Source organism: Aquitalea aquatica, from assembly GCF_013911085.1.
GTDB classification, from domain to species: domain Bacteria; phylum Pseudomonadota; class Gammaproteobacteria; order Burkholderiales; family Chromobacteriaceae; genus Aquitalea; species Aquitalea aquatica.
On record NZ_JACERN010000039.1, the window covers coordinates 57,672 to 284,900 of the forward strand.

At 60.7% G+C, this 227,229-nt stretch carries 215 protein-coding genes and 6 tRNA genes (1 of these 221 cut by a window edge); 130 read left to right on the plus strand and 91 right to left on the minus strand.

What is annotated here, in order from left to right:
* The first annotated feature begins 555 nt into the window (after positions 1–555).
* The 5 genes from H2Z84_RS15105 to H2Z84_RS15125 all read left to right on the plus strand — a co-directional run bounded on the left by H2Z84_RS15105 (position 556) and on the right by H2Z84_RS15125 (position 4,697).
* Complete coding sequence (locus H2Z84_RS15105; protein WP_181836721.1) at positions 556–1,677, plus strand: Re/Si-specific NAD(P)(+) transhydrogenase subunit alpha; 1,122 nt, start codon at positions 556–558, stop codon at positions 1,675–1,677.
* Between the two features lie 10 nt (positions 1,678–1,687).
* Positions 1,688–1,984 (plus strand): proton-translocating transhydrogenase family protein, encoded by a 297-nt coding sequence (locus tag H2Z84_RS15110; RefSeq protein ID WP_045848133.1) that lies wholly within the window; start codon positions 1,688–1,690, stop codon positions 1,982–1,984.
* A gap of 9 nt (positions 1,985–1,993) precedes the next feature.
* Entirely contained in the window at positions 1,994–3,367 is a 1,374-nt protein-coding gene (locus H2Z84_RS15115) for an NAD(P)(+) transhydrogenase (Re/Si-specific) subunit beta (protein WP_181836722.1), read from the plus strand.
* Between the two features lie 182 nt (positions 3,368–3,549).
* A complete protein-coding gene (locus tag H2Z84_RS15120) occupies positions 3,550–4,230 on the plus strand; it encodes an META and DUF4377 domain-containing protein (protein ID WP_181836723.1) in 681 nt (226 codons plus the stop codon).
* Positions 4,231–4,259: 29 nt separating this feature from the next.
* Complete coding sequence (locus H2Z84_RS15125) at positions 4,260–4,697, plus strand: META domain-containing protein (protein WP_181836724.1); 438 nt, start codon at positions 4,260–4,262, stop codon at positions 4,695–4,697.
* 66 nt (positions 4,698–4,763) lie between these two features.
* Here the strand turns inward: H2Z84_RS15125 and H2Z84_RS15130 are convergent, their stop codons facing one another.
* The 4 genes from H2Z84_RS15130 to hemC are packed head-to-tail and all read right to left on the minus strand — an operon-like array spanning position 4,764 to position 8,661.
* A complete protein-coding gene (locus H2Z84_RS15130) occupies positions 4,764–5,972 on the minus strand; it encodes a heme biosynthesis protein HemY (protein WP_181836725.1) in 1,209 nt (402 codons plus the stop codon).
* A 3-nt stretch (positions 5,973–5,975) separates the two neighbouring features.
* Entirely contained in the window at positions 5,976–6,998 is a 1,023-nt protein-coding gene (locus tag H2Z84_RS15135) for a uroporphyrinogen-III C-methyltransferase (RefSeq protein WP_181836726.1), read from the minus strand.
* Positions 6,995–7,735, minus strand: coding sequence for a uroporphyrinogen-III synthase (locus tag H2Z84_RS15140; protein WP_181836727.1), 741 nt, complete (start codon positions 7,733–7,735; stop codon positions 6,995–6,997). Before H2Z84_RS15140 ends, H2Z84_RS15135 begins: the two co-directional genes overlap by 4 nt.
* A complete protein-coding gene (hemC, locus tag H2Z84_RS15145) occupies positions 7,732–8,661 on the minus strand; it encodes a hydroxymethylbilane synthase (protein WP_181836728.1) in 930 nt (309 codons plus the stop codon). Before hemC ends, H2Z84_RS15140 begins: the two co-directional genes overlap by 4 nt.
* A 349-nt stretch (positions 8,662–9,010) precedes the next feature.
* On the opposite strand from hemC, the gene ppc reads away from it, so the two are divergent.
* Both ppc and H2Z84_RS15155 read left to right on the plus strand, forming a co-directional pair.
* Positions 9,011–11,710 (plus strand): phosphoenolpyruvate carboxylase, encoded by a 2,700-nt coding sequence (gene ppc / locus H2Z84_RS15150; protein WP_181836729.1) that lies wholly within the window; start codon positions 9,011–9,013, stop codon positions 11,708–11,710.
* 187 nt (positions 11,711–11,897) lie between these two features.
* Positions 11,898–13,850 carry an oxidoreductase gene (locus H2Z84_RS15155; RefSeq protein ID WP_181836730.1) on the plus strand — a complete coding sequence of 651 codons (1,953 nt, stop codon included), beginning with the start codon at positions 11,898–11,900 and terminating at the stop codon, positions 13,848–13,850.
* Positions 13,851–13,862: 12 nt separating this feature from the next.
* Here the strand turns inward: H2Z84_RS15155 and H2Z84_RS15160 are convergent, their stop codons facing one another.
* The 4 genes from H2Z84_RS15160 to H2Z84_RS15175 all read right to left on the minus strand — a co-directional run bounded on the left by H2Z84_RS15160 (position 13,863) and on the right by H2Z84_RS15175 (position 17,329).
* Positions 13,863–14,675: an FkbM family methyltransferase gene (locus tag H2Z84_RS15160; RefSeq protein ID WP_181836731.1), complete on the minus strand. Its 813-nt coding sequence runs from the start codon at positions 14,673–14,675 to the stop codon at positions 13,863–13,865.
* A 60-nt stretch (positions 14,676–14,735) separates the two neighbouring features.
* Positions 14,736–15,317 (minus strand): TMEM175 family protein, encoded by a 582-nt coding sequence (locus tag H2Z84_RS15165; RefSeq protein WP_181836732.1) that lies wholly within the window; start codon positions 15,315–15,317, stop codon positions 14,736–14,738.
* A 17-nt stretch (positions 15,318–15,334) separates the two neighbouring features.
* Positions 15,335–16,348 (minus strand): sensor histidine kinase, encoded by a 1,014-nt coding sequence (locus H2Z84_RS15170; RefSeq protein WP_220272866.1) that lies wholly within the window; start codon positions 16,346–16,348, stop codon positions 15,335–15,337.
* Positions 16,349–16,423: 75 nt separating this feature from the next.
* Entirely contained in the window at positions 16,424–17,329 is a 906-nt protein-coding gene (locus H2Z84_RS15175; protein ID WP_181836733.1) for a DMT family transporter, read from the minus strand.
* A gap of 90 nt (positions 17,330–17,419) precedes the next feature.
* Here H2Z84_RS15175 and H2Z84_RS15180 point away from each other — a divergent pair, with 90 nt between their 5' ends.
* The 5 genes from H2Z84_RS15180 (at position 17,420) to H2Z84_RS15200 (ending at position 23,140) form a co-directional block, all read left to right on the plus strand.
* On the plus strand, positions 17,420–18,343 hold the full coding sequence (locus H2Z84_RS15180) for a LysR family transcriptional regulator (RefSeq protein ID WP_181836734.1): 924 nt from the start codon (positions 17,420–17,422) through the stop codon (positions 18,341–18,343).
* A gap of 114 nt (positions 18,344–18,457) precedes the next feature.
* Complete coding sequence (gene argH, locus H2Z84_RS15185; RefSeq protein ID WP_181836735.1) at positions 18,458–19,840, plus strand: argininosuccinate lyase; 1,383 nt, start codon at positions 18,458–18,460, stop codon at positions 19,838–19,840.
* A gap of 92 nt (positions 19,841–19,932) precedes the next feature.
* Entirely contained in the window at positions 19,933–21,519 is a 1,587-nt protein-coding gene (locus H2Z84_RS15190) for an EAL domain-containing protein (RefSeq protein WP_181836736.1), read from the plus strand.
* Positions 21,520–21,537: 18 nt separating this feature from the next.
* Positions 21,538–22,236 carry an aspartate/glutamate racemase family protein gene (locus tag H2Z84_RS15195; RefSeq protein ID WP_181836737.1) on the plus strand — a complete coding sequence of 233 codons (699 nt, stop codon included), beginning with the start codon at positions 21,538–21,540 and terminating at the stop codon, positions 22,234–22,236.
* A 133-nt stretch (positions 22,237–22,369) separates the two neighbouring features.
* Entirely contained in the window at positions 22,370–23,140 is a 771-nt protein-coding gene (locus H2Z84_RS15200) for a DeoR/GlpR family DNA-binding transcription regulator (RefSeq protein WP_059286917.1), read from the plus strand.
* A gap of 86 nt (positions 23,141–23,226) precedes the next feature.
* Here H2Z84_RS15200 and H2Z84_RS15205 read toward each other — a convergent pair whose 3' ends face one another.
* Entirely contained in the window at positions 23,227–24,858 is a 1,632-nt protein-coding gene (locus tag H2Z84_RS15205; protein WP_258869428.1) for a GGDEF domain-containing protein, read from the minus strand.
* Between the two features lie 279 nt (positions 24,859–25,137).
* Between H2Z84_RS15205 and H2Z84_RS15210 the strand changes: the two genes are divergently transcribed.
* Positions 25,138–27,012: a ribonuclease catalytic domain-containing protein gene (locus H2Z84_RS15210; protein WP_181836738.1), complete on the plus strand. Its 1,875-nt coding sequence runs from the start codon at positions 25,138–25,140 to the stop codon at positions 27,010–27,012.
* 79 nt (positions 27,013–27,091) lie between these two features.
* Here the strand turns inward: H2Z84_RS15210 and H2Z84_RS15215 are convergent, their stop codons facing one another.
* The 10 genes from H2Z84_RS15215 to edd all read right to left on the minus strand — a co-directional run bounded on the left by H2Z84_RS15215 (position 27,092) and on the right by edd (position 38,386).
* Positions 27,092–27,910, minus strand: coding sequence for an HDOD domain-containing protein (locus tag H2Z84_RS15215; protein WP_103523691.1), 819 nt, complete (start codon positions 27,908–27,910; stop codon positions 27,092–27,094).
* An 88-nt stretch (positions 27,911–27,998) separates the two neighbouring features.
* Positions 27,999–28,895 (minus strand): aldo/keto reductase, encoded by an 897-nt coding sequence (locus tag H2Z84_RS15220; protein ID WP_181836739.1) that lies wholly within the window; start codon positions 28,893–28,895, stop codon positions 27,999–28,001.
* Positions 28,895–30,004, minus strand: coding sequence for an ABC transporter ATP-binding protein (locus H2Z84_RS15225; protein WP_181836740.1), 1,110 nt, complete (start codon positions 30,002–30,004; stop codon positions 28,895–28,897). Before H2Z84_RS15225 ends, H2Z84_RS15220 begins: the two co-directional genes overlap by 1 nt.
* Before the next feature lie 3 nt (positions 30,005–30,007).
* Positions 30,008–30,865, minus strand: coding sequence for a carbohydrate ABC transporter permease (locus H2Z84_RS15230; protein ID WP_309545482.1), 858 nt, complete (start codon positions 30,863–30,865; stop codon positions 30,008–30,010).
* Entirely contained in the window at positions 30,858–31,760 is a 903-nt protein-coding gene (locus H2Z84_RS15235) for a carbohydrate ABC transporter permease (RefSeq protein ID WP_103523695.1), read from the minus strand. Before H2Z84_RS15235 ends, H2Z84_RS15230 begins: the two co-directional genes overlap by 8 nt.
* 208 nt (positions 31,761–31,968) lie before the next feature.
* Positions 31,969–33,213, minus strand: a complete 1,245-nt coding sequence (locus H2Z84_RS15240) for an ABC transporter substrate-binding protein (RefSeq protein WP_181836741.1) — start codon at positions 33,211–33,213, stop codon at positions 31,969–31,971.
* Between the two features lie 259 nt (positions 33,214–33,472).
* Positions 33,473–34,900: a sensor histidine kinase gene (locus H2Z84_RS15245; protein WP_181836742.1), complete on the minus strand. Its 1,428-nt coding sequence runs from the start codon at positions 34,898–34,900 to the stop codon at positions 33,473–33,475.
* Positions 34,901–34,905: 5 nt separating this feature from the next.
* Complete coding sequence (locus H2Z84_RS15250; RefSeq protein WP_181836743.1) at positions 34,906–35,601, minus strand: response regulator transcription factor; 696 nt, start codon at positions 35,599–35,601, stop codon at positions 34,906–34,908.
* 324 nt (positions 35,602–35,925) lie between these two features.
* Positions 35,926–36,549, minus strand: coding sequence for a bifunctional 4-hydroxy-2-oxoglutarate aldolase/2-dehydro-3-deoxy-phosphogluconate aldolase (locus H2Z84_RS15255; protein WP_137009066.1), 624 nt, complete (start codon positions 36,547–36,549; stop codon positions 35,926–35,928).
* A 1-nt stretch (position 36,550) separates the two neighbouring features.
* Positions 36,551–38,386 carry a phosphogluconate dehydratase gene (edd, locus tag H2Z84_RS15260; protein WP_181836744.1) on the minus strand — a complete coding sequence of 612 codons (1,836 nt, stop codon included), beginning with the start codon at positions 38,384–38,386 and terminating at the stop codon, positions 36,551–36,553.
* 249 nt (positions 38,387–38,635) lie between these two features.
* Between edd and zwf the strand changes: the two genes are divergently transcribed.
* The 5 genes from zwf to pgi all read left to right on the plus strand — a co-directional run bounded on the left by zwf (position 38,636) and on the right by pgi (position 44,392).
* On the plus strand, positions 38,636–40,114 hold the full coding sequence (gene zwf, locus H2Z84_RS15265) for a glucose-6-phosphate dehydrogenase (protein ID WP_103523701.1): 1,479 nt from the start codon (positions 38,636–38,638) through the stop codon (positions 40,112–40,114).
* 133 nt (positions 40,115–40,247) lie between these two features.
* Complete coding sequence (gene pgl / locus H2Z84_RS15270; protein WP_103523706.1) at positions 40,248–40,925, plus strand: 6-phosphogluconolactonase; 678 nt, start codon at positions 40,248–40,250, stop codon at positions 40,923–40,925.
* Complete coding sequence (locus H2Z84_RS15275; RefSeq protein ID WP_103523702.1) at positions 40,906–41,883, plus strand: glucokinase; 978 nt, start codon at positions 40,906–40,908, stop codon at positions 41,881–41,883. Before pgl ends, H2Z84_RS15275 begins: the two co-directional genes overlap by 20 nt.
* Before the next feature lie 3 nt (positions 41,884–41,886).
* Complete coding sequence (hexR, locus tag H2Z84_RS15280) at positions 41,887–42,738, plus strand: transcriptional regulator HexR (RefSeq protein WP_103523703.1); 852 nt, start codon at positions 41,887–41,889, stop codon at positions 42,736–42,738.
* A gap of 4 nt (positions 42,739–42,742) precedes the next feature.
* On the plus strand, positions 42,743–44,392 hold the full coding sequence (gene pgi / locus H2Z84_RS15285) for a glucose-6-phosphate isomerase (RefSeq protein ID WP_181836745.1): 1,650 nt from the start codon (positions 42,743–42,745) through the stop codon (positions 44,390–44,392).
* Between the two features lie 221 nt (positions 44,393–44,613).
* On the opposite strand, the gene H2Z84_RS15290 is transcribed toward pgi, so the two are convergent.
* The 3 genes from H2Z84_RS15290 to H2Z84_RS15300 all read right to left on the minus strand — a co-directional run bounded on the left by H2Z84_RS15290 (position 44,614) and on the right by H2Z84_RS15300 (position 46,525).
* Entirely contained in the window at positions 44,614–45,363 is a 750-nt protein-coding gene (locus H2Z84_RS15290) for an outer membrane protein OmpK (protein WP_181836746.1), read from the minus strand.
* A 176-nt stretch (positions 45,364–45,539) separates the two neighbouring features.
* On the minus strand, positions 45,540–45,875 hold the full coding sequence (locus H2Z84_RS15295) for an MGMT family protein (RefSeq protein ID WP_181836747.1): 336 nt from the start codon (positions 45,873–45,875) through the stop codon (positions 45,540–45,542).
* Positions 45,875–46,525 carry an MBL fold metallo-hydrolase gene (locus H2Z84_RS15300; protein WP_309545494.1) on the minus strand — a complete coding sequence of 217 codons (651 nt, stop codon included), beginning with the start codon at positions 46,523–46,525 and terminating at the stop codon, positions 45,875–45,877. The genes H2Z84_RS15295 and H2Z84_RS15300 overlap by 1 nt, the downstream gene beginning before the upstream one ends.
* A 124-nt stretch (positions 46,526–46,649) precedes the next feature.
* Here H2Z84_RS15300 and H2Z84_RS15305 point away from each other — a divergent pair, with 124 nt between their 5' ends.
* The gene (locus tag H2Z84_RS15305; RefSeq protein WP_181836748.1) at positions 46,650–47,471 is read left to right on the plus strand and encodes a class I SAM-dependent methyltransferase; all 822 of its coding nucleotides are present in this window, start codon (positions 46,650–46,652) and stop codon (positions 47,469–47,471) included.
* Here the strand turns inward: H2Z84_RS15305 and H2Z84_RS15310 are convergent.
* The 5 genes from H2Z84_RS15310 to H2Z84_RS15330 form a co-directional block, all read right to left on the minus strand.
* Positions 47,465–47,803 (minus strand): GIY-YIG nuclease family protein, encoded by a 339-nt coding sequence (locus H2Z84_RS15310; RefSeq protein ID WP_258869429.1) that lies wholly within the window; start codon positions 47,801–47,803, stop codon positions 47,465–47,467. The two genes, H2Z84_RS15305 and H2Z84_RS15310, sit on opposite strands and share 7 nt — an antisense overlap.
* Positions 47,790–49,376, minus strand: coding sequence for a TerC family protein (locus tag H2Z84_RS15315; protein WP_181836749.1), 1,587 nt, complete (start codon positions 49,374–49,376; stop codon positions 47,790–47,792). The genes H2Z84_RS15310 and H2Z84_RS15315 overlap by 14 nt, the downstream gene beginning before the upstream one ends.
* A gap of 120 nt (positions 49,377–49,496) precedes the next feature.
* Positions 49,497–50,639: a c-type cytochrome biogenesis protein CcsB gene (gene ccsB, locus H2Z84_RS15320; protein WP_181836750.1), complete on the minus strand. Its 1,143-nt coding sequence runs from the start codon at positions 50,637–50,639 to the stop codon at positions 49,497–49,499.
* Entirely contained in the window at positions 50,639–52,663 is a 2,025-nt protein-coding gene (locus H2Z84_RS15325; RefSeq protein ID WP_181836751.1) for a cytochrome c biogenesis protein ResB, read from the minus strand. Before H2Z84_RS15325 ends, ccsB begins: the two co-directional genes overlap by 1 nt.
* A 73-nt stretch (positions 52,664–52,736) precedes the next feature.
* The gene (locus H2Z84_RS15330; RefSeq protein WP_181836752.1) at positions 52,737–53,348 is read right to left on the minus strand and encodes a c-type cytochrome; all 612 of its coding nucleotides are present in this window, start codon (positions 53,346–53,348) and stop codon (positions 52,737–52,739) included.
* A 90-nt stretch (positions 53,349–53,438) separates the two neighbouring features.
* Here H2Z84_RS15330 and yihA point away from each other — a divergent pair, with 90 nt between their 5' ends.
* Positions 53,439–54,062: a ribosome biogenesis GTP-binding protein YihA/YsxC gene (gene yihA, locus H2Z84_RS15335; protein ID WP_181836753.1), complete on the plus strand. Its 624-nt coding sequence runs from the start codon at positions 53,439–53,441 to the stop codon at positions 54,060–54,062.
* 236 nt (positions 54,063–54,298) lie between these two features.
* Here the strand turns inward: yihA and H2Z84_RS15340 are convergent, their stop codons facing one another.
* The 3 genes from H2Z84_RS15340 to H2Z84_RS15350 form a co-directional block, all read right to left on the minus strand.
* Complete coding sequence (locus H2Z84_RS15340; protein WP_309545484.1) at positions 54,299–55,096, minus strand: septal ring lytic transglycosylase RlpA family protein; 798 nt, start codon at positions 55,094–55,096, stop codon at positions 54,299–54,301.
* A gap of 276 nt (positions 55,097–55,372) precedes the next feature.
* Positions 55,373–55,837, minus strand: a complete 465-nt coding sequence (locus tag H2Z84_RS15345) for a tRNA (cytidine(34)-2'-O)-methyltransferase (protein WP_103522942.1) — start codon at positions 55,835–55,837, stop codon at positions 55,373–55,375.
* A gap of 40 nt (positions 55,838–55,877) precedes the next feature.
* Positions 55,878–56,588 (minus strand): ComFC family protein, encoded by a 711-nt coding sequence (locus H2Z84_RS15350; protein ID WP_181836755.1) that lies wholly within the window; start codon positions 56,586–56,588, stop codon positions 55,878–55,880.
* 128 nt (positions 56,589–56,716) lie between these two features.
* On the opposite strand from H2Z84_RS15350, the gene bioB reads away from it, so the two are divergent.
* The 8 genes from bioB (at position 56,717) to H2Z84_RS15390 (ending at position 65,912) form a co-directional block, all read left to right on the plus strand.
* Positions 56,717–57,700 (plus strand): biotin synthase BioB, encoded by a 984-nt coding sequence (gene bioB, locus H2Z84_RS15355; RefSeq protein WP_181836756.1) that lies wholly within the window; start codon positions 56,717–56,719, stop codon positions 57,698–57,700.
* Between the two features lie 108 nt (positions 57,701–57,808).
* Positions 57,809–58,963, plus strand: a complete 1,155-nt coding sequence (gene bioF / locus H2Z84_RS15360) for an 8-amino-7-oxononanoate synthase (protein ID WP_181836757.1) — start codon at positions 57,809–57,811, stop codon at positions 58,961–58,963.
* Positions 58,964–59,027: 64 nt separating this feature from the next.
* On the plus strand, positions 59,028–61,871 hold the full coding sequence (locus tag H2Z84_RS15365; RefSeq protein WP_181836758.1) for a putative bifunctional diguanylate cyclase/phosphodiesterase: 2,844 nt from the start codon (positions 59,028–59,030) through the stop codon (positions 61,869–61,871).
* Positions 61,872–61,947: 76 nt separating this feature from the next.
* A complete protein-coding gene (gene bioH, locus H2Z84_RS15370) occupies positions 61,948–62,712 on the plus strand; it encodes a pimeloyl-ACP methyl ester esterase BioH (protein ID WP_181836759.1) in 765 nt (254 codons plus the stop codon).
* A complete protein-coding gene (gene bioC / locus H2Z84_RS15375) occupies positions 62,709–63,623 on the plus strand; it encodes a malonyl-ACP O-methyltransferase BioC (protein WP_181836760.1) in 915 nt (304 codons plus the stop codon). Before bioH ends, bioC begins: the two co-directional genes overlap by 4 nt.
* A gap of 7 nt (positions 63,624–63,630) precedes the next feature.
* Positions 63,631–64,155, plus strand: a complete 525-nt coding sequence (locus tag H2Z84_RS15380; RefSeq protein WP_181836761.1) for a GNAT family N-acetyltransferase — start codon at positions 63,631–63,633, stop codon at positions 64,153–64,155.
* Positions 64,156–64,206: 51 nt separating this feature from the next.
* Entirely contained in the window at positions 64,207–65,097 is an 891-nt protein-coding gene (locus H2Z84_RS15385; protein ID WP_181836762.1) for a patatin-like phospholipase family protein, read from the plus strand.
* Positions 65,098–65,258: 161 nt separating this feature from the next.
* Positions 65,259–65,912: a glutathione S-transferase family protein gene (locus tag H2Z84_RS15390; protein ID WP_181836763.1), complete on the plus strand. Its 654-nt coding sequence runs from the start codon at positions 65,259–65,261 to the stop codon at positions 65,910–65,912.
* 6 nt (positions 65,913–65,918) lie between these two features.
* Here H2Z84_RS15390 and dinB read toward each other — a convergent pair whose 3' ends face one another.
* The 3 genes from dinB to H2Z84_RS15405 form a co-directional block, all read right to left on the minus strand.
* Positions 65,919–66,983, minus strand: a complete 1,065-nt coding sequence (gene dinB / locus H2Z84_RS15395) for a DNA polymerase IV (protein WP_181836764.1) — start codon at positions 66,981–66,983, stop codon at positions 65,919–65,921.
* A 12-nt stretch (positions 66,984–66,995) separates the two neighbouring features.
* A complete protein-coding gene (locus H2Z84_RS15400) occupies positions 66,996–67,304 on the minus strand; it encodes an Rdx family protein (protein ID WP_181836765.1) in 309 nt (102 codons plus the stop codon).
* A gap of 396 nt (positions 67,305–67,700) precedes the next feature.
* A complete protein-coding gene (locus H2Z84_RS15405; protein ID WP_181836766.1) occupies positions 67,701–68,165 on the minus strand; it encodes a copper chaperone PCu(A)C in 465 nt (154 codons plus the stop codon).
* A gap of 179 nt (positions 68,166–68,344) precedes the next feature.
* Between H2Z84_RS15405 and H2Z84_RS15410 the strand changes: the two genes are divergently transcribed.
* The 5 genes from H2Z84_RS15410 to H2Z84_RS15430 all read left to right on the plus strand — a co-directional run bounded on the left by H2Z84_RS15410 (position 68,345) and on the right by H2Z84_RS15430 (position 71,410).
* The gene (locus tag H2Z84_RS15410; RefSeq protein ID WP_124645262.1) at positions 68,345–68,989 is read left to right on the plus strand and encodes a MarC family NAAT transporter; all 645 of its coding nucleotides are present in this window, start codon (positions 68,345–68,347) and stop codon (positions 68,987–68,989) included.
* Positions 68,990–69,068: 79 nt separating this feature from the next.
* The gene (locus H2Z84_RS15415) at positions 69,069–69,896 is read left to right on the plus strand and encodes an AraC family transcriptional regulator (protein ID WP_181836767.1); all 828 of its coding nucleotides are present in this window, start codon (positions 69,069–69,071) and stop codon (positions 69,894–69,896) included.
* Positions 69,897–69,981: 85 nt separating this feature from the next.
* Positions 69,982–70,377, plus strand: coding sequence for a GFA family protein (locus H2Z84_RS15420; RefSeq protein ID WP_181836768.1), 396 nt, complete (start codon positions 69,982–69,984; stop codon positions 70,375–70,377).
* Complete coding sequence (locus tag H2Z84_RS15425) at positions 70,374–71,090, plus strand: AzlC family ABC transporter permease (RefSeq protein ID WP_181836769.1); 717 nt, start codon at positions 70,374–70,376, stop codon at positions 71,088–71,090. Before H2Z84_RS15420 ends, H2Z84_RS15425 begins: the two co-directional genes overlap by 4 nt.
* Positions 71,087–71,410, plus strand: coding sequence for an AzlD domain-containing protein (locus H2Z84_RS15430; RefSeq protein WP_181836770.1), 324 nt, complete (start codon positions 71,087–71,089; stop codon positions 71,408–71,410). The genes H2Z84_RS15425 and H2Z84_RS15430 overlap by 4 nt, the downstream gene beginning before the upstream one ends.
* Here the strand turns inward: H2Z84_RS15430 and H2Z84_RS15435 are convergent.
* The 6 genes from H2Z84_RS15435 to H2Z84_RS15460 all read right to left on the minus strand — a co-directional run bounded on the left by H2Z84_RS15435 (position 71,361) and on the right by H2Z84_RS15460 (position 77,932).
* Positions 71,361–72,248 carry a sterol desaturase family protein gene (locus H2Z84_RS15435; RefSeq protein ID WP_181836771.1) on the minus strand — a complete coding sequence of 296 codons (888 nt, stop codon included), beginning with the start codon at positions 72,246–72,248 and terminating at the stop codon, positions 71,361–71,363. The genes H2Z84_RS15430 and H2Z84_RS15435 overlap by 50 nt on opposite strands.
* Positions 72,249–72,404: 156 nt before the next feature.
* Positions 72,405–73,505 carry a rod shape-determining protein RodA gene (rodA, locus tag H2Z84_RS15440; protein ID WP_181836772.1) on the minus strand — a complete coding sequence of 367 codons (1,101 nt, stop codon included), beginning with the start codon at positions 73,503–73,505 and terminating at the stop codon, positions 72,405–72,407.
* Positions 73,480–75,420 carry a penicillin-binding protein 2 gene (gene mrdA / locus H2Z84_RS15445; RefSeq protein WP_309545485.1) on the minus strand — a complete coding sequence of 647 codons (1,941 nt, stop codon included), beginning with the start codon at positions 75,418–75,420 and terminating at the stop codon, positions 73,480–73,482. The genes rodA and mrdA overlap by 26 nt, the downstream gene beginning before the upstream one ends.
* A gap of 3 nt (positions 75,421–75,423) precedes the next feature.
* Entirely contained in the window at positions 75,424–75,927 is a 504-nt protein-coding gene (gene mreD, locus H2Z84_RS15450) for a rod shape-determining protein MreD (RefSeq protein WP_181836773.1), read from the minus strand.
* Positions 75,928–75,929: 2 nt separating this feature from the next.
* Positions 75,930–76,835 (minus strand): rod shape-determining protein MreC, encoded by a 906-nt coding sequence (mreC, locus tag H2Z84_RS15455; RefSeq protein WP_181836774.1) that lies wholly within the window; start codon positions 76,833–76,835, stop codon positions 75,930–75,932.
* Between the two features lie 53 nt (positions 76,836–76,888).
* A complete protein-coding gene (locus H2Z84_RS15460; RefSeq protein WP_103522960.1) occupies positions 76,889–77,932 on the minus strand; it encodes a rod shape-determining protein in 1,044 nt (347 codons plus the stop codon).
* A 307-nt stretch (positions 77,933–78,239) separates the two neighbouring features.
* Between H2Z84_RS15460 and gatC the strand changes: the two genes are divergently transcribed.
* The 21 genes from gatC to moaC all read left to right on the plus strand — a co-directional run bounded on the left by gatC (position 78,240) and on the right by moaC (position 100,413).
* Entirely contained in the window at positions 78,240–78,527 is a 288-nt protein-coding gene (gene gatC / locus H2Z84_RS15465) for an Asp-tRNA(Asn)/Glu-tRNA(Gln) amidotransferase subunit GatC (protein ID WP_059284572.1), read from the plus strand.
* A 127-nt stretch (positions 78,528–78,654) separates the two neighbouring features.
* On the plus strand, positions 78,655–80,106 hold the full coding sequence (gene gatA / locus H2Z84_RS15470) for an Asp-tRNA(Asn)/Glu-tRNA(Gln) amidotransferase subunit GatA (RefSeq protein ID WP_181836775.1): 1,452 nt from the start codon (positions 78,655–78,657) through the stop codon (positions 80,104–80,106).
* Between the two features lie 64 nt (positions 80,107–80,170).
* Positions 80,171–81,598 carry an Asp-tRNA(Asn)/Glu-tRNA(Gln) amidotransferase subunit GatB gene (gene gatB / locus H2Z84_RS15475; protein ID WP_181836776.1) on the plus strand — a complete coding sequence of 476 codons (1,428 nt, stop codon included), beginning with the start codon at positions 80,171–80,173 and terminating at the stop codon, positions 81,596–81,598.
* 393 nt (positions 81,599–81,991) lie between these two features.
* Positions 81,992–82,438, plus strand: a complete 447-nt coding sequence (gene mraZ, locus H2Z84_RS15480; RefSeq protein WP_103522963.1) for a division/cell wall cluster transcriptional repressor MraZ — start codon at positions 81,992–81,994, stop codon at positions 82,436–82,438.
* Entirely contained in the window at positions 82,435–83,397 is a 963-nt protein-coding gene (rsmH, locus tag H2Z84_RS15485; protein ID WP_181836777.1) for a 16S rRNA (cytosine(1402)-N(4))-methyltransferase RsmH, read from the plus strand. Before mraZ ends, rsmH begins: the two co-directional genes overlap by 4 nt.
* A complete protein-coding gene (gene ftsL / locus H2Z84_RS15490; RefSeq protein WP_059284568.1) occupies positions 83,394–83,666 on the plus strand; it encodes a cell division protein FtsL in 273 nt (90 codons plus the stop codon). The genes rsmH and ftsL overlap by 4 nt, the downstream gene beginning before the upstream one ends.
* A complete protein-coding gene (locus H2Z84_RS15495) occupies positions 83,666–85,417 on the plus strand; it encodes a peptidoglycan D,D-transpeptidase FtsI family protein (protein WP_181836778.1) in 1,752 nt (583 codons plus the stop codon). The genes ftsL and H2Z84_RS15495 overlap by 1 nt, the downstream gene beginning before the upstream one ends.
* Before the next feature lie 11 nt (positions 85,418–85,428).
* Positions 85,429–86,907: a UDP-N-acetylmuramoyl-L-alanyl-D-glutamate--2,6-diaminopimelate ligase gene (locus H2Z84_RS15500; protein ID WP_181836779.1), complete on the plus strand. Its 1,479-nt coding sequence runs from the start codon at positions 85,429–85,431 to the stop codon at positions 86,905–86,907.
* Positions 86,904–88,280, plus strand: coding sequence for a UDP-N-acetylmuramoyl-tripeptide--D-alanyl-D-alanine ligase (locus tag H2Z84_RS15505; RefSeq protein WP_181836780.1), 1,377 nt, complete (start codon positions 86,904–86,906; stop codon positions 88,278–88,280). The genes H2Z84_RS15500 and H2Z84_RS15505 overlap by 4 nt, the downstream gene beginning before the upstream one ends.
* Before the next feature lies 1 nt (position 88,281).
* Positions 88,282–89,367, plus strand: a complete 1,086-nt coding sequence (gene mraY / locus H2Z84_RS15510) for a phospho-N-acetylmuramoyl-pentapeptide-transferase (RefSeq protein WP_103522968.1) — start codon at positions 88,282–88,284, stop codon at positions 89,365–89,367.
* A gap of 12 nt (positions 89,368–89,379) precedes the next feature.
* Positions 89,380–90,759, plus strand: coding sequence for a UDP-N-acetylmuramoyl-L-alanine--D-glutamate ligase (murD, locus tag H2Z84_RS15515; RefSeq protein ID WP_181836781.1), 1,380 nt, complete (start codon positions 89,380–89,382; stop codon positions 90,757–90,759).
* Positions 90,756–91,913, plus strand: coding sequence for a putative lipid II flippase FtsW (gene ftsW, locus H2Z84_RS15520; protein WP_124645246.1), 1,158 nt, complete (start codon positions 90,756–90,758; stop codon positions 91,911–91,913). Before murD ends, ftsW begins: the two co-directional genes overlap by 4 nt.
* Positions 91,914–91,918: 5 nt before the next feature.
* Positions 91,919–93,007: an undecaprenyldiphospho-muramoylpentapeptide beta-N-acetylglucosaminyltransferase gene (gene murG / locus H2Z84_RS15525; protein WP_181836782.1), complete on the plus strand. Its 1,089-nt coding sequence runs from the start codon at positions 91,919–91,921 to the stop codon at positions 93,005–93,007.
* Between the two features lie 39 nt (positions 93,008–93,046).
* A complete protein-coding gene (gene murC, locus H2Z84_RS15530) occupies positions 93,047–94,441 on the plus strand; it encodes a UDP-N-acetylmuramate--L-alanine ligase (RefSeq protein WP_103522971.1) in 1,395 nt (464 codons plus the stop codon).
* Between the two features lie 53 nt (positions 94,442–94,494).
* The gene (locus H2Z84_RS15535) at positions 94,495–95,406 is read left to right on the plus strand and encodes a D-alanine--D-alanine ligase (RefSeq protein ID WP_103522972.1); all 912 of its coding nucleotides are present in this window, start codon (positions 94,495–94,497) and stop codon (positions 95,404–95,406) included.
* A complete protein-coding gene (locus tag H2Z84_RS15540) occupies positions 95,396–96,121 on the plus strand; it encodes a cell division protein FtsQ/DivIB (RefSeq protein WP_059285654.1) in 726 nt (241 codons plus the stop codon). Before H2Z84_RS15535 ends, H2Z84_RS15540 begins: the two co-directional genes overlap by 11 nt.
* Positions 96,122–96,167: 46 nt before the next feature.
* A complete protein-coding gene (gene ftsA, locus H2Z84_RS15545; RefSeq protein WP_220272880.1) occupies positions 96,168–97,379 on the plus strand; it encodes a cell division protein FtsA in 1,212 nt (403 codons plus the stop codon).
* A 95-nt stretch (positions 97,380–97,474) separates the two neighbouring features.
* Positions 97,475–98,659 (plus strand): cell division protein FtsZ, encoded by a 1,185-nt coding sequence (ftsZ, locus tag H2Z84_RS15550; RefSeq protein WP_181836783.1) that lies wholly within the window; start codon positions 97,475–97,477, stop codon positions 98,657–98,659.
* Between the two features lie 117 nt (positions 98,660–98,776).
* Complete coding sequence (gene lpxC / locus H2Z84_RS15555) at positions 98,777–99,688, plus strand: UDP-3-O-acyl-N-acetylglucosamine deacetylase (protein ID WP_181836972.1); 912 nt, start codon at positions 98,777–98,779, stop codon at positions 99,686–99,688.
* 2 nt (positions 99,689–99,690) lie between these two features.
* A complete protein-coding gene (locus H2Z84_RS15560) occupies positions 99,691–99,873 on the plus strand; it encodes a hypothetical protein (protein ID WP_181836784.1) in 183 nt (60 codons plus the stop codon).
* Positions 99,874–99,933: 60 nt separating this feature from the next.
* Positions 99,934–100,413 carry a cyclic pyranopterin monophosphate synthase MoaC gene (moaC, locus tag H2Z84_RS15565; protein ID WP_181836785.1) on the plus strand — a complete coding sequence of 160 codons (480 nt, stop codon included), beginning with the start codon at positions 99,934–99,936 and terminating at the stop codon, positions 100,411–100,413.
* A gap of 14 nt (positions 100,414–100,427) precedes the next feature.
* Here the strand turns inward: moaC and H2Z84_RS15570 are convergent, their stop codons facing one another.
* The 3 genes from H2Z84_RS15570 to H2Z84_RS15580 form a co-directional block, all read right to left on the minus strand.
* A complete protein-coding gene (locus tag H2Z84_RS15570; protein WP_309545486.1) occupies positions 100,428–101,342 on the minus strand; it encodes a DMT family transporter in 915 nt (304 codons plus the stop codon).
* A gap of 138 nt (positions 101,343–101,480) precedes the next feature.
* A complete protein-coding gene (locus H2Z84_RS15575; protein ID WP_181836786.1) occupies positions 101,481–102,002 on the minus strand; it encodes a CNP1-like family protein in 522 nt (173 codons plus the stop codon).
* Positions 102,003–102,016: 14 nt separating this feature from the next.
* Positions 102,017–102,796: an NRDE family protein gene (locus H2Z84_RS15580; protein ID WP_181836787.1), complete on the minus strand. Its 780-nt coding sequence runs from the start codon at positions 102,794–102,796 to the stop codon at positions 102,017–102,019.
* Positions 102,797–102,911: 115 nt separating this feature from the next.
* Between H2Z84_RS15580 and H2Z84_RS15585 the strand changes: the two genes are divergently transcribed.
* The 8 genes from H2Z84_RS15585 to H2Z84_RS15620 all read left to right on the plus strand — a co-directional run bounded on the left by H2Z84_RS15585 (position 102,912) and on the right by H2Z84_RS15620 (position 111,383).
* Entirely contained in the window at positions 102,912–103,142 is a 231-nt protein-coding gene (locus H2Z84_RS15585; protein WP_181836788.1) for a sulfurtransferase TusA family protein, read from the plus strand.
* 76 nt (positions 103,143–103,218) lie between these two features.
* A complete protein-coding gene (gene pyrC, locus H2Z84_RS15590; protein WP_181836789.1) occupies positions 103,219–104,253 on the plus strand; it encodes a dihydroorotase in 1,035 nt (344 codons plus the stop codon).
* 599 nt (positions 104,254–104,852) lie between these two features.
* Complete coding sequence (locus tag H2Z84_RS15595; RefSeq protein ID WP_181836790.1) at positions 104,853–106,472, plus strand: peptide ABC transporter substrate-binding protein; 1,620 nt, start codon at positions 104,853–104,855, stop codon at positions 106,470–106,472.
* A gap of 177 nt (positions 106,473–106,649) precedes the next feature.
* Positions 106,650–107,570, plus strand: a complete 921-nt coding sequence (gene oppB, locus H2Z84_RS15600) for an oligopeptide ABC transporter permease OppB (RefSeq protein WP_181836791.1) — start codon at positions 106,650–106,652, stop codon at positions 107,568–107,570.
* Positions 107,571–107,585: 15 nt separating this feature from the next.
* Positions 107,586–108,500: an ABC transporter permease subunit gene (locus tag H2Z84_RS15605; protein ID WP_181836792.1), complete on the plus strand. Its 915-nt coding sequence runs from the start codon at positions 107,586–107,588 to the stop codon at positions 108,498–108,500.
* Between the two features lie 11 nt (positions 108,501–108,511).
* Positions 108,512–109,513: an oligopeptide/dipeptide ABC transporter ATP-binding protein gene (locus H2Z84_RS15610; protein WP_181836793.1), complete on the plus strand. Its 1,002-nt coding sequence runs from the start codon at positions 108,512–108,514 to the stop codon at positions 109,511–109,513.
* A complete protein-coding gene (gene oppF / locus H2Z84_RS15615; RefSeq protein ID WP_181836794.1) occupies positions 109,506–110,498 on the plus strand; it encodes a murein tripeptide/oligopeptide ABC transporter ATP binding protein OppF in 993 nt (330 codons plus the stop codon). Before H2Z84_RS15610 ends, oppF begins: the two co-directional genes overlap by 8 nt.
* Before the next feature lie 144 nt (positions 110,499–110,642).
* Positions 110,643–111,383 carry a M48 family metallopeptidase gene (locus H2Z84_RS15620; protein ID WP_181836795.1) on the plus strand — a complete coding sequence of 247 codons (741 nt, stop codon included), beginning with the start codon at positions 110,643–110,645 and terminating at the stop codon, positions 111,381–111,383.
* Positions 111,384–111,445: 62 nt separating this feature from the next.
* Here H2Z84_RS15620 and tcdA read toward each other — a convergent pair whose 3' ends face one another.
* Positions 111,446–112,231, minus strand: a complete 786-nt coding sequence (gene tcdA, locus H2Z84_RS15625) for a tRNA cyclic N6-threonylcarbamoyladenosine(37) synthase TcdA (RefSeq protein ID WP_181836796.1) — start codon at positions 112,229–112,231, stop codon at positions 111,446–111,448.
* A gap of 239 nt (positions 112,232–112,470) precedes the next feature.
* Between tcdA and H2Z84_RS15630 the strand changes: the two genes are divergently transcribed.
* The 3 genes from H2Z84_RS15630 to H2Z84_RS15640 all read left to right on the plus strand — a co-directional run bounded on the left by H2Z84_RS15630 (position 112,471) and on the right by H2Z84_RS15640 (position 114,676).
* Positions 112,471–112,695 carry a hypothetical protein gene (locus tag H2Z84_RS15630; protein ID WP_103522987.1) on the plus strand — a complete coding sequence of 75 codons (225 nt, stop codon included), beginning with the start codon at positions 112,471–112,473 and terminating at the stop codon, positions 112,693–112,695.
* Between the two features lie 131 nt (positions 112,696–112,826).
* Positions 112,827–113,855: a low-specificity L-threonine aldolase gene (gene ltaE / locus H2Z84_RS15635; protein ID WP_181836797.1), complete on the plus strand. Its 1,029-nt coding sequence runs from the start codon at positions 112,827–112,829 to the stop codon at positions 113,853–113,855.
* 50 nt (positions 113,856–113,905) lie between these two features.
* Positions 113,906–114,676 carry an alpha/beta hydrolase gene (locus H2Z84_RS15640; RefSeq protein WP_181836798.1) on the plus strand — a complete coding sequence of 257 codons (771 nt, stop codon included), beginning with the start codon at positions 113,906–113,908 and terminating at the stop codon, positions 114,674–114,676.
* 75 nt (positions 114,677–114,751) lie between these two features.
* Here the strand turns inward: H2Z84_RS15640 and H2Z84_RS15645 are convergent, their stop codons facing one another.
* The gene (locus H2Z84_RS15645) at positions 114,752–115,063 is read right to left on the minus strand and encodes a hypothetical protein (protein WP_181836799.1); all 312 of its coding nucleotides are present in this window, start codon (positions 115,061–115,063) and stop codon (positions 114,752–114,754) included.
* Positions 115,064–115,431: 368 nt separating this feature from the next.
* Here H2Z84_RS15645 and H2Z84_RS15650 point away from each other — a divergent pair, with 368 nt between their 5' ends.
* The 4 genes from H2Z84_RS15650 (at position 115,432) to H2Z84_RS15665 (ending at position 119,305) form a co-directional block, all read left to right on the plus strand.
* Positions 115,432–117,465: a prolyl oligopeptidase family serine peptidase gene (locus H2Z84_RS15650; protein WP_181836800.1), complete on the plus strand. Its 2,034-nt coding sequence runs from the start codon at positions 115,432–115,434 to the stop codon at positions 117,463–117,465.
* Between the two features lie 60 nt (positions 117,466–117,525).
* On the plus strand, positions 117,526–118,236 hold the full coding sequence (locus H2Z84_RS15655; RefSeq protein ID WP_181836801.1) for a glutathione S-transferase C-terminal domain-containing protein: 711 nt from the start codon (positions 117,526–117,528) through the stop codon (positions 118,234–118,236).
* A 59-nt stretch (positions 118,237–118,295) separates the two neighbouring features.
* Positions 118,296–118,826, plus strand: a complete 531-nt coding sequence (locus tag H2Z84_RS15660; protein ID WP_181836802.1) for an arsinothricin resistance N-acetyltransferase ArsN1 family B — start codon at positions 118,296–118,298, stop codon at positions 118,824–118,826.
* Between the two features lie 116 nt (positions 118,827–118,942).
* Positions 118,943–119,305 (plus strand): cupin domain-containing protein, encoded by a 363-nt coding sequence (locus tag H2Z84_RS15665; protein ID WP_181836803.1) that lies wholly within the window; start codon positions 118,943–118,945, stop codon positions 119,303–119,305.
* A gap of 137 nt (positions 119,306–119,442) precedes the next feature.
* On the opposite strand, the gene H2Z84_RS15670 is transcribed toward H2Z84_RS15665, so the two are convergent.
* Positions 119,443–120,072 (minus strand): YceH family protein, encoded by a 630-nt coding sequence (locus H2Z84_RS15670; RefSeq protein WP_181836804.1) that lies wholly within the window; start codon positions 120,070–120,072, stop codon positions 119,443–119,445.
* A 76-nt stretch (positions 120,073–120,148) separates the two neighbouring features.
* The gene (locus H2Z84_RS15675) at positions 120,149–121,681 is read right to left on the minus strand and encodes a glycine betaine uptake BCCT transporter (RefSeq protein WP_309545487.1); all 1,533 of its coding nucleotides are present in this window, start codon (positions 121,679–121,681) and stop codon (positions 120,149–120,151) included.
* 429 nt (positions 121,682–122,110) lie between these two features.
* On the opposite strand from H2Z84_RS15675, the gene H2Z84_RS15680 reads away from it, so the two are divergent.
* Positions 122,111–122,863 carry a TlyA family RNA methyltransferase gene (locus tag H2Z84_RS15680; RefSeq protein ID WP_181836806.1) on the plus strand — a complete coding sequence of 251 codons (753 nt, stop codon included), beginning with the start codon at positions 122,111–122,113 and terminating at the stop codon, positions 122,861–122,863.
* 102 nt (positions 122,864–122,965) lie between these two features.
* On the opposite strand, the gene H2Z84_RS15685 is transcribed toward H2Z84_RS15680, so the two are convergent.
* A complete protein-coding gene (locus H2Z84_RS15685) occupies positions 122,966–123,484 on the minus strand; it encodes a universal stress protein (RefSeq protein ID WP_309545488.1) in 519 nt (172 codons plus the stop codon).
* 209 nt (positions 123,485–123,693) lie between these two features.
* Between H2Z84_RS15685 and H2Z84_RS15690 the strand changes: the two genes are divergently transcribed.
* Positions 123,694–124,008: a hypothetical protein gene (locus tag H2Z84_RS15690; protein WP_181836808.1), complete on the plus strand. Its 315-nt coding sequence runs from the start codon at positions 123,694–123,696 to the stop codon at positions 124,006–124,008.
* Positions 124,009–124,010: 2 nt separating this feature from the next.
* Here H2Z84_RS15690 and ggt read toward each other — a convergent pair whose 3' ends face one another.
* From ggt to H2Z84_RS15745, 11 genes are all read right to left on the minus strand, one after another.
* Positions 124,011–125,729, minus strand: a complete 1,719-nt coding sequence (gene ggt / locus H2Z84_RS15695; protein WP_181836809.1) for a gamma-glutamyltransferase — start codon at positions 125,727–125,729, stop codon at positions 124,011–124,013.
* 182 nt (positions 125,730–125,911) lie between these two features.
* A complete protein-coding gene (locus tag H2Z84_RS15700; protein ID WP_181836810.1) occupies positions 125,912–127,264 on the minus strand; it encodes a glutamine synthetase family protein in 1,353 nt (450 codons plus the stop codon).
* Positions 127,265–127,477: 213 nt separating this feature from the next.
* The gene (locus H2Z84_RS15705) at positions 127,478–129,088 is read right to left on the minus strand and encodes a methyl-accepting chemotaxis protein (protein WP_181836811.1); all 1,611 of its coding nucleotides are present in this window, start codon (positions 129,086–129,088) and stop codon (positions 127,478–127,480) included.
* 158 nt (positions 129,089–129,246) lie between these two features.
* The gene (locus tag H2Z84_RS15710) at positions 129,247–130,629 is read right to left on the minus strand and encodes a DUF2252 domain-containing protein (RefSeq protein ID WP_181836812.1); all 1,383 of its coding nucleotides are present in this window, start codon (positions 130,627–130,629) and stop codon (positions 129,247–129,249) included.
* Between the two features lie 101 nt (positions 130,630–130,730).
* Positions 130,731–131,489 (minus strand): alpha/beta fold hydrolase, encoded by a 759-nt coding sequence (locus H2Z84_RS15715; protein WP_181836813.1) that lies wholly within the window; start codon positions 131,487–131,489, stop codon positions 130,731–130,733.
* 213 nt (positions 131,490–131,702) lie between these two features.
* Positions 131,703–132,077, minus strand: a complete 375-nt coding sequence (locus H2Z84_RS15720; protein ID WP_181836814.1) for a hypothetical protein — start codon at positions 132,075–132,077, stop codon at positions 131,703–131,705.
* A 79-nt stretch (positions 132,078–132,156) separates the two neighbouring features.
* Positions 132,157–132,609, minus strand: coding sequence for a DUF2214 family protein (locus tag H2Z84_RS15725; protein WP_181836815.1), 453 nt, complete (start codon positions 132,607–132,609; stop codon positions 132,157–132,159).
* A 166-nt stretch (positions 132,610–132,775) separates the two neighbouring features.
* Positions 132,776–134,035, minus strand: coding sequence for a glutamate-5-semialdehyde dehydrogenase (locus tag H2Z84_RS15730; protein ID WP_181836816.1), 1,260 nt, complete (start codon positions 134,033–134,035; stop codon positions 132,776–132,778).
* A 108-nt stretch (positions 134,036–134,143) separates the two neighbouring features.
* Positions 134,144–134,530 (minus strand): DUF1987 domain-containing protein, encoded by a 387-nt coding sequence (locus tag H2Z84_RS15735; protein WP_181836817.1) that lies wholly within the window; start codon positions 134,528–134,530, stop codon positions 134,144–134,146.
* Positions 134,531–134,541: 11 nt separating this feature from the next.
* A complete protein-coding gene (locus H2Z84_RS15740) occupies positions 134,542–135,102 on the minus strand; it encodes a SiaB family protein kinase (protein WP_181836818.1) in 561 nt (186 codons plus the stop codon).
* 31 nt (positions 135,103–135,133) lie between these two features.
* Positions 135,134–136,375 (minus strand): PP2C family protein-serine/threonine phosphatase, encoded by a 1,242-nt coding sequence (locus H2Z84_RS15745; protein ID WP_181836819.1) that lies wholly within the window; start codon positions 136,373–136,375, stop codon positions 135,134–135,136.
* A gap of 306 nt (positions 136,376–136,681) precedes the next feature.
* Between H2Z84_RS15745 and H2Z84_RS15750 the strand changes: the two genes are divergently transcribed.
* Complete coding sequence (locus tag H2Z84_RS15750) at positions 136,682–138,580, plus strand: propionate--CoA ligase (protein WP_181836820.1); 1,899 nt, start codon at positions 136,682–136,684, stop codon at positions 138,578–138,580.
* A 103-nt stretch (positions 138,581–138,683) separates the two neighbouring features.
* Here the strand turns inward: H2Z84_RS15750 and H2Z84_RS15755 are convergent, their stop codons facing one another.
* Together H2Z84_RS15755 and H2Z84_RS15760 are read right to left on the minus strand one after the other, a co-directional pair.
* The gene (locus H2Z84_RS15755) at positions 138,684–140,309 is read right to left on the minus strand and encodes a methyl-accepting chemotaxis protein (protein WP_181836821.1); all 1,626 of its coding nucleotides are present in this window, start codon (positions 140,307–140,309) and stop codon (positions 138,684–138,686) included.
* Positions 140,310–140,749: 440 nt separating this feature from the next.
* Positions 140,750–142,075 carry a DUF3422 family protein gene (locus tag H2Z84_RS15760; RefSeq protein ID WP_181836822.1) on the minus strand — a complete coding sequence of 442 codons (1,326 nt, stop codon included), beginning with the start codon at positions 142,073–142,075 and terminating at the stop codon, positions 140,750–140,752.
* Between the two features lie 454 nt (positions 142,076–142,529).
* Here H2Z84_RS15760 and H2Z84_RS15765 point away from each other — a divergent pair, with 454 nt between their 5' ends.
* Genes H2Z84_RS15765 through H2Z84_RS15780 form a run of 4 tightly spaced genes read left to right on the plus strand, consistent with a single transcriptional unit; the run spans position 142,530 to position 146,389 of the window.
* Positions 142,530–143,522, plus strand: a complete 993-nt coding sequence (locus H2Z84_RS15765; RefSeq protein ID WP_181836823.1) for a sulfate ABC transporter substrate-binding protein — start codon at positions 142,530–142,532, stop codon at positions 143,520–143,522.
* A 20-nt stretch (positions 143,523–143,542) separates the two neighbouring features.
* Positions 143,543–144,376, plus strand: coding sequence for a sulfate ABC transporter permease subunit CysT (gene cysT, locus H2Z84_RS15770; RefSeq protein WP_181836974.1), 834 nt, complete (start codon positions 143,543–143,545; stop codon positions 144,374–144,376).
* A gap of 12 nt (positions 144,377–144,388) precedes the next feature.
* The gene (cysW, locus tag H2Z84_RS15775) at positions 144,389–145,261 is read left to right on the plus strand and encodes a sulfate ABC transporter permease subunit CysW (RefSeq protein ID WP_181836824.1); all 873 of its coding nucleotides are present in this window, start codon (positions 144,389–144,391) and stop codon (positions 145,259–145,261) included.
* Between the two features lie 45 nt (positions 145,262–145,306).
* Positions 145,307–146,389 (plus strand): sulfate/molybdate ABC transporter ATP-binding protein, encoded by a 1,083-nt coding sequence (locus tag H2Z84_RS15780; protein ID WP_103523015.1) that lies wholly within the window; start codon positions 145,307–145,309, stop codon positions 146,387–146,389.
* 98 nt (positions 146,390–146,487) lie between these two features.
* Here H2Z84_RS15780 and H2Z84_RS15785 read toward each other — a convergent pair whose 3' ends face one another.
* The 7 genes from H2Z84_RS15785 to H2Z84_RS15815 all read right to left on the minus strand — a co-directional run bounded on the left by H2Z84_RS15785 (position 146,488) and on the right by H2Z84_RS15815 (position 156,248).
* Positions 146,488–148,098, minus strand: coding sequence for an inorganic phosphate transporter (locus H2Z84_RS15785; protein WP_181836825.1), 1,611 nt, complete (start codon positions 148,096–148,098; stop codon positions 146,488–146,490).
* A 158-nt stretch (positions 148,099–148,256) separates the two neighbouring features.
* Positions 148,257–148,718: a DUF721 domain-containing protein gene (locus tag H2Z84_RS15790; protein ID WP_258869430.1), complete on the minus strand. Its 462-nt coding sequence runs from the start codon at positions 148,716–148,718 to the stop codon at positions 148,257–148,259.
* A 186-nt stretch (positions 148,719–148,904) separates the two neighbouring features.
* A complete protein-coding gene (locus H2Z84_RS15795; protein ID WP_181836827.1) occupies positions 148,905–149,996 on the minus strand; it encodes a fimbrial protein in 1,092 nt (363 codons plus the stop codon).
* Positions 149,997–150,320: 324 nt separating this feature from the next.
* Complete coding sequence (locus H2Z84_RS15800; RefSeq protein WP_181836828.1) at positions 150,321–151,394, minus strand: fimbrial protein; 1,074 nt, start codon at positions 151,392–151,394, stop codon at positions 150,321–150,323.
* Between the two features lie 382 nt (positions 151,395–151,776).
* The gene (locus H2Z84_RS15805) at positions 151,777–152,826 is read right to left on the minus strand and encodes a fimbrial protein (RefSeq protein ID WP_181836829.1); all 1,050 of its coding nucleotides are present in this window, start codon (positions 152,824–152,826) and stop codon (positions 151,777–151,779) included.
* A 352-nt stretch (positions 152,827–153,178) separates the two neighbouring features.
* Complete coding sequence (locus H2Z84_RS15810) at positions 153,179–154,495, minus strand: ABC transporter ATP-binding protein (protein WP_181836830.1); 1,317 nt, start codon at positions 154,493–154,495, stop codon at positions 153,179–153,181.
* Positions 154,496–154,508: 13 nt separating this feature from the next.
* Positions 154,509–156,248 carry an ABC transporter permease gene (locus tag H2Z84_RS15815; RefSeq protein ID WP_181836831.1) on the minus strand — a complete coding sequence of 580 codons (1,740 nt, stop codon included), beginning with the start codon at positions 156,246–156,248 and terminating at the stop codon, positions 154,509–154,511.
* Positions 156,249–156,721: 473 nt separating this feature from the next.
* On the opposite strand from H2Z84_RS15815, the gene secA reads away from it, so the two are divergent.
* The 7 genes from secA (at position 156,722) to H2Z84_RS15850 (ending at position 165,175) form a co-directional block, all read left to right on the plus strand.
* Entirely contained in the window at positions 156,722–159,439 is a 2,718-nt protein-coding gene (gene secA / locus H2Z84_RS15820) for a preprotein translocase subunit SecA (protein WP_181836832.1), read from the plus strand.
* A gap of 337 nt (positions 159,440–159,776) precedes the next feature.
* Positions 159,777–160,373: a Maf family protein gene (locus H2Z84_RS15825; protein WP_181836833.1), complete on the plus strand. Its 597-nt coding sequence runs from the start codon at positions 159,777–159,779 to the stop codon at positions 160,371–160,373.
* Positions 160,374–160,384: 11 nt separating this feature from the next.
* Positions 160,385–161,881 carry a ribonuclease G gene (gene rng, locus H2Z84_RS15830; protein WP_181836834.1) on the plus strand — a complete coding sequence of 499 codons (1,497 nt, stop codon included), beginning with the start codon at positions 160,385–160,387 and terminating at the stop codon, positions 161,879–161,881.
* A 45-nt stretch (positions 161,882–161,926) separates the two neighbouring features.
* A complete protein-coding gene (gene cysE, locus H2Z84_RS15835) occupies positions 161,927–162,709 on the plus strand; it encodes a serine O-acetyltransferase (protein ID WP_181836835.1) in 783 nt (260 codons plus the stop codon).
* The gene (locus tag H2Z84_RS15840) at positions 162,709–163,491 is read left to right on the plus strand and encodes a DUF3658 domain-containing protein (protein WP_258869451.1); all 783 of its coding nucleotides are present in this window, start codon (positions 162,709–162,711) and stop codon (positions 163,489–163,491) included. The genes cysE and H2Z84_RS15840 overlap by 1 nt, the downstream gene beginning before the upstream one ends.
* Positions 163,492–163,595: 104 nt before the next feature.
* Positions 163,596–164,438, plus strand: a complete 843-nt coding sequence (locus H2Z84_RS15845; protein ID WP_181836837.1) for an isopenicillin N synthase family dioxygenase — start codon at positions 163,596–163,598, stop codon at positions 164,436–164,438.
* A 116-nt stretch (positions 164,439–164,554) separates the two neighbouring features.
* Positions 164,555–165,175 carry a cell division protein FtsI gene (locus H2Z84_RS15850; RefSeq protein WP_181836838.1) on the plus strand — a complete coding sequence of 207 codons (621 nt, stop codon included), beginning with the start codon at positions 164,555–164,557 and terminating at the stop codon, positions 165,173–165,175.
* Here H2Z84_RS15850 and H2Z84_RS15855 read toward each other — a convergent pair.
* Positions 165,162–165,842: a flagellar basal body L-ring protein FlgH gene (locus tag H2Z84_RS15855; protein WP_258869431.1), complete on the minus strand. Its 681-nt coding sequence runs from the start codon at positions 165,840–165,842 to the stop codon at positions 165,162–165,164. The genes H2Z84_RS15850 and H2Z84_RS15855 overlap by 14 nt on opposite strands.
* A gap of 201 nt (positions 165,843–166,043) precedes the next feature.
* On the opposite strand from H2Z84_RS15855, the gene H2Z84_RS15860 reads away from it, so the two are divergent.
* Positions 166,044–166,271: a hypothetical protein gene (locus tag H2Z84_RS15860; protein ID WP_181836840.1), complete on the plus strand. Its 228-nt coding sequence runs from the start codon at positions 166,044–166,046 to the stop codon at positions 166,269–166,271.
* A 9-nt stretch (positions 166,272–166,280) separates the two neighbouring features.
* On the opposite strand, the gene H2Z84_RS15865 is transcribed toward H2Z84_RS15860, so the two are convergent.
* Positions 166,281–167,057 (minus strand): substrate-binding periplasmic protein, encoded by a 777-nt coding sequence (locus H2Z84_RS15865; protein WP_181836841.1) that lies wholly within the window; start codon positions 167,055–167,057, stop codon positions 166,281–166,283.
* Between the two features lie 183 nt (positions 167,058–167,240).
* On the opposite strand from H2Z84_RS15865, the gene H2Z84_RS15870 reads away from it, so the two are divergent.
* The 17 genes from H2Z84_RS15870 to H2Z84_RS15950 all read left to right on the plus strand — a co-directional run bounded on the left by H2Z84_RS15870 (position 167,241) and on the right by H2Z84_RS15950 (position 184,342).
* Positions 167,241–169,394, plus strand: a complete 2,154-nt coding sequence (locus H2Z84_RS15870; RefSeq protein WP_181836842.1) for a UvrD-helicase domain-containing protein — start codon at positions 167,241–167,243, stop codon at positions 169,392–169,394.
* 34 nt (positions 169,395–169,428) lie between these two features.
* Positions 169,429–171,141, plus strand: coding sequence for a tetratricopeptide repeat-containing response regulator (locus H2Z84_RS15875; RefSeq protein WP_181836843.1), 1,713 nt, complete (start codon positions 169,429–169,431; stop codon positions 171,139–171,141).
* Positions 171,129–171,863, plus strand: a complete 735-nt coding sequence (locus H2Z84_RS15880; RefSeq protein ID WP_181836844.1) for a LytR/AlgR family response regulator transcription factor — start codon at positions 171,129–171,131, stop codon at positions 171,861–171,863. Before H2Z84_RS15875 ends, H2Z84_RS15880 begins: the two co-directional genes overlap by 13 nt.
* A gap of 157 nt (positions 171,864–172,020) precedes the next feature.
* Positions 172,021–173,523, plus strand: coding sequence for a sensor domain-containing diguanylate cyclase (locus tag H2Z84_RS15885; RefSeq protein WP_181836845.1), 1,503 nt, complete (start codon positions 172,021–172,023; stop codon positions 173,521–173,523).
* A gap of 106 nt (positions 173,524–173,629) precedes the next feature.
* On the plus strand, positions 173,630–173,809 hold the full coding sequence (locus H2Z84_RS15890; protein WP_124645182.1) for a DUF3460 family protein: 180 nt from the start codon (positions 173,630–173,632) through the stop codon (positions 173,807–173,809).
* Between the two features lie 123 nt (positions 173,810–173,932).
* Positions 173,933–174,598, plus strand: coding sequence for a class I SAM-dependent methyltransferase (locus H2Z84_RS15895; RefSeq protein ID WP_181836846.1), 666 nt, complete (start codon positions 173,933–173,935; stop codon positions 174,596–174,598).
* A 139-nt stretch (positions 174,599–174,737) separates the two neighbouring features.
* Positions 174,738–175,151, plus strand: coding sequence for a biopolymer transporter ExbD (locus H2Z84_RS15900; protein WP_181836847.1), 414 nt, complete (start codon positions 174,738–174,740; stop codon positions 175,149–175,151).
* A 3-nt stretch (positions 175,152–175,154) separates the two neighbouring features.
* On the plus strand, positions 175,155–176,111 hold the full coding sequence (locus H2Z84_RS15905) for a TonB C-terminal domain-containing protein (protein ID WP_181836848.1): 957 nt from the start codon (positions 175,155–175,157) through the stop codon (positions 176,109–176,111).
* Between the two features lie 104 nt (positions 176,112–176,215).
* Positions 176,216–177,481 (plus strand): Tol-Pal system beta propeller repeat protein TolB, encoded by a 1,266-nt coding sequence (gene tolB / locus H2Z84_RS15910; RefSeq protein WP_258869432.1) that lies wholly within the window; start codon positions 176,216–176,218, stop codon positions 177,479–177,481.
* 31 nt (positions 177,482–177,512) lie between these two features.
* Positions 177,513–178,046: a peptidoglycan-associated lipoprotein Pal gene (gene pal / locus H2Z84_RS15915; RefSeq protein WP_103523039.1), complete on the plus strand. Its 534-nt coding sequence runs from the start codon at positions 177,513–177,515 to the stop codon at positions 178,044–178,046.
* A 134-nt stretch (positions 178,047–178,180) separates the two neighbouring features.
* Positions 178,181–178,933 (plus strand): tol-pal system protein YbgF, encoded by a 753-nt coding sequence (gene ybgF / locus H2Z84_RS15920; protein WP_103523040.1) that lies wholly within the window; start codon positions 178,181–178,183, stop codon positions 178,931–178,933.
* A gap of 51 nt (positions 178,934–178,984) precedes the next feature.
* Positions 178,985–179,806, plus strand: coding sequence for a CPBP family intramembrane glutamic endopeptidase (locus H2Z84_RS15925; RefSeq protein ID WP_181836850.1), 822 nt, complete (start codon positions 178,985–178,987; stop codon positions 179,804–179,806).
* A 121-nt stretch (positions 179,807–179,927) separates the two neighbouring features.
* Positions 179,928–180,416, plus strand: a complete 489-nt coding sequence (gene purE, locus H2Z84_RS15930) for a 5-(carboxyamino)imidazole ribonucleotide mutase (protein WP_103523042.1) — start codon at positions 179,928–179,930, stop codon at positions 180,414–180,416.
* A complete protein-coding gene (locus H2Z84_RS15935; protein ID WP_181836851.1) occupies positions 180,417–181,547 on the plus strand; it encodes a 5-(carboxyamino)imidazole ribonucleotide synthase in 1,131 nt (376 codons plus the stop codon).
* 108 nt (positions 181,548–181,655) lie between these two features.
* Entirely contained in the window at positions 181,656–182,537 is an 882-nt protein-coding gene (locus H2Z84_RS15940) for a phosphoribosylaminoimidazolesuccinocarboxamide synthase (protein ID WP_103523044.1), read from the plus strand.
* 130 nt (positions 182,538–182,667) lie between these two features.
* A complete protein-coding gene (locus tag H2Z84_RS15945; RefSeq protein ID WP_181836852.1) occupies positions 182,668–183,258 on the plus strand; it encodes a GNAT family N-acetyltransferase in 591 nt (196 codons plus the stop codon).
* A 157-nt stretch (positions 183,259–183,415) separates the two neighbouring features.
* Positions 183,416–184,342, plus strand: a complete 927-nt coding sequence (locus tag H2Z84_RS15950) for an alpha/beta hydrolase (RefSeq protein WP_181836853.1) — start codon at positions 183,416–183,418, stop codon at positions 184,340–184,342.
* Positions 184,343–184,352: 10 nt separating this feature from the next.
* On the opposite strand, the gene H2Z84_RS15955 is transcribed toward H2Z84_RS15950, so the two are convergent.
* Positions 184,353–184,721 (minus strand): DUF1294 domain-containing protein, encoded by a 369-nt coding sequence (locus H2Z84_RS15955; protein ID WP_181836854.1) that lies wholly within the window; start codon positions 184,719–184,721, stop codon positions 184,353–184,355.
* A gap of 231 nt (positions 184,722–184,952) precedes the next feature.
* Between H2Z84_RS15955 and H2Z84_RS15960 the strand changes: the two genes are divergently transcribed.
* Positions 184,953–186,974: an NADPH-dependent 2,4-dienoyl-CoA reductase gene (locus tag H2Z84_RS15960; protein WP_181836855.1), complete on the plus strand. Its 2,022-nt coding sequence runs from the start codon at positions 184,953–184,955 to the stop codon at positions 186,972–186,974.
* Between the two features lie 79 nt (positions 186,975–187,053).
* Here the strand turns inward: H2Z84_RS15960 and H2Z84_RS15965 are convergent, their stop codons facing one another.
* Positions 187,054–187,542: a TlpA family protein disulfide reductase gene (locus H2Z84_RS15965; RefSeq protein ID WP_181836856.1), complete on the minus strand. Its 489-nt coding sequence runs from the start codon at positions 187,540–187,542 to the stop codon at positions 187,054–187,056.
* A gap of 307 nt (positions 187,543–187,849) precedes the next feature.
* Here H2Z84_RS15965 and gshA point away from each other — a divergent pair, with 307 nt between their 5' ends.
* From gshA to H2Z84_RS15985, 4 genes are all read left to right on the plus strand, one after another.
* Positions 187,850–189,133, plus strand: a complete 1,284-nt coding sequence (gene gshA / locus H2Z84_RS15970) for a glutamate--cysteine ligase (protein WP_181836857.1) — start codon at positions 187,850–187,852, stop codon at positions 189,131–189,133.
* Between the two features lie 4 nt (positions 189,134–189,137).
* On the plus strand, positions 189,138–190,070 hold the full coding sequence (locus H2Z84_RS15975) for an XAC2610-related protein (RefSeq protein ID WP_181836858.1): 933 nt from the start codon (positions 189,138–189,140) through the stop codon (positions 190,068–190,070).
* A 57-nt stretch (positions 190,071–190,127) separates the two neighbouring features.
* Positions 190,128–191,084, plus strand: a complete 957-nt coding sequence (gene gshB, locus H2Z84_RS15980; RefSeq protein ID WP_181836859.1) for a glutathione synthase — start codon at positions 190,128–190,130, stop codon at positions 191,082–191,084.
* Positions 191,085–191,233: 149 nt separating this feature from the next.
* The gene (locus H2Z84_RS15985; protein WP_082693396.1) at positions 191,234–191,620 is read left to right on the plus strand and encodes a diacylglycerol kinase; all 387 of its coding nucleotides are present in this window, start codon (positions 191,234–191,236) and stop codon (positions 191,618–191,620) included.
* On the opposite strand, the gene H2Z84_RS15990 is transcribed toward H2Z84_RS15985, so the two are convergent.
* Positions 191,577–192,365 carry a hypothetical protein gene (locus H2Z84_RS15990; protein WP_181836860.1) on the minus strand — a complete coding sequence of 263 codons (789 nt, stop codon included), beginning with the start codon at positions 192,363–192,365 and terminating at the stop codon, positions 191,577–191,579. The two genes, H2Z84_RS15985 and H2Z84_RS15990, sit on opposite strands and share 44 nt — an antisense overlap.
* 121 nt (positions 192,366–192,486) lie before the next feature.
* On the opposite strand from H2Z84_RS15990, the gene H2Z84_RS15995 reads away from it, so the two are divergent.
* Positions 192,487–192,858 carry a DUF1622 domain-containing protein gene (locus H2Z84_RS15995; protein WP_220272868.1) on the plus strand — a complete coding sequence of 124 codons (372 nt, stop codon included), beginning with the start codon at positions 192,487–192,489 and terminating at the stop codon, positions 192,856–192,858.
* A 36-nt stretch (positions 192,859–192,894) separates the two neighbouring features.
* On the opposite strand, the gene H2Z84_RS16000 is transcribed toward H2Z84_RS15995, so the two are convergent.
* The 5 genes from H2Z84_RS16000 to H2Z84_RS16020 all read right to left on the minus strand — a co-directional run bounded on the left by H2Z84_RS16000 (position 192,895) and on the right by H2Z84_RS16020 (position 198,845).
* Entirely contained in the window at positions 192,895–193,278 is a 384-nt protein-coding gene (locus H2Z84_RS16000) for a hypothetical protein (protein WP_181836862.1), read from the minus strand.
* Between the two features lie 482 nt (positions 193,279–193,760).
* Positions 193,761–196,058 carry a type I DNA topoisomerase gene (gene topA, locus H2Z84_RS16005; RefSeq protein ID WP_181836863.1) on the minus strand — a complete coding sequence of 766 codons (2,298 nt, stop codon included), beginning with the start codon at positions 196,056–196,058 and terminating at the stop codon, positions 193,761–193,763.
* 170 nt (positions 196,059–196,228) lie between these two features.
* Positions 196,229–196,687 carry a Smg family protein gene (locus tag H2Z84_RS16010; protein WP_059287381.1) on the minus strand — a complete coding sequence of 153 codons (459 nt, stop codon included), beginning with the start codon at positions 196,685–196,687 and terminating at the stop codon, positions 196,229–196,231.
* Positions 196,688–196,728: 41 nt separating this feature from the next.
* Positions 196,729–197,811, minus strand: a complete 1,083-nt coding sequence (gene dprA, locus H2Z84_RS16015; protein WP_181836864.1) for a DNA-processing protein DprA — start codon at positions 197,809–197,811, stop codon at positions 196,729–196,731.
* The gene (locus H2Z84_RS16020) at positions 197,808–198,845 is read right to left on the minus strand and encodes a LysM peptidoglycan-binding domain-containing protein (protein ID WP_181836865.1); all 1,038 of its coding nucleotides are present in this window, start codon (positions 198,843–198,845) and stop codon (positions 197,808–197,810) included. The genes dprA and H2Z84_RS16020 overlap by 4 nt, the downstream gene beginning before the upstream one ends.
* Positions 198,846–198,970: 125 nt before the next feature.
* Here H2Z84_RS16020 and def point away from each other — a divergent pair, with 125 nt between their 5' ends.
* The 8 genes from def to H2Z84_RS16060 all read left to right on the plus strand — a co-directional run bounded on the left by def (position 198,971) and on the right by H2Z84_RS16060 (position 207,597).
* On the plus strand, positions 198,971–199,474 hold the full coding sequence (gene def / locus H2Z84_RS16025) for a peptide deformylase (RefSeq protein ID WP_124645158.1): 504 nt from the start codon (positions 198,971–198,973) through the stop codon (positions 199,472–199,474).
* An 88-nt stretch (positions 199,475–199,562) separates the two neighbouring features.
* Positions 199,563–200,483, plus strand: coding sequence for a methionyl-tRNA formyltransferase (gene fmt, locus H2Z84_RS16030; RefSeq protein WP_181836866.1), 921 nt, complete (start codon positions 199,563–199,565; stop codon positions 200,481–200,483).
* A 33-nt stretch (positions 200,484–200,516) separates the two neighbouring features.
* Positions 200,517–201,368 (plus strand): zinc metalloprotease HtpX, encoded by an 852-nt coding sequence (htpX, locus tag H2Z84_RS16035; protein WP_181836867.1) that lies wholly within the window; start codon positions 200,517–200,519, stop codon positions 201,366–201,368.
* 163 nt (positions 201,369–201,531) lie between these two features.
* Positions 201,532–202,785, plus strand: coding sequence for a 16S rRNA (cytosine(967)-C(5))-methyltransferase RsmB (rsmB, locus tag H2Z84_RS16040; protein WP_181836868.1), 1,254 nt, complete (start codon positions 201,532–201,534; stop codon positions 202,783–202,785).
* Complete coding sequence (locus H2Z84_RS16045) at positions 202,772–203,344, plus strand: DUF4390 domain-containing protein (protein WP_258869434.1); 573 nt, start codon at positions 202,772–202,774, stop codon at positions 203,342–203,344. The genes rsmB and H2Z84_RS16045 overlap by 14 nt, the downstream gene beginning before the upstream one ends.
* Positions 203,344–205,449, plus strand: a complete 2,106-nt coding sequence (locus H2Z84_RS16050) for a sensor histidine kinase (protein ID WP_181836870.1) — start codon at positions 203,344–203,346, stop codon at positions 205,447–205,449. The genes H2Z84_RS16045 and H2Z84_RS16050 overlap by 1 nt, the downstream gene beginning before the upstream one ends.
* A complete protein-coding gene (locus H2Z84_RS16055) occupies positions 205,449–206,717 on the plus strand; it encodes a sigma-54-dependent transcriptional regulator (protein WP_059285445.1) in 1,269 nt (422 codons plus the stop codon). The genes H2Z84_RS16050 and H2Z84_RS16055 overlap by 1 nt, the downstream gene beginning before the upstream one ends.
* 124 nt (positions 206,718–206,841) lie before the next feature.
* Positions 206,842–207,597, plus strand: a complete 756-nt coding sequence (locus H2Z84_RS16060) for a HesA/MoeB/ThiF family protein (RefSeq protein ID WP_181836871.1) — start codon at positions 206,842–206,844, stop codon at positions 207,595–207,597.
* Between the two features lie 60 nt (positions 207,598–207,657).
* Here the strand turns inward: H2Z84_RS16060 and H2Z84_RS16065 are convergent, their stop codons facing one another.
* From H2Z84_RS16065 to H2Z84_RS16085, 5 genes are all read right to left on the minus strand, one after another.
* On the minus strand, positions 207,658–208,149 hold the full coding sequence (locus H2Z84_RS16065) for a TlpA disulfide reductase family protein (protein WP_103523065.1): 492 nt from the start codon (positions 208,147–208,149) through the stop codon (positions 207,658–207,660).
* 56 nt (positions 208,150–208,205) lie between these two features.
* Entirely contained in the window at positions 208,206–208,613 is a 408-nt protein-coding gene (locus H2Z84_RS16070) for an acyl-CoA thioesterase (RefSeq protein WP_181836872.1), read from the minus strand.
* Positions 208,614–208,642: 29 nt separating this feature from the next.
* Positions 208,643–209,017 (minus strand): hypothetical protein, encoded by a 375-nt coding sequence (locus H2Z84_RS16075; protein WP_059285441.1) that lies wholly within the window; start codon positions 209,015–209,017, stop codon positions 208,643–208,645.
* A 24-nt stretch (positions 209,018–209,041) separates the two neighbouring features.
* The gene (locus H2Z84_RS16080; RefSeq protein WP_181836873.1) at positions 209,042–209,887 is read right to left on the minus strand and encodes an energy transducer TonB; all 846 of its coding nucleotides are present in this window, start codon (positions 209,885–209,887) and stop codon (positions 209,042–209,044) included.
* Between the two features lie 97 nt (positions 209,888–209,984).
* Positions 209,985–210,449 carry a Dps family protein gene (locus H2Z84_RS16085; protein WP_103523069.1) on the minus strand — a complete coding sequence of 155 codons (465 nt, stop codon included), beginning with the start codon at positions 210,447–210,449 and terminating at the stop codon, positions 209,985–209,987.
* Between the two features lie 106 nt (positions 210,450–210,555).
* On the opposite strand from H2Z84_RS16085, the gene H2Z84_RS16090 reads away from it, so the two are divergent.
* On the plus strand, positions 210,556–210,852 hold the full coding sequence (locus H2Z84_RS16090; RefSeq protein WP_181836874.1) for a DUF167 domain-containing protein: 297 nt from the start codon (positions 210,556–210,558) through the stop codon (positions 210,850–210,852).
* Here H2Z84_RS16090 and H2Z84_RS16095 read toward each other — a convergent pair.
* The gene (locus tag H2Z84_RS16095) at positions 210,846–211,274 is read right to left on the minus strand and encodes an FxsA family protein (RefSeq protein WP_181836875.1); all 429 of its coding nucleotides are present in this window, start codon (positions 211,272–211,274) and stop codon (positions 210,846–210,848) included. The genes H2Z84_RS16090 and H2Z84_RS16095 overlap by 7 nt on opposite strands.
* A 17-nt stretch (positions 211,275–211,291) precedes the next feature.
* Between H2Z84_RS16095 and cutA the strand changes: the two genes are divergently transcribed.
* The 8 genes from cutA (at position 211,292) to H2Z84_RS16135 (ending at position 212,769) form a co-directional block, all read left to right on the plus strand.
* Positions 211,292–211,618, plus strand: coding sequence for a divalent-cation tolerance protein CutA (gene cutA / locus H2Z84_RS16100; protein WP_181836876.1), 327 nt, complete (start codon positions 211,292–211,294; stop codon positions 211,616–211,618).
* Positions 211,619–211,769: 151 nt separating this feature from the next.
* Positions 211,770–211,845: transfer RNA gene (locus H2Z84_RS16105), tRNA-Lys, on the plus strand.
* Between the two features lie 7 nt (positions 211,846–211,852).
* Positions 211,853–211,928, plus strand: a tRNA-Lys gene (locus H2Z84_RS16110).
* A 31-nt stretch (positions 211,929–211,959) separates the two neighbouring features.
* Positions 211,960–212,035, plus strand: a tRNA-Lys gene (locus tag H2Z84_RS16115).
* A 10-nt stretch (positions 212,036–212,045) separates the two neighbouring features.
* Positions 212,046–212,121: transfer RNA gene (locus tag H2Z84_RS16120), tRNA-Lys, on the plus strand.
* Positions 212,122–212,150: 29 nt separating this feature from the next.
* Positions 212,151–212,226: transfer RNA gene (locus H2Z84_RS16125), tRNA-Lys, on the plus strand.
* Between the two features lie 9 nt (positions 212,227–212,235).
* Positions 212,236–212,311, plus strand: a tRNA-Lys gene (locus H2Z84_RS16130).
* 131 nt (positions 212,312–212,442) lie between these two features.
* Positions 212,443–212,769, plus strand: a complete 327-nt coding sequence (locus tag H2Z84_RS16135) for a hypothetical protein (protein ID WP_181836877.1) — start codon at positions 212,443–212,445, stop codon at positions 212,767–212,769.
* A 15-nt stretch (positions 212,770–212,784) separates the two neighbouring features.
* On the opposite strand, the gene H2Z84_RS16140 is transcribed toward H2Z84_RS16135, so the two are convergent.
* Positions 212,785–213,390: a DUF4124 domain-containing protein gene (locus tag H2Z84_RS16140; protein ID WP_181836878.1), complete on the minus strand. Its 606-nt coding sequence runs from the start codon at positions 213,388–213,390 to the stop codon at positions 212,785–212,787.
* Positions 213,387–214,034, minus strand: coding sequence for an orotate phosphoribosyltransferase (pyrE, locus tag H2Z84_RS16145; protein ID WP_181836879.1), 648 nt, complete (start codon positions 214,032–214,034; stop codon positions 213,387–213,389). Before pyrE ends, H2Z84_RS16140 begins: the two co-directional genes overlap by 4 nt.
* A gap of 76 nt (positions 214,035–214,110) precedes the next feature.
* Between pyrE and H2Z84_RS16150 the strand changes: the two genes are divergently transcribed.
* The 3 genes from H2Z84_RS16150 (at position 214,111) to H2Z84_RS16160 (ending at position 216,291) form a co-directional block, all read left to right on the plus strand.
* Positions 214,111–214,893 (plus strand): exodeoxyribonuclease III, encoded by a 783-nt coding sequence (locus H2Z84_RS16150; protein ID WP_181836880.1) that lies wholly within the window; start codon positions 214,111–214,113, stop codon positions 214,891–214,893.
* Positions 214,894–215,054: 161 nt separating this feature from the next.
* Positions 215,055–215,528 carry a hypothetical protein gene (locus H2Z84_RS16155; protein ID WP_181836881.1) on the plus strand — a complete coding sequence of 158 codons (474 nt, stop codon included), beginning with the start codon at positions 215,055–215,057 and terminating at the stop codon, positions 215,526–215,528.
* Between the two features lie 166 nt (positions 215,529–215,694).
* Positions 215,695–216,291, plus strand: coding sequence for an RBBP9/YdeN family alpha/beta hydrolase (locus H2Z84_RS16160; protein ID WP_181836882.1), 597 nt, complete (start codon positions 215,695–215,697; stop codon positions 216,289–216,291).
* 82 nt (positions 216,292–216,373) lie between these two features.
* Here H2Z84_RS16160 and H2Z84_RS16165 read toward each other — a convergent pair whose 3' ends face one another.
* Positions 216,374–217,210 carry a sulfurtransferase gene (locus H2Z84_RS16165; protein ID WP_181836883.1) on the minus strand — a complete coding sequence of 279 codons (837 nt, stop codon included), beginning with the start codon at positions 217,208–217,210 and terminating at the stop codon, positions 216,374–216,376.
* A 184-nt stretch (positions 217,211–217,394) separates the two neighbouring features.
* Positions 217,395–217,817: an HIT family protein gene (locus tag H2Z84_RS16170; protein WP_181836884.1), complete on the minus strand. Its 423-nt coding sequence runs from the start codon at positions 217,815–217,817 to the stop codon at positions 217,395–217,397.
* 169 nt (positions 217,818–217,986) lie between these two features.
* On the opposite strand from H2Z84_RS16170, the gene paeA reads away from it, so the two are divergent.
* The gene (gene paeA, locus H2Z84_RS16175) at positions 217,987–219,294 is read left to right on the plus strand and encodes a polyamine export protein PaeA (protein ID WP_309545489.1); all 1,308 of its coding nucleotides are present in this window, start codon (positions 217,987–217,989) and stop codon (positions 219,292–219,294) included.
* 136 nt (positions 219,295–219,430) lie between these two features.
* The gene (locus H2Z84_RS16180; RefSeq protein ID WP_181836885.1) at positions 219,431–219,730 is read left to right on the plus strand and encodes an acid-shock protein; all 300 of its coding nucleotides are present in this window, start codon (positions 219,431–219,433) and stop codon (positions 219,728–219,730) included.
* A 99-nt stretch (positions 219,731–219,829) separates the two neighbouring features.
* Here the strand turns inward: H2Z84_RS16180 and H2Z84_RS16185 are convergent, their stop codons facing one another.
* Positions 219,830–220,366, minus strand: coding sequence for a cysteine hydrolase family protein (locus H2Z84_RS16185; protein WP_181836886.1), 537 nt, complete (start codon positions 220,364–220,366; stop codon positions 219,830–219,832).
* Between the two features lie 154 nt (positions 220,367–220,520).
* Here H2Z84_RS16185 and H2Z84_RS16190 point away from each other — a divergent pair, with 154 nt between their 5' ends.
* On the plus strand, positions 220,521–221,273 hold the full coding sequence (locus H2Z84_RS16190) for a glutathione S-transferase family protein (RefSeq protein ID WP_181836887.1): 753 nt from the start codon (positions 220,521–220,523) through the stop codon (positions 221,271–221,273).
* A gap of 55 nt (positions 221,274–221,328) precedes the next feature.
* Here the strand turns inward: H2Z84_RS16190 and H2Z84_RS16195 are convergent, their stop codons facing one another.
* The 3 genes from H2Z84_RS16195 to H2Z84_RS16205 all read right to left on the minus strand — a co-directional run.
* Positions 221,329–225,171 carry a DUF3683 domain-containing protein gene (locus H2Z84_RS16195; RefSeq protein ID WP_103524456.1) on the minus strand — a complete coding sequence of 1,281 codons (3,843 nt, stop codon included), beginning with the start codon at positions 225,169–225,171 and terminating at the stop codon, positions 221,329–221,331.
* Between the two features lie 218 nt (positions 225,172–225,389).
* On the minus strand, positions 225,390–226,379 hold the full coding sequence (gene pdxA, locus H2Z84_RS16200; RefSeq protein ID WP_181836888.1) for a 4-hydroxythreonine-4-phosphate dehydrogenase PdxA: 990 nt from the start codon (positions 226,377–226,379) through the stop codon (positions 225,390–225,392).
* Between the two features lie 2 nt (positions 226,380–226,381).
* Positions 226,382–227,229, minus strand: the 3' portion of a protein-coding gene (locus H2Z84_RS16205) for a peptidylprolyl isomerase (RefSeq protein ID WP_258869437.1). It continues 442 nt past the right edge of the window; 848 of the gene's 1,290 nt are visible here — the last part of the coding sequence; the start codon falls outside the window, past its right edge — the gene reads right to left on this strand; its stop codon occupies positions 226,382–226,384.

Sequence of the window (227,229 nt, forward strand, 5' to 3'; positions counted from 1 at the left end):
TTTGCCAAGGCGAGGTTGAGCGGTTCGTGCCATCCACTTTGCCAGTGTCGGTAACTGGCTTTGCAAAATGGTGCACTGCGCGATAAAACACCTTCCGCTCAAGGTTTTCTCCCCGGCCAGTCGGCTATTCATTTTGATTTACAGTACCTTAGTGTTAATGGTTAACCCTGCTTTACAAGCGGGCGGGCGAACCGTTAGTGTCAGGCAACGCGGTGCATTTCCATACTTGCTACTGCTCTTGCCGCCCGGTATGCCAGTTGATTTTTCCTGCACCAGAGGTGCCGCATGGGCAGGCGCACAGCGCAGGTCGTGCCGACGCCCTGCCCGTACCCGATTTCTGCGCAGCCTGATCCCTGCCCGGAAAACCCTGCCGTATTGACCAGATCGTCAGACGGTATATGGTTGGTAGTTGTCGCAATTTTGTAAAAGTATTGCGCAAAATCAACATTCATGGTTTTAATATAATTCAAACGCTCGTTCGAAAAGCCTCGCACGGGCGTTCGCTATCTTTTGGGTTTTGTTTTTTGTCATTTCACATTGCAGGAGAATTTGACCATGCAGATCGCTATTCCGGCCGAAAGGCTGGCTGGTGAAAAACGCGTGGCCGCGACACCGGAAACGGTGAAAAAGCTGATCGCCATGGGTCACACCGTGGTGGTGGAGCAGGGAGCCGGGCAGTTTGCCGCCGCTCCCGACGCGGCTTATGCAGAACTGGGTGCCAGCATTGCGGCCAATCGGGCCGAGGCGCTGGCACAGGCCGACATCGTGCTCACCGTGCGTGCGCTGGACGAAGCCGGCATTGCCGAGCTGAAGCCGGGAGCTGTGCTGATCGGCCAGCTGGCCCCCTACCAGAACACGACTTTCCCGCAGCTGGCTGCGCGCAAGGTTTCCGCCTTTGCCATGGAGCTGCTGCCGCGTACCACGCGGGCGCAGAGCATGGATGTGCTGTCCAGCCAGAACAATATCGCCGGCTACAAGGCGGTATTGCTGGCTACCCATTACTATCCGCGCTTCATGCCCATGCTGATGACCGCTGCCGGCACGGTGAAACCGGCCAAGGTGCTGATCATGGGTGTTGGTGTGGCCGGTCTGCAGGCTATTGCCACGGCCAAGCGCCTGGGTGCGGTGGTGGAAGCCACCGACGTGCGCCCGTCCACCAAGGAGCAGGTGGAATCGCTGGGCGGCAAGTTTATCGAAGTACCGATGACGGCTGAGGAAAAGGCCGCCAGCGACGGGGTGTACGCCAAGGAAATGTCGGACGACTACAAGCGTCGTCAGGCTGAGCTGGTCAGCAAGCACGCCCGCGCTGCCGACATCATCATCACTACCGCGCTGATTCCGGGCAAGAAGGCGCCGACGCTGATTAGCGCCGACATCGTGGCCGCGATGAAGCCGGGCTCGGTGATCATCGATATCGCCGCTGAAGCCGGTGGCAACTGTGAACGCACCCAGCCGGGTGAGGTGGTGGTGACGGACAATCACGTCACCGTGGTGGGCCAGTTCAACCTGCCGGGCGAGCTGGCGGCGGATGCCTCCAGCCTGTATGCCAAGAACCTGCTGACCTTCCTGTCGCTGATGCTGAGCAAGGACGGTTTCACCCTCAATCTGGAAGACGACCTGCTGGCGGCCACCCTGGTGACCCACGACGGCCAGGTACGTTTCCCGGCGGCCAACTAAGGAGAACAAGATGGTCGATCCCTTTATCGCCAGCCTTACCGTCTTCGTGCTGGCCGTGTTTGTCGGCTACCACGTGGTGTGGAACGTCACCCCGGCGCTGCATACCCCGCTGATGGCGGTGACCAATGCCATTTCCGGCATCATCATCGTCGGCGCCATGCTGCAGGTGGTGGACATCAACGGTTCCGAAATCACCCTCACCTCGGTGCTGGGTACCATCGGCATCTTCCTGGCCAGTATCAACATCTTCGGCGGCTTCATGGTCACCCAGCGCATGCTGGACATGTTCAAGAAGAAGAAAAAGTAAGGAAGAACCATGGCTAATATTTCTGCAGTACTTTATCTGGTGGCGGCCGTGCTGTTCATCCTGGCGCTCAAGGGCTTGTCCAGCCCGGTGACAGCGCTGCGCGGCAACAAGTTCGGCATCATCGGCATGGTCATCGCCGTGGTCACCACCTTCATGATCATGGACAAGCCGGTGCTGGGGCTGATTGCCGCTGCCATTGTTGCCGGTGCCGTGATCGGTGGCTGGAAAGCCAGAACGGTGGAAATGACCGGCATGCCGGAACTGGTAGCCGCCATGCACTCGCTGGTGGGCCTGTCGGCGGTGCTGATCGCCGTGGCCGCCATCTTCCATAGCGGTGTGGAACACACGGGCGTACAGAAGGTGGAGCTGTTCATCGGTGCCTTTATCGGTGCTATCACCTTCACCGCCTCGGTGATTGCCTACGGCAAGCTGTCCGGCCGCTTTGGTTCCAAGGCCGTCAGCTTTAACGGCCAGCATCTGCTGAACCTAGTGCTGGCACTGGCCATGGTGGGCTTTGGTATTGCCTACTTCGTGACCGACAGCCACGCGGCCTTCCTCGCCATGGTGGCCATTGCGCTGGTATTGGGCGTGACGCTGATCATCCCCATTGGCGGTGCCGACATGCCGGTGGTGGTGTCCATGCTCAACTCCTACTCCGGCTGGGCGGCGGCGGGTATCGGCTTTACGCTGAACAACCCGGTGCTGATCATTGCCGGTGCCTGCGTGGGTTCGTCTGGTGCCATCCTGTCCTACATCATGTGCAAGGCGATGAACCGTTCCATCGTCTCGGTGCTGCTGGGCGGCTTTGGTGCGGAGTCGGGCGGCGCTGGCCCGGCTGGAGATACCGGTCCGAAGAACTACAAATCCGGTTCGGCAGAAGACGCGGCCTTTCTGATGAGCAATGCCGACAGCGTGGTGATCGTGCCGGGTTATGGCCTGGCGGTATCGCGCGCCCAGCATGCCTTGCAGGAGTTTGCCGAGTTGCTGCACGAGAAGGGCGTGACCGTGCGCTACGCCATTCACCCGGTGGCAGGCCGCATGCCGGGCCACATGAACGTGCTGCTGGCCGAAGCCGAAGTGCCCTACGAACAGGTACTGGAGATGGAGGAGATCAACTCCGACTTCAACAATACCGACGTGGTGCTGGTGATTGGTGCCAACGACGTGGTCAACCCGGCGGCGCAGAAGGACAAGGCCAGCCCCATCTACGGCATGCCGATTCTGGAAGCGCACAAGGCGCGCACGGTGATCGTGGTGAAACGCTCGATGAGCGTGGGCTATGCCGGCCTCGACAACGAGCTGTTCTACATGGACAAGACCATGATGGTATTTGGCGATGCCAAAAAAGTGGTGGAAGACCTGGTAAAGGGAGTGGTGCACTAAGCCTGCGCACCACCGCTTTCCAAGCAAACCCTGCCTGGCCGGCAGGGTTTTTTCTTGCCTGCCGCGCAGGCTTGGCGGCGGGCGCGGCCATCCTTAGGATGGGTTGACAGTAGTCACTGTATGGAACTCATAGCGTGTTCCGGCCTCTTAAATATTAGCGTTATTTAATTTTGGAGATGAATATGCACTGGAAAACGAGCGCTGTTATCGCGGCCCTGTTGTCTGCTCCTGTATTTGCCCAGCCCAATCTGCAGGGCAGTGAATGGCAGCTGGTATCGCCCAAAGTGGCCGAACCGCTGCCCACGCTGTCGTTCCAGGCCAAGGGCATCAGCGGTTTTGCCGGTTGTAACCGCTTTACCGGCCACACCAATGCCGAGGGCAAGCTGGTGGTGGCCACCACGCGCATGATGTGCCCACCCGCCATGATGCAGACCGAACAGGCCTATATAGGCTTCCTGTCGCAGCCCTTCCAGATCAAGACCGATGGCAAGGTGCAGCAACTGGTGCTAACTAGTAGCGCGGGCGAATACCGTTTTGTACGCAAGCTGGATAAGACGGCAGGCCACCCCGCAGCCGCCGCAGCTCCGGCGCAGCGGCCGCAGTATCTGTATGTCAGCAGCCAGCGCAAGAACTGCAGTGCGGGAGCCGGGCAGATGCAATGCTTGCAGGTGCGCAGTAGCGAAAACCAGCCCTGGCAGTTGTTCTACGGCGCGATCGAGGGTTTCACCCCGCAGCCCGATACCGCCTACTACCTGAAGCTGCGCTATGAAACCGTGCCGAACCCGCCTGCGGATGCCTCGGCGGTACGGACCATTCTGGAGCGCGTGGTATTCAGCGAAACGATCAGCCGCAGTGTGCAATGAGCACCGACTGCTCAGTCAGGAGTCAGCGCATGAAACATTTCTGGATGCCGGTACTGGCCCTTGGCTGGTTGACTGGCTGTGCCAGCGCGCCGCCGGCCACGCCCGCGAATAAGCCACAGGGCTGGCAGGCACCGCGTGATCTGGCCAGCCTGGAAGGCCGCTGGCAACAGGTGGATGCTGGTAAGGATCAGCCCTACCGGCTGGAGTTTGCCGCGGGCCGTCTGCATGCTTCTGCCGGCTGTAATGGCATGGGCAGTGTGGTGAGCCTGGAGAATGGCCTACTCAAGACCGGGGCGATGATGTCGACCCTGATGGCCTGCCCGCCACCGCTGGATCAGCGTGAGCGCAGCCTGAGCCAGTTGCTGTCGGCACAGCCCCGGCTGACACTGCAGGGCAATCGGCTGCAATTGCAGGCGGGCTCCGACCAGCTGGAATTCCAGCGCGAGACTACTCATGACGGTAGTTGAACGGCAGAGATGACAAAGAAAAAGCCCGCGTTGTTAAACGCGGGCTTTTTACTGGGTGACCGGGCTTCAGTCGCCTTTGGCCAGTGCAAGTTCCAGGCTGCGGTGGTAATGCTGCGCGGCTTGTTCTTCCTTGCCGGTAGCCTCGAACAGACGGGCCAGTTCGGCATTGGCACATAGTGTGGCGCTGATGGAGTTGCTGGCCTCCAGATAGCTTTGCGCCTTGCCCCACAGCTGCTGCTTCATGGCCAACCGGCCCAGCGCCAGCAACAGCATGTGGTCGCGTGGACGGCTCTTGAGCCAGCCTTCTGCATCGCGCATCAGTTCCAGCCGCTTTTCCGGTGACAGGCGTTCGGCCAGCTGACCCAGCTCGCGTGCCAGTTCCGGCGTGGCCTGTTCTTCATCGGCCAGCGCCTCACCCAGCAAGGTGGCGGCATAGTCAAAGTCTTCCAACGCAATCAGCCGGCTGACGATTTCGCTGACCAGCACCGGATTGCGCCGTTCGGCGTCCGGGATGCGGCGCAGCCAGTCGCGCACTTCGCGGCCACCGACAAAGCCGGTCAGCTGCTGGCTGTAGGCGGCCAGACGGTAGCGGCGGGCCTGTGCAGGTTCCAGCGCCTCTGCCTTGAGCAGCTTTTCCGTCAGTGCCAGGACAGCTTCCGGCTGGCGTTGCAGCAGGCGGACTTTCAACTCCAGGCGCAGGGCGTTGGTAAGATTGGGCGACAGGGCGCGGGCGCGTTCGATGGCTGCCAGCGCACCCAGTGCATCCTTGGCTTCCAGCTTCAGCTCTGCATCCAGCATGTGACGGGCCAGCTGCAGGCGCTCAGGCAGGACATCCAGCTGTTGCAGATAGCTGTCACGCTTTTCCAGATCGCCGGTAGCACCCGCGGAGCGGGCTGCCAGCAGCAGGGCGAGCGCACGGTTTTCCGGTGCGTACTCGTCGGTCATGGCCTTGAGCGCTTCACGTTCCGCCTTCTGGAAGCGGCCTTCGAAAAAGGCGATACCGGCTTCACGCAGGGCATGGCGGGCGGCTTTCAGCTTTTTCTGACGCTGGAAACGGCGCACTTCGGCAGGCAGTCCGGCGGTGATGCTGATGATGCGCATCACCACGTAGGCCAGTGCTATCAGTGCCACGATGCCCAGCAGCAGCAGGTTGAACGACACCTCCATGCGATAGGGCGGCAAAAACAGGATGGCGTAGCCGGTATTCAGGGTGGAGGCCAGCCCCACCAGTACGGCCAGGGCAAACAGGCCGGTAATCCAGATGACAAATTTCACCGGTCAGTCTCCCTTGTTGCCCTGGGCATCACGTACCGCTTTCAGGCTGGCATTGAGGTCGGGCAGGGTTACGGACAGTGGCGCACCTTTCAGTTCCAGCAAGGTGGACAGCCACTGGCGGGTGGCCGGCGCGTCATTGTCGAAGTAGCGCAGCACATAGGACTGGGCGGCGCTGACATCGGCATCGAAGGTAGTGCCATCACGCTGGATCAGGGCCAGGCGGGCATCCAGCAGGCGCATTTTCAGGTTTTCCCGCAGGAAGAAGGCTTGTTCAGGCGACAGCAGCAGCGCTTCGGGCTTGTCCATGCGGCGGATGTGCACCAGCTCGCCCAGGCTCTGGCTGATGTCGGCCACCAGGCGTTCCCAGAAGGGGGCGCTGGCCGGCAGCGGCTTGGCAGCACGCTTGTCTTGCAGGCGATGGGCATCCACCACCAGCGGCAGGCTGTCGCCGGACAGCATCAGCCGGTCCAGCTTGACGGTGAGGCCGACGGTGTCCAGATAGGGCAGGGCCTTGAGCTTTTCCAGATCGGTAGCCACGGCTTTTTTCACTGCGATCAGCTGCGGTTGGTCGAATTTCGACAGGCGGGCATCCACCATCTGCAGTGCGGAGATGGCGGCGGGGACGTTACCGGCCAGCTGCAGCTGCTGGCTGGCAATGGCCAGGGTGTGTTCCACCTCGGACAGCAGCCAGTCGCTGCGGGTCTTGGTCAACTCCTGGTACATGCCATTCAGCGTGGCGTACTGGCCAGCGGATTCATTGACGCGGGTTTCCAGGACCGCCAGCTTGGCGTCGGTGGCGCGGGCGGCGGTCAGCGCCTGCTCGGTCATGCCGCGCAATTCCTTGGAGGCGCCATTGCCTTCAGCCAGCCGGCCTGCCAGTTCCTGACGGGCGGCAGTCAGTTCCTGCTGGGTGCTGTACAACTGCCAGCCGGATAGGCCAAGGGCAGCCAGCGCCACCAGCAGGGCCAGGTTCAGCTGTTTCTTGCGGGACGGACGGGGGGTGTCGACAGTCTGGGTTTCGCTCATGGGTGACGGGAGAACCATTCTCTGAGGCCGGCGACGAGCGCATCGTCATCGGCCCGGGTTGTCACGATGCGTGTCGCGCCCAGAGCCTGCAATCGTTCGGCAATGCGCGGGTGCGGCACACAATACAAAAGGCATTGTAACGTCCCGGCTCTTGCCGGACCAGCCAGTCTGAACAATTGCTCGGCCATTTCACTGGAAGTGATCACCATGGCGTCCGGCAGGCCGTCATCCAGCAGGCGCCAGTCCGGCCGGCCATCCACCCGCTGGTAGACTTCGGCCAGCGTCACCGTGGCACCACGGGCGCGCAGGGTATCGGCCAGCAGGGCACGGCCGCCCTGGCCGCGTACGATCAGCCAGTGCTGACCGGCGACATCCGCCAGCTGGGGCAGGGCCAGCAGGGCTTCGCTGTCGCTGCCTGCCGTGGGAAACAGGATGTCCTGCCCGCTGAGCATGGCCAGGCGGCGGGCACTGGCCTGGCCGACACAGGCCAGCCGCGCCGCCGGTGGCTGTGCCTGCAGCGTCGGCCAGGCCACGTCGATGGCGCTGGGGCTGACGAAAAACAGCCAGTCGGCCTGCGCGGCCTGCTGTGGCAGGTGGGCCAGCGCTTCTGGCTGCGGCTGGATCTCCATCACCGGGAAGCTTTGCCCCTGCCAGCCGGCAGCGGCCATTAGTTGCAGCAAACGGCCGCTTTGCGCGGCCGGTCTGGCCACCAGGATGCGGCGGCCAGCCGTTGTCATTGCTGGTCTTTCAGTACGGCGTCGATCAGCGGCTTGGCGCCGTCATCCAGCAGGCGTTTGGCCACGGCGCGGCCCAGCGATTCGGCATACTGGCGCGGCGCACTGGCGGCGGCGGTGAGCATGACCGAGCCATCCGGATGCGCGACAAAGCCGCCCAGGCTGATGACTTCGTCGCTGAGGGTGGCAAAGGCGCCCAGCGGTACCTGACAGCTGCCGCCCAGTTCACGTGCCAGTGCGCGCTCGGCGCTGACACAGGCGTGGGTGTCCGGGTGATTCAGCGGCTGCAGCAGCGCCAGCATGTCGGCGCGGTCGGCGCGGATTTCAATGCCCAGCGCGCCCTGACCGGCAGCCGGCAGGCTTTCCGACGGGGCGAGTTCTGACCGGATGCGGTCGTGTAGCTCCAGGCGCTTGAGGCCGGCGGCGGCCAGAATGATGGCATCGTATTCGCCATCATCCAGCTTGCGCAGGCGGGTTTGCACATTGCCACGCAAGGGCTTGATCACCAGTTGCGGGTAGCGTGCGCGCAGTTGCGATTCGCGACGCAGGCTGGATGTGCCCACCACGGCCCCTGCCGGCAGCTCTGCCAGGCTGGCAAACTTGTTGGAGACAAAGGCATCGCGCGGGTCTTCGCGTTCGCAGATGGCGGCTAGGGCAAAGCCTTCGGGCAGCACCATGGGCACGTCCTTGATGGAGTGCACGGCCAGATCGGCGCGGCCTTCGGCCAGCGCCACTTCCAGCTCTTTCACGAACAGGCCCTTGCCGCCGATCTTGGACAGGGTCTTGTCCAGGATTTGGTCGCCCTGGGTGGTCATGCCGAGGATTTCGACGGTGAGGTGCGGATACAGCGCTTGCAAGCGGGCCTGAATGTGCTCTGCCTGCCACATGGCCAGGCGGCTTTCGCGGCTGGCGATGACGATCTTGTCCATGAATTGCATTCCTGACGATGAATTTTCGTCCGATTCTAGCATGCAGGCATGGCAAGGCTCGGACTCGGATCAAGGAATCAAGTAATTGGCGGCGAGGGGAGGGCAAGGGTCAACCCCCGTTGCTGTTGTGCACAAAATGTGCGAAAAAAATCAGGAAAATTCGGTAATGAACACACTACAGCGGCAATGCTGCCTATGATGTTTGTTCGCCAGTCTGCTGAAGCCAGGTAGCAACCTGTCTTGAGAAGATTGCCATCCCATTCATACACAAGGCCGTCATCTCGGTTCCGGTGGCATGTACACCGCAAGCGGATAGTTCGGCCAGACGATTCGACAAAGGAAACAGGACATGACGGAGCTGGACAAGGATCTTCCCCTACGTGCCGACCTGGCGCGGCTGGACCGCCTGTTGGGCGAGGTATTGCATGCCCAGGAAGGCCCCGAGGTGTATCAGGAGGTGAAAGCCATTGCCGTGCGCACGCCGGAACAGCGCGCGCTGCCGCTGCCGGCCAGCCTGTCGCCCAAGGCCACCACCGCACTGGTGCGCGCCTGTGGCCTGTATGCGCAGCTGTTTAATATCGCGGAAGACCTGCACCACACCCGTCGTCGTCGTGCGCACCAGATTGCCGGTTCGCGGCCGCAGCAGGGCAGCCTGAACCGGGCGCTGGCGCGGCTGAAGGAAGACGGCGTCAGCTTTGCCCAGCTGGCGGCAACGCTGGAGGATGCCTATGTCGGCGCCATCCTCACGGCCCACCCCACCGAGGTACAGCGCCAGAGCGTGCTGGATGGCCACCGCGCCGTGCGCAAATTCCTCAGCCAGCTGGGTTCGCCCGACATCACCCCCGAGGAAGAAAGCGAGCTGGATGGCAAGCTCAAGCGGGTGATCCTGTCCATGTGGCAAACCTCGGAAATCCGCCATTTCAAATTGTCGGTGGAAGATGAAATCAAGAACGGCGTGGCCTACCACCCGATGACTTTCTTCTCCGCCCTGCCACGGCTGTATCAGCGCCTGGGCAAGGAAGTGGAAACGGCCTGGGGCCAGACGCCGACGCTGCCGCCGTTTATCCGTGTCGGTAGCTGGATCGGTGGCGACCGCGACGGTAACCCCAATGTCAACGCCGCGGTCTTGCGCCACGCCTTCACCCTGCAAGCCACCCAGGCTTTCGAACAATATCTGGCTGAGCTGGCAGCCCTGTACCGCGAGCTGTCGCTGTCCGAGCGCCATGTCGCGGTCAGCCCGGCCTTGCAGGCGCTGTCCGACCAGACGCCGGACAACAAGGAAAGCCGCGAGCAGGAGCCTTACCGCCGCGCCCTGGCCACCATCGAAGCCCGCCTGCTGGGCAAGGCGGCCGAACTGGGACTGGCAGTACGTGGTCGCTGGCCGGTGGGTGAGCCCTATGCCGATATCGCGGCGTTTCAGGCCGACCTCGCCACCGTGGCCGATTCGCTTATCGCCCATGGCAGTGACCTGCTGGCTGATGGCCGCCTGGCACGCCTGCGCCGTGCGGTGGAAGTGTTCGGCTTCTTCCTGATGCCGGTGGACCTGCGCCAGTTTGCGGGCATGCACGAGGCGGTGGTGAGCGAGCTGTTCTCCAGTGCCGGGCTGGAGCATTACCCGGCGCTGGACGAGGCCGCGCGCATCCGTGTGCTGCTGCGCGAATTGTCCACCCCGCGCCTGCTGTATTCGCCGTATCTGAGTTACAGCGCCGGTACCGAAAAAGAGCTGGCCATCTTCCGCGAAGCAGCGCTGATCCAGCAGCAATTCGGCAAGGAAGCCATCAGTCAGAGCATCATTTCCAATTGCGCCACCGTCAGCGATATCTTGTCGCTGGCGTTGATCCTGAAGGAAACCGGCCTGATCCGGCTGGAAAACGGCATGCCGGTATCCACCATCAATGTGGTGCCGCTGTTCGAAACCATTGCCGACCTGGTGGCCGCCACCGACATCATGGACACGCTGTTTGCCCTGCCGTGGTACCAGCTGCTGCTGAAGAGCCGCGGCATGATGCAGGAAGTGATGCTGGGCTATTCCGACAGCAACAAGGACGGTGGTTATCTCACCAGCCAGTGGGAGCTGTACAAGGCCGAGCAGCGGCTGGTGCAGAGCTTCGACAAGGCGGGCGTCAAGCTGCGGCTGTTCCACGGCCGTGGCGGCTCGGTGGGGCGTGGCGGTGGCCCGTCCTTCGAGGCCATCATGGCGCAGCCGGCCGGCAGCGTGGCCGGGCGTATCCGCATTACCGAGCAGGGCGAGGTGATTGCCTCCAAGTATTCCGACCCGGATATTGGCACGCGCAACCTGGAAGCACTGGTAGCAGCCACACTGGAAGCCAGCCTCACCAATCACCCCAGCTGCGAAGCGGATGGCGAAGTATTCGACGAGCTATCCGAGGCCGCGTTCAAGGCCTACCGCCAGCTGGTGGAAACCGAAGGCTTCATGCAGTACTTCCTGGAAGCCACGCCGATCAACGCCATTGCCAAGCTCAACATCGGCAGCCGCCCGGCCTCGCGCAAGAGCCTGGCTTCCATCAAGGACCTGCGCGCCATCCCCTGGGTATTCTCCTGGTCGCAGTCGCGGGTGATGCTGCCGGGCTGGTTCGGTTTCGGCTCGGCCGTGGCCGGCTTCATTGCCCGCCATGGCGACGCCGGGCTGGCCCGCCTGCAGGGTCTGTACCGTACTTCGCCGTTCTTCCAGGTGATTCTGTCGAATATGGAACAGGTGCTGGCCAAGGCCGACCTGGGCATCGCCCGTCGTTTTGCCGGACTGGTGAGCGACCGGGCGCTGGCCGAGCAGTTGTTCGGCCAGATCGAGGCAGAATGGCTGAAAACCCACGATGCTTTCTTCGCCATCAGCGGCCAGAGCAGCCTGTTGCAGCAGAACCCCACCCTGCACCGCAGCCTGGAAACCCGTCTGCCCTATCTGGATGCACTGAACCTGCTGCAGGCCGACCTGCTGCAGCGCCTGCGCGAAAATCCGGACGATGCCGAAGCGCTGTACGCCATCCATCTCACCATCAACGGCACCTCGGCCGGCCTGCGCAACAGCGGCTGATCGCCCATGCCGCTGGGAAATGACAACAAACCGTCACCTTCGGGTGGCGGTTTTTCTTTGGGGTAGGCAGCGCATGAGCAGTGCCGGTGCCGGATGGGCATATCGAAGTGGCAGCAGCAATGGCACGCGACACTTTTTAATATCGGCAGACTTGTTTCCCCCCGAACGTCCTGCATCCGGAGCTACCATGTCCACTCGTTTTCCCCATTTGCTGTCACCGCTGCAGATTGGCAGTGTCACCTTGCGCAACCGCATCGTTTCCACCGGCCACGATACCGTGCTGCCGGTGGACTGCCAGGTCAGCCCGGCGCTGATTGCCTATCATCAGGCGCGGGCACGGGGCGGTGTCGGCCTGATCGTGCTGCAGGTGTCCGGTGTGCATGAGAGTGCGCTTTACACCTCGCACGCGCTGATGGCTACCGACGATGGCTGTATTGCGGGCTATCGGGCACTGGCCACGGCGGTGCAGGCCGAGGGGGCAAGGGTATTTGCCCAGCTGTTTCATCCCGGCAGTGAAATCATGGAAACCGCCGATGGCATGCAGGCGGTGGCTTATTCTGCTTCCCGCTGTGCCAGCGAGCGCTTTCATGTGGTGGCACGGGCGCTGACCAAGGCGGAAATTGCTGAAATCGTGGCGGGCTATGCTGCGGCGGCACGGCGTATCCGCACGGCCGGCATAGATGGCGTGGAGATCGTGGCCAGCCATGGTTATCTGCCGGCGCAGTTTCTCAATCCTCGGCTCAACCAGCGCAGCGATGGCTATGGCGGCGATGCCGCGGCCCGGTTGCGCTTTTTGCGCGAGGTGGTGGCGGCGATCCGCGCTGAGGTGGATGCGGACTGCGTGGTGGGCTTGCGCATTTCCGCCGGGGAGTGCGATGCGGAGGGGCTGGAGGAGGGCGAAGCGCTTGCGGCCTGCATCGCCATGCAGGCCGAGCTGGATTATGTCAGCCTGGTGGCCGGTACCTCGGCCAGCCTGGGCGGTGCGGTGCATATTGCCCCACCCATGGCCTACCCGGCAGCCTATCTGGCCGAGCAGGCCAGGCGCTTCCGCCGGCAACTGGTCATTCCGCTGCTGCTGGCCGGCCGGATCAACCAGCCACAGGAAGCAGAGCAATTGCTAGCCGATGGCGTGGTGGATGCTTGTGGCATGACGCGGGCGTTGATCTGCGACCCGGAACTGCCCAATAAGGTGGTACTAGACCAGGCCGATGTCATTCGCGCCTGTATCGGCTGTAATCAGGCCTGTATCGGCCGCTTTCACCGTGGCTTGCCGATTTCCTGCATCCAGAACCCGGTATCCGGGCGCGAACTGCAATTTGGCACGCTGACTCCAGCAGCAAGACCACGGCGGGTGATGGTGGTGGGCGGTGGGCCGGCCGGGATGAAGGCGGCGGTGATCGCCGCGCAGCGTGGCCACCAGGTTACGCTGTATGAGGCGGGCAACCAGCTGGGTGGGCAGGTATTGCTGGCGCAGCAACTGCCGGGGCGGGCCGAGTTTGGTGGCCTGCTCACCAATCTGCAATACGAGCTGCAACAGGCGGGTGTGCAGGTGGTGCTGGGCCAGATGGTAGACCGGGCGCTGGTGCTGCAGCAGGAGGCTGAGGTGCTGATTCTGGCGACCGGCGCGCGTCCTGCGCCGCCCCGGCTGGAAATCAGTGGCGGCATGCAGATACTGGATGGCTGGGCGCTGCTGCGTGGTACTCGTCCGGGTAGCCGGGTAGTGGTGGCGGACTGGCGCGCCGACTGGGTTGGGCCGGGGCTGGCGATCCGGCTGGCGCAGAGCGGTCATCAGGTTACGCTGGCGGTGAATGCCACCCATATGGGTCAGGCACTACAAATGTATGTGCGCGACCAGCTGGCGGCCCAGTTGCATCGGCTGCAGGTGACCATCATCCCCTATGCCCGACTGTATGGGGTGGACGAGGACACGGTTTATCTGCAACACACCGCCAGCGAGGAAGCCATGCTGTGCGAGGGCATCGACACGCTGGTGCTATGCCAGCCACTGCAGCCGGTGGATGGCTTGCGGCAGCAGCTGGACGGCTTGGCTCTGGAGATCCATGCCATTGGCGACTGTCTGGCCCCGCGCACCGCCGAAGAGGCCATTTACGAAGCCACCCGGCTGGCCTGGCGGCTCTAGCCGCGCACAGGGCTAAACCAGCTGCAGGCGGCCGCCTTCGTTCTTCAGGTGCGGGATCAGTGCATCGTCCTGATGTACGGCCAGCACATTGACGCCGGCCGAATACAGCTGGTAGCCCAGCGCTTCTAGCCAGGGGCGGATTACCGTCATGTCGGACTTGATGATTTCCATGAAAATCAGCGGCCGGCAGCGGCGGATGGACTGCTCCGCGCCTTGCAGCACCTGATCCTCCATGCCTTCTACGTCGATCTTGATGAAGTCGATGCGCTGCAAGCCCAGTGAGTCCAGGCTGACCAGATCGATGCGGATGGTGCGGTGCTGGTAGTCCAGTGCCTGGCCGATGAATTCATTGCTGGCGGATTGCTGCAACTCCACGCTGCCGAAGGAGCCAGGGCGCAGGTAGTCCGGTTCGGGGATGTCGATCTGCCCGCAGCTGGCCCCCACCGCCGAGTTGAGCGCATTGACGTTCAGGCAGTTGTTGAGAGCGATATTGCCGCACAGGGCGTAGTAGATTTTTTCCTGCGCCTCAAAGGCAACGACATGGCCCCAGGTGTACATGAAACGGGCCATTTCGATGGTGTGCACACCGATATTGGCACCGCAGTCGATGGCCAGCACGCCTTCGCCCCGGTCGCGCAGGCAGCTGGCCAGCAAGGCCAGCACGAAGTCCACTTCTTCCTGTTCGTAGCCGCTTTGCGTCATCAACTGGTAGCCGACACCATAGGATTCGCCGTCGGAAGGGGCGAAGTCGTTACGGTTGACGATCATGCTGCCGTGATTGGTGGACAGCAACATGAAGGGAGCGGGGCGCGGAATGTTTTTCATGGCCAGGGTCTGTCAGAAGAGATAGCGGCGATTATGCCGTACTGTGCCGGTGATGACAGATCAATGTTGTGCCCGGCTTGCCTGTTCCATGCGCTGGTCAGGCACCAGCCACCACAGCGCCAGCAGGCCGTAGACGGCAGCCCCCAGCCAGCTTTGGTAAAACGATAGCCCGATGCCGGCCAGGTAGAACCAGGGCGACAGCCTGCCTTTCAGGTCGCGGCCCAGGGCCCGGGTCATGACTTCGCGGTTGCCTGGCACGCACAGCAGGGTGCGCTGCATCAGATACCAGGCCAACGCGGACATCAGCAGCACCACGCCGTACAGGGCCACCGGCAGCGCAGCCATATGATTTTCCCCCATCCAGCCGGTGACGAATGGCAGCAGCGACAGCCAGAACAACAGGTGCAGATTGGCCCATAGCACGCGTCCGTCCACCTGACGCACCACGTGGTAGAAATGGTGGTGATTGTTCCAGTAGATGCCGACATAGACAAAGCTCAGCACATAGCTGAGGAAGACCGGCCACAAGGCGGTCAATGCCGCCAGGCTGGTGTCGTGCGGGACTTTCAATTCCAGCACCATGATGGTGATGATGATGGCGATCACACCATCGCTGAAGGCTTCCAGGCGGTTTTTGCCCATGGTGGCTCCCTAGTGGTTCAGTGCAGCAGTGCAGATTGTTGCTGGGGGGACAAGGGGCGATAGGGCAGGCGCACCAGGGTGTGGTACCGGCCGTCGGCGGCGGCCACCTGCAAGGAGGCCTCGGCATCGTAAAACAGCTCCAGCCGTTCGCGCAGATTGTCCAGCGCCATGCGGTTGCCACGATGCGGCTCACCCTGCCCGGTCAGCGGGTTACTGACGCTCAGCAACAGCTGGCCGCTTTTGAGCTGGGCGCGGATGCGGATCTCGCCGCCAGCGCCGCAGCGCTCCACGCCATGGTGCACGGCGTTTTCCACCAGCGGTTGCAACAGCAGCGGCGGCAGGCTGGCATCCAGGGCTGCCTGTATATCCCATACCACGTTCAGGCGCTGGCCCAAGCGTTCGCTTTCGATGGCCAGATACATCTTGGCCAGCTCGATTTCCCGTTCCAGGCTGGAGGTATGGCCGGGGTCGGCCATCTGCGCGCGAAACAGGTCGGCCAGGTTTTCCAGCACCATTTCCGCCTTTTCCGGCCGCGAGCGGATCAGGGCGATGGCGGCATTCAGGCTGTTGAACAGGAAGTGCGGGCGGATGCGCGCCTGTAGTGCCGCCAGCCGGGCCTCGCCCAGTGCCGGCGATAGTGCACGCTGGCGCAGGCTGAAGTAATGCAGCAGCAAGATCGCCAGCAGGCCGGCCAATAGCGGGCGCTCCAGCCGTGGTAATTCCAGCGGATTGAGCAGGCGCTCCTGCACCAGTACGCACAGCATGCACAGGGCCACCACCAGCCAGCTGCCGCGCTGCTGCCGGGCCAGCCAGGGTGACAGCAGGCCGAGCAGGCCCAGGCTCAGTAGCAGTGATGGCTCCACCCAGCTGGCCCGGCTCAGGATGCGCAGGGTTAGCGTATCGCCGTCCGGCAGGAAAACGGCACTGCATAACAGCAGCAGATTGAGTGACAGCAGGATGCGCAGCATCACCCCCAGATTGCGGAAATCAGGGATGGCAAAGGCCGGGTGTTGTCGCAGAGGCTGGCGCATGGGGTCGGGGGCAAGGGACAGGTAGCTCAATGATAGCAAGCCCCCGTCCGGCCCGGCCAATCAGCGCGGCGGCATTCAGGCGGTGACTGCTTGCCATCTGCCCGGCCGCACCGCCCACAGGCTGGCTGCCACCATCAGCAAACCGCCCAGCCAGCTGCTGACGCTCAGCGTCTCGCCCAGCCACAGCACGGCGAACAGGGCACCGAATACCGGCTCGCTGCCGGTGAGCAAGGCCACCCGGGTGGCACTGCTGTGGCGCAGCGCATAGTTCATGGCGAAAAAGGCGAACAGGGTGCAGCACAACACCAGGAACAAGATATCCCCCCAGAACGCTGCCTGTTTTGGCAGGGTGGGCAAACCACCGTTCAGGCTGGCCAGCAGCAGGCAGCCCAGGCAGATCAGCAGCCCTTGCAGGCCGGTCAGTGCCAGCGTGGCCACCGGCCGGTCTGCAGTCAGCTTGCGGGTGAGGCTGGTAACGACTGCACGCAGAACCGCGGCCAGCAGGATCAGCAGATCGCCGCTGTTCAGCTGCAAATGAGTAGCACCGCTCAGCAGCCAGGCACCGCAGAGTGCAGCTGCCGCCGCCAGCAGCGCATCGCGCCCCGGCTGTTGCCCCAGCAACAGCCATTCGGCAAAAGGCGTCAGCACCAGGCATAGGCTGATCAGAAAGGCGGCATTGGCCGCCGTGGTATGGGCGATGCCATAGGTCTCACACAGGAAAATCGCCAGCAGGCCCAGCCCCAGCGGCAGGGCCGCGCCCAGGGTGGCGCGACGGACGGCAGGGTCGGCCAGAGCGCGCTGGGCTGGCAACAGCAGCAGGAAGCTCAGGCCGAAGCGCAGCGCCAGTACACCCAGCACCGGATAAAACTGCAGCGCCTCCTTGGCCAGCCCGTAACTGCTGCCCCATACCATGGCGACCAGCAGCAGCAACAGGTCGGGCAGGCCGGGGTAACGTTGATGCAAGGGGTGGCGGCTGTGCATGGCGGGCTTTCATTGTCGGGTCAGTGCGTTCATTATTATTATTTGCTCATGGCTTGATAATCGCTGTTGTCGGAACAGGAGTTGTGCGTAATGGGAACAAATAGCTTGATAGCCATGCTGCCGGACATGGCGGTATTTGTGCTGGTGGTGGAGCGTGGCAGTTTTTCGGCGGCGGCACGGCAACTGGGCATGACGCCATCGGCGCTCAGCCGCCAGGTAGCACGGCTGGAGGCAGCGCTGGGGGTGCGCTTGCTGGAGCGCACTACCCGCCAGTTGCGGCTGACCGATGCCGGGCAGGCCACGCTGGCACGCTGTCGCAGCATGCTGGATGCCGCCGACGAAGCGGTGCAACTGGCCCAGCAACAACATGCCCGGCCGCAGGGCCGGGTGCGTATCAGCATGCCCAAGGCCTTTGGCCGCTTTGTGGTGGCACCGCTGATGCCGGCCTTCCTCGCCAGTTATCCACAGGTGGATGTGGAGCTGTTCATCAGCGACCGCGATGTCGACCCATTGGCCGAGGGGCTGGACCTGACCGTGCGGGTGACCGACACCCCGCCGCCGGGCATGGCCGGGCGGCCCTTGCTGCCGGTGCGCCAGTTGCTGTGTGCCTCGCCGCAGTATCTGGCTACACATGGCCGGCCGGCTCACCCACGCGATCTGACCCAGCACCTGTGTCTGTACCTGGCCGAGCATGAGGCCGACAAGCGCTGGCAGCTGCGCCGTGGCAACGAACAGCTGACGGTGGCGGTGAGTGGCCGCTATGCCACCAATCACAGCGAACTGCGGCTGCAAGGCGTGCTGGCCCACCTGGGCATTGCACCCTTGCCGCACTTTACCGCGCAGGCCGCGCTGGCGGCGGGGCAGGTGGAAACCGTGCTGGACGATTGGGAGTTCACCACCGCCTATCGCGGCATGGCCTGGCTGCTGTATCCGCCCAATCGCTATCTGGCGCCCAAGGTGCGCGTGCTGATTGACTATCTGGCTGACAAGCTGGGCGCGAAAACGTCGCCATGACACGGTAATGCCACAGCCGGGCAAGACCCGACTCGCCCTGAGGGGAGGCTTTCCCTATAATTGCCGCTGCTGCCTTGGGGTAGCCCAGAACAATCACCGCAGGGAATCATCGAGATGCAAGAAAGCCATGCCTGGTCCGGTCGCTTCAGCGAACCGGTTTCCGAACTCGTCAAGAAATACACCGCCTCGATCGACTTCGACAAACGTCTGGCCGAATTCGACATCGAAGGCTCGCTGGCGCACGCCGCCATGCTGAACAAGGCGGGTGTGCTGTCCGATGACGACGTGGCGGCAATCCGACGCGGCATGGCTGAAATCCTGGACGATATCCGCGCCGGCCGGCTGGAGTGGAGCGTGGATCTGGAAGACGTGCACATGAATGTGGAACGTCGCCTTACCGACAAGATTGGCGATGCCGGCAAACGCCTGCACACCGGCCGTTCGCGTAATGACCAGGTGGCCACCGACATTCGCCTGTGGCTGCGCGCGCAGATCGACGCCATCGTCGGCTTCATCGCCGAGCTGCAAACCAGCTTGCTGGAACTGGCGGAAAAGCATGCTGACACCGTGATGCCGGGCTTCACCCACCTGCAAGTAGCCCAGCCGGTGACCTTTGGCCACCACATGCTGGCCTATGTGGAAATGCTGGCACGCGACGCCGAGCGCATGAGCGACTGCCGCAAGCGCGTCAATCGCCTGCCGCTGGGCGCTGCCGCACTGGCCGGCACTACCTTCCCCATCGACCGCCATTACACAGCCCAGCTGCTGGGTTTTGACGATGTGTGCCACAACTCGCTGGACGCCGTGTCCGACCGTGACTTTGCCATCGAATTCACCGCCGCCGCCAGCCTGGTGATGGTGCACCTGAGCCGCCTGTCGGAAGAGCTGATCCTGTGGATGAGCCCGCGTGTCGGCTTCATCGACATCGCCGACCGCTTCTGCACCGGCAGCTCCATCATGCCGCAGAAGAAAAACCCGGACGTGCCAGAACTGGTACGTGGCAAATCCGGCCGCGTGGTAGGCCACCTGATTGCGCTGGTCACCCTGATGAAGGCGCAGCCGCTGGCTTACAACAAGGACAATCAGGAAGACAAGGAACCCTTGTTCGACACCGTGGACACGCTGATCGACACCCTGCGCATCTACGCTGACATGATGCGTGGCGTCACCGTGAAGCCGGAAGCCATGCGCGCCGCCGTGCTGCAGGGCTTTGCCACTGCCACCGACCTGGCCGACTACCTGGTGAAGAAGGGCCTGCCCTTCCGCGACAGCCACGAAGTGGTGGCCCTGAGCGTGCGCTATGCCGAAGGCCGTGGTGTGGATCTGGCCGATCTGTCGCTGGACGAACTCAAACAGTTCAGCCAGCTGATCGAGCAGGACATCTACCAGGTGCTGACGCCAGAAGGCAGCCTGGCCCAGCGCGACCATGTTGGCGGTACTGCGCCTAATCAAGTGCGTGCCCAGATTGCCCGCCACAAGGCAAGACTGGCCAGTTGAACAGTTAATACTGTTTAAAACCAAACCGCCGCTCTCGGCGGTTTTTTATTGGCCTACAGTGGGACCTGTGATGAATTTTCAGCGGGGGTTCCGTGCAATTTCCTTCCATCGAGCCGCTGGGGCGCAGCCAGCGCATCCTGCTCACCATGCTGCCCGGGCTGGCCTTGTTGATGCTGGGCGGCCTGTTGATGCTTTACCAGTTTCATGCGGGCATCCAGCACTCGTTGGAAGTCCAGCTTGCCGACAAGCTGGAAAAGATCGAGCAGATAGTGGATCAGGCCCAGCGCACCGGCGAGAGCATGCTGCAGCAGCCCAGCCTGGACTGCCAGCTGATCTATCCGGAAATGCGCCGCCAGGCCACCGCCCAGCCCTATGTCCGTTCGATGCGGCTGATTGATCACGTTGGCAGGGTATATTGCGATTCGGTGATTGGCTGGCATGCACCTGCCTATTCGCAGGAATACCCGCGCACGGAGCGGCTGCAATTATGGCGCGGTAACCGTTTGTCGCCCTGGCACCCCTTGCTGATGTTGTGGTTAGAGGCGAAGCGCGCTGATGTCAGCGGTATTCAGGTCGTGGTGGATAGTGACTATCTCAAGGACCGGCTGGCGCATCTGGAGCGGGATTCCTGGTTTTATCTGCATATTGGCGACCGCTGGCTGGACGAAAACGGCAGCATGACCTTCCCACAGGCCCGCCCTTACTGGCAGCAACGCAGTCTGGCATCCACACGTTATCCATTGGCCGTGGTCATGGATTACTCCATGCCCAAAATGCTGCTGCAACGGCTGGGCCAAGAGCCGGACCAGCTGATTTTGCTGCTGCTGTTCAGCTGCACTTTCAGCTGGGGCTTTCATCGCCTGCTGCTGCGCAGCGGTGCCCCCAGCCGCGAATTGCAACGGGCGGTGCGCCAGCAGGAGTTCATTCCTTACCTGCAGCCGCTGGTCGATACCCAACATCTGCAGTGGTGCGGGGTGGAGGTGCTGATGCGCTGGCATCATCCACTTGATGGCATGGTGCTGCCGGAGTTGTTCATCCCCTTTGCCGAGAGTACCGGCCATATCGTGGCGATGACCCGCTCACTGATGCAACAGACTGCCGCCCAGTTGGGCGCGCTCACTTTGCCGGCCGGTTTTCAGATCAGTATCAATGTCAGTGCCGCCTATGTGGCCGATGGCTCCTTGCCGGCCGACTGCGCCGCCTTTCTGTCGGCTTTCCCGCCTGGCAGCATCCGGCTTACCCTGGAGCTGACCGAGCGTGAGCTGATCACCACCGGCCCCGACACCGATGCCCTGCTGGTGCAACTGCACGATCTGGGTGTGCGCATTGCCATCGATGATTTCGGCACCGGGCATTCCAGCTTGTCCTATTTGCAGAAAATGGATGTGGATGAGCTGAAGATAGACCGCAGCTTTGTGGCTGGTATCGGCAGTGACAGCCTGTCGGCAGATATCCTGGACAGCATTTTGCAGCTGGCGGCCAAGCTAGGGCTGACGGTGGTGGCAGAAGGGGTGGAGTGCATGCAGCAGGAAGATTATCTGCGTCAGCACGGCGCACACCTGTTGCAAGGCTACCGCTATGCGCGGCCCATGCCGATCAGCGAGTTCCTGCTGCGTCCCGAATGGCATAATAGGCCTTCCGAACCGCGTACCCGCGCCCATGCCGAGGTACACCCCTAACTGATGCAAAGCCCACACATGACTCTCCCCGTTATCGGCGTGGCCGGCGTAACCGTCCCCGGCGCCCTTGATTGCCTGTCCAAGCTGCACCAGCTTTCTGCCAGCCTGTGCGGTGGCCATCATCATCACCCGCGTTTCGTGCTCGACCAGCCAGACTTCGGCGTGGTGCATGCCGCCCAGCTACAAGAGCGCTGGGACATCGTGGAAGACTCCATCGTCGGTTCGTTGCAGCGACTGGCGGTGGCCGGGGCGCAACTGGCGGTGATTCCGGCCAATACCGTGCATTGCCGTATCGACGGCATCCGCCAGCGCTCCCCCGTGCCGGTGCTGAGCATGCTGGATGTGGTGGCGGCCGATTGCCAGCACCGTGGTTTGCGCCGGGTGGGTGTGCTGGGCACGCGCTGGACCATGCAGTCCCATCTTTACCGTGCGCCGTTTACCGCCGTGGGCATCGAAGAGTGCATTCCGGACCCGGCGCAGCAGGCCATGCTGCAGCAGGTGATCTTTGACGAGCTGGTGCCCACCGGCAGGGCCAGTGCGGATGGCCTGCGCCAACTGCTGCAGGTGGTGGCTGGCTTGCGTGCTCAGGGCTGTGATGGCCTTGCCCTGGCCTGTACCGAGCTGCCGCTGGTGCTGGACGAGGCCAATTGCGGCATGCCGGCAGTGGATACCACGGCGGTACTGGCTGCAGCAGCCATGCAGGCCGCGCTCGGCTAGTGTGGCCGCGTGTTGTACGAATACGGCTTTCGCCAAAGGCTTGTGGCGGGTCAAGGGCGGATTGGTGCAAGCATTTGCCCTTTGACCGAAAAATATGTTAGTAACTAAACATGATTTTCGGAATCGAATCCCTATGAGCCGCTCACCCCGTCACGACAAGATTCTGCAGCTGGTCCGCGAAAACGGCTTCATGCCGATCGAAGAGCTGGCCAGACTGCTCGATGTCACGCCGCAGACCATCCGGCGCGATATCAACCAGCTGTGTGAAGAAAATTTGCTGCGCCGTTACCATGGTGGTGCTGCCCTGGGCAGCAGCGTGGAAAACGAGGATTACTTTGCGCGCAAAGGAAAATTCCAGAGCGAAAAGGCACATATTGCCGACATGATTGCCGGCAGCATTCCCGACCATGCCTCGCTGTTCATGAGCATCGGTACCACCATCGAGGCGGTGGCGCAGGCGCTCACCATTACCCACAAGGGCTTGCGTGTCATCACAAACAATATCCATGTGGCCTCCATCATGTCGGCCAATCCGGATTTCACCGTGATGATCACCTCCGGCGTGGTGCGTGCTTCGGATGGTGGCATCACCGGGGTGGCCACGCTGGACTTCATCAACCAGTTCAAGGTGGATTACGCCATCATCGGCGTGTCCGGTATCGAGACCGATGGCTCGCTGCTGGATTTCGACTACCGCGAAGTGCGCGTGGCGCAGGCGATGATGGCCAATGCCCGTCACCGCTACCTGGCTGCTGACCACAGCAAGTTTGGCCGCAATGCCCTGGTGCGCATGGGGCATATCAGTGAATTCCACACCGTGTTTACCGATGCCGAGCCGCCAGAGTCGCTGGCCAAGCTGTTGGAAGAACACAATGTCAGGTTGATCCTGGCCGACGCAGTCTGAGCGGGCTGGTGCGATTGCACTACCCTGTTGAAGATGAAAAACGCCCGCTTAGCGGGCGTTTTGCTTGAGTGAGGGCGAAGCCGGACTCAGGCTTCTGTTTCGCGCCGCGACAGCGGGACATGTTCCGGCGAATAGCCTTCCACCCGGTTGCGCCCCAGCCGCTTGGCCTGGTACAGCATGTCGTCTGCCTGCTGTACCAGCTGGGTAGTGTCCTCGGCGGTAGCCAGCGAGCTGATGCCGACGCTGAAGGTCTGGTGGAAGGTTTGCTGGTTGCTGCGCTGCTCGATCTGGGAAAAGGCCTGGCGCATGGCATTCATGATGCGCAGTGCGTCTTCCTGACGGGTGCCGGGCAGCACGATGGCAAACTCTTCGCCGCCATAGCGGCTGATCAGGTCGGAACGGCGCAGCCGCTCTTTCAGGAAACGCGCCAGATTCACCAGCACCTCGTCGCCAGCCGGGTGGCCATAGGTATCGTTGATGGTCTTGAAGTGGTCCAGATCCAGCATGACCAGCGACAGCGCACGCTGGTCGCGCTTGGCGCGCAATACTTCGTATTCCAGCTGGGCATACAGATGAGAGTGGTTGAGCAGGCCGGTGAGGCTGTCGTTGATCATGTAGGAACGCAGCTTGCGGTAGCGGCGGGCGCGGTTGATCACCGTCACCACCAGCTCCTCCGGCGCCACCGGCTTGGTCAGGAAGCCATCTATACCCAGTGTCAGGGTGTCCAGCTGAATCGACTGACGCTTTTCCACCGACAGGAACAGGATGGGAATCCCGTCCAGCAAGCGTTGCTGGCGGATGATCTGCGCCAGCTCCATGCCGTTGCACTCCGGCATGTACATATCCATCAGGATCAGGTCCGGGCGGAATTGCACGATGCCGTCCAGCACCCGTGCCGGGTCGGTCACCTGCAGCGCATCCACGCCATGGCTGTTCAGCACATTGGCGTACAGGCCGGCCAGCGAGGCCATGTCTTCCACGATCATTACCCGCAGCGGATCGCGCTTTTCGCCAAGGTCGCCAAAACTGAGGTTGTCGATCAGCTCGTGCGCCAGCAGCGGCCAGGCCAGAAAGCCGGCCGCACCGGCCCGCACCGCCAGCAGGCGGGCTTCGAAGTCGTAGCGTGAGGAGCAAAACAGCAGCGGGCACAGGCCGCGTATGGTGTCGGCCAGCGCCATGATGGGGTCGCCGGCCGTGAAGTCGGTATAGGCCACTACGGCTGCCGGTGTGGCCTCCTGCAGCGCCTGGGCCAGTTTGGATGCCTGGTACATGGTCTGCACCATGAAGCCATAGCAGGACAGCTGCTCGCTCAGATTGCTGGCTTCCTCGCTGGGCGGCATCCACAGATAAACCAGATGCGGACCCTGCTGCATCAATCCGCCGCTGAAGTGCTCCGGTAACAGCTGGCGGCCCTCCATCATGGCCAATTGGCTGACGATGCCCAGATGGTGGCGTAGCGCACCATAGCGTTCGGTTTCGCCCGGGACGGTGTCGTTCTGCAACAGCCACAGCTGTAGCAGGTCGCGCAGTGCCACACATTCCGGCAGCAGTTGCGCGGCGTCTTCGCCTTGAATGTAACGTTCCAGATTGCTGACCAAGGACAGCAGGTGTGCGGCCAGCGAGCGGTCCCAGCGGGTTACCAGCATGTGGCCAATACGGTCGATCTCGCGTGCCGCGTGCTCTCTTGCCGAAATATTTGCGTTGCTTTCCAGCGTCATGGTGAATACCCGCTTCCTGCCGACATGCGAATTGTTATGTAAAGACGAGCTGGCCTGTGGCCGCCGCATGTTAAGACCCGCTGACAAAACCCCCGCTCCGGTGTTGCGCCGCCTTGCCGTACTATTTGTACTATCTGCGGCGGTGCGTCTTGGCCCGGATTCTCTACGAGGTTTTGCCAGCCGTTCCAAACCCTGTTGCTGCGCCGGCGTTTGCAAAGTGGCGCAGGGCTTGGAGGTGAAATGATATAATTTTGGCTTAATGAATCAGTTGGCGCGCAAATGAACGTATTTTACGAAGAAAGCGGCTCCTTCAAGGTTGGCACGATCGTTTCCCGTTCCGATGCCAGCTTGCAGGTAGATACTCAACATGGCAAGCGAGCCAAGATCAAATCCAGCAATGTTTTCCTCGAGTTTAGCTCGACTGTGGCAGATTTTCTGCCCGCAGTAGAAAAAATGGCGAATGAAATTGATCTGGATTTCCTGTGGGAGTGCAGCCCGGAAGACGAGTTCGAGCACGATGTGCTGGCCGCCGATTACTGGGGCCATGCGCCTTCGGCATTGGAAAGCGCAGCCATCATCCTGCGGGTGTTCGGCGCGCCCATGTATTTTTACAAGAAGGGAAAGGGCCGTTACAAGAAGGCCCCGGAAGAAGCCCTGAAAGCCGCTCTGGCCGGCATCGAGCGCAAGAAGCGCGAGCAGGAGCAGATCGACGGCTGGGTAGCCGAACTGAAGGCCGGCACGCTGCCGGAAGCTATCCGCAGCCAGTTGATGTCGCTGCTGTGGAAGCCGGACAAGAGCACGCTGGAGTTCAAGGCCTTTGATCAGGCCGCGCGCGAACTGAACCAGCCGCCGCTGAAACTGGCGCAAAGTGTGGGCGGCATCAGCTCGGTGCCCGACTACCTGATGGCCGGTTTCCTGATGGAATACTTCCCCAAGGGTGCCGGTTTCGGCAAATACGCCGCCCCGCAGCTGCCGCAGGATTTGCCGCTGGCCGAGGCGGTGGCCTTCTCCATTGATGATGCCAATACCACCGAGATCGACGATGCGCTGTCGGTTGTGGACCTGCCGGATGGCAACAAGCGGGTCGGCATCCATATCGCCGCGCCCACGCTGGGCGTGCCGGTGGATTCGGACATCGAAAAGCTGGTGTGGAGCCGCTTGTCCACCGTGTATTTCCCCGGCGACAAGATCACCATGCTGCCGGATGACGTGGTACAGGCTTTCACCCTGCAAGAAGGCCAGGACTGCCCGGCGCTCAGCCTGTATGTGGACGTGACGCCCGAGTTCGAACCGGTGGCCTATGAAAGCCGCATCGAGAAGGTGCGCATCGGGGCCAACCTGCGCCATGCCCAGCTGGAACAGCAGTTCAACGAAGACACCCTGCTGAATGATCCGGGCATCAACTACCCCTTCAAGCAGGAACTGACCTGGCTGTGGCATTTTGCCAATGCGCTGGAAAAGCGCCGTGGCAAATACGACCCCACCCGTCCGGTGCAGATGGACTACAACTTCGATGTGGTCGATGGCAAGGTGCAGATCACCCTGCGCAAGCGCGGTGCACCCATGGACAAGCTGGTGTCGGAACTGATGATTCTGGCCAATAGCGAATGGGGCCGCATGCTGGCCGAGGCCGACATCCCGGCGATGTACCGCGCCCAGAGCATGGGCAAGGTGCGCATGACAACCCGTCCCGAGCCGCATATCGGCCTGGGCGTGGCGCAATATGCTTGGGCCACCTCGCCGCTGCGCCGTGCTACCGACTTCGTCAACCAGCGCCAGCTCACCGCGATGATCCGTGGCGAAAAGCCGCAGTTCGAACAGGGCAATGCCATGCTGTTTGCCCTGCTGCGCGATTTTGACACCACCTATTCGGCTTATCTGGGCTTCCAGGACAAGCTGGAGCATTTCTGGTGCCTGCGCTGGTTTACCCAGGAAGGGGTCAGCAATATCACCGCTACCTTCATCAAGGAAGATCTGGTGCGCATTGATGGCTTGCCGATGCGCGTACGCATTCCGGGCCTGCCGGAGCTGGCGCGTGGCGACCGTATCCAGCTTAGCGTGATCCGTATCGACGAACTGATGGCCGAGATCGAGTTCCGCTTCACCGGCGTGGTGGGCCATGTCGACGCGGCCAGCGAGGAAGAGGAAGGTTAAGCCCACAAGGCGCTTCCACTCAGGTGTCAAACAGAAAAGGCTGCCAGGAGGCAGCCTTTTTTCGTATTGCTACGCTAGCTCAGAACATATCATCGATGCCGGTACAGGCTTCTTTCAGTTCGCTCATGGCGGCGTTGATGGCGTCGCGCTCGATGCCCAGCTTGTCCACCACCGTCCACGGCAGGGTGGCTTGCATGTCGGCCTCGCTCATGTCGTGATTGAAGCCGGCTACAAGGTACGCCGCCAGGCCGATCACGATGGCAAACTGGGTGACATCGCCCAAGAGATCGTGCTGATCGCGGATGGCTTGCTGGATGTCGTCGGGGAAATTCCAGCGCCGTGCCAGCTCGGCACCCACTTCGGTCAGGTCCACGCCCAGCAACATGCGTTCGGTGGCGACCCGGTCGGCACCGCCAGCGACGATCTTGTCGATCTGCACGGCTTGTTCCGGCATGGCCACATGAAGTACCAGCTCGCCGATATTGGATAGCAGGCCGCAGGTATAACCCAGCTGGGCATCCAGCTTGGCCAGCCGGGCCAGCCGCTTGGCGGTGTTGGCCATGGCAAAGCTGCGCTGCCAGAAGCCTTTCATGTCAAAACCGGCAATGCCGGCGGTGGCACCGGTGATACCAGAAGCAATCACCAGAATGCGCAGATTATCAAAGCCCAGCAGTACCACGGCATCATCCAGCGAACCGACGCGGCGGCTGCCGCCAAAGCGCGCGGTATTGGCCAGCCGCAGCACACGCGCGGTCAGCACCTGGTCATGGCCTACCTTGTCGCTGATTTCATCGATATTGATATCGGTCTTGTGAAAGCTTTCGATCAGCTCCTGTACCACCTTGGGCACCATCGGCAGCCGTCCCGAGGCTTTTTCAAAAATGTCCGCCACTTGCATGTCTTATCCCCTTGGTCATTACCTTGCTTATTGAGCTTAGGCGAAGCGGCGCGGAAAAAAAGATTTAAAAGCCGGCGGGCAGCTGTATTCAGGCTACGGGATGACCATGTGCTGCTTCCAGCAGGGCAAACCAGTGCTGGCGGTCCAACTGTAGCTGGCAGGCCGCGGCGGCGTCATCCAGTGAGCTCAGGCGGCGCGAACCTGAAATGGGAATGGGCCGCGCCGGGTGGCGCAACAGCCAGGCCAGCGCCACGGTGGCCGGCGTGACGGCCAATTCGCCGGCAATCTGCACCAGCACGGCATGTACGGCAGGGTGGGCCTCTGCCTGCAATAGCCGGCCGCCAGCCAGCGGCGACCACACCATGGGGCGGACGCCGGCCTGCAGGCACTGGTCGAAGCTGCCATCGAACAGCGGGGCGGTGTGCAGCAGCGAGGCTTCCAGCTGATTGGTCAGCAGCGGGGTGCGCGCTGCCAGCAGGGCAAACTGGCTGGGGCTGAAGTTGGACACGCCAAAGTGGCGCACCTTGCCACTGACCTTGAGGCTGGCAAAGGTGTCGGCCACCTCGTCCGGGTCCAGCAGCGGGTCCGGGCGGTGAATCAGCAGCAGGTCCAGATAGTCCGTGCCCAGGTTTTGCAAGGAAGCATCCACCGAGGCCAGGATGTGGCCGCGGCTGCTGTCGTAATGCTTCACCTGCCAGCCGCGTGCCGGGTCTGCCGGCTTGATGCCGCACTTGCTCACCAGCTGGATGTGCTCGCGCTGGCCGGGATTGGCTTTCAGCCATTGGCCGAACAGCGCCTCGCAGCGAAAGCCGCCATAGAGATCGGCATGGTCAAAGGTGGTGATGCCGAGCTGGATGGCGTGTTCGATCCAGTGTGCCAGTTCAGCAGGGGATAAATTCCAGTCGTGCAGCCGCCACAGGCCGGCGGCCACTGGAGAAAAAACTGGCCCTCTCGGGGCCAGTTGTGTTGCGTGCAAAGGACTCATCAGGCAATCCGTTGTTCTGTAGTCGGGTCGAACAGCACGGCCTTGGAGACGTCGAACACCAGTTCCATGCTGTGGCCCGGCAGTTTGGCTTCTGTCGGGTGGGTACGGCAGCATACCTTTGTGTTGTTGAGCGAGACAAACACCAGGGTGTCCGGGCCGGTGGGTTCGATCACATCGATATGGCAGGCCATCACCGGCAGCCCTTCGCGGTAGGCGGTGCGGGCATCGGTGATTTGTTCCGGGCGGATGCCGAAGATGACTTCGCGGCCCAGCCACGGCTTTATCTTGTCCTGGGCATGCGGCAAGGGCAGGATGACGCAACCCTGGTCGTCGCAGATTTTCACCCCCAGCACGCCGGCGGATTCCACCACCTGCGCCGGAATGAAGTTCATCGACGGCGAGCCGATGAAGCTGGCGACAAACAGGTTGGCCGGATTGTCGTAAATGTCCTGCGGGCTGCCAAACTGCTGCACGATGCCATCCTTCATCACCGCGATGCGGTCGCCCAGCGTCATGGCCTCGATCTGGTCGTGGGTGACATAGACGATGGTGGATTTCAGCCGCTGGTGCATCAGCTTGATTTCGGTGCGCATTTCCACCCGCAGCTTGGCATCCAGATTGGACAGCGGCTCGTCAAACAGGAAGATGGACGGATTGCGCGCCAGTGCCCGGCCCATGGCCACGCGCTGACGCTGTCCGCCGGACAGCTGCGAGGGCTTGCGGTCCAAGAGGTGGGTCATTTGCAGCATCTGTGCCACGCGCTCGACGGTGGCGTCGATTTCACCCTGCGGCATCTTGCGGATTTCCAGGCCGAAGCTGATGTTCTTGCGCACGCTCATCGAGGGGTAGAGCGCATAGCTCTGGAACACCATGGCGATGTCGCGGTCCTTGGGCGACAGGTCGTTCACCCGCTTGCCACCGATTTCGATATCGCCGCTGGAAATATCATCCAGCCCGGCAATCATGTTCAGCAGCGTGGATTTGCCGCAGCCGGAGGGGCCCACCAGTATCAGGAACTGGCCGTCTTCGATGGCGATGTCGATGCCCTTGAGCACGTCGGTGCCGTTGGCGTAAGTCTTGCAAACATTATTGATGGAGAGAGCGGCCATCGTTCAACCTTTCACAGCACCGGCTGTCAGGCCACGCACGAAATAGCGGCCGGCAACCATGTAAACGAACAGGGTGGGCAACGCGGCGATGATGGCGGCAGCCATGTCCACGTTGTATTCCTTCACCCCGGTAGAGGTATTCACCAGATTGTTCAGCGCCACGGTGATGGGCTGCGATTCGCCAGAGGCAAACACCACGCCGAACAGGAAGTCGTTCCAGATCTGGGTGAACTGCCAGATCACGCACACCATGAAGATGGGGCCGGAAATGGGCAGCAGGATGCGCAGGAAAATCGTCCAGAAACCGGCACCGTCAATGCGCGCAGCTTTTACCAGCTCGTCCGGGATGGTGACGAAGAAGTTGCGGAAGAACAGCGTGGTAAAGGCCAGGCCGTAAATCACGTGCACCAGGATCAGCCCGCTGGTGGTATTGGCAATGCCCAGCTCGCCCAACAGGCGCGCCATCGGCAGCAGCACCACCTGGAAGGGAATGAAGCAGCCCACCAAGAGCAGGGTGAACAGCACGTCCGAACCACGGAAGCGCCACATCGACACTACATAGCCGTTGACCGCGCCAATCAGCGTGGAAATCAGCACCGATGGCACGGCCATCTTCACCGAATTCCAGAAAAAGCCCTTCATGCCGCCACATTCCACGCCGGTGCAGGCGCTGGACCAGGCCTTGCTCCAGGCATCCAGGGTGATGGATTGCGGCAGGGCAATCAGGTTGCCGCCACGGATGTCGTCCAGGGTTTTCACCGAGGTGGACAGCATCACGTACAAGGGCAGCAGGTAATAAATGGCCATCAGCAGCAGTGCGGCATACAGCACGATGCGGCCGGGAGTCAGGTGTTTAGCCACGTTTGGCGCTCCTTGTTTCCATATACATCAGCGGCACCAGTACGGCGACGATGGTCATCAGCATCATCATGGCCGAGGCTGCCCCCAGGCCCAGCTGGCCACGGGTAAAGGCAAACTGGTACATGAAGATGGCCGGTACGTCGGATGCGGTGCCGGGGCCGCCGCCGGTCAGTGCCATCACCAGGTCGAAGCTCTTGATGGCGATGTGCGACAGGATCAGCAGCACGCTGAAAAACACCGGGCGCAGGCTGGGGATGATGATGCGCCAGTAGATGACCGGCAGGCTGGCCCCATCCACCTGGGCGGCCTTGATGATGGAATCGTCGATGCCGCGCAGGCCGGCCAGGAACAGCGCCATCACAAAGCCGGACGACTGCCACACCCCGGCAATCACTACGGTGTAGATGGCCTTGTCCGGGTCCACCAGCCAGTCGAAGGTGAAGTCGGGAAAGCCCCAGTCGTTGATGACCTTTTGCAGGCCCATGTCGGGGTTGAGCATCCATTTCCAGGCGGTGCCGGTGACGATGAAGGACAAGGCCATCGGGTACAGGTAAATGGTGCGCAGCGTGCCTTCGGCACGGATTTTCTGATCCAGCAGCACGGCCAGGAACAGGCCGACTGCCAGTGTGCAGCCGATGAACAGGCCGCCGAAAATGCCCAGATTGGCCACAGCGGTCCACCAGCGGTCATTCTCGAACAGTGCCTGGTACTGCACCAGGCCGGCAAAATCCATCTGCGGCAATAGTCGCGATTCGGTCAGCGACAGCCAGCCGGTCCAGGCAATGAAGCCGTAGACGAACACCAGGCTGATCAGCAAGGTGGGCGACAGCACCAGCTTGGGCAGCCAGCGGTCTGCCAGTGCCGACAGACTGGCTTGTGATTGGGGTGTGGACATGAATCAATCCTCGCCATGCCGCTGAGGCGATGCCGCGCGGGGCGCGCAGCGTCGATCTGTCCTGGCGGGGAGGCAGGACGGATGGTCAGACGGTATGGCTTGCTTAGCTAGGAGTTAGACAGACAGCCGCTGGCCGCTTGCTGCGTCAGGGCTGTCCACGGCAAAAAAGCGCCCGGGTCGGCTGACCCGGGGCAAGGTTGCTGCTCGCTTAGTGCACTTTCCCGGCCTTGGCCAGGCGCTCGGTGGCGGTTTTCGGGCTCATCGATGAGTTCATGAACTGCGAAATCACGTCGTCCATTGCGCCTTCGGTGGCCGACGGCATGGCCATCTTGTGGGCGAAGCTGGGCACCAAGCCACCGCTCTTGGAGGCGGCAGTCAGGTCAGCCTTGGATTTCTTGGCGCAGTCGTCGAACTTGTCCATCGGCGTGTCCAGACGGGCCGGGATCGAGCCTTTGTTCAGGTTGAACACTTCCTGGAAGTTCTTGCTCATCACGGTTTCGGCCAGGTCTGCCTGCGCCTTCTGCGCGGAGGCGTCCTTCTGCTTGAACATGGCCAGGCTGTCGATGTTGAAGGTGAAGCTGCCGGCAGTACCCGGTGCGGCTACACAGAGGAAGTCCTTGCCCGGCTTCTTGCCGGCGGCGGTGAATTCACCCTTGGCCCAGTCGCCCATGAACTGCATGCCGGCCTTGCCGTTGATGACCATGGCGGTAGCCAGGTTCCAGTCACGGCCCGCTGCGCCCTTGTCGATATAGCCCTTCACTTTTTGCAGGGTTTCAAACACCTTGACCGTGGTCGGGCCGGCCAGCGTGGCCTGATCCAGCTGCACGAAAGCCTTCTTGTAATAGCCCGGGCCACCTACACCCAGTGCCACCGATTCGAACAGGGTGGCGTCCTGCCACGGCTGGCCGCCATGGGCCAGGGGCTGGATGCCGGCTTTTTTCAGTTTTTCGGCGGCATCAAAGAATTCCGGCCAGGTGGTCGGCACCTTGGCACCGGCCTTCTTGAAGGCATCCGGATTCACCCACAGCCAGTTCACGCGGTGCACGTTGACCGGGGCGGCCACGTACTGGCCCTTGTATTTCATCACCTGGCTGACCACCGGCGGCAGTTGCTTGTCCCAGCCTTCGGCCTTGGCTACGGCATCGATATTGGCCAGCACGCCTTCGGCACCCCATTCCTGGATGGCCGGGCCCTTGATCTGGGCGGCGGTCGGCGGGTTGCCCGATACCACGCGGGTTTTCAGCGCGGTCATGGCATTGTCGCCACCACCACCAGCCACGGCGAAGTCTTTCCAGTTATCGCCCTTGGCGTTCATCATTTTTTTCAGTTCGGCCACGGACTTGGCTTCGCCGCCCGAGGTCCACCAGTGCAGCACTTCCACTTCGCCGGCAAATACCGTGGCCGGCAGCAGGGTGGCGGCCAGCAGTGCTGCGCTCAGCTGTTTGCGTTTCATTCTCTTGTCTCCATCTTGTAGCGTTGCATTTCGGTTTTTTATGGTGCATCCGGCGGCGCTCGGCCAGGACCGGGGCCGGATGTGCAAGAACTATAGCGGCAGATTGTAAGTTTTGTGTAAGGTTTGAAGCGAAATGCTGTAAGAAAATGACAAATCCTGAATGCGTTGCAGCATGACATTGGAGATAATTCAATAAACATAAGGCACTGCGCTGGTGCTGCTGTGCAACAAAATGGTGCGCCGTAGTGTGTCAACTACACTACGGGCCGGTTTGCTCGGGGGGATTTTCCCGCTGGAACAGCAGGCTGGCACACAGTCCGTGCGGGCTGTTGTCGCGCAGTTCCACCCGGGTGTGATGGCGGCGGGCGATCTCCTGCACGATGGCCAGCCCGAGGCCACAGCCCTTGCCGCCAGCCAGGCTGTTGACCCGGTAAAAGCGCTGGAACACCTTGTCGCGCTCCGCCGGGGCGATGCCCGGTCCGGTATCGCACACCTGCAACTGCACTTGCCGGCCCAGCCGGCGCAGTGTCACGGTGATTTCGCCGCCGGCCGGGGTGTACTGGATGGCATTGTCCAGCAGATTGGCCAACAGTTCGCGCAGCAGGCCGGCATGGCCCAGCACCAGCAGGCTGTCGTCGTCACTGTCCAGCCCCAGGTCCAGCTTGCGTGCCAGCGCACGCGGCACGGCCTCGGCGGTGACTTCGCGGCACAGCTGCTTCAGGTCGAGCCGTTTTAGCTGCAGGCCGGCTTCCGGCTCGGCCCGTGCCAGCGCCAGTAGCTGGTTGACCAGGTGAATGGAGCGCGCCACGCTGGTTTCCACCTGCTCCAGCTGGCGGCAGGCACGCGGGATGTCCGGCGTATTGCCCAGCAGTTCGGCCTTGACCAGTTCACTCTGTGATTTCAGCCCGGCCAGCGGCGTGCGCAGCTGATGGGCGGCATCGCCGATAAAGCGCCGTTGCTGCTCCACCTGGCGATTGACCTCTTCCAGCAGGCTGTTGATGGCGGCGGTGAGGGCGCGTACTTCGGCCGGGGCATTGTTGACCTCGATGGGGGCCATATCGCGTGGCGAGCGGTTCTCCACCACCCGGCGCAGGCGGCGCAGCGGCGACAGGCCACGGCTGATGCCGGCCCAGACCAAGAGGCTGGTCAGCAACATCAGTCCCAGCAGGGGCAGGCCCATGTCCAGCAGGATCTTGCGGGTCAGCTCGGCGCTCAGTGTGCGGCTCTTGGCCACCTGCACCAGCATCAGCTGCGGCTGCTCTACCGTGCCGGCCAGGAGGTAAAGTGCGGCCACGCGTACATCCTGGCCCTTCATGCTGGCGTTATAGAAATAGCTGGCGCCAGCGCGGGCGGCCAGCGTGGCTGGTGGGCGCGGCATGGCCGGTTCGCCCAGCAAAAAGGCGGCTGGTGGCGAGCTGACCATGTAATAGACGCGGTCGGTGGGGTCTTCTTCGAGGATTTCGCGCGCGGCGCGCGGGAAGTCGACATAGAAACCATTGCCGAAGGGCTTGACTTGGCGGGCCAGCGCCCGCGAGGTCTGCGCCAGCGTCTGGTCGATGACCTCGTTGGCATAGCGCACCGCCATGGCATGCGCCAGCATGGCGGCGGCCAGCCACAGCACCAGCTGCGGCAACAGCAGCCAGATCAGCAACTGGCGGCGCAGGGAAAGTTGGCGCGGGCGCGGCATGGCGGCTAGCTGTCTTCGGCCTGCGTCAGCAGATAGCCCAGCCCGCGCACCGCACGAATGCCGGCACCGCTGCCATCCAGTTTCTTGCGCAGGCGGTGCACATAGACTTCCACCGCATTGCTGCCGATTTCTTCCCCCTCGCCGGACAGGGCGGCGGAGATTTGCTCCTTGCTCAGCACTTTTTCCGCCTGACTCATCAGGATGAACAGCAGCTCCAGCTCGCGTGCCGACAGATCCAGCGGCTGCGCGCCGGCCCAGGCGCGCTGGGCGCTGCGGTCCAGTCGCAGCGGGCCGAACTGCAGTTCTTCCCGTTGCAGTTCGTCACGCACGCTATCGCTGGCGCGCTGGCGGCGCAGCAGGGCGCGGATGCGGGCTTCCAGTTCGGGGAAGTCAAAGGGCTTGACCAGATAGTCGTCGGCACCGGCATCCAGCCCGGCGACCCGGTCTTCCATGCTGTCCAGTGCGGTCAGCAGCAAAATGGGCAGTGCCGGCTGATGCACGCGCACATGGCGCAGCACCTTGAGCCCGTCTTGGCCGGGCAGGCCGATATCCAGAATGACGGCATCGAATGCTTCGCTCAGCAGCATCTGCTGGGCGGCCAGGCCATCGCTGCGATGGCAGACCTCGAAGCCCAGCTGGCTCAGGCGGGTAAGCAGGGCATCGGCCAGTACGGCATCGTCTTCGGCCAGAAACAGTTTCATAGGAGCGGCAGGCGGCAGGTGAAGGCCTGATGGTAGTGCAGATCAGCCGGGCTGTGCCATTAGCGTGCGGTGTGCGGTGCAACAAAAAAGCCCGCACGGGGCGGGCTTGCAGGCTGCTGACAAAGTAATCTGGTTCGATTGCACTGGACCCGGCAAAGCCGGGCCTTTCGACTCACTTATTGATTCGGCAGCCTTCCCATCTATTCCCCATCCCCCCGCCCTTGCCCTGCAAGGGAGCCTCGCTTTCTTTTCAGAAAGCGAGAGGAGTTGGTCAACAATCAGTAAAGCCCGCACGAGGCGGGCTTATATATTGCGTGGGCGGGTTTACTGCGCCAGTGCGCTGGCTTGTTTGGCCAGCTCGGTGATGCGTGCCCAGTCGCGGTTGGCGATGGCGTCTTCCGGGGTCAACCAGCTGCCGCCAACGGCCAGTACGTTTTGCAGGGCCAGGTATTCCTTGGCCTTGACCAGATCAATCCCGCCAGTCGGGCAGAAGCGCAGGTCGGGCAGCGGGCCGGCCAGCGACTTGAGCAGCTTGATGCCGCCCACGGCTTCGGCCGGGAACAGCTTGAGGATGTCAAAGCCTTCGTCCTGTGCGCGCATGGCTTCCGAGGCGGTGGCCACACCCGGCAGCAGGGTCAGGTTGGCATTGCGCGCAGCCGAGGCCAGCTCCGGAGTCAGGCCGGGGCTGACGCCAAACTGGGCACCGGCGTCCAGCGCCGCTTCCAGCTGGGCGCGGTTGCGCAGCGTGCCGGCACCGACGATGGCGCCGGGTACTTCATCGCGCATACGGCGCATGGCGGCCAGTGCCGCCTTGGTGCGCAGGGTGACTTCCAGCACGCGAATGCCGCCATCCACCAGCGCGCGCGCCAGGTCTACCGCAACAGCGGCGTCATTTACCACGATGACCGGCACAACCGGTCCCTGACGCAACAGGGTCAAAGCGTCCATATCAGTTTCTCCACAGCGGGTGATGGAAGCTCATGGCACCAGCTTCCGCAGCATCGGCGGATTCGCGGAATACCGCGAACAGTTCACGCCCTACGCCAAATTGATTGTGTTGCAGATCGGCACTGATCTGCTCGCGCGCCGCCCATTCTTCGGCCGGCACTTTCACTTCCAGCGTGCCGGCATTGGCATCCAGTTTCACGATGTCGCCATCGCGAACCTTGCCGATACTACCGCCCATTACCGCCTCCGGCGAGACGTGGATGGCAGCCGGCACTTTGCCCGAAGCACCGGACATGCGGCCGTCGGTGACCAGGGCCACGGCAAAGCCGCGTTCCTGCAGGATGGACAGCGCCGGGGTCAGCTTGTGCAGCTCAGGCATGCCGTTGGCGCGCGGGCCCTGGAAGCGGATGACGGCGATGAAGTCGCGTTCCAGTTCGCCGCGCTTGAAGGCGGCCAACAGTTCGTTCTGGTCGTGGAACACCACGGCCGGGGCCTCTACCACGCGGTGTTCTGGCTTGACGGCAGACACCTTGATTACGGCGCGGCCCAGGTTGCCTGCCACCACGCGCAGGCCGCCATCGGCGCTGAACGGGTTGGCTGCAGTACGCAATACGCTGTCGTCGCCGCTCACGGCCGGGGCCGGACGCCATTTCAGTTCGCCATTGTCCAGCCAGGGTTCGTTGGCATAAGCCGACAGGCCACGGCCGACGATGGTGTCCACGTCCTCGTGCAGCAGGCCGGCGCCCAGCAGTTCGCGGATGACAAAGCCCATGCCGCCTGCGGCGTGGAAGTGGTTTACGTCGGCCTTGCCATTGGGGTAGACGCGGGTCAGCGACGGGATGATGGCCGACAGCTCGTCGAAATCATCCCAGTTGATATCGATGCCGGCGGCGCGGGCAATGGCCACCAGGTGCAGGGTGTGGTTGGTGGAGCCGCCAGTGGCCAGCAGGCCGATGATGGCGTTGACGATGGATTTTTCATCGATCATGCGGCCCACCGGGGTGAAGTTCTCCCCCTGGGCGGCAATGTGCGCGGCCTGACGGGCGGCGGCGCGGGTCAGTGCCTCGCGCAGCGGTGTACCCGGATTGACGAAGGCGGTACCCGGCAGGTGCAGGCCCATGATTTCCATCATCATCTGGTTGGAGTTGGCGGTGCCATAGAAGGTACAGGTGCCGGGGCCGTGGTAGGACTGGCACTCCGATTCCAGCAGCGCATCCCTTCCCACCTTGCCTTCGGCGAACAACTGGCGCACCTTCGCCTTTTCATCATTAGCGATGCCGGTGGTCATCGGGCCGGCCGGAACAAACACCGCCGGCAGATGGCCGAAAGTCAGCGCGCCAATCAGCAGGCCGGGGACGATCTTGTCGCACACGCCTAGATACAGGCTGGCATCGAACATCTGGTGCGACAGCGCCACGGCGGTGCTCATGGCGATGACATCGCGCGAGAACAGCGACAGCTCCATGCCGGGCTGGCCCTGGGTCACGCCGTCGCACATGGCAGGCACGCCACCGGCAAACTGGGCGGTGGCACCGGCCTTGAGTGCTTCTTCCTTGATCCAGGCCGGGTAGGCTTCCAGCGGCTGGTGGGCCGACAGCATGTCGTTATAGGCGGAAACGATGGCCAGATTGGGGCGATGCGCTTCTTTAAGGTGGATCTTGATATTGTCCGGCATGGCCGCAAAGGCGTGGGCCTGATTGGTGCAGGACAGCTGGGCGCGTTCTACCTTGCCCTGCTGGGCGGCGGCAGCCAGATGATTCAGATAGGCCGCGCGACGCTCGCGGCTGCGATCTATGATGCGCTGGGTAACAGTGTGCAGTACCGGGTGCAGGGCCATGGCAATTCCCGTGATGAATGTGGGTAAATGGTAGTTTTACTACACTTAAATTGCAAGAAAACAGCCTGACCCAATTGCCGGCTTATCCGGCTGAATGAGTGTGAGAGGCTTTCTGGTAAAGGTTTCTGCCAAAATTTCCATGAAATGGCAGGTGTTGCTTTCTGCGTATTACCCCGGCAAATCACATGGACATGCCAAAATCGGGTGGTAATATAACTACATTGCAAATGCACGAGACGGAAGATCACTATGGATAACCGTAGCACGCCTACCCCCGCTTTCGATATGGTGCTGTTCGGTGGCACCGGCGACCTGGTCATGCGCAAGCTGTTGCCCTCCCTCTATCAGGCGCACGCCGCCAGCCTGCTCAACGAGCAAGGCCGCCTGCTGGCACTGGGCCGCAAGGCGATGAGCCGCGACGACTACCTGGCACTGGTGGAAAAGAGCGCGCGCCAGCACGTCAAGGAACACTTCGATGCGGCGGCCTGGGCCTCTTTTTGCAGCCGTATCGATTATCTGCAGGTGGATGCCGGCAACGCCGCCCACTATCCGGCACTGGCCGAAGCAGTGGGACAGCACCCGGAGCGGGTGGTGGTCTGTTATCTGGCCACCGCACCCAATCTGTTCGCTGGCATTTGCGAGAATCTGGCCGCCGTTGGCCTGAACCGCCCCAATGTGCGCGTGGTACTGGAAAAGCCGCTGGGCATCGACCTGGATTCGTCCAATGCCATCAATGACGATGTGGCGCACTTCTTCAAGGAAGAGCAGCTCTATCGTATCGACCACTACCTGGGCAAGGAGTCGGTGCAGAACCTGATGGCCATCCGTTTTGCCAACGCGCTGTTTGAACCGCTGTGGCGGCGCGAGTGGATCCACGACGTACAGATCACCATTGCCGAAGACCTGGGCGTGGGCACCCGTGGCGACTTCTACGATGGCACCGGCGCGCTGCGCGACATGGTGCAGAATCATCTGCTGCAACTGCTGTGCATCGTCGCCATGGAACCGCCGGCCAGCATGGAAGCCGATGCCGTGCGCGATGAAAAGCTCAAGGTGCTCAAGGCACTGCGCCCGTTCAGCGAGCAGGATGTGGCCAACAAGACGGTGCGTGGCCAGTACAAGGCCGGCGCCGTGGCCGGGCAACCGGTGGTGGGCTATCTGCAGGAACAGGGCATCCCGGCGGACAGCCATACCGAAACCTTTGTTGCCATCAAGGCGGAAATCGACAACTGGCGCTGGGCTGGCGTGCCCTTCTTCCTGCGTACCGGCAAGCGCATGCAGGACCGCCTGGCCGAGATCGTCATCAATTTCCGCGATGTGCCGCACCAGCTGTTCTCCGGCCCGCTCAGCGGCAGCCACACCGCCAACCGGCTGGTGATCCAGCTGCAGCCGGAAGAAAGCATCCGTCTGTATTTCCTGGCCAAGGAACCGGGCGACACCATGCGTCTGCAGCCGGCCTTTCTTGATCTGGACTTCTACAAGGCCTTCAAGGTACGCCGTGCCGATGCCTACGAACGTCTGCTGCTGGATGTGATCCGCGGCAAGCTGGCGCTGTTCATGCGCCGTGACGAGCTGGTGGAAGCCTGGCGCTGGGTGATGCCCATCATGGAATGCTGGCAGAACAGCAGCAACACTCCGCCCAAGCAATACACCGCCGGCACCTGGGGCCCGGCCGCTTCCAGCGCGCTGCTGAGCCGCGACGGCATCAGCTGGCACGAAGAGAGCTGATCGAGCTACCCCATCCGGGCCTCCCGCCACGGCGGCCCGGGCAGGACAATTCATAACAAGCCGGCCAGCAAGAGCGGCATTCACCCGGCGCCATGCTAGGCCAGGGGCCGGGTGCAACGTGAGGATGGCATTGATGAAATGGTATGAATTCTCCGAGGCGGCGGACTGCTCCGTCGCGCTGGCCGCCACGGTGGCCCGACGTCTGGCCCAGGCGCTGGAACGCGATGGCCGCGCCGTGCTGGCGGTGTCCGGCGGCAAGTCGCCGGTACCGTTTTTCCATGCGCTGCGCAGTCAGCCGCTGGACTGGTCCCGCGTGGTGATCACCCTGGTGGACGAGCGCTTCGTGCCGGCCGATCACCCGGACAGCAATGCCGCGCTGGTGCGCGAACATCTGCTGCAGGATGCTGCGGCTGTCGCCCGCTTTCTGCCGCTGGTGGGAGAGGCTGGCGATGCTGCAGCCGAACTGGCTGCGGCGAATGCGGCGTATCTGCGCCCGACCGTAGCGGTGCTGGGCATGGGCGAGGATGGCCACACTGCCTCGCTGTTCCCCGGGGCTGCGGCCCTGGCCGACGGGCTGGACATGGCACGCAGCCTGCCCTTGCTGACCGTGCAGCCGCTGACCGCGCCGCATCTGCGCGTAAGCATGAGCAAGGCTGCCTTGCTGGCTTGCGACAGCCTGATCCTGGCCATCCAGGGCGCGGGCAAACGCAAGGTGTTCGATCAGGCCGTACAGGGTATCAACGACAGCCTGCCCATCAGCCATTTCCTGCTGCAGACGGAGTGCCCCATCGATGTCTACTGGACTGCCTAATACCTGGCCACGACTGGTGGCCGACATCGGCGGCACCAATGCCCGCTTTGCGCTGGAAACCGCTCCGGCGGTGCTGGAGGATGTCGAAGTCCTGCCCTGTGCCAGCTTTCCCACGCTGGAAGCCGCCATGCGCAGCTATCTGGCGCGCGTCGATACCCGTGCGGTAGCGCATGCCGCCATCGGCATTGCCAACCCGGTCACTGGCGACTGGGTGCAGATGACCAATCACCACTGGGCCTTTTCCATTGAAGCCACCCGGCTGGCGCTGGGGCTGACTTCGCTCATTGTCATCAACGATTTCACCGCGCTGGCGCTGGCGCTACCGCATCTGCCCCGCAATGAGCTGGTGCAGGTGGGCGGCGGCGAGGCGGTAGCCGGCAGCCCGTTGGCGCTGATCGGCCCCGGCACCGGCCTGGGGGTGTCTGCCTTGCTGCCTTATCCCGGCGGCTATAGCCCGCTGGCCGGCGAGGGCGGGCATGTCAGTTTTGCCCCGTTTGACGAGCGCGAAGCCGCCATCTGGCACTATGCGCGTGAACGGCATGGGCATGTGTCAGCCGAGCGCCTGCTGTCTGGTCCGGGGCTGGTGCTGATCTATCACGCGCTGGCGGCACTGGCCGGCGAGCCCGAGCAAGATTTGTCCGCTGCCGACATCACCAGCCGTGGCCTGTCCGGCACCTGTCCGCGCTGCCGCGAAACGCTGGATGCCTTCTGCGCCATGCTGGGTACGGCCGCAGCCAATCTGGCACTGACGCTAGGCGCACGTGGCGGGGTATACCTTGGCGGTGGTATCGTTCCACGTTTGATCGACTACTTCAAAACGTCGCCATTCCGCCCGCGCTTCGAAGACAAGGGCCGTTTCTCCGCTTATCTGGCGGCGATTCCGGTATTTGTCATCGATAGCCGCTACCCTGCGCTCATCGGTGCGTCGGCAGCGCTGGCGGCGCACCTGGAGCACTGACCCATGCTGGAAAGAATCAAGTCTCAGCTTGAAGCCCTGTCCTCGGCCGAACGCAAGGTGGCCGAGCTGGTGCTGGAACAGCCCTATACCATGATGCAGGCTGCGGTGGCAGATATTGCCCGCAATGCCGGCGTCAGCCAGCCCACGGTCATCCGTTTCTGCCGTTCCATGGGCTGCTCGGGTCTGCCCGACTTCAAGCTGAAACTGGCCGGCAGCCTGGTGACCGGCGTGCCCTATGTGCATTCCAGCGTCCGCCCGGAAGACCCGACCTCGGAAATCGTCGCCAAGGTATTCGACAACACCGTCACCGCCCTGCTGAAAAGCCGCAACGACGTTAATCCGCAGGCCATCGAAGCGGCTATCGAGGCCATCTCGCGCGCACGGCGCGTGGAGTTTTACGGTCTGGGCAACTCCGGCATCACCGCTGCCGACGCCCAGCACAAATTCTTCCGCTTCGGCATTTCTACCGTGGCCTATGCCGACACCCACATCCAGATGATGGCAGCCTCGGTGCTGAATGCCGACGACGTGCTGGTGGCCATCTCCAGCTCCGGCCGCTCGCGTGAGCTGCTGGACGCAGTGGAAGAGGCCACCGCCTCTGGTGCCACCGTAGTGGCCATCACCGCCAGTGGCTCGCCCTTGGCACGGGCGGCCACCATCGCCCTGATGGCTGACACCCAGGAAGATAATGAAACCTACAGCCCGATGATCTCCCGCATCATCCACCTGGTATTGATCGACGTGCTGGCCGTGGGCGTGGCCTTGCGCCGCGGTCCGGGCGTGATCGGGCAGCTGGAAAAAACCAAGCACAGTCTCAAAGCGAAAAGACTGGCAGAACGGACAGAAGAGGATTGATATCATGAGCGAACTGACCCAACTTCCCGCCTGGCAAAGACTGTGGGACCACTTTGCCGACGCCAAGCAACTGCATATGCGTGAGCTGTTCGAAAGCGACCCGGAGCGGGCCGAACGCTACGGCCTGGAAGTGGGTGGCTTGTTCCTGGATTACTCCAAAAACCGTATTACCGACGAAACCTTGCAGGGGCTGATGCAGCTGGCCCGCGAAGCCGGCTTGCCAGAGCGCATCAAGTCCATGTTCAAGGGCGAGAAGATCAACACCACGGAAAACCGTGCCGTATTGCATGTGGCGCTGCGCAATCGCACCAATGCCCCCATCTTTGTCGATGGCGAAGACGTGATGCCCAAGGTGAACTCGGTACTGGAGCGCATGGGCAAGTTTGCCCACGCCGTGCGTTCCGGCGAATGGCTGGGCTATACCAACCAGCCCATCACCGACATCGTCAACATCGGCATCGGCGGCTCGGACCTGGGCCCGCTGATGGTATGCAGTGCGCTGCGGCCGTTTGGCCATCCGCGCATGAACATGCACTTCGTTTCCAATGTGGACGGTGCCCAGCTCAAGGAAACCCTGAAAAAGGTGCATTCGGAAACCACGCTGTTTGTGGTGGAATCGAAAACCTTCACCACTCAGGAAACCCTCACCAACGCCCTGACCGCGCGCGACTGGTTCTTGCAGCGTGCCCGTGACGAAAAAGCGGTGGCCAAGCACTTTGTCGCGGTATCCACCAACCAGAAAGCCGTGGCGGACTTCGGCATCGACCCGTCAAACATGTTTGAATTCTGGGACTGGGTGGGCGGCCGCTACAGTCTGTGGTCGGCCATTGGCCTGCCCATCATGCTGTATCTGGGTGAGGAAAACTTCACCGAGCTGCTCAACGGCGCCCACATCATGGACCAGCATTTCCGCAATGCGCCGTTCGAACAGAACATGCCGGTGCTGCTGGCCATGATAGGCATCTGGTACATCAACTACTTTGGCGGCGGCAGCCATGTCATCGCCCCCTACGAGCAGTATTTGCACCGCCTGCCGGCCTTTATCCAGCAGCTGGACATGGAGTCCAACGGCAAGCAGACCCGCACCGATGGCAGCCCGGTGAATTTCGAAACCGCGCCCATCATCTGGGGGGAAACCGGCATCAACGGCCAGCACGCCTTCTTCCAGCTCTTGCATCAGGGCACGCATATTTCGCCGATCGACCTGATCGCCTCGCTGGAAAGCCGTGGCAGCCTGCCGGGGCACCATGAAATCCTGCTGGCCAATGTGTTCGCCCAGGCCGAGGCCTTCATGCGCGGCAAGACCGCCGAGGAAGCCCGTGCCGAGCTGGTGACCCAGGGCATGAAGGGCGATGCGCTGGAAGCACTGGTGCCGCACAAGGTGTTTGCCGGCAACCGCCCCACCAATACCCTGCTGATGAGCTTCCTGGATCCGCGCAATCTCGGTTCGCTGATTGCGGCGTACGAGCACAAGATTTTCGTGCAGGGTGTGATCTGGGGTATCAACAGCTTTGACCAGTGGGGGGTGGAGCTGGGCAAGCAGCTGGCAAAAACCATTCACGGCGAGCTGACCGGCAAGCTGAAGGCGGCCGAGCACGACAGCTCCACCCGCCGGCTGATCCAGCTGTACCGCCAGGCCAACAAGAGCAAGTAAGCACGATTTACATCAAACCCCTCGCTCGCTTTCTGGAAGGAAAGCGAGGCTCCCTTGCAGGGCAAGGGCGGGGGGATTGGGAATAGACGGGAAGGCTGCGGACGCAATAACTTAGTCGAAAGGCCCGGCTTCGCCGGGCCCCGTGCCATCGCACCAAATCACTTTGTCAGCAGCCTGGCGCCTCCATCCGGAGGCGTTTTGCATGTGACTGACAGCGAGTATCAGAAGTTGTACTTGGCGCTGTAGATCACAGCGTTCTGGTATTCGCCGGAGCCCAGCTTCTGGTCGGCGTAGCGGTACTGCACACCGGTGGTGAAGTGCTTGCTGACATTCCACCACAGGGCGATGGCACCGTTTTCACCGGTGTTGTGCTTGTAGTTGGGGGTAAATTCCTGCTTGCGGGCAAATTCGGTTTCATGCCATTGGGTCACCAGGAAGGATTGGCCAAAAGCATTGAACGGGTAGAGCAGCACATAGCCAGCCATCCAGCCATTGAAGCCGGAACCCACGCTGAATGCGTCCAGCTCGTCATGGGCGCCAATGAAGGGCTTGAGGGTCAGGTTGCCATATTTCAGTTCGGTGCTGACACCCAGTACGCGGTTCTGGGTGAAGAAGCCGTTGCCACGGGTATCGTAGATGTGGGCATACAGCTGCACCGGCACATTGCCGACTTGGGTCAGATTGAAGCGGCCGATGGCCTTGGTGGTGTAGCGACGGTCGTAACCGTTGGTGCCGTAGTCGCTCTTGCCTGGGTTTTCCAGATCGAAGAAGCCATAGACATCACCCCAGCTACCGCCGATGCCACCCTCGGCCTCCAGGTAGCCAAAGTCTTTCTTGCCACTTTGGTCAGTGGTGCGGCCAGACCAGTCGAGATAGTTGGCGCTGACATTGGCAAAAGACCAGTTGTCGGCCTGGGCCAGGCTTGCACTTCCCAGCAAGGACAGGGCCAGCAGCAGTTTACGAGCTTTCATTTTTTCCGCCTAAGTGAACTTTTTTTATATGGATTTCCCCGCATGCAGGCATACGGGGCGCGCAGGGTAGCGCATAAAGCTCCATATTGAAAAGTTTCAGCTCAAGCGACGTAACATTTCGGCAACATTATGAAAACAGTATGTCGCCGTGTCGGACAATATTCAGCAGTAACAACTCAGCCAACGCCGCATGGCGTATAGGATTCGGCTGGCCAGCCATAGCGAAACAGGCTGATTTTACCGCTGGCAGAGAATTCGATGCCCTCCTGTTCCAGCAGTACGCGCTGCCAGTCGGCCTGTTCTGTGCCCGGGCGCGAGATACTGCCTGCGCTGCTGACAACCCGGTACCAAGGCAGGGCATGGCCTTCGGGCAACTGTCCCAGCAGCTTGCCGACATGGCGGGCATGACGTGGGAAACCGGCCAGTTGTGCCAGTACGCCATAGCTGCTCACTCGTCCAGGCGGAATCTGCCCGACCAACTGCAGCACGGCGTGCTCGAAGGCAGGAGACATTAGCGGAAGCGGGCGTCTGCCACGAAGGGGTTATGGCGTTTTTCATCGCCAATGGTGGTGAGCGGACCGTGGCCGGGGATGACCACGGTGTCGTCCGGCAGCAAAAACAGCTTTTGCTGGATGGCATCGATCAGCTGCTGATGATTGCCCATGGGGAAGTCGGTTCGGCCGATGGAGCCCTGGAATAGCACATCTCCTGCCACCAGCAGGCTGGCGGCGGCGCTGTAGAACACCACATGGCCGGGGGTATGACCGGGGCAGTGGATCACCTGCAGCGTTTCCTGGCCGATGCTGACGCTGTCGCCCTCGTTCAGCCAGCGTTCCGGAGTGAGAGCCGGGCTGGAAGGAAAGCCGAACATGCGGCCCTGATTGGGCAGTTGGTCCAGCCAGAAGCTTTCGCTTTGCTCCGGGCCTTCAATCTTTACGCCCAATTGCGCCGCCAGTTCGCCGGCACCACCGGCATGGTCGATATGGCCATGGGTCAGCAGCAGCTTGCTGACGGTAAGCCCCTGCTGTTCGATCCAGGAGCGGATGCGGCTGATATCGCCACCGGCATCAACAATGGCGGCCTCGCGCGTCACGCTGCACCACAGTACGCTGCAGTTCTGGGCAAAGGGGGTAACCGGAATCAGGTGGTACTGCAGGGACATGGCGGTGCTCGGTGGAATGGGGATGGCAAATTGTGGCATGGTGCGCGCCAGCGGCCAAGCTTGTCGGGGGCTGGGGCGGTGAAACTGGTAAAATCGCGCCATTCCCGCTTTACCGGAGGCCAAGATGAGCCTGATCCCCGAAATCAAACCGCAGCAGTCGCTGGAATTGCTGAAAGAACTGCACATCCTTACCCGCGACGGCAAGATCAACCAGGACACCCGCCGCAAGCTCAAACAGGTTTACCACCTGTACCAGTTCATCGAGCCGCTGCTGCAGGATGTACTGGACAGCAAGGGCAGTGTGACGCTGGCCGACCACGGTGCCGGCAAGTCTTATCTGGGCTTTATCCTGTACGACCTGTTTCTCAAGGACAAGGCGGTCGGCGAGGTGTTCGGCATCGAGACCCGGCCCGAGCTGGTGCAGAGCTCCCAGGAACTGGCGGCCCGGCTGGGCTTCGAGCGCATGGGTTTTCTCAATCTGACGGTGGAGCAGTCCATCACCTCGGATGCGCTGCCGGCTCAGGTGGACATCATTACTGCGCTGCATGCCTGCAATACCGCCACCGACGACGCCATCCGCTTTGCGCTGGCCAAGGACGCCAAATACATCGTACTGGTGCCCTGCTGTCAGGCCGAAGTGGCTGCGGTGCTGCGCCAGAAGAAGAACGAGACTTTCGGCAAGACGCCGCTGTCCGAGCTGTGGCGTCACCCCATCCACACCCGCGAGTTTGGCAGCCAGCTGACCAATGTGCTGCGTTGCCTGCAGCTGGAGGCGCGTGGCTACCAGCTGACGGTGACCGAGCTGGTGGGCTGGGAGCATTCGATGAAGAACGAGCTGATCATTGCCAAGAAAACCGGCAAGGGCAAACAGAGTGCCCGCGAGCGGCAGGAAGCCATTCTGCGCGAGCTGAATCTGGAAGACCTGCGCGAACGCTTTGTTTATTGAGTAGTGTCAGGCTGGGCGGCACGCGCCGCCAGCCAGTCGCTCAGGTCACCCTTGGCCGCCAGCTGGCGTTTGGCGGCGGCAGACAGGCGCTTGACGGCATGTTCGGCCTTCAGCGCTTGTGATTTGTCGGCAAAGGGATGGATCAGCACGATGCGCTGCGGCGGGTTGAGCCGGGTGTAGCGTGCCCCCTTGCCGGCGCAGTGGGCGGCATAGCGCCGCATTACATCGGTGCTGATGCCGGTGTAGAGCGCGCCGTCACGGCATTCCAGCATGTACAGATACCAGCTGGAGGCCGCTGCCGGCGCGGTGCTGTCGGTCTCAGTGCTGCTCATCTTCCAGGCGCGGCAGCGGGCAGATGCTGACGCGCTCGGTGCGGTTGCCCTTCTGCTCGGTCACGCTGATTTCCCAGCCACCTTCGCGGATGCTGTCACCCAGGCGCGGAATACGCTCCAGGCGATGCATCAGCAGGCCGGCCACGGTGTGGAAATCCTCGTCTTCGTAATCGCCCAGTTCGATGTATTGCTCCAGCGTCATCAGCTCCAGGCTGCCTTCTACATCGAGGCTGCCATCTTCGTGCTGTACTAGGGCGGGCTGCTCGTGGCGCTCGTGTTCTTCCGGGAAGTCACCGGCTATCGCTTCCATCAGGTCTTTCTGGGTGACGATGCCTTCCAGGCTGCCGAATTCATTCACCACGAAGGCCATGTCGGCTGCTTGCTGGCGGAAGGCTTCCATGGCTTTGAGCACGGTCATGCCTTCGGGCAATACCAGTGGCTGGCGCAGGGCGGCCATCACGTCCAGCGTCTGGCCATCCAGCAGCTGGGCCAGCAGGTCTTTGCGGGCGACGATGCCCAGCGGCTCGTCGATGCGGCCGGCACCGACCACCAGCAAGCGCGAGTAGGGGCTGTCACGCAGCACCTTGCGTTGCTGTTCGGCATCCTGGCTGATGTCCAGGCGGTGGATGTCCGAGCGCGGGGTGGCAATCACCCGTATCGGCCGCTCGGCCAGGGTCAGCACGCTGTGGATCATGGCGCGCTCATTGTGGGCAAACGCGCCTTCCCCTTCTTCGCGCGGGCCTTCTTCCTTTTCCTGCTCGTGATGATTGCCATGTTGCAAGGGGGCATTGCCCAACAGGCGCAGTACGGTGTCGGCGGTGCGGGAGCGGAAGGTATTGCGACTGTTCAGATAGCGCTGGTGGTTGACGTTGGCCACCTGGTTGAATACTTCAATCAGTACCGAGAAGCCGATGGCGGCGTACAGATAGCCCTTGGGAATATGGAAACCGAAGCCGTCGGCAATCAGGCTGAAGCCGATCATCAGCAAGAAGCCCAGGCACAGCATCACCACGGTGGGGTGGGCGTTGACGAAACGGGTCAGCGGCTTGCTGGCCATGATCATCATGCTCATGGCGATGACCACCGCCAGCATCATGATGCCCAGGTGTTCAGACATGCCGATGGCGGTCACCACCGAGTCGATGGAGAACACCGCGTCCAGCACCAGAATTTGCACCACCACGGTGGCGAAGGCGGCATAGGCTTTCTGGCCGTTACCGTCGCTGTGTTCCACCCCTTCCAGCCGCTCGTGCAGCTCCATGGTGGCCTTGAACAGCAGGAACAGGCCGCCGCCCAGCATGATCAGGTCGCGACCGGAAAAGCTTTGTCCCAGAACCGAAAACAGCGGTGCGGTCAGCTTCACCAGCCAGCTGATGCCGGCCAGCATGAACAGCCGCATGACCAGCGCCAGTGACAGGCCCAGCACGCGGGCACGGTCACGCTGGTGGGGGGGGAGTTTTTCGGCCAGGATGGCCACGAAAATCAGGTTGTCGACGCCGAGCACGACCTCCAGCACGATCAGGGTCAAGAGGCCTAGCAGGGCATAGGGGTCAGACAGCCATGAAAAATCCATGATGTAAAAACGCGATCCTTGAAAAGAAACAGTCCACACAATAACAAACCCCGGCTTTCTTGTCCGCGCCGGGGGCAAAGCAAAGCCCCGGCCATGCGACTGGACGGGGCTGGGTGAGGTTTACAGACCGCCGTAAGAATGCAGGCCGGTCAGGTACATGTTCACCCCGAGGAAGGCGAAGGTGGTGACCAAGAGGCCGATGACCGCCCACCAGGCCAGCGGTTCGCCGCGCCAGCCCTTCACCAGCCGGATATGCAGCCAGGCAGCGTAGTTCAGCCACACGATCAGCGCCCAGGTTTCCTTCGGGTCCCAGCTCCAGTAGCCACCCCAGGCATCGGCTGCCCACATGGCCCCCAGAATGGTGGCGATGGTGAAGAACAGGAAGCCGATGGAAATGGCCTTGTACATCATTTCATCCAGTACCTCGGCACTGGGCAGCCGGTCTTTCAGCACGCCCTTGAGCACCAGCAGTTCGGCCACACCCAGCATGGCCGACATGGCGAAAGCACCATACCCGACAAAGTTTGCCGGAACATGAATCTTCATCCACCACGATTGCAGGGCCGGGATCAGCGGCTGGATTTCATGCGCCTGACGGTCGAAGCTGTACCACAGGATGAAGCCGACTGCGGCGCTGATCACCAGCAGCACGAAGGCCCCCGCCTGGCGGGTGGCAAAGCGCGCTTCGTAGTACAGGTACATCAGCGCGGTGATCAGGGTGAACAGGATGAAAACTTCGTACAGGTTGGATACCGGGATATGGCCGACATCGCTGCCGATCAGATAGCTCTCGTACCAGCGCACGAACAGACCGGCTCCCCCCATCACCGCCGCAGCCCAGGTCAGGCCGCTGCCCATGCGTGACAGCATGGCAGAGCGGGTGAGCAGGCCGGCCCAGTACACCAGGGTAGCCAGGAAGAATAGCGTGCACATCCACATGATGGCCGACTGGCTGGACAGCAGGAATTTCAGCCAGAACGCGGTTTGCGCCCGTGCCAGCTCGCCGTGGTAGAGGCTGATGCCCAGCAGGGCCACGCTGGCCGACAGCGGGAAGAACCAGCGCCAGGCTTTCCAGAACCAGCCCAAAGCGACCAGTCCGATGGCGGAGCCGGCCAGAATCGCCTGTTCATAGCCATCCATGAAGGGGTTGTACAAGCGCCAGGCTTGCCCGGCAGCCACCAGCACCAGTACCGCATACAGCCAGTCGCTGGGCTTCAGCCGCTTGTACAGCGGCTGCTCGACAAAGGATTGAGCCAGTTCCATCACTTACCTCGTACCAACTGTTGAATTGCTTCGCTGCGGCGGCGGAAGTCTTCGTCCAGATCACGGTTGTGCCGGTTGGAACTCATGGCCAGCCGCACGCTGGCCGTGCCACACCGTAACCACAGCCGAACTTCGCGTACATAGAACATCAGGATGATGCCGATCACCAGCATCAGCGAGCCAAGATACACCAGGTTCTTGCCCGGCGAGCGGGTCAATTGCAAGCCGGAAGCCTGTACCTGGTCAAAGCCCTGCAGTTGCAACAACACCGGTGCCTGGTAATCATGCAGGGCGCTGATGCCCACCAGGCTGTCCAGCAGGAAGCGATAGTGCTGGCTGTCCATGGCGACCGGCGGCAGGCCCGCCTTGGCATCGGCCACATTCATCACATCCACCACGGCACCTTGCAGAATCTTGACATAGGTCTGGGCGACAGCCTGACGCTTGTCTTGTGGCACCTTCTCATCCAGGAACTGCTCCAGCGCCACGAAACCGCCTTGGGCAAAGCGCGCCAGTATCCATTTCACGCTGCCGGCAAACTGCTGCTGCATGGCCGGGCTGATGGCCGAACCTTGCATGGCCTTGGCCGTGGTGCGCTGTGCAATCTCATCATAGAGTGCCGGATTCATGAAAGCGCTGCGCAAACGCATGAAACGGTCCAGCGACAGCTTGTCATCCAGCGGCAGCCGCAGATACTGGAAGGGCTCGGATACCTTGCTGCGCACCCCGGCCACCATATAGCTGACACCGTCCTGCTGGATCGGCGCCATGTAGTGGTGGAATTCCACCGCCTGGCCTTGTTTGTCGCGCAGTTTGAAGCTGATGGAAGGGCCGATATTCTTCAGCTGCTTTTCATGCTTCACTTCGCGGGCATCCTGCATGCGCTGGGACAGGCTCTTGCCTGCGGCATCATCGGTCTTGCCACTCATGTTCTCGATATTGAACACGCGCAGTTCGCCGAATTCCAGATTGTAGTCCTTGCCATTGGCACGCAGCGGCTGGCTGCCCATCGAAATACCCTTGATGTCCACCGGCTGCATCTGCGGGGCTTCCAGATTCCAGGCCTTCAAGGACAGCGGTGAGCCGCCATCGCCAAAGCTGGCCTGGTAAATGGCCACGCCATCCACGATCAGCGGATGGTTGACCTTGACCTGGGCTTCGGTGACCTTGCCGCTGGCCTTGTCGGTGACCACGATGTCACTGGCAAACAGCTTGGGCATGCCATTGCTGTAGTAGTCGACATAGAATTTTTTCAGGCTGACGGTAAAGGGCAGCTCTTGCACCAGATAGCCATTACCGGCATTCAGGAACACCACATCACCACTCTTGCCCTCGGCAATGGTGACATTGCCACGGAAAGACAGATTGGCAGTAGACAGACGGCTTTGTGACGGAATCTGGCTTTGCGGGATGTCGCGCGTTTCCGGCACCACACTGCCCACCATCTCGGCCAGCTTGAGCGGCAGGTTGCCATCCATCAGGCCACCAATGCAGATCACCACCAGGGCAATGTGGGCGAAGAAATAGCCCAGCTTGCTGGCCGCGCCTTTTTTGGCTGCCAGCACCAGGCTGCCGTCTTCGCGCTGGTGTTCGCGCCAGCGCCAGCCCTGGCCGCGCAGATAGGCGCGCAAGGTATCTGGGTCCACCTTGTCTGCAGGCAGCTCCACGCTGTGCTTGATGGCAGCCAGCGAGTTGTCCGAGGCCTTTTCACGGTAGGCCTTCATGTCCTTGATGAAGCCCGGGCCATTGCGCAGGATGCACAATGAGGTGGACAGCACCAGGAAGGCGAGAATGGTCAGAAACCAGCCCGAGTGGTAAACGTCATACAAGCCCAGCTGCTCGAATACGGCAAACCAGTACTGGCCGAATTCGAAGGCGTAGTTGGGGTAGGGTTCGTTCTGCTTCAGTACGGTGCCGATGATCGAGGCGATGGCCAGTATGGTCAGCAGACCAATAGCGAAACGCATCGAACTGAACAGCTCGTATAACTTGTAAACAGCGGTGTTGCGGGAGTTTTTTGTCATCTTGGTGCCGAACACAAAAAGGGAAGCCGGTTAAGGCTTCCCTTTTGAACAAGGCTATTCGCAAAAGTTGCGATTAGCGCAGACCCGAAATGTATTCGGCTACTGCCTTCATTTCAGCATCGCTCATGCGGGAAGCAACTTCGGACATGGTTACGTTCTTGCGATCGCTACCTGCCTTGAAGTCACCCAGCTGTTTGGCGATATAGGCGGCATGCTGGCTGCCCACACGCGGGAACTGGTCGGGGATACCCTTGCCGGCCGGGCCGTGGCAGGCCATACAGGCCGGTACGTGGGTGGTCGGGTTGCCTACGCGGTATACCTTGGCACCCAGCGCCATCAGATCCTTGTTGGACGCTTCACGTGCCTTGGGTTTCTGCTGGCTGAAGTAGGAGGCCACATTGTGCATGTCGGCATCAGACAGAGCCGACGCCATGCCCAGCATGATCGGATTCTTGCGCTCGCCCTTCTTGAAGGCCTGCAGCTGGTTGTAGATATACACCTCATGCTGGCCGGCCAAGGTCGGGTTTGCCGACGCTACGCTGTTGCCATCAGCACCGTGACAGGCGGCACACACCGTGTCAACGATCTGCTTGCCCTTTACCGGGTCTCCCTTGGCAATGCCTTCTGCCCATGCACTTCCAGCCAGGGTTGCCGCAGCTACAGCCAACAGCATCATCCGTTTCATGATCGCTCCTTGTGAGGAATTCTTAAATATCTGTAAAAGTGGCAATTTCAAACCTGTTATTCTATACCAACTGAAATCAACCTTACTACTATGTCGATTTTTAAAAACGCCACTTTTTATACCACCGTCAACCATTTGAAGGACTTGCCGCCCACCCGCGCCGAGGTTGCCTTCGTGGGACGGTCCAATGCCGGCAAGTCCAGCGCCATCAACACGCTGGCTAACCGTACCCGGCTGGCGTATGTCTCCAAGACACCGGGCCGTACCCAGCATATCAACTTCTTTGACCTGGGCCATGAGCGTTTCATGGTGGATTTGCCCGGTTATGGTTATGCCGAAGTGCCGGAAGCCGTACGGGCACACTGGGTACAGCTGCTGGGTCGTTATTTGCAAACCCGCGACAGTCTGATTGGCCTGATCCTGATTATGGATTCACGTCGACCACTGCTGGAGCTGGATCGGCAGATGTTGAACTTCTTCCGTGATACCGGTCGGCCGGTGCACATTCTGTTGTCCAAATCCGACAAATTGTCGCGTAGCGACCAGCAGCAGACCCTGAACATGGTGCGGCGCGAACTGGCCGACTACCCAGGTGTCAGCGTGCAGCTGTTCTCCAGCCTGAAGAAAACTGGCACCGAACAGGTGGAACAGGTGGTGATAGGCTGGTTTGATGCTGTACAGAAAGAACAGGAAGAGCCGCCAGTAGCGGAATGACGGAACTTTGTCGGGGAGGGTGACACTAACCGTGCAGGTGCTCCGGCACCTCCCGCTTGCCTCCCTGAGCGGGAGCCTTACGCTGACAATTAAGGCCTTTACCCCGGCGCCATGTGCGCCGGGTTTTTTATGGCCGGCATTCCGGCGCTGGTCGCCAGGCATGAAAAAAGCGAAGGGAGTTCCCTTCGCTTTTGTTTGAGCAATTGCGGCGGCGATGCCAGGCCGCCACCATCTGCTTAGTTCTTCATCACCACGTTTTCCACCTTCAGGCTCTCCGCCGCGCTGCGCACGGCAGCATCGGACGGGAAGGGCCCCAGGCGCACCTTGTAATTGCCTTGCTGGTTGATGATGCCCAGCTTGGAATCATAACGGTCGTCCATTTCATCCAGCATCTTCTTCAACAGGGCTTCGGCATTGGCCAGCTTGTTGAAGGAACCCAGTTGCAGGTACTTGGGATTGTCCTCTGCCTTGATGTCAGGGCTGTTGCTGGCGACGGCTTCACCGCCGGCCATCGGCCACACACGTTCGATACTGACCTTGGCGCTGCCTTGCTTGACGAAGCCCAGCTTGTAGGCGGCAGCATAGGACAGATCCATCGCACGATTCTTGTGGAAGGGGCCACGGTCGTTGATGCGGACGATGACCGACTTGCCATTCGCCACATTGGTCACCCGGGCATAGCTCGGGATCGGCAGGGTCGGGTGGGCCGCTGTCATGGCAAACATGTCGTAACGTTCACCCGAGGTGGTTTTCCGGCCATGGAACTGTTTGCCATACCAGGAGGCCCGGCCGCTGGCCTGAAAGGGTTTCTCGCTGGTGTCGGGACGGAAGCTCATTCCCATCGCCGAGTAAGGCTGGTTGGCTGACCTGATCAGCGGTTCCGCTTGGGGTACGGCATCCGGTACCAGATTCAGATTGACCGGAATGTGGTCGGCAGGGCCATCCTTCTGGAAATAGGCACCGCCATTATTGGCTACGGTGGGCTTCTTGGCCGGCTTGGCCGACGTTTGGCTGGTGGCGCTCGCCGTCTTCACGGTGGAACAGGCCACGAGTACGAGACTGACAAAAACAAGCCACAGCCATCGGAGTACTGATTGCATAGACCTCCCTTATGCTGTTGGGCACATCAAGAAAACACTGGCGACTTGCGCTCGGCTAGCGAGTGCAGTCCCTGCCTGGAAGAGCAAAACTGCCTGACCTGTGCTATCTCCCCAGGGCCGCGATGGCGGCCGGGAGCAGGCTTGCAGTCTGGTTCACTTCAGCAACAATGCTTCTTGTTGGCCCGTTAGTGTTGGCCAGTCTGTGAACTGTCAGCTTCCTCCTTCAAATCCGATCTGCCGCCACGCTTCGAACACCGTGATTGCAACGGCATTGGAAAGGTTCAGGCTTCTCGATTCGGGACGCATGGGCAAACGAATCCTCTGTGATGAAGGAAAATCCTCCAGCACTTCAGGCGGCAAGCCGCGGGATTCGGGACCGAACAACAGTACGTCCCCAGATTGGAAAGAGATCTGGTCATGGCGCGTGGCGCCTTTGGTTGTTGCAGCGAAAATTCGCCGTCCTTGCAGGGCCTGCTGACAGGCAGCCCAGTTTTCATGGACAACGACACGGGCATATTCGTGGTAGTCGAGGCCCGCTCGTCGCAACTTGGCATCCTCCATGGGAAAACCCATGGGTTTGACCAGATGCAGTTCACAGCCGGTGTTGGCACATAAACGAATCACATTGCCCGTATTGGGCGGGATTTCCGGCTGAAAAAGAACAACGGTGAACATCGTTGGCTGGCTGGATTGTTCCAAAGAATCAAAATCTTGGTCAAGTTTTTGGGAAGAATGCCCTGCAGAGCACCCACGCATCGACCCGTTTTGCCCCCTGTTTTTTGAGCTTTTCGGCTAGGGCGGACAGGGTCATTCCACTGGTTGCCACATCGTCCACAATCGCGACGGAAAGCCCGTCAATACGTCGTTTTACGCCAAATACATCACGAACATTTTGGCGTCTTTCGACACGTCCGAGAGAGGCTTGCGGCACAGTGTTGCGTTTTCGCCAACACAGTGTGGAGGAAAAACGGCTTTCCATTGTAACAGCGATTGCCTGGGCCAGTGGAATGCTCTGATTAAAGCCCCGTTCTGCAAGTCGTTCTTTTGACAAGGGAACAGGTAGTACCAGATCACTGCGGATGGCTGTTTTCATGGCGAATTCGGCCATCAATCGAGCCAGGGTGCCGGTCAGTTCCAGCCGCTTTCCATACTTCATGGCATAAATAATTGTATTCAGGGGGTAGCCAAATAGATATGGAACGTGTAGTGCGTCGAAAGCAGGGGGTGAACGCAGGCAAAAGCCGCAGATATCCCCCGTGGCTGCTGGTTCCGCACAAATGGGGCAGTGCTGCTCGGGTAGCGGCGGCAGACTGGTTTTGCAGCTTGGGCAGAGTCCGAAATCACTGTTTCGTGTATTACACAACAAACACGATTGATTAAATATTGTGCAATTGTCAATTAATTGCCTGGCGATATTTGACAGCATGATGCCCCCTCTGCAAGACTGCGACCAGACACTCTTACGCACGCGGTTTTTTTCTTAAATTACCCATTTGTCCAGTTGTTGTTAGTCATTAAATGCATCTGGAATTTTTTGGTGACGAAAGCTCATTCATGACCACTCAAGCCGTCCAGTTTTCCCGTCCGGCGACTCCGCATCCACAGAACAATACCTGGTCGGTAGCGGACATCGAGGCATTGCTCAGCCTGCCGTTTATGGAGGTGGTTTTTCGTGCCGCCGAGATTCATCGCCAGTTTTTTGATCCGACCAAGGTGCAGTTGTCGACGCTGGTTTCGATCAAGACTGGTGGTTGCCCGGAAGACTGTGGTTACTGCCCACAATCGGTGCATCACGATACGCCGGTGGAAAATCAGCCGATGATGACGGTGGATGAAGTGATTGCCGTGGCGCGCACCGCCAAGGCCAATGGTGCTGGCCGTTTCTGCATGGGTGCAGCCTGGCGTGGCCCCAAGGATGCTGATCTGGAGCAGACCTTGCGTATGGTGAACGAGGTGAAAGCACTGGGGCTGGAAACCTGTGCCACCTTTGGTCTGTTAAAGGATGGCCAGGCCGAAAAACTGAAACAAGCCGGGCTGGATTATTACAACCATAATCTGGACACCGCGCCGGACAAATATGGTGACATCATTCATACCCGCGAGTACGAAGACCGCCTGGACACGCTGGGCAAAGTCCGTGGGGCGGGGCTGTCGGTGTGCTGTGGTGGCATTGTGGGCATGAATGAAACCCGGCAAGACCGTGCAGGCCTGATTGCCCAGTTGGCCAATATGGAACCGCAACCGGAATCGGTGCCGATCAATAATCTGGTGAAGGTGGGTGGCACGCCATTGGAAGGGGCCGAACCGCTGGACTGGACCGAATTTGTCCGCACCATCGCGGTAACCCGCATCACCATGCCCAGAAGTTATGTGCGGCTTTCGGCCGGTCGTCGCGAGATGCCGGAAGCAATGCAGGCACTGTGTTTCCTGGCGGGTGCCAACTCGATTTTCTACGGTGACAAACTGCTCACTACCGGTAATCCGGATGTAGATGCCGACCGTATTCTGATGGAAAAACTGGACTTGTCACCGCTGTAAATCTTTGGCCATATCTGCCTTTGTGCGGCCGGATTTTTGAAATGTATATATAAGGAATACTTTTCGTGAAATCCGCCCGCCAGGGGCAATCATTTTCTGGAAAACCGCATGCGCTCCCAGGACCTTTCCGCAGCACTGCTGGAATTGCAGCAACAGCATCGTTTTCGCCAGCGTCATATCGTGGAAACGCCACAATCCTGCGAGGTGATCATCGAGGGCAAATCCTATATTGCCTTCGCCAGCAATGACTACCTGGGACTGGCCAACCACCCGGTGCTGATCGCTGCCACGCGTGAGGCATTGTCACGCTGGGGGGTCGGGGGAGGCGCCTCGCACCTGGTCGCCGGGCACTTTGCCATTCACGAAGAAGCCGAGCAAGCTCTGGCCACATTTTGTGGCCGCGAGGCTGCCTTGCTGTTCAGCTCAGGCTATGCGGCCAACCAGGCCGTGATCACCAGTCTGGTGGGGCGCGGTGATGCCGTGTTTGCCGACAAGCTCAACCACGCTTCGTTGAATGATGCCTGCCTGCTGTCGCGTGCCACCTTCCGCCGCTTTCGCCATAACGATCTGCAGCAACTGGAGCAGCTGCTGGCCAGCACCCCGGCCCGAACCCGGCTGATTGCCGTGGATGCGGTATACAGCATGGATGGCGATGAAGCGCCGCTAAAGAAGTTGCAGGATCTTGCCGATAAATACGATGCGTGGCTTTACATTGATGATGCGCATGGATTCGGCGTGCTGGGCGATGGCCGTGGGTCGGCAGTGGAACAGGGTTTGCACGGAGAGCGGCTGATCTACATGGCTACTCTTGGCAAGGCCGCTGGGGTGTCTGGTGCTTTTGTCGGAGCGACCAGCCAGCTGGTTGCCTGGCTGGTCAACACCGCCCGCAGTTATATTTTCACTACCGCCCAACCACCGGCGCTGGCCGCTGCAGTATTGGCCAGTCTGCAACTAATGGCCGACGAGCCGTGGCGCAGGCAGCGCTTGCAGCAAGGCGTGAGCCTGGTAAGGGAAAGATTGGCGGAGGTAAATATTCCGCTGATGGCATCCCGTACTCCGATCCAACCTATTATCATTGGTAGGAACGAGCAGGCATTGTTGCTGGCTGCACAGTTGAAGGAGCGTGGATTCTGGGTGCCTGCGATACGGCCGCCCACCGTGCCTGAGGGGACGGCACGTTTACGCCTGACATTGTCGGCAGCCCACACACAGGATCAGCTTGAGGGCTTACTGGACTGTGTGGTGGAGGCAATGCAGCCATAGGGGATGGCTGCGTCTGTTCGTAGCATGACCGGAATTTCCGGCTAACTCATACTACGATAATGACATGAAGAGTACGGCTGATTATCTGTCCTCCCAGCAAGAGGCTGCTGAAACTGCCTTAGCCCTGTTGCAACATCAGGGTGAACCTGCCGCCGCGGCTGTCTGGGCGCTGGTGGGGACGACATGGCAGCGTCTGGCCACGCTGGGTGGGGCGGACACGTTGACACCGGCTGCGGCCTTGTCTGCGGGACGACTCCCCGGGCCGGATGGCGGAGCCATGCCCCTGTCGGTACAGGGCGAACTGATTGGCTGGCTGGTTTGGCGCGGCAGAATGCCGGCCAATACGGCGGCGATTGCTTCGCTGCTGACCGGGCATCTGTTGAGTGCGCGGCAGCATTCCGAGCAGTCCCAGGCACGGGTGATGAACGAAACCCTGCTGGAAATCAGCCAGCTGCCCAGTGAGTGCAGCACGCTGGATGACATGCTGCCCAAGCTGCACCGTTTGCTGATGCGGCTGATGGATGCCAGCAACTTCTATATTGCCCTGTACGACGAACAGTCCAGCAGTCTGCATTACCCCTTTTATGCCGACCAACTAGACCCGACCCCGCCTTCCCCCGCTCAACAGTTTTCCGCCAGCCAGAGTGAACGCTCACTGACCGCCTGGCTGATGCGCATCGGTAAGCCTCTGGTGCTCACCCGTGAACGGCTGCTGGAGATCTGCGCTCAGGAACAACTGGTGCTGGAAGGTCCGGTGCCTGAGCTGTGGATGGGGGTGCCGCTGACCAATGCCAATAACACTGTCATTGGCGCTGCCGTCATGCAGTTCTATGCCGAGCAATCGCCCTGCACCTCGGCCGAGCAGACGCTGTTTCTGTTTGTTGCCCGCCATGTCGGCTATGCGCTGGACCGCATGCTGTACCGCAGCCAGCTGGAGCGTCAGGTCTGGCTGCGCACCTGCGAGCTGGAGGGGATGAATGCCCGGCTGCGTTCTGAAGTGTCCGAGCGTAAACGGGCCGAGCGTTTTCAGGATGTGCTGTTCCGTATTGCCGATCTCTCCAATACCAGCCTGTCGCTGGAAGCCTTTCTGGCGGGAGTGCACCGGCTGCTGATGGAGCTGGTAGCCGCCCGCAACTGCCAGGTGGCGCTCTACAGCATGGACAATGATCTGCTCAGCTTCCCCTATTGTTCCGACGACCAGCAACCGGCGGCCAAAACCCGGCGGCCAGGCAAGGGGCATGTCGAGCAGGTGCTGCACAGTGGCCGGCCGTTATTGCTGGACCGCCTCAATCCGCAGCTGCCGTCTGCGGATGGTGCCGGGCCACCGCTGCATAGCTGGCTGGGAGTGCCGCTGTATTGCGGGCACGAGCTGTTGGGTGTGCTGTCGGTACACAGCTATCAGGAAGAGGTGATCTACAGCTATCGCGATCAGGAAGTGCTGGAGTTTGTCGCCAACAATATCGGCACGGCACTGGCGCGGGTGCGTGCCATGCAGGAACTGCAAGACGCCTATGCCGAACTGGAAGAGCGGGTACGCGAACGCACCAGTGAGCTGGATGCGGTCAATGCCCAGCTGGAGTTCGACAGCCTGCATGACCCGCTTACCAAGCTGCCCAACCGCAATTACTTTGCCAAAACCTTGCGCCGCGCCTGGGAAAGCTATGTGGTGGGCAACGGTGCCCGCTTCAGCGTGATCTTTATCGATCTGGACCGCTTCAAGCTGGTGAATGACACGCTGGGCCATCTGGCTGGCGATCATCTGCTGTTCGAAGCCGGTGCGCGCATTCGCTCCTGCCTGCGTCATTACGATTTCCTCGCCCGCTTGGGTGGCGACGAGTTTGCGGTGCTGCTGTTTGGTACCGAAACGCTGGAAGGCTGCGAAATGATTGCGCGGCGTATTGTCAGCGAATTCGAGCGGCCGGTGATTCTGGCCGGGCGTGAAGTCTTCTCTACTGCCAGTGTCGGTGTGGTACTGGCTGACCGTGAGCATTATCACAAGGCAGAAGAGCTGCTGCGTGATGCCGACCATGCCATGTACTGCACCAAGCAGCAGGGCCGGCAGGGTTATACCGTGTTCAACCACCAGCTGCGTATCAACCAGGCCGACCAGTTGGCGCTGGAAAGCGAATTGCGCCGGGCGCTTGAGGTAGACGACCAGCTGCTGCCTTATTTCCAGCCCTTTATCGATGCCCGCAGCGGCGAGCTGGTGGGTTTCGAATCGCTGGTGCGCTGGCAGCATCCGCTGCGCGGGCTGATTTCGCCGGCGCTATTCCTGCCCATGGCCGAGGAAAGCGGGCTGATCACCCGGGTTGACCGCTATATGATCAATGCGGCCTGCCGCCAGCTGCGGCTGTGGCTGGACGAGGCGCGGGTATCGCGTGACATCGCCCTGCATATCAATCTGTCCTCGGCCAATTTCCATGATCCGGAGCTGGTACCGTGGATGCGCGACATCATCGACAGCTACCAGCTGCCGGCCTCCATCTTGCATCTGGAAATCACCGAAAGCGCGTTGATCGATGTGCCGGATATTGCCGCCACCGTGATGCATGCCCTGCATGATCTGGGCGTCAAGCTGGCGCTGGACGACTTCGGCACCGGTTATTCCGCGCTGTCCTATCTGCATCGCTATCGTTTCGATGTGCTGAAGATAGACCAGAGCTTTGTATTCGATGTCGACCGCAAGGAAGAATCGTCCGCCATCGTGCGTGCCATTCTGGCGCTGGCGCAGGCACTGGGTCTGGATGTGGTGGCCGAAGGCGTGGAAACCGCCGCCCAACTGGCGCGCTTGCAAGAGATGGGCTGTGGCAAATTGCAGGGTTATTACTTTGCCGCCCCGGCCCCGGCGGCAGCCATCGACTGGGATCGCTTGGCGCGCTTTGTGCAGGAGTTTCGCCGTGCCGCTTGAGCCAGCAGCCTGCGCGGCTGCTTTCTTTCGCCCTGTACTCTTGCGAAAACCACCTTTCTCCCCCATTTGATTGCCCATGACTCTGTTTGTTGAAAGCCGCGGCCGTGGCCCGGACGTGGTAATGCTGCATGGCTGGGGCCTGCATGGCGGTGTATTCGACCGTGTGGCAGATGCGCTGGCCACGCACTACTGCGTGCATCTGGTTGACCTGCCCGGCCATGGTGGCTCTGCCCCGCTGGCGCGTTTTGACGCCGATGCCGTGGCCGAGCAGCTGGACGCCCATTTTCCCTTCCCCGTACAACTGCTTGGCTGGTCGCTGGGCGGCCTGATCGCCCAGCACTGGGCGGCCCGCCATCCCGACAAGATCAAGAGTCTGGCGCTGGTGTCCACCAGTCCACGCTTCGTGCGCGACGATAGCTGGCCACATGCCCAGCAACGTGCGGCCATCGAGGCGGTGGGGGCAAGTCTGGAAGGTGCCTTCGAGCAAACGCTGGAGCGCTTCCTCGCCCTGCAGATGATGGGCGCGCCCGCCGCGCGCGACACCGTCAAGGCGGTGCGCGAACAGTTGTTTTCCCATGGCCGGCCACAAGGCTTGCTGCCGGCACTCGAATTATTGCTGGAGGCCGATGCGCGTGCGCTGGCCGGCCAGATTCATTGTCCGGTGGCGCTGTTTTTCGGGGTGCGCGATGCGATCACCCCGATCGGTGCCGGCCGCTGGCTGCAGTCCGCTCTGGCCGATGCCACCCTGCACGAATTCACCCAGGCTTCGCACGCGCCATTTTTGTCTCATCAGGACGAATTTGTCGCCAAGCTGGCCCAGCATCTGGAAGCCTCCGCATGAGCGAAGCGTTTTACACCGATAAAGCCCGTATCCGCGCCTCTTTCGAGCGCGCCGCCAGCAGTTATGATTCCGCCGCCGTGTTGCAGCGTGAAGTGTCCGACCGCATGGCCGAGCGGCTGTCCTATATCAAGCATCAACCGCAAGTGATTCTGGATGCCGGCACCGGCACCGGTTATGGCGCGGCCCAGTTGCGCACCCAGTATCCGGAGGCGCAGGTGGTGGAGCTGGATCTGGCCCACGCCATGCTGTGTGCCTCGCGCGAGCGTCAGCGTGCCGGGGATGGCCTGCTGAAAAAACTGTTCAAGCGCAGCCAGCCCTGGCAGGTGTGTGCCGATGTGGAAAGGCTGCCGCTGGCCGACAATAGCGTCGACATGATCTGGTCCAATCTCACCATCCAGTGGGTGAATATTCCGGACAGCGTGTTCAGCGAGTTCGAACGCGTGCTCAAACCGGATGGCATGCTGATGTTTTCCACGCTGGGGCCGGACACCCTGTTCGAGTTGCGCGAAGCCTTTGGCGGGATCGACCATGCCACCCACGTCAACCAGTTCATCGACATGCATGATCTGGGCGATGCGCTGATGCGCGTCGGTTTTGCCGAACCGGTGATGGACATGGACAAGATCGTGCTCACCTACGACAAGGTGCGCGACGTGATGCACGACCTCAAGGCCATCGGTGCGCACAATGCCACCCGCGACCGCAGCCGTGGCCTGATGGGCAAGCAGGCCTGGCGCCAGGTGGAAGCCAGTTACGAGGCCCGGCGACGCGATGGCACACTGCCCGCCACCTATGAGGTGGTGTATGGCCATGCCTGGAAAAGTACGCTGAAGAAAAAGGGCAATACCCTGCCGGATGGCCGGCAGGTGATCGAATTCGTCAAACCGGGCAGCTGGCCGGGCAAGGTCTGATACGACAATGACTGACCGCGTGCGGCCAGCACGGCCGGAAGACGCCGAATGCCTGGTATGGCTGGATACCTATGCCAGCGCGGGCATCCGTCCGGCACTGGCGCGTTATGTGCAAGCCAGTTTTACCCCGCAGGTGTTTCTGGACAAGCTGGCCGACCCGCAACAGCACATCCTGCTGTTGGAGCGTGATGGCCATCTACTGGCCTATGCCTTGCTGCAAGAGGGGGCCGCCTGTCCTGGAGAGCCGGCCTGGCAGGCCGAGTTGGCCACGCTTTATGTCATGCCACGCTTTGCCGGGCAGGGGCTGGGACGGTGTTTACTGTCAGCCAGCTTGCAACTGGCCGGCCAGCTGGGTTACCACGGCTTGTGGTTGAGCGTGTTTCACGGCAATCAGCAAGCACTGGCTTTTTATCGGCATCTGGGCTTGCAACAGGTAGGGGATTGCTACTTTGAAATGGAGCAGGAGCGCCATCTCAATCATGTTTTTCTGCTGGCTGCTCTTGCCCAGGGGAACCATGTTGCGCCGCAATAATCGAATGACCCCAATACGCTCCCAACCCCGTCACTACTCATTCAATCCATCATGACATTCCTACGCCGCCTGGCCCCGGCCAGCCTGCTGCTGTTGCTGGCCGCCTGTACCCTGACCCAGCCCAAATCTGAAATCTCTGCACCGAAAGTGCCAGTCAAGCCACGCGTCGCCCTGGCCCTGGGCGGCGGTGCGGCCAAGGGCTTTGCCCATATCGGTGTGATCAAGATGCTGGAAGCCAACGGCATCGTGCCCGACATCATCACCGGCACCAGTGCCGGCAGTGTGGTGGGCAGCCTGTATGCCTCCGGCCTGAACGGCATCCAGTTGCAGGCCAAGGCCATGCAACTGGATGAGTCTGAGCTGACCGACTGGACGCTTTCCACCAAGGGTTTCCTCAAGGGTGAAAAGCTGGAAGCCTATATCAATACCCAGTTGGGTAATCGGCCCATCGAGAAACTGCCGCGCCGCCTGGGCATCGTGTCCACCGAGCTGGATTCCGGCCAAAAGGTAGTGTTCCGTACCGGCAATACCGGCCAGGCCGTGCGCGCCTCGGCCAGCATTCCCAATGTTTTCCTGCCGGTGGTGATTGGCGGCAAGCGCTATGTCGATGGCGGCCTGGTCAGCCCGGTGCCGGTGTCGGCCGCGCGCGAGATGGGGGCGGATTTTGTCATCGCGGTGGATATTTCGGCCAAGCCCAAGGCCGGCAAGGCCACCGGCCTGTTTTCCATGCTGGACCAGAGTTTCAACATCATGAGCGGCCCGACGCTGGCGGCCGAGTTGAAACAGGCTGACGTGGTGATTCGCCCCAATGTGCTGAATATCGGCTCGGCCGACTTTGAAGCGCGTCACCAAGCCATTCTGGAGGGCGAGCGGGCCACGCAGCAGTTGATCCCGTTGATTCGCAGCCGTTTGCAGCAAAAGTCACTGGCGTTGGCGCGTTAAAGCACCGCAGGGCGGGCCTTGCCTTCTGGCTGTGGCCGGGAAAGATGGCATAATGCAGGCGTTGTCGGTCAAGCCAGGCAGGCAACGCCTGTTTTGCGTGGTGCCATCTGCCCTGCAAAGTATCATTTTTTACTCTGGGCGCAGCCCGCAAGGAGAACCGCATGATCAAGCTCTACGGCGTGCAGCTGTCCGCTTACTACAACAAGGTCAAGATTGCCCTGCTGGAAAAGGGCGTCAATTTCCAGGAAGTACCCACCCGGCCCTCGCAGGAACCGGCGCTGCTGGAACTGAGCCCGATGGGCAAGATTCCCTTTGTCGACATCAATGGCCATGCCCTGTCCGAATCCACGGTGATCCTGGAATGGCTGGAAGATGCCTACCCCACCGCCGCCCTGCTGCCGCCGACCCCCAATGGCCGTGCCAGTGCACGCGAACTGATGACCCTGCTGGATCTGTACCTGATGCCGGCAGCCGGTCCGCTGTATCGTCACCTGCTGTTTGGTGCTGCGCTGGATGAGGCTGGCAAGGTCGCTGCCAAGGCTGCTACCGAACGTAGCCTGCTGGCCATCTCGCGCTTGGTGCAGTACGGACCGTGGCTGGCAGGTGAGTATTTCAGCTTTGCCGATATTTCAGCAGCCTGTGTGTTGCCGCTGGTGGCAGCGTCCACGCAGCAGGTGTATGGCGAAGATCTGACCACCATCATTCCGGGTATCGAAGACTATCTGGCTTTGCTGGGCAAGCGTTCCAGCGTGGCCCGCACCTGGCAGGACAGTGCCGCTGCCCGGGCTGCCTTCCTGGAAGCCAGCAAGCAATAAGTACGGTTACAGGGCATCGAACAGCGGCAGTTGCTGCGGCTGGTCGGTGTCATCGGCTAGCCTGACGCCCACCCCCACCAGCCGTACCGGGCGCTGGCCGCGGGCATAGGCGATCTCCAGCAGATCGCGGTAATCGGCACTGCTCAGCTGCCGGCCGCTATGTTCGGCCGTGGTCTGGCTGAAATCGGCAAACTTCAGCTTTACGCTCAAGCCCTTGAACGGTGGATTTTCCGCCCGGGCAATGCGCCCCTGCAGCTTGCTCATCAGCTCTGGCAGCTTGTCCAGACAGGCAGCCAGGTCGGGCAGGTCCTGCGCATAGGTCTCTTCCACACTGATGGACTTGCGGCTGCGGTCGGTGGAGACCGGCCGCTCATCCTGTCCGCGTGCCAGTTGGTAGAGTCGTTCCCCAAAACGGCCGAAATGGCGCATCAGGTCTACTTTCTCCCATTGGCGCAGCTCACTGCAGCGGTGTATGCCCAGCTGTTTCAGCTGTGCCGCCGTCACCTTGCCCACCCCGTGGATCTTTTCCACCGGCAGACCCAGTACAAAACTGTCGACATCCTGTGGCCGGATCACCAGTTGGCCGTCCGGCTTGTTCCAGTCACTGGCGATCTTGGCCAGGAATTTGTTGGGGGCAATGCCGGCCGAGGCGGTGATGCCGACTTCTGCCTGGATCTGCCGGCGAATGGCTGCGGCCATGCGGGTGGCGCTGCCCTGCTCATGTGGCTGACAGCTGACATCCAGATAGGCCTCGTCCAGCGACAGCGGTTCGATCAGCGGGGTGTAGCGCTCGTAGATGGCCATGATCTGCTGGCTGGCCTCGCGATAGCGGCGCATGTCCGGCGGCAGGATGATGAGCTGTGGACACAGCCGCAAGGCACGCGCCGAAGACATTGCACTGTGCACACCAAAGCGGCGGGCGATGTAGTTGCAGGTGGCAATGACGCCGCGGCTGTCGGGCTGGCCACCTACCGCCAGCGGTACTTCGCGCAGGCTGGGGTCGTCGCGCATTTCGATGGCGGCATAGAAACAGTCGCAATCGACATGAATGATCTTGCGTTGCCCGGTCATGCGGCCTCGTGGTCAGTCGGCTGCGCGTTCGCTGTGGCCCAGTGTCTTGTCGGGTGCCACCCGGTCGCGTACCAGCTGTTTCAGCTGCTTGATGTCGGGAAAACCGCCATCGAGTTTGCGGTCCCACAGCGGCTGCTCATCGATGCTGATGCGGAACACGCCACCGCTGCCGGGACGCAGCGCCACTTCGGCCACTTCTTTTTCAAAGGTGGTCAGCAGCTCTTGTGCCATCCAGGCGGCGCGCAGCAGCCAGCGGCAGCCCGTGCAGTATTCAATGGCAATGCGGGGCAGGGAAGGCTGGGGTGTGCTGGGGGTATTCATGAGAGTCCGGCTTGAATGCAGTGCCGGATAGCATAACGCAGAATGAGGAAAAATCCGCCGGTTCCCTGAGTCGATCTATTATTTGACGGGGCTTGACTGGCAAGACCCGTTCTCCTCCATCGTGTTGACTCTTTTAGTGCAGACTTGGCGCTTACTACTGTGTAGGGTAACCGGCGGACTGAGCAGTACAAAGCGTTGTTCAACTCAATTCCCGGACGCCAGTGTGCCCAAGGATGGTGCGGCGGTAAAGCGATTACTCTAACAAAGGTCGAATGCTGCATTGCACGATGTCACATTGGCGCAACGTTGGGCAGAAAAATGCCCGCTTAAGCGGGCGGTTGCAATAATTGGCTAGAAAAATCAGCAGATTGGCAGGATTTATCTAGCCCAAAACCCTTAGTGTTCCATCGCCATCGGCGCGTCTTTTTCCACCAGCACTTCCACAGTCACCGTGCCGGCCTTGGCAAACTTCAGCGTCAGCGGGAAGCGTTCGCCCGCCTTCAGTGGCTGTTTCAGGCCGATCAGCATGATATGGTAGCCACCCGGGGCAAATTTCACTTCGCTACCGGCTGCCACGGCCACACCACCGCTCACTTCGCGCATGCGCATCACGCCGTTGTCGTTGAGATGCACATGCAGTTCGGCCTTGTCGGCGCGGGGGGTGCTGGCGGTCAGCAGGGTATCGGCTTCCTTGCCGGTGTTCTTGATGCTCAGGTAGGCGGCACCGGTGGGGCTGGCTTCCGGCATGGCACGGCTCCAGGGGTGGCCCAGTTCCAGTGTGCCCAGCTTGAAGCTATGGGCAGAAACAGTGGCGGCCAGCAGCAGGCCGGCAAGCAGGGTCAGCAGTCGGGACAGGGACATGGAATTCTCCAGAAAATTTGCGCACAAATTAGCACAGTTCCACTGCGACCGCCTGCGACATAGTGTCGCAGCGGGCGGTGGGCGGATGCGACATGGCACAGCCATGGACACGACGTCGGGCTGGTATTTGCCCGGCAGATTATTATAATCGTCGGCTTATATTCAATGGCCCTGGCATCATGCTTGAAACCCTGTCGCTGAAGTTCCTGTTTGGTGGTTTGCTCAGTTTGCTGACCATCACCAACCCGCTGTCCAAGATTCCGCTGTTCATTTCACTGACCCAGCAGATGAACGACGCCGGCCGTGCCAATCAGGCGCGCCGTGCCTGCCTGTTTGCGGCGGCCATCATGTTGGTCAGCCTGCTGGCCGGTAACCTGATCATGGCGGCCTTCGGCATTTCCTACGGTGCACTGCGCATTGCCGGCGGGCTGGTGGTGGCAGTGCTGGGCTATCGCATGCTGTTTCTGTCGCAGGACCCCGGCATGGCCCCCAAGACCAGTGAGCGCGAGGACTATGCCTTTTTCCCCTTGGCCATGCCTGGTATCAGCGGGCCGGGGACCATCGCGGTGGTGATCGGCATTTCCACCGAAATCGCCGAGCTATCTGGCTGGCCGGCCAAGGCACTGGCCTTCGGCATGACTTTTGTGGCGATTGCTGGCACCAGTGTCGGCATGTGGCTGGTGCTGCGCTCCTCGGCCATGATCTCGGCCCGGCTGGGGCGTGGTGGGCGCGAGGTGACAACCCGGCTGATGGGCTTTTTGCTGATCTGCGTTGGTGTGCAGTTTGTCGGCTCCGGCATCCGCACCTTCATGGCCGGCTCCTGACCGGGCGCAAGATCGTTCAAGTTTTCCGCTGATGGTTGTGCCAGAATGAAGCGGACCCTGTTTGTTCCGGTTTCATACCATGCCACTGCCTGAGCACGAGTTTTCCCGTTTCTTTCGCGCTGACGATATTGCGCCGCTGGAATGCCTGGATGCCTTTTACCGGCAGCAGGTGTTTGCGCCGCATTTCCACGAAGAATACGTAGTGAATGCCTTGCTGGCCGGGGCGCAGGCCTATCGTCATCGCGGTGGCAATCATATTGCCGGGGTGGGGGCGCTGGTGCTGATGAATCCGGGCGAGGTGCATACTGGCGAGTGCGCGCACCAGCAAGGCTGGGCCTATCGCGGCTTTTATCCCTCAGCACAGCTGATTGGCCGGCTGGCGGCAGAAATCAGCGGCCAGAGCGGTGTGACGCCGTATTTTCGTGAAACCGTGGTGGTCGATCCGCCACTGGCTGCGCGGCTAAACCAGTTGCATCAGGTCTTGCGTGACAGCCGGGATACGCTGCAACGCGAAACGGCACTGTATGCGGTGTTCAGCCAGGTGGTGTTGCGGCATATGCAGATTGCCGAGCGGCCATTGCGGCCTTGGCCACAAGCGGTGGAGCGGGCGCGGCAGCTGCTGGCCGACTGCGTGGCAGACAATCTGTCGCTGGCCACGCTGGCGCAGGCCGTGGGGCTGTCACCATGGCAGCTGAACCGGCAGTTTTCCCGCCATCTGGGCTTGCCGCCGGTGGCCTGGCGTAACCAACTGCGGGTAGTGCGTGCCAGACGCATGCTGGCCGATGGTCGCAGTCCGGCCAGCACTGCGCTGGAGCTGGGCTTTGCCGACCAGCCTCACCTGACCCGGGTGTTCCGGCACGCGCTAGGCATTACCCCGGCTGCCTATCAGCGCAGCGTGCGTGGCTGACAGCGGCCAAGGGCGCAAGATCGTTCAAGCCGCCGCGTGGATGGCATGGTAGGGTAAGGCTATTGCCATTCATCATTCTGTGCTCATGTCTTATACCGGCTCCTGTCATTGCGGTGCAGTGCGTTTCCGGCTGCATGCCGAACCCGAAGAACTCACCACCTGCGACTGTTCACTGTGCGTAAAGAAAAATGCATTGATGACGCGGGTGCATGAAAGCCAGCTGGAGATGCTGTCCGGGGCTGATGCCCTGGTCGAGTACCGCTGGAACAGCGGCATTGCCCGCCATTTTTTCTGCAAGCATTGCGGTATCTACACCTTTCACCGCAAGCGCGCCATGCCGGATCACTTCGGCGTCAACATTCATTGCCTGGATGATTTTGACCATAGCAGTTTGCCGGTACGCGCTACCGAAGGGGCCAATATGAGCCTGCATGGCAACAGCCTGCGCGATGTCTGGCCCGGCCCGCGGGAGGCATCATGACGCAGGCCTTAAATCGTCGCGCACTGCTGCTGGAAGGCACGCGCGATACCGTGCCCATGCTGGTGGGGGCGGCACCATTCGGGGTGATCTTCGGTACGCTGGCCATTGCCGCCGGCCTGTCCAGTGCTACGGCCATCGGCATGTCGGTGCTGGTGTTTGCCGGTTCTTCGCAGTTCATCGGTGTCAGCCTGATCGGGGCCGGCACCGCCTTGCCGGTGCTGTGGCTGACTACCTTTGTGGTGAATCTGCGCCATGCGCTGTACAGCGCCACCTTGCTACCCTTTGCCCGCGATTGGCCACTGCGCTGGCGCTGGCCGCTGGCGTTCTGGCTAACCGATGAAACCTTTGCCGTGGTTGAACACCGCTTTCGCACCAAAGGTGCCGAGGGTGGCCAGTGGTACTGGCTGGGCTCGTCGCTGGCGATGTATGGCAACTGGCTGCTGTGGACGGTAGTGGGGGTGAGCCTGGGACAGTCGCTGCCGGGCCTTGCCAATCTGGGGCTGGATTTCGCCATGGGGGCGACCTTTGCCGCCATTGTGGCACCGCAGCTCAAGCGCCGGCCGGCGCTGGGCGCCGCCGTGGCCGCTGGAGTGGTGGCCATGCTGGGGCGTGGCCTGCCCTACAAGCTGGATCTGATGCTGGCCGTGCTGGCCGGGGGAGTGAGCGGCCTGCTGCTGGAACAGCTGGCCAGGCGCAAGGAGCAGAGCACATGAACCACTGGCTCGCCATCAGCGGCATGATGCTGCTGACCGTGTTGATTCGCGCCAGCTTTCTGGTGTTTGGCCAGCGGCTGACTTTCCCCGGCTGGCTGAACCGGGCACTGCACTATGTACCGCCGGCCGTGCTGTCCGCACTGGTGGTGCCGATGGCCTTGGCCCCGGCCGGCACGGTGGATATCAGTCTGCATAATGCTTACCTGCCGGGCATCATCGTCGCCGCGCTGGTGGCCTGGAAAAGCGGCAAGACCTTGCTGGCGATTGTGGTCAGTTTTGTGGTGTACGGCCTGTGGCGTTGGGGCCTACTGCCCGGGTGAGGGCTTCAGCCTGTTCCGGCGCGCCCAGCAGCAGGACCAGCCTGGCGCGCCAGTTATCGGCCTGCCAGGCTTCGCGCAGCATGTCGCGCCACTCCACCAGGCTGACCCATAGCGGGTTGAAGCTGTTCACCGGCTTGACCGTGCCATAGTCGCAGGGTTCATCGTCGCGCTCGGCCACGTAGCTGCCAAACAGCCGGTCCCAGATGCACAGCACTCCGGCATAGTTGCGGTCGATATAGCAGGGATTGCGTGCGTGGTGGCTGCGGTGGATGGACGGCGTGTTGAACACGTATTCCAGCCAGCCCAGCTTGGGGATGGCCTGGGTGTGCACAAAAAACTGGAAGGCCAGATTCAGCAGTACCACGCCGACCACCTGTTGCGGCGGAAAGCCCAGCCAGGCCAGCGGCAGCCAGAAGGCCCACATGCCGGCCAGCGGATACATCAGACTCTGGCGGAAAGCAGTGGAAAAATTCATCCGTGTCGAGCTGTGGTGCACGCTATGTGCCGCCCACAGCCAGCGTATGCGGTGGCTGGCGCGGTGAAACCAGTAATAGAGAAAGTCCTGCGCCAGAAACAGGCTAAAAAAGCTGAGCCAGCTGGCAGAAAAGTCGAACAGGCGGTGCTGCTGGTAGAGCCAGCCATAAAGCGGCAGCACCAACAGCCAGGCCAGCTTGTCGGCAGCCTGATGCAGCAAGGCGAGACAGGCATTGCACAGGCTGTCGCGCCAGTCATAGATATCACTGCGGCCCTGCCGCTGCCAGTAATACAGCTCCCAGCCTATGCAGCCCAGAAACAGCGGTGCCAGCGCCAATAGCAGCAATTGCACGTCGAATTGCATGATGTCTTCCTCGTAGATGGCCTTGCGTCATCGCGCAAACGCTCGATTGGAGTTGTGGCTCTATTTCTACAGGAAGACGCAGTCTGCCGGCAACAGCTCTGCATGGACGCGGGGGCAAACTGGCCCCCGGCTGTGGCAGGAATGGCTGACCGGCACTCAGCGCCGGGCGTTGCCTATGCTCATCAGCATGCCCATGCCGACAAACAGGGTGACAGTGGCGGTGCCACCGTAGGAAACAAAAGGCAGTGGCACGCCGACTACCGGCAGGATGCCGGCCACCATGCCCATGTTGACGAAGGCATAGACGAAGAAAGACAGGGTGATGGCACCGGCCATGGCGCGGCCGTACAGGGTTTGTGCGCCGGCGGTAATCAGCATGGCGCGGCTGAGCACCAGGGTGTACAGGAATACCAGCACCACATTGCCGACCAGGCCGAACTCTTCCGAATACACGGCGAAGATGAAGTCGGTGGTGCGCTCCGGAATGTAGTCCAGGTGGGTCTGGGTGCCGTTGAGCCAGCCCTTGCCCCAAGGGCCGCCTGAGCCGATGGCAATCATGGACTGGATGATGTGGTAGCCCGCGCCCAGTGGGTCTTCCATCGGGTCTATCATGGTCATTACCCGGCGGCGCTGGTAGTCGTGCAGCATGTTCCACACCACCGGCATGCAGGCACCTGCCGCCACCATGCCGCCCAGAATCACCTTCCACGGCAGGCCGACGAAGAACAGCACGAAAAAGCCGGAGGCGGCGATCAGCATGGTGGTGCCCAGATCGGGCTGTTTCAGTACCAGTGCACAGGGAATGGCGATCATCACTGCGGCTACCAGGTAATGCCACCAGCGCATCGACAGCTCGTATTTCTGGAAGAACCAAGCCAGCATCATCGGCAGGGCGATCTTCATGATTTCCGAAGGCTGGATGCGGGTAATGCCCAGTTCCAGCCAGCGGGTGGAGCCGTTCACCGTTACCCCCTTGAAATGCACCGCCAGCAGCAGCACCACGCCAATGCCGTAAATGGGTGGGGCAAAGTTCATGATGCTTTGCGGCCGGCTGCGCGCCAGCAGCCACATGATGGTGAGCGACAGCAGGGTGTAGACCAGCTTGTTGTCGATCTTGTCCAGGCCCTGGTTATTGGCGGAATACAGCACCACCAGGCTGAGGGCGAAGATCAGTCCCAGAAACAGCATCAGCGGGCCATCAAGCGGAGCCTTGATCGCCAGCCACAGCCGCCTAATCAGATGTGGCTGCAGAGTCATCGGCGGTATCCATTGGCATGGTCTTCATGTCTCCGCTGATGGAGCCGGGGACCTTGCCAGTCATGTAGTAATCGAACAGGCCGCGCGCGATAGGCGCAGCCGCAGCCGCACCAAAGCCGGCGTTTTCCACGATGACCGCAACGGCAATCCTGGGCTTGTCCACCGGGGCGAAGGCGACAAACCAGGAGTGGTCGCGGTATTGCTCGGCCAGGGCCGAGGCGTTGTATTTGGCCCCCTGCTTGATGGCCACCACCTGCGCAGTACCGGTTTTCCCGGCCATGGTATAGGGCAGGCCGATACCAAGCCGCCAGGCGGTGCCGCCCGGCTTCATTACCGATTGCATGGCGGTTTTGACGTATTCGAAGTTTTCCTGCTTGAACGGCAGGGTGCGATCCGGCCTGGCTTCAACCAGCCGGCTCTTGCCGCTCTTGGCTTCCACCACTTCCTGTACCAGATGCGGTTTGTAGGCCACGCCGTCATTGGCCAGGATCGCCACGGCATTGGCCATTTGCAGGGGGGTATAGGAGTTGAAGCCCTGACCGATGCCGATGCTCACCACATCGGCCGGATACCAGCGGCGGTATTCTTCCTTGTAACGGGCAAAGCGCTTGGCTTTCCATTCCTTGGTGGGTAGCACGCCACTGGCCTCGCCGTCGAGGTCGATGCCGGTGGGCCGGCCCAGGCCAAACTGGCCGACGGTGGGGGCGATCTTGTCGATGCCCATGTCCCAGGCCAGTTTGTAGAAGAAGGTGTCACTGGATACTTGAATGGCCTTGGCCAGATTGGCCGAGCCGTTGCCATTCTTGTTGCTGTCGCGGAACTGGTGGCTGGAGCCGGGCAGGGTAAAGAAGGCCGGCGCCGGGCGCACGTCGTGCATGCCGATGGAGTGGGTTTCCAGTGCGGCCATCGACATGAAGGGTTTAAAGGTGGAGCCGGGCGGATAAGTGCCACGCAGGGCGCGGTTGATCATCGGCTTCTGCCAGTCGCTGTTGAGGGCGGCCCAGCTTTGGCTGTCGATGCCGTCGATGAACAGGTTGGGATCGAAACCCGGCTTGGACAGGAAGGCTAATACCCCGCCGGTTTGCGGGTCGATGGCCACCAGCGCACCACGACGGTTGCCGAACAGCTTGTCGGCCACTTCCTGCAGGCGGATGTCCAGCGCCAGTTTCAGATTATTGCCATTCACCGGCGGGGTGCGGCGCAGGCTGCGGATGGCGCGGCCGCCAGAGTCGGTTTCCACTTCCTCGAAGCCGACCTGGCCGTGCAGGTCATCTTCATACACTGCTTCCAGGCCGGTTTTTCCGATGTAGTTGCTGCCTTTGTAATTGGTGCTCTTGTCTTCGTCGTCCAGCCGCTCCTGGTCTTTCTGGTTGATGCGGCCGATATAGCCCAGCACATGGCTGGTGAGTTCCTTGTAGGGGTAGTCGCGGAACAGGCGTGCCTTGACCTCGACGCCAGGGTAGCGCCAGGCATTGGCCGCCACGCGTGCGGCCTCCTCCTCGGAGAGCTTCACCTTGAGCGGGATGGATTCGAAGTCCTTGGATTCGCCTAGCAATTTCTTGAACAGTTTTTCATCACGCGGGGTGATGTTCACCAGCTTGGCCAGCTCGGCGATGGTGGCGTTCATGTCCGGCATCTTGCTGGGTACCAGCTCCAGCGTGTAGGCCGAGTAGTTTTGCGCCAGGATCACCCCGTTGCGGTCCATGATCAGGCCGCGGTTGGGCAGGATGGGCAATAGCGAGATGCGGTTGTTTTGCGCCAGCGTGGAAAAATGCTCGTACTGGTAGACCTGCAGCCAGACAAAACGGGCAATCAGGATGCCGAACATCAGCAGCATGAAGCAATAGGCCACGATCAGCCGGAGCTGGAACTGGCCGTCTTCAGCCTGCGGATTCTTGAAGCGGGTAGGGCGCACGTCTTACACCGAATGATGACGGTAAGGCAGCAACAGCAGCTTGGTCAGCAAGGGCCACAACAGTGCGCCGATCAGCGGCGGCAGGAAATAGCTCCAGCCGACAAAGGCCGAACCGCTAAGCATGCGTGCCACCACCATGATGCTCTGGTTGCACAGCATCAGCCCCAACACGGCCAGGGCTTGTTGGCCCAGATTGAACATCACCAGCTGGCGCTGGCGGCTGAGCGCCAGATAAGCGGTGGCGGAATAGGCCAGTGCATGTTGCCCCAGCATGCCGGCGGTGGCGATGTCGGCCACCAACCCCATCAGGAAGGCGACGCCGACATTGACCCGGCGCGGCTGGTTGATCAGCCAGTACAACAGTACCAGGCTGATGAAGTCGGGCAGCCAGCGGGTGGATCCATGCGGCAGCGGAATCATCTCCACCAGCACCGCCAGCAGCAGGGTCATGAAAATGAAGCGGCGCTTGACCGGCTTGAGCAATTCCTTGGGGCGGTCGAACGACATGCTTACTCCGAATCGGCGGGCTTTTTGCCCTTGGTCTTTTTCACCGGAACAACCGGCTCGGCCGGACGCGGTGGCGTCTGGCCCTTTTGCTGCAATACCAGCACGAAACGGGTTTGCTGCACGCCAGCCAGCGGCTCGGTGGTGATGCGGCTGAACGCCGCGCCAGCGTTGCGTTCCACCTTGCTCACTCGCGCTACCGGCGTGCCTTCCTGATACAGGCCGTCGATGCCGGAGGTCACCACCATATCGTTTTCGCGCACATCGGCATGCAGCGGCAGATAGCGGATTTCCACCCCCCCACCATAGCCGTACAGAATGGCGCGTTCACCGGTACGGGCGATCATCACCGGCACCATCTGGTTCTTGTCGATGATCAGCGACACTTCGGCGGTCAAGGGCTGCACGCGGGTGATCTGCCCCAGCAGGCCACGGCCGTCCACCACCGGTTGTCCCGGCTGCAGATGGGCGTCGGCCCCCTTGTCGATGATGATCTTGTACGAGAAAGGATCGCGCCCGGTATACAGCGTCTCAGCCAACTGGGCGGCATCATTGCGGCTGGCCTTGATGGCATTCAGGCTACGCAGCTCGTTTAGCTCGCGCTCCAGCGTCTCCAGCCGTGCCAGGCGGGCGGACATTTCCAGCTGGCGCGTACGCAACTGGTCGTTTTCGCTTTTGAGATCGGCCTGAACGGTGAAGTAGTCGCTGACATGACGCACCATGCCCAGCGGCAGGTTGACGGCGCGCTGCAGCGGATACAGCACCAGCGACATGCCGTCGCGGGCCTGTTCCATCAGCCCATAGCGGCTGTCGCCCACCAAGAGTGCGATGGAGGCCAGGGCACAGAGAAGCAGGCGCGTGCCAGGCTTGGGCCCGGAGCGGAAAAAGCTGGGGGTGTTGGCGAAGTCCATCAGGCGGTATGCCACCCCTTGACGGGGTGGCCGCAGGTCCGTTTAGGAAAGAATCAGGGTACGTTGGTGAAGATGGTGCCGATCTTGTCCATCTTTTCCAGCGCCTTGCCCGAGCCGCGCACCACGCAGGTCAGCGGTTCTTCGGCCACGAATACCGGCAGGCCGGTCTCTTCGGCCAGCAGGCGGTCGATGTCTTTCAGCAGCGCACCACCACCGGTAAGCACCATGCCCTTGTCGGCGATGTCGGCACCCAGTTCCGGCGGCGTCTGTTCCAGCGCGATCTTCACTGCCGATACGATCTGGTTCAGGGGTTCGGTCAGCGCTTCCAGGATTTCGTTGGAGGACACGGTGAAGGCACGCGGAATGCCTTCGGCCAGATTGCGGCCCTTGACTTCCATTTCGCGTACTTCGGCACCGGGGAAGGCCGAGCCGATGGTTTTCTTGATTTCTTCAGCGGTGGTTTCGCCAATCAGCATGCCGTAGTTGCGGCGGATGTAATTGATGATGGCTTCGTCGAACTTGTCGCCACCCACGCGTACCGAGTTGGAGTACACCACACCACCCAGCGAGATCACGCCCACTTCGGTGGTACCGCCACCGATGTCCACCACCATGGAGCCGGTCGGCTCTTCCACCGGCAGGCCGGCACCGATGGCAGCAGCCATCGGTTCTTCGATCAGTTCGACACGGCGCGCACCGGCAGCCAGGGCCGAGTCGCGAATCGCCTTGCGTTCCACCTGGGTGGAACCGCAGGGTACGCAGATCACGATACGCGGGCTGGCAGCAAAGAAGCGGTTGGGGTTCACCTTCTTGATGAACTGCTTGAGCATCTGCTCGGTGACGGTGAAGTCGGCGATCACGCCATCCTTCATCGGACGAATGGCCTGGATGGAGCCCGGAGTACGTCCCAGCATGCGTTTTGCTTCCAGGCCAACGGCCAGGATGGATTTCTTGTTGGTGGGTACATCGCTGTGAATGGCGACCACGGATGGTTCGTCAAGCACGATGCCCTTGCCACGCATGTAAATGAGGGTATTGGCCGTGCCAAGGTCGATGGCAAGGTCGTTGGAGAAGTATCCGGTGAGCGAACGAAACATTGGGCGGTCCTGGTTCAGTTTCCGTCAGTCGGGCGCGATGCGCGTCCGGCAAATTCTTGCATGGGCTTGGGTTCCCGGTTCCCGTCGCAGCGCACGTCCAGGCTGGCCTGGAACGGCGGGCGGCGGCCCTCCGGGGGACATCATTGTTGCATCACGTCGCACAAATAAACAGCAAGGGCAGCAGGCAGAAAACCCTACTCGCAGCAGCATGATTCATGTCGCGAAGTGTGATGTCGATCTTGGGAGAATCAAACCCGTTATGATACCCTATAAAGCTTGAAATATTAAAGGTTTTAACGAGGACGCCATGTCTCTGACGCACCAGGATGTCGCGCGGATTGCCAAGCTTGCCCGCATCAACGTAAGCGATGAAGAAATCGCCGCGGTTGGCAACCAGCTTAACAATATTTTTGGCCTGATCGAGAAGATGCAGGCCGTCAACACCGATGGCATCGAACCGATGGCCCATCCGCAGGATGTAAGCCTGCGTCTGCGTGAAGACATCGTGACCCAAACCAACCAGCGCGAGGCGTTTCAAGCGGTCGCCCCGCAGGTGGAAAAGGGCCTGTTCCTCGTTCCCAAGGTGATCGAGTGAGTTTCAGAGCAGCACGGTTTGGGATGGTTCCCATTTGGGAGTGGCTTTTTTCCTACACCGTGCTGCCGTCCTGCCATGGCAGGAGCACCCGCTCACTGATCCCAGCTTAACCGGATATCAAGACAAAATGACGAACGCCACCCTCAAGCAACTGTCGCAACAACTGGCGGCGGGCGAGGTGTCGAGCGTGGAATTGGCCACGCACTACCTCGACCGCATCGAGGCGCTGAACCCGCAGCTGAACGCCTTCATCACCGTGGACCGCGTCCGCACGCTGGCCGATGCCGCTGCGGCTGATGCTGCCCGCGTTGCTGGCCAGGCCGGCCTGCTCACCGGCGTGCCGATGGTGCACAAAGACATTTTCTGTCAGCAGGGCTGGAAAACCAGCTGCGGCTCGAAGATGCTGGATAACTTCATCTCGCCTTACAGCGCGCATGTGGTGGAGCAGTGCAATGCCGCCGGCCTGGTGACACTGGGCCGCGCCAATATGGACGAATTCGCCATGGGCTCGTCCAATGAAAACAGCTTCTACGGCGCAGTGAAAAACCCCTGGGATCTGAACGCCATTCCGGGCGGCTCGTCCGGTGGCTCGGCCGCTGCCGTGGCGGCCCGTCTGACGCCGGTGGCCACCGCTACTGATACCGGCGGCTCCATTCGCCAGCCGGCCAGCCATTGCGGTGTGACTGGCATCAAGCCCACCTATGGTGTGGTGTCGCGCTACGGCATGGTGGCCTATGCCTCCTCGCTGGATCAGGGCGGCCCGATTGCCCAGACCGCCGAAGACTGCGCGCTGATGCTGAACGTGATGGCCGGTTTTGACGAGCGCGACTCCACCAGCCTGGAACGTGCCCGCGAAGACTACACCCGCGAGCTGAACCAGCCGCTGGCCGGTTTGCGCGTGGGTCTGCCGCGCGAGTACTTTGCCGATGGCCTGGATGCCGACGTGGCCAAGGTGATCGAAGACGCCGTGGCCGAGCTGAAAAAGCAGGGCGCGCAGGTGGTGGACATCAGCCTGCCCAATACCGAGCTGTCCATTCCGGCTTACTACGTGATCGCCCCGGCCGAAGCCTCCACCAACCTGTCGCGCTTTGACGGTGTGCGCTACGGCCACCGTGCGGCTGATTACAAAGACCTGGTGGACATGTATGAAAAGACCCGTGCCGAAGGCTTTGGCGCCGAGGTCAAGCGCCGCATCCTGGTGGGCAGTTATGTGCTGTCGCACGGCTATTACGACGCCTACTACCTGAAGGCGCAGAAAATCCGCCGCCTGATCGCCAACGATTTCAACGCCGCATTCGAACAGTGCGACGTGATCCTGGGGCCGGTGGCCCCGACCGCCGCCTTCAATATCGGTGAGAAATCCGGCGATCCGGTACAGATGTACCTGTCCGACATCTACACCCTTTCGGTCAACCTGGCCGGCCTGCCCGGCATGAGCGTGCCGGCCGGTTTCGACCGCCGTGGCCGCCCAGTGGGCCTGCAGATCATCGGCAATTATTTTGGCGAAGCAAAAATGCTGAATGTGGCACACCAGTTCCAGTTGGCTACCGACTGGCACACCCGCGCCCCCGCCCTGTAATCAAGATCGTGCCGGGGCGTGCGCTGTGCGCCCCTGACGACATAAGCAAAAGGATTTCTCCGCGATGAAATGGGAAGTCGTCATCGGTCTTGAGGTGCATGTGCAGCTCAACACCGCTACCAAGATTTTTTCCGGCACCAGCACCGCCTTTGGTGCCGAGCCGAACACCCAGGCCTCGGCCGTGGAACTGGCCTTCCCCGGCGTGCTGCCGGTGATGAACAAGGCGGTGGTGGAAAAAGCCATCCGCCTGGGGCTGGCGCTGGGTTCCAAGATCAACCAGAAGAACGTGTTTGCACGCAAAAACTACTTCTACCCCGATCTGCCCAAGGGCTATCAGATCAGCCAGATGGAGCTGCCGATTGTCGAAGGCGGCGTGCTGCCTATTCTGGTGGGTGAGGAAGAAAAGCTGGTCAAGCTGACCCGCGCCCATATGGAAGAAGACGCCGGCAAATCGCTGCATGAAGACTTTAGCGGCATGACCGGCATTGACCTCAACCGTGCTGGTACTCCGCTGCTGGAAGTGGTGTCCGAACCGGACATGCGCTCGCCGGAAGAAGCCGTGGCCTATGCCCGCGCTCTGCACAGCCTGGTGATGTGGCTGGGTATTTGCGATGGCAATATGCAGGAAGGCAGCTTCCGCGTGGATGCCAACGTTTCGGTGCGCCCGTTCGGTCAGCAAGAGTACGGCACACGCCGCGAAATCAAGAACCTCAACTCCTTCCGCTTCCTGGAGCAGGCCATCAAGTACGAAATCCAGTGGCAGATCGACACCCTGGAAGATGGCGGCCGCGTGGAGCAGGCGACCGTGCTGTTCGACCCGGACAGCGGCGAAACCCGCATGATGCGCAGCAAGGAAGACGCGCACGACTACCGCTACTTCCCCGATCCGGACTTGCTGCCGGTACGCATTGCCGACGAGCAGATCGAACGCATCCGCAGCGAAATGCCGGAACTGCCGGCCGCCATGAAGGCTCGCTTTGTCGAAGCCTTTGGTGTGTCGTCTTACGATGCCGCGCTCTTGACCGGTAGCCGCGCCACGGCGGAATACTTCGAAGCGGTGGCCCAGGCCTCGGGTCAGGGCAAGCTGGCTGCCAACTGGGTGAATGGCGAAATCGCCGCCCGGCTGAATCGCGATGGCAAGGACATCAGCGCTTGCCCGATTGCCGCCGAGCGCCTGACCGGCCTGATCCAGCGCATTGCCGACAACACCCTGTCCAGCAAGCTGGCCAAGCAGGTGTTCGATGCGCTGTGGGATAGCGAGTTGTCCGCCGATGCCATCATCGAGCGCGATGGCCTGAAGCAGGTGTCCGATGTGGGTGCCATCGAGAAAATGGTGGAAGAAGCCATCGCGGCCAGCCCCAAGGCAGTGGAAGAGTACCGTGCCGGTAAGGAAAAGGCGCTCAATGCGCTGGCCGGTCAGGTGATGAAGGCTTCCAAGGGTAAGGCCAATCCGGCGCAGGTGCAGGATATCCTGAAACAGAAATTGGCCTGATCCACCCCGCTGCCACCCCTGGTTGGCGGTTTTCAGCGAACGGCATGCTGCGGCATGCCGTTCTGTTTTTGCAGTTTAAATAGATAATTTTAACTGCTGCCCGGTGCTTCCCCAGGCTGGCCATGGCCTGGCATTTGATTGTCATGGAAAAATCATTGTGTTGTCTTCCTGCACTCTTTCAGCTCACAGCTCACTTTGACAGCTGGTATTAACCCACTGATTTGACACGGAAAGCGCTTTTTGAGGCTGTTGCTAAGTCATTGTCGCAAAAGGTGAATTAGCACCGAGTGATGTTGACCATAGTGAAGTTCTTTCTTATAGTGGCGAAAAGTGGGGTGAAGTGGGTAAATGTGGGGCGACGGCCCCTCAACTTTCAGCGGTGGTGTCCAGCTCATGATCGGCGGCGTCAGTATTGTCTCTCTTGATAGCAAGGGTCGTTTGGCCATTCCGGCCAGACACCGTGAGACACTGCTGTCCGCGTTCGGACACAAACTGGTTGTCACCCTCGAATCCCCCGACCATCTGCTGATTTACCCAGAACCTAATTGGCGTCCGGTTGAAGCTCGTCTACTGGCACTTCCCACCGGCAATCCCACGCTGAAACGCTACCAGCGCCTCGTGCTTGGCCACGCAGAAACGCTGGACATGGACAGCGCCGGACGCATCTTGCTGCCTTCCCGCCTGCGCGAACTGGTCGGTCTGGACAAGGACGTGGCACTGGTGGGCATGGGCAACCGCTTCGAGCTGTGGAATGCCGAGGAGTGGGACAGCCAGACCACGGAAGCACTGGCCATCGACCAAGCCGATCTGGCACAACATCTTGGAGACTTTACCCTGTGAGTTCCACCCCGTACGTGCACCGCACGGTGCTGCTAGCCGAAGCTGTAGCCGCGCTCGCCATCAAGCCTGATGGCGTGTATGTGGACTGCACCTTCGGTCGCGGTGGCCACAGCCGGCTCATCCTGTCGCAGCTGGGGCCGCACGGCCGCCTGATTGCCTTCGACAAGGATCTGGAAGCCATTGCCGAAGCTGACAAGCTGGCGGCAGAAGACAGTCGCTTTACCATTGTCCACAACGGTTTCGAAACCCTGGGCCAGGAACTGGCCCGGCTGGGTGTGGCCGTGGTGGATGGTGTATTGATGGATCTGGGCGTGTCCTCGCCACAGATCGACGACGGACGTCGCGGCTTCAGTTTCCGCTTCGACGCACCGCTGGACATGCGCATGGACACCACCCGCGGCATCACTGCCGCCCAGTGGCTGGCTACTGCGGAAGAAGACGAAATCAAAGAGGTCATCAAGACTTATGGTGAAGAGCGGTTTGCTCGCAAGATCGCAGCAGCCATTGTTGCGCAACGGGAGCTCGCTCCCCTCCAGACCACGCGTGAGCTCGCCCTGCTCGTTGGGCAAAACGTCCGTACTCGGGAACCGGGTCAGGACCCAGCCACGCGGACCTTCCAGGCGATCCGGATCTTTGTGAACCGCGAGCTGGACGAGCTGAAAGCGGTGTTGCCGCAAGCGGCCCGTCATCTGGCTGAGGGCGGCCGGCTGGCCATCATCAGCTTCCACTCGCTGGAAGACCGTATCGTCAAACAATACCTGCGTGATGCCAGCAGCGTGGAAAAGCTGCCTACCTGGGTGATGGTGCGTGCCGACGAGATGGCCCGCCCGCCGCTGGAAACCGTGGGCAAGCCGGTGCGCGCCAGCGAGGAAGAAGTGCGTGAAAACGCCCGTTCCCGCAGCGCCATCATGCGTATCGCCGAGCGTACCGCCGCGCCGTGGCGGGAGGGGGATGCATGAACCGCCTGTGCGCGATCCTTCTGGTGCTGGTCGTGGTGTCCGCCTGGTCGGTGGTCACCTCGCAGCACGTATCGCGCAGGCTGTACAGCGACCTGCAGAAAGAGCAGAAGTCCGCCCAGCAGCTGGAGGTGGAATTTGGCCAGCTGCAACTGGAGCAAAGTACCTGGGGTGCGCACGCGGTGATTGAAAAGGCCGCCAGTACGCGGCTGGGCATGCACACGCCGGATCCACGGCAGATCCAGGTGATTTCTGCCCGGGGAGGTGCCTGATGCGCACCAGCTACTCCGCCCATCAGCGTGAACGCCTTGCCGATGCCAGCCCTGCCCTGAAAATGACGGCAGGGCGTGTGCGTTTTGTGCTGGTGATGCTGGGCATGCTGTTTCTGGCGCTGATCGGCCGTGCCATTTACCTGCAAGTGGTGCAGCAGGACTTCCTGCAAGGCCAGGGTGAGGCGCGTTTCCGTCGCGCCATGACGCTGGAGGCCAACCGCGGGGTGATCACCGACCGTAACGGTGAACCGCTGGCCATCAGCTCGCCGGTACAAACCATCTGGGCCAGCCCGGCCGACATGGAGCCGGTGCCGCCGGCCAAGCTGCGTGATCTGGGCAAGCTGCTGGATATGGCACCGGAGGAGCTGGCCACCAAACTGTCTGACCGCAAGAAAGAATTCGTTTACATCAAGCGTCAGATCAATCCGGAAGTGGCAGACAAGGTGATTGCCCTGGGCATTCCCGGCATTGCCAAACAGCAGGAATACCGCCGCTTCTATCCGGCCGGGGAAATCATTTCCCACATCATCGGTTTTACCGGGGTGGACGGCAAAGGTCAGGAAGGTGTGGAGCTGGCGCGCGAAAAAATGCTGTCCGGCAAGGATGGCCGCCGTGTGGTGATCAAGGATCGTCGTGGTCACATCATCGAGGATGTGGCTGCCATCGAGCCGCCGCGCGATGGCCAGACCCTGGCGCTGGCGGTGGATCATCGCATCCAGTACCTGGCCTACCGCGAAATCAAGGCCGCCGTGGAAGAGAACAAGGCCAAGGCGGGCAGTGTCGTCGTGCTGGATGCCAAGACCGGTGAACTGCTGGCGCTGGCCAACTACCCCTCCTTCAATCCCAACAACCGGGTTGGCACCACGCCGGAAATGCTGCGTAACCGGGCGGTGATCGACCTGTTCGAACCCGGCTCCACCATGAAGCCGCTGTCGATCTCGCTGGCGCTGGAGCACGGCAAGGCCAACGTCAATACCGTGCTGGACACGCACAGCTACATGATTGGCCCGGCTACCATTCGCGACGTATCGGCCCAGCCCAGCCTGAATATTCTCGGCATTATTCAGAAGTCGTCCAATGTGGGTACCAGCAAGCTGGCCTTGCTCAATTCGCCGCAGGATTTCTGGACTTATTACGACTCGCTGGGCTTTGGCCGTCCGCCCAATACCGGTTTTCCCGGTGAGGCGGCAGGGCGATTACGCGACTGGAAAAGCTGGCGGCCCATCGAGCAGGCCACCATGTCCTTTGGCTACGGCGTATCAGTCAGCCTGCTCCAGATGGCGCGGGCTTATACCATTTTTACCAATGACGGCGTGATGCTGCCCATCTCGCTATACAAGACCAGCACACCCATGCCGGGCAAGCGTGTGCTGAGCGAGAAAACCTCACACGAGATGCACGACCTGCTGGTCGCCAACAGTGAGCCGGGTGGCGGTGCTGTGGGTGGCCGCATCATCGGTTACAGCATCGGCGGCAAGAGCGGTACGGCGCGCAAGCTGGAAGGCCGCACCTATGTGGCTAACAAGCACCGCGCCCTGTTTATGGGCTTTGCCCCGGGCAAGAACCCCAAGCTGATCGTGGCCGTGATGATAGACGAACCCACGGCCGGCAAATATTACGGCGGCGCCATTTCCGCGCCGGTGTTTTCCCAGGTGGCTGGCGGCGCGCTGCGCGTGCTGAATGTGCAGCCGGACGAGCCGTCCAACAATAGCTTGCTGCCGGATTCGACCCCGGTCCCTGCGGATTTTTGAAGAAACAGAACATGAAAAGTCGCCTGACAAGCTTGCCGGACTGGGATCCGGCACAACTGAACCAGCTGGGCCTCCCCCTCAAACGGGTCGAGGCTGACAGCCGCCGCGTGCTGCCCGGAGATATCTTCCTGGCCTGCCACGGCGAGTACGCTGATGGCCGCGACTTCATTGCTGCTGCGCTGGAAAAAGGCGCAGCCGCCGTGCTGTGGGACAGTGCTGACGGATTTGCCTGGAAACCGGAATGGGATCTGCCCAATCTGCCGGTGCCGGCCCTGCGCGAACGCGCCGGCATGGTGGCGGCACATGTCTATGGCCAGCCCAGCCTGGCGATGACGGTGATCGGCATTACCGGCACCAATGGCAAGACGTCGATTTCCCACTGGTTGGCACAGGCCTTTTCCCTGCTGGGGCAAAAAGCCGCGCTGATTGGCACCGTGGGTAATGGTTTTTATGGCGAGCTGACCGAAACCACCCACACCACGCCGGACCCGGTGACCGTGCAACAGAAACTGGCCGAATACCGCCGCCAGGGAGCACACGTGGTGACCATGGAAGTGTCCAGTCATGGGCTGGACCAGTCGCGGGTCAATGGCGTCAGCTTTGCTACGGCGGTGTTTACCAACCTGACCCGCGACCATCTGGACTACCACGGCAGCATGGAAGCCTACGGTGCGGCTAAGGCCAAGCTGTTCCACTGGGAAGGCCTCAAGCATGCGGTCATCAATGTGGACGACCCGTTTGGCCGCCAGCTGGTGCAGGACATTGATGCCAGTCAGACCAAGGTAGTGAGCTACGGCCTGACCCAGGGTGATGTCCGCCCGCTCAGCCTCACGGCCAATCTGGATGGTCTGCACCTGCAGGTGACCACCCCTTGGGGTGAGGTGGAAGTGCGCACCGGCCTGGTGGGGCGCTTCAATGCCAGCAATCTCCTGGCCTGTCTGGCCACGCTGTGTGTCAACGGCATCAGCCTGGCCGATGCTGCAGCAGTCATGGCACGTATTCAGCCGGCACGTGGTCGCATGCAGAGCATAGGCGGCAGCCACGAGCCGCTGGTGGTGATCGATTACGCCCACACCCCGGATGCCCTGGAAAAAGCCCTGGCCACGCTGGCCGACATCCGCCCGGCCGGTAGCAAGCTGTATTGCGTATTCGGCTGCGGAGGCGACCGTGATCCGGGCAAGCGCCCGATGATGGGTGAAATCGCCGAGCGCATTGCCGATGTGGCGGTGGTGACCAGCGACAACCCGCGTACGGAAACCCCGCAAACCATCATCGAACACATTCTGGCTGGCATGAGCCATCCAGGCCATGTCGAGGCCGACCGTGCTGCCGCCATTCACTGGGCAGTCGCCCAGGCGCAGGCTGGCGATATCGTGCTTGTCGCGGGCAAGGGCCACGAGGAATACCAGGACATCGCCGGGGTCAAGCATCCCTTCTCCGACTTCCGCATTGCCGAAGAAGCGCTGACGGCCTGGGGAGACCGGACATGATGACCTTGCAACAGGCGGCACAACTGGCTGGCGGCATCCTGACGGGTGGCGACGGGCAAGTGTGTCTGGCCCGCGTGGTCACCGATAGCCGTGCCGTGCAGCCGGGCGACCTGTTTGTCGCGCTCAAGGGCGAGCGTTTTGATGCTCATGAATTCGTGGCCGATGTGCTGGCCCGTGGTGCTGTTGCTGCACTGGTGGCCGAGGATTTTGCACTGGAAAATGCCAGCCTGATCCGGGTAGCTGATACCCGGCTGGCGCTGGGCCGTCTGGCTGCCGGTTGGGCTGCCACACTGCCGGCGCTGCGCGTGGGCATTACCGGCTCCAACGGCAAGACTACGGTCAAGGAAATGCTCACCGCCATTCTCAAGGCCCATGCCGGAGACGCCGCCGTGCATGCCACTGCCGGCAACTTCAATAACGATATTGGCCTGCCGCTCACCCTGCTGGGTCTCAAGCCCGCCCACCGCTATGCGGTGCTGGAAATGGGCATGAACCATCACGGCGAGCTGACTTATCTGACTGGGCTGGCGCAGCCGCAAGTGGCATTGGTCAACAATGCCATGCGTGCACATTTTGGCTATTTCGCTGACACCACCGATGTGGCGCGGGCCAAGGCAGAGATTTTCCGCGGTCTGCCGGACGATGGCGTGGCCATCATCAATGCCGACGACGCCAATGTCGATCTGTTCCGTACGGCTGCCGGCAAGCACCGCGTGTGCAGCTTCGGCCTGCAACAGCCAGCCGACATCAGCGCCCGTGACATCAAGCTGCAGGCGCTGGAGAGCAGTTTTACCCTGTGCAGCCCGCAGGGCGAGCAGGCCATCAGCCTGCCGGCGCCGGGCGAACACAATGTCCGCAATGCGCTGGCCGCCGCTGCGCTGGCGCTGGCGCTGGATGTACCGCTGGCCACCATCGCGGCCGGCCTGGCTGCTTTTGGCAATGCCAAGGGCCGTTTGCAGCAGAAGGCTGGCCTGCACGGTGGCGTGGTGATCGACGACAGCTACAACGCCAATCCGGATTCCATGAAAGCCGGTATCGATGTGCTGGCCGGCTTGCCGGCACCGCACTGCTTCGTGATGGGTGATATCGGCGAGCTGGGCGAGTCAGCCGTGCAACTGCATTGCGAAGTGGGCGAACACGCCCGCCTGCGCGGCATTGCCCAATTGGTGACGCTGGGCGAACTCAGCCGTCACGCCGCCGCTGCCTATGGCGACGGCGCGCAGAGTTTTGATGATTTCGTGGCGTTGGCCAGCTGGCTGGACGCCAATTTGCAAGCGGGAACCTCGGTGCTGGTGAAGGGTTCGCGCTTCATGCGTATGGAACGGGTGGTGGAACACCTGACGACCGCAAAACAACAAGAAGAGGGAGTGTAAGGTGCTGCTCTGGCTAGCTGAATTGCTGGGTTCTCATATCCGGACCTTTAACGTTGTGTTCTACGTCACCCTGCGGGCGGTGATGGCGGCGCTGACTTCGCTGACCATCTCGCTGCTGATGGGGCCGTGGGTGATCCGCAAGCTGACCGAACTGAAAGTCGGCCAGGCGGTGCGCAATGATGGCCCGCAAACCCATCTGGTCAAGGCCGGTACCCCGACCATGGGCGGTTCGCTGATCCTGCTGTCCATCACCATTACCACCCTGCTGTGGGCCGACCTGTCCAACAAATACGTCTGGCTGCTGCTGGCGGTGATGCTGGGAACCGGGGCGCTGGGCTTTTACGACGACTGGCGCAAGGTGGTGTACAAGGACCCGAAAGGGGTGTCGGCCAAGTTCAAGATGGCCTGGCAATCCACCATTGCCATTGCTGCCGGGGTGTTCCTGATTGCAACCGCCAAGCTGCCGGCCTCCACCGAATTCATCGTGCCCTTCTTCAAGACCGTGGCCTACCCGCTGGGCGTGGTGGGCTTCTGCGTGCTGACCTATCTGGTGATTGTCGGCACCTCGAATGCGGTCAACCTGACCGATGGTCTGGACGGTCTGGCAGCGCTGCCGGTGGTGATGGTGGCCTCCGGCCTGTCCATCTTTGCCTATGTGGCCGGTCACGTGGTGTTCTCCCGCTACCTGGGCCTGCCCTTCATTCCCGGCGCGCATGAGGTCGTGGTGTTCTGCGCTGCCATCTGCGGGGCCTGTCTGGGCTTCCTGTGGTTCAACGCCTATCCGGCCCAGGTATTCATGGGTGATGTGGGTGCGCTGGCACTGGGTGCGGCGCTGGGTACCGTGGCGGTAATCGTGCGCCAGGAAATCGTGCTGTTCATCATGGGCGGTCTGTTCGTGATGGAAGCGCTGTCGGTGATGATCCAGGTGACCTCGTTCAAGCTCACCGGCAAGCGCGTGTTCCGCATGGCACCGCTGCATCACCACTACGAATTGAAGGGCTGGAAGGAAACCCAGGTGGTGGTGCGTTTCTGGATTGTCACCATGATGCTGGTGCTGGCTGGCCTGGCTTCGTTGAAATTGCGTTAAGGATAAGGGCTCATGGACTTTGCTGATCGACACATCGCGGTAGTGGGGCTGGGAGGCTCGGGGCTGGCTGCCGCGCGCTATCTGGCTGCCCACGGCGCACGCGTGGTGGTGGCCGATAGCAAGCCCGCGCCGGAGCGCGTGGCCGAATTGCAGCGCCATGTGCCGGACGCCGAACTGCGCGTCGGTGCCTTTGATGCCAGCACTTTTGCGGGTGTCGACATGCTGGTGCTCAGCCCCGGCGTGCCGCTGAAAACCCCGGCCATTGACGCCTTCCGCCGTGCCGGTGGTGAAGTGGTGGGCGATGTGGAACTGCTGGCCCGCGCCATCAAGGGTAATGGCAGCAAGGTCATCGCCATCACCGGCTCCAATGGCAAGACCACGGTCACCAGTCTGGTCGGCCATCTGTGCCAGCAAGCGGGGCTGGATACCATCGTGGCCGGTAATATCGGCCTGGCGGTGCTGGAGGCCCTGCTGGAGCGCGAACAGTCTGGCCAGCAGCCCGATGTTTGGGTTCTGGAATTGTCCAGCTTCCAACTGGAAACCACGTACAGCCTGGAGGCGGATGCCGCCACCGTGCTGAATATTTCCGAAGACCACCTGGATCGCTACCACGATCTGCTGGACTACGCCCACGCCAAGACCGCCGTGTTCAATGGTCTGGGTGTGCAGGTGCTGAACCGCGACGACATTCTGGCCCCGGCCATGGTGCGTCCCGGCCATCAGGTGAAGTGGTTCTCGCTCAAGCAGCCGATGGAATACAGCCTCACTCAGCAGGATGGCCAATACTGGCTGAGCGCGCAGGGCGAGGCTGTGCTGCTGCAAGCCAAGCTGCAACTGCAAGGCCTGCACAATGCCGCCAACGCCTTGGCGGCGCTGGCCTTGTGCGACAGCATCGGTCTTGAGCGTGCCGCTCTGTTACAAGGCTTGCAAAGCTTCCAGGGCCTGGCCCACCGCGTGGAGCTGGTGGACGAATTTGACGGCATCGCCTGGATTGACGATTCCAAGGGCACCAATGTCGGAGCCACCGAAGCCGCGCTCAATGGCATGACCCGCAAGGTGGTGCTGATTGCCGGTGGAGATGGCAAGGGCCAGGATTTCAGCCCGCTGGCTCCGGCCTGCCAGCGCATCGCCCGCGCGGTGTTGCTGATTGGCCGCGATGCCGGCCGTATCCGTGCCGCACTGGCCGACAGCGGCGTTGCCCTGTACGACTACGCCACGCTGGAAGAGGCCACCCGCGCTGCGGCCGCGCTTGCCCAGCCGGGTGATGTGGTGCTGCTGTCGCCGGCCTGTGCCAGCCTGGACATGTTCCGCAACTATGCCCATCGCGCCCAGGTGTTCATTGATACCGTGGCAGAAATCAAGGCCGCAGCGGTCGGAAAGGGGCAGCCATGATCGTGCACTCGGCGCGCCGCTACACCGCCATCAAACCTTTTGACGAGGCACTGGCCTGGGCGCTGGCCCTGCTGTTGTCCATCAGCCTGGTGATGGTGTACTCAGCGTCGATTGCCTATGCCGAGGCCGATGCTGCCACGCAGAATCGTTATTTCTATCTGATCCGCCACGTCATCTTCATGGTGATCGGCCTCAGCGCTTCTTACATCCTGTTCCAGGTACCCACCCGTATCTGGCAAAAGTACGCCGGCAAACTGTTCCTGCTGGGCATCGTGCTGCTGGTGCTGGTGCTGGTTCCCGGCATTGGCCGGGTGGTGAATGGTTCGCGCCGCTGGATCAACCTGTTCGTGCTCAATCTGCAGCCGTCGGAAATCATGAAGTTCGCCACGGTGATTTATGCCGCTGACTACACCGTGCGCAAGACACACAAGCTGCACAGCCTGAAAGAAGGTTTTGCGCCGATGTTTGCCGCCATGGTGGCGGTGGCCTTCCTGCTACTGCGCGAGCCGGACTTTGGCGCGCTGATGGTGGTGATGTCCATCGCCATGGGCGTGCTGTTCCTCGGCGGCATCAATATGCGCATCTTCTCCGGGTTGGCGGTGATGGCGGCGGTGGCCATCGTGCTGCTGATCATCTCCTCGCCCTATCGCCTGAAGCGGGTGCTGGGCTTTATGGACCCGTGGGACGACCCCTATGGGAAGGGCTATCAGCTGTCGCACTCGCTGATCGCCATCGGTCGGGGAGAGTGGTATGGCGTGGGGCTGGGTTCCAGTATTGAAAAGCTGTTCTACCTGCCCGAGGCCCACACCGACTTCATCATGGCGGTGATTTCGGAAGAATTCGGCTTTGCTGGCATCTGCGTGGTGATCGGCCTATATGCCTGGATCGTGCGCCGTGCGTTTCACATCGGCGTGGAATCGAAAAAGCTGGAGCGCTTCTTCCAGGCGCTGGTGGCGCAGGGGCTGGGCATCTGGCTGGGCATCCAGGTGTTTTTCAACATCGGCGTGAACATGGGCTTGCTGCCCACCAAGGGCCTGACCCTGCCGCTGATGTCGTTTGGGGGCTCGGCCATGTTGATGAATCTGGTGGCGATGGCCGTGCTGCTGCGGGTGGATTATGAGAACCGCCGCATCATGCGCGGTTACAAGGTTTGATGAAGATGACGAATAGAACGGTCATGGTAATGGCAGCTGGTACGGGTGGACACATCGTCCCCGGCCTCGCCGTGGCCAAAGAGCTGCAACAGCGCGGCTGGAAAGTGGTTTGGCTGGGTACCGAGCGCGGTATGGAAAACAAGCTGGTACCACCCACCGGCATTCCGCTGGAGCGGCTGGCGTTTCATGGCGTGCGTGGTAAGGGCTTGATCGGCTCACTCAAGGGCGTGCTGCAACTGTGCGGCGCTTTTGTGCGCTCAGCACAGCTGTTGTTTCGCCATCGTCCGGACGTGGTGCTGGGCATGGGCGGCTATGTCTGCCTGCCGGGCGGGGTAATGAGCGGCCTGCTGTGGAAACCGCTGGTGCTGGTGAATGCCGATGCCAGCCTGCTCTTGAGCAACAAGGCACTGCTGCCGTTTGCCCGCAAGCTGGTGTGCGGTTTTGATGGCAGTGCAGCCAAGAGCGGGGCCAAGGCGCTGGTGACCGGTAATCCGGTGCGCCGTGAAATCGAAGCCCTGCCGGCACCGGCACAGCGCATGGCCGGGCGCAGCGGTCCGCTGCGCGTGCTGGTGGTGGGCGGCAGCCTGGGGGCGCGGGTACTGAACCAGACCCTGCCGCAAGCGCTGGCGCTGCTGCCGGCAGCACAGCGTCCGGTGCTGACCCACCAGACTGGCGAAGCGAATTTTGCCGAGGTACAGGCGGCCTATCGTGCTGCCGGGCTGGATCAGCATGTGACGCTGTTGCCGTTTATTGATGACATGCCGAGCCGGCTGGCTGATTGCGACCTGATCATCTGCCGCGCCGGGGCCATCACGGTGAGCGAGTTGTGCGCCGCTGGTGTGGCCAGCATTCTGGTGCCGCTGGTGGTCTCCACCACCGCGCATCAACGCGACAACGCCAGCTGGATGGCGCAGGAAGGCGCGGCGATTCATCTGCCGCAAAGCGAATTGACAGCACAAAAGCTGGCAGACGTGCTGGCTGGTCTTGACCGGCCCCGTCTGCTGGAACTTGCCAGCCATGCCCATGCATTGGCCCGGCCCGGTGCAGCCGCCCGGGTGGCCGATCTGTGCCAGGCACTGGCAGATGAACAGTAATACGGCAGCGACAAGCGGCCAGAAGCAACGAGAAAGAACATGAAACACAGGGTCAAACACATTCACTTCGTCGGCATCGGTGGTGTCGGCATGTGCGGCATTGCCGAGGTTCTGTTGAACCTGGGTTACAGCGTGTCCGGTTCGGACATGGCTGATGGCGCCGCCACCCAGCGCCTGGCCGCGCAGGGCGCACGCGTGTTCTTTGGCCATGACGCCACCTATATGGAAGGTGCCGATGTGGTGGTGACCTCCACTGCGGTGAAGGCTGACAACCCGGAAGTGCTGTGCGCGCGTGAACGCCGTATTCCGGTAATCCCGCGCGCCATGATGCTGGCCGAGCTGATGCGCTTCAAGCAGGGCATCGCCATTGCCGGCACCCATGGCAAGACCACCACCACCAGCCTGACGGCCTCGGTGCTGGCGGCAGCCGGGCTGGACCCGACTTTCGTCATCGGCGGCAAGCTGACTGCAGCGGGTACCAACGCCAAGCTGGGCTCGGGTGAGTTCCTGGTGGCCGAAGCGGATGAGTCGGACGCGTCCTTCCTGCACCTGACGCCGGTGATGGCGGTGATCACCAATATCGACGCCGACCACATGGACACCTACGACCACAGCTTCGACAAGCTCAAACAGGCTTTTGTCGATTTCCTGCATCGCCTGCCGTTTTATGGCCGGGCCGTGCTGTGTGTGGACGACCCGAATGTGCGCGAGATTCGCAGCCGCATCACCAAGCCGGTGACCACCTATGGCCTGGACGATTCGGCCGACATCTATGCCGAAAACGTAGTGGCCGCCAGCGGCCAGATGCATTTCGATGTGGTGGTCAACAACGGCCAACGCCAGACCTTCCCGGTGGTGCTGAACCTGCCGGGCCGTCACAACGTGCTGAACGCCTTGTCGGCCATTGCCATCGGTCTGGAGTGTGGCGCGGACATTCCGTCCATCCAGCGTGGTCTGGCCGAATTTGCCGGCGTGGGCCGTCGCTTCCAGCGTTATGGCGAAGTGGCCCTGCCGGCTGGTGGCAGCTTCACCCTGGTGGACGACTACGGCCATCACCCGGTGGAAATGGCCGCCACGCTGTCTGCCGTGCGCGGTGCTTTCCCGGACAAGCGACTGGTGCTGGCCTTCCAGCCGCACCGTTACAGCCGTACCCGCGATCTGTTTGAAGACTTCGTCAAGGTATTGAACGGGGTCGATGCGCTGTTGCTGTCTGAAGTCTATGCCGCTGGCGAAGCGCCCATCGTGGCTGCCGATGGCCGTGCACTGGCACGTGCCGTGCGCGTGTCGGGCAAGGTGGAGCCGCTGTTTGTCGAGCAGATTGCCGATATGCCGCGCACCATCATGGACATCGCCCGCGATGGCGATGTGGTGATCACCATGGGTGCCGGTTCCATTGGCGCGGTGCCAGGCAAGCTGGTGGCGGGCAAGCTGTAAGTAGCAGGCGAATTTTGGCGGGAGGGGACAGACCCTCCCAGTAAGGAAGAGCAATGAAGCAGTACGGCAAAGTGGCAGTGATGATGGGCGGCAGCTCCGCCGAGCGGGAAATCTCGCTGATGAGCGGCAATGGTGTACTCAGCGCCTTGCGTTCGCGCGGGGTGGACGCCCACGCCTTCGACCCGGCTGACAAACCGCTGTCGGCGCTGAAGGACGAAGGCTTCGAGCGCGTGTTCATCATCCTGCACGGTCCGTTTGGCGAAGACGGCACGCTGCAGGGCGCACTGGAAACCCTGGGCATTCCGTATACCGGCTGTGGGGTGATGGCATCGGCCATCTGCATGGACAAATGGCGCACCAAGCTGCTGTGGCGCGGTGCCGGGCTGCCGATTCCGGAATTCGAGCTGCTGGACGAGAACAGCGACTTCGCCGCCGTGGAAGCACGACTGGGCCTGCCGCTGTTTGTGAAGCCGGCCACCGAAGGCTCCAGCATTGGCGTGACCAAGGTAAAACAGCCGGGCGAACTGCAAGCCGCGTTTGAGGAAGCCCGCAAGTACGACCCGCTGGTATTGGCCGAGCGCTTTGTCGGTGGTGGTGAATACACCTGTGCCGTGATAGATGGCCAGGCTTATCCCACGATCAAGATCGAGCCGGCTACCGAGTATTACGATTATCAGGCCAAGTATTTCCGTGACGACACGGTCTACCGCTGCCCGTCCGGCTTGAGCGAAGAAGTGGAACAGCGCGCCCGTGCACTGTGCCTGCAGGCCTTCCGCGTGCTGGGTGGCCAGGGTTGGGGCCGGGTGGATTTCCTGATGGATGAGGATGGTGGCATCTATCTGCTGGAAGTGAATACCAACCCGGGCATGACCAGCCACAGCCTGGTGCCAATGGCTGCGCGTGCCCAGGGCATCAGCTATGAGGACCTCTGCCTGAACGTGCTGGATATGGTGCATGTGGGATAACCATCAGCTGCTGAAAGGCCTGGCCAATTTCCTGCTGGGCGCCTCGCTGCTGATGCTGATGTATGCAGGTGGATTCTGGGTGACGCATGCACCGGTGTTTCCGGTGAAGAAGATCCAGATCCAGGGACAGATGAAAAGGGTGACACCGGAGCAGCTGCGCTTCATTGCCGAACATGAGCTGACCGGGACTTTCTTCACGCTGGACATCGACAAGACGCGGGCGGCATTCGGCAAGCTGCCCTGGGTGCGGGATGCCCAGGTGCGCCGGCGCTGGCCGGATGCGCTGGAAATTGCAGTGGAAGAACATGTGGCGCTGGCGCGCTGGGGTGAAAACGGGCTGGTAGACAGCCACGGTGATCGCTTCGATGCCGCCAGTGATCAGCAACTGCCGGTGTTTTACGGCCCGGCAGGCGCAGAAAAGGACATGACAGCCATGCTGGCGCGTTTGCGCCAGGGCCTGAAACCGACGGGGCTGGCCCCCAAGGACATCTGGCTGTCGCCACGCCGTGCCTGGCAGGTCGGGCTGGATAACGACATCAAGCTGGATCTGGGTCGTGGCGACGTGGATTTGCGGGTGGAGCGATTCGCCCAGTACTGGAAAGACAAGCTGGCAGCGCTGCCGTACCACATCGATTACGTGGATATGCGCTACCCCAATGGATTTGCCGTGCGGATGCCTGATTACAAGGCCCCGCCGGCTCAAGTGAAAAAGTAATACCAAGCTGGAGCGACAGGTGAGCAAACCTAAGGAAAGCAAGAACATGCTGGTCGGCCTGGACATCGGCACATCCAAGATCGTGGCGATTGTCGCGGAAGTTCTGGATGACGGCCAGCTCAACATCATCGGCATGGGCCAGACCCCGTCTCGCGGTCTGAAGCGCGGCATGGTGGTGAACATCGAATCCACGGTGCAGGCCATCCAGCGTGCATTGGAGGAGGCCGAGCTGATGGCCGACTGCAAGATTCACGAGGTGTTTGCCGGCATTGCAGGCAGCCACATCAAGAGCATCAATTCGCACGGCATGGTGGCCATCAAGGACCGTGAAGTCATGCAGATGGACATCGAGCGCGTGATTGAGACTGCCCGCGCCGTCACCATCCCGCCGGACCATCAGGTGCTGCACATCCTCACCCAGGAATACAGCATCGACGGCCAGGAAGGCGTGCGCGAGCCGCTGGGCATGAGCGGTGTGCGGCTGGAAGCCAAGGTGCACATCGTCAGCGGTGCCGTGTCTGCCGCGCAGAACGTCACCAAGTGCGTGCGCCGCTGCGGGCTGGAAGTATCCGACCTGGTATTGCAGCCGATGGCCTCGGCCATTGCCGTGCTGTCGGAAGACGAAAAGGAACTGGGCGTGTGCCTGATCGATATCGGTGGCGGTACTACTGATATCGCGGTGTATGCCAATGGTGCCATCCGCCATACCGCGGTGATTCCGATTGCCGGTGACCAGATCACCAACGACATCGCCATGGCGCTGCGTACCCCGACCAAGGAAGCCGAAGACATCAAGATCCAGCACGCAGTCGCGCTGGTGACCATGGCCGATCCGGGCCAGATGATCGAAGTGCCGGGCGTGGGCGAGCGCGGTCCGCGTCAGATGTCGCGCGCCACCCTGGCCGAAGTGGTGGAACCTCGGGTGGAAGAACTCTTCCAGCTGGTACAGCAGGAGCTGCGCCGCAGCGGCTTCGAAGACCTGCTGTCCTCCGGCATCGTGCTGACCGGTGGTGCCAGCCTGATGCCGGGCATGGTGGAACTGGCCGAAGAGGTATTCCACATGCCGGTACGCGTGGGAGTGCCCAAGTATGTAGGCGGCCTGGCCGAAGTGGTGAAGACCCCGCGCTTCTCTACCGGTGTCGGTCTGTTGTTGTACGGTAAGGACCAGATCCAGACCCATAGCGGCCCCAAAGTGGAAAGCGCTGGTGTCGGCCATCTGTTCGGCCGCATGAAGGCCTGGTTCGCCGGGAATTTTTAAGCCCGGGCGGCCGGGTGGCCGCCGGGGTGATGTGTTTTATCGGGCAGCAGTAAATATCGGAAATGCAAGCTCATCTTAAACTTGAGGAGAGGCAAATGAGCGGAATGGTTTTTGAAGTAATGCAAGAGACCGCCAACGCGGCCGTGATCAAAGTCATCGGCGTGGGTGGCGGTGGTTGCAATGCCATCGACAACATGATCAGCAGTCATGTGCATGGTGTGGAGTTCATCTGCGCCAATACCGATGCGCAATCCCTGCAGCGCAACAAGTCGCCGCAGAAACTGCAACTGGGCAACAACCTGACCCGTGGTCTGGGTGCCGGTGCCAACCCCGAAGTGGGCCGCAGCGCAGCACTGGAAGACCGCGAACGCATCGCCGATGCCCTGCGTGGCGCCAATATGGTGTTCGTGACCGCCGGCATGGGCGGTGGCACCGGTACTGGTGCCGCACCGGTGGTGGCCGAAGTGGCCAAGGAACTGGGCATCCTGACCGTGGGTGTGGTCACCCGTCCGTTCGACCACGAAGGCAAGCGCCTGAAAGTGGCACAGAGCGGCATCGAAGACCTGAAAAAGCATGTCGATTCGCTGATCGTCATCCCCAACGAAAAGCTGATGGAAGTGCTGGGCGACGATGTCACCATGCGTGAAGCCTTCCGCGCCGCCGATGACGTGCTCAAGGGCGCAGTGGCCGGTATTGCCGAAGTGATTACCTGCCCCGGCCTGATCAACGTCGACTTTGCCGACGTGCGCACCGTGATGTGCGAAATGGGCCTGGCCATGATGGGTTCGGCTTACGCCTCTGGTATCGACCGTGCCCGCGTGGCTGCCGAGCAGGCCGTGGCCAGCCCGCTGCTGGACAACATCACCTTGGAAGGTGCCCGTGGCGTACTGGTGAACATTTCCACCGCACCGGGTTGCCTGAAGATGAGCGAATACCGCGAAATCATGGGCATCATCCGTCAGTACGCCGACGAAGATGCCCAGATCAAGTTCGGTACCGCCGAAGTGGAAGACATGCCGGAAGACACCATCCGTGTCACCCTGATCGCCACTGGCCTGGGTCAGCAAAAGCCGGTACGCGAAGAGCGTCCGGAATACATCAAGATCGTCAAGACCGGCACCGACGACCGTGCCGTCGAAGTGATCAACTACGACGATTTCGATACCCCGGCCATCATGCGTCAGGGCCGTCGCCGCGCGGTGCCGTCCACCGACTTCTCCAACCCGGAAGTCAGCGACAGCTACGATATTCCGGCCTTCCTGCGCAAGCAGGCCGATTGAGAAAGGCTACTCTGGTAAAATAGTTAAAAACTATTTATCTGTGACAAGCAATCAATAAAGCATGGCGCAAGCCTGTGCTAAAATCGGGTTTTCCCGATTGCCTGAAAGCTTCACATGATATTCCAGCGCACGCTGAAACAAGCGATCAGCGCCACAGGTGTCGGCTTGCATTCTGGCGAGCGGGTGAAACTCACCCTGCTGCCGGCAGCACCCGACACCGGCATCGTCTTTCGCCGCACCGACTTGCCCGAGTCGGAGGATGTGAAAGCCGAGCCTGCGCTCGTCAACGACACGCGCCTCTCCTCCACGCTGGTGACCGCCACCGGCGTGCGTGTCGGCACGATCGAGCATTTGATGTCGGCCTTTGCCGGCTTTGGCATCGACAACCTCATTGTCGAGGTGACGGCAGCGGAAATGCCCATCATGGATGGTTCCGCTGCCCCTTTCATTTATCTGCTGCAAAGTGCCGGGGTGGTCGAGCAGACTGCACCCAAGCGCTTCATCCGCGTCAAGCAGCCAGTGGAAATCGTTGAAGGGGACAAATGGGTCAAGCTGGAGCCGATGGATGGCTTCAAGATCACCCTGTCCATCGAGTTCAACCATCCCGCTTTCAATCTGGCCCCGCAAAAGGTCACCATCGATTTCGCCAGCAGCTCTTATCTGGACGAAATCAGCCGCGCCCGCACCTTCGGTTTCATGCACGAAGTGGAATACATGCGCCAGCACGGACTGGGGCTGGGTGGTAGCCTGGACAACGCCATCGTCATCGATGACGAATACGTGCTGAATCCGGAAGGCCTGCGTTTTCCCGACGAATTCGTGCGCCACAAGATTCTGGATGCCATTGGCGACCTGTACATCGTCGGCCACCCGCTGATTGCCACCTTCTCCGGCCATAAATCCGGCCATGCGCTCAATAACAAATTGCTGCGCAAGCTGCTGGATACGCCGGACGCCTGGGAATACGTCAGCTTTACCGACCCGCTGGACGCTCCGTCCAGCTTCCATCGCCTGCCCGAGGTGGTGTAGGCATGCTGGCGCTGTGGCGGCTGTGGGCCATTGTCATGATTCTGGCTTTTGGCTGGTCCGCCATCAGCTATGCCCTTACCCGCAACCCGCGCTATCTCATGCTGAGCCAGTGCCTGTGCAAGTGGACTGGCGGCCTGGGTCTGCTCATCACCCTCTTCTGGCTAATTGGCAAACTGATCCGCTAGCGGCACACTGCCAGCCTTTTTCAGCTAGCCGTACGCGGCAGCATCTTGCTGGAGGTTTTCATGTCCGGATTGACCCATTTCGACGCCAGCGGCCAGGCCCATATGGTGGATGTTGGTGACAAGCAGATCAGCCGCCGCCGCGCCGTGGCACAAGGCAGCATTCAGATGCAGCCCGCCACCCTGGCACTGATTCGTGATGGCAATCATAAAAAGGGCGACGTGCTGGGCATTGCCCGCATCGCCGCCATCATGGCCTCCAAACGTACCGCCGACCTGATCCCGCTGTGCCACCCCATTGCTTTAACCCGGGTTGCCGTGGAGTTTGCGCTGGATGAAGCTAGCAGCAGCGTCGGTATTACCGTTACCGCCGAATGCAGCGGCCAGACCGGGGTGGAGATGGAGGCACTTACCGCGGCCAGCGTTGGCTTACTGACCATCTACGATATGTGCAAGGCCGTTGATCGTGGCATGGTGATTTCCGCCGTGCAGCTGCAGGAAAAAGAAGGCGGCAAGAGCGGTCACTGGCAGCGGGAAGGCTGACTACCGCTCATGCTTTAATCGTGTAGCTCGGTGAGCTGTACCTGCTCCGGGCGCGCCTCACGGCTGATCAGGATCACCGCCGCCAGAATCAGCCCCCCGCCCAGTGCCTGGCTCCAGCCCAGCTGTTCTCCCAACAGCAGCCAGGCTAGCAGGATGGTGACTACTGGCTCAGCGGTGGAGATCAGCGAGGCCTGGGTGGCCCCGGTGCCGGCCAGGCCGGACAGGAATAGTGCCAGTGCGGCGACAGTGCCGAAGCAGGCAATACCCAATATTGCCAGCCAGCCGTGCAGGCTGGCCGGGCCGTGAAATCCTGAGATGCCCAGATAGACGCCATAGCAAGTAGCAGCGGAAAACACCACCACGCAAGCCGAAGTCAGCGGATCGCAGCCAGCGGTATAACGGCTCCCTGCCAGGATATACAGGGAATAGATCACGGCAGACGCCAGTCCCAGTAGCAGGCCCAGCGGCTGGGCCGACAACTCCAGGCCAATGGTGATGGCCAGACCGGCCAGCGCCAGCAGCAGGGTGAGCAGACGGCGTGCGCTGAAACGCTCACCCAGCAACAGCGTGGACAAGACCAGCACGATGGCGGGGAACAGGTAGAGCAGCAGTGCGATGGTGCCGGCACTGGCGTAGTGCAGGCCAGAGAAATAGCAGGCCGCCATGCCGGCATAACCCAGGCTGCCCATGGCCATCAGCACCAGCAGGGCGCGTCCGCGTGGCCAAGGTAGCTTTTTCCAGACTACCCATGGCAAGAGCAACAGCCCGGCAAGGAAAAAGCGCAGGAACAGCAGGCTGGCGGTGGATGTGCCGTCGGCATAGGCAAAGCGGGCCAGGATGGCCATGCTGCCAAAGCCGATGGCGGAGAGCAGAATCTTGAATTGCGCCAAGGTCTGGGCGCGCGGCAGGGCGGAGGGGCTGGAGGACACGATACGGCCAAAAGGCAGGTGAAAGCCTTATTGATACCGTAATTTCACCTGCTTGTCATGGCACTTGCACCTGACTGGTGCAAAACAGCGTGAACAGGGGGGGATGATCTGGCCCTTACTGTCCACGCTGGGCCTGATCTAGCGCCAGGGTGCGGCGCGCAACAGCTTGCTGGCTTGCTCGGCGGATTTTGGTGCGGTTTTCTCCACGCACAGGTCTTCGCGCAGGGCACGGCGGGCCTTGTCATCGTAGGCAATCTTGCGCCAGTCGGCGCGCATCGATTCTATCCAGCGCTTGTTGATGCTGTCGCCAAAGGCATAGCTGCGATACGTACCTTCGCTGCACTGTATGCCTTCCACGCTGAGATTTTCCGCACCGGATGGGCTTTGCACACGCAGAATCAGCCGTACCACGCCATCTTCACCCACGGTCATGCTCTTGCTGTCGGCAAAGTATTTGTTACTGATTTCCGGGCCAACATAAAAGCCGATCCAGTCCGGCACAGCCGGATAGGCCGGAATGCTGAACTGGCCTTCGCTCCACGGCTGGACTTCGTCCATCGCGTAATTGGTATTGTTGAAGCCTTTGTTGTATTCGCTGGCCTGGGCGCTCAGCGCCAGCAGCAGTCCGGCCAGTGCCAGACCATATCGGGACAATTTCAAGCACGTCTCCTGCTTCAAAGCTTGGCCGGGTGTTGTACCTGCCCCGGCCGGATGGTGTAACGGCGGCGGCCGGCTTCGCGGCCGGCCAGCCCCCAGGAAAGTTCGGACAAGCTTACATCACCCCGTGCTGATACGTTCAGCAGCATGGAGGCGCGGGTACCGTAGTCACGTCCCTGAATGAACACGGGCGACAGGGTTTTTTCCAGTGCCAGCCCCACCCCGGTATTGGGTAGCTGGCCCGGGCCGGCCTGAGTGGCATCGGCCAGCCAGGCAAAGGCTTCTGCTTCACTGGGGGCCTGACGCAGGCCGCGCAGATGCTCGGCCAGCCGTTCGCTCTTGAACCAGGGTGTATCCAGCGTGGCATTGGACAGGGTGTGTACCCCGGGCGTGACACGGGCGATGCGGGCGCCCCGGCTGTGGAAGTGGAACAGGTCATCCACCTGACCGTAGAGCAGATTGAACGGGGCGTAGTGCTGATGGTTGTCGCGTAGCCAGTCGGCAAAGGTGAAGGAATCGTCCTCACCGGTGACGAAACGCTGCACCAGCTCACCGCGCGAACGCTCACCACTTTTGCCATAGCCTTCGCGAAAATTGGTCAGCGCGGCAAAGCGGCCACGGCCATCCACCATCAGCCAGCTGCCACCGGCCTGCAGATCTCGGCCACCCAGAGTGTCGGTATGGCCTTCCCACCAGTCCAGCGTCGCCGTGGGGCGGGCATAGTATTCGTCACGGTTGGCCAGCAAAACCAGCTGGCCCAGGCCGGGCATTTTGTAGGCAAAGGCAATCACGCACATGACGGGTGTCCCGAATTTTGGGGGGCTTGACGAGTGACGTACACTAAGCGGATACAGAGCCGGTAGAATACCGCCTCCAATTGGCATTGTAACGTAAGACTGAGCGAAATCCCCCATGACTCCCGACCGCCTGATTGACCTGTCCGGCCTGAACTGCCCCTTGCCCATCCTGCGCGCCAAGAAGGCGCTCGCCGACATGGAAAGCGGCACCGTGCTGGAAGTGATTGCCACCGACCCCGGTGCGCCCAAGGATTTCGAGGCATTCTGCCGCCAGACCGGCAATGCCCTGCTCGAATCCGCCACCACTGCAGACGGCAAGTTCCGCATGGTGTTGCGCCGCAAATGATGTGGGCGGCGGCGCACCCTGCCGGTGGCCGCCTGCCTGTCCTGATATCGATAGTCCAGAGATAGAGCGAAACCGCATGCAGACCCTTACCCTCATCCGTCCCGACGACTGGCACCTGCACCTGCGCGATGGCGCAGCGCTGGCTGCCGTACTGCCTGATACCGCGCGCCAGATGGGCCGCGCCATCATCATGCCCAATCTGAAGCCGCCGGTGACTACGGTGGAAGCTGCTGCGGCCTACCGTGAACGCATTCTGGCAGCCTTGCCGGCTGGTAGCCGTTTCGAGCCGCTGATGACGCTCTACCTCACCGACAACACCAGTGCCGAGGAAGTGTACAAGGCGCGTGCCACTGGTTTCGTGCATGGCATCAAGCTGTATCCCGCCGGTGCCACCACCAATTCCGACTTCGGCGTCAGCAGCATTGATAAAGCCATGCCGGCGCTGGAAGCCATGGCCGAGTGCGGCATGCCGCTGCTGGTACATGGTGAAGTAACCGATCCGGCCATCGATATTTTCGACCGCGAAGCGGTATTCATCGAGCAGGTATTCCAACCGCTGCTGGCCCGCCTGCCGTCGCTGCGCGTGGTGTTCGAACACATCACCACCAAGGATGCCGCCGAGTATGTGGCCAGTGCCCCGGCCAATATCGCGGCCACCATCACCGCGCATCACCTGCTGATGAACCGCAATGCCATCTTCGTTGGCGGCATCCGCCCGCATCACTATTGCCTGCCGGTACTCAAGCGCGAACTGCATCGCCAGGCGCTGGTCGCGGCGGCGACTTCCGGCTCGGCCAAGTTCTTCCTCGGCACCGACAGTGCCCCGCATGCGCGCCACGCCAAGGAGGCCGCCTGTGGCTGCGCCGGCATGTATACCGCCAATGCCGCCATCGAACTGTATGCCGAAGCCTTTGAGGCCGCCGGGGCGCTCGACCAGCTGCAAGCCTTTGCCAGCCTGAACGGCCCGGCTTTCTATGGTCTGGACCCCAATGCCGACACCATCACCTTGGTGAAGGAAAGTTGGACGGTACCTGCCGCGCTGCCGTATGACGGTGACAGCCTGGTGCCGTTGCGAGCTGGTGAAGCCATCCACTGGCGTTTGCAAGACTGAACGCGTCTGCCGGCCATATGCCGGCGCCGTTGATGAAAGCTCCCCGCGCGGGAGCTTTTTTTATGGATTTCACGGCTGGTATTGTCTGGCAATCCAACGCCATGTCGCTGGCTGGCTGAGGTTGGTCATGTCATGCCACTTGGGTGGAGCGCCTTTATTGGTGGGCAATCTGGTCGGATTTCACTTTTGGGCATACTGATATTTAGTCTCAGTAATCCGCTGATTAATATGCTGCCGGCCTGTGTGGGAAAATGAAAGTACCTGCTGGCTGCAAATGTGCCGACTAAATCAGCCTATGTATGCAAGATAATAATACCTGCCAATATAATTACTCATGGCAGGGGCGGTAAATGTTGTACTTATGGCGGGAATCCTGTGAAAAATTGCTGGTGAAAGCGTTAACGTCGTTGAAATGACACGGGTTTTGCAAAACGCTTGTCATATTGTTCTGAATCGCACTTGAAGAATTTAAAAACGCTGGCGCATAATGGCCCGGCCCGTTTCGGACACTTAATCGGGAAAAGTTCCGAACATAATTCGGATAAAAGAATTTGCGCACCCGCAATAAGCGGGGCTCTACAGAACAGGAGAATAGGCGAATGTCACACAATAAATCGCTGCGCGTGGCCGCGGCAGCTGTAGCCCTGGCACTGGCCGGTACGACCGGTTTCGCCATGGCCGCCCAGGTACCGGCAGGCGTCAAGCTGGCCGCCAAGCAAGAGCTGACCCGCAACACCGGTTCCGAGCCGGAATCACTGGATCCGGTACTGGCCGAATCCGTACCGGCCAACACCATTACTGCCGACCTGTTTGAAGGCCTCACCGCCACCGACAGCTTTGGCAAGGTAATGCCGGGCGTGGCCGAGTCGTGGAAGCAAACCAGCCCCACCACCTGGGTATTCAAGCTGCGCAAGAATGCCAAGTGGTCGGATGGCTCCGCCGTGACCGCGAGCGATTTCGTGTATGGCTGGCAACGTTTTGTCGAGCCCAAGACCGCCTCTCCCTATGCCTCCACCTATGGCATCTTCATCCAGAACGGCAAGGAAATCACCGAAGGCAAGAAGCCGGCTTCCTCACTGGGCGTGAAGGCTGTGGACAAATACACGCTGGAAGTACAAACCCCGTACCCGGTACCGTTCATGCCCTCGCTGGTAGCCAACACCCAGCTGGCTCCGCTGCCCAAGGCCACCATCGACAAGTTTGGCAAGGACTGGACCAAGCCGGGCAAGATGGTTTCCAACGGCGCATTCGCGCTGAAGGACTGGCAGGTCAACAGCAAGATCGTGGTGGAAAAGAACGCCCAGTACTGGGATCTGAAGAACGTGCAGCTGGCCAAGATCACCTATCTGCCAATCGAAGACCACAATGCCGACGTGAAGCTGTATGAGTCCGGCGAAAACGACTGGGTGCTGGAACTGCCGTCCGGCACCTACGACAAGTACAAGGCCCAGTACCCCAAGGAAATCCGCAATGCGCCTTTCCTCGGCCTGCGTTACTACTCGCTGAACAACAAGGACCCGCTGCTGAAGGACGTGCGCGTGCGCAAGGCGCTGTCCATGGTGCTGGACCGTGACATCCTGGCCAAGAAAGTGACCGCCGACGGTCAGTCCCCGGCTTACAGCGCCATCGTTACCGGCACTGCCGGCGCCGATGTCACCAGCTATGACTGGGTCAAATGGCCGATGGCCAAGCGGGTGGAAGAGGCCAAGAAGCTGCTGGCCGAGGCTGGCGTGAAGCCCGGTACCAAGCTGAAGTTTGCCTACAACACCAGTGACTACCACAAGAAGATGGCCATCTTTGCCGCTTCCGAATGGAAATCCAAGCTGGGCCTGAATACCGAGCTGGAAAGCCTGGAATTCAAGGTGCTGCTGAAGAAGCGCCATGACGCCGACTACCAGATCGCCCGGAATGGCTGGAATGCCGACTACAACGACGCCACCACCTTCCTGGCGCTGGTGCAGTGTGACAACGACCAGAACGACAACAAGAACTGCAATGCCAAGGCCGAAGCGCTGATCAAGCAGGGTAGCGATACCACCGATCAGGCCAAGCGCAAGCAACTGTTCACCCAGGCAGTGAAGATGATCATGGATGACTATCCGATGATTCCGCTGCTGCAATACACCGCACCGCGTCTGGTGAAGTCCTATGTGGGTGGCTACGGCAAGAACCCGATGGACCGCTACCGTGGCAAGGACCTCTACATCATTCAGCACTAAGCCTGAAGAAACGATGCAAGAGGCGGGGGCTGCGGCCCCCGGTTGAACAGAGGCCGGATGTCCGCCAGACGGACATCCGGCTTGTGATGTAGAGCATCATGTCGGAGCGCTTTGCCGTGCAGCCATGTTCACAAGACATGTACTGTGCTGGCGAACGACCCCGGCTGGAGTATCCCCATGTGGTCCTATACTTTCCGACGCGTGCTGGCCACCATTCCTACGCTGCTGGCCGTCATTACCGTTTGCTATCTGTTGCTGCACCTGACGCCGGGCGGCCCCTTTGACGGGGAACGCAAGGTATCGGCAGCGGTGCTGGCCAATCTGCAGGCCAAGTACCATCTCGATCTGCCCTTGTGGCAGCAATACCTGTATTACATCAAGAGCCTGCTGCAGGGTGATCTGGGGGCTTCCTTCCGCTATGCCGACTGGAGCGTGAACGATCTGGTGGGCAAAGCCTTGCCGGTATCGGCGGCCATCGGCGGCGGTGCCATCGTCATTTCACTGTTCATCGGTGTGGCATTGGGCATTGTGGCGGCTCTGCGCCAGAACAGCCTGATCGATTATCTGGTGATGCTGCTGGGCAATATCGGCGGTGCGTTCCCGTCCTTTGTGCTGGGCCCGGTGCTGGTGATGGTATTTGCCATCGGCCTGGAATGGCTGCCGGCTGGTGGCTGGGATGACTTCGCCCTGCGTTACATGGTGTTGCCGATGGCGCTGTTGGTGTTCATCAACATCTCCACCATTGGCCGCGTGATGCGCGGCAGCATGATCGAGGTGCTGGGTAGCAACTTCATCCGTACCGCCCGCGCCAAGGGTCTGCCGATGCGCACCATCGTACTGCGCCATGCGCTCAAGCCGGCGCTGATGCCGGTGGTGTCGGTAATCGGCCCGCTGGCCATTTCCTCGATTACCGCTGCGGTGGTCACCGAAACCGTGTTCGGTCTGCCGGGCCTGGGCAAGCTCATCGTCAATGGCGCCGCCAACCGCGACTACACCCTGGTATTGGGGCTGGTGGTGCTGGTGACGGTGATTACCGTTGTTCTCAACCTGCTCGTGGATCTGGCCTATGCGCTGCTGGACCCGAAGATTCGCTACTGAGCGGGAGCAAAAATCATGATGCAAAGCAAACAGAAAGCCATGACGGCGGCGCTGGACAATAGCCTCGCCGATGCCGCCGTGGAAGGCCGCAGCCTGTGGCGTGACGCACGCGTACGTTTTTTCCGTAACAAGGCCGCCGTGCTCAGCCTGATCGTGCTGGCACTGATCACCCTGGCCTGTATTTTCGGGCCGATGGTGTTGCCGCACACCTATGAAGACACCGACTGGGACGCCATGGGCATTGCCCCGACGCTGGCCAATACCCACTGGTTCGGCACCGATGCGCTGGGCCGCGACCTGCTGGTGCGCTGCCTGATCGGCGGGCGCATTTCGCTGATGGTGGGCGCGCTGGCTACCATCGCCTCGGTGGCGCTGGGCATTGTCTGGGGTGCCACTGCCGGCTTCATGGGCGGCAAGGTCGATTCGCTGATGATGCGCATCGTCGACATGATGTATGCCGTGCCCTACCTGCTGATCGCCATCCTGATGGTGACCCTGCTGGGCCGCGACTTCTACCTGGTGGTACTGACCATTACCGTGTTCTCGTGGATGGACATGGCACGGGTGGTGCGCGGGCAGACGCTGGCGATCAAGTCCAAGGAATATGTCGAGGCGGCGCACGCCATTGGCGTATCCACCCCCAAGATCATCTTCCGCCACATCGTGCCCAATCTGTTGGGCATCGTGGTGATCTACACCACCGTCACCGTGCCGGGCGTGATTCTGACCGAATCCGTGCTGTCCTTCCTGGGCCTGGGGGTGCAGGAGCCGATGACCAGCTGGGGTGTGCTGATTCAGGATGGTGCCGGCGTGATGGATGCCAGCCCGTGGATTCTGCTGTTCCCGGCCGGCCTGCTGTCGGTCACCTTGTACTGCGCCAACTATATCGGCGACGGCCTGCGCGATGCGCTCGATCCGAAAGATCGTTGAGGTAGCAACAGATGAGTCTATTGAAAGTAAGTAATCTGGGTGTGCAGTTCCAGACCAACGACGGCGTGGTCAGTGCTGTCAACGGCGTCAGCTTCGAGCTGGAAAAGGGCCAGACTCTGGGCATCGTTGGTGAATCCGGTTCGGGTAAGAGCCAGACCGTGCTGGCCATGATGGGTCTGTTGGCCAAGAACGGCAAAACCACCGGTGAGGCGCTGTACCAGGGCAAAAACCTGCTGGCGATGAGCCCGGCCGAGCTCAACCGCATCCGTGGCGACCGGCTGGCGATGATCTTCCAGGACCCGATGACCTCGCTCAACCCCTATCTGACGGTAGAACGCCAGATGACCGAGGTACTGGAGCTGCACAAGGGCATCAGCCGCCGTGGCGCGAAAAAGCGCGCCATCGAGCTGCTGGACGCAGTGCGCATTCCGGAAGCAGCGCGCCGCATCAATATGTATCCGCACGAATTCTCCGGTGGCATGCGCCAGCGGGTGATGATTGCCATGGCCCTGCTGTGCGAACCGGAAGTGCTGATCGCCGATGAACCCACCACCGCGCTGGACGTGACGGTGCAGGCGCAGATCCTCACCCTGCTCAAAGAGCTGCAGCGTGATTTCGGTACCTCCATCGTGATGATTACCCACGATCTGGGGGTAGTGGCCGGCCTTTGCGAAAAAGTGATGGTGATGTACGGTGGCCGCGCCATGGAGTATGGCAGCGCCGACAATATCTTCTATCAGCCCAGCCACCCCTACACCATCGGCCTGCTCGGCGCCTTGCCGCGACTGGACCACGATGGCAGCGAGCTGGTGAGCATTCCCGGCAACCCGCCCAATATGGCCAGAATGCCCAAGGGCTGCCCGTTCTCCGAGCGTTGCACCCACGCCAGCAGCCGCTGTGCTGATGAACTGCCGGCGCTGGCAGCCAGCAGTGTGAATCCGCAGGTGCTGCGCGCCTGTCACAAGCCGGCAGATGAATTGCAGCAGGCAGCACAGGAGGTGGCCCATGTCTGAACAAGCCAAGCAGCCGATTCTGTCGGTACGCGATGTCAAAGTGCACTTCCAGGTGAAAGGCGACGGCGCCTGGCCGTGGAGCGCCAAACGCACGCTTAAGGCGGTGGACGGGGTCAGTTTCGATCTGTACGCCGGCGAAACCCTGGGCGTGGTGGGTGAGTCCGGCTGTGGCAAGTCCACCCTGTCGCGCGCCATCCTCAACCTGATTCCGGCCACGGCGGGCGAGATCGTCTGGATGGGCAAGGACCTGACCCGTGGCACGGCCAAGGACTGGCACGCGGTGCGCAAGGACATCCAGATGATCTTCCAGGATCCACTGGCCTCGCTCAACCCGCGCATGACGGTGGCGCAGATCATTGGTGAGCCGCTGCGGGTACACAAGCCGGAGCTGTCAGAAGCCGAAGTGATGAAGCGGGTGCGCGCGATGATGGCACGGGTGGGCCTGCGCGAGCAGATGATCAACCGTTATCCGCACGAATTTTCCGGCGGTCAATGCCAGCGCATCGGCATTGCCCGTGCGCTGATTCTGGAACCCAAGCTGATTATCTGCGACGAGCCGGTGTCAGCACTGGACGTGTCCATCCAGGCGCAGATCATCAATCTGCTGAAAGAGCTGCAGCGCGAAATGGGGCTGGCGCTGATCTTCATCGCCCATGATCTGGCGGTGGTCAAGCATATTTCCGACCGCATCCTGGTGATGTATCTGGGCCGCGAAATGGAACTGGCGCAAAAGCATGCCTTGTACGATGCGCCTGCCCACCCATACACCCGCGCGCTGTTGTCGGCCATTCCCATTCCCGATCCGAAGCTGGAAAAGAACAAGGTCATCCAGATTCTGCAGGGTGATCTGCCGAGCCCGATCAACCCGCCTTCCGGCTGCGTGTTCCGTACCCGCTGCCCGCAGGCCGAGGCGCGTTGCGGCACCGAGAAAATCCAGCTGCGCCAGATCAGCGAGCAAAGCCAGAGTTCTTGCCTGTTGGCCTGATTAGCCGGTTGTGCCAAGCAAAAGCCCTGCATTGATATGCAGGGCTTTTTATTGCTTGTTATCCCAGTGTTAACCAAGTGGGCTGTTGTTTCACGAAAAATTACGCTAGCATGTTAGCGCTTTTTAAAAAAACAGGATTTCGTGATGAAAAAATTGCACCTCGCTCTAGTATTGGCATTGTCCCTGTCTGGCGCCGCCCAGGCTTTCGATCTGAACGGCATGCTCAGCTCCGGCAGCGACCTGCTCAAGGCCGCTACCCTGAGTGATGCTGACGTGAAGAGCCTGGCCGCTGAATCCAGCGTGGCCATGGACAAGAAAAACAAGGTCGCCGCTCCCTCCAGCACCTATGGCAAGCGCCTGGCCAAGATCGTCAAGGGTCTGGATAGCGAAGACGGCACCAAGCTGAACTTCAAGGTCTATCAGACCAAGGAAGTGAACGCCTTTGCCATGGCAGATGGCACCGTGCGCGTTTACAGCGGCCTGCTGGACAAGATGGATGACGACCAGGTGCGTTTCGTGATCGGCCATGAAATCGGCCACGTGAAGCTGGGTCACACCAAGAAAGCCATGCAGCTGGCTTACTCCGCCTCTGCGGCGCGCAAGGCTGCCGGTAGCAGCGGCAACAGCACTGCCGCTGCCCTGAGCGAGTCTGACCTGGGCAATTTCGCCGAAGCCATCGTCAACGCCCAGTTCTCGCAATCGCAAGAAAGCGATGCCGACGCCTATGGCGTGGGCTTCCTCAAGCGCCACAACTACAATGTGCAAGGCGCACCGTCCGCCCTGCGCAAGCTGGCCGAGCTGTACGGCAACGACAGCAGCATGCTGGCCAGCCACCCGGCTCCGGGCGAGCGCGCCACCAAGGTGGAAAAGCTGATCGCCAACTGATCGGTTTCTGCCTGTCGCAAAAAAGGCCTCCGTGTGGAGGCCTTTTTGTTTGCCAGTACGGCTTAGCGCTTTTTCGCCGGCTTGGCCAGTTGTTTAAGTGCATGCGACACCGCTACCAGCCCAAAGCTGGCGGTGACAACCATGCCGGCACCGAAGCCGGCGCAGGACAGGCCCTGCGGACCACGGCTGCTGTCGGCATCGCAGCTTTGCGTGTCGGGGTAGACCAGCTGTTCGGTGGAGAACACGCAGGGAACCTGCAGCTTTTTGCCGGCATCGCGCGGGAAACCATGGTAACGGCGCAGGTTGTAGCGCAGCTTGGACAATAGCGGGTCGTAAGTGACCTCGCCCAGATCTGCCAGCTGGATCTTGGTCGGGTCCATCTGGCCACCAGCACCGCCAGACACGATAAACGGCTGACGACGACGCACGCACCAGGCAGCCATGGCGGTTTTGACCCGCAGATTGTCGATGCAGTCGATGATGAAATCGAAGTCCTGGCCCAGCATGGTATCCAGATTGTCTTCGGTGACGAAATCCTCGATTTCCTGCACCACGCAGGCCGGATTGATGGCATGCACGCGTTCGGCCAGCGCCGTCACCTTGGCCATGCCGTAATGCGGGTCCAGCGCCGGCAGCTGGCGATTGGTGTTGGATTCGGCAATATTGTCCAGATCGATCAGCGTCAGGCGGCCGATGGCGCTGCGTGCCAGTGCTTCCACCGCCCAGGAACCCACCCCACCCACACCCACCACACAGACATGTGCCTGCTGGAAACGGTTCAGCGCCTCTGCGCCGTACAGGCGGGCAATACCGCCAAAGCGGCGTTCAAGATCAGCATCGTGCGACATCGGGGTATCCGGTACGGAAAAACGGCCAAGCATAACCAAGCGCGGGCTGACTGACCAGTGCTGTGACTGAAAACGGCTGCGGCCAGTCTGCAACAGCGGGCAGTTACTCACTGAGAACAAGCAGCTGATTTATTGGAACTTTCCCTGCGCTTGCCTATCCTTGTCTGTGGGTCCGTCAAGAATGCACACCGGCATTCCTCTGAGCCGGGCCTGCCTCCGTGATCTCAAGGGAGTCTCCCATGAAGCTACCGAGTTTCGATATCGACCTGGACAAGCATTACAACGCCACCGTCGTCATCGCCTGCGTGCAGTGCGGCCATGAAAACCGCCATCATCTGAAAGCCCTGTCCCCCGACCATACCCTGCGCTGCCAGTGCGGCAGCGATATCTCGATGAACAGCACGGCCATGCTGGCTGCTCAACGCCGTGTCAGCGAACTGAAGCAGGCATATCGAATACCCTGATGGAGTGATCCCCACAATCTGCGTACTGCCCCCGGCAACCCGTTTGCTGGCACAATCAGGCAGGGCCTGATTCAGAAATTTCCTCGTACGGCGGCCTATATGGCCGCCGCTTTCATTTGCAGGAGCACAGCATGCAGTGGATTGATATGCGCAGTGACACCGTTACCCAACCCACCCAGGCCATGCGTCACGCCATGGCCCATGCCGTGGTGGGCGACGATGTCTATGGTGACGACCCGACCGTGGTCGAACTGGAAGCCCTGGCCGCCCGGCTGCTGGGCAAGGAGGCCGCGCTGTTTGTGCCCACCGGCAATTTCGGCAATCAGCTGGCCATCTTCACCCACTGTCAGCGTGGCAACGAGGTGATTCTGGGCGACGACTGCCATATCGTCTGGCACGAAACCGGTGGAGCGGCGGTGATTGGTGGCGTGCAGCTGCGCACCATTGCCAGCGACAAGGGGGTGATGGACCCGCAGGAAATCGAAGCCCGCATCCGCGTGGGGCAGGATGTGCATTGGCCCAAAACCGGGCTGATCTGCCTGGAAAACGCCCATAGCAATGGCCGGGTGATTCCGCTGGATATCATGCAGCGCACTGCCGACATTGCCCGCCGCCATGGTGTGCCGGTTCATCTGGATGGTGCGCGGGTCTTCAATGCCGCCACCTATCTGGGCTGTGATGTGCAGGACATCACCCGCCACGCCGACACGGTGATGTGCTGCCTGTCCAAGGGCCTGGCGGCACCGGTTGGCTCCATCCTGGCCGGTTCGGCCGACTTTATTGCCCGTGCCCGCTACAACCGCAAATTACTGGGCGGCGGCTGGCGTCAGGCTGGCGTGCTGGCTGCACCGGGTCTGCTGGCACTGACCGAAATGGTGCCGCGTCTGCCCGAAGACCATGCCAATGCGCGCTATCTGGCCGAGCAACTGGCCGGCATGCCCTGCATCGAAGTCGACATCGCCGATGTGCACATCAATATGGTGTGGTTCCGTTTGCTGGCCGATATCGATATCAGCGAACTGATGGCGGCGCTGAGTGCTGCCGGCATCAAGGCCAATCCCCCGGAAGGCGGACGCATGCGGCTGGTAACGCACTGGCAGGTCAGCCGCGAGGCCATCGACCAGGGACTGGAAGTATTCCAGCGGGTGCTGAGCGACTGACCGGGGCCCGATCACTGCCGGATGGTGGCTGCAAAACAGAGGGAGGCAGCATGAAAAGCGTATGGATCTTGTTGTTGGCATTGTGTTGCGGCCGGGCGCTGGCCGATGAGCAGATGCTCACGCTCAGTAGCCGTCCGGGAGTGACGCAGCGGCTGTTGTTGCTGGAGCCTGTTGGCAAGCCCGTGGCCAGCCTGATCCTGTTTACCGGTGGTGAGGGCACGCTGAAACTGAGCGATAGCGGCCAGCTGCGTGCCGGTGTCGGCAACTTTCTGGTCAGGACCCGCCAGCGCTGGGCGGAGCAGGGCTTTCAGGTAGCGGTGGTGGATGCGCCATCCGACCATCCGGACAATATCAGCCGCAACGATTTTCGCAGCAGCGCCGAGCATGCGGCCGATATGGCCGTGGTGATCGATGAGCTGCGCCGTCGGGCCGCTGTGCCGGTATGGCTGGTGGGCACCAGCCGTGGCACTACTTCGGCTGCGGCCATCGGTATCCGCCTGCAAGCGCGTGTGGCCGGGCTGGTGTTGACCTCCACCATCAATCACGACCGGGGCAATGTCGCTGCCATGGATTTGCCACAGCTCAGCCTGCCGGTGTTGCTGGTACAGCACCGGCATGACCAGTGCAAGGAAAGTCTGCCAGCCAATGTGCAGCCGATACTGGACGGGTTGCTTAAGGCTCTGCCGCACGCCCTGCTGGAGTTTGATGGCGGACAGGACCGGGGCGACCCCTGCCAGCCTTGGGCCGCACATGGTTATAACGGCATCGAGAATGAAGTCATCAGTCAGGTCGCGGCCTGGATAAAACAGCATCAGCCCTGAGCATGGTGTAGCTGCCCGCTGCTGCCCTACCCGAGTGCCGGACACGGCAGCGGCTGCTTTGCGGCTATTGTGGCGTTACTGGTAAACCACGGTGACGATGCTCTTGGCCGGCTTGCCCAGCAAGTCACTACTGACCTGGGATGAGGGGGTGTAGCGGGATACCGCTACCGACAGTGTCTCTGCCGGGCCGGCGCAGCTGGGGTTGGCCGCCGCCTCGCGCGCCATTTTGTAGGCGGCCGGGTGCTGGGCGTAGTTCATCCAGGTTTCGGCCGGGATGATGCAGGGTGTATTGACGATGGCGCCATGAAAACTGATGGTGCCGGTGCTGGCGGCGGCGCCGTTGCTGCTAAGCAGCAGGATACTGAGTGCGGCGAGCAGGTTTTTCATGATTATTTCCAAGATTAATAAGTAAACAGATGTATTAAATAAGAAATTTCTACACTTGTTATAGGAAATAGGCTAGAAAACTGCTAGTTATCGATTGCTGAAGCGTTCCGGAAACTTTTTGAATAAGAACTTATAAAAACAACGGTTTTGGTTTTTTGTTTGAAAGAAATACATTTTTTTGAAATATTTTGTTAAAAATACAGGTTTAATTGCGAGGTTTTTTTGACCTTTTGCAAAAGTGCAGAGTATTTGCACGGATGACCCAGTCCTAAAGGATGGGTTGAGCGTATTCTCCTGTCGCGTGTTTGATTCATTGCTAGCGGGTGTCGGTGCTAAGCTGTGCGCCTGTCTGAATTTCTGGTCCTGTCATGCCCCACCTTCCCGATTCCCACCTGTGGCTGGAAAGCCTCGACGACCCTGCTGTCCAGCAGTGGGTTGCAGCGCAGAACAGCCGCACCCAGGCCCTGCTGGATGCTGATGCACGCTATGCGCCTTTGCAGCGCGACATCCTGGCGCACCTGCGCGATACGCGGCAGATCCCCTTCTTTTCCGAGCACGCAGGCTGGCTGTACAACTTCCACCAGGATGAAACCCATCCGCGTGGCATTTACCGCCGCAGCACACTGGCGGCTTACCGGGCAGGTAGCCAACAGTGGCAGACGGTGCTGGATGTGGATGCGCTGGCGGCCGAGGCCGGCAAGGATTGGTTTCTGGATGGGGTGGCGCATTGCACGGTGGCACCCACGCGGGTACTGGTGCATCTGAGTGAGGGTGGTGGGGATGCCAGCCTGGCCTGGGAATACGATCTGGATGCCGCCGCCTGGGTGGAGCAGGGCTTGCGCTTTCCCAAGGGCAAGAACCATATCGCCTGGCGTGACCCGGACAGTGTGTTTGTCTGCCCGGGCTGGAAGGGCGCGCCGCTCACGCGTTCCGGCTATCCCAGCGAGGTCTGGCTGGTGGAGCGGGCGGCCGATGGCCAGCATCAATGGCAGCAGCTGTTTGTTGCCCCCAAGGGGGCCATGATGGTGGCGGCCTGGCGCTATCTGGATGGCACGGACGGCGTGCTGGACCTGATCGAAGCGGCCGACGGCTTTTACAGCAAGACCTACCATCTGATCGATGCCGAGCTGCAAACCCGGCCGCTGCCACTGCCGGCCAAGGCGGATATCGAGGGCTATCTGCATGGCCAGTTCATCGTCAAGCTGGCCGAAGACTGGCCGTGGCAGGGTGTGGTCCATCTGGCTGGCAGCCTGCTGGCGGTACCGCTGGAGCACTTGCTGGGCGGTGAGGGGGTGGTGCAGTGCCTGGTGCCGCCGGCGCCGCGGCTGGCCATCGAGTCGGTGGAAACCACCCGCAGCAGCGTGGTGGTGAACCTGATCGACAATGTGCGCAGCCGTCTGCAGGCGTTTGACCTGCATGGCGCGCAGTGGCAACCGCGCAGCCTGCCGGTGCCGGATTCCGGGGTGATCGAGTTTGCCGATCAACCCTGGGACAGCGAAGTGCTGTGTTATAGCTTCAGCGATTTCCTTAATCCCACCGGCCTGTATCGGCTGGATGTGGCCAGTGGCCAGCAGGAATGCCTGCGTCAGCAGCCTGCCGCCTTTGATGCCAGCCGTTTTGTGGCCGAGCAATGCTGGGCGACGGCGCCGGACGGGGTGGCGATTCCCTATTTCGTGGTACGTGCCCGCGATGTGGTGCTGGATGGCCGCACACCGACCCTGCTGTATGGCTATGGCGGCTTCGAAGTGCCGATGATGCCCTACTACGTGGAAAACTTCGGTGCACACTGGCTGGAGCAGGGTGGGGCTTTCGTGCTGGCCTGCATCCGTGGCGGCGGCGAATTCGGTCCCGGCTGGCATCAGGCTGCGCAAGGGGTCAAGCGCCCGGTTTCCTTTGACGACTTCTGCGCGGTGGCCGAAGCCTTGATTGCCAGCGGGCTGACCTCGCCCGCCCGCCTGGGGATAGAAGGCGGCAGCAATGGCGGCTTGCTGGTGGCGGCCTGCATGGTGCGTCGGCCGGAGCTGTTCAAGGCGGTGGTGTGCGAAGTGCCGCTGCTGGACATGCTGCGCTACACCGAGCTGCTGGCGGGGGCCAGCTGGATAGACGAATACGGCGATCCGGCCAATCCGGACGAGGCGGCGGCGCTGGCCGCCTATTCGCCTTATCACCAGATCAAGCCGGAGGCGGCCTATCCGCTGGCGCTGTTTACCACCAGTGCGCGCGACGACCGGGTACACCCTGGCCATGCGCGCAAGATGGTGGCGCGCTTGCAAGAGCTGGGCCACGCTGCGCTGCTGATCGAAACCGATGCTGGCGGCCATACCGGCAATGCCGGCCAGCAGCAGACTGCCGACGAGTTGGCGCGGGTGCTGGTGTATCTGTATCAGCGGCTGATGGACTGAAGCCATCGTCATGGTGCCTGGCTGGTGCTAGTCTGGGCGTTTGCTGCCAAGGAGACGCCCGTGATCACCCTGTATGTGTTTGGCCCGGCCTTTGGCCTGCCCGATGCCAGCCCCTTTGTGCTGAAGGCCGAGATGCTGCTCAAGCTATCCGGCCTGCCATATCGCAAGCTGCGTGGCAGCATGCGCCGTGCGCCCAAGGGCAAGCTGCCCTATATCGACGACGCCGGCACGCAAGTGCCGGATTCCACACTGATCCGCCTGCATCTGGCCGAGCAGCATGGCATCACGCTGGACGCTGGGCTGTCGGAGACCGACAAGGCACTGGCCTGGAGCGTGGAGTGCCTGTGCAGCGATCATCTGTACTGGTGTGCGGTACATGAACGCTGGCTGGACGACGCCACCTTCGCGCTGGGGCCGGCGCTGTTTTTCCAGCGCCTGCCATTTTTGCTGCGTGGCCTCGTCACCGGGATGATCCGGCGCAAGGTGCGCGCCAATCTGCAGGCACAAGGCCTGGGCCGCTTCAGCCCGGCCGAACGCCAGCGGCTGTTGCAGCTGGATGTGGCCAGCCTGGCCGCCCTGCTGGGTGATAAGCCTTATATGCTGGGCGATTCGCCGAGCTGGCTGGATGCCACGGTGTTTGCCTTTCTCGCGTCGACCTGGCTGGCCACACTGGGCGACACCCCCTGCAAGCAGGCGGTGCGGCAGCATGCCAATCTGCAGGCTTATGTCGAGCGGCTGCGCCGGCAATACTTTCCTGACTGGACGGTCTGAACATGACTGGCGCGTTTCTTGCACAGCACAGCAGCATCATCCCGCCGCAGACCCTGAGCATGAGTCAAGACATCCACATCCGTCCGGCCACGCTGGCCGACGCCGCCAGCATTGTGGCGATTTACAATCCCTACGTGCTGGACACCACCATCAGTTTTGAGGAGCAGGCGGTGACCGAGCAGGAAATGGTCGAGCGCATACGCAAGGTGGGTGAGCAGGGCCTGCCCTGGCTGGTGGTGGAGCTGCATGGCGAGCTGCTGGGCTATGCCTATGCCACGCGCTGGCGGGTGCGCCACGCTTATCGCTTTGCGGTGGAAACCTCGGTGTATTTTGCCGCGGCCGCCCGTGGCCAGGGCTTGGGTAGCCGGCTGTACCGTGCCTTGCTGCAAGCGCTGCGTGTGTTGGGCGTGCATATGGCCATTGGCGGCATTGCCCTGCCCAATCCAGCCAGCGCGGCCCTGCACGAGGGGCTAGGTTTCCGCCAAGTGGCCACGTTTCACGAGGTGGGTTGGAAGGCGGGCCGCTGGCTGGATGTGGGCTATTGGGAGCTCAAGCTCAATGATGGCCCACCACTGCCGGATGCTGGCTGATCGCGCCATCTGCGCCGTTGTGAAGCCACCACCTCACCAGTATGGTGCGTGCAAACCCTTGGACAGCTGCCGCGCTTTGTGACAAATTTGATCAAATAATTAGAGGAGGAGCCGACATGACACAGGCCAGCGACATCATCGTGTTTCAACGCAACCCGGTACGGGTCGAGCAATTCAACGCAGCGGACGAGCGCCGTATCGAGGGCGAATGTGCCCAGACTGTAGAGAACCATTACTCCGACCCCAGCGGCCAGTTTCATGCCGGAATCTGGAGTGGCGGCCGTGGCAGCTGGAAGGTGAAATACAGCGAGCACGAATTCTGCACCCTGCTGGAAGGCTATGTGCGCCTGACCGACAAGCAGGGCGATAGCGTGGAGCTGTATGCCGGCGACCATTTCGTCATTCCGGCTGGTTTCGAGGGGGTGTGGGAGGTGCTGGAGCCGGCGCGCAAGACCTACGCCATCTTTGAGGCCAAATAGTCCCGCCTTGCCGGACAAAGCAAAGCCCCGCACAGGCGGGGCTTTGCTATTACTGATCAACAGCAAGACTTAGAGCGGCGAACAAGATAGTGCAGCACCCTGGGGCAAGGCCGCAACAGGGTTTTTGTTCGCGGCTTTTATTCGCCCAGGCTGTGCTCCAGCTGTTGCAGCCGGGCCTTGAGCGCGGCCACTTCGGCTTCCAGTGCCGCTACCCGCCCGGCGACACCGACATCAATGATGGCAGCGGCGCTGATTTCATTCGGGCTGGGTTCGCCACTCAGCAAGTGGCACCAGCGCGCCTCACGCTCACCCGGCTGGCGGGGTAGTTTCATGACCAGCGGCGGGTATTTGTCGGCCAGCGCTTCCAGCGCGCCTTCTACCTCTTCCACGCCACCAAAGCTGTAGATGCGGCCGGAACGGGTGCGGATTTCCGCGCTGGTCTGCGGGCCGCGCAGCATCAACAGCACCAGTGCGGCCTGCCGTGCGCCATCGATATTCCATTCATAGTTCAGGCGATGTTCATACTTGGCGACCCGGCTGCCGGCCGGCAGCCGCTCGGTGACCAGTTTTTTCGCCATCAGGCTGGCCAGTGCGGCGCTCAGCTCGGCATCGGACAACTGCATCACCGGCTCGCGGCTGGTGAGCTGATTGCAGGCGGAGGACAGGCTGTTCAGCGTCAGCGGGTAGGCATCGGGTGTCAGCGCCTGTTTCTCGACCAGTGCGCCCAGTACCCGCACTTCCGCGGCATCCAGTTGGTGTGTATCCATCGTGTGCTCCCTTGTTGCAATGCGCACATCATCGCACCAAGCGCGTCCGGCAACCAAGCTTTGTCGCCTCCACTGCTCAGCGTGGTGGTGGTTGCTTCGCTAGCAGGGCATCCAGCTGGTGCAGGCGCTGGATCTCGCGCAGGCGGGCGGCATCCTCATCTTCGGCCAGAGCTTTGTACAGCGAAATTGCCATGCCGATCATGATCAGCATAAAGGGCAGCGCCGCCACGATGGACATGGTCTGCAAACCCTTCAATCCGCCGCTGGACAACAGCACCAGGGCAATGGCCGACAGCAGCACGCCCCAGATCAGCTTGACCCGGTGTCCCGGATTGAGCGAGCCGCCGGAGGACAGCATGCCCAGTACAAAGGTGGCGGAATCGGCCGAGGTGACGAAGAAACTGACCACCAGCAACATGGCCAGCATGGACAGCGCCCGCCCACCCGGCAGGTAGTCGAACATCACGTACAGCGCGGTGGAGACATCCTGTTTCACCGCGCTGACCAGGTCGGCCCCGCCAAACAGTTGCAGCTCCAGTGCGGTACCGCCGAATACGGCAAACCAGACAAAGCTGGCCAGAGCCGGCACCAGCATCACCCCCACCACGAATTCACGAATGGTGCGTCCGCGTGAAACCCGGGCAATGAACATGCCGACAAACGGTGCCCAGGTTACCCACCAGGCCCAGTAAAACAGTGTCCAGCTGGCAATCCAGCTGCTCTGGCTGAAGGGCGACATGCGCAGGCTCATGCTGGTGAGATTGCCCAGATAATCGCCGAAAGTGGTGGTGAAGGTATCAAAGATAAAACCGCTGGGGCCCAGTACCACTAGCAGCAGCATCAAGCCGCAGGCCAGCAGGATGTTGAGATTGGACAGCCACTTGATACCGCGCGACAGGCCGGTGAGTGAGGACAGCAAAAACAACACGGTAGCGATGGCGACGATGGCAAAGGTCAGCCAGGGCGACGCCTGCAGACCGAACAGCATTTGCAGGCCGCTTTCGATCTGCAAGGTGCCAAAGCCCAGCGAGGTGGCCACGCCGAATACCGTGGCCAGTACGGCCAGGGTATCGATTGCCTTGCCGATGGGGCCATCCACCCGCGCGCCCAGTAGCGGACGGAATGCCGCACTGATCAGCCCAGGGGTGCCGCGATTGAATTTGAAATAGGCCAGGATCAGGCCCATCAGGCTGTAGATGGCCCAGGGGTGCAGGCCCCAGTGGAAGAAGGCATAACGCATGGCCGCCCGCGCTGCATCGGCCGACTGTGGCGTGACGGCAGCATTGGCCGGCGTGGCAAAATGGGACAGCGGTTCAGCCACGCCCCAGAACACCAGGCCGATGCCCATGCCGGCAGAAAACAGCATGGCAAACCAGCTGCCACGGGAAAATTCCGGCTCCTCATCTGCTTTGCCCAGCCGGATATGGCCGAAACGGCCAAAGGCCAGATACAGCGCAAACACCATAAAGCCGAATACGCTGAGCAGGTAAAACCAGCCGAAGCGGGAAATGGTATAGGCCAGCAAGGCGGCGGTGGAGTCGGCCAGCTGTTGGGGCGCGAGTGCGCCGAACAACACAAACAGGGCAGTCAGTAACAGGGATAGTCGCAAGACCAAGCTTGTCTCCTTTTATCGGTCAGCCAGCAGATAGCCGGGCAGAGCGGCATTGACTGGCAGGATGGGGCAAGGCGGTCACCCGGGCAGGCGCAGGGGCGCTGCGGGTGGCCGGCAGATGGTGTGGCTGCTGTTGCATGGCAAGTCACGATGCAACACGGCGAGGCAGTCTGAAACGGGCGGCAGTGGCTAGGCTGCCCTTATGGATAATTGAATGAATTCAAGACATTGCCTTTTTACCATAACATTATTAGTAAATTGTTGTAAACAAATATACCGGAATGAATGAGCGAAACAGCCGCCAGGGCCTGCGCCTGCCCGGCGCTTTGCCTTGCAGCTTGGGGGCTGCCAAACGGATGGATGCTTGACAGCATGCGGCGGACTGGCCAACCTGTCGCCTTTCGAAAAGCATGCAAGGAAACGGTGATGAAGCGGGTGGATCTTCTGTTGGTGGAACAAGGACTTGCCACTTCGCGGACGGCGGCACAAAGCCTGCTGGAAAGCGGCCGGGTCAGCCTGGACGGCCAGGTCATCAGCAAGGCCAGCTCAAAGTTTCCCGCTGGCACACCCTTGCAGGTCAGGCCGGATCCGGCCGACCGCTTCGTCTCCCGTGGCGGGCAGAAGCTGGATGGGGCCTTGCGCCAGGCCGGGCTGGATATCACCGGCTGGCGAGTGCTGGATGTGGGGCAGTCTACCGGCGGCTTTACCGATTGCGCCTTACAGGCCGGGGCCGAGTATGTGGTGGGTGTGGATGTTGGCCATGATCAGCTGCACCCCAGGCTGTGGGATGACCCACGCGTACGCTGTTTTGAAGGGGTGAATGCGCGTGCGCTGGATAGCCGGACTTTACTGCAGGCCAATGATGGCCAGCCTTTCGACCTGATGGTGTGCGATGTGTCGTTTATCTCGCTGACGCTGATCCTGCCATCGGCCCTGCCTTTGCTGGGGGAGAATGGCCGTTTGCTGGGCCTGGTCAAACCGCAGTTCGAGGTGGGGCGCGGCGCGCTGGGACATGGTGGCATCGTACGCGATGAAAGCCTGTTTGCTGGTGTGCAGGAGAAGATCAGTAATTGTCTGGACGATCTGGACTGGGAGGTTGAGCAGTGGTTTGACAGCCCGCTGACCGGTGCCGATGGCAACCGCGAGTTCTTCGTACTGGCACGCAGGGCTGTCTATTGAGCGTACAAAGAAAATCCGCAGAGGCATCGCGCACTCTGCGGATGGCACCAGCCACCTTGCCTGTGGCCTGACGGTGCGGTGGGATATCGGCTGTGGGGTGGTTCAGTCTTCCTCGCCACGCACCACCAGCAGCGGGCAGTGGGTTTTGCGCATGACGTTTTCAGCAAAGCTGCCCAGCATCAGGTGAGCCAGCCCGCTGCGGCCATGGGTGCCGATGACGATCAGTTCGGCCTGGTGGCTGTCAGCAAAACGGATCAGCGCATCGGCCATGTCCTTGCCGCCCTCCCAGCTTTCTGCGATGTGGCAGTCCACCCGGCTGACGCCTTCGTTGATGGCCTGCTTTTCTGCCTTGTCCAGCACCTCGCGTGCCTGACGGAAAGCCAGATCATGCAGCTGATGGGTATCCAGCGCACCCACGCCCTCGATGGCCATGTCGCGCAAACTGGCCACATGCACCAGCGACAGCCTGGATTGCGCCATTTTTGCAATACGTAGTGCCTCGGCTAGAGCCTTTGCAGAAGTTCGGCTACCATCTACTGCAATAACAATGTGTTGATACATGGAGTGCTCCTCAGAAAACCGTCGCTCGCGCCAGGTCAGATGGCGGCGCTGTCTGCCCATGACAGCCTTGCCGGGCGGACAGAAGCGGCTGAATGCCTTGTTTGATTTCAGGATACTCGCGGCAGATGAAAGACTCTCCGAACTAATTGTTATGCACTTGATCTATAGCAAATTCGAACAGGCCATGTGCCACGTTTAATGCGTGAGCCCATGGTCAGCCGCTATTGTGGTTTGACCTATTCGCACATTGAGGGGGATGGTTTTACATCATGTTGATCTTTGCTTTGCTGTCCTTGCTGGTCATTGCTGCCATCGTTGCCTGGAGTCTGAAATCGGGCAAGCGCAACAACAGGAAGGGAGCGGACGATAGCCGCATCTACGCAGCACATACCCAATCCCGGCCACTGGAGCCGCTGGAACACAGCACGGGCCACGCATTCGGCTTGTTGCTCAAGGCTGCCCGCGGTGACCGTTCGGTAGTGGAAAAGTGGATCATGGCCGAACAGCACCAGAATATCCCGCCGATCAGCCGCGATGGTGCGATCGAGCAACTGGCCCAGCGCCTGCAGGCCAGCCGCCGCTAGCCTTAGCGGCCGAGCACCAACCCTTCGCGGCGCGGATCTGCGCCGCCGATATAACCGTTAGCAGTTTTGACCAGCGCCGACAGGCCACTGGTCATTTCCACCATCTTCACCTGATGGCCCAGCGCCGTCAGCGTACTGGCCTGCACATCCAGCCCCTGCCCAGCTTCCAGTTCGGTGGCACCATTGCGGTTGCCATAGTGCGCCAGGCTGACCGCCTGTTGTGGGTCCAGTTTCCAATCCAGCAGGGCGATCAGTGTCTGGGCCACGTAGCCGATGATCTGGCTGCCACCGGGTGAGCCAGTAGCCAGCAGGAACTGCCCCTTGCTGTCGAATACCATTGTGGGTGACATGCTACTGCGCGGCCGCTTGCGTGCCTCCACCCGGTTGGCCACCGGCTGGCCCTTGTCTTCCGGCGCGAAGGAAAAATCGGTCAGCTGGTTATTGAGCAAAAAGCCCTTGACCAGCATGCGGCTGCCAAACTGGTCTTCAATCGAGCTGGTCATGCTGACCACCCGTCCTTGCCGATCCACGATATTGAGATGCGAGGTGCTGGGCAATTCCACCGCATTATCCCTGCCATAGGCCGATAGTTTGACGCCAGCTGGCTCACCGGCGCTGGCCGTGCCCATGCTGCGCTCTGGCCGGATCAATTGGCTGCGTTGCTGCACATAATCGGTGGCGACCAGTGCCGTGCTGGGGACGCTGGCAAAGGCCGGGTCGGCCAGGTAGCGGTTGCGATCGGCAAAGGCCAGTTTGCCCGCTTCGGCGAACAGGTGAATGGTGGAGCCGGCGGTGGGGGACATGTCCGCCAGCGGGAAGCGTTGCAGCATGCCCAGCATTTGCAGCACTGCCACGCCGCCAGAGCTGGGGGCATCCATACCGCAGACTTGCCAGCTGCGATAGGGAGCGCACAGCGGTTTGCGTTCGATGGCCTGATAGGCTGCCAGATCGGCGGGCAGCATGCGGCCCGGATTGCGCGGATGTTGATTGACCTTGGCGATGATGGCAGCGCCGATCTCACCTTCGTAAAAGGCACGTGGGCCGCGGCGGGCAATCAGCTCTAAGGTCGCGGCATACTCGGGGTTTTTCAGCAGGCTGCCCATGGGCTTGGGCTGGCCATCGGGCTGATAGAAATAGCGCCGCGCGGCCTCATCTTCCCGCAGAAACCGGTCGCTGGTAAGCAGGCTGTACAACCTTGGTGAAATGGCAAAACCCTGTTGTGCCAGCTGGATGGCCGGCTGGAACAAGCTGGCCCATGGCAGGTGGCCACCCTGCTGGTGTGCCAGCTTCAGCATGGCCAGAACGCCGGGTACCCCAACCGAGCGCCCACCCACTACCGCCTGATAAAAGTCCATGGGCTGGCCCTGCGCTTGCAGGAACAGCTTGCCATCGGCCGTGGCCGGCGCGGTCTCCCGGCCATCGAAGCTAGTAAGCTTGTGGCCATCGTAATACAGCATGAAGGCGCCACCACCGATGCCTGATGATTGTGGTTCGGTCAGGCCCAGCACCAGCTGGGCGGCGATGGCGGCATCAATGGCGCTGCCACCGCGCTGCATGATTTCCAGTGCAGCCTTGCTGGCATAAGGATTGGCGGTCGATACCATGCTGTTGCGTGCACTGACGGCGGGGCGGGGGCTAAAGCCGCTGGCAGCTTCCGGAGCAGCGGTTTCCGCCAGGGCGGGCAGGGCGCACAGCAAAAGCAGCAGACTGCGTAACAGCATGAAGATGAACCTCGCTTGCGATGGGGTGGGTCAGCCATGGCCTCGCCGGAGGTGGCGGGCGGCGTGAAAGGCATGTGGACAATGGTGCGACAGCACCGGGTGAGGGTCAATTCAGCGCGGTCAGCCATGAAAAACGGCCTGGCACATTGCTGTGGCAGGCCGTTATTAATTTCACGACTGTATCAGGACAGGGTGGCCAGGTATTGGCGCTCCCATGGCGTGATCTGGTTGTGGAAATGGCTGAGTTCCACATCCTTGACCGCCAGATAGGCTGCGCTGAATTCGCTGCCGAACAGGCGTTCGGCCGTGTCATGAGCGGCCATCAGGGCGCAGGCGGCATCCAGGGTATTGGGCAGGGTGGCGGCGTCGGCATTGTTGAAGACATTGCCAACAGCCGGCTCGCTCGGGCTGAGCTTTTCTTCTACGCCGAGCAGCCCTGCACCCAGGCTGGCGGCCAGCGACAGGTAGGCATTGGCATCACAGCCGGGCAGGCGGTTTTCCACACGACGGGCTTCCGGGCCGGAAACCGGCACCCGGATGCCGACCGAGCGGTTGTCCACGCCCCAGCTGACATTGACCGGTGCGGCCAGGCCCTTGACGAAGCGGCGGAAGGAATTGGGGCTGGGGCAGAACAGCGGCATCAGGTGCGGCAGATACTGTTGCAGGCCACCAATGTAATGGAAAAACTCGGCGCTGGCCTCGCCATTGGCCTGGCTGAACACATTATTGCCCTGGCCATCCACCACGCTCTGGTGCAAGTGCATCGAACTACCCGGCTGCCCCGGCAGCGGCTTGGCCATGCAGACCACGGTCAGACCGTGCTGGTAGCCGATTTCCTTCAGCGCGTACTTGAACAGGAAGGTCTGGTCGGCCAGCTCCAGCGCATTGCCATGCTTGAGGTTGATCTCGAACTGGCTGGGGCCCATTTCGTGCACATAGGTGTCGGTCTGGATGCCCAGTTGCTCACAGGCGCGGTACAGGTCGTCGAAAAAGCCTTCCAGATCGTTGAGCGTGGAAAAGCTGAAGGCATCGAAGCCGGTTTCGCGGCGGCCGGTACGCAGGGCCGGTGCCTGGAAGGCCTGGTCCGGATTGGCGTGCGCATCGAAGATGTAAAACTCCAGCTCCGGGGCCACCACCGGGGTCCAGCCCCGTGCCTGGTAGCGCGCCAGGATGTTCTTCAGTGCCGAACGTGGAGCCAGCGGCGACAGGCTGCCATCGTGGTCGATGTTGTCGCACACCACCATGGCACGCGGGGTTTTGGCCCACGGTACCGGGCGCAGGGTGGCGAAATCCGGGCGCAGCACGACATCGGGGTCGTTTTCGCCATAAAAGCGGTAGTCGGGAAATTCGCCCACGCAGGTCTGGATGGCGACGGCACGGGCAATACGCAATTCCTGGCCCTTGATCAGGGCCTTGGCGGGCAGGGTTTTGCCACGGGCAAAGCCACTGACATCAGCAAAGGCCAGCTCAACGTCACGGACGTTTTGCTGAGTCAACCATTCGGCTTGAGCGGCCGTGATGGAGTGTTGGGACATGCAGGTCTCCCCTGGAGTGTTCTCGATTGTTTCATCTATCTGCCTGTCTGTCGGTGCTGCATTTTTTTGATTTTGCGGGCTGAGCCCTGTGGGCATTATGCCACCGGCAGGAGGGAGGGCAAGCGCGACGTCGATGCGGCTGGTCATGGCCAATAAAAAAACCGGCCCTGCATCCAGGCAAGGCCGGTTTGATCACAAGCAGGAACAGAGAGCTTACAGTCGGAAACGTGATACCGACTGGTGCAGCTGGCGGGCGTGCTGGTCGATATTCTGCATGGCATCGACAGCCAGCTTGACCGAGCTTTGGGTTTCTTCCACCACACCGGCTACCTGCTCCACGCTGACGGCGATATTCGCACCGGCCTGGCTTTGCTCGGTCATGGCACTCACGACGGAATGCAGGCTTTCCAGTGCGCTGTGGGCCTGGCGGCTGATGGTATCCAGCGTTTGGGCGGCCTGATTGGCCTTGCCTACCCCAAGCTGCACGGCCGGGCGGATTTCCTGCATGCGGCCGGCCACGGTGCCGGTTTCATCCACCACGGCCTGGACGATGCTGGTGATTTCATTGGTGGCGCTGGCGGTGCGCTCGGCCAGCTTGCGTACTTCGTCGGCTACCACGGCAAAGCCACGGCCCATTTCACCGGCACGGGCGGCCTCGATGGCGGCATTCAGTGCCAGCAGATTGGTCTGGTTGGCGATGTCGCGAATGGTCTCGGCAATACCACTGATGTTACGGGTGCGCTCGGCCAGGCTGCCAACCAGATCGCTGACATCGCCCACCTGGCTGGCGATGGATTCGATGCCGCTGGCCGCTTCCTTGGCCACCAGTTCACCCTCACGTGCCAGCTGGCTGGAGCGGCGGGCACCCTCTTCCGAGCCGCCGGCATTATCCTTGACGTGATCAATGCTGACCGATAGCTGCTCGATGGAGGCCGCTGCAGAGGCGGTGGAATTGCTGGCAATGCCGGACACTTCGTCCACCTTGTTCATTTGCGTCGACAGCTGCTGGCCGGCGTGGCCGATATCGTCGGTGGACTGGCGAATCTGGTTGATCATTTCGCGCAGCTTCTGCTGCATTTCGTGCATGGCAGCCAGCAGGCTTTGTGGCGGGCCGTTGACCTGAATTTGCTGGGTCAGGTCGCCCTGGGCAATCTGGCGTACCACTTGCGCCGCATAGCCAGGCTCGCCACCCAGCGAGCGTACGATGCTGCGCGACATGGCACTGCCCAGCAGGATGAGGGCCAGCACCGAAACCCCGCTGAGAATCAGCAGGATAGTGCCCTGACGCCAGAACAAGGCGTCGATGTCATCAATGAAGAAGCCGGTACCCACCGTCCAGCCCCAGGGGTCGAAGCGCACCACGCCGTTGAGCTTGGGCAGCTGTTCCTTGCTGGCCCCGCGTGAGGTCAGGATGGTGACGATGCCGTAATGGTCTTTTTGCAGTGCCTCGTTGTAGACGGCTACCGTGGTGCGGCCATCGGGCACGGTGCTACCCATGTCCACCTTGCCTTCACGCTCAGTCTTGGGGTGCAGCACCAGGCGGTTGTCGCTGTCGCGGGCAAAGAAGTAGATGTCATTCACCTTCAGTGCCTTCAGCGTCTTGCGTGCCATGTCCTGTGCCTGCTGCCGGCTGAGTTTGCCGCTGGCTTCCTGCTTGGCGTAATAATCCAGCGTGTTCTCGGCCATGCGCAGCAACAGGGTGATCTGTTCGTGCTTTTCGCTCTGCAGCGTGCTACGGGTGATGTACAGCGAGGTGGCGGCCAGCGTGATCAGCGCGATCAGACTGGCAGCAATGATGATGAGCAAGCGGGTATTGACGCGCACGATGGCAGTCCCCTTGGCTGGAGATAGTTTTTAAAATGGCGTGGTCTGTAAAATGTTGCAGCAAATTTACCGCAGCATTGTTAATACTAAACGCTGGGTCGAGCAGAAATAACTGCTGAAAACCCCTAGTCGCTAGCTTATTGCTGCGGATTCTCTACTTATAGTCTTTGCTCGGATAAAGCGGCAGTAAAAACTGTGAAATCAAGTTCGACCTGATCGGCATAACTCATGGCATAGCTGGCAATGGCCTGGTCGAATTTGTCCGACTGGCCGATATAGCCCGCCATTTCCGCAGCCCGGCCACCGGATTTGGCATGTGCGCGTGCCAGGGCCCAGGCACAAGCCTGGCCAAATGCCGCCAGGCTTTCCGGTGAGTCGAATGACTCCAGTGCCGGCGCTGCTTTCATGTCGCGCAGCTGGCGCACATAGAAATGGCGCTCACCCGGCCCGCTAGTCCAGCCCAGGAACAGGTCGCTGGCCGCCTGCATCAGCCGCTGGCCAAACACAACGCGCTTGCCCTGATGGCCGTGTACGCATTGCTGGGTGTAGGGCTCCAGTACCGAGCTGCGTGCTTCTTTCAATTGCAGGAATAGCGGCTGGTCGTATTCGTCCTGCAGCAGCATCACCAGGCAGCGGGTGCCGACACTACCTACCCCGACTACCTTGAAGGCGGCATCCACCAGCCGGAAGCGGCTGAGCAGGGTGCGGCGGTCTTCCTTCAGCGTGGCGCTGTATTCGGCCAGCATGGGCTGCAGCAAGTCGTGTGGTGTGCCATCGCCCAGCCAGTGTTCGTCATTACCCCAGACCTGGTCTTGCTGTTGCATGTGGAAGATGACTGGCGGGTTGTCGCGCAGGCGCAGGCTGCCGTCTTCCAGCACGGTCATCTTGGGCAGCAGCTTTTCCTGGGTCTGGCCGCGTGCCTTGTCGGCCAGCTTCAGCAACTGCTGGCGGATGGTGTCGTTGCTGGCCCGTGCCAGCAATTGTTCGAAGCCTACCTTGCAGTACCACAATTCCAGCTGACTCATCTGGGCATATTCCTGCATGCGCCGGCGATAGGTTCCCACCAGCTGGCACACCGCCTGCCGCGCTGCACTGTTGCTGAAGCCGCGATTGCGTGCGGCCAGCACCACGCTGACCGCCAGGCGCTTGATGTCCCATTCCCATGGTGCCTGATGTGTTTCGTCGAAGTCGTTGATGTCAAACATCAGCTGGCGTTCCGGCGAAGCAAAGAAGCCGTAGTTCATCAGGTGGGCATCGCCGCAGGTTTGCAGGGTGATGCCGCTATTGGGTGTCACGGCCAGATCGGCAGCCTGGATCATCGCCATGCCACGGAAGAAGGCAAAGGGCGAAGCCTGCATACGGCTATAGCGCAACGGGATCAGGGAGGAGACGCGGCCTGCCGAGGTGTGGCGCAGCATGGCAACCACGTCGCGCTGCGGACTCAGTTGGCATTGAGCCTGCAGGGTACGCGAGCAGCGTTCACGACGTGCCTTGCCGGCGGCAAGGCGTATTTCATATTGCGGATGGGCAGGAGTGGGCATGGCAGGTAACAGGCTGAAGATGACAATTCAGCACAGTGTAATCCTGCAGACATGAAAAATTGATGATTGGATGTCATTTGCCATCACCGGACTGTCGGTGGCTAGTCCTGCTGCAGGAAGTGCAGTAATTGCCGGTGGTAGTGCAAGGCGGCAGTGGGCTGCGCTTGCCAGTGTTGCTGCAACTGGTGGCCCGCCCCGGCCAGCCACAATAGTTGGCTACTGCGGCACTGGCTGGTGCTGGCATACAGTTTTTCAATCAAGCTGCGCGGAATCACCGCGTCCTGCTTGGCTGCCACGATCAGCACATGACCGCGAAATTGCTGCAGGCGCGACCAGGCATCGCTATCCAGCCAGCTGAGTGGCTGGCGCAGCATGGCGCTGAAGGCAGGGCCGAACGGGACATCAAAGGCTTGTGGGGTGTAGGCGCCGGGTACTTGCAGGATCAGGTGGCTGCAGGGTAGCTGCTCCAGCAGGTGCAGGGCGATATAAGCCCCCATGCTGCTACCCAGTAGCGCCACCGGCTTGTTGTCCGCATGGCAATGACGGTATACCGCCAGGGCTTGCTCCACGCGCTGGCGCAGGCTGGACCCCAGCAGGCTACCTCCGGTTTCGCCGTGGCCGATGAAGTCAAAAGCGCTGCTGGCAACCCGCTGTGACTGCAAATGCTGTCTTAATGGCAGATAGCTGGAGCGGTCGGCTTGTCCGGCACCGTGTAGCAGCAGCAAGTGGCGCAGGGGAGCTGGGCTATTGCAGCAGTCGCCGCGTAGCAGGGTAGTGGCAAACGGTAGGCTAAAGGCCTGGCGGGGCAGGGCAGCATTCCTTTCGATATGGGCTATCGTCGATGTTGTGGTGATTGTCATTGTCTGTTTGTCCACAGATTCATGCACAGGCTATGCACATCATCCACAACGGATGAGGTGTTTGTAAAAGCATGCACAGCTGGCCTGTCATTGCCGTCGGGGCATTGTCACGTATTGATGGCACCATATGCGGTCTTATGCACAGCTTGTTCAGGATTTATCCCGGCCATCCACAGAGTTGGTGTTGGTGGGAAACTTATCCACAGTTGGATATCAGCTGGCGCAGCGCTTGATCAGCCGCAGCCAAGGCGGTGTTAGCGGGATGCCGTTCTGGTCGACCTGCAAGCGGCTGTGTTCGCCATCTGGCTGCACATCGACTTCCAGGCTGGTGTTGCCGCTGACCGGGTTGAGCAGCTTGATGGTCTCCATGCCGTCGGCCTTGCTTTCACGCTGCACGTAGTCGTCGGGAATCTTCAATTGATGGATGCCCTGTTTCAGGCAATCTGCCACGGCAGCCGGGCTTTTGTCGGATGTCAGTTGCAAGCTGCTGTCAGCACGAGCTAGGGCGGGGCAGGCCAGCAGGATGGTTAGCAGCAGCACGCGGTACAGGGATTGGCGCAATGTCGGAGTCGGGAATGGCTTTGGCATGGGGCTGGGCTCTGGCAAGTGATATGCGGATGGAGGCCTGGCAGCGCCCACTGGTTCCGCCCTGTTGCGGCAACAGATGTTAAGGAGTGTTGAAAGCGCCGGTTTGCCAGGCGCTGGACAGCAGCACCAGCAGCAACAACAACAGCAATTGCCGACGGCTGTGCCGTGCCAGTTGTCTACAAAGCTCGTCTGCAGGCAGGCGGCCGCGTTCCAGCCGTTGCCGGCATTGGCTGATCAGCGGGCGGGTACGCCATTCCAGCAGTAGTAGCAGGACAATGCCCAACAACTTGGCCATGGCCAGCGGGACCGGCCGGCCTTGCTGCCACAGCAGGGCTGCATGGTAATAAGCCAGTCCGGTGCCGCTGCACAGCCACAACAGCAGGCTGTGCCGCCACCAATTGTCGGCGCGCAGGCAGCGCGTCAGGGCGGGGGCATCCAGTGGCGGAGCCAGATTGCGACCACGTGCGGCAAGCGCACCCAGGCCGCAGCCCAGGGCCAGCAGATGAAGCGTGGCAAACAGCCATTGCAGCATGATGACCCCCCGGCCAGCCAAGTCTGACTACACTAGTGAAGCTGGCTGCGGCTGGCAAGCATTCAACGCTATTTGTCTGTCATGACCATGATGGCTGTGATATTTGCCAGTCGGCGGCGGGCGTAAAAAAACCGGCCGCAGCCGGTTTTTCTCAGAGCAGCTGACATCAGCCGCGGACCTGGCCGTCGCCCAGCACGATCCATTTCTGGCTGGTAAGACCTTCCAGGCCTACCGGGCCACGGGCATGGATCTTGTCGGTGGAAATGCCGATTTCCGCGCCAAGGCCATATTCGAAGCCATCGGCAAAGCGGGTGCTGGCATTCACCATCACGCTGGAAGAGTCCACTTCGCGCAGGAAACGGCGTGCCCGGCCGTAGTCCTCGCTGATGATGGCATCGGTGTGATGGCTGCCGTAGTGGTTGATGTGCTCGATGGCTTCGTCCAGATCCTTGACCACCTTGATGGCCAGAATCGGGGCGGAGTATTCGGTGAACCAGTCTTCTTCCGTCGCTGCCACTACCTTGTCGCCCAGAATGGCACGGGTGCGTTCGCAGCCGCGCAGCTCCACACCCTTTTCCCAATAAGCCTCGGCCAGGCGCGGCAGGATGAATTCGGCAAAGGCCGTGTGCACCAGCAGGGTTTCCATGGTGTTGCACGGGGCGTAGCGCTGGGTTTTGGCGTTGATGGCGATATTGAAGGCTTTTTCCGGATTGGCCGTGTCGTCGATATAGACATGACAGTTGCCGTCCAGATGCTTGATCACCGGCACGCGTGCTTCGGCACTGATGCGGGCGATCAGGCTCTTGCCACCGCGCGGCACGATGACATCGACGAACTCCTGCATGGTGATCAGCTCACCCACCGCAGCACGGTCGGTGGTTTCCACCACTTGCACCACTTCGGCCGGCAGGCCGGCCAGGCGCAAGCCTTCGTGCACGCAGGCGGCAATGGCCTGATTGCTGTGGAAGGCTTCCGAGCCGCCACGCAGGATGGTGGCGTTGCCGGATTTCAGGCACAGGCCGGCGGCATCAGCGGTGACGTTGGGGCGGGCTTCGTAAATGATGCCCACCACGCCCAGCGGCACGCGCATCTTGCCTAGCTGGATGCCGGACGGGCGGTAGCAGAAGTCGTCCATTTCGCCCACCGGATCGGGCAGGCTGGCAATCTGGCGCAGGCCTTCGGCCATGCCGGCAACGGTGGCCTCGGACAAGGCCAGGCGGTCGATGAAGGCGGCGTCCAGCCCGGCGGCGCGGGCGGCGTCCAGATCTTGCTGGTTGGCCGCCAGCAGTTTGGCACTGTCGCGCAGGATGGCGTCGGCCATGGCGTTCAGTGCCTGGTTTTTCTGGCGGGTGTCGGCCTTGGCAATCGCGCGGCTGGCTTTGCGCGCCGCCTGGCCGACGCGCTGCATGTAGTCCTTCACATTCATGGCAATGTCCTGATGCTGATCACTTTTCGGGTAGTGAGCCAGATTACCGCAAAACTGCCCGGCTCAGCCAGTGACAAGCAAGTGGATATTGTCAGACAGCGTGGCCGCCTAGCCCACCATGGCGCAGGGGTGGAAGTCCAGTGCCATGAAATCGTCTGCCACTTCCTGGCCGAATTCGAGGATGGTTTCGTCGTCTTCGATGTAGTGCCAGTTCAGGGTGACATAGTTACCGGCTACGGCGGCGTCGTTGAACAGGGCGAACAGCTCCAGCAGCACCTTGGTGCTGGAACTGTTGAAGTAGGCCAGCTGGATATCCACGGTGATCTCGGTGGATTGCAGGCTGGGCAGGTAGTTTTGTACCGCTTGCATGATGGGGCCGAAAAAGGCTTGGGCGTTTTCCGGGTAGCTTTCGCCGCGCAGGCTGAGCTGGTGCTGGTCGAACTGGAAGTTCACTTCCGGCGTGGACGAAGTCGGGGCGATATACAGGTTGTGCATGATGGCAGCTTTTAAATGGTGGCTTTGAGATAGAAGGTAGTGAAGGGGCTATTGCTACCGGCTTCATCAACAAAATCAAATTCGATGGGGTTGCTGGAGTCGCGGGCGACGGTGAGAAAGCCCAGGCCGGCCCCCTTGCTGCCTGCCTCGCCTTCAGCGCGCAGCTTTTCCTTGTACAAGGCCTTGATTTCGTCGTTGGTCATGGTGCGTAGCGGCTCCAGCTTGGCGCGGATGTGGCTGGCACCGGTGGGGCTGATGGGGTTGGCGCACACCACGTAGTAGTGGCCGTCGGCTTCGCCTACCCACAGCGAACCCATGCGGATTTCGTGGTCGGCGTCGTCGCTGGCGGTCAGGTGATCGGCCGAGTAATGCACCACGTTCTGCGCCATTTCCACGAAGACGGAAAACAGCTTGCGGCGGGCGGTCTGGCTGGCGTCCAGGCTGGACAGGCGCAGGCGCAGCGAGTCGCCCATGGCGGTGACGATGCTTTGCGAGAAATAGCCGGTGTAATAGAACACCACGTTTTCCTGGCGGGCCAGTTCCTTGAAGCGGTGGAAATCGGTCAGGCTCATGCGCGTGCTTTCTTGATGGGGTGGGTCTGGATCAGAGCAGATGTACGCCAAACAGGCTGACATCGTCGCGGCGGCTGTTGTCGCCCTGCCATTTGAGGAAGGCGTCGATCAGCTGCTTTTGCTGTTGCTGCATCGGCTTGTCGGTATGTTTGAGGATGTTTTCTTTCAGGCGCTTCTTGCCAAAGCAGATGCGCTTGGGGCCGCCGATCTGGTCGATGATGCCGTCGGTGCTGATATACAGGCGGCTGCCCGGCGGCAGCTGCACGGCGTGGTTGTCCCACTGGTAGTCCAGCGGGGTGCCGACATAGCCCACGCCCTTCTTGTTGGCATCCAGGGTGTGGACTTCGTCCGCGCCCGGCTCCAGCACGAACAGCGGAGTCTTGGCCGAGGCATAGGTCAGGGTGCGGCTGGCATAGTCAAACCAGCAGAAGGCACCGTCCATGCCGTCGTCGGAGTTCAGCTCCGGGTGGTCGGCGAGGCCGGCTTCTTCCGGGGTGAGCTGGCCCAGCGACTGCTTCACCTGCTGGTTGATGGCGCGCAGCAGGGCGGCCGGGTTGTGCAGGTCGTGGCTGGTCAAAACCTGTTTCAGTGTGGAAGCCATGATCAGCGTCATGAAGGCCCCCGGCACGCCGTGGCCGGTGCAGTCGATGACGGCGACAAAGAAGCCGTCCGGCCGTTTGACAAAGTAGTAGTAGTCGCCACCGACGATGTCACGCGGTGCCCACACCATGAAGTAATCATCCAGCGCACTGGCCATGTCGCGGCGCGAGCTTTGCAGGAAGGACTGCTGGATCACACTGGCGTAATTGATGCTCTCCATCATCTGGCGGTGCTTTTCCGCCTGCTGGTCGGCCAGTGCCTGCATCAGCGACACGCCCAGCCCCATGCCGGCATAGGCATTGTCCAGATTGATGATGAAACCGTCCGACAGCACTTTTTTGTCTGCTTCCAGCGCCATGAAGGACAGCTCGGTAATCGGCGTCAGATAGTCGACGATCAGCGGGCTGGCATTCATGAAGGCGGTGCAGGGCTTACGGCCGAAGATTTCGCGATGAAACGGCCGTGCCAGCGTGCTCATGAAGGTATTGCGGTTGATGATGCCGATGGCGCGCTGCTGCTCCACCACCGGGATATTGCTCAGCCCTTCGTCCTGGGTGAACAGTTCCAGCACATGGTAGTTGTTGTCATTGGGGCTGACGGTCGGTGGCGTTTGCAGCAGATGTCCCGCCATGGATTGCGAGCGAGCGGCGTGGGGTGTGCTGTCTAGCGGCATGATGTTCTCGGCGGAATTGACGTGGCCGCAGTCTAGTTTTGCCGGATGATGATTCGGTTACTGCCAGATGAACTTTGCTTTATCGCTAATTAAAGGCGATGTTATTTGTTAGATGTATTGATTATTAAATGAATATGGATTGGCAGATGGGCAGCCTGTTGTTTCGTGCCGACGGCTGTCCGGGCAGGCTTGCCCGAGATGGTGATGCTGCTTGACCCTGTGGCATAAAGGGCTTATTTTGCTTGTCTAGCAACCGCTTGGTTGATAAATAAAACAAAGATCTAGCTACCATCCTCGGGAGACTGCATGAGCGACTATCAAGAATTCCATCGCCGTTCCATCGAGCAGCCAGAAGCATTCTGGGGTGCCGAGGCCGCGCGCATCCACTGGCACAAGCCCTACACCCAGGTACTGCAGTACGACAATCCACCCTTTCGCCAATGGTTTGCCGGTGGCGAAACCAATCTCTGTTACAACGCGGTAGACCGCCATCTGGCCGAGCGCGCCGAGCAGGCCGCGCTGATTTACGTGTCCAGCGAAACCGGTGTCGAGCAAAGCTATACCTACCGCCAGCTGTACGAAGAAGTCAGCCGCTTTGCCGCCATCATGCAGGCGCAGGGCGTGGGCAAGGGCGACCGGGTTTTGATTTACATGCCGATGATTCCGGAGGCCATCTTTGCCATGCTGGCCACGGTACGGCTGGGCGCCATCCACTCAGTGGTGTTTGGAGGCTTTGCCTCGGCCAGCCTGGCTACGCGTATCGAAGATGCCGCGCCCAAGCTGCTGATCACTGCCGATGCCGGCATGCGTGGCGGCAAGGTGATTGCCTACAAGTCGCTGGTGGACGAGGCGATGGAGCTGGCCGGCAGCGCGGCCGCCGACAAGGTGATCCTGGTGAATCGGGGCCTTGCGGAAGCGCCGATGATGAAGCCGGGGCGCGATCTGGATTACGCCACCTTGCGTGAGCAGCACTGGAATGACCGGGCCGAGGTGGAGTGGGTGGAGTCCAACCACCCCAGCTACATCCTGTATACCTCCGGCACCACTGGCAAGCCCAAGGGTGTGCAGCGCGATACCGGCGGCTATGCCGTGGCGCTGGCCTCCACCATGGAATACATCTATGGCGGCAAGCCGGGAGAAACCTATTTTTCTACCTCGGACATCGGCTGGGTGGTGGGTCACTCTTACATCGTCTATGCCCCGCTGATCAGCGGCATGGCCACACTGGTGTACGAAGGCCTGCCCATCCGCCCAGATCCGGGCATCTGGTGGCAGCTGGTGGAGAAATACCGCGCCACGGTGATGTTCTCCGCCCCCACCGCCTTGCGCGTGCTGAAAAAGCAGGACCCGGAATGGCTGCACAAATACGATCTGTCCAGTCTGCGGGCGCTGTTCCTGGCGGGCGAGCCGCTGGACGAACCGACGGCCGAGTGGATCTCCAGTGAGCTGAAGATTCCGGTGCTGGACAACTACTGGCAGACCGAAACCGGCTGGCCGATGCTGACGGTGTGCAATGGTGTACAGCCGCTGCCCACCAAGCTGGGCAGCCCCGGCCTGCCGGTGTATGGCTATAACGTCAAGCTGTTGAACGAGACGACGGGCGAAGAAGTGCCGGTGGGCGAAAAGGGGGTGATTGCGGTGATTCCACCCTTGCCGCCCGGCTGTATGAGCACGGTATGGCGGCAGGATGAACGTTTTATCAGCACCTATTTCAGCCTGTTCCAGGACCGCAAGGTGTATTCCTCGTTTGACTGGGGTATTCGCGATGCCGATGGTTATTTCACCATTCTTGGTCGTACCGATGACGTGATCAATGTCGCCGGCCACCGGCTGGGTACGCGTGAAATCGAAGAAGCGGTATCCGGCCATGCGGCGATTGCCGAAGTGGCGGTGGTGGGGGTGCATGACACGCTGAAGGGCCAGGTGCCACAGGCTTTTGCCGTGCTGCGTGACCCGTCGGTGCTCAAGGATCCGGAAAAGAAGGCCGCGCTGGAAAAAGAGGTGATTGCCAAGGTGGCATCCCAGCTGGGCGCGATTGCCAATCCGGCGCGGGTCTACTTCGTCAATCAGCTCCCCAAGACCCGCTCTGGCAAGGTGCTGCGCCGTTCGATACAGGCGCTGGCCGAGGGGCGCGATCCGGGCGACCTGACCACGCTGGATGATCCGACCGGGCTGGAGCAGGTGCGCGAGGCGGTACAGTCTTGAGTTGAAGGTGGGTGTACACAGCCGGCGCGGGTCAGTTGCCGGCTGTGGATTCAGCCGCATCCTGTGATGGGATGCGGCATTTTTACGCCTGCCTTACCCCGGCTTAGCTGCGGAATACGCCAACGGCGGCATTGAGTGCCTTGGCATGGCTGTTCAACTGGTCGGAGGCGGCGGCCGAGGCTTCCACCGTGGCCTGGTTGGACTCGGTCATGCTGGCAATGATCTCGATGCGCTGCGCCATGTCACCCATGGCACTTTGCTGTTCGTGCAGCGCCAGGCTGATGCCCTGGATGTGCTCGACGATCTGGTCGGTATTCTGGCGGATGCCACTGATGGCTTCGCGCGCGGTGTGAGTCTGTTCCACGCCGTGATTGGACGCATCCACACTGCTTTGCATGACGCTGACCACCCCGGTCATGCCCTGGCGGATGGTTTCGATCTGCCCGGAAATCTCCACCGTGGCCACGCCCGTGCGTTCTGCCAGCTTGCGTACTTCATCGGCTACCACGGCAAAGCCACGACCCATTTCCCCGGCGCGCGCAGCCTCAATGGCGGCATTCAGCGCCAGCAGATTGGTCTGGTCGGCAATGTCGTGAATGGTGCGGGTGATGGAGGCAATGGCATCGGTCTGCTTGTTCAGGTCGTCGATGGCGCTGGCGGCACTGCCGATGCGTTCGGCGATATGGCTGATGTCGTTGGCAGTAGCGTGAATCAGCTGTTCGCAATCGCTCACCATCTGTCCGGCACTTTGTGCCTCGCCGCCAACATCGTGGCTCTGGCTGCCCAGTTGCTGGATGCTTTGCAGCACTTCTTCCACCGACACGCTCATGGAGCGGGTCGATTCGCTCTGTACCGCGCTGGATTTCTGCAACTGGTGCGCGGCATCACTCATGCTGCCGGCACTGCTGTCCAGTTCGCCGGACAGATTGCGGATATTGCTGGTGATATTGCGCAGCTGGCCTTGCATGTCGGCCAGGCTGTGCAGCAGGCTGCCTTCGCTGTCTGCCGGCAGTACGATGCGCTGCCCCAGATCGCCGCTGGCGATGCGGTTGGCCACTTCCATGGCCAGTGCCGGTTCGCCACCCAGTACGCCGAATACCCGGCGATACAGCAAGACCCCACCCAGGCTGACCACGATGACCAGCAGTGCCGCCAGCCCCAGCGTCATATTGCGCAACTGGGCCGTGGTGTGGTTCATCGCGGCATAGGCAGTGCTGTCCTGCTGGTGGATCAGCGTATTCAGCGCCTCGACCTGCTTGGTCAGCTCTTCGGCGCGGTCGTCAAAACCGCCACCTTTTTCCTTCATCAGTACATTGCCCGCTTCGCGGCCACCCTCGACATAGGCTTTGGCCATGCGCTTGCCCACGCTGTAGAACTGGTCCACGGCTTGCTGCATGGCGTTCACCTTGTCAGCCAGCTGCGGATCAAGCCGGCTGATGGTGGGCAGGTTCTTTTGCAACGCCTGGTAATGTTCCTCGGCATCCTTGTAGCCGTCGGCATCGCCGGTGGCGCTGACATCAGTGAGGAACTGCTGGATCTGCACCACGTGGTAGCGCACATCGGTCATGTTCTGCACCAGGGCGTTGGTGACGTCCTGTTCGTAATGGGCGGTTTCGTCGATGCGTTCCAGGCTGAACAGGGTGACCAGACCCAGGGTGAGCAGCAGTGCCACGACAATGGCAATGAAGCCGACCAGGATGGGTTTTAGTTTTTGGGTTTTGCGCGACATGAGAGTGACTTGCTATGGGTAGGGTGGCCGGCCGTGATTGCGCCGTATTTGCTTATGCAGATTGTTCAGGCTGTTGCAGTCCGGGTGTCCATGCGGCGGCTGCGGCAATGGCAACCCCGCTACGGGAAGGGTTGATTTTGGCGGAAACCAAATTGTCTGACAATAAGAATTATTTTTGTTTTGATGATCTCCATCAAATACGAGCTTTATTTTCACTAATGGCTTGAAAAACAAGTACTCAGCATGCTGGACCTACCCGTTTTCATGTCTGAATACCTGGCTGGGATCGCCGCAAGACGCGTTAAGGGCCGCTGCTGCGCGCATCACTCTGGCGGTGCCGAAGGGCGGCTAACCATACCTGGTAAAGCATCCGGACCAGGGGGTGCCGCCGCCAACAGGACAAGTCGTTCGGCAAGGCGGCGCCAGCTGGGGAGCGGAGGTTAGCGCAACAGGTCCGCATCGTGATGGGCATCCTGCCCCTTGTTCAGCGATGCCTTTAGCCGGCGCATGCTGAACCACACGGTCAGCGCCACCAGCGGAATGGCCAGCCCGGTTAGCAGTTCCACATTCAGATGCAGGCCGGCCGCTTCCACTGCCGCCAGCAGGTGGTGCAACAGGCTCACCATATAGTAGGTGAGCACACCAACCGACAAGCCTTCCACGGTTTCCTGCAGGCGCAGTTGCAAGGCTGCCCGGCGGTCCATGCTGGCCAGCAAGGCGCGGTTCTGTTCTTCATGCAGTACTTCTACCCGGGTGCGCAGCAGTGCGGTGGTGCGCTGCAGGCGGGCGGTGATGCGGTCCTGGCGGCGCGCCACGGTTTCGCAGGTGTTCATGGCTGGGGACAGCCGCCGTTCCATGAACTCGCGGAAGGGCTGCATGCCGGAGATGCGCTGTTCGCGTAATTCGCCGATGCGTGCTTCCACCAGCCGGTAATAGGCGTGGGCTGCGGAGAAACGGTACTGGCTTTCTGCGATCAGTTGTTCCACCCGCGTGGCCAGTCTGGTCAGCTCGGACAGCAGTTGTGCATCCGAGCCATTGCCCTCGGCTGCCGCCATGCGTTCGGTAATGGCGCGCAGCTCGATGCCCAGATTGTCCAGGTCGCGCATCTGCTTCTTGGCAATGGGCAGCGCCAGCAGGGTGAGCATGCGGTAGGTTTCCAGTTCGAACAGGCGCTGCAGCATGCGGCCAGACTGGCTGGCGCCCATGGCGCGGTCCACCACCACATAGCGCGAGAAGCCTTCCGCCAGCCGGGCATCGGGATGCAGGCGCAAGTCGGTATACGCCGCACCATTGCCATCGCCGATTTCCGCACCGATCAGCTCGCGGCCGCCAAACCAGCGGCTCGACATCTCGGCCAGCTCGGTTTCGCGTTCGGAAGGCAGCAGTACGGCGTGCAGTGCCACCAGCACCACGCCGGGCAGATCGCGCAGCCAGGCGGCGGGGATGCGGTCGAGCGCTGTGCGGTCGAATGGGTCGGCGCAATCGCCGCCGACAATAAAGGTGTAGCGGGCAAATTCGGTATGCAGCGACCAGCGCACGGTCAGATCGCCAGCACTGGCCGAGTAATACGCCTGATCGGTCAGGGGGGCGGGCAGGCCGATGCGCTCGGCCAGGTCGGCCAGGGCGGCACGCTGCGGGGCATCGTCGAAATCGTAATACAGGCTGAGCGAGGTCAGCCGTGCCGGGGAGGGAATGGCGGCATAGGGCCGCGCATGGGCTTCCTCGTTCAGTTCACGGCGCAGGCGGTGCGGAGTGAGAGTCGTCATCGGTGGGTCCTGAAAGGTAAACGGTTTCAGTGCTGGGGAGTGCAGGCCGCTCACCAGGACTCAAACCGCTCGAGCGCAACAGCATACCCGATACGCCCTTGGCCACACCATGCAATTACCGCGCCAGCCAGACCATTGCCTGCTGAACACCATTCAGCTGTGGCTAGCGGCATACCGTGCTGTCAGCAAGGGGTAACGCTGAGCGAGCGCAGTGGAAAGCCGCTTGTCAGATTCTCTGACCAAACTCCCGCTCCGGCCTTGCGCCTCTTTGCCGCACACTTGGTGCTGTCTGCTTTGGCGCGCCTTGGCTGGGGGCCTCTGGGGGGGTTAGTTAGCATCCTTGGCATGGGAGGGTGAATAGTATTTTTTGATATAAATGTATCTCACAATATTATTAATGGGAATAAAGAGGCTGGGTTAGCATGATGTCAGTTCAATCTTCCCGGAGTCCATCATGAAATTGCGCGCTTTGTTCGGCCTGGTGGCCGCAGTGCTATCTGCCCATGTACTGGCAGATGCTACTTTGCTGAATGTTTCTTACGATGTGATGCGCGATTTCTACAAGGACTACAACCCGGCCTTCCTGAAAGCCTACAAGGCCAAGACCGGTGAAACCGTGACTATCCAGCAGTCGCACGGCGGCTCCAGCAAGCAGGCCTTGTCGGTAGCTAATGGCCTGGCGGCCGACGTGATCACCATGAATCAGGCGTCGGATATCGACCTGCTGGCCACCCGTGGCCTGATTCCGGCCAACTGGGCCAGCCGTCTGCCCAATGCCTCGGTGCCGTTTACTTCGACCACGGTGTTCCTGGTGCGCAAGGGCAATCCGCACAAGGTGCGCGACTGGAACGACCTGGCCAAGCCGGGCCTGCAGGTGATCATTCCCAATCCGAAAACCTCGGGCAATGGCCGTTACACCTATCTGGCGGCCTGGGGTTCCGGCCTGAAGCAGCCGGGCGGCAGCGAAGCCAAGGCGCGTACGCTGGTGGCCGGCATCTTCAAGAATGTACCGGTGCTGGATGGTGGTGGCCGCGCCGCTACCACCACTTTCATGCAGCGCCAGATCGGCGATGTGCTGGTGACCTTTGAAAACGAGGCCGAGCTGATCGCCCGCGAGTTTGGCCGTGGCAGCTTTGAAATCGTCTATCCGCCGCTATCGGTGCTGGCGGAAAACCCGGTGGCCATCGTCGACAAGGTGGTGGACAAGAAAGGCAGCCGCAAGCAGGCGGAAGACTACCTGCGCTTCTTGTGGAGTAGTGAAGGCCAGACCATTGCCGCACAAAACTACCTGCGCCCGCAGGACAAGGCGGTGGCACAGAAATTCGATGCCCAGTTTCCTTATGTGAAGACCTTCACCGTGCAAAGCGTGTTCGGCTCGTGGGCGGCGGTGAACAAGAAGCACTTCGCCGATGGCGGCGTGTTCGATCAGATCTATAGCAAGCGTTAAGCGGAGCCAGCGTGAGCACTATCCTCAATCTGCGCCATAGCGTGCTGCCCGGTTTCCGGCTCAGCTTTGGCATTACCCTGTTCTGGCTGGCGCTGATCGTGCTGCTGCCCTTTGCTGCCCTGGTGTATTCCACCGTCGGCATGGGTTGGGACGGTTTCCTGGCGGCGGTGGGCAGCGAACGGGTCATGGCCTCCATTCGCCTGTCCTTTGCCACCGCCGGCCTGTCGGCCCTGATTAATCTGGTGTTCGGCTTTCTGGTGGCCTGGGTGCTGGTGCGCTATCCCTTCCCGGGCAAACGGCTGGTGGATGCGCTGGTGGACCTGCCCTTTGCCCTGCCCACGGCGGTGGCCGGTATCGCGCTGACCACGCTGTATGCACCGAATGGCTGGATCGGCCAGTTTCTGGCCCCGCTGGGCATCAAAGTAGCGTTTACCCCGCTGGGCATTATCGTGGCGCTCACCTTTATCGGCCTGCCCTTCGTGGTACGTACGGTGCAGCCAGTACTGGAAGACCTGGAAAAAGAGCTGGAAGAAGCCGCCACCTGCCTGGGCGCCAGCCGCTGGGACATTTTCCGCCGGGTGATCTTTCCGGCCACGCTGCCCTCGCTGATTACCGGCGGCACCATGGCCTTTGCCCGCGCTACTGGTGAATACGGCTCGGTCATCTTCATTGCCGGCAATATTCCGCTGGTGTCGGAAATCGCCCCGCTGATCATCGTCTCCAAGCTGGATCAGTTCGACCAGCAGGGTGCCACTGCGGTGGCACTGGTGATGCTGGGCATTTCCTTTGTCTTCCTGTTGTTGATCAACCTGATCCAGTGGTGGGCTGCGCGCCGCCACGGGGCCGGGCGCTAAGCGGAGTGCTGCATGGCTAATCTGACTACCGAAAGCCGCCCGGTGCGTTATGTGCTGACTGCCGTGGCGCTGGTGTTTTTGTTCCTGTTTCTGTTGTTGCCACTGATAGGCGTGTTCTGGGAGGCGCTGCACAAGGGCTGGCAGCTGTACCTGACCGCGCTGGTGGAGCCGGAGGCCTGGTCGGCCATCAAGCTGACGCTGATTTCCGCCGCCATCGCCGTGCCGCTCAATCTGGTGTTTGGTGTGTCCGCCGCCTGGGCGATTGCGCGCTTTGATTTTCGTGGCAAAAGCTTGCTCACCACCTTGATCGACCTGCCGTTCGCGGTGTCGCCAGTGGTGGCCGGGCTGATGTTCATTCTGCTGTTCGGGGCCAATACCGCTGCTGGCGGCTGGCTGCAAGACCACGGCCTGCAGGTGATCTTTGCCGTGCCGGGCATCGTGCTGGCCACGGTATTTGTCACCTTCCCCTTTGTCGCCCGTGAGCTGATTCCGCTGATGCAGTCGCAAGGCGCGGATGAGGAACAGGCGGCCATTGTGCTGGGGGCCAGCGGCTGGCAGACCTTCCGCAAGGTGACGCTGCCCAATATCAAGTGGGGGCTGTTGTACGGGGTGATCCTGACCAATGCCCGTGCCATGGGCGAGTTTGGCGCAGTCAGCGTGGTATCCGGCCATATCCGTGGTGAAACCAACACCATCCCGCTGCATGTGGAGATTTTGTACAACGAGTACAACTTTGTCGGCGCTTTTGCCTGCGCCTCGCTGCTGGCCTTGCTGGCCTTGGTGACCCTGCTGGTCAAATCGCTGGTGGAGTGGCATCTGCATCGTCAGCAACACGCCTCTACCCTGCGTACCGCCGAAGCCCGTCTGCAAGCCGCGCAACCGTAAACGATCTGGTGGACCGCTGCCGCTGGCGGCGGTCGGAGAACAAGCATGAGCATTGAAATCCGCAATATCCGCAAGCAGTTTGGCCAATTCACCGCGCTGGACAATGTCAGCCTCGATATCGCTGCCGGCGAGTTGCTGGCCTTGTTGGGGCCGTCAGGCTGTGGCAAGACCACCTTGCTGCGCATCATTGCCGGCCTGGAAAAACCGGATGCCGGCCAGGTGCTGTTCGGCGGTGCCGACGCCACCCACACCCATGTGGCCGAGCGCCAGGTGGGCTTCGTGTTCCAGCACTACGCGTTGTTCCGCCACATGACGGTATTCGACAACGTGGCCTTCGGCCTGTCGGTGAAGCCGCGCCGTGAACGCCCCTCGGCCGAAGAGATTCGCGAACGGGTAATGAAGCTGCTGAAAATGGTACAGCTGGACTGGCTGGCCGATGCCTATCCCGGCCAGTTGTCCGGCGGCCAGCGCCAGCGTATCGCCCTGGCCCGTTCGCTGGCGGTGGAGCCCAAGGTGCTGCTGCTGGACGAACCCTTTGGCGCGCTGGATGCCAAGGTGCGCAAAGACCTGCGCCGCTGGCTGCGCGAGCTGCACAACGATATGCACATCACCAGCGTGTTCGTCACCCACGATCAGGAAGAGGCGCTGGAAGTGTCCGACCGCGTGGTGGTGATGGATCACGGCCATATCGAGCAGGTGGGCCGCCCGGATGATATTTACGAACATCCGGCCACGCCCTTTGTCACCCAGTTCCTCGGCGATGTGAACCTGTTCCACGGCCGGGTGGATGCCGGCCAGCTCACCATCGGCAGTTATGAACAGGCGCTGGGGCAGCATCAGGACGCAGACGGCGACGCTGCCGTGGCCTATGTACGCCCGCACGATCTGGACCTCACCCTGCAAGCCGATGGCGCGCTGGCGCAAGGCCGGGTCGAGCATATCCATGCGGTGGGCCCGGTGGTGCGGGTGGAGCTGCAACAGGCCGATGGCCAGACCATCGAGGCGGCGGTCAGCAAGGAGCGCTTCCGTGCGCTGGGCATCGTGCCGGGCGATACCGTCTACGTCACTCCGCGCAAGCTGGCGGTGTTCCTGAAAGATGCCGCCGGGCAGCAGGATTATGTGATCTGAGCCTGCTTTGCCGGCAAACAGAAAAGCCGCCCTGGGGCGGCTTTTTTCATCAGAGCCTGTGAACACGATGCGTGTGTGGTACAGGCTCTGCTCGGAAGTCAGACAAACAGCTTGCTGAACAACCAGTACAGGCTGGCCGACAGCGCAATGGCTACCGGCAGGGTCAACACCCAGGCCATCAGCAGATTGCGGATGGTATCGATTTGCAGGCCGGAGCGATTGGCCGCCATGGTGCCGGCCACGCCGGACGACAGCACATGGGTGGTGGAAACCGGCAGGCCGAAGGCATCGGCCGCCCCAATGGTGGTCATCGCCACCAGCTCGGCTGAGGCACCCTGGGCATAGGTCAGATGGGTTTTGCCTATCTTCTCGCCCACGGTCACCACGATACGGCGCCAGCCCACCATGGTGCCCAGCCCCAGTGCGATGGCGACAGTCACTTTCACCCAGGTCGGGATGAATTTGGTGGAAGCATCCAGCTCGCCCTTGAAGGTTTTCAGATTGGCCAGCGTAGCCTGATTCAAGTGCGCCTCCTTGCTCTGCTGTAACAGGCGGATGGATTCGGAAGCCAGATACATGTCATTGCGCACATTGCCGACCGACTCCTCCGGCACGGCTGCCAGGCTGCCATGCGTTTCGATCTGCCTGCCAATCTGGCCGGTTACGGCTGCCAGCGCTGGTACCACATCGGGCTGCCAGTGCTGGCTGCGGATGTAGCGGGTCAGTATGGCGCGCGGCTGTTGTGGCATCGGTGCCGGCACCGCTACTTGCAGCGACTGCTGGGTAGCCTGTGCCACCAGTACGAACTTGCCCATTTCGCTGGCCGGCAAGGCGCGGTTCAGACCATAGGACAGCGGTACTGTGCCCACCAGGATCAGCATGATCAGGCCCATGCCTTTCTGGCCATCGTTGGAACCGTGGGCAAACGACACCCCGGAGCAGGTGAGAACCAGCAGGCTGCGAATCCACCACGGCGGTGCTTCTTTGTTCTTGGGGGCTTCAAACAGCTGTGGCTGCTTGACCAGACGCTTGAGCAGTACCAGTAGCAGGGCAGCACAGAAAAAGCCCACCAGCGGCGACAGCAGCAGCGAATAACCCACCTTGCTCACCTGGGTCCAGTCCACACCGCTGGTACCGTCGCGGCCATGCATCAGCGCATTGGCAATGCCCACGCCGATGATGGAGCCGATCAGCGTATGCGATGAGGAGGCAGGCAGGCCTAGCCACCAGGTGCCCAGATTCCACAGAATGGCGGCAATCAGCAGCGCAAACACCATGGCAAAGCCGGCGCTGGAGCCTACTTGCAGGATCAGCTCTACCGGCAGCAGCGAAATGATGCCAAAGGCTACCGCACCGCTGGAGGTGAGTACCCCGAGGAAATTGAACAGGCCAGACCACACCACGGCCACATGCGGGGGCAGCGAGTGAGTGTAAATCACCGTGGCCACGGCATTGGCCGTGTCATGGAAGCCATTGACGAACTCGAAACCCAGGGCAATCAGCAAGGCCAGAATCAGCAGCAGGATGGAAATCCAGCTGCCATGGCGGGCGATGGTGTCATTGACATCGTGAAACAGATTGAGTCCGGCAAACAGCAAGCCACCCGCCAGCAAGGCCACGAACAATAATACGGTGCTGCTGTTGGTGGGGCGGTGCATTGCCGTTGCGGCCGTGCTGCGACTGAGCGCCACCTCGGAAGACTGGTCCATGAAAGCTCCTTGAAAATATTCAAGAAGCATTAATACGTGAGCCAGATTGCAGGGCGGTGACAGTAAGCTGTTGTTGATTGATTTAAAACAAAATTTAATATGCGGTCGCCCTTAGTGGCGGCCAGCCTGGGCGGTGAGGTGTGTGGATCGCGTAGTGTTCAGCGCTGACGGTGGTGAGCGATCAGTCGTGCCAGCGCTGCGCTTACCAGCGGATTGCTCACCTGTTGCGCGCCTGCTTCGATCTCTTCCAGCGCTTGCTGACTGATGCCGATGCGCTTGGGTGGCGGGGGCGGCGGGTTCAGATGTATGTCCACCTTGATACGGATCTTGCTGGCGCTATAGCCACGCGATTCCAGTGGCAGCAGCAGGCTGTTGCCCATCATGCGTAGCCGGGCGGCCACGATGCCGTTATGAGCAAACACCACCAGCTCGCCATCACGAATACGCACGGCGCGACAGGCCTCAGCCAACTGCGGCGGCAACTGGCTGCGAAAAGCCTGATCCAGCGCCATCAGCGCATTGGCCTCGCGGGTCAGCTGCGACAGCGTGCTGTCCGTGCGGGCGATATCCTGAAACTGGCGTTCCGACATGGTGGCTCTGAACTGGGGGTAATCAGCCATTGTAGCCGATTAACTTCCTGCCCACCCAGGCGCATGGTGAAGGTCAGACCCATGCCGGCGTATATTCACCTGCCGCAGAGCCCGCTGCAGCTGTTGTCGGAACCAGCGAAATTAACGCCCATGCTTGCATGGAGTGGTCATTTGATCTTTGAAAGAGCCTGATTGCCACCAGTGCAAGTCGTATTTCTATTGATATGAAAAAGTAAAGGTGGCAGTGGTTGAGAGTGTACCTGCTGTAATCGCTCCCGTACGAATATAGGAAACAGAAAGCGGAAAACTCTGTTGTCCGGAAAAGGTGCGCAAGAAAAATTGATTGGTATTGCCACTGCTAGCAGAATCAGGACCGTAATTGACAGTATTGCTGTTGTAACTGAGTTGCATGCCAACGCCTTTTGAAGTGGATCCGCTATCTGGTGTTAAAATATTGCCGGTTTGGGTTGGACTGTTTTTGTCGGTAAAAGTAATGTACAAATTAGTGGAATACGAACAATTAATATTGATATTGAAGGTTGTGCTACCTGTTGTGCTATTCAGGTTTGGTAATTGATTGGCAGTAATAGAGGGAAGGTTGACAGGGTTGGGGCTAATGGAGTTAGTGCAACTATTATTGACAATATTGGATGGTGTGGTGATGAGCGGCCTTGTGGTATCAGTACCGCCTGTTGAAAGGTAGGATACAGAATAGATTTGATTACTTAAATCTAATGTGCCGCTGCCGACCTGATTGGCTATTTTATAAAACTGCAAATAAAAAGTGACATAGTAGCTCATTAAAACATTAGAGCCGCACGAAAAGAAATTATTTGGTTCGTAAGGTTGGTTCGGGTAGGAGCTGTCCGTCTCGCCAATCCAGGCTGGTGTTGTTATTGATGGACATGCGATATTGCCAGATCCGGATGATACATAACCGGTTAGGCCGAGCGCATAGCCAATTCCGGGTATGTTGGTGCTGAAAATACGCCGGCCATTGATAGTGCTTACATAACTGCCGCTAGTATAAATTCCGAAAATCATCATTTTCCCAATGCCGACGCCAGGGCATGTAAATTGCTTATTGTTGGCTGGGGTAGACATGACTAAGCCACCAATTGGGCTATTGATCGCTAGGGAATCAAAATTCTGATTAAAAGAGGGAAGTGTAATGCTGTTGCCTGTTCCGGGGGTGCAGGCAGCATGAGCATTGATCGTAAATAGTATCGTAGTGAGTAGTAAAGAGAGCAAAGAAAATAAATTGCAACGAGAAAAATCTGTAGAGTATGACATTTCGATCATTACCATTTTAAGTGCGATGATAATATAAAAAATTGATGTGCTTTTGCAGTAGGAACTTTCTTAAACATAGATGATAATGCAAGAAAGTCCATCATGGGGTATGAATTATGCCAAATATATAAAGGCCGACCTGTTTCCAGGTCGGCCTTTTTCGTAATGCGGCGTAGTTGCGTTACCCTTTGTTATCTGTCAGTTGCTTCATCTGTATGGATGGTTTTGGCGTGGTTCTTGCAAGCAAGTCTCCATTGTTCGCGTGGCAGGGTTGCTTACTGACTGGCATGCGTCGTAGTTATCTGACATTTTTTTCAATAAATGCAACGCTGTTATTGATTACTGATAGGAAAAAGTGAATGTGGCAGTTGTTGATAAAGTGCCGGGTGATACGGCTCCAGTGCGGATATAGGCCGCCGAAAATGGGAAATTCTGCTGCCCAGAGAAGGTCTTCAGAAAGAACTGATTGGTGTTGCCACTATTTTCGGAGTCCGGTCCGTAATGAATGATATGGCTATCGTAGCGTAGCTGTGTGCCGACGCCGCTGGCGGTTGAGTTATTGTCAGGTGTCAGGATATTGCCAATTTGGCCTAAATTGTTTTTGTCGGAAAAAGTGACATATAAGTTGGTGGCGTTTGAGCATGTGGTATTGATATTAAAAGTAGTGCTACCCGCCGTGCTGTTTATAAAGGGTAGCTGACCCGCATTAATGGTGGGTAAATTGACGGGGTTTGGCGAGACGGAGCTGGTGCAGCTGATATTGGTAACGTTGGATGGCGTGGTAATCAAAGGCAGCTTGCCATAGATAATGCCATTGCTGGGCGAGAAATATACTGTCGAATAGATTTGATTGCTCAGGTCCAGTGTGCCACTGCCAACGGAATGAGATATTTTATAAAACTGTAGATAGAAAGTGGCTGAATAACTGGATACCAGCGAAGAGCTACAGCTGAAAAAGTTATTTGGGCTGTAGGGTTCATTGTCATAGTGACCATCAGGCTCTCCTATCCAGCTGGGCGTAGGTGTCATGCACGAATGAGTGCCATAGCTATCTGATATAGTTCCGTCAACGCCAACAGCATAGCCAATGCCCGGGATATTAGTGTTATACACGCGGCGGCCATCGATGGTGGTGACGTAGCTGCCCGTGGTGTATATGCCGTAAACGTGTGCATTGCCGGGGCGTAGACCAGTGCAATTAAACTGCCTGACCTTGGCCGACATGACCTGACCACCAATGGGGCTGTTAATCGGCAGGGCATTCAGGTTTTGATTGAAGGAAGGTAGCGCAATACTGTTGGGTCCAACGACTGTACAGCTGGCGTGAGTATGTGCTGAAAGCAGCAGGGTAATGAGTAGCAGGGCAAGCAGTGTAAAAATTTTACGGTTGAAACTATGAATTGAACGTAGCATTTTAAAATTACCGTTACAAGTATTGATGGTGATTTCAAAATATATAAGCTTTTCATGTGATATTGCAGTAGGCGTTTTCTTAAAGATGGCTGCGATTCCGTAAGCATGTATCGTAATGCCGGCGTTCTGGGCCCAATAGATAAAGGCCGACCTGTTGCCAGGTCGGCCTTGTCATTGCTGCGCTATGTAGTCGCACTAGCGCTTTACTGTGCGCCTTCCCGATTTTCCGGGTCAGTCTTCTTGCCCAGCAGTACCAGTGAGTTAGGCTAGGTGCTGTGGCGGTAGTAAGCATCTGTCGACAGCGAATTGGCCATGGTGGCTATTGCTAGGGAAACTTGACCTTGTTGTTGAGTGATTCCTTGCTCAGTAGTGCCGCCAAGGCTTATTGATAGGACAGGGTAAAGGTTGCTGTAGAAGACAGTAGTCCTGCTGCCAAGGGGCCGGTGCGGGTATAACTTGCACTGAATAAAAAATTTTGTTGGCCGGAAAAACGGTCGAGGAAAAATTGGTTTAGATCACCTGGTGTCGGTGAATCGGGCCCAAAGCCGATTAAATTGCCATTGTGCCAGAGCTGAATACCCACTCCGCCAGCGGTTGAGCTAGCATCTGGCAACAAAATGGAGCCAGTTTGATCGACGGCATTTCTATCACCAAATGTAATATATAAGGAGGTGGTATAGGGGCAGTTAATGCTGATACGAAATGGAGTATCGCCGTAGCGGCTACCTATCGAAGGTAGTGCGGAGCTGGTGCTAATATCAGGTAGTTGGACTGGATTAGGACTGATGTTGACGGTGGAACAACTAGTGGCGGAAACGTTGAAATTATTAACTAGCAAGGGAATTTCCAGTGGTAAGTCGATGCCATCGTTGCGGACGATGCTGGCGATCATGCCGCTCAGGTTTACCGTGCCACTGCTCATTTCATTGGTGGTTTTGTAAAAGCGAAGCATCAATGCAGCAGCCCATGGATTGTTAATGCCACTACCGACGGAGACGCAGCTATAATATTTCTGCTTGTCTAAGCTGACGCCATTGTCGCGTGAATAGCCATCACTACCTGGGCAGAGTGTGGCTGACTGGCCAAGAGCATAGCCAATGCCTGGTAGATTGGTGGCGTAGATTCTCAGGCCATTAAATGAAGTCAGATATGGGCTGTTGGTTTTGAATCCAAGCATGGATTGCCTGGAAAAGGTGCAATTGAATTGTACTGGATTGTTACTGGCCAGTTCATTGAGCTGGAGCCGGCTGCCCACGCGGATATCGCGGCTGATGCTGACGTCTGGAAGGAAAATGATGCTACTCTGGCCCGGATTACATCCGCTGGCAGGATCAGTAGCTGCTAGTGCGGGCGGTGCTGCGCAGAGTGTGATCAGCCATAGCAAGTAGGGAGTCAGGCGGTTGGGGGAAATACCGGCTGCTAAGTGGGTCATGGTACAGGCTCCTATACAAGTATGAGCTGCAACAATATGCCTCTGCCTGCTGTGGTGTGTCTGGCTCATTTCTTGTTCCAGACATGAACACTCTTCTCTGAGGGCGCATGTTCATGTTGTGCCTGGCTGTCAAAACCCGCTAATAACACCCCGGCACCGGCATCACGCCTTCTTGTGGCCTGCGCCGGCACGTCTTGATCCAGGGTTATGCGAGGTTTTATAAGTGATGCTAAGCAATCTACCGATTGTGGCTATGGTAACTACTGTCAAGCGGTGAGGTGTGCCACGCAAAAGGCCGACCTGTTGCCAGGCCGGCCTTGTCATTGCTGCGCTGTGTAGTTGCACTAGCGCTTTACTGTGCGCCTTCTACATCTTCCATGCTGAAGGTTTCAGTGTGGTCGTTGTAGGAGAAGATTTCCGCGTAACGGCCCCAACTGATCACTGTATCCAGCGTTTCCTCGGCGGCGCTGTCGCTGAGTGAGTCTTCCAGTTCCTGCTCGAAACGCAGGCGCGGTGCACGCTGGCCGGGGCGCTCTTGCAGCACGCGGCGGATGCGTGCCGCCAGCGGGATGTGTCGTAGCAGGTGCTCGGCAAAAATCACCTTGCGTTCCTGCGTGCCATAGTCGGCAAACAGCTTGCCGGCAGCGGTCAGTTCGATATCACCGTCGCGCAGTTCGACAAAGCCCAGGTGTTCCAGCGTTTCCGTTACCGGGAACAGGTCGTCCACCTCCAGCAGCAGCTTGCTGCCGATTTCCGGCAGGTCGGCGCGGCCGTTGTACGGTGCGGCGGCCAGTGCTTCCATCAGGCCGGCCATCAGGTTGGTGGAGACTTCGGTCAGCGGGCTGCCGATTTCCAGTTGTACCTTGTGCAGGGTGTCGGCGCTGCGGCGCTGGGTCATCAGCGCATAGATGTCGTCCACCATCTTGCGGAAAACCGGGTCCAGCCGGTTGCGCGGATGGGCGAACGGAACCTTGATCTCGGCCACCACCCGGCCCGGATTGGACGACAGCACCATGATGCGGTCGCACATGAACACCGCTTCTTCGATGTTGTGGGTGACGATCAGGATGGACTTGATCGGCAGCTGCTTCTGGTTCCACAGGTCGAGCAGGTCGGTCCGCAGGGTTTCGGCGGTCAGCACGTCCAGCGCCGAGAACGGTTCGTCCATCAGTAGCAGGGTGGGGTTGACCACCAGGCCACGGGCGAAACCCACGCGCTGGCGCATGCCGCCGGACAGTTCGCGCGGATAGGCGTTTTCAAAGCCGTCCAGGCCGATCAGGTCGATGGCAGCCAGCGCGCGGCGGCGGCGCTCCTTGGGTTCCACACCCAGCGCTTCCAGTCCGGCTTCCACGTTTTGCAGCACGGTCAGCCAGGGGAAGAGGGCAAACGTCTGGAACACCATGGCCACGCCTTCGGCCGGGCCGTTCAGCGGTTGGCCGCAGTAGTTCACCTCGCCAGCGCTGGCCTGGATCAGGCCGGCAATGATACGCAGCAGGGTGGATTTGCCCGAGCCGGAGCGGCCCAGCAGGCCGACGATTTCACCTTCGTGCAGGGTGAGATTGACATCGTCCAGCACCTGGATGTCTTCTTCGCCGCCCTTGTGATAGCCCTTGTCGACATGCTTGAGGGAGAAGATTTCCTGTCTCAGGGTTACGGTTTCTTGTGGCATGAGTTTCCCCCTTTTAGTTGAGACGGAGTTTGTTTTCGGCAATGGCGTACAGCGGACGCCACAGCAAACGGTTGAACAGCACGACAAACAGCGACATCACGCAGATGCCCAGCAGAATCTTGGGAAAATCCCCGGCAGCAGTCATCTGGGCGATATAAGCACCCAGGCCATGTGCGGCCAGTTTGTCATCGCCCCACGACACCATTTCCGACACGATGCTGGCATTCCAGGCCCCGCCCGATGCGGTGATGGCACCCGTGATGTAGTAGGGGAAGATGCCCGGCAGCATGACCTGCTTCCACCATTGCCAGCCCTTGATGTGAAAGTTGGCGGCGGCTTCGCGGAAGTCATTGGGGAAGGCACTGGCACCGGCTACCACGTTGAACAGGATGTACCACTGCGTGCCCAGTACGATCAGCGGCGACAGCCAGATGTCCGGGTTCAGCTTGAAGTGAACGATGAACACCACGAATACCGGAAACAGCAGGTTGGCCGGGAAGGCTGCCAGAAATTGCGCCACCGGCTGGATCATCTCGGCCAGGCGCGGACGCAGGCCGATCAGCACACCCAGCGGTACCCAGACGATGGAGGCCAGCGCAATCAGCAGGGTGACGCGAATCAGGGTGATGAAGCCCAGGCCAATCACCTTGAAGGTTTCGCCCAGCCCCACTTCGCTGCTGATGAAGCTGTACAGCTTCCAGCTGACATAGCCGCACAGCAACACCATGACACCACCCCACACGATATCCAGCCCACGCGATACGCCAGAGTGTGGTGCGCTGTGGATGGCGCGTGGCAGGGTAATGTTCAGCCGCATGCGTGCCAGTTTTTTCAGCAGTTTGCCAAAGGGGCGCAGCAGTTGCTGGATGATACGGGTGCGCTGGATCAGGTTCAGCACCCAGGATTCCGGTGCAGCCTGCGACATGGTGTCTTCCAAGCGGAACTTGTCGGCCCAGGCCACCAGCGGACGGAACAGGAACTGGTCATAAATGATGATGACCACGGTCATGGTGAGAATGACCCAGCCCACCGCAGTCAGGTCCTTGTGGCTGATGGCCATGGCCAGATAGGAACCCACGCCGGGCAGGGTAACCGTCTTGTCGCCCACGGTAATCGCCTCAGAGGCCACCACGAAGAACCAGCCGCCGGACATCGACATCATCATGTTCCAGATCATGCCTGGCATGGAGAAGGGTACTTCCAGCTTCCAGAATTTCTGCCAGCCCGACAGGCGCAGGTTTTGCGACACTTCTTTCAAGTCATTGGGCACGGTGCGCAGCGACTGATAAAAGCTGAAAGTCATATTCCATGCCTGCGAGGTGAAAATCGCAAAAATGGCAGCGAATTCAGCCCCCAGCACCCGGCCGGGAAACAAGGCCAGGAAAAAGGTTACGGTAAACGAGATATAACCCAGCACCGGCACCGATTGCAGGATGTCCAGAATGGGCACCAGTAACTGGCCGGCACGGCGGCTCTTGGCCGCCAGCGTACCGTAAACCAGGGTGAACACGATGGAGGCGATCATGGCCGCCAGCATGCGCAGCGTGGTACGCAGTGCATACTCGGGCAGATTAGCTGCGTCCAGCGAAATGGGTTCGGTCTGTAGGGCACTGATGGGTGCCCAGGTGCCTTCGATGCCCGTGGTGGCAAACAGCAGAAAACCCAGGATCAGGGGGAAAGCGATCAGGTCCCAGCGGTTGGGAAGCAGCCGTTTGGCTGTGGCGGGAATAAATGGACGGATAACGGTAGTCATCAGGCCTCTCCGATTGGTGTGGTTAACCTGGCGGAACAGTGCAGGCCCTGTTCCGCTTCTTCATCAGATGAGCACCATCTTTTGTCAGGACACGGCTGGCCGTGGGCAAACATAAAACTGGCTCTGCAAACGCGCAGGAATAATAGCAAGGCGCACATAAAAATTTGATGAAAATTGACATTTTTTTGTATGGATTATGTAACGACACAATTCTGTCGAAAAATACCGTTCGCTGCGGTTTTTCTCAGCCTTTACATTGGCCTGGGTATTTTCAGAATCAGCCGTTGCCAGCATGGCTGCAGCCAGGGCCGGAGCGCGACCCGCAGCCTGCCATATCGCCGCGCCTGTCGCGACAAGTTTGACCAGGCAGGCTTGATTCAGCGCAAGCTCGCCCCCATAAACTTGTGCACGGGATGTGCTACACTTTCGCCTATTTTGTTTGTCGGCCCGTCTGGGCCTCTGGATTGGAATACATGATTTCCTCGCTACTCAAGAAAGTATTTGGCAGCCGCAATGACCGCCTGCTGAAGCAGTATCGTCAGGAAGTGGCGCGCATCAATGCCCTGGAAGAAGGCATGAAAGCGCTGTCCGACGAGGCTTTGGCGGGAAAGACCGCCGAGTTCAAAAAGCGCGTCGTGGACGGCGCCTCGCTGGACAGTATCCTGCCGGAGGCCTTTGCCGTCTGCCGCGAAGCTTCGCGCCGCGTGCTGGGCATGCGCCACTTCGACGTGCAGCTGATTGGCGGTATGGTGCTGCATAACGGCAAGATCGCCGAAATGCGTACCGGCGAAGGCAAGACCCTGGTCGGCACGCTGCCGGTCTACCTGAATGCGCTCACCGGCAACGGCGTGCATGTGATCACCGTCAACGACTACCTGGCCAGCCGCGACGCCGGCATCATGGGCCGGCTGTACAACTTCCTCGGCCTGACCGTGGGGGTGAACCTGTCGCAGATGGCGCATGACGACAAGCAGGCTGCCTACGGCTGCGACATCACCTACGGCACCAATAACGAATTCGGCTTCGACTACCTGCGCGACAACATGGTGTTCACCACCGGTGAGAAAGTGCAGCGCAAGCTGGCTTTTGCCGTGGTCGACGAAGTGGACTCCATCCTGATCGACGAAGCGCGTACCCCGCTGATCATCTCCGGCCCGGCCGAAGACAATATCGACATGTACCAGCGCATGAACGCGGTACCGCCGCTGCTCAAGCGCCAGGAAACCGAAGAAGGCGAAGGCGACTACTGGGTAGATGAAAAGGCCCACAGCGTACTGCTGTCCGAGGCCGGTCACGAGCATTGCGAAGACATCCTGGTCCAGCTGGGCATGCTGAAGGAAGGCGACAGCCTGTACTCGGCCACCAACATCACCCTGATGCACCACCTGATGGCCGCCCTGCGCGCCCATTCGCTCTTCCATCTGGATCAGCACTATGTGGTGCAGGATGACGAAGTAGTCATCGTGGACGAATTCACTGGCCGCCTGATGGCCGGTCGCCGCTGGTCGGAAGGTCTGCACCAGGCTGTTGAAGCCAAGGAAGGCGTGGAGATCAACCGCGAAAACCAGACCCTGGCCTCCATCACCTTCCAGAACTACTTCCGCCTGTACGGCAAGCTGTCCGGCATGACCGGCACGGCCGATACCGAGGCTTACGAATTCCAGAGCATCTACGGCCTGGAAACCGTGGTGATCCCGACCAACCGCCCGATGGTGCGTATCGACTCGCAGGACAAGGTGTATCGCTCTGCGCGTGAAAAATACGAAGCCATCCTGGCGGACATCAAGGATTGCCACGAGCGCGGACAGCCGGTACTGGTGGGTACCACCAGCATCGAAAACTCCGAGCTGATTGCCGATCTTCTGCAAAAAGCCAAGCTGCCGCATAACGTGCTGAACGCCAAGGAACACGCGCGTGAAGCTGATATCGTGGTACAGGCTGGCCGCCCCGGCGTGATTACCGTGGCCACCAATATGGCCGGTCGTGGTACTGACATCGTGCTGGGTGGTAATCCGGAACCGGAAATCAAGGCTGTCGAGAAGGATGACAGCCTGAGCGATGCCGACAAGCAAAGCCGTGTCGAGGCCATCCGTGCCGAGTGGAAGCTGCGTCACGACGCGGTACTGACCGCTGGTGGCTTGCACATCATCGGTACCGAACGCCATGAATCGCGCCGTATCGACAACCAGCTGCGTGGCCGTTCCGGCCGTCAGGGCGACCCGGGCTCCTCCCGCTTCTACCTGAGCCTGGAAGACCCGTTGCTGCGCATTTTTGCTTCCGACCGCGTGGCGGCCATCATGGACCGTCTGAAAATGCCGGACGGCGAGGCCATCGAACACCCGTGGGTTTCCCGTTCCATCGAAAATGCCCAGCGCAAGGTGGAAGGCCGCAACTTCGACATCCGCAAGCAATTGCTGGAATACGATGATGTCGCCAACGACCAGCGCAAGGTGATCTACCAGCAGCGCAATGACATCTTGCAAGACGAGGATGTCAGCGATGTGGTGGTCAATATGCGCGAAGGCGTGCTGTCTGATCTGGTCGATCTGCATCTGCCGCCGGAAACCATGGAAGAGCAGTGGGATCTGGTCGGTCTGGAAAAGACCCTGGAAGCCGAATTCCAGTTGGCTGCTCCGGTGGCCGAGTGGATCAAGGCCGAGTCCACCCTGGATATCCCGGACATCAAGCAGCGCATCATCACGCTGGCGGCCGAGGTGTATCAGGCCAAGGTCGAGCTGGCTGGCGAGCAAGTGATGCGCCAGTTCGAGCGCAGCCTGGTGCTGCAGATGCTGGATACCCACTGGCGCGAGCATCTGGCTGCCATGGATCACCTGCGTCAGGGCATTCATCTGCGCGGCTATGCGCAGAAGAACCCCAAGCAGGAATACAAGCGCGAAGCCTTCGAACTGTTCGCCGACATGCTGGAGCGCATCAAGCGCAGCGTGGTAAACGTGCTGATGACCGTGCAGATCCGTGGTCAGGAAGACGTGGACGCGGTCGAACCGCACCAGCTGGGCGAGTACGAAATGCAGCATGCCGAGCCGGGTTCCTCGCTGGGTAGCGACGATGGCGAAGACAATCCGCTGTCGCCAGAAGCGCTGTCCGAGCAAGGCCTGCGCGTGGGCCGCAACGACCCTTGTCCCTGCGGCAGCGGTAAAAAGTACAAGCAGTGCCACGGCCGTCTGGCCTGAGTCTGACCTCCGTCTGACCATGCCCTGACCGACCAAACGCCCTGCCTTGTTGCAGGGCGTTTTGTTTAGAACCTGTTCATAGTCTGCTGTACGAGTTAAATCTGGGGCGATACTGCGTTAAAAACGCCTGCGGAATGCGCGTTCATTTATGTAAACACCGCTTCCCCACGTGTTCCGCCGTTTTCGCCTTGTCTCACTCTAGTTCGCGAGACGCTGAACAGGCTCCGTAGGTGCTTCTACGAGGTGGTGCGCTTTTGCGGTGCAGCAGATGGTCGGCCACTGGCCGCTCTGCTACCCTTGCAGCTAATAAATTGATAACACTGGCAGCGACAACATCATGACCCCGAGCGATACCCGTATTTACCTGGCATCCGGCAGCCCGCGCCGGCGCGAGTTGCTGGAACAACTGGGCGTACACCTGGAGCGCATCCACGCCGACATCGACGAATCCGTGCAGCCCGGCGAAGCTGCCGTGGCTTATACCGAGCGCCTGGCGCGCGAAAAAGCGGCTGCCGGCTGGGCGGTGGTGCAAAACTGCGGCCTGCCGTCGCGTCCCCTGTTGTCGGCTGATACCACCGTGGTGCTGGACGGCGAAATCTACGGCAAGCCCGCCGATGCCGCCGACGCCGCCCGCATGCTGCGCGCCTTTTCTGGCCGCAGTCATCAGGTGGTGACCAGCGTGGCCGTGCGCCAGGACGAGCGTATCGAACTGCGCAGCTCCATTACCGAGGTGTACTTCCGTGCGCTGAGCGAGGACGATATCCAGCGTTACATCGACAGCGGCGAGCCCTTCGATAAGGCAGGTGCTTATGGTATCCAGGGCCTGGCTGCGGTGTTCATCCAGCGTATCGAGGGTAGTTATACCGGGGTGATGGGCCTGCCCGTGTTTGAAACCGCCACCTTGCTGAGCCTGTTCGGACACCAATTCCCCTAAGGAGGAAGACCATGCTGCATCAGTCCATTCCTCTGCCGCGCGACATCCAGCGCCCCAAGGAACAAATCCTCGTCAACATCACCCCGCAGGAAACCCGTGTGGCGGTGCTGGAAGACTCCATCGTGCAGGAATTGCACGTGGAACGCGCCGCCAGCCGCGGCATCGTCGGCAACATCTATCTGGGTCAGGTCAAGCGCGTGCTGCCGGGCATGCAGAGCGCCTTTATCGAAATCGGCCTCGAACGTGCTGCCTTCCTGCACATCGCCGATGTACTGGAACAGCGCCAGCACCCTACCGAGCCGCAGCGCATCGAAAAGATGCTGTTCGAAGGCCAGACCGTGCTGGTGCAGGTGATCAAGGACCCCATCGGCACCAAGGGTGCGCGCTTGTCCACCCAGATGTCACTGGCCGGCCGTTTCCTGGTGCATCTGCCGCAGGAAGAACACATCGGCATCTCGCAGAAGATCGAGAGCGAGTCGGAGCGCCACAGCCTGAAAGCGCGGCTGGAAAAGCTGCTGCCGGCGGATACCCCGCGCGGCTACATCATCCGTACCAGCGCGGAAACCGCCAGCAATGACGAATTGCAGGCCGACATCGAATACTTGTCCAAGCTGTGGGCCGACATCCGCCACAAATCGCAGCACCTGCCGGCGCAAAGCCTGCTGTACGAAGACCTGCCGCTGGCAGTGCGTGTGCTGCGCGACATGGTGAGCGACACCACCGAGCATGTGATTGTCGATTCCACCGAAAACTACAGCCGCATGGTGGAGTTCGCCGAACAATACGTGCAGTCCGCCGTGCGCAAGATCGAGCGCTATTCCGGCGAGCGCCCGCTGTTCGAACTGTTCTCCATCGAGGCGGAAATCGACAAGGCGCTGTCGCGGCGGGTGAACCTGAAGTTTGGCGGCTACCTGATCATCGACCAGACCGAGGCGATGACCACCATCGACGTCAATACCGGTGGCTTTGTCGGTAACCGCAACTTCGACGAAACCATCTTCAAGACCAATCTGGAAGCCACCCAGGCCATTGCCCGCCAGCTGCGGCTGCGCAATCTGGGCGGCATCATCATTGTCGATTTCATCGACATGGATAACGAAGAGCACCAGACCGCCGTGCTGTCCGAGCTGGCCAAGGCACTGGCGCGCGACCGTACCCGTGTCACCCTCAACGGCTTTACCAGCCTGGGCCTGGTGGAAATCACCCGCAAGCGTACCCGCGAGAGCCTGGCGCATGTACTGTGCGAACCCTGCCCCACCTGCCAGGGGCGTGGCGAAATCAAGACCGCGCAGACCGTGTGTTACGAAATCCAGCGCGAGATCGTACGCGAGGCACGCCAGTTCGATGCCAAGGGCTATCGTATTCTGGCCGCGCAACTGGTGATCGACATGTTCCTCGACGAAGAGTCGCAAAGCCTGGCGATGCTGGTGGACTTCATCGGCAAGCCGATTTCGCTGTCGGTGGAAAGCACCTATACCCAGGAACAGTTTGACGTGGTCCTGTTGTAACCGTCGTCCCGGCCTGCCGGACGATGTGAGAACGGAGTAGCAAGCATGAAGCAACAAGCCGGCGATGCCCTGTGGCTCGCCATCCTGCAGGAAGCCGAACAGGCCGCGCGCGATGAGCCGATGCTGGCCAGCTTTCTGCACATGACGGTATTGCGCCATAGCACATTGGAAGACGTGCTGGCCTTTCACCTGTCCAGCAAGCTGGCCAGTCCGGTGATGGATGCTCGCGCGCTGATGGAGCTGTTCCGCGAGGCGCTGGCCTCGGACCCGCTTATCAGCGCCTCGGCACGGGCCGACATCCGCGCCTGTTTCGAGCGCGATCCGGCCTGCGATAGCTACTCCACGCCGCTGCTGTATTTCAAGGGCTTTCATGCTCTGCAAAGCCAGCGCATCACCCACTGGCTGTGGCAGCAACAGCGCAAGACACTGGCGCTATTCCTGCAGAACCGCATCTCTGAAGTGACTGGCGCGGACATCCATCCGGCGGCGCGCATTGGCCAGGGCGTGATGCTGGACCACGGCACGGCGCTGGTGGTGGGCGAAACCGCTGTCATCGGCAACAACGTCTCCATCCTGCATGGCGTCACCCTGGGCGGCTCCGGCAAGGATAGGGGCGACCGTCACCCCAAGATCGGCGATGGCGTGATGCTGGGGGCCGGTGCGGCGGTGCTGGGCAATATCCGCGTGGGTGACTGTGCCAAGGTGGGCGCGGGCAGCGTGGTGCTGGAAGACGTGCCGCCGCATACCACGGTGGCCGGCGTGCCGGCGCGCATCGTGGCCCAGGTGAATGAAGGCATGCCTTCGCTGGACATGGATCAACGGGTGTGATGGCCAGCAGCCAGATTCTGCAGGTAGTACAGGGCGGCAAGGCCGCCGATCTGCTGCGCCAGTTGCTGCCAGATGAAGAGGTACTGGCCTTCGAGGAGGACTTCAGCCACGGCCCGCTGGCCGATGCCGACACTATCGATCCGCAACTGCGCATGGCCTGGTGGAATCGCATCTGGTGGGCACATAGCTGGTGGCCGGATATCGACCAGCAATTTCAGCTGGCCTGGTGGCAATGTCGCAAGCGGCTGTTCCGTGCGCTGTCCGAGCAGCAGCCGCTATGTGTCTGGCTGGGTAATACCGTACACGACCAGCTGATGCTGGCCATGCTGGCGGCTAATGCCCATCCGGATCAGCCACTGGCGGTGCTGGACGTGGCCGGCCAGGTGGCATCCAGTCATCACGGTGTTTACGCCGTGGCCATGTGTAGTGCCGCTGAGCTGCAGCCGCTGATTACCCGCCCGCGTACGCTGCTTGCCTCCGAGCGTGTGCAACTGATTGCCATGTGGCGCCATTGGCAGCAGCACGCCAATGGCTGGCGTGGCCAGATTGATGGCCAGTTGCACGTCTATCCGGCCGATCATTTCGATGCACGCTTGCTGGCCTTGTCGCGCCAGCAGGGTGAACAGCCCGCCGCCCGGCTGGTCGGCATGCTGATGGGGCAGTCGACAGTGGAACTGGTGAGCGACAGCTATCTGTTCTGGCGTCTGGCCACCCTGGCCGAAGCGGGTCTGCTGTTGCTCAAGCCACAGCCAGACGGCCCGCCGCTGGTCTCCCCGCTGTGAAGCGGGGCAGCCTGCTTTGCAGGGAAGCGGCAGGCGGGTAGAATCCGCCGCCGTGGTCCGTCCCGATCTTGCCTGACGGCCATTCCTTGCGAGGAAACCATGCGATGAACGTCCGCGTTGTCGATTACCGCGCAGCCGATGCTGCCGCCCAATTCACCCGTTCCCTGCACGAAACCGGCTTTGGCGTACTGGTCAACCATCCTGTCCAGCAAGCGCTGGTGGAAAAAATCTACGCCGACTGGCTGGATTTCTTCGACAGCCCGGCCAAGCACGACTTTGCCTTCGACCCGCAGCGCCAGGACGGTTATTTCTCCACCGCCATTTCCGAAACCGCCAAAGGTGCCAGCCACAAGGACATCAAGGAATATTTCCATTGCTATCCCTGGGGGCGGGTGCCGCCCACGCTGGCCGAAGATATCCGGTGCTACTACGCCAGCACCAATGCGCTGGCGCGAGAACTGCTGGGCTGGGTGGAGCAATACACCCCGGCTGATATTGCCGCCCACTATAGCGAACCCTTGTCCGGGATGATTGCCGACAGCCAGCAAACCCTGCTACGGGTGCTGCGCTATCCGCCACTGACGGGTCAGGAGCCTGCCGGTTCGTTGCGTGCTGCTGCCCATGGCGATATCAACCTGCTGACCATCCTGCCGGCCGCCAATGAACCCGGCCTGCAAGTGCAGGACAAGCAGGGAAGCTGGGTGGATGTGCCCTGTGATTTCGGCATGCTCATCATCAATATCGGCGACATGCTGCAAGAGGCCTCGCGCGGCTACTATCCGTCCACCCAGCACCGGGTGGTCAATCCGCAAGGCGAGGGCGCGCGCAAGAGCCGGGTTTCCCTGCCATTGTTCCTGCATCCGCGACCTGAGGTTGTGCTGTCGGCACGACATACTGCGGGCAGCTATCTGGATGAAAGATTGCGCGAGCTGGGTGTAAAGAAATAAATCACCCATGGCGGGTTAATTAAATTAATGGATTGTAAATGAGTGTAAATGCCCTTCGGGGCATTTTTTTTACCTGCTAGGGTTGGCCTTGTTTTTATCGTCTGGCGAGTCATAAGGTGAATTATCTGTTGTATGCCCTCATGGTGCCTGCCACGCTGACATTAAGTGCGTGCAGTCTGGTGACTTCGCCATTGCTTGCTGGTGTGCAATTAGCCAGTACGGCAGTGACTTCGGTCGCCAGTATGGCACCCAATACCAGTAGCAATGGCATGGCACATCCGCATGACGAATTACACAATGTGTGTATTGAATTGAATTCTGGTGTGATTGTGGCCGATTTTATTCCAGAACTGCAAAAACAGCTGCGCGACCGCGAAATTGAAAGTCGTATTTATGCGGCAGGTAATACGCCAGCTGATTGTGAGGCCATTCTTTATTACACAGTATTGACGCAATGGGGCTCGCCGATGTTCAGCGACGAATTACGTCCCTATATTACCGACATCAATTTGCTATTGAAGAAAAATGGCCAGGTATTGGCCAATGCCGCCTACCGGCTGGATGGCATGGCCTATGACAAGTGGGGTTCCACCGGTAGAAAGCTGTCGCCACTGCTGCAGAAAATGCTTAACAGCGGCAGCATGGCACAGTGGCAAAATGCTGCCAGCAGCCGCGATGATGCGAGCCACTTTGAGCAAGATGTTGCCCAGCGGGCTGCTGCGGCTACCAGAAATTGATCAGCCCGGCGAAGAAACGCTGGGCATCGGTGCGCGAGGCCACGTCGCTGGCCACGCCATTGACCAGCTGTTCGATGCGCGCATCCCCGACATCGGTGGATGACACCACATTGCCCACCTTGATGTCGCGCTTGTTTACCACGCCGGAGAAACGCAGCACTGTGGTATTGCCGCTGGCAGCTACTGCCTTTTCGCCGGCAATGGCCATATAGCCGTTGGGTAATATATCGGTGACCGACACCATCAGGCTGCCACTGATCTGGTTGGTATTGCTGACCTGGCCAATACCTTTCAGGCTGTTGCTGCCACTGGCCTTGCCGCTGTAATCAAAGATCTCCTTCAGCAAACCACCCATCGATGACAATGCACCAGGGCCGGATTCGGAAATTGACGAGGTGCGGTTGGTGGTGGTGTTGGCATTATTGCTGGAGGAAAGATTCTCGGCGATATTGATTTTCAGTGCATCGCCAACATGGCTGGCAATTGGCTCTTCAAATAGCAACATCGCCTTGTTTGGCTGATAAATCGAACCCGGGCTGTCTTCCAGTGCTACCGGAGTATATTGCGGCCGGATATGTACTGGCGCAGTCACTAGATTGGGTGGGGATGAGGCGCAGCCAGTGATCAGGCCAGTCAATAAAAGATAAGCCCTTGCATGAATAAACATGGTTTTCACTTTGGCCCTCGCTATGGTTTTTATTACTCCTTTAATTCTATTTGGTGGAATGGTTAATTGACGTTAGCGATCAGAAAGTAAGGTAAGAAAATGTAAAGCGGATGGCCATGCTCCTTAACGCGGCATAACGTAAATTTACATGCCGGCCTGTCTGGCATCAGAAAATGTAAAAAACGGTATGGGGAGAAGGACATGAGCACAATCAGTGGCGTAGCCGCATCGACACCACCCCTGTCGGCTTACGGGGTGTTACGGCGTGATGCACAAGCTGTGGTTGGCGATGTGGAAGGCGTGGCCAAGGCAATCGGCCATGGCCTGGTGGCTGGCGGTAGTGCGACCGGCTCGGCGGTGGCGAGTGGACTGAGCGCGGTGGGCGACACGCTCAGTGCCTTGGGTCATACCATTAACACCTATGTTTAGGCTGCGGCTTCAGCGCTGAGTGAAGTCGGCAATGTCGGCCGGGATTCTGTCCCGGCCCATGTATTTCTGGCGCAAGCGTTCGGTGTAGCCGCTTTTTTCCAGCGCATCCAGCGCCGCTTGCAAGCGCCTGACCGTGTCGTCCGCCGTTTGCAGGTTCAGCGCATACCAGTACTGGTGCTGGCCATCCAGCAGGGCGACTGCCTGTACCTGGTGGGCATCCAGCCCGGCCTGTTGCAGTTGCCAGGCCATCGCCCAGTCCAGCATGGCCACCAGATCGACGCGCCCCAGTTGCAGCTTGCCCAGATTCACCGCATCGCTGCGGCCGCTGTCCTGCTCTTCGCCAAGGCGCAAACCCAGTGCCTGCAGCCGTTTTTGCGTGGCCGATTCGAACAGGGTGCTGGTGCGCAGTTGTTTCAGCTGCTCGATATTGCGCAGCAGGATGTCCTTGCGCCGGCTCAGCCGGTACAGATAAATACGGCGCGGGCCGATCGGACCCACCCAGCGAAACAGCTTCTCCCGCTCCGGCGTACGCACCGTGCTGAACAGCAGGCTGCCGGGAGTGGACTGTGTCAGGGCATAGCTGCGTGCCCAGGGCAGCAACTGCTGGCTGAGCGGGATGGCGGCCTTGTCGGCCATGGCCTGCAGTAGTTCGCTGGAAAAACCGCTTACTTTGTCCGACTGCTGAAAATTCAGCGGCGGCAATTCCTCGGTATAGGCAATCAGCGTGCTGGCGATGGCCGGATGCCACCACAACAGCACAAGCAGCAACAGCAGGCGTGGGGACATGGGCAATCTAAAAGAGTCGTTTAACGGAATTTAACCGCGTGATAACAGGCGAGCAAGCACTGGGCAAGCAATGAATAAGCCCGCCCATTCAAGCAGCCTCGCGCGACAACCGTGTGACAGCCCCGGCTGGCAGCCTAGCTGGTGTAAAATGGCCGCTCCATAAGCCTTGAAGAAACGCCTGCCATGAGTGAGCTGCTAGCCGGACTGAACAACGAACAACTGCGTGCCGTCACCTGGCCTGCCAAGAGTGCGCTGGTGCTGGCCGGAGCCGGCAGTGGCAAAACCCGGGTACTGACTACCCGCATCGCCTGGTTGATTGCCACCGGGCAGGTGAATCCGGCGGGCGTGTTAGCGGTGACCTTTACCAACAAGGCCGCGCGCGAAATGCACACCCGCCTGGGTGCCATGGTGCCGGTGAATGTGCGCACCATGTGGATTGGCACCTTCCATGGCCTGTGCAATCGCTTTTTGCGCGCACATTACCGCGATGCCGGCCTGCCGCAGACTTTCCAGATTCTCGATTCGGCCGACCAGCAGGCTGCCATCAAGCGCCTGCTGAAAAGCATGGAGCTGTCGGACGAAAAATACCCGCCGCGCGCAGTACAGAGCTTTATCAATGGCAGCAAGGAAGCCGGTGTACGTGCCGAGCGCCTGCCGCCGCCGCTGACACCGTACGAGGCCAAGCTGCATGAGCTGTATGCTGCTTACGACGCACAGTGCCGTCGCGAAGGCGTGGTGGATTTTGCCGAGCTGCTGCTGTGCAGCTACGAATTGCTGCAGGCCAATGCCGCCTTGCGCGCCCATTACCAGGGCCGCTTCCGCCATATCCTGGTGGACGAGTTTCAGGATACCAACCGCCTGCAGTATGCCTGGCTCAAGCTCTTGTCCGGCGAGCACAACGTGCTGTTTGCCGTGGGTGATGACGACCAGTCCATCTATGCCTTCCGTGGTGCGGAAGTGGGCAATATGCGTGCGCTGCTGTCCGACTTCCAGGTGGCCGAGCCGGTACGGCTGGAGCAGAACTACCGCTCGGTCGGCACCATTCTGACGGCTGCCAATGCCCTGATCGAACGCAATGACGGCCGGCTGGGCAAGAATCTGTGGACCGATGCCGGCGAGGGCGAGCAGATCCGCCTGTACGAAGCCTATTCCGATGGCGATGAAGCCCAGTTCATCATCGACGAGGTAAAGAGCCTGCAGCGCGAAGGCATGAATCTGTCCGACATGGCCATCCTCTACCGCTCCAATGCCCAGTCGCGGGTACTGGAGCATGTGCTGGTGAATGCCCAGCTGGCCTACCGCATCTATGGCGGACTGCGCTTTTTCGAGCGGCTGGAAGTGAAGCACGCGCTGGCCTATCTGCGCCTGGTCAGCAATCCGGACGACGACAACGCCCTGCTGCGCGTCATCAATGTACCGGCCCGTGGCATCGGTGCCCGTACCGTGGAAAACCTGCAAGCGGTCAGCCGTGAGCAGGGCGTCACCTTGTGGCAAGCCTGCTGCGCCGCCGGCGGTGGCCGAACCGCGGCCAAGCTGGGTGAGTTCGTGCTGCTGATCGAAGCCCTGCGTGGCAAGGCCGAGGGCATGACGCTGGCGGAAACCGTCAGCCTGATCATCGATCATTCCGGCCTGCGCGCCATGTATGAGCAAGACAAGAAAGAGGGCGAGGAGCGGCTGGCCAACCTGGACGAGCTGATCAATGCTGCCGCTGGCTTCTTCCCCGATGCCGCCGACCAGGCCATTGTCGAATTCCTCAGTGCCGCCAGCCTGGAGGCCGGCGAGCATCAGGCGGAGGCTGGCGAAGATGCGCTGCAACTGATGACCGTGCATGCGGCCAAGGGCCTGGAGTTCGATGCGGTGTTTGTATCCGGGCTGGAAGAAGGCCTGTTCCCGCACGAAAACAGCATGAACGACAGCAAGGGCCTGGAAGAGGAGCGCCGGCTGATGTATGTGGCGGTCACCCGCGCCCGCAAACGGCTGTACCTGTCCTGCGCCCAGAGCCGCATGCTGCATGGCCAGAGCCGTTATCCGGTCCGCTCGCGCTTTGTCGAGGAAATTCCGGCCGAACTGGTACGCGTGCTGTCTGCTACAGTAAAACCTGTACCGCAAAACACCCATCGCCGCGCGCCCTGGCTGGACGAAGTGGCTGCGCCGGCTGTACCGGCCGCCCAATTGCAGGGTTTTCGCATTGGCCAGAGCGTGGGTCATGCCAAGTTCGGTTCTGGTGTGGTGATCAATGCCGAGGGCAGCGGCAGTGATCTGCGGCTGCAGATCAATTTTGCCGAGCACGGGCTGAAGTGGCTGGATTTGCGTTATGCCAAGCTGACCGCCGAATAATGACATTCCATCCGGGTTGGCCGATGATGACGCCATGAGTGACAAGCACCCTTCCACCAGCTACCAGAGCCTGACCGCAGGGCAGGGTGGCGCCGAGCCAGCCCGCAAGTCCTACGAGGACCCGTACGCCAGCCGCCTGTTCCTGATCATCGACAGCCTGCCGGAGATGCAGCGCGCGCTGGCCATGACCCTGGCTTCGTTTGGTGCCGACAAGGTCGAATACGCCAGCAAGGCCGGCGATGCACTGGCCAAGATGGCTAAGTTCGAATTCGATGTCGTGCTGTGCGACTACGACCTGGGCAATGGCTACGATGGTCTTTACCTGTTTGAAGAGGTGAAGGAACGTAACCTGATCAAGCAGTCCTGCGTGTTCATGATCGTCACCGGCGAGCGCCGCTCGCAGCGGGTGATTTCTGCCGCCGAGCTGGCCCCGGACGACTACCTGCTCAAGCCTTTCACCGGCGAAGTGCTCAGCCAGCGGCTGGAAAAAGCCATGCGCCGGCGCGAGGCTTTTCGCGTGGTGGACGAAGCCATCATGCGCCACGAATACCTGGCCGCCATTGATGCCTGTAGCCGCAAGATCAGCCAGCGCGGTGAATTCACCCTTGATTTCATGAAGCTCAAAGGCTCGCTGGCACAAAAAATCGGCGACTTCGACACCGCACGTAGTCTGTACATGGAAGTGCTGCGCCTCAAGCCGCTGGCCTGGGCCAAGCTGGGGCTGGCCAAGTCGTTGACCGGGCTGAAGTCCTACGATGAAGCGCGCCTGCTATTCGAAGAAGTACTCACCGACAACGAAAGGGTGATGGAAGCCTACGACTGGCTGGCCAAGCTGCATCGCATCCATCACAACCTGCCGGGGGCGCAAAGTACGCTGGAAAAAGCTACCAATCTGTCGCCGGTAGTGCTGCGCCGGCAAAAGCAGCTGGCCGAAGTGGCCATGCTGAACAAGGATCTGGAAACCGCCGAAGCCGCCAGCGAAGAAACCCTCAATATCGCCAAGTACACCTGGCATCGCAGCCCCACTCACTACGCCATGCTGGCGCGGGTGCAGATGGCGCGTGGCGAAACCGGCACGGCTGCCCGTACCCTGGGCAATCTGCGCCGTGACTACCGCTACAACGAAACCGGCGAGTGGATGTGCACCGTCATCGACAGCCAGTTGCAAGGCAAGCTGGGCAATCGCGACAAGGCGCGCACGCTACTGGCCGAGGCGGAAGCCGGCTACCAGAAACTGAGCGAAAACCTGCCATCCGATGCGCAAATGGAATTCGCCCGCGCCTGTTTTGCCCAGGGCAAGCAGGACAGCGGCAATGCTGCCATGCGCGACCTGGTGCGCAACAACCACGACAACGAAGAGCTGCTGTCCTCCATTGGTGGCCTGTTCGATGAAATGGGGCTGGGTGAAATGGGTCGCCAGCTGATTGCCGACAATGTGCAGTCGGTGTTGGAGCTGAATAACCAGGCGGTGCGTGAAGCCCAGGCTGGCCGCTTCGACCAGGCCATCGAGCGCTTCGTCAAGGCGCATGAGGAAATGCCGCACAATGTGCAGGTGATGCTCAACCTGGCGAATGCCACCATGGCCTATGTGCATGGCAATGGCTGGCACGAAAGCCATATGCGCCGTGCCTACGACATGCTGGTACAGGTGCGCACGCTGGCCCCGGCCAACAACAAGTTTCAGAAAATCCTCCGTGCCTGGCGGCAACTGGTGGAAAAACTGGGCAAGCCGCAATGGGTACTGTAGAGCGGCTGCGCGTGCTGGTGGTGGATGATGAGCCATTGGCGCGTGAGCGCATGGTGGCACTGGTGGCACAGTGTGGTGCGACGACCGTGGCTGCCCTCGGGGATGCCATGGCCGCCAGCGACTGGCTGGAGCGACATGCTGCCGATGTGCTGCTGCTGGATATCTCCATGCCCGGCATCAGTGGCGTGGAACTGGCACGTCGTCTGCGTCAGCGTCCGCTGCCGCCGCAGCTGATCTTCACCACCGCGCACGAGCACTATGCGGTCGATGCCTTCGAGCTGGATGCCGCCGATTATCTGCTCAAACCGGTCCGGCTGGAGCGCTTGCGCCAGGCGCTGGACAAAGCGGCACGCCGCTGTGGCGGCAAGCCCGCCATCGAAGCCCACTTCAGCGTGCGCCATCGCGACCGGCTGCTTAACATTCCCTTCAGCGCGGTACGCTATCTCAAGGCCGAGCAGAAATACGTCAGCCTGGTCACCGCCGACGGGGAATACCTGCTGGATGATTCGCTGGTGGCATTGGAGCAGCGGCTGGGCGACAGCGTATTGCGCATCCACCGCAATTGTCTGGTGATGCGCCATGCGCTGCAGGAACTGCTGCGCACCGGCAATGCCGACGAAGAGCTCTGGGCGGTACGCTTGCGCGGCATCGCCCAGCCACTGGCGGTCAGTCGCCGCCAGCTACCGGCGATACGCGCGAGCCTGCGCCAAATAAGCAGCTAGTTAAGCAGCTAGTTTAGACAGCTGCCGCGATCTCTTGCCATTGGCGGTAATTTAGGTTAAGTGAAATTACTTAGCAAACCCGTTTGCTGCAGATTGCACCGCGCAGAGTGCGGCACCTTCTATAGAATTACTGTTTTTATCCCACCAGCAGCTGCTCATGCGGATCAAACTGGCCACCCTGGCTTGTACCCTGCTCTGGTTCGTGTTGAGCGCCTTGATTGCCATGGCCTTCCTCAGCCGGGCCGTGCTCAGCGCCGAGCAGGAGTTCGACCTGCTGGGCACACGCCTGTCCGAGCAACTGACGCAAAAGCTGCAGGTCAACGACACCATTCTCGACAGTTATGCGGCCTTTGCCATGCTGGGTCATCAGCATGAAGCGCAGGAGCAGATCTTCGCGCGGCAGATGGCCGAGCGTTACCCGCAGCTGGTGTCGCTGGAGCGCATCCGCCGCATCAGTCAGCAGCAATTGCCGCTCTGGCACCAGCAGATGGTCGAACGCTGGGGCAGCGACTTCCGCCTGCATGCCTATACCGCCGGCAGCCTGACTCCGCTCTATCCCTTGCCGGCCTACCCCGATTACTACCCGATTGAGTCTATCCAGCCGCTGACCCAGGCGGTACGCCCGCTGCTGGGGGCCGACATCGCACGTGATCCGCAATTGCAACAAGCCTTGCAGCAAGCGCTGCGTAGCGGTCGCACCACCATGTCCGCCCCCTTTCAACTACGCGAAGGCTATCGCGGCCATGTGCTGCTGCAGCCATTTAACGATAGTGCCTTGCTGTTGCAAGGCCGCAAACCGGAACAGTTTGTCGCGCTGGTCTTGCGTTCCGACTATCTGCGTCCGGCTGACACCACGCTGCCGGCCGGCATGAAACTGAGCATCCGCCAGCGCGGTCAGTCGCCGGCGGCGGCCTATGTTGATATCCCCGGCCAGCAGCATGGTTGGCTCAGCACGCTGGGTTTTCCGCGACTGCAACTGCAACGGGAGCTGGGCAGTGAAGCACAGCCGCTGACCTTGCGGCTGGACTGGCAGCTGGGCTGGTTCCTGCTCAGCGGCTTTGAGCTGAGCGTGATTTTCTGCCAGTCCTTGCTACTGCTGTTGCTGTTGGTGGTCGGCCTGCGCTTTTACAGCGGCTTGTTGTCCAAGCAGCAGCGGCGGGAGAACCATCTGTTCTACCTGGCCAATCACGACCGCCTGACCGGCCTGGCCAATCGCAACCTGTTTTACGACCGGCTGCAACATGCCATTTCGCGGCTGAACCGCAACGGCAAGCGGCTGGCCGTGCTGTTTCTGGACATGGACCGTTTCAAGCCGGTCAATGACAGCTATGGCCACGCAACCGGTGACAAGGTATTGCAGCTGATTGCGGCCCGCATCCTGGCCATCATGCGCAGCGAAGACACCGTGGCCCGCCTGGGCGGGGATGAATTCGTGCTGCTGATGGAAGATGTCGAGTCCAATCGTGAGGCCGACCGGGTGCTGGAGCGGCTCAAGCATGCCATCCAGCAACCGTATGAGGTGGATGGCCACAGCATTCAGTTGGGCGTGAGCATCGGTATTGCCTACTATCCCGAAGACGGCATGCTGATCGAGGAATTGCTGGATGTGGCCGACCGCAAGATGTATGGCGACAAGCAGCCGGAGCTGCCCCGCAACTGAGCGGCGCTGTGGTGTTTGTGCCGCCGCGCTGGCAAATATCCGGCAATACCATGGCCTCTGCCCGGCGTATCGATTAAAATCCGCCGATCAACGACAGGGGAAAACCATGTACCAGTCCGATTTCACCAAATTCATGAGCGAATTTCTGGACAAGAATCCAGAAGTAGACCAGCAGCGTCGCGAGCTGCGCCTTACCCTGTGGGACCGCAAGGTGAGCCTGGACGATCAGCGCCGCTGGAAGGAATCGAGCGTGGCGCAAAAGCCTTACGTCTACCAGCCCGAATAAGCAGTTCCCGGCCCGGCCCATGCCGGGTCCACCCAGAACGCCCCCTGCTGCCAGCCCCGTTCACGGCCACCGTGCCGGACAGGCAAACCGAGTGGGCGTTTTGTCATTTTGCCGAGAACATCCATGACCAGTCGTACCGTGCCGCTGGACGGCCCACTGCATGATTACCTGATGGCCATTGGCCTCACCGAGCATCCGGTGATGCGTGAACTGCGCGAGTTTACCGCCGGCCACCGCATGGCCAAGATGCAGATCGCCCCGGAGCAGGGGCAGTTCATGGGCTGGCTGGTGCAGCTGCTGGGCGTGCGCCGCTATCTGGAAATCGGTGTGTTCACTGGTTACAGCATGCTGGCCGCCATGCTGGCCATGCCGGCCGATGGCGAGGCGGTGGCCTGTGACGTCAGCGAGGAGTTCACTGCCATCGCGCGCGAATACTGGCGCAAGGCCGGGGTGGAGTCGCGCATCCGGCTGGTATTGCAGCCGGCACTGCTGACACTGCAGCAACTGCTGGCAGAAGGCCGCGCCGGCCAGTTCGACCTGGTATTCATCGATGCCGACAAGCCGTCCTATCAGGACTACTACGAGACTTGTCTGCAGCTGGTGCGCCCCGGTGGTGTCATCGCCATCGACAACATCTTCCTGTCCGGCCGCGTGGTGTCGCCACGGCCGCAAGACCCGCCCGGTGTGCAGCTGATGCATGATTTCAATGCTCGGCTGCAGCAGGATGCGCGCATCCGCCACTGCGTGCTGCCGATAGGGGACGGCCTGACGCTGTGCACCCGGCTTTAACCCGCGCCAGCTACGGCTGGCCGCGAACTTTCCCGGCATACCCCGGGTCAGACCCCTTTTTTGTTAAGCAAGATGTTTGTCATCCGGCCCATTCGGGTGCGGTGCTATGATGGCAAACTGAACTTTTGTCCGGACCCCCATGCTGAATCGCCGCCCCCGCCGCCAAATGAACCAGATGAACGTGGTGCCGTATATCGACGTCATGCTGGTGTTGCTGGTCATCTTCATGGTGACTGCGCCCATGTTCACCCCAGGGGTGATCCAGGTGCCCAGCGTATCGCAGGCCGCCGCGCTGGATCAGCCACCGCTGGAGGTGGTGCTGGATGCGGGCGGCAAGCTGGAAATCAAGGACGGCGACAAGGTGACAGCGGTGGAATCGCGTAGCACGCTGGCCACACAGGTGGCTGCCATGCTGGCCGGTGCCGACCGCCCGGTGGCCATTTCTGCCGACAAAGACCTGAAGTATTCCGAAGTAGTGGCGGTGGCCGACGACCTGCACAAGGCCGGCATCAAGCGTGTGGCCCTCACCGTCAAGCAGCAGAATCGTCAGTAAGGCATGAAGCGCTCCGACTCCTCCCTCTCCGGCTCATTGCTGGCCTCGCTGCTGTTCCACGCCCTGGTGGGCGGCCTGCTGCTATGGGCCGGTCTGAACAGCCAGCAGCCAGTCAAGGAAGTACCGCTGGCACTGGAATTGTGGAGTAGTGCACCGCCACCACCACCCGCCGTGACCGAGCCGGCAGCCATCGTCAAACCCGTACCGGCCACCCCGGTAGTCACGCCGCCCGCCCCGCCGCCAGAACCACCGGCCGAGGTCAATCTGGGTGCGAAGAAAAAGCCGGAGCCCAAACCGCAGCATCTGGTCAAACCGCCGGTTGAACCGGAGAAAAAGCCCGAGCCAGTGCATAAGCTGTCGCCGGAAAAGCCCAAGCCGGAACCGGTGAAGAAAGTGGAAGCGCCGAAAAAGCCGGAGCCGCTGAAAAAGCAGGATAAGCCAGCAGAGAAAGCGGTGAGCAAGCCGGCCACGCCAGCTGTGGCCGACAAGAAAACGGCCAAGACCCCGCCGCCAGCCGTACCGGGCAAGGGCAGCAAGCAGGCCAAGAGCTACAAGAATGAGGCTGATGATCTGTTGTCCTCGCTGGATAGCCCCAATACCAGCCACAAGGCCAATGCCCGCAGCACGCAGGCTGGCAGCGCCAATGGCATGGCCGGTGGATCGGTCAATGGCTCGGCTGCAGCCAAGGGCGCGTGGATCGACAAGGTCAAGGCCAAGATCACTCCGCTGGTGCAGATTCCCCCCGATCTGAGCGGCAATCCCAAGGTGGTCGTGCTGGTGACCCTGTTGCCGACGCTGGAGGTGAGCAAGGTGCAGGTGATCGGGCCCAGCAACAGCAGTGCTTACAATGAGGCGGTCCAGCGCGCCATCAGGGAGGCGGGTACCTTCCCCAGCCTGCCGGCCGGGGCCAACTTCAACGATGGTTATCGCCAGTTCAAGATGGAATTCCGCCCCCGCTGATCGCCGGGGGCAGTCAATGGCCGAAGAATCACAGGTTTTTCACGAAATTTCGTCTCTAGAGGGAACTCATGCCGCGCATCCGTACTCTGTTTAAGGCATTGCTAATGTTTGCCCTGTTGCTCAGCACGGCTGCTCGCGCTGAAATGACCATCGAAATCGTTGGCGGCGGTGCCAGCAAGCACGCCATTGCCGTGGTGCCGTTCAAGGATGAGGGCAGTCGTGTGCGCGAAGCACTCACGCCCATCATTCGCAACGACCTGGAGTTGTCCGGCGTGTTTCGCATGGTGGATGGCTCGACTGTCGCCAATGTGCCGGTGGAGCCGGCGGATGTCCGCTACCCGCTGTGGCAGGCTGCCGGCGCGCAGTCCATCGCCATCGGCAAGGTTGAGCCAGTGGCCGGCGGCCAGGTGAAGATCAGTTTCCGCTTGCTGGATGTGGCACAGAAAAAGCAGCTGACTTCCGGTGAGTTCACCGTGACGCCAGACCGTGGCCGTGAAGTGGCGCACACCATTGCCGACATGATTTACCAGGCCATTACCGGGCAGAAGGGCATTTTCAATACCCGGGTGGTGTATGTGCTGAAAAACGGCCGCAACTATATGTTGCAGGTGGGGCTGATCACCGATGTGGACAGCAATCGGGCGCAAACCATTCTGCGCTCGAAAGAACCCATCATCTCGCCCAGCTGGAGTCCGGATGGCCGTTATCTGGCTTATGTGTCGTTTGAAAGCAAGAAGCCGGTGGTGTGGGTGCAGGATCTGGCCACCGGCCAGCGCCGGGCCGTGGCCAATTTCAAGGGCAGCAATTCCGCCCCGGCCTGGAGCCCGGATGGCAGCAAGCTGGCGGTAGTGCTGACCACTACGGGCAATTCGCAGATTTATCTGGTGAATACGCTGGGTGGTGCGCCGCGCCGCCTCAGCTATAGCGATGCGATTGATACCGAGCCGGCCTTCACCCCGGATGGCAGCCAGATTTACTTTGTCTCCGACCGCACCGGCGGGCCGCAAATTTATCGCATGGCTGTCAGCGGCGGAGCCGCCCAGCGCGTTACTTGGCAAGGTAGCTATAACGTTTCGCCGCGTGTTTCACCGGATGGCCGCACGCTGACCTTTATCCGGCGCGAGGCAGGCCGTTTACGGGTGATGGCGCAGGATCTGGCTAGCGGCGATGTGCGTGCGCTGTCGGACAATGGCTATAACGAACGCCCCAGTTTCGCCCCCAATGGCCGCATGGTGCTGTATGCCAGCGATGCCGGCGGCAAGAGCGTGTTGTACGCCACCACGCTGGATGGCAGCAGCAAGGTGAAACTGGCAGTAATCAATGGCGAAGTGCAGGACCCGTCATGGGGCCCTTTCAACAATCCGCAATGATGTAGTGCATTCAAATCCAAGGAGTGAAGGCATGAACTGGAAGCAACTCGTACTCGGCACCGCCACGGTCACCCTGCTGGCCGCCTGCGCCAGCACCAAACCGGCTCCGGTAGCACCGGCAAGCAATAATGGCGCTGCCAGCAGCAGCCAGACCACTGCCCCGGTGGATACCGGCAGCAGCGACATGAAGTCGGTGCAGGGTGATCCGCTGCACGACCCGAACAGCCCGCTGGCCAAGCGCAGCGTGTATTTCGACTTTGACTCCTCCACCGTGAAGAGCAGCGACAAGCCCACCGTGGAAGCCCATGCCGGCTATCTGAAAGATCACGCCGATCGCAAGGTCATCATCCAGGGCAATACCGATGCCCGTGGCAGCCGCGAATACAACCTGGGCCTGGGCCAGCGTCGTGCCGAGGGCGTGAAGCGCTCGCTGGAAGTGCTGGGCGTGAAGGAAAGCCAGGTGGAAGCAGTCAGCCTGGGTAAGGAAAAGCCGAAGGCAACCGGCAATACCGAAGCTGACTTTGCCGAAAACCGCCGCGCCGACATTCTGTACAACGGCGAGTAACACCGGCGACACGGGCGGCCAGTTGGGCGCCCCGCTGCCGGCATGCATGCAACAGGCCGAACATCAGTCCATGGACATCCGCGGACTGCTATGATGTTCGGCCAACCTGTATTCAACGGACCGAGAACTGCCCCATGAAACGGCTTGCCCTCAGCGCGGCGCTGCTGCTCACCCTGTCAGCCTGCGCCACCACCAGCGACATCGAAGCAACCCGCAACCAGATCGATCAGGTCAATCGCCAGGCCAGCGCCAGATTGTCCGAAGTGGAAAGCAAGCTGTCCAATGAGAAGCTGCTGGAAATGGTCAATCAGGTAGACAGCCTCAAGGCCGAAGTCGCCAAGCTGCGCGGCGAGGTGGAAGTGGCCAATTACAATCTGCAAACCACGCAGAAGCGACAGAACGATCTGTATAACGATCTGGATGGCCGGCTGTCCCACCTGGAGAGTGCCGGCAAGGAAGCCGCGGCCCAGCAGACCGCCAGCCAGCCTGCCAGCACGAGCGCCGCTGCTGCCGATACCCAGACCAGCCCTGATTACGACAAGGCGCTGAACCTGCTGCGCGCCCGCGATTTCCCCAAGGCCACCGCCGCGCTCAGCCTGTATGTGCAACAGAACCCGAATACGCCACAAGCCGTCGATGCCTTGTACTGGCTGGGTGTGGCGCATACCGCGCAGCGCCAGTACGATGCCGCCATCGAGATCCATCGCCGCTTTGCCGAGCAGTTCCCCGACAATCCCAAGGCACCGGATGCGCTGCGCAATGTGGCCAACTGCCAGCGTGACCTGGGACAGGCCGACAGTGCCAAGACCACGCTCAAGCGGCTGATCAAGCTGTATCCTGCCAGCTCCGCCGCGCAGAAGGCGCGTGAGCAACTCACCAAAATGTAAGCCTTTGCCACCCGGCCCGCCTTGTACGGGTCGGGTAGGCAGTACCTGCCCATGATGCTACCCGCCCCTCTGGAACTGGCCGGCTTTGGCCTGCTGGCCACCGCCTTGCTGCTGCAAAGCCTCAGTCTGCCGCGCTCGTCCGTGCTGGCCGGTGTCGCCGCCATTGTGCTGGCCGTCTGCAGCGGTTTGCTGCAGCCCTTGGGCTTGCTGGCGGTACTGCTGGCCGGTGGGCTCAGCTATGCGGTTTACCGGCGCCCCCGCGCCGAACTGCAGGTGCTGTGGATTGCCCTGTTGCTGGCACTGGCCCTGCATGCCTTGCCCGGCTTTGACAATCCCTTGCTGTGGCAGGGCAGGGCGACACCCAATAGTGAGGTGTACCTGCTGTTCTGGAGTTTCGACAAGGGCGTGGCCGGCTGGCTGCTGCTACTGGGCTTGCACGGTGCGCCGCACCATGGCCGGGCCTGGGGCAGTACCGTGGCGGCGGTAGGGGGGCTGCTGCTGGTATTGGTGCTGGCACTGGCGCAGGAAAGCGGCATGATCACCTACGCCCCCAAGCTGCCGGCCTGGTTGCTGCCCTGGCTGTTTGCCAATTTCTTTCTTACTGCCCTGCCGGAAGAAGCGCTGTTCCGCCACGGCCTGCAGCGCTGGCTGGAAAACCGGGTGGAACCCTTGCCCGCGCTGATTGCCGCCTCGCTGTTGTTTGGCGCGGCCCACCTTGCCGGCGGCTGGGGCTGGGTGGGGCTGGCCACGCTGGCCGGCCTGGGCTATGGCCTGATCTACGCCGCTACCCGCCAGGTGGCGTTGGCTGCTTTGGCGCATCTGGCCTTCAATACCGCTCATCTGTTGTTGTTCACCTATCCACGGCCGGGCTGAGGGGTGGGTGGCAAATCAGCACAGTGCGATAAATGTCTTGATATCAAAATAAAAAACCATTCCGGCGCACCCCCGCTCTCAGGTAAAATCACTTCTTTATTCCTCCCTGAGCTGCACCGCCATGATTGAAGTCGGCATCGTGATGGGTAGCAACAGCGACTGGGAAGTCATGCAGAACGCCGCCCGCGTACTGAAGGACTTCGGCGTTGCTTTTGAAACCCGCGTCGTCTCCGCCCACCGTACCCCGGACCTGCTGTTCAACTACGCCGAAACCGCTGCCGCGCGCGGTCTGAAAGCCATCATCGCCGGAGCTGGCGGTGCGGCCCACCTGCCGGGCATGCTGGCAGCCAAGACCCACCTGCCGGTGCTGGGCGTGCCGGTGCCGTCCAAATACCTGCGTGGCGAGGATTCGCTGCTGTCCATCGTGCAAATGCCCAAGGGCATCCCGGTGGCCACTTTCGCCATTGGTGAAGCCGGTGCGGCCAATGCCGCACTGTTTGCCGTGGCCATGCTGGCCAATGCCGTGCCGGAGCTGGCGGAAAAGCTGATTGCCTTCCGCAAGCGGCAGGAAGAAACCGTGCTGGCGATGTCGCTGCCGGAGGTCGAGTAAATGGCTGCCATCCTGCCGCCATCCATGCTGGGCATCCTCGGTGGTGGCCAGCTGGGCCGCATGTTCGCCGTGGCTGCCAAGACCATGGGCTACCGGGTAACGGTGCTGGACCCGGATGCCAACGCACCCGCTGCCCAGTTTGCCGATGTACACCTGTGCGCGCCCTTTAATGATGCTGCGGCACTCAAGACCCTGGCGCAGACCTGTGCCGCCGTCACCACCGAATTCGAAAACGTCAATGCCGACGCCATGCGCGAACTGGCCCGTACCACCCGCGTGTCGCCCTCCGGCGACTGTGTGGCCATCGCCCAGGACCGTATCGTCGAAAAATCGTGGATCAACAAGGCTGGTCTGCCGACTGCGCCTTATCTGGCCATCGAAAGCGTCGAAGACATCCAGGTCGAGCTGTCGCCCTATCTGCCCGGCATCCTGAAAACCGCCCGTCTGGGTTACGACGGCAAGGGTCAGGTACGGGTCAGCACCGCCGAAGAAGCCCGCGCTGCCTATGCCAATCTGGGTGGTCAGGCCTGTGTGCTGGAAAAGATGCTCGAGCTCAAGCTGGAAGTATCGGCCATTGTCACCCGTGTCAGCAGTGCGCAGATGGCGGTGTTTCCGGTAGCGGAAAACAGCCACGAAAACGGCATTCTGGATGTGTCCATCGTACCGGCGCGTATTGCCCCGGCGCTGGCAGCATCGGCCCAGCAGATGGCGCAAAGCCTGGCCGAAGCGCTGGACTATGTGGGCGTGCTGGCCGTGGAATTCTTCGTGCTGGCCGACGACAGCCTGGTGGTGAATGAAATCGCCCCGCGCCCGCACAATTCCGGCCACTACACCCTGACTGCCTGCCTCACCGACCAGTTCCAGCAGCAAGTGCGCGCCATGTGCGGCCTGCTGCCGGGCCGCACCGACCTGCTCAGCCCGGTGGTGATGGTGAACCTGCTGGGTGATGTATGGAAGGAAGATGGCCGCGAACCCAACTGGGACGTGCTGGCCGAAGCCCCCAACGCCCAGTTGCACCTGTATGGCAAGAAACAGGCACGGCCGGGCCGCAAGATGGGCCACTTCAACGTGATGGCGGCCACTGCCGACGAGGCGCTGGAACAGGCCGAAGCGCTGAAAGATACGCTGTAAGCAGCAATCGGCACTGTTGGCATGGCTGCCAGCGGTGCCGCCAAGTTTTCAATATCGCCGATGGCCCCACGATGGCCTGATGGCCCAGCTCGCAAGCAAGGACGTGTCATGACCGGACTTAACACCACCAATCTGAAAAGCCTGAAGAAAATCTACTCCGGCAAGGTACGCGATCTGTACGAGATCGACGACAAGCGCATGCTGATGATCGCCACCGATCGCCTGTCGGCCTTTGACGTGATCCTGGACGACCCGATCCCGGCCAAGGGCCAGATCCTTACCGCCATTTCCAACTTCTGGTTTGAAACCCTGAAGGACGTGGTGCCCAACCACCTGACCGGTGACAAGCCGGAAGACATGGTATCGGCTGAAGATCTGCCACAAGTGCTTGGCCGTGCCGTGGTGGCCAAGCGCCTGAAGGCGGTGCCGATCGAAGCCGTGGTGCGTGGCTATCTGGCCGGCTCCGGCTGGAAGGAATACCAGAAGTCCGGCACCGTGTGCGGCATCGCGCTGCCGGCTGGCCTGCAGGAATCCAGCCAGTTGCCCGAGCCCATCTTCACCCCGTCCACCAAGGCGGCGGTGGGCGACCACGACGAAAACATCAGCTACGAACAGTGCGTGGAGATCGTTGGTGCCGAACTGGCGGCCAAGGTCAGTGCCACCGCCATCCTGCTGTACAAGACTGCTGCCGAATTCGCCGCCAAGCGCGGCATCATCATCTGCGATACCAAGTTTGAGTTTGGTCTGGATGAAGATGGCACCCTAGTGCTGATGGACGAAGCGCTGACCCCGGACTCCAGCCGCTTCTGGCCGGCCGACAGCTATGCCGCCGGCAGCAATCCGCCGTCTTTCGACAAGCAGTTCGTGCGTGACTGGCTGGAAGCTTCCGGCTGGAACAAGCAGGCCCCGGCCCCGGCCGTGCCGCTGGACGTGCGCGAAAAGACCGCTGCCAAGTACCGCGAGGCGCTGGAACGCCTGACCGGCAACTAAGCTGGTTTTCGTCGTAGCCCAAGCGCAAACGCCCGGCCCGTCCGGGCGTTGTTGCGTCCGGCATGCTGCTTGAGTCACTCATGGCCTGCGCTTACACTCACAGACCATTCTCCCTATGCCAGACGCCGCCATGACCACCATCCAGCCAGTCCTTGCCACGCCCCGCCTGCAGCTGCTGCCCGCGCACATCGGCCTGGCGCGCGCCATGCTGGATTATCAGGTGCGTAACCGCCAGCACTTTGCCGCCTGGGACCCCAAGCCCGGCGACATGTTCTTTACCGAGCTGTACTGGACCATGCAGCTGCGTCAGCAGGCACTCAGCTGGGAGCAGGGCCGTGGTGCACGCTTTTTGCTCACCCAGCCGCAGCAGCCGCAGCAGCCGCAGCAGATCGTCGGCACGGTCAGCCTCAGCAATATCGTGCGCGGGGTGTTTCAGGCGGCACACCTGGGCTATGGCATCGACCACACCCTGCAAGGCCAGGGACTGATGCAAGAAGCCGTGGCAGAAGTCATCCGCTTTGCCTTTACCGACTTGCGCCTGCACCGGCTGCAGGCCAATTACCAGCCGGCCAATGCCCGCAGCGCCGCATTGTTGCAGCGACTGGGCTTTGTCGAAGAAGGGCTGGCGCGCGATTACCTGTATATCAACGGCCAGTGGCGCGACCATGTGCTGACTTCGCTCACTCATGCCGGTTTCGATCCGCAACAGATGCTGGCCTGAAACGGCGTGGCGATTGCCAGCCACGACAAAATCATGTTTTCTGCTCAGTGATGCTGCCACCGGGGCGTGGCGGCGGTGTCGTTCCCATACTCAATGCAGTCTGGTACCCGGCTTTTGTATAGCGGCAAGCCAGACGCCTTATTTCTGCGAGGAAAACATGGAGCATTTCGATCTGCTGGCGGCCGATGGCCACCGCATTCATGGCTGCCGCTGGTTGCCGCCTACCGGGCAGGCGCTGCGCGCCGTGTTGCTGATCGCTCACGGCATGAGCGAATATGCCGCCCGCTATCAGCCGGTGGCACAGCTACTGGCGGCGCAAGGCATTGCGGTCTACGCCCATGACCATCGCGGCCATGGCCCGCATGCCGCCCATCAAGGCTGGTTTGCCGCCGAGCATGGCTGGGACAAGGTGGTGGATGATGTGGAATGCGTGCGCCAGCATGCGGTAGCCCAACATCCGGGTCTGCCCTTGCTGCTGTTCGGTCACAGCATGGGTTCGTTTATCGCACGCAGTTATTTCCTGCAGTACGGCGACCAACTATCGGGCTTGCTGCTGTCCGCCACCGGCTATCGCCAGCGCCCGCTGGCCCGTGTGCTGCGTGCCGTGGCACAGCTGGCTGGACGGCTGGGCGGCATGAATACACCCAGCCGTTTCATGGCCAGGCTGGTGTTTGGCAGCTTCAATCTGGCTTTTATTCCCGCCCGCACCAGCATGGACTGGCTGTCACGTGATCGCGCGCAGGTGGATGCCTATATTGCCGATCCGCTATGCGGCTTTGATCCCACTCCCGGCCTATGGGTTGATCTGTTTGGCGGCATCATCGCGCTGGAGCAGGGCGAGGCCGCAGCGGCAGGGCGCTTGCCACGGCATTGCCCGGTGTATCTGCTGGCCGGTAGCCGCGACCCGGTCAGCCATGGCCGGCTGGCGCTGGGCCAGCTGGAAATCTGCTACCGCGATGCCGGGCTGATCGATATCCACAGCCATGTCTATGCGGGTGGGCGTCACGAAATGCTCAACGAGAGCAATCGGGCCGAGGTATTGCAGGACATCCAGAAGTGGCTGGACCGGGTGATCAAGCGCTAGGACTACGGCTTCAGACAGGGTGGGCGACATGCCACAGCCAGGCGATCCAGCCGCCCCAGGCCAGCCAGTGGGCCAGTACGATCAGCCAGAATGCTAGCTGATAGCTACCCTTGCTGGATTTGTGGTGTAGCCAGTATTGGCCCAGCACGCCACCCGGCCAGCCGCCCAGCAGCTCCAGCCAGTGCAATAGCTTTTCCGGCGTGCGGCGGCCATGGTGAATAGCCTGGCGCTTGTCCCAAGCGTACACGGCAAAAGTCAGCACGCTCATGCCGAGGTAAAGCAGCAGCGGCCAGAACAGACTGTGGGTGAGCGCAAAGCTGCCGGCAGCCAGCAAGGGCGGCAGGGCAAGCAGATTGGCGAGCGGGCGGGGCAGGGGCATGGTTTATCCGGCAGAAAAACCACAGTGTAAGCAGCCTGGCCGCCCCGGCCAAGCCTGAGCGACCGCGCCAGTGACACGCTGCTGGCAGCCATAGCCTGATTGCCTGCGTTGACAACTTACTTACTAGTAAGTATTGTCGAGCGAAAATAATCCATGTCATGCCGGCAAGCGACCGGCGACTGAACCACAATCAGGGTGAGCGCCTGCTCGCCACGTCGACGAGGACGAAACATGACTGCTTATCCGCATTTGCTCTCCCCGCTGGATCTGGGTTTTACCACGCTGAAAAACCGCGTGCTGATGGGCTCCATGCACACCGGCCTGGAAGAAGCCCCCGGTGGCTTCGACAAGATGGCGGCCTTTTATGCCGAGCGCGCCCGTGGCGGCGTCGGGCTGATCGTCACCGGCGGCGTGGGGCCGAATGCGGAAGGCTGTGTGGCCGAGGGCGCGTCCATGCTGGCGGATGAGCAGCATGTGCCGGATCACCGCAAGGTGACCGCTGCCGTGCATGCGGCCGGTGGCAAGATTGCGCTGCAGATCCTGCATTCCGGTCGTTACAGCTTTCAGGAAAAATGCGTGTCGGCCTCGCCACTGATTGCGCCCATCAATTTCTACCGCCCGCGTGAGCTGTCCGATGCCGACGTGTGGCAGACCATTGCCGACTTTGCCCGTTGCGCCAGACTGGCCCAGCAGGCCAGCTATGACGGCGTCGAGGTCATGGGCTCGGAAGGCTATCTGATCAACCAGTTCATCGCCCGCGCCACCAACAAGCGTACCGATGACTGGGGCGGCAGCTTTGCCAACCGCATCCGTTTTGCCATTGAAACGGTCAAGGCGGTACGTGCGGCGGTGGGCAGCGATTTCATCATCATCTACCGCCTGTCCATGCTGGACCTGGTGCAGAACGGCAGCAGCTGGGACGAGGTGGTGCAGTTGGCGCAGGAAATCGAGCGCGCCGGTGCCACCATCATCAATACCGGCATCGGCTGGCACGAAGCCCGTGTCCCCACCATTGCCACCATGGTGCCGCGTGGCGGCTTTGCCTGGGTGACCAAAAAGCTGATGGGCAAGGTGAACATTCCGCTGATCACCACCAACCGCATCAATACTCCGGATGTGGCTGAAGATATCCTCGCCAGTGGCTGTGCCAACATGGTGTCGATGGCGCGTCCCTTCCTGGCCGACCCGGACTTCGTCAACAAGGCCGCCGCCGGCAAGGCTGACAGCATCAATACCTGTATTGGCTGTAATCAGGCCTGTCTGGACCACATTTTCCAAGGCAAGCTCACCAGCTGCCTGGTGAATCCGCGTGCCTGCCGTGAAACCGAACTCAACTACACCCCGGTGACCCAGGCCAAGAAACTGGCGGTAGTCGGGGCCGGCCCGGCTGGGCTGGCGTTTGCCACCATTGCTGCCGAGCGTGGCCATCAGGTGACGCTATTCGATTCTGCCAGCGAGATCGGTGGCCAGTTCAATGTGGCGAAGAAGATTCCCGGCAAGGAAGAGTTTGTCGAAACCCTGCGCTACTTTGCCAACCGCATCGCGGCTACCGGTGTCACGCTGCGGCTGAACACCCGTGCCGATGCCGCCATGCTGAAGGATTTTGACGAAGTGGTACTGGCTACCGGCATCGCGCCGCGCCTACCGCAGATCGATGGCATCGATCATCCCAAGGTGCTGAATTACCTGGATGTGCTCAAACATGGCAAGCCGGTGGGCCAGAAGGTGGCCATTATCGGTGCAGGTGGCATCGGTTTTGATACCGCAGAATTCCTCACCCACGAGGGCAAGTCCACCTCACTGGACGTAGCCGCCTTCATGCGTGAATGGGGGGTGGACATGAGCGTGGAACAGCCTGGCGGCCTCAGCCCGCAAGGCCCGCAGCCGCATGCCAGCCCGCGTGAGGTCTACCTGCTGCAGCGCAAGCAAAGCAAGGTGGGCGATGGCCTGGGCAAGACCACCGGCTGGATTCATCGCGCCAGCCTGCAGATGAAAAAGGTAAAGATGCTGTCCGGCGTCAGCTATCAGAAGATCGACGATGCTGGCCTGCATGTTGTCATCAAGGACGAAGCGCAGGTGTTGCCGGTGGATAACGTCATCATCTGTGCCGGGCAGGATCCGCTACGCGAATTGCAGCAGCCCTTGCTGGATGCCGGCAAGACGGTGCACCTGATTGGTGGTGCCGATGTGGCGGCCGAACTGGATGCCAAGCGCGCCATCAACCAGGGCGCCACCCTGGCGGCAGCCATCTGATCAGGCTGTTTGGCGGTATTGGCCATGAAAAATCCCCGTAGCGTGCTACGGGGATTTTTGTTGCCGGGGCGTCGTGCGTTTACAGGAAATGCCGCAGTGTGTCTTCCAGATTCTTTTCGTTCAGCCGTCCCAGCAGGCTGCCCACCTGTTTGCCATTGCGATCCAGAATGATGCTGTAGGGCAGGGCACCCGCCGGGTTGCCCAGTGTGCGCAGCAGGCTCAGGGTATCGCTGTCGCCCAGTACGATGGGGTAGCTGATTTTCAGTTGGCGGGCGAAGTTATAGGTTTCAGTCTTGTTGTCCAGCGCAATGCCCACTACCTCCACCCCCTTGGGGGCCAGTCGTTCGCGCAGCGCATTGAGCATGGGCATTTCTTCGCGGCAGGGGCCGCACCAGGTGGCCCAGAAATTCACCAGCACCACTTTGCCCTGGTAAGCACGCAGTGATACCGAGCTGCCGGCCTGATCGGTGAAGCGAGTTTGCGCCAGCGTGGGTGCAGCCAGTGCGCTCAGTGGCAGCAGGCAGAACAGGGCGGCCAGCAGGCTGGCGCGCAGGGAAGTCGGGCTCATGTGGCCTCCATCATGGTGAGTGGCAAGTGGTAAGGGAATTTCACCCGAATGGTTTTGGAGCAGCGGCCTGCGGCCAAGTTTCATGTCCGGCGGGCAAAATGCCGTCTGCTGCACCAGCAGGCCTCGCATGGCGACTATCTGTGCTGCAAGCTGCATGGTCGCTGCGGTGAGCCACTGCTGGTCAATGCGGCATTATGCCAAAGCGGATGCGGTGAAGCATTCCTTCATCCTGAAGGCTTGAATTCCCCGGCTGCAACCCCCACCATAGATCAATTCGCTGCAAGTCATCCACCGTCTAGGGGAACCCATGACCGTCCCACATCTGTCCACTGCACTGACCGGCCCCCTGCTGGAACTGGAAAGTCGCATTCTTACCGCCCAGCCCCACATCGAGCACTGGTTCCGCAGTCAGTGGCATAACCACGCCGCACCGTTTTACGGCTCGGTCGACTTGCGCAACAGCGGTTTCAAGCTGGCCCCGGTGGACATGAATTTGTTCCCCGGCGGACACAACAATCTCAACCCTGACTTCCTGCCCTTGTCCATCCAGGCGGCGCAGGCTGCGGTGGAAAAAGTCTGCCCGGAAGCGCGCAGCATCTTGCTGATTCCGGAAAACCATACCCGCAATACCTTTTATCTGCAAAATGTGGCCACGCTGGTACACATTTTCGAGCAGGCCGGCCTCAAGGTGCGGCTGGGTACGCTGAACCCGGAAATCACCGAAATCACCGAGCTGACCAGCGCTGGCGGCGACATCGTCAAGCTGGAGCCCATCCTGCGCCAGGGCAACCGCCTGAAGCTGGCTGATGGTTTCAACCCCTGCGTGGTGCTGCTCAACAACGACCTGTCCGGCGGCATTCCCGATATCCTGAAGGATCTGGAGCAGAACCTGCTACCGCCGCTGCATGCTGGCTGGGCGGTACGGCGCAAGAGCAACCACTTCACCGCCTACGACCAGGTGGCCGACCAGTTTGCCCAGCTGATTTCCATCGACCCGTGGATGATCAACCCCTACTTCGTCAACTGTAACGGGCTGGATTTCCATGCGCGGCAGGGCGAGGACGCGCTGGCCGAATCCGTGGCCAGCACGCTGGACAAGATCGCCGCCAAATACCGCGAATACGGCATCAAGAACGACCCCTTCGTCATCGTCAAGGCCGATGCCGGCACCTATGGCATGGGCGTGATGAGCGTGAAGAGCCCGGAAGAGGTCATCGGCCTCAATCGCAAGGCACGCAACAAGATGTCGGTGGTGAAAGAAGGGCTGGAAGTCTCCGAAGTCATCGTGCAGGAAGGGGTTTACACTTTCGAAACGGTAGAAGACGCCGTTGCCGAACCGGTGGTGTACATGATGGACCGCTTCGTCACCGGGGGGTTCTACCGCGTGCATACCGGCCGTGGCATTGACGAAAACCTCAACGCCCCGGGCATGCAGTTTGTACCCTTGTCGTTTGAAACCCCCTGCCTGCCGGACAAGCATGGCTCGCCGGACTGTGCGCCCAACCGCTTCTACGCCTACGGCGTGATTGCCCGTCTGGCGCTGCTGGCCGCTTCGCTTGAGCTGGAAAACACCGACCCCGAGCGCGACTGAGGCCATGCCGACCCTGCGCTGGCTGTGGCTGCTGCTATTACCCGCCGTGGCAACGGCGGCCAGCTTTGATTGCAGCAAGGCGTCAAGTGCCACCGAGCAGGCCATTTGCAGCCAGCCGGCACTGTCGGCCCTGGACGAGCAAGTGGCTGCTGCCTATCGCCAGCACAATCAGCAAGGCCTGCTGCAAGGCAATCAGCGCCAGTGGCTGGCCGGACCGCGTGCCGAGTGCAAGGCTGATGCCACCTGCCTGCAAAGCCGTTATCAAGAGCGGCTGCAACAATTGCAGGCAGCGCAGCTGATCCGCCAGCACATCGACAATGCCGCGCCGGCTTACCGCTTTGACATCAGCCTGCTCAACTGGGGCGAACGCGACTGGGCAGCCGAAGGCCCGGCCATCATCAACATCATCGACAAGCGCAGCCAGCGCAGCGTACAGCAGCTGCGGCTGGACAATGTGTATATGGCGCATGGCGACGATGGCAAGCCGCTGGTCAATAGCGCGCGGCTGTATGATTTGCAGGGCGTGATCAATGTGGCTGACTTCGACTTCGACGGCCATGCCGATTTCGCGGTGCAGAACGGCAATGACGGCCCCTATGGCGGGCCCACCTACAGCGTGTATCTCTACGACACTGCCAGCAAACAGTTTGTCTTGAGTGATGAATTATCGACGTTGACTGGCGAAACGCTGGGCATGTTCCAGGTGGATGCTAAACGCAAGCGGCTGAGCACCTTTGCCAAAAGCGGTTGCTGCTACCACGAAACCACTCACTACCAGTTTGATGTCCGCCATCGCTTGCAGGCGGTGGAGCGGCTGATTGAAGACGCGCAGGACCCGGCCGGCAAACAGGTGCGGGTGACCCGCGAAACCCTGGTCAACGGCCGCTGGAAGACATCTACCCGGCGCTATGCGCTGGATGCCTACTATCATCAATGAATCCCCTGGCCGCCAGCCGGCCCGCCAGTGCGTGCTGGCGAAACCCTGGAGAGCACTATGCGTATCCTGTTCATCGCCGATCCGCTGGAACAGTTCAAGATCTACAAGGACACCACCTTTGCCATGATGGAAGAGGCGGCACGACGCGGCCATGCCATCAGCCATGCGCAGGCGCACCAGTTGTCGGTGGAAGGCGGCCGCCTGCTGGTGGATGCCCGTGGCCTCACCGTCACCGACGAGCGCAAGGGTGACCACCCGGCCTGGTACAAGCTGGACGACGTACACCGCCAGCCGCTGACCGCCTTCAACGCGGTGGTGATGCGCAAGGACCCGCCGTTCGACATGGAATACCTGTATGCCTCGCAGCTGTTCACGCTGGCCGAGGCACAGGGCGTCAAGGTATTCACCAGTGGCCAGGCGCTGCGTGACTTCAACGAAAAGCTGGCCATCCTCAACTTCCCCGAGCTGACCGCCCCCACCATGATCACTGGCGAAACCCCACGGCTGAAGGCCTTTATCCGTCAGCATCTGGACGTGATTCTCAAGCCGCTGGACAGCATGGGGGGGGACAGCATTTTCCGGGTAACCCCGAACGATCCCAATCTGTCGGTGATTCTGGAAACCATCACCCTGCGCGGCAAGCGCACCATTATGGCCCAGCGCTATATCCCGGAAATCCGCGATGGCGACAAGCGCGTGCTGGTGATCGATGGCGTGCCGGTGGATTACTGCCTAGCGCGCATTCCGGCAGCGGGGGAAACCCGTGGCAATCTGGCCGCCGGTGGCCGTGGCGAAGCACGTCCGCTGAGTGCACGCGACCGGGAAATCGCCGAAGCAGTCGGCCCGGAGCTGAAAAAGCGCGGCATCCTCTTGGCCGGGCTGGATGTGATTGGCAATTACCTGACCGAAGTGAATGTCACCAGCCCCACCTGCTTCCGCGAAATCATGGACCAGACCGATATCAATGTCGCCGGCCTGTACATCGACGCACTGGAACGCGCCACCGCGCATTGAACCTTGCCATCAGCCTGTCATCTGCCGGCGGCAACATCGCCGCTGGCGGCAAGGCCAGTTAGCTTGCCCGGCTGGCCGGCAGCGCTTAACATGCCGCTCGCCGGGCCGGCACAATGCCACCCGCCATCCACGCAATCACTGGATCTGACATGAGCAAGCATGAGGAAAGCCCGTTCAAGGGCAAGACCGGCGTCCGCCGGCTGATCAACGCCTTCGGTTATTCGCTGGATGGCATCAAGGCGGCCTACCGCCATGAAGATGCCTTTCGCCAGCTGGCCTTGCTGGCCTGCATCCTGATTCCCTGTGCGCTGTTCCTGGTGCCGGCCAGCCCGCTGGCACGCGCCATGCTGGTAGCCAGCTCGCTGGCCACCCTTATCATCGAATTGCTCAATTCCGCCATCGAAGCGGCAGTGGATCACACCTCGCTGGAGCGTCATCCGCTGGCCAAGCGCGCCAAGGACATGGGTAGTGCGGCCCAGCTGCTGGGCCTGATCAATCTGGCGGCGGTATGGCTGCTGGTGTTGTTCGGGCGCTAGACGGCAGCAGGCGGCGTGACAGCAGCTGCAGCCCGATTGCGCTCAGGCTGGCCAGCAGGAAGGCCGGATTCTCCTCCATGCGGGGCAGTAGCAGCGCCAGTGCCAGGCAGAAGCCGGCAAAACCCAGTCGCCCCAGCAGCATGCCACGCAGCAGCGCCTGCACTGCCCTTGCGCCTTGCGTACGCTGGGTGGCCACCGCCATCACCACCGCCAGCAAGGGAAATACCGCCACCATGCCGCTCCAGCGTGCTCCCATCTGGCTGGCCACCAGGCTTGCCAGCAGCGTCAGCAAGGCTGCCGCCAGCATGCGCAGCCACAATACTTCCTTGGCCGCGCCAGGTATGCTGCCCGCTCCAGGCTGGGGCAGACAATAACTGTTGATCACGACGGCCAGCCCGGCCACGGCCAGAGCCAGGGGCAGCGATGGCTTCAGGAGCTGCAGCAGGCAGGCTGCCAGCAACCAAGCGCCTAGTGCGGCAGTCAGCGTCCGCGGCCAGTCATGGCGTGAGGCACTGCGGGCATAAACCAGATTGAACAATTCGGAAGCGGCAATTGCCGCGATGGCCTGCATGGCAGCGTGGGTGGCAAAGTCGGCGCCATGCTCCTGCAACAGCAGCCACAGGATAGGGCCGGCCACCACCGGCAGGCCGGCCATCCAGCCTGCACGTTGTGGCCCGTAATAGCGTGCCACCAGCGCCAGCAGGTAGAGAAAGGCAGGAACCAGCGTCAGTTTCAGTAGCAGCATGCGGGGGAGCTAGCAGGGTAATGCCGCAGCATAGCATGCGCTTGGCATCGCTGGCCGTCTGCTGCCAGTGCCGTACCTTGCGTGTATGCTGGAGCGAGCACATCACCTGCAAGGAGAAGACATGCTGTCACCCGCCGAATCCGGAGTGGAAGAACTGGTGCTGAATCTGGTGCTGTGGCTGAAACTGGGGGTCGAGGCCTGCGGTGCGCTGGTGATTGGCGTGGGGGTGCTGTTTGCCGGCGTGCGCTACCTGCAACGCTGCTTCCAGCCGGGCATGACGCAATACAACGCGGTGCGGCTGAGTTTTGCCCGCTTTCTGGCGTTGGCGCTCGAGTTGCAGCTGGCGGCGGATATCCTGTCTACTGCGGTAGCTCCTAGCTGGGACCAGATCGGCAAGCTTGCCGCCATTGCGGTACTGCGCACAGCGCTCAATTTTTTCCTGGCCCAGGAAATTCGCGATACCGAGCAGGCAGATCAGCCACCGCCGGCCTAGTGGCCCGCTGCTGACAGCGCTGTCGGTGTGCAGGTCTCAGCGTGCCTGGCGCCGATACAGGTAGCCGGGGTAGACGCGGATGCAGCCGCTGACGTCTTCGACCTTGCCATACTCACCCACCAGCTCCCAGCTGGCGCCATTGGCCTGCAATACCCGGTACACCGGGCTGCCGGCCTGATAGAACAGCAATTCATTACCATGGAAGTGGTCAAGCGGCAGCACGGGGTGCTGGCTGGGCAGCACCAGCAGCATGGCTGCCGTTTGCACGTCCATATCGGCCAGTTGCTCGCGGTCCGCCGCTACCATGCCGCAGAAGGCCAGCAGGAAGGCAAGCGGCAGCATCAGCCAGTGGCCACTGAGCAGGCCGAACAGGGTGAGAATGGTGGCGCCGGTAAAAAAGAAGCTGCTGTGTGTTTTCATGATGTGTGCTTTGCCCGGGTAGCTTGGCCCGTGAAACGGCAAACGCCGCCTGACATGGAGGCGGCGTGTTGTCTGGAATCGAGTGTGGTCCGTCGCAGGAACCTTCAGGCTGTTTACGGTTTAGCCTGATTTCCGGATTATATGGCGATTTTTCCGAAATTGATTAATAAAATCAGTAAATTACTCATGATGATGGCCTAGCTCTTGCCGTTGCCGGGTTTTCACGGCATGGCCAAAAAAACAACGCCACTCGCAGGCGGCATCAGGCTGCAGACAAAACAATTTGTTGTGACGGCGCAGGACCCGGCAAAGCCGGGCCTTCCGGCTAACTCATCGATTCCGCCGCCTTCCTGTCTATTTCCCATCCCCCCGCCCTTACCCCGTAAGGGAGCCTCGCTTTCCTTCCAGAAAGCGAGAAGAGCCTGTCAAAACAAGACGCCACCCGAAGGTGGCGTTGTGTAGTGCAATCCGCAGGCGGCGATTTATTCTTCCGCTGTCTTGGCTTCCGGCGGGGCAATCACCTCGCTGTAGCCGCATTCCTTCTGCGGGCAAACCTTTTCCGTTCCACGACGCTTGGTGGTCTTGATGGTGAGGATAGGCCAGTTGCACTTGGGGCAGGGCTCGGCTACCGGCGGGTTCCAGGTGGCGTACTTGCACTTGGGATAGGTATTGCAGCTGTAGAACAGCTTGCCGTAACGGCTCTTGCGCTCGATCAGGTGGCCGGTCTTGCATTCCGGGCATTCCACACCGGTGTCGCGGGGTTTTTCCAGCGGCTCGATGTGCTTGCACTTGGGGTAATTGGCACAACCGATGAACTTGCCGTAACGACCCTTCTTGATGTGCAGTTCGCCGCCGCAGTCCGGGCAGGCCCGGCCTTCGATCACCGTCGGTGCTTCGGCCTCTTCGGCTGCCTGCTCGGCGGTTTCACCCATATTGCGGGTGTAGTCGCAGTCTGGGTAGCCGGTGCAGGCGATGAAGCGGCCGCGCTTGCCAAACTTGATGGACAAGGGCTTGCTGCATTTCGGGCAGGCTTCGTCCAGGCTTTCGGTGGTGACTTCTGCGCGGGAAATGCTCTCTTTTTCCGCCAGCTGCTTGGAAAACCCCTTCCAAAAGCTGTCCATCACCGGCACCCATTCACGCTGGCCGCTGGCGATATCATCCAGCTGGTTTTCCAGCTTGGCGGTGAAGTTGTAGTCCACGTACTGGCTGAAATGCTCAGTCAGGAATTTGTTGACGATGTCGCCGGTATCGGTGGGCTGGAAGCGCTTCTTGTCCAGAATCACATACTCGCGGTCTTTCAGCGTGGAGATGATGCTGGCGTAGGTGGAAGGACGGCCGATGCCGAATTCTTCCAGCGCCTTCACCAGGCTGGCTTCGGAGAAGCGCGGCGGCGGCTGGGTGAAGTGCTGCTCACCATACAGCTTGTCCACCGGCAGGCTGTCGCCTTCTTCCAAGAGCGGCAGCTTGGCGTTGTCTTCGTCTTCGGCATCATCCACGTCTTCCTCGTACACGGCGAGGAAGCCGGCAAAGGTCTGCACCTGGCCGCTGGCACGGAAGATGCCCTCGCCCATGGTGATGTCCACGCTGGTGGTGTCGAATTTGGCCGGTGCCATCTGGCAGGCCAGGGTACGTTTCCACACCATGTCGTACAGCTTGAACTGATCGGTGGTGAGGAAGGGCTTGACCGAATCCGGAGTGCGCAGGATGGAGGTGGGGCGAATCGCCTCGTGCGCCTCCTGGGCATTCTTGGACTTGTTCTTGTAGGCAACGGCGTTCTTGGGCAGAAAGTCGTTGTTGAAGGTGTCACTGATATAGCTGCGGATTTCTTCCACAGCTTCATTGGCCAGTGCCACCGAGTCGGTACGCATATAGGTGATCAGACCGACCGTACCCTGGCCGATGTCGATACCTTCATATAGCTGCTGTGCGGTCCGCATGGTGCGGTCGGTGGTCATGCCCAGCTTGCGCACGGCTTCCTGCTGCAGCGTCGAGGTGGTGAAAGGGGCAGCCGGGCTGCGCGATTTCTTTTTCTTCTCGATGGTGGTGACCGTGGCCGGCTGGTCTTGCAGACGCGCCAGGATGTCGGCGTGTTCGGCATCGCCCGGGATGGCGAATTGATCCAGCTTCTGGCCGGCCAGGGTGGTCAGCTTGGCAGAGAACTTGGTTCTGCCCTTGTGGCTGTCCAGATGCACCGACCAGTATTCCTGCTGCACAAAGGCCTTGATCTCGTTTTCGCGTTCGCAGATCAGGCGCAGTGCCGGGCTTTGTACCCGACCAGCCGACAGGCCGCGGCGGATCTTTTTCCACAGCAGCGGCGACAGGTTGAAACCCACCAGATAATCCAGCGCACGGCGTGCCTGCTGGGCATCGACCAGATCCTGGGCGACTTCGCGCGGGTTGCCGATGGCTTCCAGTACCGCATTCTTGGTGATTTCGTGGAACACCACGCGCTGGGCGGTTTTGTCCTTCAGCAGCTTCTTGCTGTTGAGGATCTGCACCAGATGCCAGGAAATGGCTTCACCTTCGCGGTCCGGGTCAGTGGCCAGGTAGACATGGTCCACCTCGGCCACCGCCTTGACGATGGCGTCTACATGTTTGCTGTTGCGGGCGATCAGCTGGTACTTCATGGCAAAACCCTTTTCCGGGTCTACCGCACCGTTTTTCGGTACCAGATCGCGCACGTGACCGTAGGAAGCCAGGACTTCGAAGTCCGGTCCCAGGTATTTCTTCAGCGTTTTTGCCTTGGATGGCGACTCAACGATCAAGAGGCTGGAGGGCATGTTTTCGTTTCAGTGTGTACCGGAGGGACTCCGGCTGATAGCGGTTCTATCTATCAAATAAAGCAAGTGCGCAAATAAAACAAGAGCGCGTGTGGCGCTCTTGTGCAAAATTCCGTGCAGTCTCGTCAGGCGAGGCGGGATGTTAAGCCCGTCGCACCGGCGCTGACAAGTCATTGCATGGTGGGTTCGCCATGAATGGCGTCCAGCAATTCTTCGCCCAGCAGGATGGGTAGCTCTGCCTTTTGCGCCCACAACACCATCAGGGCCACCAGCTTGGCCGAGCCGACATTGATATCGTCATCCGGCAATTCAAACAGGCGGTCAATCACCATTTCGCGCTGCGAGGGCGACAGCGCGCCGTGGTCTTCCAGAAACTGGATCAGGCCGCGCACCTCGGTAGGCAGGCGTTCCTGCTCGGCATCGGCATAAATGCGCATACCCGAGGCATCGTCTGCGCTGGCATACAGGCCTTCCACCATATTGGCGACATTGTCCAGCCAGTCCAGCGCGTCGTTGATTTCCTCGTCTTCGAAGCCGGCGGCTTCCAGCTGGCGCATCAGTGTGCCGCGGTCACCAAAGGCATCCGGGTCACGGTATTGCTCGAACAAATAAGTGAGAACGTCAAACATCAGGTCTTCTTCAAATGAGCTGCTACAGAATCCAGTCTGAATCAGACCAGTCGCTGAACCTGCCCGCCAGGCAGGCTGGTGAGCTTGCCGGCAAGCTCCAGCTCGAGCAGCATCGCGTAAACCTCCCCTTGCGTCAACCCGAGTTGCTGTGCCAGCCACTCGCTGCTGACCGGGTCGAAGGCCATCAGGGTGAGAATCTGCTCTTCGGCCGCTGCCGGATCAGGAGTGCAAACGTCGGCAGGCCGTGCGCTGCCGCTGAGCCGGCCCACCTCTTCCAGCACGTCTTCCACCGATTCCACCAGCCGCGCACCATCTTTCAGCAGCCGGTGGCAGCCACGCGCCTGCGGGTTGTTGATCGAGCCAGGCACGGCCATGACTTCGCGCCCGCTCTCGGCCGCAAGCCGGGCGGTAATCAGCGAGCCGGAATTGATATTGGCCTCTACCACCAGGCAGCCGCGGGCGAGGCCGGCAATGATGCGGTTGCGGCGCGGGAAATGGCCGGCCAGCGGGCCGGCACCCAGCGGGAATTCGGACAGAATCAGCCCGGTGCTGCCGATCTGGTGTGCCAGCGTGCGGTTGCTGGCGGGATAGACCCGGTCGATGCCGGTGCCGATCACGGCGATGGTAGAGCCTGCCGCTGCCAGCGCACCCTGGTGTGCTGCGGCGTCGATGCCGCTGGCCAGTCCGCTGACGATGGTGTAGCCATGCTCGGACAGCCGCTGGGCAAAATCGCTGGCAATCTGCTTGCCTGGCGGCGTGGCGCTACGGCTGCCCACCATGGCCAGCATGGGTTGTTTCAGTAACTCCCTGCGGCCCCGGGCAAACAGCAGTGGTGGTGGTGAGGCGGTTTCTGCCAGCGCCTGTGGATAGTCGTCATCCTGCAGGCTGAGCAGGCTGCACTGCTCGCCTTCGGCCCAGGCCAGCGCGGCGGCAGCATCCGGCAGTGCCACCCGCTCACGCAGTGCCATCGCTGCCTGCTGACCGATCAGCGGCGCGGTCTGGCTTGTACTGGCAGCTACGGCATGACTGGCCGACCCAAAGCTGGCGATCAGCTTGAGAAAGCCTGCCGGTCCAATACCCGGGGTCAGTGCCAGTAGCAGCCAGTCGCCGGTGTTATCGCTCATTCGCTTTCCGGTGCGGCCACGACATCACCAACACTGGCTGCATCGGTGCTTTCCAGCACCAGCCCGTAAGACACCTTGTCAAAAACGCGGTAGATGAAAATCTTGCCGATGGTCTGGCCTGGCAGCATGACGAGCTTTTGCTTGCCGTCGGCGGTGATGATGGAAACCGGTTTGCCATTCTTGTAGATGCTCAGCACGTCGCCGGCTTCTACCTGTTCGCGCAGCCCCCGGTTGATGACTACATTGGAATACTGCGCAGCACCGTCTACCCCATCGTAGATCGAGATGATTTGGCCGCGGATATCGCTGTCTGGGCTGTGTGGTACGTAGCTGACGAACCGGTCTTTCGGGGCCTTGATCAGACGGTCGCCTACCAGAATTTCACCGGCCACGCTGGTGATGTGCATGCTTTGCACATCCTCGCCCAGCTTGTCCACCACCACATCGCCGCCGTACATCACTTCGTAGCCGAGGTTTTCCTTGGTGTCAGGGTCGATCAGCACCTTGCCGGCGCGGTAGGCCTGCCAGCTACCCATTTCACCGACACCATTGGCATAGACGCGGTCGCCGGTGCCGAAGGCCAGCCGTTGCTCCGGTCCGGCAATCAGCCGGGGCGCTAGGCTGAATTCTTCTTCATTGACGACCAGCGGACGGCTGAGGAAGGGCTCGATGGCCTTGGCTGGAATGCTGGGAATGGCCTTGTCCATGTCGGACATGCGGATTTGCGGTGACAGCCTCACTTCACCCTGGGCACCTTTTTCCAGCGACAGCCGCGGCTGGCCATTCACATAGCTCAGTACCAGTATGTCACCGGGATAGATCCAGTGTGGATTCTTGATATCGCTTTTGTTCATCTGCCACAGGCTGGGCCATTTCCATGGGCTCTTGAGGTAGCGGCCCGAAATGCCCCACAAGGTGTCACCCTTGGTCACGGTATAGCGCGCGGGGGCGCCGGGCTTGATGGTGAGCGTGTCGGAAAATGCCGGGAGAGCCAGTCCCAGAGCCAAAGCAAGCGATATAATACTTTTACGCATGAAAAGTGCCCCAATATTGAGTGTAACGAGCGCCCGCGAGCGCTCCTTTGACAAACGAGCATGCGTCAGACCCGTCTATTATCGACGTGCTGATGGCATTACGACAACTTGGAGCAAGAAAACCGATGGCGCTGCTGAACATTCTGCATTATCCGGATGCGCGTCTGCATACCGTGGCCACGCCGGTCGAGACTTTTGACGCTGCCCTGCAGACCCATATCGACAATATGTTTGACACCATGTACGAGGCCAAGGGCATCGGCCTGGCCGCTACCCAGGTGGACTACCACCAGCGGCTGGTGGTGATGGACATTTCCGAAGAGCATAACGAGCGTCGCGTCTTCATCAATCCGGTGATTACCGAAAAAGAAGGCGAAACCGTCTACGAAGAGGGCTGCCTGTCGGTGCCCGGCATCTACGACAAGGTGACCCGTGCCGAACGGGTCAAGGTACGCGCTCAGGATGCCACCGGCAAGGTGTTCGAGCTGGAGGCCGACGGCTTGCTGGCCATCTGTATCCAGCACGAAATCGACCATCTGGATGGCAAGGTATTCGTTGAATACCTGTCCGAGCTCAAGCAGGGCCGGATCCGTACCAAGATGAAAAAGCGCGAAAAGCAGAATATGTAAGTCCGTGGCCGGTGCTGAAAGCAAGCGGCCTGCTTACTCTACATCCGAGACACGGCCAGCCCTGTCTCTTGTTTTTTTCAGGGTCACGATGAAACTGATTTTTGCCGGTACGCCGGAATTCGCTGCCGCAGCGCTCAAAGCGCTGTTGGCTGCCGGGCATGAAATTGCCCTGGTGTTGACCCAGCCGGATCGCCCGGCAGGTCGTGGCATGAAACTCAAGCCCAGCCCGGTGAAACAGGTGGCGCTGGAGCATGGTCTGCGGGTGGATCAGCCGGTCTCCCTCAAAACGGAAGAAGCCCAGGCCATGCTGCAGGCTATCGGTGCCGAACTGATGGTGGTGGCGGCTTATGGTCTGCTGCTGCCCAAGGCCGTGCTGGAGATTCCGCCACGCGGCTGCCTCAACATCCATGCCTCATTGCTGCCACGCTGGCGCGGTGCCGCGCCCATTCAGCGCGCCATCCTGGCCGGCGACAGCGAAACCGGCATCACCATCATGCAGATGGATGTGGGGCTGGATACTGGCGACATGCTGTCCATCCACCCGCTGGCCATTGCCGCCGATGACACTGCGGCCAGCCTGCACGACAAGCTGGCCGCATGTGGCGCCGAGGCCATCGTCAGCACGCTGGCGCAACTGGACAGCCTGTCTGCGCAAGCCCAGCCGGAACAGGGCGTGAACTATGCCCACAAGCTGACCAAGGCTGAGGCCGAGGTGGACTGGTCGCTGCCGGCCGCCACCATTGCCCGTGCCATTCGGGCCTACAACCCGGCACCGGGCGCGTTTACCAAGCTGGACGGCGAACCGCTCAAGCTGTGGTTTGCCCAAGCCATTGCCGGCCAGGGCGAGCCGGGGGTGGTGCTGCGTGCCGATGCCGAGGGCGTGGTGGTGGGCAGTGGTGACGGGCTGGTAGTTCTCAGTCAGTTGCAGGCTGCGGGTGGCAAGCGCTTGAGTGCGCGCGATTTTGCTGCCGGTCGTACCACGCTGATGGGAACCCGTCTGGGCGGCTGAGCGTCACAACAGGCCAGAGCAAAGGAGGCTAGCGTGAATAATCTGATCAAGACCGCGGTGCTGATGGCCGCCTTCGTGGCGTTTCTCGGCTTCATTGGCGCCATGGTGGGAGGCAAGAGCGGCCTGTTGCTTGCCTTGCTGTTTGCTGGTGGGATGAATCTGTTTGCCTACTGGAATTCCGACCAGATGGTGTTGCGCATGTACAACGCGCAGGAGGTGGATGCCAGTACGGCCCCCGAGTTTTACGGCATGGTGGCCGAGCTGGCACAGCGCGCCGGCCTGCCCATGCCGCGGGTTTACGTGATCCATGAAGACCAGCCCAATGCCTTTGCCACCGGGCGCGATCCGGAACATGCCGCCGTGGCCGCCACCAGCGGCATCATGCGCATGCTGGACTACCGCGAGCTGCGCGGCGTGATGGCACACGAATTGGCCCATGTGCGCCACCGCGACACGCTGATCTCCACCCTGTCGGCCACCATGGCCGGCGCGGTGTCGGCCCTGGCCAGCTTCGCCATGTTCTTTGGCGGGCGCGACGAAAACGGCCGGCCGGTTAATCCGCTGGCCGGCATCCTGGTCGCCATCCTGGCGCCGCTGGCGGCCAGCGTCATCCAGATGGCCATTTCCCGGGCGCGCGAATTCGAAGCCGACCGTGGTGGTGCCGAAATTTCCGGCGATCCGTTGGCATTGGCAGCAGCGCTACAGAAGATCGAGTACTACGCTCAAGGTATTGCCATGCCTACGGCGCAGGCGCATCCGGAAACTGCGCAGATGATGATCATCAACCCGCTGTCCGGCCTGAGCATGGGCGAGCTGTTCCGCACCCATCCGCATACCGAAGAGCGCATTGCCCGCTTGCATGCTATGGCGCGCGGCGTGGGCTGAACGTATCATGCGCCTCTAGCAAGAATCTGTTGCCGCCGGATCGAGCAAGACTGCTTGGTTTGCGGTGGGGGCAGAGACCCACGGGCCGGTGCCGCCAGATGCGAACCGGCCGTTATCAACGGCGAGAGCGCAGTCCTCGCCGTTTGCCATTTAAGGTTTTGACATGCATCGCATACAGCAACTGGCCGCCGACGTGCTGGGCCAGGTGGAGTCCGGCCATACCCTGACCGAGGCGCTGGCCCAAGCCCAGCGCCAGGGCAGCGAACTGACGCCACAAGAGCGCGCCGCCTTGCAGGACATCTGCTACGGCAGCTTGCGCCAACTGGCGCGCCTGCGCTTCTGGCTGCGGCGTCTGGTCCCCAAAGCCCTGCCGGAACCACAACTGGAGCGGGTGCTACTGGTGGCGCTTTATCAGCTGGTGTATACCCGAGCCGCCGATTACGCCATCGTCAACGAGGCGGTCAAGCTATCCGAGCGCCTGGCGCGCGGCAAATTCAAGGCGCTGGTCAACGGCGTATTGCGCAATTTCCTGCGTCAGCGCGAAGAAATGCTGCGGCTGGCGGACAAGGATCTGGAAGCCGCCACCAACCATCCGCGCTGGTGGATCAAGGCGGTACAGCAGGCTTATCCCCAGGAGTGGTCTTCGGTGCTGGAGTGGAATAACAGCCATCCGCCGATGACACTGCGCGTCAATGCCCGCAAGAGTACGGTGGCTGGCTACCTGGCGCAGCTGGAAGCGCTGGGCATGGCCGCCAGCGCGCTGGATGACATCTGCGGCATCCAGTTGGAGAAGCCAGTCAATGTGCGTGAGCTGCCGGGTTTTGCCGAAGGCGTGGTCTCGGTGCAGGACTGGGGTGCGCAGCAGGCTGCGGTGCTGCTCGACTTGCAGCCCGGACAGCGGGTGCTGGATGCCTGTGCGGCACCCGGTGGCAAAACCTGCCACATGCTGGAACTGGCCGACCTGCAACTGACCGCGCTGGACATCGATGCCCAGCGGCTGGAGCGGGTGGCTGACAATCTGCAACGCTGCGGGCTGAGCGCCAAGCTGCAGGCCGCCGATGCGGGGCAGAGTGCCTACTGGTGGGATGGTCAACCGTTTGATCGCATCCTGGCGGACGTTCCCTGCTCGGCATCCGGCGTGGTGCGCCGCCATCCGGACATCAAGTGGCTGCGTCGCCCCGGCGATTTCGCTGCGCTGGCACGCCAGCAGGCGGTGATGGTTGACACGCTGTGGGGGCTACTCGCCTCCGGGGGCAAAATGCTTTACGCTACGTGCTCGATTTTTCCGGAAGAAAATCAGCAGCAGCTGGCCGCATTCCTGGCGCGTCATTCCGATGCCGAATGCCTGAATCAGCAACAACTGTTGCCCTGTGAGCGTCATGACGGTTTCTATTACGCGCTGCTTGCGAAACATTAGCCTGGTGTTATGGCTACTGGTCTGTGCCGTTGATACGGCGCAGGCCGATGGCATTCTGGCGCGCCGCGCCGATGCCGAGCTGACCCAGGATGGCCAACTGTCGCTCAGCACCCGCTTTCAGACCAAACTGTCCAGCGGCCTGAGCGATGCCCTGGAGCAGGGCGTTGCCCTGACTTTCCGGCTGGAGTTCGAACTTACCCGGCCACGCAGCACCGCTTATTATCTCAACCTGAAAGAATGGTTCGAGCCACATGCCAGCCTGGCTTTCAAGCTGTCCTACCAGCCGCTGACCAGTCGTTACCGCATCACCATCGGCAGTTTTTCAAATTATTACCGTACCCTGGCCGAAGCCATGGGCGCGCTGGGCTCCATCCAGGACTGGCGCGTCTTGCAAAGTGGCGCGCTCGATCCACGCAGCCCCGGCAGTGTCGCTGGCCGGGTGCGGCTGGTGCTGGACATCAGTGAGCTGCCCAAGCCATTCCAGATCAATGCTTTGGGCTCGGGCGACTGGAGTCTGTCTTCCAACTGGACGGCCATCAGCATGAAAGATGGCAGCTGATGCGTTACGCGGCGATCGCCCTGGCGACTTTCGGCGCCATTATGCTCTACCTGCTGGCAGTGGCCACCGGCAATGCCTCCAAGCTGGCCGAGTATTACTGGTGGGTATTCGGCCTCAACAGTCTGCTGCTGCTTGGCCTGCTCGGTGTGGTGGGGCGCCAGCTGCTGCGCCTGCGCCAGCGGGTCAAGGGCCGGGTTTTCGGGGCCAAGCTGACCCAGCGGCTGGTGATGATGTTTGCCGTGGTGGCCCTGGTGCCGGGCTTGCTGGTGTTTACCATATCAGCCCAATTCCTGACGCGCAGTATTGAAAGCTGGTTCGATGTGCGGGTGGAGTCGGCACTGGATCGTGGCTTGGAACTGGGCAAGGGCGCACTCAACTATGTGCTGGAAGATGTCGCCCGCAAAAGCCGCGTGGTGCTGGATGATATCGATGGCCTGCCCGGCAGCATGCTGCCTTCGCGACTGGAACGGCTGCGTGAGCAGCTGGGCCTGCGCGAACTGGCCATTTTCAACAAATCGGGGCAGTTGCTGAATTTTGCCAGTAATAATGCCCATCAATTGCCGCAACAGCCCGCTCGCGATATCTTGCGTGGCCTCAAGCTGCGCCAAGGCAGCAAGAGCATTGAAAATGAGGCGGGTGGCCTGGCGCTCAAGGTGCTGCTGCCTTACCGTACGCTGGACGGTGACTGGCGCGTACTGCAAGTGGTGCAGACCGCGCCGCAGGCCATCGCCCATGATGCCGAGCAGATCGAAACCGCCAGGGCCGAATACCATCAGTTGCTGCTGTCGCGCGATGGCCTGAAAACCTTCTACATGCTGACCCTGGCGCTGGCCTGTCTGCTGGCGCTTACCTCGGCACTTGCATTTGCCTTGTTCCTGTCCGAGCGACTGTCCGCACCGTTGTCTGAACTGGCTGCCGGTACCCGTGCGGTGGCGCAAGGCGATTTTTCCAAGCGTCACCCGGTTTATCGCCGTGACGAACTGGGCATGCTCACCACCTTGTTCAACCGCATGACCCAGCAACTGGAAGAAGCCCGCCAAACCGCCAACCAGAATCAGCGGGCGCTGGAAAGCGGCAAGCTCTATCTGGAAAGCATATTGGCCAATCTGTCTGCCGGTGTCATCGCACTGGACGAAGGCTGGCAATTGCGTGCGGCCAATACCAGTGCCGGCCGTATCCTGGGGGTGGATTTTGCCGAACTGGTTGCCTACCCGGTCAAGCAATGGTCGACGCAGGTGCCGGCCCTGATTCCGCTGGTCGATACCATGCTGCAGCATGGCGAGAACAAACTGGAAGAAGAATGGCAAACCCAGCTGGATTATGTCACCGGCCAGGGGGCACGCAGCTTGCTGGTACGCGGTGCCCGCTTGCCGGAACGCTCCGGAAGCGGTTATGTTGTGGTGTTCGATGATATAACCGAGCTGGGGCGGGCGCAGCGCGATGCGGCCTGGGGCGAGGTGGCCAAGCGGCTGGCGCATGAAATCCGCAATCCGCTTACCCCTATCCAGCTGTCGGCCGAGCGTTTGGCGATGAAGTTGACCGCCAAGCTGGAAGCGGCAGATGCCGACATGCTCAAACGCTCTACCGACACCATCATCAAGCAGGTGGCGGCGCTGAAGAACATGGTGGATGCGTTTCGCGATTATGCGCGCGCACCACGCATCAAACTCAGTGAACTTGATCTCAATCAGGTAGTACGGGAGGTTGCCACGCTGTACGAATCCAATCCGGCTGTTAAGATTGAACTGGAAGACAGGCCGCTGATGATCATGGGGGATGCTGCACTGCTGCGGCAGGTATTGCACAACCTGATGCAGAACGCACAGGATGCGGTCCTTGACGTTGACATCCCGATGATTCACATTAGCAGCCGACAAGAAGGAAGAAACGCGACCGTCTGCGTGCAGGACAATGGTTCGGGCTTTCCTGCCGAGCTCCTGCCACGCGCGTTCGAGCCCTATGTGACCAGCAAGCCCAAGGGAACGGGACTGGGACTGGCGGTGGTGAAGAAAATAGCGGAGGAACACCATGGCCAAGTCATATTGGGGAATGGCGAGCAGCAAGGCGCGCGAATTCTTCTCACCCTGCCATTGCTGGAGGCCTAATGCGTAGCAGCGATATATTGATTGTTGATGACGAGATCGGAATACGTGAACTGCTCTCGGAGATCCTGCAGGATGAGGGATACACGGTTGCCCTGGCGGAAAACGCCGAGGTAGCCAGACAGCTGCGCAACCAGACGCGTCCCGCGCTGGTGCTGCTGGATATCTGGATGCCGGACTGCGACGGGGTTACCCTGCTCAAGGAATGGGCCAAGTCCGGCCAGCTCAACATGCCGGTAGTCATGATGTCTGGCCATGCCAGCATCGATACCGCAGTGGAGGCAACCCGCATCGGTGCCTTCGATTTCCTGGAAAAACCGATTGCCCTGCAAAAGCTGCTCACCACGGTGCAGCGTGCGCTGAAGTATGGCGATATGCAGGCCAATACCTCCTTAAATCTGGACAAGCTGGGACGCAGTGAGCCGATTCAGGAACTCAAGCGCCAGCTGGAACGGGTGGCCAAGGTCAAGTCGCCGGTGCTGCTGACCGGCGAGCCGGGCTCCGGTTTCGAACTGGTGGCACGCTTTTTCCATCAGGGCAATACGCCTTGGGTGACGCCGGCCAAGCCGGAACAACTGGCGGATGCGCCGCTGGAATTGCTGCAGAAAGCCAATAACGGGGTGTTGTTCCTGCCGGAAATCGGCCAGTACAACCGTCGTGTGCAACAGGGTTTGCTGTTCCTGCTGTCCAAGCTGGACCGCTTCAATGTACGCCTGCTGTGCTCCTGCAGCCGGCCGCTGCAGGAACTGCTGGTTGATCCGGAATGCGATAATCGCCTGCTTACGGCATTGTCGAGCGTTATTGTGCCGATTCCACCGCTGCGCGAGCATGCGGAGGACATCATTTTCATTGCCGAGCAGATTCTGATCGAGCTGGTTGAGTCGCGCCAGGTTCCCAACAAGAAGCTGACCACGGCGGCATTGAATGCGCTGCGCCAGTATGACTGGCCGGGTAATCTGGAACAGTTGCGCAGTATCATCAAGAGCTTGGCGCTGACCTCGGAGTCCGACGATGTCGACGCTCCCGAGGTCAACAAGGTGCTGGCGCAGTTCCGCCATGAAAAGCCGGTGGAGGAGTCGGGCTTCGACTTCAATATGCCGCTGCGCGAATTGCGTGAGCAGCTGGAGCGGCGTTACTTCGAGTACCACATCTCGCTGGAAAACGGCAATATGAGCCGCGTGGCGCAGAAGGTGGGTCTGGAGCGCACGCACTTGTACCGCAAGCTCAAGCAACTGGGTATCAAGTTTGCCCGCAAGGTAGTGGAAGAGTAAGCCCTGCCTGTTGCCTGTCTGTAGTCAGAATAAAACGCCGGCCTTGTGCTGGCGTTTTGTTTTTGCCGGCTAGCTAGTCTGTACTATGGCGCAGTCCCACTGATTTCCTCTAAGCTTGCTCTCCATGACAGATCTGAATGATGCAGCCCTGCTGCGCTATAGCCGGCATATCCTGCTGCCGGAAATCGATATCGAAGGCCAGCAGCGGCTGGCTGCGTCCCGGGTGCTGGTGATCGGAGCTGGTGGACTGGGCTCGCCGGTAGCGCTGTATCTGGCCAGTGCCGGTGTCGGTCATATCACGCTGGCCGATGATGATGTGGTGGAACTGAGCAATCTGCAGCGCCAGGTGGTGCACGATATGGCATCACTGGGGCAGAACAAGGCCGAATCGGCGCGGGTGCGCATGCTGGCGCTCAATCCGGACATCGCCGTGCGGGCACTGGGCGAGCGCTTAAGCGCAGACCGTCTGCTGGCAGAAGCGCGACAGCACGATCTGTTGCTGGACTGTTCTGACAATTTCGCTACCCGCCATGCGGTGAACCGCGCCAGTGTTGCGGCTGGTGTACCGCTGGTGTCGGGCGCTGCAGTGCGCTTCGCTGGCCAGCTGGCCGTGTTCGACCCGCGCGTGGCGGGCTCACCCTGCTATCACTGCCTGTTTGCCGAGGAGGGCGAAGCGTCGGATGGTCCTTGTGCCACCTTTGGCGTGCTGTCGCCACTGGTGGGGGTGATCGGCAGCCTGCAGGCGGTAGAGGCGGTCAAGTTGCTGGCCGGGCGCGCCGCCCAGCTGGGGCGGCTGACATTGTATGATGCTTTGAGTGGCGAGTTTCGCCAGATGAAATTCAGCCGTGACCCGGCCTGCCCGGTGTGTGCCGGCGGCTAATGCTCAGTTGGAACAGACATGAAAAAGCCCCGCTTTGGCGGGGTTTTGTGCTGATAGGCTTCAGGCACCCAGTTGCTGGTTCAGTATCTGGTGTACTTCCTTGAAATCCATCACGCCGACATAGCGTTTCAGGATATTGCCCTGCTTGTCGATCAGGAAGGTGGTGGGGGCCAGCTGGATATCACCGAAGGCCTTGGCAATGCTGCCTTGGCCATCCAGGGCGACAAAGAAGGGCAGCTGGTTTTGCTGCACGAAAGCCTGTACGTAATTCGGCGGATCATAGCTCATGGCCACCGCCATGATCTGCAGGCCGCGTGCGCCGTATTGCTGGTGCAGTTTCTTGATTTCCGGCATTTCTTCCACGCAGCCGGAACAGCTGGTGGCCCAGAAATTGACCAGTACCACCTTGCCCTTGAGTGAGGCGGTGTCCGCTTGCTGGCCGCTCAGCGAGGTATAACTCACCTGCGGCGCTGCATTACGATCGAACAGCAGGGTATAGGCCACCAGGCCGATGACAGCGACAGCCAGTAGTGCGATCAGAACCTTCTTCATCTTGCTACATCCGGAAAAGGGATAAACAGCAGCCCCGTCTGGCGGGGCTGTCGGGCTTATTGGTCCAGCATGGACTGCAGGAGTTCCTTCAATTGTCCGTCCAGCGTCACGGCCTTGTTCTGCTTGGCGTCAAACACCACAAAAGTCACATCGGCTTCGGCAACGACCTTGTCGCTGCCCGCCAGGGTGACGCGTTGGTGCATGACGGCGCTGCGGCTGCCTATGCTCTTGACCGAAGTGGCGAGGGCCAGCTCGTCGCCCATGGTGGCAGGGTAGCGATAATCGATGTTGATGTTCACGACGACCAGCGCCAGCCCGGATTGCAAAAACCAGGGCAGGTCGCCACGGTCTTCGAAAAAGCTCCAGCGGGCTTCTTCCAGAAATTCCAGATAGCGGGCGTTGTTGACGTGGCCGTACAGGTCCAGATGATAACCCCGGACCTTGATGCGTGTTTCATGCGACATGTGTTTCCCCTTGTAGTGAAAGCTGATCCTCAATCCTCGGCGTTGAGGTCCAGCGGGACGAATGGTTCGCGCTCTAGTGGCGTCTCGACCATATCGGTGAGTACGGAGTGGATCTCTACTTCAAACCACTCCAGAAACAGGGCGGGAGAAAGTTGCTCCGGCCACAGTTGTTCATCATCGCACCAGTCGGCCAGCTCTGCCTGAAACAGCAGGCGATAGTGCTGTAGTACGAAGTCGGCGGCCGAGGCGTAATCGTCGGCTGCCGGAATCAAGAGGGCATTGCAGTCGCGGGTCAGGATGTCCAGATCAAGCTGCCCGTCGAGATCGCCAGGCAGCTGTTGCAGCCAGTCGAGAAAAGGGGCTTTGGGGCGGATCAGCGCAATGCTGCGGTTGACTTCAAACATGATGCTTCCTTGTCGTGGGTTCGACTAATTGTTATCCCGGCTAAAGGTAAAGGCCTTGACGATGGTCAGGGCGCCCTTGCCGGCCAGTGAGGGCGGAAAGCGGCCGAATGGGGCGTGCCGGGTGACCAGATTGATGGCGGCATCGTCCACCACGCTATTGCCGGATTTTCGCACCACCTTGATGTCCTGCAAGCTGCCATCCGGCAGAATGCTGACCGCGAGGGTAACCGAGCCGTAGATATGTTGCTGGCGCAAGGCTTCCGGATAGTTTTGCTGGCCGATGCGTTCCATGCGCAGCCGCCAGTCTTCCTTGTAACGGGCCCAGGCATAGCGGTTGGCGCTGTCGCCGGCGCCATCGGCAGCTCCGCTTTCCAGTGTGCTGTCTTTTACGTCGCTATCCCCGCGTTGCACGCTGCCGAGGTTGGCAATCTGTCCCAGCAAGTTGGCGGCGCTGACCGGTGCGCTCGCGGTGTGCTGGGCAGGCGTGATGTTGGCCAGTACCGGTTTTTTGCGGTGGTTCTCGTGCAGCAGATTGGTGTCGTTGCTGGCTGGCAGCGCGGCGACGGACTGCTCGGTCTGTTCGGGTTTGGCCGTGGGCCGGCTGTGGCTGGCCAACTGATCGGGGACGCTGGTATTGCCGCTGCCCTGGTTGCTGTCTTCACTCTGGCGGATGGTGGGTAGTACTTGCCGTGTCGGTGCCTGTACCAGCTGGATGTTGATGCGGTTGTTGTCAGGCAGGGTGATGCCGGGTGTCCAGGAGATGGCACTGCTGGCCAGCAGCAAGGCATGGGCCAATAAGGACACTGCGATCATGATGATCAGCGGTCCGTTAGCGTTGGTGCTGGTGGGTTTGCGCAGATTGGCGGTCATGGGCAACTGGCGGCCTCCGTAAGACTGCTGCAGTTTACCATGGCTGGAGATTTGCCAAGAAAAACGCCGCGCTGGGCGCGGCGTGGGGTGTGTCAGCTTATTTGTCCAGCATGCTGCGCAGCATCCAGGCGGTTTTCTCATGCACTTGCAGGCGCTGGGTCAAGAGGTCGGCCGTTGGTTCGTCGGCGGCGCGCTCGGCCAGCGGGAAAATGCTGCGGGCAGTGCGACAGAGGATTTCATGGCCATCCACCAGCTGTGCCAGCATTTCCTCGGCCTTGGGTACACCGCTGGCTTCGGCAATCGCGGTCAGCTTGGCGTAGTCGGCATAGCTGCCGGGGGCAAAGTGGCCCAGTGCGCGGATGCGTTCGGCGATCAGGTCCACGGCCAGCGACAGCTCGTTGTATTGCGTCTCGAACATCAGGTGCAGGGTGTTGAACATCGGCCCGGTGACGTTCCAGTGAAAATTGTGGGTTTTCAGATACAGCGTGTAGGTGTCTGCCAGCAGGCGGGAGAGACCGTGGGCGATGTCTTGACGGTCTTGTTCGTTGATACCGATATCCATATGCAAACTCCTGGTTGATGGGCAAGTCCGACCGGATCAGCCTGCGGGGCGTTGCTTCAGCGCGGCTGGATTTGGTCTAGAATTGCCCTTTTGCGGAAAAATCACCATGAAACCCTGGCTGGTCTGTAGCGGCCATACGGTGCGTCTTACCCTGCATGTCCAGCCTGGCGCACGGAAAACCGAAGTGGCGGGCGAACATGGCGACTGCCTGAAAATCCGTCTGGCTGCACCCCCTGTCGACGGCAAGGCCAATGCAGCACTGCTATCCTGGCTGGCCGATTGTTTTGCGGTCGGCAAGCGCGCTGTTGCCTTGCAGGCCGGCGACAAGAGCCGGCACAAGGTGGTGCTGATCGAGTCGTCACTGGCCGAGTCGGAAGTGCTGGCCTTGCTGCGTGTTCAGTGAAGGCGCTGTTGCTGATCCGCTACCGGTTTGTCGACACGGCTGAATTCGCCCTCAATGACATCATCCGGCGTGCTGGCAGCCGCAGTGGCACCCATGTTCAGTGTCGGGCCCTTGAAGGGCAGCAGCAACAGTATAGCCAGCAGGTCGCTGAGGATGCCAGGAATGGCAAACAGCAGGCCGGACAAGGCATAGCGCAAGGGCCACAGCAGCGAGTACAGCGACACCTGCTGGCCTTGGCGCAGCACGCTGGATAGCGTCAGTAGTGCCCCCAGTTTCTGGTTGCGCAGCATCCAGATGCCCAGCAGACTGCTGGCCAGAACCAGCAGGAACACCACGCCGCCGCCCAGGTGATGGGCCAGCGTGACCAGCGTGGCGATTTCCAGCAAGGGATAAAGCAGCAATAACAGCAAGATGGCGCGCATCGAATCAAGGTATCCGTATGAATTGTCTGATGGTGATCTGCAATGTGCCGGATGAAACTACCGCCACGCACATTGCGCATGTTCTGGTGCAGGAGCGTTTGGCTGCCTGCGTCAATATCCTGCCCGCATGCCGGTCGGTTTATCGCTGGGAGGGCGCGCTGCAGGAAAGTTGCGAGCTGCCCCTGCTGATCAAGACCATCCCGGCCGGCTACGCCAGATTGCAGCAGCGTTTGCTCGAACTGCACCCTTATGATGTGCCGGAAATCATTGCATTGCCAGTGGCGCAGGGTTTGCCCGCCTACCTGACATGGGTATCACAGTGCTTGCTTTCAAGTGATGACTAGCGGTGGCGTGAAAAATTTGGACTGCCCGCCATTTGCCATGGTTCCAGCCCTGTAGCATGAAATGCGGGTCTATGCCCCGGTTTTTCCAAATTATTTCGGTAAAAGCCTTGACTGAAAAAGACGCTTTTATTATAGTTGCGAACTCTTTCGTGGGTCGGTAGCTCAGCCGGTAGAGCAGCGGACTTTTAATCCGTTGGTCGCGAGTTCGAATCTCGCCCGACCCACCACAGTTTCGGGTTGTTAGCTCAGTTGGTAGAGCAGCGGACTCTTAATCCGTAGGTCGAGTGTTCGAGCCACTCACAACCCACCAGTTTTTCCCGTTTTGCTGTATGGCAAGACGCGGGTCGGTAGCTCAGCCGGTAGAGCAGCGGACTTTTAATCCGTTGGTCGCGAGTTCGAATCTCGCCCGACCCACCACCGCTTTTGCGGGTTGTTAGCTCAGTTGGTAGAGCAGCGGACTCTTAATCCGTAGGTCGAGTGTTCGAGCCACTCACAACCCACCAGTTTATCGTTGTTACCTCATTGCAGGATCGGGTCGGTAGCTCAGCCGGTAGAGCAGCGGACTTTTAATCCGTTGGTCGCGAGTTCGAATCTCGCCCGACCCACCACCGCTTTGCGGGTTGTTAGCTCAGTTGGTAGAGCAGCGGACTCTTAATCCGTAGGTCGAGTGTTCGAGCCACTCACAACCCACCAGTCAGTATGCAGAAGCCCGGTCACCTCAGGTGGCCGGGCTTTTTGCATGGTGGCGACGCAGTGTGGTCGTCAAGCCTGCCATCCGCGTGGATAATGGACGGCGTCAAGAATACCTGTGAGAGGGCAAGGCAATGATCAAGCGATTCGGTTGTGTGCTGTTATTGGCGGCGACGACGCTGCCGGTACTGGCGCAAACGGTGGATGAGCAGCTGCTGGCAGCGCAGATGGCCTATCAGCAAGCAAACAATCTGCAGGAACAGGCCCAGGCACGTCTGACGCAGGCACAGGCGGCCAAACAGCGGGCGGATCAACAGCTGGCGGATGCCCAAATGGCGGCGCAGCGTGCGGCGGAGGAGTTGTCGGCGGCCACTGCGGCGCAAACGGCGGCCAGTGAGCAGTTGCAACAGCATACCCGGCAACTGAAGGAAGCATGGCAGCGCAAGGAAGCCGGCGGTTGATACGGCGGGGCGGGTTTACTGAGCGCTGCGGCTGATCTGCTGATAGCGGTTGATGTCTTCCTGCATTTTCTGCCGCACGCTGTTGAGTTCGGCCTGCTTGGTGCTGATCAGCGCGCCCAGCCCTTTTTGTTCCTGCTGGATCACCTGGATATTGTGCTGCAGGGCCGGTGCTGCCGGCCGGTGCAGCTTCTGGCTGACGTCTTGTTCTTTCAGCATGTCGCGCAACTGCAGGTTCAGGCTTTTCAGCCTGGAGTACTGGGCATCCAGTGAAGCCTGCAGGATGCTTAGCTGTTTTTCCCGCTCGGCTTTCAGTTCGCCGACATTACGGTAACTTTCCAACAGGCCTTTGTCGTAGCGTGCGCTGTCCAGCTGGCGCTGTTGTTCCTGCTTGCGCTGGATTTCGCTGGCTTCGCGCTGCTGACGGGCCTGTTCGCTTTCCGCCGGCTTGCGTATCACGCCCTGGCGATTCAGCTCGGCCACACCCTGCTTCTGGTTTTGCAGCGGTGCGGCGTCGCTATAGTGCACTTTGCCTGCTTCGTCCACCCACTTGTACAGCGTGCCATCCGCGAGGACAACGCTGCTACTCAGTACGATTAACAAGGCAGGCAGGTGCTTGGTCATTTTTCACTCACTCCATATTGGGCGCGGTAGTCGCGTACTGCAGCCAGGTGCTGTGCCAGCTCCGGGCTGCCCTCAAGGAAGCCCAGCAGGTCTTTCAGCGTAGCAATGGCTACCACTGGCATGCCATATTGTTCGGCCACTTCTTGTACCGCAGACAGGCTGCCGCTGCCGCGTTCCATGCGGTCAAGTGCAATGGCTACGCCAGCCGGCGTGGCACCGGCGGCGCGGATCAGCTCAACCGATTCGCGCACCGAGGTACCTGCGGAAATCACGTCATCAATGATCAGCACGCGGCCTTGCAGTGGTGCACCAACCAGGGTGCCACCTTCGCCATGGTCCTTGGCCTCCTTGCGATTATAGGCAAAAGGCACATTGCGGCCTTGCTCGGCCATGGCCATGGTCGCGCCGGCGGCCAGGATGATACCCTTGTAGGCCGGTCCGAACAGCATGTCGAATTCGAGGCCGCTTGCCATGATCGACTTGGCATAGAAGCGCGACAGGTGCAGGGTGGACAGGCCATCATTGAACAGCCCGGCATTAAAGAAGTATGGCGATTTGCGCCCGGCCTTGGTGATGAACTCGCCAAACTTCAATACCTGCTTGTCGAGTGCAAAACGGATAAAATCTTGGCGGAAATCGCTCATATCATTCCTCATGGATACTAGTTAACTATCTGAACGGCTGGAAAAATTGCCGGCAAGGATAGCACAGGAGACTGCATTGCTTCGAATCGTTTCAGCCAACCTCAATGGCGTCCGCTCGGCGGACAAGAAGGGTTTTTTCGACTGGTTGGCCGGAATTGCTGCCGATTTTGTCTGCGTGCAGGAGTTGAAAGCCCAGGCGGCCGACCTGAGTGAGCGCATGCGTGCACCGGATGGCATGACTGGTTATTTTCATTATGCCGAGAAAAAGGGTTACAGCGGTGTCGGGGTGTATACGCGGCATCAGCCGGATGCGGTGATCGAGGGCCTGGGTGTGGACTGGATCGATGCTGAAGGACGTTTCCTGCAGCTGGATTTTGGTAATTTGAGCGTGGTATCGCTCTATCTGCCTTCCGGCTCCAGCAGCGATGAGCGCCAGCAGGTGAAATTCCAGTTTCTGGAGGTGTTCATGCCGCATCTGGAGCAACTGAAGGCTGCCGGGCGCGATATTGTGATCTGTGGTGACTGGAACATTGCCCACAATGAAATCGATCTGAAAAACTGGAAGGGCAATCTGAAGAATTCAGGCTTCTTGCCGGAGGAACGTGCCTGGATGAGCGATCTGCTGGGCCGGGTGGGCTGGTGCGATGTGTGGCGTACGCTGTATCCGGAGCAGCCGGGCTATAGCTGGTGGAGCAATCGTGGCCAGGCCTATGCCAAGGATGTGGGCTGGCGTATCGACTATCACATCGTTACGCCATCGCTGATGGCAGCGGCACAGTCGGCCTCGGTGTACAAGGATGAAAAGTTTTCGGATCATGCCCCGCTGATCGTTGATTACGCGCTGAAGCTGCCTGCTTGATGAATTTGTGTTGAGCAGAGGGCGCTGGCAACACAATGTAATCATTGTGTTAACCCTTGCCGAGGTATTGCACCTAGGATGAAGTTATCGCTTGTGCGTCTGCACCGGCAGGGTCTGCCTGCCGGCCGCTGACCCGAATGCAACTTCACAGGATGCTTGTCATGAGAAACCGTCTGCTGCTTTTTTTACTGGGTGTGGGTGTCATGGCACCGGCATTGGCTGCCAATGTCGGCATTTCCGTCAATATCGGTGAGCCGGGCTTTTACGGTCAGCTGGATATCGGCAATTACCCACCACCGCCTTTGTTGTATCCGCAACCGGTCATTGTCAGCCCGGTGGTGGTGGCTCAGCCGCCCATCTACCTGCGCGTTCCAGCGGAACACGCTCGCCATTGGGACCGTTACTGTCGGCGCTACCAGGCTTGTGACCGCCGCGTGTATTTCGTGCAGGACAAGTGGTACCGGCAGGAATTTGCACCGCGCTACCAGCGCGAACATCCGCGGGGTCATGACGGGCATGATAATGGCTGGCACAAGGGCGACGATCGTCGCGGTAATGACTACCGTGGCAATGATCATCGCAATGGCCGGCCAGGCAAACCCTGGCCAGATCAACCTGGCCAAGGCCGGCACTGAACCTGCGTTATCGTATCCTGTAACCGCCGGCTTGACCGGCGGTTTTGCATTCCCGCCGCCAAGGCTTTAGCCTGTTGTCTGCATGACTGCTGCGGCAGTTGCGCTGAGATCAACCATGATGCGGCCAGTGCAAGGCCGGTGGCATCAGCAAGGCATAAGGGCTGTGATGCTGGACGATGATGATGTGGTGTTGATTACCGTACCGGGCTGGGGCAATTCCGGTGACAAGCACTGGCAAACCCTGTGGGAGCTGACCTATCCCTTGGCGCGGCGCGTTCAGCAACAGGACTGGCTCTATCCGGAGCGTGGGGCGTGGGTGGCCGCGCTGGATGCGCTGGTACGGGATAGTTGCGGCCGTATTGTACTGGCTGCGCACAGCCTGGGCTGTCACACGGCGGTGGAGTGGCTGCGTACGGTTGATTTGGCCACGCAGCGCCGTATCAAGGGGGTACTGCTGGTCGCTCCACCAGCCCTGCCCATTAGCGAGGCCCGGGCGCGGGCCAGTGGTGAGCTGCCGGAGGGCGCAGCGCTGCCGGCCTTCTCCGGATTTGCCCAGGCGAGTGCAGGGTGCTTGCCGGTGCCGGCGGTGATGGTGGCCAGCCAGGATGACCTGTTCTGCGACTTTGCCACAGCAGAGGCTATGGCCGCGCTGTGGGGTGTCCGGCTGGTGGATGCGGGCCGTGCCGGTCATATGGGTAGTCATGCCGGTCTGGGTAGTTGGGCTGCCGGACAGCTGCTGCTGCAGCGCTTCATACTGGCCTGAGCCGCTAGGCCCCAATAAAAGACCGCCACCTTCGCAAGCGAGGGCGGCGGTTTTTATATTGCGGGGGCTTTAGTCGCTGGCCTTAGCGGGCAACCGGGCGCTCCGGGTCACTGCACCATTCGCTCCACGAGCCAGGGTACAGGCGGCTGCCACTCAGCCCTGCATGTTCCATTGCCAGCAGATTATGGCAGGCGGTGACGCCTGAGCCGCACTGGTGGACGACCTGTTCCGGCGCCAGTCCATTCAGTACCGTGTTCCATTCCTGCTGCAGGGTGGCGGCATCCTTGAAACGACCTTCGCTGTTGAGGTTCTGCTGGAAGAAGCGGTTACGGGCGCCTGGAATATGGCCACCGACCGGGTCCATGGTTTCGCCTTCTCCACGGAAACGCTCCGGGCTGCGGGCATCCACCACCACAAAAGCTTGTTCATCCAGATTGGTCAGCACCTGATCGGCATCGACGGTTTCAACCAGGCTGGCATTCACCGGAAAGCGGCGCGGCATATAGCGCTTTTTGTCGGTTTCCAGTACTGCTCCGGCTTGCTGCCAGGCCTGGATGCCGCCATCCAGCACGGCTACTGCAGCGTGGCCCAGCCAGCGCAGCAGCATCCAGGCACGGGCGGCGTACATGCCACCGGCGTCGTCATAGCAGATCACCTGGATATCGCCGGTAATGCCGGCCGCGCCCAGGTCCACTGCCAGCCGCTGGCCGTCCGGCAGGGGGTGGCGGCCATTGCTGCCGGTCTTGACGCCGGACAGGTGGTAATCGAGGTTGAGGTAGCGTGCGCCGGGAATGTGGCCAGCCTGATAGGCATGCAGGCCGTATTCCGGGTCGGTCAGCTGGAAGCGGCAGTCGAGAATGACGTAGTGCTCGGGATCAAGCGCCTGCAACTGGGCCGGGCTGATGAGGGTGGTGTACATCGGCTTCTCCTGAATGGATGTGCACATGGCCGTGGATTGCGCCATGTGGCAAGGAGGAGCCGCTTACGAGCCGGCCCAGGGGCCGGCTTGAAAGCGGTTCCGCATGCCTGCCGGTACGCGGTGGCAAACCGGCAGGACCGCTCTAGCCTACACAGAAGCAGCTACAGTCGGCAAGCGGGCCGGTTTATTGCACTGCAGCGGCAAGTGGCTGATTTTTCAAGGCGGCACGCAAGCTGTCGGCCAGTCCGGCCTGGTTGTGGTCGGCGCCCTCACGCTGCGGGCTGGCCCAGATCGGGCTGGGAAAGTGGGCATCATCGGCAAAACGCGGGATGACATGCCAGTGCAGGTGCGGCACTACATTGCCCAGGCTGGCCAGGTTGATCTTCTCTGGCTGCATCACCTGGCGCAGTGCTCGCTCGGTGTGCAGTACCCAGTCCAGCAGGTGGCGTGTGTCAGCGGCGGACAGATCGCTCATTTCGCGTACATGCTGTTTCCAGATGACGCGGCAAAAGCCGGGGTAACCTGCCTCGTTTACCAGCAGTACCCAGAGGAGGGAGTCTTCATGCAGCAATTCGCCAGCCGGCAGGGTGCAAAGAGGGCAAGTCATGATCAAATAGCCATTTTCTGTTGATGGATGTCGCTCATTCTACCGCGCCTGACACTTGCTGCATTTTTTCGTCTGTTATACTGATTCAACTGTCCGTGTGTTCAGTCCTGTCATGCGGGCCTGCTATTCTGTACAAGACAAATCGTCGCTAACTCCCTGGAAATACTGTGTGAATCTGGTTCAAAGCCTGATGGTGATTGCCGTACTGATTTTGATCAGTGCCTTCTTTTCCGTATCGGAAATCTCGCTGGCGGCGGCACGCAAAATAAAACTGCGGCAAATGGCCGAAGAGGGCGATATGCGCGCCGACCGCGTGCTCGCCTTGCAGGCGCAGCCGGGCTTGTTCTTTACCGTGGTGCAGATCGGCCTGAACGCCGTGGCCATCATGGCCGGTATCATGGGTGAAGCGGCCTTTACCCCCTATTTTGCCCAGGCGCTGCATCTGGTTTTTTCGGCTGACTGGGTGGAGCGGGTCAGCTTTCTGCTGTCTTTCGTCACCGTGACGGCCTTGTTCGTGCTGTTTGCCGATTTGATGCCCAAGCGGCTGGGCATGTCCGCGCCGGAGCAGATCGCCGTGCGCGTGGTACGGCCGATGCAGGCTTGCGTGAGGCTGTTCATGCCGCTGGTGTGGCTGTTCAACGGCATGGCCAATATGCTGTTCCGATTGTTTGGCCTGCCGACGGCACGGCCGGATGACCTGACCCCGGATGATATCGTCGCCATGATGGAGGCCGGTGCCGAGGCCGGTGTATTGCATCAGCAGGAGCATCACCTGATCGAAAACGTGTTCGAACTGGAAAGCCGTACCGTACCCTCGTCCATGACCGCACGTGAAAGCGTGGTGTATTTCACCCTGCAGGAAGAGGAAAGCAGTATCAAGCGCAAGATCGCCGAAAGCCCGCACGCCAAGTATCTGGTGTGTGACGGCGTGGTGGATGCCGTGGTGGGCTATGTCGATTCCAAGGATATCCTGACGCGGCTGGTGAACCAGCAAAGCGTGTCGATCAAGCGTGAGCTGACCATCCGCAATGTGCTGATCATTCCCGACAGCCTGACACTGTCCGAGCTGCTGGCGCGTTTCAAGGCCTCGCGCGAAGACTTTGCCGTGGTGATGAACGAGTATGCGCTGGTGGTGGGCATCATCACCCTGAATGATGTGATGAGCACGGTGATGGGCGACCTGGTGACACAAAGCCAGGAAGACCAGATCGTGCAGCGCGATGCCGACAGCTGGCTGGTGGATGGCGCCTCGCCGGTGGAGGATGTATTGCGTGCGCTGGACATCGACAGTTTTCCGGATGACGAAAACTACGAAACCATTGCCGGTTTCATGATGTATATGCTGCGCAAGATTCCCAAGCGCACCGACCATGTCGAGTACGCCGGCTACAAGTTCGAGGTGGTGGACATCGACAACTACCGCATCGACCAGTTGCTGGTGACGCGGGTCACGCCGGTGCCGGCGCAGCAAGCCTGAGCCGGTTACGATTGCTTACACGGGCTTACAAGAGTCTCACAGACGGGGCGGCGTCCCCTCCCTAAGATGCAGTTCATGGAGGCAGCAAACACACTGCCCCCGGAACTCAACAAAGTCGCCTTACGGGAGAATGACCATGAAAAAGATCGCCGCACTCGTCCTGACCGCTGTGTTTGGTCTCGCCTCCGCTGCCGGCTTTGCCGCTGATGCTTCCGCCCCTGCTGCCAAGCCTGCAGTGAGCGCGCCGGCCAAGCCCCATCATGCCAAACCGCATCAGGCCAAGAAACACCACGCCAAAAAACACCATCAGGTGAAGAAGGCTGCTTCGGCGCCGGCTGCACAAAAGGCCCAGTCTGCCAAGAAGCATGTGCATAAGCACCATCATCATCACGCCGCCAAGCATCACCAGCATGCCCCGCGCAAGCTGAACCAATAAGTAATAAGCCGCACAGCGGCAGCTCACTCGCAGTAGTGCTCAAAAAAGAGGAGGCGCAAGCCTCCTCTTTTTCATGCCCGCTCTTCCTCGCCTGGCTCTTCAGCCCAGCTCGGCCACCTTGCACACGCGCAGGGCTTGCGGGGTTTCATCCATATTGCGCCACACCCAGTTGAAGTGGGCCACCACCTGCTCGCCACTCAGTAGGGGACGGTTGCGGCAGGTGTGGGCATCTTCCAGTACGGTGACGGCATAGTCGTGCGACAGCGCACTGCGAATGGCGTAATCAATACAGAAGTCGGTAGCGGAGCCGCCTATCCACAGCTGGTGTATGCCCAGCTGCTGTAACAGCGCGTGCAGCTCGGGCCGGTAGAAGCTGTCGCCTACCGTCTTGTGCACCACCAGGTCTTCAGGGAGTCGCTGCAAGGCCGGGTGGAGTGCCCAGCCGGCGCTGCCGGGGGCGAGGTCGGTGCCGGGCGGGCTATCGTGCTGCACGAAAATGACGGGCATGCCCTGCTGACGGGCCAGGGCAATGGCCTGGTTCAGCCTGGCCAGTACCGCATCGGCCTGATAGGGTGGGGCGGGTTCGAACTGGGCTACTTGGACATCGACAATCAAGAGTGCGCTATCACGACGCATGCTTCGCTCCAGTGGTTGGGGGGCTGGATGGTTGTAGCAGCAATATTGTCTGCACGACAAGCCTGATCTGGCACAAGTAATCGGCAAAAGAAAAATAATTTAATTGTCATTAATGCATACTGTGCAGCCAGGACAATCTTGTGCCAGGGTCGTCATGCTCAAGCTCTATCAATTCGCCTTTTCCCACTTTTGCGAGAAAGCCTGCTGGGCGCTCGACTATAAACAGCAGCCCTTCGATACAGTTAATCTCTTGCCCGGCCTGCATGTGCTGTGGAGCCGCCATCTGGCAAGCGGTACGTCGCTGCCCATCTTGAGTGATGGTGAATATATCGTGCAGGATTCTACCGCCATCATCGATTATCTGGAGCAGCGCTGGCCGCAGCCTGCGCTGACACCATCAGATCCCCATCTGGCTGCGCAGGCGCGGGAGTGGGAGCACTGGCTGGGAGAGGCAATCGGCGTGCCGCTGCGGCTGTGGTTTTATCGCCATGTACTGCCGCAGCGGCGCTATGCCATGGCCTTTTTGCTGCGTGCTGCCCCGGGTGGCCAGGGGTTGGTGTTTCAAGCGCTGTTCGGGTTGATCCGCCAGGCCATGTATTACAAGATGCACATTACCTCGCGCAGTGCGGCAGCGGCACTGCCGCAGTTGGAGCGGGCACTGGACAAGCTGGAAACGGCCTTGCAGGGGCGTGACTATCTGGTGGGCGATAGCTTCAGCCGCGCAGATCTGACTGCTGCCGCATTACTGTGGCCCTTGTTGCCGTGGGAGGGCGATGAGGCAGCCATGCAGGCCCGTTTGCCCGAAGTGGTGTGGCAGTGGCGGCAGGGCTTTGTGCAGCGGCCCTTGTACGGCTGGTTGCAGCGCATGTACCGCCAGCATCGTCCGGCGTCTTGCATTCAGCCATGAAAAAACCGCAGGCGGCAAAGCCTGCGGTTTTCTGTTGCTGCTCAGTGTGCGGAGCTTACAGCAGCACGCGTTCGATACCGCCGTTGCGGGCTTTTTCCACGTAGTCCTTCATCCAGTTCTTGCCCAGGATGTGCTTGGCCATTTCCACCACGATGTAGTCGGCCTCGGTACCGGTATCCGGGCTGTAGCGCGACAGGCCCTGCAGGCAGGACGGGCAGGAAGTGAGAATTTTCACCGGCTGCTCGGTGGCACCAATCTTGGCCAGATCCTTGTTGATTTCTTCTTCCTTGCGCGAACGCACCTGGGTGGCAATGTCCGGACGGCTGGCGGCAAAAGTGCCGGATTCGCCGCAGCAGCGGTCACTCAGCGTCACGCCGCCACCCAGCAGCTTGTTGGCCACGTCCAGCGGCTGGTAAGCCTTCATCGGGGTATGGCAGGGGTCGTGGTACATATACTTCTGCCCGCCGATGCCTTCCAGCTTCAGGCCCTTTTCCATCAGGTATTCATGGATGTCGATGATGCGGCAGCCCGGGAAAATGTCCTCGAAACGGTATTTGGCCAGCTGGTCGTAGCAGGTGCCACAGCTCACCACCACGGTCTTGATGTCCAGATAGTTCAGCGTGTTGGCCAGGCGGTGGAACAACACGCGGTTTTCCGTGGTGATGGCTTCACCCTTGTCGGCATAGCCGGCCGAAGTCTGCGGGTAACCGCAGCACAGATAGCCCGGCGGCAGCACGGTCTGGGTGCCGACATGCCACAACATGGCCTGGGTGGCGAGGCCCACCTGGCTGAACAGACGCTCCGAGCCGCAGCCAGGGAAGTAGAACACCGCTTCGGCGTCTTCGGCCAACTGCGGGTTGCGGATCACCGGTACCACATTGGCGTCTTCCACATCCAGCAGGGCGCGCGCGGTTTTCTTGGGCAGGCCACCCGGCATCGGTTTGTTGATGAAATGAATCACCTGCTGCTTGATCGGCGCCTTGCCCACGGTGGACGGTGGTTGCTTGGTCTGCGCGCCGGTCAGGTGCAGCTTTTTGCCCACGCTGTAGCCCAGGCGCTGTGCCTTGTAGGCAAAGCCCACCAGGCCGCCACGGATGGCCTTGATGGTGGCCGGGTCCTTGACGGTGAGGAAGGCCATGCCCAGCGCGGTGCCGGGGTTGAAGCGCTTGTTGCCGGTCTTGCGCAGGAAGTTGCGCATGGCGACCGAGACATCACCGAAGTCGATCTTCACCGGGCAGGGCTTCACGCAGCGGTGGCAGACCGTGCAGTGGTCGGCCACGTCGGACAGCTCGTCAAAATGCTTGAGGCTGACGCCACGGCGGGTTTGTTCTTCGTAGAGGAAGGCCTCGGTCAACAGGCCGACGCCGAGAATCTTGTTACGCGGGCTGTACAGCAGATTGGCACGCGGCACGTGGGTGGAGCACACCGGCTTGCACTTGCCGCAGCGCAGGCAGTCCTTGACGCTGTTGGAGATGCTGCCGATGTCGGACTGTTCCAGAATCAGCGATTCCGCGCCCAGCAATTCGAAGGACGGGGTATAGGCCATGGACAGGTCGGCCCCCGGCAACAGCTTGCCCTTGTTGAAATGGCCCTTGGGGTCGATGCGCTGCTTGTAGGCGCGGAAGGGGGCGATTTCTTCTTCGGTGAGGAATTCCAGCTTGGTGATGCCAATGCCGTGCTCACCGGAAATCACGCCGTTCAGGCTGCGTGCCAGCTCCATGATGCGCGCCACCGCCTTGTGCGCGGTTTGCAGCATGTCGTAGTCGTCGGAGTTGACCGGCAGGTTGGTGTGCACATTGCCATCGCCGGCGTGCATGTGCAGCGCCACGAACACGCGACCGCGCAGCACCTTCTGATGCAGGGCATGCACGGCATCCAGGATGGGCGCATCGGCCTTGCCGGAGAACAGGCTTTCCAGATCGTTCAGCAGTTCGTCTTTCCAGCTGACGCGCAGCTGGAAGTCGCGCATGGCGATAAACAGGGTGGCTGGCGTGGCATTGGCATCGACCAGCGGTGCATCTGGCCATTGCGCGCGGTACTGGGCAAACGGTGCGTCCAGATTGTCCAGCAGCCACTGCCAGCGTTGGCGCAGCGTGGCAATCAGCTCCAGCGCGGTACCACGACGCTCGCCGATGATTTCATCGGCAGAAACCGCACCGCCTTCGGTATCCACCGGCAGGCGGCCATGGAAGTATTCGGTGAGGGTGTCCAGCAGGCGCAGCTTGTTGGCGACGGACAGCTCGATATTGATGCGTTCGATGCCGTCGGAGTAGTCGCCCAGACGCGGCAGCGGAATCACCACGTCTTCGTTGATCTTGAAGGCATTGGTGTGGCGGGCAATGGCGGCGGTGCGCGAACGGTCCAGCCAGAACTTCTTGCGCGCCTCGGCGGTGACGGCGATAAAGCCTTCGCCGGTACGGGCATTGGCATAGCGCACCACCTGGCTGGCGGCTTCGGCTACGGCGTTTTCATCGTTGGAGACGATGTCGGCGATCAGCACCATCTTGGGCCGGCCCTTGCTCTTGGCCTTGGTGGCATAGCCCACGGCGCGGACATAGCGCCAGTCCAGATGCTCGAGGCCGGCCAGCTGCACGCCAGCCTTGCAGCCTGCGCCATCCGGCTTGAAGTAGTCGGTGATTTCCACGATGGCCGGGGTGGCCTGGGCGACCGTGCCGAAGAACTCCAGGCAGACGGTGCGGGTGTGCGCCGGCATCTTGTGCAGCACGAAGCGTGCGCTGGTGATGATGCCGTCGGTGCCTTCCTTTTGCACGCCAGGCAGGCCGGACAGGAATTTGTCGGTGACGTCCTTGCCCAGACCCACCTTGCGGAAAGAGGGGCCGGGGATGTCCAGCTGTTCGGTGGACAGGACGGTCTTGTCATCATCCTTGAAGCGGGTGATGCGGAAGCTGGCGACATCGATGTCGTGGATCTTGCCGTAGTTGTGGGCCAGGCGTTCGATGAACATCCAGTTGCCATCGGTATCCACCATTTTCCAGCTGGCCAGGTTGTCCAGCGCAGTACCCCACAGCACGGCCTTCTTGCCGCCGGCATTCATGGCGACGTTGCCGCCGATACAGGAGGCTTCGGCCGAGGTCGGGTCTACCGCAAACACCAAGCCGGCGGCACTGGCTGCTTCCGATACCCGGGCAGTGACCACGCCAGCGCCACACTGAATGGTGGCGCGCTCGCCATCCAGACCCGGCAGGCCGATGTATTCCACGCCATTGTGCTGCACCAGTTTTTCGGTGTTGATCACCGCGCTGCGGCGATCCAGCGGCACGGCACCACCGGTGTAGCCGGTACCACCACCACGCGGGATGATGGTCAGTTCCAGTTCGATCAGCGCACGCACCAGCGGGGCGATTTCTTCTTCGGTATCCGGCGACAGCACCACGAAGGGGTATTCGACACGCCAGTCGGTGGCGTCAGTCACGTGCGACACGCGGGCCAAACCGTCGAACAGGATGTTGTCCTTGCGGGTATGGCGCGACAGTTTCTTCAGGATGGCCTGGCGCAGCTCGCGCGTTTCGGCAAACTGCTGGGCAAAGCGGTCTACCGCTTCGCGGGCCGCTGCGATCAGCCGGCCCACCTTGTCATTGCCCTCGCGGCGTTTTTCCACTTCCTGCAGGCGGTGGTGCATGGCTTCCACCAGCGCCGACAGGCGCTTGGGATTGTCCAGCAGGTCGTCCACCAGATAGGGGTTGCGATCCACTACCCAGATGTCGCCCAGCACCTCGAACAGCATGCGGGCGGAGCGGCCGGTCTTGCGCTCGCTGCGCAACTCTTCCAGCAGTGCCCACATGGGCTCGCCCAGAAGCCGGATGAAGATTTCCCGGTCCGAATACGATGTGTAGTTGTAAGGAATCTCGCGAAGACGCTGCTGGTTGCTGGTGGTCATGGTCCGTGCTGCAGTAATTGTTTGAATATATTACCGGCTAGTTTAGCCCAATTGCTGCGTTGCGAAAAATGCCGCATGCGTCATTTTCTCATTTTGACGTGAAGATATCCGGGTAAATTGGATGTTGTCGGACAATATTGGCCGTGATGTGCTAAAGCCTTGCCGCAAAAGGAAAAGCCCCTGTTATCAACAGGGGCTGCGTTATACGGCATGCGCTGTTATTGCCGGTTCTGTGCCAGTTGCTCGGCGAGCTTGACGGCCTCGAACAGGCTGCCGGGGTCGGCGCGACCGCTGCCGGCCAGGTCCAGCGCGGTACCGTGATCCACCGAGGTGCGGATGATGGGCAGGCCCAGCGTGATATTGATGCCGGCACCGAAGCTGGCGTATTTGAGCACCGGCAGGCCCTGGTCGTGATACATGGCCAGCACGGCATCGGCCTGGGCCAGCTTGTCGGGATTGAACAGGGTATCGGCCGGCAGTGGACCGATCAGCTGCATGCCTTCGGCGCGCAACTGTTGCAATACCGGTTCGATGATGTCGATTTCCTCGCGCCCCATGTGGCCGGATTCGCCGGCATGCGGGTTGAGGCCGGCGACCAGGATGCGCGGCGAGGGCAGGCCGAATTTCTGTTGCAGATCGGCATGCAGGATGCGGATGACGGCTTCCAGCTCCGCTGTGGTGATGGCGTCGGCAACAGCCCGCAGCGGCAGATGGGTGGTGACCAGTGCCACCCGCATGCCGGCACCTGCCAGCATCATCACCACGCGCGGCGTGCCGGTGTGCTCGGCCAGATATTCGGTATGTCCGCTAAAGGGCACGCCGGCATCGTTGATCACCCCCTTGTGCACCGGGGCGGTGACCATGGCGGCAAACTCACCGGACAGGCAGCCAGCTATCGCCACATCCAGGGTGTTCAGTACATAGCGGGCATTGGCTTGATCCAGCTGGCCGGGGGTGACCGCTGCGGCCAGCGGCACATGTTGCACTTCCAGTACGCCGGCCGGGGCAGCCGCCTGCCCGGGCAGGTAGGGCTGAAAGCGCAGGCTGTTCAGCCCCAGCTGTGCCGCTCTTTGCTGCAAGAGTGACAGGTCAGCAATGATGACCCGCCGTGCGCCGTCGCTGTGGCCTGCCAGTTGCAGGACCAGATCCGGGCCGATGCCGGCTGGCTCGCCTGCAGTGATGGCCAGCACGGGGCGGGTATCAGTCATGCTTACTTGTCGTCCAGGCGTTCTTCAACAAAGGCGGAGTCGCGCAGCTGGCGTACCCAGTCCAGATAAGCCTGGTCGAGCTTGCGCAGGCGCAGTTGCTGTTTGATGGTCTGGCGTTCGCGGTCGGCCGAGACATCCTGATTGCGTTTGGCTTCAACCAGGATCAGGTGCCAGCCAAAGGGGCTGCGTACCGGTTCGGACACCGTGCCTACCGGCAGGGCCAGCATGGCTTTTTCAAATTCCGGCACCATGTCGCCCTTGTTCACCCAGCCCAGATCGCCGCCTTTGACATTGCTGCCGTCTTCGGAATAAAGCTTGGCCATTTCGGAGAATTTGGCGCCACGCAGAATGCGGTCGCGAATCTGCAGGATGCGGTTCTTGGCATCGGCATCCGATACGGCTTCGTTGGTGCGGATCAGGATGTGCGAGGTGTGGTATTGCTCCACCAGCAGCGGCTGGTTGCCACTGCGCTTTTCAAGCAGCTGGAAAATCATGAAGCCCTGGGCGGTGCGGATGACACCGGTGTGCTGACCGGGATTCAGCTGATCCAGCATGGAGACGAATTCCGGCGGCAGCGTGGCAGCCGGACGCCAGCCCAGATCGCCCCCCTTGATGCCGTTGGGGGCGTCGGAGTAACTGGCAGCGACCTTGGCAAAGGGCTGCTTGTCGTTCAGCTCGCCCAGTGCCTTGTTGGCCTTGGCCGACAGGGTATCCAGCTGTTTGGCATCGGCACGCTCGGGTGTGCTGATCAGGATGGTGGCCAGGTGGTATTCGCTGCGATTGGCGCTCTGAGCGCTTTTCAGTACCTGGTCCACTTCGCTGTCGGTGACATTGATACGTGAGCCGATTT

Bases quoted from the DNA above. Each gene is read 5' to 3' on its own strand.
- H2Z84_RS16170 (WP_181836884.1), bottom strand. From the start codon at position 217,817: ATGACTTGCCCTCTTTGCACCCTGCCGGCTGGCGAATTGCTGCATGAA.
- H2Z84_RS15300 (WP_309545494.1), bottom strand. From the start codon at position 46,525: ATGTCCCTGCAGTACCACCTGATTCCGGTTACCCCCTTTGCCCAGAAC.
- H2Z84_RS15295 (WP_181836747.1), bottom strand. From the start codon at position 45,875: ATGTCTCCTGCCTTCGAGCACGCCGTGCTGCAGTTGGTCGGGCAGATT.
- H2Z84_RS15325 (WP_181836751.1), bottom strand. From the start codon at position 52,663: ATGACAAAAAACTCCCGCAACACCGCTGTTTACAAGTTATACGAGCTG.
- H2Z84_RS15690 (WP_181836808.1), top strand. From the start codon at position 123,694: ATGTTGATCTTTGCTTTGCTGTCCTTGCTGGTCATTGCTGCCATCGTT.
- H2Z84_RS16135 (WP_181836877.1), top strand. From the start codon at position 212,443: ATGATCAAGCGATTCGGTTGTGTGCTGTTATTGGCGGCGACGACGCTG.
- H2Z84_RS15585 (WP_181836788.1), top strand. From the start codon at position 102,912: ATGACTCCCGACCGCCTGATTGACCTGTCCGGCCTGAACTGCCCCTTG.
- H2Z84_RS15730 (WP_181836816.1), bottom strand. From the start codon at position 134,035: ATGAATGTGAAGGACTACATGCAGCGCGTCGGCCAGGCGGCGCGCAAA.
- H2Z84_RS15875 (WP_181836843.1), top strand. From the start codon at position 169,429: ATGAGTGACAAGCACCCTTCCACCAGCTACCAGAGCCTGACCGCAGGG.
- H2Z84_RS15330 (WP_181836752.1), bottom strand. From the start codon at position 53,348: ATGAAACGGATGATGCTGTTGGCTGTAGCTGCGGCAACCCTGGCTGGA.
- cysW (WP_181836824.1), top strand. From the start codon at position 144,389: ATGGCTAATCTGACTACCGAAAGCCGCCCGGTGCGTTATGTGCTGACT.
- H2Z84_RS15975 (WP_181836858.1), top strand. From the start codon at position 189,138: ATGCCGACCCTGCGCTGGCTGTGGCTGCTGCTATTACCCGCCGTGGCA.
- mreC (WP_181836774.1), bottom strand. From the start codon at position 76,835: ATGGACTTCGCCAACACCCCCAGCTTTTTCCGCTCCGGGCCCAAGCCT.
- H2Z84_RS15895 (WP_181836846.1), top strand. From the start codon at position 173,933: ATGACCAGTCGTACCGTGCCGCTGGACGGCCCACTGCATGATTACCTG.
- H2Z84_RS15385 (WP_181836762.1), top strand. From the start codon at position 64,207: ATGACATTCCTACGCCGCCTGGCCCCGGCCAGCCTGCTGCTGTTGCTG.
- H2Z84_RS15645 (WP_181836799.1), bottom strand. From the start codon at position 115,063: ATGAAAAACCTGCTCGCCGCACTCAGTATCCTGCTGCTTAGCAGCAAC.
- ggt (WP_181836809.1), bottom strand. From the start codon at position 125,729: ATGCTGTTACGCAGTCTGCTGCTTTTGCTGTGCGCCCTGCCCGCCCTG.
- H2Z84_RS16095 (WP_181836875.1), bottom strand. From the start codon at position 211,274: ATGCGCGCCATCTTGCTGTTATTGCTGCTTTATCCCTTGCTGGAAATC.
- H2Z84_RS16180 (WP_181836885.1), top strand. From the start codon at position 219,431: ATGAAAAAGATCGCCGCACTCGTCCTGACCGCTGTGTTTGGTCTCGCC.
- H2Z84_RS15670 (WP_181836804.1), bottom strand. From the start codon at position 120,072: ATGGATACACACCAACTGGATGCCGCGGAAGTGCGGGTACTGGGCGCA.
- tolB (WP_258869432.1), top strand. From the start codon at position 176,216: ATGTTTGCCCTGTTGCTCAGCACGGCTGCTCGCGCTGAAATGACCATC.
- rsmB (WP_181836868.1), top strand. From the start codon at position 201,532: ATGCATCGCATACAGCAACTGGCCGCCGACGTGCTGGGCCAGGTGGAG.
- gshA (WP_181836857.1), top strand. From the start codon at position 187,850: ATGACCGTCCCACATCTGTCCACTGCACTGACCGGCCCCCTGCTGGAA.
- H2Z84_RS15685 (WP_309545488.1), bottom strand. From the start codon at position 123,484: ATGGGCAGACAGCGCCGCCATCTGACCTGGCGCGAGCGACGGTTTTCT.
- H2Z84_RS15405 (WP_181836766.1), bottom strand. From the start codon at position 68,165: ATGTCCCTGTCCCGACTGCTGACCCTGCTTGCCGGCCTGCTGCTGGCC.
- H2Z84_RS16000 (WP_181836862.1), bottom strand. From the start codon at position 193,278: ATGAAAACACACAGCAGCTTCTTTTTTACCGGCGCCACCATTCTCACC.
- H2Z84_RS15345 (WP_103522942.1), bottom strand. From the start codon at position 55,837: ATGTTCACCGTTGTTCTTTTTCAGCCGGAAATCCCGCCCAATACGGGC.
- H2Z84_RS15505 (WP_181836780.1), top strand. From the start codon at position 86,904: ATGATGACCTTGCAACAGGCGGCACAACTGGCTGGCGGCATCCTGACG.
- H2Z84_RS16065 (WP_103523065.1), bottom strand. From the start codon at position 208,149: ATGAAGAAGGTTCTGATCGCACTACTGGCTGTCGCTGTCATCGGCCTG.
- H2Z84_RS15225 (WP_181836740.1), bottom strand. From the start codon at position 30,004: ATGGCCGCTCTCTCCATCAATAATGTTTGCAAGACTTACGCCAACGGC.
- purE (WP_103523042.1), top strand. From the start codon at position 179,928: ATGATTGAAGTCGGCATCGTGATGGGTAGCAACAGCGACTGGGAAGTC.
- H2Z84_RS15620 (WP_181836795.1), top strand. From the start codon at position 110,643: ATGAAAAAATTGCACCTCGCTCTAGTATTGGCATTGTCCCTGTCTGGC.
- argH (WP_181836735.1), top strand. From the start codon at position 18,458: ATGCAAGAAAGCCATGCCTGGTCCGGTCGCTTCAGCGAACCGGTTTCC.
- H2Z84_RS15715 (WP_181836813.1), bottom strand. From the start codon at position 131,489: ATGACAATCACCACAACATCGACGATAGCCCATATCGAAAGGAATGCT.
- gatB (WP_181836776.1), top strand. From the start codon at position 80,171: ATGAAATGGGAAGTCGTCATCGGTCTTGAGGTGCATGTGCAGCTCAAC.
- H2Z84_RS15795 (WP_181836827.1), bottom strand. From the start codon at position 149,996: ATGGTAATGATCGAAATGTCATACTCTACAGATTTTTCTCGTTGCAAT.
- H2Z84_RS15755 (WP_181836821.1), bottom strand. From the start codon at position 140,309: ATGTCGCGCAAAACCCAAAAACTAAAACCCATCCTGGTCGGCTTCATT.
- H2Z84_RS15790 (WP_258869430.1), bottom strand. From the start codon at position 148,718: ATGGCTGATTACCCCCAGTTCAGAGCCACCATGTCGGAACGCCAGTTT.
- H2Z84_RS15195 (WP_181836737.1), top strand. From the start codon at position 21,538: ATGACTCTCCCCGTTATCGGCGTGGCCGGCGTAACCGTCCCCGGCGCC.
- H2Z84_RS15390 (WP_181836763.1), top strand. From the start codon at position 65,259: ATGATCAAGCTCTACGGCGTGCAGCTGTCCGCTTACTACAACAAGGTC.
- H2Z84_RS15650 (WP_181836800.1), top strand. From the start codon at position 115,432: ATGCCCCACCTTCCCGATTCCCACCTGTGGCTGGAAAGCCTCGACGAC.
- edd (WP_181836744.1), bottom strand. From the start codon at position 38,386: ATGGCCCTGCACCCGGTACTGCACACTGTTACCCAGCGCATCATAGAT.
- H2Z84_RS15425 (WP_181836769.1), top strand. From the start codon at position 70,374: ATGACGCAGGCCTTAAATCGTCGCGCACTGCTGCTGGAAGGCACGCGC.
- H2Z84_RS15845 (WP_181836837.1), top strand. From the start codon at position 163,596: ATGAACGTCCGCGTTGTCGATTACCGCGCAGCCGATGCTGCCGCCCAA.
- hemC (WP_181836728.1), bottom strand. From the start codon at position 8,661: ATGGACAAGATCGTCATCGCCAGCCGCGAAAGCCGCCTGGCCATGTGG.
- pdxA (WP_181836888.1), bottom strand. From the start codon at position 226,379: ATGACTGATACCCGCCCCGTGCTGGCCATCACTGCAGGCGAGCCAGCC.
- H2Z84_RS15745 (WP_181836819.1), bottom strand. From the start codon at position 136,375: ATGCCGCTAGACAGCACACCCCACGCCGCTCGCTCGCAATCCATGGCG.
- H2Z84_RS15840 (WP_258869451.1), top strand. From the start codon at position 162,709: ATGGCCAGCAGCCAGATTCTGCAGGTAGTACAGGGCGGCAAGGCCGCC.
- H2Z84_RS15245 (WP_181836742.1), bottom strand. From the start codon at position 34,900: ATGCCGCGCCCGCGCCAACTTTCCCTGCGCCGCCAGTTGCTGATCTGG.
- H2Z84_RS15985 (WP_082693396.1), top strand. From the start codon at position 191,234: ATGAGCAAGCATGAGGAAAGCCCGTTCAAGGGCAAGACCGGCGTCCGC.
- ftsW (WP_124645246.1), top strand. From the start codon at position 90,756: ATGATCGTGCACTCGGCGCGCCGCTACACCGCCATCAAACCTTTTGAC.
- H2Z84_RS15160 (WP_181836731.1), bottom strand. From the start codon at position 14,675: ATGAAAAACATTCCGCGCCCCGCTCCCTTCATGTTGCTGTCCACCAAT.
- H2Z84_RS15900 (WP_181836847.1), top strand. From the start codon at position 174,738: ATGCTGAATCGCCGCCCCCGCCGCCAAATGAACCAGATGAACGTGGTG.
- H2Z84_RS15350 (WP_181836755.1), bottom strand. From the start codon at position 56,588: ATGCTGTCAAATATCGCCAGGCAATTAATTGACAATTGCACAATATTT.
- H2Z84_RS15725 (WP_181836815.1), bottom strand. From the start codon at position 132,609: ATGCTGCAATGGCTGTTTGCCACGCTTCATCTGCTGGCCCTGGGCTGC.
- H2Z84_RS15825 (WP_181836833.1), top strand. From the start codon at position 159,777: ATGACCCCGAGCGATACCCGTATTTACCTGGCATCCGGCAGCCCGCGC.
- H2Z84_RS16010 (WP_059287381.1), bottom strand. From the start codon at position 196,687: ATGTTTGACGTTCTCACTTATTTGTTCGAGCAATACCGTGACCCGGAT.
- mreD (WP_181836773.1), bottom strand. From the start codon at position 75,927: ATGTCGTTCGACCGCCCCAAGGAATTGCTCAAGCCGGTCAAGCGCCGC.
- H2Z84_RS15175 (WP_181836733.1), bottom strand. From the start codon at position 17,329: ATGCACAGCCGCCACCCCTTGCATCAACGTTACCCCGGCCTGCCCGAC.
- H2Z84_RS15710 (WP_181836812.1), bottom strand. From the start codon at position 130,629: ATGCCCACTCCTGCCCATCCGCAATATGAAATACGCCTTGCCGCCGGC.
- rng (WP_181836834.1), top strand. From the start codon at position 160,385: ATGCTGCATCAGTCCATTCCTCTGCCGCGCGACATCCAGCGCCCCAAG.
- secA (WP_181836832.1), top strand. From the start codon at position 156,722: ATGATTTCCTCGCTACTCAAGAAAGTATTTGGCAGCCGCAATGACCGC.
- ltaE (WP_181836797.1), top strand. From the start codon at position 112,827: ATGCAGTGGATTGATATGCGCAGTGACACCGTTACCCAACCCACCCAG.
- pgi (WP_181836745.1), top strand. From the start codon at position 42,743: ATGAGCGAACTGACCCAACTTCCCGCCTGGCAAAGACTGTGGGACCAC.
- H2Z84_RS15460 (WP_103522960.1), bottom strand. From the start codon at position 77,932: ATGTTTCGTTCGCTCACCGGATACTTCTCCAACGACCTTGCCATCGAC.
- bioB (WP_181836756.1), top strand. From the start codon at position 56,717: ATGACCACTCAAGCCGTCCAGTTTTCCCGTCCGGCGACTCCGCATCCA.
- H2Z84_RS15310 (WP_258869429.1), bottom strand. From the start codon at position 47,803: ATGAGCAGCACTGAGACCGACAGCACCGCGCCGGCAGCGGCCTCCAGC.
- H2Z84_RS15535 (WP_103522972.1), top strand. From the start codon at position 94,495: ATGAAGCAGTACGGCAAAGTGGCAGTGATGATGGGCGGCAGCTCCGCC.
- gshB (WP_181836859.1), top strand. From the start codon at position 190,128: ATGCGTATCCTGTTCATCGCCGATCCGCTGGAACAGTTCAAGATCTAC.
- H2Z84_RS15105 (WP_181836721.1), top strand. From the start codon at position 556: ATGCAGATCGCTATTCCGGCCGAAAGGCTGGCTGGTGAAAAACGCGTG.
- gatA (WP_181836775.1), top strand. From the start codon at position 78,655: ATGACGAACGCCACCCTCAAGCAACTGTCGCAACAACTGGCGGCGGGC.
- H2Z84_RS15720 (WP_181836814.1), bottom strand. From the start codon at position 132,077: ATGCCAAAGCCATTCCCGACTCCGACATTGCGCCAATCCCTGTACCGC.
- H2Z84_RS16185 (WP_181836886.1), bottom strand. From the start codon at position 220,366: ATGCGTCGTGATAGCGCACTCTTGATTGTCGATGTCCAAGTAGCCCAG.
- H2Z84_RS15805 (WP_181836829.1), bottom strand. From the start codon at position 152,826: ATGACCCACTTAGCAGCCGGTATTTCCCCCAACCGCCTGACTCCCTAC.
- H2Z84_RS15800 (WP_181836828.1), bottom strand. From the start codon at position 151,394: ATGCTACGTTCAATTCATAGTTTCAACCGTAAAATTTTTACACTGCTT.
- H2Z84_RS15125 (WP_181836724.1), top strand. From the start codon at position 4,260: ATGAAACATTTCTGGATGCCGGTACTGGCCCTTGGCTGGTTGACTGGC.
- H2Z84_RS15250 (WP_181836743.1), bottom strand. From the start codon at position 35,601: ATGAAACTGTTTCTGGCCGAAGACGATGCCGTACTGGCCGATGCCCTG.
- cutA (WP_181836876.1), top strand. From the start codon at position 211,292: ATGAATTGTCTGATGGTGATCTGCAATGTGCCGGATGAAACTACCGCC.
- H2Z84_RS15595 (WP_181836790.1), top strand. From the start codon at position 104,853: ATGTCACACAATAAATCGCTGCGCGTGGCCGCGGCAGCTGTAGCCCTG.
- ppc (WP_181836729.1), top strand. From the start codon at position 9,011: ATGACGGAGCTGGACAAGGATCTTCCCCTACGTGCCGACCTGGCGCGG.
- H2Z84_RS15785 (WP_181836825.1), bottom strand. From the start codon at position 148,098: ATGGACCAGTCTTCCGAGGTGGCGCTCAGTCGCAGCACGGCCGCAACG.
- H2Z84_RS15255 (WP_137009066.1), bottom strand. From the start codon at position 36,549: ATGGACGCTTTGACCCTGTTGCGTCAGGGACCGGTTGTGCCGGTCATC.
- H2Z84_RS15275 (WP_103523702.1), top strand. From the start codon at position 40,906: ATGTCTACTGGACTGCCTAATACCTGGCCACGACTGGTGGCCGACATC.
- H2Z84_RS15605 (WP_181836792.1), top strand. From the start codon at position 107,586: ATGATGCAAAGCAAACAGAAAGCCATGACGGCGGCGCTGGACAATAGC.
- murC (WP_103522971.1), top strand. From the start codon at position 93,047: ATGAAACACAGGGTCAAACACATTCACTTCGTCGGCATCGGTGGTGTC.
- bioH (WP_181836759.1), top strand. From the start codon at position 61,948: ATGACTCTGTTTGTTGAAAGCCGCGGCCGTGGCCCGGACGTGGTAATG.
- H2Z84_RS15540 (WP_059285654.1), top strand. From the start codon at position 95,396: ATGTGGGATAACCATCAGCTGCTGAAAGGCCTGGCCAATTTCCTGCTG.
- tcdA (WP_181836796.1), bottom strand. From the start codon at position 112,231: ATGTCGCACGATGCTGATCTTGAACGCCGCTTTGGCGGTATTGCCCGC.
- H2Z84_RS15235 (WP_103523695.1), bottom strand. From the start codon at position 31,760: ATGTCCACACCCCAATCACAAGCCAGTCTGTCGGCACTGGCAGACCGC.
- oppB (WP_181836791.1), top strand. From the start codon at position 106,650: ATGTGGTCCTATACTTTCCGACGCGTGCTGGCCACCATTCCTACGCTG.
- topA (WP_181836863.1), bottom strand. From the start codon at position 196,058: ATGCCCTCCAGCCTCTTGATCGTTGAGTCGCCATCCAAGGCAAAAACG.
- H2Z84_RS15860 (WP_181836840.1), top strand. From the start codon at position 166,044: ATGAGCACAATCAGTGGCGTAGCCGCATCGACACCACCCCTGTCGGCT.
- H2Z84_RS16155 (WP_181836881.1), top strand. From the start codon at position 215,055: ATGAGAAACCGTCTGCTGCTTTTTTTACTGGGTGTGGGTGTCATGGCA.
- H2Z84_RS16085 (WP_103523069.1), bottom strand. From the start codon at position 210,449: ATGGATATCGGTATCAACGAACAAGACCGTCAAGACATCGCCCACGGT.
- pyrC (WP_181836789.1), top strand. From the start codon at position 103,219: ATGCAGACCCTTACCCTCATCCGTCCCGACGACTGGCACCTGCACCTG.
- rodA (WP_181836772.1), bottom strand. From the start codon at position 73,505: ATGACTCTGCAGCCACATCTGATTAGGCGGCTGTGGCTGGCGATCAAG.
- H2Z84_RS15995 (WP_220272868.1), top strand. From the start codon at position 192,487: ATGCTGTCACCCGCCGAATCCGGAGTGGAAGAACTGGTGCTGAATCTG.
- ftsL (WP_059284568.1), top strand. From the start codon at position 83,394: ATGAACCGCCTGTGCGCGATCCTTCTGGTGCTGGTCGTGGTGTCCGCC.
- H2Z84_RS15115 (WP_181836722.1), top strand. From the start codon at position 1,994: ATGGCTAATATTTCTGCAGTACTTTATCTGGTGGCGGCCGTGCTGTTC.
- def (WP_124645158.1), top strand. From the start codon at position 198,971: ATGGCGCTGCTGAACATTCTGCATTATCCGGATGCGCGTCTGCATACC.
- H2Z84_RS15170 (WP_220272866.1), bottom strand. From the start codon at position 16,348: ATGCGCCAGCCTCTGCGACAACACCCGGCCTTTGCCATCCCTGATTTC.
- H2Z84_RS16050 (WP_181836870.1), top strand. From the start codon at position 203,344: ATGCGTTACGCGGCGATCGCCCTGGCGACTTTCGGCGCCATTATGCTC.
- H2Z84_RS15990 (WP_181836860.1), bottom strand. From the start codon at position 192,365: ATGCTGCTACTGAAACTGACGCTGGTTCCTGCCTTTCTCTACCTGCTG.
- cysE (WP_181836835.1), top strand. From the start codon at position 161,927: ATGAAGCAACAAGCCGGCGATGCCCTGTGGCTCGCCATCCTGCAGGAA.
- H2Z84_RS15435 (WP_181836771.1), bottom strand. From the start codon at position 72,248: ATGCAATTCGACGTGCAATTGCTGCTATTGGCGCTGGCACCGCTGTTT.
- H2Z84_RS15430 (WP_181836770.1), top strand. From the start codon at position 71,087: ATGAACCACTGGCTCGCCATCAGCGGCATGATGCTGCTGACCGTGTTG.
- H2Z84_RS15420 (WP_181836768.1), top strand. From the start codon at position 69,982: ATGTCTTATACCGGCTCCTGTCATTGCGGTGCAGTGCGTTTCCGGCTG.
- H2Z84_RS15155 (WP_181836730.1), top strand. From the start codon at position 11,898: ATGTCCACTCGTTTTCCCCATTTGCTGTCACCGCTGCAGATTGGCAGT.
- H2Z84_RS16060 (WP_181836871.1), top strand. From the start codon at position 206,842: ATGACAGATCTGAATGATGCAGCCCTGCTGCGCTATAGCCGGCATATC.
- H2Z84_RS15240 (WP_181836741.1), bottom strand. From the start codon at position 33,213: ATGAAACGCAAACAGCTGAGCGCAGCACTGCTGGCCGCCACCCTGCTG.
- H2Z84_RS15415 (WP_181836767.1), top strand. From the start codon at position 69,069: ATGCCACTGCCTGAGCACGAGTTTTCCCGTTTCTTTCGCGCTGACGAT.
- yihA (WP_181836753.1), top strand. From the start codon at position 53,439: ATGTCGATTTTTAAAAACGCCACTTTTTATACCACCGTCAACCATTTG.
- H2Z84_RS15935 (WP_181836851.1), top strand. From the start codon at position 180,417: ATGGCTGCCATCCTGCCGCCATCCATGCTGGGCATCCTCGGTGGTGGC.
- H2Z84_RS15765 (WP_181836823.1), top strand. From the start codon at position 142,530: ATGAAATTGCGCGCTTTGTTCGGCCTGGTGGCCGCAGTGCTATCTGCC.
- H2Z84_RS15400 (WP_181836765.1), bottom strand. From the start codon at position 67,304: ATGAATACCCCCAGCACACCCCAGCCTTCCCTGCCCCGCATTGCCATT.
- H2Z84_RS15205 (WP_258869428.1), bottom strand. From the start codon at position 24,858: ATGACGCTGGAAAGCAACGCAAATATTTCGGCAAGAGAGCACGCGGCA.
- H2Z84_RS16140 (WP_181836878.1), bottom strand. From the start codon at position 213,390: ATGACCAAGCACCTGCCTGCCTTGTTAATCGTACTGAGTAGCAGCGTT.
- H2Z84_RS15960 (WP_181836855.1), top strand. From the start codon at position 184,953: ATGACTGCTTATCCGCATTTGCTCTCCCCGCTGGATCTGGGTTTTACC.
- H2Z84_RS15200 (WP_059286917.1), top strand. From the start codon at position 22,370: ATGAGCCGCTCACCCCGTCACGACAAGATTCTGCAGCTGGTCCGCGAA.
- H2Z84_RS15870 (WP_181836842.1), top strand. From the start codon at position 167,241: ATGAGTGAGCTGCTAGCCGGACTGAACAACGAACAACTGCGTGCCGTC.
- H2Z84_RS15315 (WP_181836749.1), bottom strand. From the start codon at position 49,376: ATGGATTTTTCATGGCTGTCTGACCCCTATGCCCTGCTAGGCCTCTTG.
- H2Z84_RS15855 (WP_258869431.1), bottom strand. From the start codon at position 165,842: ATGTTTATTCATGCAAGGGCTTATCTTTTATTGACTGGCCTGATCACT.
- H2Z84_RS15290 (WP_181836746.1), bottom strand. From the start codon at position 45,363: ATGAAAGCTCGTAAACTGCTGCTGGCCCTGTCCTTGCTGGGAAGTGCA.
- H2Z84_RS16090 (WP_181836874.1), top strand. From the start codon at position 210,556: ATGAAACCCTGGCTGGTCTGTAGCGGCCATACGGTGCGTCTTACCCTG.
- H2Z84_RS15890 (WP_124645182.1), top strand. From the start codon at position 173,630: ATGTACCAGTCCGATTTCACCAAATTCATGAGCGAATTTCTGGACAAG.
- H2Z84_RS16160 (WP_181836882.1), top strand. From the start codon at position 215,695: ATGCTGGACGATGATGATGTGGTGTTGATTACCGTACCGGGCTGGGGC.
- H2Z84_RS16165 (WP_181836883.1), bottom strand. From the start codon at position 217,210: ATGTACACCACCCTCATCAGCCCGGCCCAGTTGCAGGCGCTTGATCCC.
- ccsB (WP_181836750.1), bottom strand. From the start codon at position 50,639: ATGGAACTGGCTCAATCCTTTGTCGAGCAGCCGCTGTACAAGCGGCTG.
- H2Z84_RS16075 (WP_059285441.1), bottom strand. From the start codon at position 209,017: ATGTTTGAAGTCAACCGCAGCATTGCGCTGATCCGCCCCAAAGCCCCT.
- H2Z84_RS16055 (WP_059285445.1), top strand. From the start codon at position 205,449: ATGCGTAGCAGCGATATATTGATTGTTGATGACGAGATCGGAATACGT.
- H2Z84_RS15215 (WP_103523691.1), bottom strand. From the start codon at position 27,910: ATGCAAGTGGCGGACATTTTTGAAAAAGCCTCGGGACGGCTGCCGATG.
- H2Z84_RS15880 (WP_181836844.1), top strand. From the start codon at position 171,129: ATGGGTACTGTAGAGCGGCTGCGCGTGCTGGTGGTGGATGATGAGCCA.
- moaC (WP_181836785.1), top strand. From the start codon at position 99,934: ATGTCCGGATTGACCCATTTCGACGCCAGCGGCCAGGCCCATATGGTG.
- H2Z84_RS15950 (WP_181836853.1), top strand. From the start codon at position 183,416: ATGGAGCATTTCGATCTGCTGGCGGCCGATGGCCACCGCATTCATGGC.
- H2Z84_RS15180 (WP_181836734.1), top strand. From the start codon at position 17,420: ATGGGAACAAATAGCTTGATAGCCATGCTGCCGGACATGGCGGTATTT.
- H2Z84_RS15665 (WP_181836803.1), top strand. From the start codon at position 118,943: ATGACACAGGCCAGCGACATCATCGTGTTTCAACGCAACCCGGTACGG.
- H2Z84_RS15140 (WP_181836727.1), bottom strand. From the start codon at position 7,735: ATGACAACGGCTGGCCGCCGCATCCTGGTGGCCAGACCGGCCGCGCAA.
- hexR (WP_103523703.1), top strand. From the start codon at position 41,887: ATGCTGGAAAGAATCAAGTCTCAGCTTGAAGCCCTGTCCTCGGCCGAA.
- H2Z84_RS15135 (WP_181836726.1), bottom strand. From the start codon at position 6,998: ATGAGCGAAACCCAGACTGTCGACACCCCCCGTCCGTCCCGCAAGAAA.
- H2Z84_RS15610 (WP_181836793.1), top strand. From the start codon at position 108,512: ATGAGTCTATTGAAAGTAAGTAATCTGGGTGTGCAGTTCCAGACCAAC.
- H2Z84_RS15110 (WP_045848133.1), top strand. From the start codon at position 1,688: ATGGTCGATCCCTTTATCGCCAGCCTTACCGTCTTCGTGCTGGCCGTG.
- pal (WP_103523039.1), top strand. From the start codon at position 177,513: ATGAACTGGAAGCAACTCGTACTCGGCACCGCCACGGTCACCCTGCTG.
- H2Z84_RS16020 (WP_181836865.1), bottom strand. From the start codon at position 198,845: ATGCGTAAAAGTATTATATCGCTTGCTTTGGCTCTGGGACTGGCTCTC.
- H2Z84_RS15945 (WP_181836852.1), top strand. From the start codon at position 182,668: ATGACCACCATCCAGCCAGTCCTTGCCACGCCCCGCCTGCAGCTGCTG.
- H2Z84_RS15865 (WP_181836841.1), bottom strand. From the start codon at position 167,057: ATGTCCCCACGCCTGCTGTTGCTGCTTGTGCTGTTGTGGTGGCATCCG.
- bioC (WP_181836760.1), top strand. From the start codon at position 62,709: ATGAGCGAAGCGTTTTACACCGATAAAGCCCGTATCCGCGCCTCTTTC.
- ftsA (WP_220272880.1), top strand. From the start codon at position 96,168: ATGCTGGTCGGCCTGGACATCGGCACATCCAAGATCGTGGCGATTGTC.
- dinB (WP_181836764.1), bottom strand. From the start codon at position 66,983: ATGACCGGGCAACGCAAGATCATTCATGTCGATTGCGACTGTTTCTAT.
- fmt (WP_181836866.1), top strand. From the start codon at position 199,563: ATGAAACTGATTTTTGCCGGTACGCCGGAATTCGCTGCCGCAGCGCTC.
- H2Z84_RS16080 (WP_181836873.1), bottom strand. From the start codon at position 209,887: ATGACCGCCAATCTGCGCAAACCCACCAGCACCAACGCTAACGGACCG.
- pgl (WP_103523706.1), top strand. From the start codon at position 40,248: ATGAAATGGTATGAATTCTCCGAGGCGGCGGACTGCTCCGTCGCGCTG.
- H2Z84_RS15810 (WP_181836830.1), bottom strand. From the start codon at position 154,495: ATGCCACAAGAAACCGTAACCCTGAGACAGGAAATCTTCTCCCTCAAG.
- dprA (WP_181836864.1), bottom strand. From the start codon at position 197,811: ATGAGCGATAACACCGGCGACTGGCTGCTACTGGCACTGACCCCGGGT.
- H2Z84_RS15735 (WP_181836817.1), bottom strand. From the start codon at position 134,530: ATGCACAACCTGTATATCGCCCCGACTTCGTCCACGCCGGAAGTGAAC.
- H2Z84_RS15965 (WP_181836856.1), bottom strand. From the start codon at position 187,542: ATGAGCCCGACTTCCCTGCGCGCCAGCCTGCTGGCCGCCCTGTTCTGC.
- H2Z84_RS15700 (WP_181836810.1), bottom strand. From the start codon at position 127,264: ATGTCCCAACACTCCATCACGGCCGCTCAAGCCGAATGGTTGACTCAG.
- murG (WP_181836782.1), top strand. From the start codon at position 91,919: ATGACGAATAGAACGGTCATGGTAATGGCAGCTGGTACGGGTGGACAC.
- ftsZ (WP_181836783.1), top strand. From the start codon at position 97,475: ATGAGCGGAATGGTTTTTGAAGTAATGCAAGAGACCGCCAACGCGGCC.
- H2Z84_RS15410 (WP_124645262.1), top strand. From the start codon at position 68,345: ATGCTTGAAACCCTGTCGCTGAAGTTCCTGTTTGGTGGTTTGCTCAGT.
- H2Z84_RS15815 (WP_181836831.1), bottom strand. From the start codon at position 156,248: ATGACTACCGTTATCCGTCCATTTATTCCCGCCACAGCCAAACGGCTG.
- H2Z84_RS15495 (WP_181836778.1), top strand. From the start codon at position 83,666: ATGCGCACCAGCTACTCCGCCCATCAGCGTGAACGCCTTGCCGATGCC.
- gatC (WP_059284572.1), top strand. From the start codon at position 78,240: ATGTCTCTGACGCACCAGGATGTCGCGCGGATTGCCAAGCTTGCCCGC.
- H2Z84_RS16190 (WP_181836887.1), top strand. From the start codon at position 220,521: ATGCTCAAGCTCTATCAATTCGCCTTTTCCCACTTTTGCGAGAAAGCC.
- H2Z84_RS15500 (WP_181836779.1), top strand. From the start codon at position 85,429: ATGAAAAGTCGCCTGACAAGCTTGCCGGACTGGGATCCGGCACAACTG.
- H2Z84_RS15365 (WP_181836758.1), top strand. From the start codon at position 59,028: ATGAAGAGTACGGCTGATTATCTGTCCTCCCAGCAAGAGGCTGCTGAA.
- H2Z84_RS15925 (WP_181836850.1), top strand. From the start codon at position 178,985: ATGATGCTACCCGCCCCTCTGGAACTGGCCGGCTTTGGCCTGCTGGCC.
- H2Z84_RS15120 (WP_181836723.1), top strand. From the start codon at position 3,550: ATGCACTGGAAAACGAGCGCTGTTATCGCGGCCCTGTTGTCTGCTCCT.
- H2Z84_RS15380 (WP_181836761.1), top strand. From the start codon at position 63,631: ATGACTGACCGCGTGCGGCCAGCACGGCCGGAAGACGCCGAATGCCTG.
- H2Z84_RS16195 (WP_103524456.1), bottom strand. From the start codon at position 225,171: ATGACCACCAGCAACCAGCAGCGTCTTCGCGAGATTCCTTACAACTAC.
- H2Z84_RS15885 (WP_181836845.1), top strand. From the start codon at position 172,021: ATGCGGATCAAACTGGCCACCCTGGCTTGTACCCTGCTCTGGTTCGTG.
- H2Z84_RS15680 (WP_181836806.1), top strand. From the start codon at position 122,111: ATGAAGCGGGTGGATCTTCTGTTGGTGGAACAAGGACTTGCCACTTCG.
- zwf (WP_103523701.1), top strand. From the start codon at position 38,636: ATGGATAACCGTAGCACGCCTACCCCCGCTTTCGATATGGTGCTGTTC.
- H2Z84_RS15220 (WP_181836739.1), bottom strand. From the start codon at position 28,895: ATGAGTCCTTTGCACGCAACACAACTGGCCCCGAGAGGGCCAGTTTTT.
- H2Z84_RS15210 (WP_181836738.1), top strand. From the start codon at position 25,138: ATGAACGTATTTTACGAAGAAAGCGGCTCCTTCAAGGTTGGCACGATC.
- H2Z84_RS15580 (WP_181836787.1), bottom strand. From the start codon at position 102,796: ATGTGCGTGATTGCCTTTGCCTACAAAATGCCCGGCCTGGGCCAGCTG.
- H2Z84_RS15750 (WP_181836820.1), top strand. From the start codon at position 136,682: ATGAGCGACTATCAAGAATTCCATCGCCGTTCCATCGAGCAGCCAGAA.
- H2Z84_RS15780 (WP_103523015.1), top strand. From the start codon at position 145,307: ATGAGCATTGAAATCCGCAATATCCGCAAGCAGTTTGGCCAATTCACC.
- H2Z84_RS15905 (WP_181836848.1), top strand. From the start codon at position 175,155: ATGAAGCGCTCCGACTCCTCCCTCTCCGGCTCATTGCTGGCCTCGCTG.
- mraZ (WP_103522963.1), top strand. From the start codon at position 81,992: ATGATCGGCGGCGTCAGTATTGTCTCTCTTGATAGCAAGGGTCGTTTG.
- H2Z84_RS15305 (WP_181836748.1), top strand. From the start codon at position 46,650: ATGAGCCTGATCCCCGAAATCAAACCGCAGCAGTCGCTGGAATTGCTG.
- oppF (WP_181836794.1), top strand. From the start codon at position 109,506: ATGTCTGAACAAGCCAAGCAGCCGATTCTGTCGGTACGCGATGTCAAA.
- pyrE (WP_181836879.1), bottom strand. From the start codon at position 214,034: ATGAGCGATTTCCGCCAAGATTTTATCCGTTTTGCACTCGACAAGCAG.
- H2Z84_RS15660 (WP_181836802.1), top strand. From the start codon at position 118,296: ATGAGTCAAGACATCCACATCCGTCCGGCCACGCTGGCCGACGCCGCC.
- H2Z84_RS15740 (WP_181836818.1), bottom strand. From the start codon at position 135,102: ATGAGCCTGACCGATTTCCACCGCTTCAAGGAACTGGCCCGCCAGGAA.
- H2Z84_RS15560 (WP_181836784.1), top strand. From the start codon at position 99,691: ATGCTGGCGCTGTGGCGGCTGTGGGCCATTGTCATGATTCTGGCTTTT.
- murD (WP_181836781.1), top strand. From the start codon at position 89,380: ATGGACTTTGCTGATCGACACATCGCGGTAGTGGGGCTGGGAGGCTCG.
- H2Z84_RS15165 (WP_181836732.1), bottom strand. From the start codon at position 15,317: ATGGGCAAAAACCGCCTGGAAGCCTTCAGCGATGGTGTGATCGCCATC.
- H2Z84_RS16070 (WP_181836872.1), bottom strand. From the start codon at position 208,613: ATGTCGCATGAAACACGCATCAAGGTCCGGGGTTATCATCTGGACCTG.
- H2Z84_RS15760 (WP_181836822.1), bottom strand. From the start codon at position 142,075: ATGACGACTCTCACTCCGCACCGCCTGCGCCGTGAACTGAACGAGGAA.
- ybgF (WP_103523040.1), top strand. From the start codon at position 178,181: ATGAAACGGCTTGCCCTCAGCGCGGCGCTGCTGCTCACCCTGTCAGCC.
- H2Z84_RS15955 (WP_181836854.1), bottom strand. From the start codon at position 184,721: ATGCCCCTGCCCCGCCCGCTCGCCAATCTGCTTGCCCTGCCGCCCTTG.
- H2Z84_RS15630 (WP_103522987.1), top strand. From the start codon at position 112,471: ATGAAGCTACCGAGTTTCGATATCGACCTGGACAAGCATTACAACGCC.
- H2Z84_RS15940 (WP_103523044.1), top strand. From the start codon at position 181,656: ATGACCGGACTTAACACCACCAATCTGAAAAGCCTGAAGAAAATCTAC.
- bioF (WP_181836757.1), top strand. From the start codon at position 57,809: ATGCGCTCCCAGGACCTTTCCGCAGCACTGCTGGAATTGCAGCAACAG.
- H2Z84_RS15640 (WP_181836798.1), top strand. From the start codon at position 113,906: ATGAAAAGCGTATGGATCTTGTTGTTGGCATTGTGTTGCGGCCGGGCG.